This window comes from Variovorax paradoxus, assembly GCA_016806145.1.
Classification (GTDB): Bacteria; Pseudomonadota; Gammaproteobacteria; order Burkholderiales; family Burkholderiaceae_C; genus Variovorax.
Genome location: CP063166.1, coordinates 4,119,640 through 4,350,325 on the forward strand (window position 1 = coordinate 4,119,640; position 230,686 = coordinate 4,350,325).

At 70.3% G+C, this 230,686-nt stretch carries 168 protein-coding genes, 3 pseudogenes and 2 riboswitches (2 of these 173 running past the window's edge); of the genes and pseudogenes, 79 read left to right on the forward strand and 92 right to left on the reverse strand.

All coding sequences use genetic code 11. The features are described from left to right. The 5 genes from INQ48_19335 to INQ48_19355 form a co-directional block, all read left to right on the forward strand. A protein-coding gene (locus tag INQ48_19335; GenBank protein ID QRF55540.1) for a penicillin acylase family protein crosses the window boundary here: on the forward strand, positions 1-460 show its end. Its footprint begins 1,928 nt before the window's first position; the window shows 460 of its 2,388 coding nt (coding positions 1,929-2,388); its start codon lies beyond the left edge, outside the window; it ends in the stop codon at positions 458-460. 56 nt (positions 461-516) lie between these two features. Further along, positions 517-1,173 carry a histidine phosphatase family protein gene (locus INQ48_19340; GenBank protein ID QRF55541.1) on the forward strand — a complete coding sequence of 219 codons (657 nt, stop codon included), beginning with the start codon at positions 517-519 and terminating at the stop codon, positions 1,171-1,173. A gap of 50 nt (positions 1,174-1,223) precedes the next feature. After that, complete coding sequence (locus INQ48_19345) at positions 1,224-2,186, forward strand: DnaJ domain-containing protein (GenBank protein ID QRF55542.1); 963 nt, start codon at positions 1,224-1,226, stop codon at positions 2,184-2,186. Position 2,187: 1 nt separating this feature from the next. Continuing rightward, a complete protein-coding gene (locus INQ48_19350; GenBank protein ID QRF55543.1) occupies positions 2,188-2,502 on the forward strand; it encodes a MerR family transcriptional regulator in 315 nt (104 codons plus the stop codon). A 90-nt stretch (positions 2,503-2,592) separates the two neighbouring features. Then, entirely contained in the window at positions 2,593-3,108 is a 516-nt protein-coding gene (locus tag INQ48_19355; protein ID QRF55544.1) for a MerR family DNA-binding protein, read from the forward strand. Here INQ48_19355 and INQ48_19360 read toward each other — a convergent pair. The 6 genes from INQ48_19360 to INQ48_19385 all read right to left on the reverse strand — a co-directional run bounded on the left by INQ48_19360 (position 3,056) and on the right by INQ48_19385 (position 12,452). After that, the gene (locus INQ48_19360) at positions 3,056-5,713 is read right to left on the reverse strand and encodes a DEAD/DEAH box helicase (GenBank protein QRF55545.1); all 2,658 of its coding nucleotides are present in this window, start codon (positions 5,711-5,713) and stop codon (positions 3,056-3,058) included. The genes INQ48_19355 and INQ48_19360 overlap by 53 nt on opposite strands. Beyond that, complete coding sequence (locus tag INQ48_19365; protein QRF55546.1) at positions 5,710-7,713, reverse strand: hypothetical protein; 2,004 nt, start codon at positions 7,711-7,713, stop codon at positions 5,710-5,712. The genes INQ48_19360 and INQ48_19365 overlap by 4 nt, the downstream gene beginning before the upstream one ends. Continuing rightward, positions 7,703-8,881 (reverse strand): hypothetical protein, encoded by a 1,179-nt coding sequence (locus tag INQ48_19370; GenBank protein QRF55547.1) that lies wholly within the window; start codon positions 8,879-8,881, stop codon positions 7,703-7,705. The genes INQ48_19365 and INQ48_19370 overlap by 11 nt, the downstream gene beginning before the upstream one ends. Positions 8,882-9,131: 250 nt before the next feature. Further along, positions 9,132-10,886 (reverse strand): dipeptidase, encoded by a 1,755-nt coding sequence (locus tag INQ48_19375; GenBank protein ID QRF55548.1) that lies wholly within the window; start codon positions 10,884-10,886, stop codon positions 9,132-9,134. Positions 10,887-11,049: 163 nt separating this feature from the next. Then, positions 11,050-11,391, reverse strand: a complete 342-nt coding sequence (locus tag INQ48_19380; protein QRF55549.1) for an alpha/beta hydrolase — start codon at positions 11,389-11,391, stop codon at positions 11,050-11,052. A gap of 200 nt (positions 11,392-11,591) precedes the next feature. After that, entirely contained in the window at positions 11,592-12,452 is an 861-nt protein-coding gene (locus INQ48_19385; GenBank protein QRF55550.1) for a hypothetical protein, read from the reverse strand. 173 nt (positions 12,453-12,625) lie between these two features. On the opposite strand from INQ48_19385, the gene INQ48_19390 reads away from it, so the two are divergent. After that, the gene (locus INQ48_19390) at positions 12,626-13,711 is read left to right on the forward strand and encodes a trypsin-like peptidase domain-containing protein (GenBank protein QRF55551.1); all 1,086 of its coding nucleotides are present in this window, start codon (positions 12,626-12,628) and stop codon (positions 13,709-13,711) included. A gap of 3 nt (positions 13,712-13,714) precedes the next feature. Here INQ48_19390 and INQ48_19395 read toward each other — a convergent pair whose 3' ends face one another. Next, positions 13,715-15,049 (reverse strand): lytic murein transglycosylase, encoded by a 1,335-nt coding sequence (locus tag INQ48_19395; protein QRF55552.1) that lies wholly within the window; start codon positions 15,047-15,049, stop codon positions 13,715-13,717. 151 nt (positions 15,050-15,200) lie between these two features. On the opposite strand from INQ48_19395, the gene INQ48_19400 reads away from it, so the two are divergent. Beyond that, a complete protein-coding gene (locus tag INQ48_19400) occupies positions 15,201-15,371 on the forward strand; it encodes a hypothetical protein (protein ID QRF55553.1) in 171 nt (56 codons plus the stop codon). 30 nt (positions 15,372-15,401) lie between these two features. On the opposite strand, the gene mmsB is transcribed toward INQ48_19400, so the two are convergent. From mmsB to INQ48_19425, 5 genes are all read right to left on the reverse strand, one after another. Continuing rightward, entirely contained in the window at positions 15,402-16,295 is an 894-nt protein-coding gene (gene mmsB, locus INQ48_19405) for a 3-hydroxyisobutyrate dehydrogenase (GenBank protein ID QRF55554.1), read from the reverse strand. 149 nt (positions 16,296-16,444) lie between these two features. After that, positions 16,445-17,560, reverse strand: coding sequence for an enoyl-CoA hydratase/isomerase family protein (locus INQ48_19410; protein QRF55555.1), 1,116 nt, complete (start codon positions 17,558-17,560; stop codon positions 16,445-16,447). A gap of 28 nt (positions 17,561-17,588) precedes the next feature. After that, positions 17,589-18,743 carry an acyl-CoA dehydrogenase family protein gene (locus INQ48_19415; GenBank protein ID QRF55556.1) on the reverse strand — a complete coding sequence of 385 codons (1,155 nt, stop codon included), beginning with the start codon at positions 18,741-18,743 and terminating at the stop codon, positions 17,589-17,591. After that, positions 18,740-19,132, reverse strand: a complete 393-nt coding sequence (locus INQ48_19420; protein ID QRF55557.1) for a DUF1311 domain-containing protein — start codon at positions 19,130-19,132, stop codon at positions 18,740-18,742. Before INQ48_19420 ends, INQ48_19415 begins: the two co-directional genes overlap by 4 nt. After that, a complete protein-coding gene (locus tag INQ48_19425; GenBank protein ID QRF55558.1) occupies positions 19,129-20,652 on the reverse strand; it encodes a CoA-acylating methylmalonate-semialdehyde dehydrogenase in 1,524 nt (507 codons plus the stop codon). The genes INQ48_19420 and INQ48_19425 overlap by 4 nt, the downstream gene beginning before the upstream one ends. A 253-nt stretch (positions 20,653-20,905) precedes the next feature. On the opposite strand from INQ48_19425, the gene INQ48_19430 reads away from it, so the two are divergent. Next, complete coding sequence (locus INQ48_19430; protein ID QRF55559.1) at positions 20,906-21,811, forward strand: LysR family transcriptional regulator; 906 nt, start codon at positions 20,906-20,908, stop codon at positions 21,809-21,811. Between the two features lie 12 nt (positions 21,812-21,823). Here INQ48_19430 and INQ48_19435 read toward each other — a convergent pair whose 3' ends face one another. Further along, positions 21,824-22,792, reverse strand: a complete 969-nt coding sequence (locus INQ48_19435; protein ID QRF55560.1) for a LysR family transcriptional regulator — start codon at positions 22,790-22,792, stop codon at positions 21,824-21,826. Between the two features lie 176 nt (positions 22,793-22,968). On the opposite strand from INQ48_19435, the gene INQ48_19440 reads away from it, so the two are divergent. Genes INQ48_19440 through INQ48_19460 form a run of 5 tightly spaced genes read left to right on the forward strand, consistent with a single transcriptional unit; the run spans position 22,969 to position 28,594 of the window. Continuing rightward, complete coding sequence (locus INQ48_19440) at positions 22,969-23,916, forward strand: dihydrodipicolinate synthase family protein (GenBank protein QRF55561.1); 948 nt, start codon at positions 22,969-22,971, stop codon at positions 23,914-23,916. Continuing rightward, entirely contained in the window at positions 23,897-25,153 is a 1,257-nt protein-coding gene (locus INQ48_19445) for an aminotransferase class V-fold PLP-dependent enzyme (protein QRF55562.1), read from the forward strand. Before INQ48_19440 ends, INQ48_19445 begins: the two co-directional genes overlap by 20 nt. Before the next feature lie 34 nt (positions 25,154-25,187). Continuing rightward, a complete protein-coding gene (locus INQ48_19450; protein QRF55563.1) occupies positions 25,188-26,177 on the forward strand; it encodes a tripartite tricarboxylate transporter substrate binding protein in 990 nt (329 codons plus the stop codon). A gap of 13 nt (positions 26,178-26,190) precedes the next feature. Further along, a complete protein-coding gene (locus tag INQ48_19455) occupies positions 26,191-27,372 on the forward strand; it encodes a mandelate racemase (GenBank protein ID QRF55564.1) in 1,182 nt (393 codons plus the stop codon). Between the two features lie 55 nt (positions 27,373-27,427). Further along, positions 27,428-28,594 carry a pyridoxal phosphate-dependent aminotransferase gene (locus INQ48_19460; protein ID QRF55565.1) on the forward strand — a complete coding sequence of 389 codons (1,167 nt, stop codon included), beginning with the start codon at positions 27,428-27,430 and terminating at the stop codon, positions 28,592-28,594. On the opposite strand, the gene INQ48_19465 is transcribed toward INQ48_19460, so the two are convergent. From INQ48_19465 to INQ48_19475, 3 genes are all read right to left on the reverse strand, one after another. Beyond that, on the reverse strand, positions 28,591-29,970 hold the full coding sequence (locus INQ48_19465; GenBank protein QRF55566.1) for a CoA transferase: 1,380 nt from the start codon (positions 29,968-29,970) through the stop codon (positions 28,591-28,593). The genes INQ48_19460 and INQ48_19465 overlap by 4 nt on opposite strands. 77 nt (positions 29,971-30,047) lie before the next feature. Beyond that, positions 30,048-30,686: a CoA transferase subunit B gene (locus INQ48_19470; protein QRF55567.1), complete on the reverse strand. Its 639-nt coding sequence runs from the start codon at positions 30,684-30,686 to the stop codon at positions 30,048-30,050. Position 30,687: 1 nt separating this feature from the next. Then, the gene (locus INQ48_19475) at positions 30,688-31,488 is read right to left on the reverse strand and encodes a CoA transferase subunit A (GenBank protein QRF55568.1); all 801 of its coding nucleotides are present in this window, start codon (positions 31,486-31,488) and stop codon (positions 30,688-30,690) included. A 95-nt stretch (positions 31,489-31,583) separates the two neighbouring features. On the opposite strand from INQ48_19475, the gene INQ48_19480 reads away from it, so the two are divergent. Both INQ48_19480 and INQ48_19485 read left to right on the forward strand, forming a co-directional pair. Continuing rightward, positions 31,584-32,186 carry a PAS domain S-box protein gene (locus INQ48_19480; GenBank protein ID QRF55569.1) on the forward strand — a complete coding sequence of 201 codons (603 nt, stop codon included), beginning with the start codon at positions 31,584-31,586 and terminating at the stop codon, positions 32,184-32,186. A 164-nt stretch (positions 32,187-32,350) separates the two neighbouring features. Then, a complete protein-coding gene (locus INQ48_19485; GenBank protein ID QRF55570.1) occupies positions 32,351-32,491 on the forward strand; it encodes a hypothetical protein in 141 nt (46 codons plus the stop codon). A gap of 204 nt (positions 32,492-32,695) precedes the next feature. Here the strand turns inward: INQ48_19485 and INQ48_19490 are convergent, their stop codons facing one another. The 3 genes from INQ48_19490 to INQ48_19500 form a co-directional block, all read right to left on the reverse strand. Further along, positions 32,696-34,042, reverse strand: coding sequence for a DUF2325 domain-containing protein (locus tag INQ48_19490; protein ID QRF55571.1), 1,347 nt, complete (start codon positions 34,040-34,042; stop codon positions 32,696-32,698). A 118-nt stretch (positions 34,043-34,160) separates the two neighbouring features. Beyond that, the gene (locus INQ48_19495) at positions 34,161-34,550 is read right to left on the reverse strand and encodes a DUF779 domain-containing protein (GenBank protein QRF55572.1); all 390 of its coding nucleotides are present in this window, start codon (positions 34,548-34,550) and stop codon (positions 34,161-34,163) included. 80 nt (positions 34,551-34,630) lie between these two features. After that, entirely contained in the window at positions 34,631-36,151 is a 1,521-nt protein-coding gene (locus INQ48_19500) for an aldehyde dehydrogenase family protein (protein QRF55573.1), read from the reverse strand. 235 nt (positions 36,152-36,386) lie between these two features. Here INQ48_19500 and INQ48_19505 point away from each other — a divergent pair, with 235 nt between their 5' ends. Continuing rightward, positions 36,387-38,279, forward strand: coding sequence for a sigma-54-dependent Fis family transcriptional regulator (locus INQ48_19505; GenBank protein QRF55574.1), 1,893 nt, complete (start codon positions 36,387-36,389; stop codon positions 38,277-38,279). 24 nt (positions 38,280-38,303) lie between these two features. Here INQ48_19505 and INQ48_19510 read toward each other — a convergent pair whose 3' ends face one another. Then, entirely contained in the window at positions 38,304-39,332 is a 1,029-nt protein-coding gene (locus INQ48_19510; protein ID QRF55575.1) for a molybdopterin-binding oxidoreductase, read from the reverse strand. A gap of 207 nt (positions 39,333-39,539) precedes the next feature. On the opposite strand from INQ48_19510, the gene INQ48_19515 reads away from it, so the two are divergent. Together INQ48_19515 and INQ48_19520 are read left to right on the forward strand one after the other, a co-directional pair. Further along, complete coding sequence (locus INQ48_19515; GenBank protein ID QRF55576.1) at positions 39,540-40,373, forward strand: class I SAM-dependent methyltransferase; 834 nt, start codon at positions 39,540-39,542, stop codon at positions 40,371-40,373. A 279-nt stretch (positions 40,374-40,652) separates the two neighbouring features. Continuing rightward, on the forward strand, positions 40,653-42,251 hold the full coding sequence (locus tag INQ48_19520) for a glucan biosynthesis protein D (GenBank protein QRF55577.1): 1,599 nt from the start codon (positions 40,653-40,655) through the stop codon (positions 42,249-42,251). Positions 42,252-42,267: 16 nt separating this feature from the next. Here INQ48_19520 and INQ48_19525 read toward each other — a convergent pair whose 3' ends face one another. Further along, a complete protein-coding gene (locus INQ48_19525; GenBank protein QRF55578.1) occupies positions 42,268-43,188 on the reverse strand; it encodes a LysR family transcriptional regulator in 921 nt (306 codons plus the stop codon). Between the two features lie 125 nt (positions 43,189-43,313). On the opposite strand from INQ48_19525, the gene INQ48_19530 reads away from it, so the two are divergent. Then, positions 43,314-44,075, forward strand: a complete 762-nt coding sequence (locus tag INQ48_19530) for a glucose 1-dehydrogenase (protein ID QRF55579.1) — start codon at positions 43,314-43,316, stop codon at positions 44,073-44,075. Positions 44,076-44,189: 114 nt separating this feature from the next. Here the strand turns inward: INQ48_19530 and INQ48_19535 are convergent, their stop codons facing one another. Next, positions 44,190-44,600: an FKBP-type peptidyl-prolyl cis-trans isomerase gene (locus INQ48_19535; protein QRF55580.1), complete on the reverse strand. Its 411-nt coding sequence runs from the start codon at positions 44,598-44,600 to the stop codon at positions 44,190-44,192. A gap of 130 nt (positions 44,601-44,730) precedes the next feature. On the opposite strand from INQ48_19535, the gene eat reads away from it, so the two are divergent. The 6 genes from eat (at position 44,731) to INQ48_19565 (ending at position 50,627) form a co-directional block, all read left to right on the forward strand. Continuing rightward, positions 44,731-46,158 (forward strand): ethanolamine permease, encoded by a 1,428-nt coding sequence (eat, locus tag INQ48_19540; protein ID QRF55581.1) that lies wholly within the window; start codon positions 44,731-44,733, stop codon positions 46,156-46,158. A gap of 7 nt (positions 46,159-46,165) precedes the next feature. Beyond that, on the forward strand, positions 46,166-47,560 hold the full coding sequence (locus INQ48_19545; protein QRF55582.1) for an ethanolamine ammonia-lyase subunit EutB: 1,395 nt from the start codon (positions 46,166-46,168) through the stop codon (positions 47,558-47,560). Continuing rightward, on the forward strand, positions 47,557-48,348 hold the full coding sequence (gene eutC, locus INQ48_19550; protein ID QRF55583.1) for an ethanolamine ammonia-lyase subunit EutC: 792 nt from the start codon (positions 47,557-47,559) through the stop codon (positions 48,346-48,348). The genes INQ48_19545 and eutC overlap by 4 nt, the downstream gene beginning before the upstream one ends. Before the next feature lie 47 nt (positions 48,349-48,395). Further along, positions 48,396-48,740: a helix-turn-helix transcriptional regulator gene (locus INQ48_19555; protein QRF55584.1), complete on the forward strand. Its 345-nt coding sequence runs from the start codon at positions 48,396-48,398 to the stop codon at positions 48,738-48,740. Further along, positions 48,730-49,986, forward strand: a complete 1,257-nt coding sequence (locus tag INQ48_19560) for a HipA domain-containing protein (GenBank protein QRF55585.1) — start codon at positions 48,730-48,732, stop codon at positions 49,984-49,986. Before INQ48_19555 ends, INQ48_19560 begins: the two co-directional genes overlap by 11 nt. Before the next feature lie 62 nt (positions 49,987-50,048). Then, complete coding sequence (locus tag INQ48_19565; GenBank protein ID QRF55586.1) at positions 50,049-50,627, forward strand: peroxidase-related enzyme; 579 nt, start codon at positions 50,049-50,051, stop codon at positions 50,625-50,627. A gap of 16 nt (positions 50,628-50,643) precedes the next feature. On the opposite strand, the gene INQ48_19570 is transcribed toward INQ48_19565, so the two are convergent. Further along, entirely contained in the window at positions 50,644-52,401 is a 1,758-nt protein-coding gene (locus INQ48_19570) for a phosphoethanolamine--lipid A transferase (protein ID QRF55587.1), read from the reverse strand. Positions 52,402-52,458: 57 nt separating this feature from the next. Further along, positions 52,459-53,157 carry a phosphatase PAP2 family protein gene (locus INQ48_19575; protein ID QRF55588.1) on the reverse strand — a complete coding sequence of 233 codons (699 nt, stop codon included), beginning with the start codon at positions 53,155-53,157 and terminating at the stop codon, positions 52,459-52,461. A gap of 163 nt (positions 53,158-53,320) precedes the next feature. Here INQ48_19575 and INQ48_19580 point away from each other — a divergent pair, with 163 nt between their 5' ends. Together INQ48_19580 and INQ48_19585 are read left to right on the forward strand one after the other, a co-directional pair. Further along, the gene (locus tag INQ48_19580; GenBank protein ID QRF55589.1) at positions 53,321-53,989 is read left to right on the forward strand and encodes a response regulator transcription factor; all 669 of its coding nucleotides are present in this window, start codon (positions 53,321-53,323) and stop codon (positions 53,987-53,989) included. Positions 53,990-53,992: 3 nt separating this feature from the next. After that, entirely contained in the window at positions 53,993-55,357 is a 1,365-nt protein-coding gene (locus tag INQ48_19585; protein QRF55590.1) for a HAMP domain-containing histidine kinase, read from the forward strand. 16 nt (positions 55,358-55,373) lie between these two features. Here the strand turns inward: INQ48_19585 and INQ48_19590 are convergent, their stop codons facing one another. Genes INQ48_19590 through INQ48_19600 form a run of 3 tightly spaced genes read right to left on the reverse strand, consistent with a single transcriptional unit; the run spans position 55,374 to position 57,483 of the window. Continuing rightward, positions 55,374-55,796, reverse strand: a complete 423-nt coding sequence (locus INQ48_19590; GenBank protein QRF55591.1) for an acyl-CoA thioesterase — start codon at positions 55,794-55,796, stop codon at positions 55,374-55,376. Beyond that, positions 55,793-56,686, reverse strand: a complete 894-nt coding sequence (locus tag INQ48_19595) for a DMT family transporter (protein ID QRF60807.1) — start codon at positions 56,684-56,686, stop codon at positions 55,793-55,795. Before INQ48_19595 ends, INQ48_19590 begins: the two co-directional genes overlap by 4 nt. Positions 56,687-56,700: 14 nt before the next feature. After that, complete coding sequence (locus INQ48_19600) at positions 56,701-57,483, reverse strand: SDR family oxidoreductase (GenBank protein QRF55592.1); 783 nt, start codon at positions 57,481-57,483, stop codon at positions 56,701-56,703. Positions 57,484-57,622: 139 nt separating this feature from the next. Here INQ48_19600 and INQ48_19605 point away from each other — a divergent pair, with 139 nt between their 5' ends. Then, positions 57,623-59,326 (forward strand): electron transfer flavoprotein-ubiquinone oxidoreductase, encoded by a 1,704-nt coding sequence (locus INQ48_19605; protein QRF55593.1) that lies wholly within the window; start codon positions 57,623-57,625, stop codon positions 59,324-59,326. A gap of 183 nt (positions 59,327-59,509) precedes the next feature. Here the strand turns inward: INQ48_19605 and INQ48_19610 are convergent, their stop codons facing one another. From INQ48_19610 to INQ48_19635, 6 genes are all read right to left on the reverse strand, one after another. Then, positions 59,510-60,589, reverse strand: coding sequence for a hypothetical protein (locus INQ48_19610; GenBank protein QRF55594.1), 1,080 nt, complete (start codon positions 60,587-60,589; stop codon positions 59,510-59,512). Beyond that, positions 60,586-61,473 carry a hypothetical protein gene (locus tag INQ48_19615; GenBank protein ID QRF55595.1) on the reverse strand — a complete coding sequence of 296 codons (888 nt, stop codon included), beginning with the start codon at positions 61,471-61,473 and terminating at the stop codon, positions 60,586-60,588. Before INQ48_19615 ends, INQ48_19610 begins: the two co-directional genes overlap by 4 nt. A gap of 357 nt (positions 61,474-61,830) precedes the next feature. Beyond that, on the reverse strand, positions 61,831-65,487 hold the full coding sequence (locus INQ48_19620) for a hydantoinase B/oxoprolinase family protein (protein QRF55596.1): 3,657 nt from the start codon (positions 65,485-65,487) through the stop codon (positions 61,831-61,833). A gap of 44 nt (positions 65,488-65,531) precedes the next feature. Then, positions 65,532-66,764 (reverse strand): MFS transporter, encoded by a 1,233-nt coding sequence (locus tag INQ48_19625; protein ID QRF60808.1) that lies wholly within the window; start codon positions 66,762-66,764, stop codon positions 65,532-65,534. Positions 66,765-66,931: 167 nt separating this feature from the next. After that, positions 66,932-67,747, reverse strand: coding sequence for a putative hydro-lyase (locus tag INQ48_19630; GenBank protein ID QRF55597.1), 816 nt, complete (start codon positions 67,745-67,747; stop codon positions 66,932-66,934). 88 nt (positions 67,748-67,835) lie between these two features. Next, positions 67,836-68,741: a LysR family transcriptional regulator gene (locus tag INQ48_19635; GenBank protein ID QRF55598.1), complete on the reverse strand. Its 906-nt coding sequence runs from the start codon at positions 68,739-68,741 to the stop codon at positions 67,836-67,838. A gap of 85 nt (positions 68,742-68,826) precedes the next feature. On the opposite strand from INQ48_19635, the gene INQ48_19640 reads away from it, so the two are divergent. The 5 genes from INQ48_19640 to INQ48_19660 all read left to right on the forward strand — a co-directional run bounded on the left by INQ48_19640 (position 68,827) and on the right by INQ48_19660 (position 73,385). Beyond that, a complete protein-coding gene (locus tag INQ48_19640) occupies positions 68,827-69,846 on the forward strand; it encodes an NAD-dependent epimerase/dehydratase family protein (protein QRF55599.1) in 1,020 nt (339 codons plus the stop codon). A gap of 44 nt (positions 69,847-69,890) precedes the next feature. Beyond that, positions 69,891-70,865 (forward strand): TRAP transporter substrate-binding protein, encoded by a 975-nt coding sequence (locus tag INQ48_19645; GenBank protein ID QRF55600.1) that lies wholly within the window; start codon positions 69,891-69,893, stop codon positions 70,863-70,865. A gap of 91 nt (positions 70,866-70,956) precedes the next feature. After that, positions 70,957-71,469 carry a TRAP transporter small permease gene (locus tag INQ48_19650; protein ID QRF55601.1) on the forward strand — a complete coding sequence of 171 codons (513 nt, stop codon included), beginning with the start codon at positions 70,957-70,959 and terminating at the stop codon, positions 71,467-71,469. An 11-nt stretch (positions 71,470-71,480) separates the two neighbouring features. Beyond that, positions 71,481-72,773 carry a TRAP transporter large permease gene (locus INQ48_19655; GenBank protein QRF55602.1) on the forward strand — a complete coding sequence of 431 codons (1,293 nt, stop codon included), beginning with the start codon at positions 71,481-71,483 and terminating at the stop codon, positions 72,771-72,773. 15 nt (positions 72,774-72,788) lie between these two features. Beyond that, positions 72,789-73,385, forward strand: coding sequence for an immunity 22 family protein (locus INQ48_19660; protein ID QRF55603.1), 597 nt, complete (start codon positions 72,789-72,791; stop codon positions 73,383-73,385). Between the two features lie 33 nt (positions 73,386-73,418). On the opposite strand, the gene INQ48_19665 is transcribed toward INQ48_19660, so the two are convergent. Further along, positions 73,419-74,216 (reverse strand): helix-turn-helix transcriptional regulator, encoded by a 798-nt coding sequence (locus INQ48_19665; protein ID QRF55604.1) that lies wholly within the window; start codon positions 74,214-74,216, stop codon positions 73,419-73,421. Between the two features lie 139 nt (positions 74,217-74,355). On the opposite strand from INQ48_19665, the gene INQ48_19670 reads away from it, so the two are divergent. The 3 genes from INQ48_19670 (at position 74,356) to INQ48_19680 (ending at position 76,871) form a co-directional block, all read left to right on the forward strand. Beyond that, positions 74,356-75,549, forward strand: a complete 1,194-nt coding sequence (locus INQ48_19670; GenBank protein QRF55605.1) for an MFS transporter — start codon at positions 74,356-74,358, stop codon at positions 75,547-75,549. Between the two features lie 148 nt (positions 75,550-75,697). Then, positions 75,698-76,228 (forward strand): nuclear transport factor 2 family protein, encoded by a 531-nt coding sequence (locus tag INQ48_19675; GenBank protein QRF55606.1) that lies wholly within the window; start codon positions 75,698-75,700, stop codon positions 76,226-76,228. Between the two features lie 109 nt (positions 76,229-76,337). After that, a complete protein-coding gene (locus INQ48_19680; GenBank protein QRF55607.1) occupies positions 76,338-76,871 on the forward strand; it encodes a hypothetical protein in 534 nt (177 codons plus the stop codon). A gap of 2 nt (positions 76,872-76,873) precedes the next feature. On the opposite strand, the gene INQ48_19685 is transcribed toward INQ48_19680, so the two are convergent. Then, entirely contained in the window at positions 76,874-77,845 is a 972-nt protein-coding gene (locus INQ48_19685; protein QRF55608.1) for a LysR family transcriptional regulator, read from the reverse strand. Between the two features lie 217 nt (positions 77,846-78,062). Between INQ48_19685 and INQ48_19690 the strand changes: the two genes are divergently transcribed. The 9 genes from INQ48_19690 to INQ48_19730 all read left to right on the forward strand — a co-directional run bounded on the left by INQ48_19690 (position 78,063) and on the right by INQ48_19730 (position 90,029). Further along, a complete protein-coding gene (locus INQ48_19690; protein ID QRF60809.1) occupies positions 78,063-79,319 on the forward strand; it encodes an MFS transporter in 1,257 nt (418 codons plus the stop codon). Between the two features lie 32 nt (positions 79,320-79,351). Beyond that, the gene (locus INQ48_19695) at positions 79,352-80,425 is read left to right on the forward strand and encodes a porin (protein ID QRF55609.1); all 1,074 of its coding nucleotides are present in this window, start codon (positions 79,352-79,354) and stop codon (positions 80,423-80,425) included. 39 nt (positions 80,426-80,464) lie between these two features. Next, positions 80,465-81,973, forward strand: coding sequence for an FAD-dependent monooxygenase (locus tag INQ48_19700; protein QRF60810.1), 1,509 nt, complete (start codon positions 80,465-80,467; stop codon positions 81,971-81,973). A 4-nt stretch (positions 81,974-81,977) separates the two neighbouring features. After that, on the forward strand, positions 81,978-83,321 hold the full coding sequence (locus INQ48_19705; GenBank protein ID QRF55610.1) for an amidohydrolase family protein: 1,344 nt from the start codon (positions 81,978-81,980) through the stop codon (positions 83,319-83,321). After that, positions 83,318-84,277, forward strand: a complete 960-nt coding sequence (locus tag INQ48_19710) for an alpha/beta hydrolase (protein QRF55611.1) — start codon at positions 83,318-83,320, stop codon at positions 84,275-84,277. The genes INQ48_19705 and INQ48_19710 overlap by 4 nt, the downstream gene beginning before the upstream one ends. Before the next feature lie 22 nt (positions 84,278-84,299). Beyond that, a riboswitch (glycine riboswitch) is annotated at positions 84,300-84,383 on the forward strand. A gap of 20 nt (positions 84,384-84,403) precedes the next feature. Continuing rightward, positions 84,404-84,510: riboswitch (glycine riboswitch) on the forward strand. Positions 84,511-84,525: 15 nt separating this feature from the next. Beyond that, positions 84,526-85,725 (forward strand): glycine cleavage system aminomethyltransferase GcvT, encoded by a 1,200-nt coding sequence (gene gcvT, locus INQ48_19715; GenBank protein QRF55612.1) that lies wholly within the window; start codon positions 84,526-84,528, stop codon positions 85,723-85,725. Positions 85,726-85,808: 83 nt separating this feature from the next. Continuing rightward, positions 85,809-86,180, forward strand: coding sequence for a glycine cleavage system protein GcvH (gene gcvH, locus INQ48_19720; protein QRF55613.1), 372 nt, complete (start codon positions 85,809-85,811; stop codon positions 86,178-86,180). 188 nt (positions 86,181-86,368) lie between these two features. After that, a complete protein-coding gene (gene gcvP, locus INQ48_19725) occupies positions 86,369-89,281 on the forward strand; it encodes an aminomethyl-transferring glycine dehydrogenase (GenBank protein ID QRF55614.1) in 2,913 nt (970 codons plus the stop codon). Between the two features lie 16 nt (positions 89,282-89,297). After that, positions 89,298-90,029, forward strand: a complete 732-nt coding sequence (locus tag INQ48_19730; protein ID QRF55615.1) for a Crp/Fnr family transcriptional regulator — start codon at positions 89,298-89,300, stop codon at positions 90,027-90,029. Here INQ48_19730 and INQ48_19735 read toward each other — a convergent pair. From INQ48_19735 to INQ48_19750, 4 genes are all read right to left on the reverse strand, one after another. Further along, complete coding sequence (locus INQ48_19735; GenBank protein QRF55616.1) at positions 89,972-91,537, reverse strand: alpha/beta hydrolase; 1,566 nt, start codon at positions 91,535-91,537, stop codon at positions 89,972-89,974. The two genes, INQ48_19730 and INQ48_19735, sit on opposite strands and share 58 nt — an antisense overlap. Positions 91,538-91,661: 124 nt before the next feature. Further along, positions 91,662-92,552, reverse strand: coding sequence for a DUF3014 domain-containing protein (locus INQ48_19740; GenBank protein ID QRF60811.1), 891 nt, complete (start codon positions 92,550-92,552; stop codon positions 91,662-91,664). A gap of 221 nt (positions 92,553-92,773) precedes the next feature. Continuing rightward, a complete protein-coding gene (locus INQ48_19745; protein QRF55617.1) occupies positions 92,774-93,442 on the reverse strand; it encodes a phospholipase in 669 nt (222 codons plus the stop codon). 30 nt (positions 93,443-93,472) lie between these two features. Continuing rightward, the gene (locus INQ48_19750) at positions 93,473-94,534 is read right to left on the reverse strand and encodes a nitronate monooxygenase (protein ID QRF55618.1); all 1,062 of its coding nucleotides are present in this window, start codon (positions 94,532-94,534) and stop codon (positions 93,473-93,475) included. A 140-nt stretch (positions 94,535-94,674) separates the two neighbouring features. On the opposite strand from INQ48_19750, the gene INQ48_19755 reads away from it, so the two are divergent. Both INQ48_19755 and INQ48_19760 read left to right on the forward strand, forming a co-directional pair. Continuing rightward, positions 94,675-95,682 (forward strand): hypothetical protein, encoded by a 1,008-nt coding sequence (locus tag INQ48_19755; GenBank protein QRF55619.1) that lies wholly within the window; start codon positions 94,675-94,677, stop codon positions 95,680-95,682. A gap of 15 nt (positions 95,683-95,697) precedes the next feature. Beyond that, the gene (locus INQ48_19760; protein ID QRF55620.1) at positions 95,698-96,324 is read left to right on the forward strand and encodes a hypothetical protein; all 627 of its coding nucleotides are present in this window, start codon (positions 95,698-95,700) and stop codon (positions 96,322-96,324) included. A gap of 3 nt (positions 96,325-96,327) precedes the next feature. Here the strand turns inward: INQ48_19760 and INQ48_19765 are convergent, their stop codons facing one another. From INQ48_19765 to INQ48_19815, 11 genes are all read right to left on the reverse strand, one after another. Next, complete coding sequence (locus INQ48_19765; protein ID QRF55621.1) at positions 96,328-97,539, reverse strand: DUF1501 domain-containing protein; 1,212 nt, start codon at positions 97,537-97,539, stop codon at positions 96,328-96,330. 26 nt (positions 97,540-97,565) lie between these two features. Further along, positions 97,566-99,149 (reverse strand): DUF1800 domain-containing protein, encoded by a 1,584-nt coding sequence (locus tag INQ48_19770; GenBank protein QRF55622.1) that lies wholly within the window; start codon positions 99,147-99,149, stop codon positions 97,566-97,568. Positions 99,150-99,280: 131 nt separating this feature from the next. After that, a complete protein-coding gene (locus tag INQ48_19775) occupies positions 99,281-99,976 on the reverse strand; it encodes a DsbA family oxidoreductase (protein ID QRF55623.1) in 696 nt (231 codons plus the stop codon). 70 nt (positions 99,977-100,046) lie between these two features. After that, on the reverse strand, positions 100,047-101,459 hold the full coding sequence (locus tag INQ48_19780; GenBank protein ID QRF55624.1) for an MHS family MFS transporter: 1,413 nt from the start codon (positions 101,457-101,459) through the stop codon (positions 100,047-100,049). A gap of 60 nt (positions 101,460-101,519) precedes the next feature. Next, a complete protein-coding gene (locus INQ48_19785) occupies positions 101,520-103,385 on the reverse strand; it encodes a sugar phosphate isomerase/epimerase and 4-hydroxyphenylpyruvate domain-containing protein (GenBank protein ID QRF60812.1) in 1,866 nt (621 codons plus the stop codon). Positions 103,386-103,575: 190 nt separating this feature from the next. Beyond that, positions 103,576-104,340: an alpha/beta fold hydrolase gene (locus INQ48_19790; protein QRF55625.1), complete on the reverse strand. Its 765-nt coding sequence runs from the start codon at positions 104,338-104,340 to the stop codon at positions 103,576-103,578. Next, a complete protein-coding gene (locus INQ48_19795) occupies positions 104,337-105,536 on the reverse strand; it encodes an MFS transporter (protein ID QRF60813.1) in 1,200 nt (399 codons plus the stop codon). Before INQ48_19795 ends, INQ48_19790 begins: the two co-directional genes overlap by 4 nt. A gap of 26 nt (positions 105,537-105,562) precedes the next feature. Continuing rightward, positions 105,563-105,991 (reverse strand): carboxymuconolactone decarboxylase family protein, encoded by a 429-nt coding sequence (locus INQ48_19800; protein QRF55626.1) that lies wholly within the window; start codon positions 105,989-105,991, stop codon positions 105,563-105,565. Between the two features lie 160 nt (positions 105,992-106,151). Then, a complete protein-coding gene (pcaB, locus tag INQ48_19805; GenBank protein ID QRF55627.1) occupies positions 106,152-107,354 on the reverse strand; it encodes a 3-carboxy-cis,cis-muconate cycloisomerase in 1,203 nt (400 codons plus the stop codon). 20 nt (positions 107,355-107,374) lie between these two features. Continuing rightward, entirely contained in the window at positions 107,375-108,208 is an 834-nt protein-coding gene (locus tag INQ48_19810; protein QRF55628.1) for a shikimate dehydrogenase, read from the reverse strand. A gap of 28 nt (positions 108,209-108,236) precedes the next feature. Continuing rightward, entirely contained in the window at positions 108,237-109,151 is a 915-nt protein-coding gene (locus INQ48_19815) for a shikimate dehydrogenase (GenBank protein QRF55629.1), read from the reverse strand. Between the two features lie 200 nt (positions 109,152-109,351). Between INQ48_19815 and INQ48_19820 the strand changes: the two genes are divergently transcribed. Both INQ48_19820 and INQ48_19825 read left to right on the forward strand, forming a co-directional pair. After that, the gene (locus tag INQ48_19820; GenBank protein QRF55630.1) at positions 109,352-110,137 is read left to right on the forward strand and encodes a helix-turn-helix domain-containing protein; all 786 of its coding nucleotides are present in this window, start codon (positions 109,352-109,354) and stop codon (positions 110,135-110,137) included. Positions 110,138-110,207: 70 nt separating this feature from the next. Next, entirely contained in the window at positions 110,208-110,921 is a 714-nt protein-coding gene (locus tag INQ48_19825) for a glutathione S-transferase N-terminal domain-containing protein (GenBank protein QRF55631.1), read from the forward strand. Here the strand turns inward: INQ48_19825 and INQ48_19830 are convergent. The 3 genes from INQ48_19830 to INQ48_19840 are packed head-to-tail and all read right to left on the reverse strand — an operon-like array spanning position 110,887 to position 115,090. Beyond that, complete coding sequence (locus tag INQ48_19830) at positions 110,887-112,311, reverse strand: class II fumarate hydratase (GenBank protein ID QRF60814.1); 1,425 nt, start codon at positions 112,309-112,311, stop codon at positions 110,887-110,889. The genes INQ48_19825 and INQ48_19830 overlap by 35 nt on opposite strands. A gap of 13 nt (positions 112,312-112,324) precedes the next feature. Then, positions 112,325-113,689 carry a cation:dicarboxylase symporter family transporter gene (locus INQ48_19835; protein ID QRF55632.1) on the reverse strand — a complete coding sequence of 455 codons (1,365 nt, stop codon included), beginning with the start codon at positions 113,687-113,689 and terminating at the stop codon, positions 112,325-112,327. A gap of 24 nt (positions 113,690-113,713) precedes the next feature. Further along, positions 113,714-115,090, reverse strand: coding sequence for an adenylosuccinate lyase family protein (locus INQ48_19840; GenBank protein QRF55633.1), 1,377 nt, complete (start codon positions 115,088-115,090; stop codon positions 113,714-113,716). A 93-nt stretch (positions 115,091-115,183) separates the two neighbouring features. On the opposite strand from INQ48_19840, the gene INQ48_19845 reads away from it, so the two are divergent. Beyond that, positions 115,184-115,915 (forward strand): GntR family transcriptional regulator, encoded by a 732-nt coding sequence (locus INQ48_19845; protein ID QRF55634.1) that lies wholly within the window; start codon positions 115,184-115,186, stop codon positions 115,913-115,915. An 18-nt stretch (positions 115,916-115,933) separates the two neighbouring features. Here the strand turns inward: INQ48_19845 and INQ48_19850 are convergent, their stop codons facing one another. Next, positions 115,934-116,710, reverse strand: a complete 777-nt coding sequence (locus INQ48_19850; GenBank protein ID QRF55635.1) for a metallophosphoesterase — start codon at positions 116,708-116,710, stop codon at positions 115,934-115,936. Between the two features lie 133 nt (positions 116,711-116,843). On the opposite strand from INQ48_19850, the gene INQ48_19855 reads away from it, so the two are divergent. Beyond that, the gene (locus INQ48_19855; protein ID QRF55636.1) at positions 116,844-117,695 is read left to right on the forward strand and encodes a nucleotidyltransferase; all 852 of its coding nucleotides are present in this window, start codon (positions 116,844-116,846) and stop codon (positions 117,693-117,695) included. Positions 117,696-117,699: 4 nt separating this feature from the next. On the opposite strand, the gene INQ48_19860 is transcribed toward INQ48_19855, so the two are convergent. From INQ48_19860 to INQ48_19910, 11 genes and pseudogenes are all read right to left on the reverse strand, one after another. After that, the gene (locus INQ48_19860; protein ID QRF60815.1) at positions 117,700-128,337 is read right to left on the reverse strand and encodes an autotransporter-associated beta strand repeat-containing protein; all 10,638 of its coding nucleotides are present in this window, start codon (positions 128,335-128,337) and stop codon (positions 117,700-117,702) included. Positions 128,338-129,123: 786 nt separating this feature from the next. Continuing rightward, positions 129,124-129,720 (reverse strand): annotated as a pseudogene (locus INQ48_19865) (autotransporter-associated beta strand repeat-containing protein). A 144-nt stretch (positions 129,721-129,864) separates the two neighbouring features. Beyond that, positions 129,865-129,996: pseudogene (locus INQ48_19870) on the reverse strand (autotransporter-associated beta strand repeat-containing protein). Positions 129,997-130,782: 786 nt separating this feature from the next. Then, positions 130,783-138,378 (reverse strand): annotated as a pseudogene (locus INQ48_19875) (autotransporter-associated beta strand repeat-containing protein). Between the two features lie 405 nt (positions 138,379-138,783). Beyond that, complete coding sequence (locus tag INQ48_19880; protein QRF55637.1) at positions 138,784-139,530, reverse strand: response regulator transcription factor; 747 nt, start codon at positions 139,528-139,530, stop codon at positions 138,784-138,786. Then, positions 139,527-141,632, reverse strand: a complete 2,106-nt coding sequence (locus INQ48_19885; protein ID QRF55638.1) for a sensor histidine kinase — start codon at positions 141,630-141,632, stop codon at positions 139,527-139,529. Before INQ48_19885 ends, INQ48_19880 begins: the two co-directional genes overlap by 4 nt. A gap of 218 nt (positions 141,633-141,850) precedes the next feature. Next, the gene (locus INQ48_19890; GenBank protein ID QRF55639.1) at positions 141,851-153,706 is read right to left on the reverse strand and encodes an autotransporter-associated beta strand repeat-containing protein; all 11,856 of its coding nucleotides are present in this window, start codon (positions 153,704-153,706) and stop codon (positions 141,851-141,853) included. Further along, entirely contained in the window at positions 153,706-153,864 is a 159-nt protein-coding gene (locus INQ48_19895; GenBank protein QRF55640.1) for a hypothetical protein, read from the reverse strand. The genes INQ48_19890 and INQ48_19895 overlap by 1 nt, the downstream gene beginning before the upstream one ends. 208 nt (positions 153,865-154,072) lie before the next feature. After that, complete coding sequence (locus INQ48_19900; protein ID QRF55641.1) at positions 154,073-154,810, reverse strand: response regulator transcription factor; 738 nt, start codon at positions 154,808-154,810, stop codon at positions 154,073-154,075. Then, positions 154,807-156,927, reverse strand: a complete 2,121-nt coding sequence (locus tag INQ48_19905) for a sensor histidine kinase (protein QRF55642.1) — start codon at positions 156,925-156,927, stop codon at positions 154,807-154,809. Before INQ48_19905 ends, INQ48_19900 begins: the two co-directional genes overlap by 4 nt. Positions 156,928-157,137: 210 nt before the next feature. Beyond that, positions 157,138-172,020 (reverse strand): autotransporter-associated beta strand repeat-containing protein, encoded by a 14,883-nt coding sequence (locus tag INQ48_19910; protein QRF55643.1) that lies wholly within the window; start codon positions 172,018-172,020, stop codon positions 157,138-157,140. A gap of 258 nt (positions 172,021-172,278) precedes the next feature. Here INQ48_19910 and INQ48_19915 point away from each other — a divergent pair, with 258 nt between their 5' ends. From INQ48_19915 to INQ48_19940, 6 genes are all read left to right on the forward strand, one after another. Continuing rightward, on the forward strand, positions 172,279-173,310 hold the full coding sequence (locus INQ48_19915; GenBank protein QRF55644.1) for a tripartite tricarboxylate transporter substrate binding protein: 1,032 nt from the start codon (positions 172,279-172,281) through the stop codon (positions 173,308-173,310). A gap of 169 nt (positions 173,311-173,479) precedes the next feature. After that, on the forward strand, positions 173,480-174,145 hold the full coding sequence (locus INQ48_19920; protein ID QRF55645.1) for a response regulator: 666 nt from the start codon (positions 173,480-173,482) through the stop codon (positions 174,143-174,145). Positions 174,146-174,152: 7 nt separating this feature from the next. Next, complete coding sequence (locus INQ48_19925) at positions 174,153-175,577, forward strand: sensor histidine kinase N-terminal domain-containing protein (protein ID QRF55646.1); 1,425 nt, start codon at positions 174,153-174,155, stop codon at positions 175,575-175,577. Positions 175,578-175,614: 37 nt separating this feature from the next. Further along, a complete protein-coding gene (locus INQ48_19930) occupies positions 175,615-176,649 on the forward strand; it encodes a tripartite tricarboxylate transporter substrate binding protein (protein ID QRF55647.1) in 1,035 nt (344 codons plus the stop codon). Positions 176,650-176,871: 222 nt separating this feature from the next. Beyond that, entirely contained in the window at positions 176,872-177,333 is a 462-nt protein-coding gene (locus INQ48_19935) for a thioesterase domain-containing protein (protein QRF55648.1), read from the forward strand. A gap of 8 nt (positions 177,334-177,341) precedes the next feature. Next, positions 177,342-178,079, forward strand: coding sequence for a helix-turn-helix domain-containing protein (locus tag INQ48_19940; GenBank protein QRF55649.1), 738 nt, complete (start codon positions 177,342-177,344; stop codon positions 178,077-178,079). A gap of 9 nt (positions 178,080-178,088) precedes the next feature. On the opposite strand, the gene INQ48_19945 is transcribed toward INQ48_19940, so the two are convergent. Continuing rightward, on the reverse strand, positions 178,089-178,985 hold the full coding sequence (locus INQ48_19945; GenBank protein QRF55650.1) for a CoA ester lyase: 897 nt from the start codon (positions 178,983-178,985) through the stop codon (positions 178,089-178,091). Between the two features lie 148 nt (positions 178,986-179,133). On the opposite strand from INQ48_19945, the gene INQ48_19950 reads away from it, so the two are divergent. The 13 genes from INQ48_19950 to INQ48_20010 all read left to right on the forward strand — a co-directional run bounded on the left by INQ48_19950 (position 179,134) and on the right by INQ48_20010 (position 193,678). Further along, the gene (locus INQ48_19950) at positions 179,134-180,504 is read left to right on the forward strand and encodes an MmgE/PrpD family protein (protein ID QRF55651.1); all 1,371 of its coding nucleotides are present in this window, start codon (positions 179,134-179,136) and stop codon (positions 180,502-180,504) included. After that, entirely contained in the window at positions 180,501-181,001 is a 501-nt protein-coding gene (locus tag INQ48_19955) for a MaoC family dehydratase (GenBank protein QRF55652.1), read from the forward strand. Before INQ48_19950 ends, INQ48_19955 begins: the two co-directional genes overlap by 4 nt. Positions 181,002-181,005: 4 nt before the next feature. Further along, on the forward strand, positions 181,006-182,241 hold the full coding sequence (locus INQ48_19960) for an acyl-CoA dehydrogenase family protein (GenBank protein QRF55653.1): 1,236 nt from the start codon (positions 181,006-181,008) through the stop codon (positions 182,239-182,241). Continuing rightward, complete coding sequence (locus INQ48_19965) at positions 182,238-182,729, forward strand: MaoC family dehydratase (protein ID QRF55654.1); 492 nt, start codon at positions 182,238-182,240, stop codon at positions 182,727-182,729. The genes INQ48_19960 and INQ48_19965 overlap by 4 nt, the downstream gene beginning before the upstream one ends. Continuing rightward, entirely contained in the window at positions 182,726-183,970 is a 1,245-nt protein-coding gene (locus INQ48_19970; GenBank protein QRF55655.1) for a CoA transferase, read from the forward strand. Before INQ48_19965 ends, INQ48_19970 begins: the two co-directional genes overlap by 4 nt. Before the next feature lie 27 nt (positions 183,971-183,997). After that, entirely contained in the window at positions 183,998-184,909 is a 912-nt protein-coding gene (locus tag INQ48_19975) for a CoA ester lyase (protein ID QRF55656.1), read from the forward strand. A gap of 70 nt (positions 184,910-184,979) precedes the next feature. Then, positions 184,980-186,005 carry a tripartite tricarboxylate transporter substrate binding protein gene (locus INQ48_19980; GenBank protein QRF55657.1) on the forward strand — a complete coding sequence of 342 codons (1,026 nt, stop codon included), beginning with the start codon at positions 184,980-184,982 and terminating at the stop codon, positions 186,003-186,005. 146 nt (positions 186,006-186,151) lie between these two features. After that, a complete protein-coding gene (locus tag INQ48_19985) occupies positions 186,152-187,045 on the forward strand; it encodes a helix-turn-helix transcriptional regulator (protein QRF55658.1) in 894 nt (297 codons plus the stop codon). A 176-nt stretch (positions 187,046-187,221) separates the two neighbouring features. Further along, complete coding sequence (locus INQ48_19990) at positions 187,222-188,796, forward strand: amidohydrolase family protein (protein QRF60816.1); 1,575 nt, start codon at positions 187,222-187,224, stop codon at positions 188,794-188,796. A gap of 733 nt (positions 188,797-189,529) precedes the next feature. Continuing rightward, the gene (locus INQ48_19995; GenBank protein ID QRF55659.1) at positions 189,530-190,627 is read left to right on the forward strand and encodes an ABC transporter permease; all 1,098 of its coding nucleotides are present in this window, start codon (positions 189,530-189,532) and stop codon (positions 190,625-190,627) included. Beyond that, the gene (locus INQ48_20000) at positions 190,624-191,688 is read left to right on the forward strand and encodes an ABC transporter ATP-binding protein (GenBank protein QRF55660.1); all 1,065 of its coding nucleotides are present in this window, start codon (positions 190,624-190,626) and stop codon (positions 191,686-191,688) included. Before INQ48_19995 ends, INQ48_20000 begins: the two co-directional genes overlap by 4 nt. A gap of 37 nt (positions 191,689-191,725) precedes the next feature. Next, the gene (locus INQ48_20005) at positions 191,726-192,760 is read left to right on the forward strand and encodes an extracellular solute-binding protein (GenBank protein ID QRF55661.1); all 1,035 of its coding nucleotides are present in this window, start codon (positions 191,726-191,728) and stop codon (positions 192,758-192,760) included. A gap of 3 nt (positions 192,761-192,763) precedes the next feature. Continuing rightward, a complete protein-coding gene (locus INQ48_20010) occupies positions 192,764-193,678 on the forward strand; it encodes an ABC transporter permease (protein QRF55662.1) in 915 nt (304 codons plus the stop codon). On the opposite strand, the gene INQ48_20015 is transcribed toward INQ48_20010, so the two are convergent. From INQ48_20015 to INQ48_20035, 5 genes are read right to left on the reverse strand one after another with little or no spacing between them, the layout of a single operon-like run. Next, positions 193,581-194,324, reverse strand: coding sequence for a DTW domain-containing protein (locus INQ48_20015; GenBank protein ID QRF55663.1), 744 nt, complete (start codon positions 194,322-194,324; stop codon positions 193,581-193,583). The two genes, INQ48_20010 and INQ48_20015, sit on opposite strands and share 98 nt — an antisense overlap. Positions 194,325-194,362: 38 nt before the next feature. Further along, on the reverse strand, positions 194,363-195,598 hold the full coding sequence (locus INQ48_20020) for an ROK family transcriptional regulator (protein QRF55664.1): 1,236 nt from the start codon (positions 195,596-195,598) through the stop codon (positions 194,363-194,365). Continuing rightward, on the reverse strand, positions 195,591-196,388 hold the full coding sequence (locus INQ48_20025) for a sugar ABC transporter ATP-binding protein (GenBank protein ID QRF55665.1): 798 nt from the start codon (positions 196,386-196,388) through the stop codon (positions 195,591-195,593). The genes INQ48_20020 and INQ48_20025 overlap by 8 nt, the downstream gene beginning before the upstream one ends. Continuing rightward, positions 196,388-197,347, reverse strand: a complete 960-nt coding sequence (locus INQ48_20030; GenBank protein ID QRF55666.1) for an ABC transporter permease — start codon at positions 197,345-197,347, stop codon at positions 196,388-196,390. Before INQ48_20030 ends, INQ48_20025 begins: the two co-directional genes overlap by 1 nt. A 26-nt stretch (positions 197,348-197,373) precedes the next feature. Further along, positions 197,374-198,375, reverse strand: a complete 1,002-nt coding sequence (locus tag INQ48_20035; protein QRF55667.1) for a sugar ABC transporter substrate-binding protein — start codon at positions 198,373-198,375, stop codon at positions 197,374-197,376. Positions 198,376-198,623: 248 nt separating this feature from the next. Between INQ48_20035 and aspT (INQ48_20040) the strand changes: the two genes are divergently transcribed. The 4 genes from aspT (INQ48_20040) to INQ48_20055 are packed head-to-tail and all read left to right on the forward strand — an operon-like array spanning position 198,624 to position 204,468. Further along, complete coding sequence (gene aspT / locus INQ48_20040) at positions 198,624-200,345, forward strand: aspartate-alanine antiporter (protein QRF55668.1); 1,722 nt, start codon at positions 198,624-198,626, stop codon at positions 200,343-200,345. A 26-nt stretch (positions 200,346-200,371) separates the two neighbouring features. Further along, on the forward strand, positions 200,372-202,060 hold the full coding sequence (aspT, locus tag INQ48_20045; protein QRF55669.1) for an aspartate-alanine antiporter: 1,689 nt from the start codon (positions 200,372-200,374) through the stop codon (positions 202,058-202,060). A 49-nt stretch (positions 202,061-202,109) separates the two neighbouring features. After that, positions 202,110-203,783 (forward strand): bifunctional aspartate transaminase/aspartate 4-decarboxylase, encoded by a 1,674-nt coding sequence (locus INQ48_20050; protein QRF55670.1) that lies wholly within the window; start codon positions 202,110-202,112, stop codon positions 203,781-203,783. A gap of 25 nt (positions 203,784-203,808) precedes the next feature. After that, positions 203,809-204,468, forward strand: a complete 660-nt coding sequence (locus INQ48_20055) for a hypothetical protein (protein ID QRF55671.1) — start codon at positions 203,809-203,811, stop codon at positions 204,466-204,468. A gap of 7 nt (positions 204,469-204,475) precedes the next feature. On the opposite strand, the gene INQ48_20060 is transcribed toward INQ48_20055, so the two are convergent. The 6 genes from INQ48_20060 to INQ48_20085 form a co-directional block, all read right to left on the reverse strand. Further along, the gene (locus INQ48_20060; protein ID QRF55672.1) at positions 204,476-205,675 is read right to left on the reverse strand and encodes an MFS transporter; all 1,200 of its coding nucleotides are present in this window, start codon (positions 205,673-205,675) and stop codon (positions 204,476-204,478) included. Next, positions 205,675-206,787: a chorismate synthase gene (gene aroC, locus INQ48_20065; GenBank protein ID QRF55673.1), complete on the reverse strand. Its 1,113-nt coding sequence runs from the start codon at positions 206,785-206,787 to the stop codon at positions 205,675-205,677. Before aroC ends, INQ48_20060 begins: the two co-directional genes overlap by 1 nt. Before the next feature lie 75 nt (positions 206,788-206,862). After that, positions 206,863-207,048 carry a hypothetical protein gene (locus INQ48_20070; GenBank protein ID QRF55674.1) on the reverse strand — a complete coding sequence of 62 codons (186 nt, stop codon included), beginning with the start codon at positions 207,046-207,048 and terminating at the stop codon, positions 206,863-206,865. A 58-nt stretch (positions 207,049-207,106) separates the two neighbouring features. Then, positions 207,107-208,654 (reverse strand): MFS transporter, encoded by a 1,548-nt coding sequence (locus INQ48_20075; GenBank protein QRF55675.1) that lies wholly within the window; start codon positions 208,652-208,654, stop codon positions 207,107-207,109. Beyond that, positions 208,651-209,121 carry an SRPBCC domain-containing protein gene (locus INQ48_20080; protein QRF55676.1) on the reverse strand — a complete coding sequence of 157 codons (471 nt, stop codon included), beginning with the start codon at positions 209,119-209,121 and terminating at the stop codon, positions 208,651-208,653. Before INQ48_20080 ends, INQ48_20075 begins: the two co-directional genes overlap by 4 nt. Further along, positions 209,010-209,474: a helix-turn-helix transcriptional regulator gene (locus INQ48_20085; GenBank protein ID QRF55677.1), complete on the reverse strand. Its 465-nt coding sequence runs from the start codon at positions 209,472-209,474 to the stop codon at positions 209,010-209,012. The genes INQ48_20080 and INQ48_20085 overlap by 112 nt, the downstream gene beginning before the upstream one ends. A gap of 119 nt (positions 209,475-209,593) precedes the next feature. On the opposite strand from INQ48_20085, the gene INQ48_20090 reads away from it, so the two are divergent. From INQ48_20090 to INQ48_20100, 3 genes are all read left to right on the forward strand, one after another. After that, positions 209,594-210,016, forward strand: a complete 423-nt coding sequence (locus INQ48_20090; GenBank protein ID QRF55678.1) for a cupin domain-containing protein — start codon at positions 209,594-209,596, stop codon at positions 210,014-210,016. A 106-nt stretch (positions 210,017-210,122) separates the two neighbouring features. After that, positions 210,123-211,109, forward strand: coding sequence for a DUF2167 domain-containing protein (locus tag INQ48_20095; GenBank protein QRF55679.1), 987 nt, complete (start codon positions 210,123-210,125; stop codon positions 211,107-211,109). A 13-nt stretch (positions 211,110-211,122) separates the two neighbouring features. Next, entirely contained in the window at positions 211,123-211,851 is a 729-nt protein-coding gene (locus INQ48_20100) for a site-2 protease family protein (GenBank protein ID QRF55680.1), read from the forward strand. A 13-nt stretch (positions 211,852-211,864) separates the two neighbouring features. Here INQ48_20100 and INQ48_20105 read toward each other — a convergent pair whose 3' ends face one another. Genes INQ48_20105 through INQ48_20130 form a run of 6 tightly spaced genes read right to left on the reverse strand, consistent with a single transcriptional unit; the run spans position 211,865 to position 217,192 of the window. Next, the gene (locus tag INQ48_20105) at positions 211,865-212,653 is read right to left on the reverse strand and encodes an enoyl-CoA hydratase/isomerase family protein (protein QRF55681.1); all 789 of its coding nucleotides are present in this window, start codon (positions 212,651-212,653) and stop codon (positions 211,865-211,867) included. 1 nt (position 212,654) lies between these two features. Continuing rightward, positions 212,655-213,485: an SDR family oxidoreductase gene (locus INQ48_20110; protein QRF55682.1), complete on the reverse strand. Its 831-nt coding sequence runs from the start codon at positions 213,483-213,485 to the stop codon at positions 212,655-212,657. 29 nt (positions 213,486-213,514) lie between these two features. After that, positions 213,515-213,934: a MaoC family dehydratase gene (locus INQ48_20115; protein ID QRF55683.1), complete on the reverse strand. Its 420-nt coding sequence runs from the start codon at positions 213,932-213,934 to the stop codon at positions 213,515-213,517. Between the two features lie 14 nt (positions 213,935-213,948). Continuing rightward, positions 213,949-214,389 (reverse strand): MaoC family dehydratase N-terminal domain-containing protein, encoded by a 441-nt coding sequence (locus tag INQ48_20120; GenBank protein ID QRF55684.1) that lies wholly within the window; start codon positions 214,387-214,389, stop codon positions 213,949-213,951. Positions 214,390-214,405: 16 nt separating this feature from the next. After that, a complete protein-coding gene (locus INQ48_20125; GenBank protein QRF55685.1) occupies positions 214,406-215,590 on the reverse strand; it encodes a lipid-transfer protein in 1,185 nt (394 codons plus the stop codon). Positions 215,591-215,629: 39 nt separating this feature from the next. Continuing rightward, complete coding sequence (locus INQ48_20130) at positions 215,630-217,192, reverse strand: long-chain-fatty-acid--CoA ligase (protein QRF55686.1); 1,563 nt, start codon at positions 217,190-217,192, stop codon at positions 215,630-215,632. Positions 217,193-217,370: 178 nt separating this feature from the next. Here INQ48_20130 and INQ48_20135 point away from each other — a divergent pair, with 178 nt between their 5' ends. Both INQ48_20135 and INQ48_20140 read left to right on the forward strand, forming a co-directional pair. Further along, positions 217,371-218,423 (forward strand): AraC family transcriptional regulator, encoded by a 1,053-nt coding sequence (locus INQ48_20135; protein ID QRF55687.1) that lies wholly within the window; start codon positions 217,371-217,373, stop codon positions 218,421-218,423. 50 nt (positions 218,424-218,473) lie between these two features. Continuing rightward, positions 218,474-219,058: a GbsR/MarR family transcriptional regulator gene (locus INQ48_20140; protein QRF55688.1), complete on the forward strand. Its 585-nt coding sequence runs from the start codon at positions 218,474-218,476 to the stop codon at positions 219,056-219,058. A gap of 140 nt (positions 219,059-219,198) precedes the next feature. Here INQ48_20140 and cydX read toward each other — a convergent pair whose 3' ends face one another. From cydX to INQ48_20185, 9 genes are all read right to left on the reverse strand, one after another. Beyond that, entirely contained in the window at positions 219,199-219,348 is a 150-nt protein-coding gene (gene cydX / locus INQ48_20145) for a cytochrome bd-I oxidase subunit CydX (protein ID QRF55689.1), read from the reverse strand. 21 nt (positions 219,349-219,369) lie between these two features. Next, positions 219,370-220,524 carry a cytochrome d ubiquinol oxidase subunit II gene (cydB, locus tag INQ48_20150; GenBank protein QRF55690.1) on the reverse strand — a complete coding sequence of 385 codons (1,155 nt, stop codon included), beginning with the start codon at positions 220,522-220,524 and terminating at the stop codon, positions 219,370-219,372. Then, entirely contained in the window at positions 220,521-222,122 is a 1,602-nt protein-coding gene (locus INQ48_20155; protein QRF55691.1) for a cytochrome ubiquinol oxidase subunit I, read from the reverse strand. The genes cydB and INQ48_20155 overlap by 4 nt, the downstream gene beginning before the upstream one ends. A 64-nt stretch (positions 222,123-222,186) precedes the next feature. Then, positions 222,187-223,893, reverse strand: a complete 1,707-nt coding sequence (locus tag INQ48_20160) for an ATP-binding cassette domain-containing protein (protein ID QRF55692.1) — start codon at positions 223,891-223,893, stop codon at positions 222,187-222,189. Next, a complete protein-coding gene (gene cydD / locus INQ48_20165) occupies positions 223,890-225,584 on the reverse strand; it encodes a thiol reductant ABC exporter subunit CydD (GenBank protein ID QRF55693.1) in 1,695 nt (564 codons plus the stop codon). The genes INQ48_20160 and cydD overlap by 4 nt, the downstream gene beginning before the upstream one ends. Before the next feature lie 155 nt (positions 225,585-225,739). Continuing rightward, the gene (locus INQ48_20170; protein ID QRF55694.1) at positions 225,740-226,861 is read right to left on the reverse strand and encodes an acyltransferase; all 1,122 of its coding nucleotides are present in this window, start codon (positions 226,859-226,861) and stop codon (positions 225,740-225,742) included. A 78-nt stretch (positions 226,862-226,939) separates the two neighbouring features. Beyond that, positions 226,940-227,902, reverse strand: a complete 963-nt coding sequence (locus INQ48_20175; protein QRF55695.1) for a nitronate monooxygenase — start codon at positions 227,900-227,902, stop codon at positions 226,940-226,942. Positions 227,903-228,058: 156 nt separating this feature from the next. Next, positions 228,059-229,849, reverse strand: coding sequence for an acyl-CoA dehydrogenase (locus INQ48_20180; protein QRF55696.1), 1,791 nt, complete (start codon positions 229,847-229,849; stop codon positions 228,059-228,061). Positions 229,850-229,923: 74 nt separating this feature from the next. Then, positions 229,924-230,686, reverse strand: the 3' portion of a protein-coding gene (locus INQ48_20185) for an electron transfer flavoprotein subunit alpha/FixB family protein (GenBank protein QRF55697.1). The gene runs 170 nt beyond the window's last position; only the last 763 of its 933 coding nucleotides appear in the window; the start codon falls outside the window, past its right edge; the stop codon is at positions 229,924-229,926.

Here is a 230,686-nt window from a genome sequence, read left to right on the forward strand (position 1 = left end):
CACGCCGGCCGGGCTCGACATGGCCGCGCCCGCCACCCGCGCCGCGGTCTTCAAGGCCCTGGGCGACGCGGTCGGCATCCTGCGCACCGCGGGCTTCGCGGCCGACGTGCCGCTGGGCGTGCCGCAGTCGCGCGAGGTGCGCGGCCAGCGAATCGCGCTGCATGGCGGCGACGAGTTCGAGGGCGTGCTCAACAAGCTCGAGTCGCAGGGCCAGTCGCTGATCGACCCGAGGGGCTACCAGGTCAACTACGGCAGCAGCTACATCCAGGTGGTGAGCTTCGACGAGCGCGGGCCGGTGGCGCAGGGCCTTTTGACCTACGGCCAGAGCAGCGACCTTGCTTCGCCGCGCGCCTACGACCAGTTGCCGCTGTTCGCGGCCAAGCAGTGGCACGCGCTGCCCTTCCACCGCGCCGACGTCGAGGCGCAGCGCGAGGGACGGCCGCTGCAGTTCGCCTACTGAGATCGAGCAAACCCGAGCCCGCCGCTGCGACACATGGATTGCGCAGAATCGACGCCATGTCCCAAACCCCTGCCGCCACTGCTTCCGCCTCCGGCCACCGGCCCTCGGGCCTCGACCAGTTGATCGCCCTCGCCGCCGCCCAGCCGCTGGCGCCGGCCTGCGACCACTTCTACTTCCTGCGCCACGGCCAGACCGGCCGCAACGCGCAGCGCATCTTCCAGGCCACCGACGAGCCGCTGAGCGAGCTCGGCCTGCGGCAGGCCGCGCGCGCGGCCGAGCTGCTGGCGGGCGAGCCGATCCGCACCATCGTCTGCTCCGACGCGCGGCGCGCCTTCGACACCGCTCACGCGGTGGGCAGCGCGCTGAAGCTGGTGCCCACCGCGCAGGCCGTGCTGCGCGAGCGCAACTTCGGCGCGCTGATCGGCACCTCGTCGGCCAACATCGACTGGGCCTGCGAGCCCGAGGGCGGCGAGACGCTGGCCCAGTTCGTCGCGCGCAAGCGCGCCGCGCTGGCCGAGGCCCTGGCCCAGCCCGCGCCGGTGCTGGTGGTGGCGCACGGCGGCACGCTCTATGCGCTGGCCGCGCTGCTGGGCGTGCCGGTCGACCTGGGGCTGCTGGGCAACGCGCAGCCATTGCGTTTCGACCGCAGCGGCCCCACATGGGCCGTGACGCCGCTGCTGCGGCATGCCGACGGCGACGCCGCGCTGGCCTAGGGTTCTCCGAGCACCGCGCGCGAGCCGTCCCCACACCCCACACCAAGACCATGGAATTCAAGGACTACTACAGCGCCCTGGGCATCGAGCGCACCGCGTCGGACGACGAGGTGCGCAAGGCCTACCGCAAGCTCGCGCGCAAGTACCACCCCGACGTCAGCAAGGAGCCCGACGCCGAGCAGCGCATGCGCGACATCAACGAAGCCAAGGACGTGCTCGGCGACAAGGAGAAGCGCGCCGCCTACGACGCCCTGGCCGACCGCGTGGCGCGCGGCGGCCGCCCCGACGGCGACTTCCAGCCGCCGCCGGGCTGGGACACCGGCTTCGAGTTCCACCGCGGACCGCGCCAGGGCCCGGCCGACCATGCCGACTTCAGCGAGTTCTTCTCCTCGATGTTCGGCGAGGCCGAGCGCCGCGGCGCCGCGCGGCAGAACTTCCGCGCGCGCGGCGAGGACCACCATGCGGCGATCGAGATCGCGCTCGAAGACGCCCTCGGCGGCGCCGAGCGCGAGATCAGCCTGCGCTCGCAGGTGCTCGACGCGCAGGGCCAGCCGCGCTGGGAAACGCGCACCCTGAGCGTGAAGATCCCGCCCGGCGTGCATCCGGGCCAGTTCATCCGCCTCGCGGGCCAGGGCCTGCCGGGCCATGGCGGCGAGCCGGCCGGCGACCTCTACCTCGAGGTGCGCATCGCGCCGCACAAGCTCTACCGCGTCGAGGCGCGCGACCTCTACATGACCCTGCCGGTCACGCCCACCGAGGCCGCGCTCGGCGCGCAGGTCGAGGTGCCGCTGCCCGGCGGCGGCGCGGTCGAGGTCACGGTGCCGAAGCAGGCCAAGAGCGGCCTCAAGCTGCGCCTCAAGGGCCGCGGCCTCGCGGGCAAGACGCCCGGCGACCTCTACCTGCTGCTCGACATCGCGCTGCCGCCCGCCGACAGCGAGGCCGCGCGCAGCGCCTACGAGGCGCTCGCGAAGGCCTCGGCCTCGTTCAACCCACGCCAGCACCTGGGAGTCTGAGATGGCGACCGTTTCCATCACCACCACCGCCGTCGGCCAACTGCATCCGCTGGCCGCGAGCGAACTCGCCCATGCCTGCGGTGCCGACACCGCCTGGGTCGTGCAACTGGTCGAGGTCGGCATCGTGCGCATCGAGACCGAGGAGGCGCAGCCCGAGCGCTGGCGCTTCTCGAGCGCCGACCTGCAGCATGCGCTGGAGGCACGGCGGCTCGAGCGCGACTTCGGCGTCGGCCTCGATGCCGCGGCGCTGATCCTCGACCTGCAGCACGAGGTGCGCAGGCTCAAGACGGTGCTGCAGGCGCACGGCCTGCGATAGGCCCACGCGCCGCAAGGAAAAGCCGCGCCGCGGCTTGACCTTGACACCGTGCGAGACCGAAGACTTCGGGCCTCTTCCACAGGAGGCCGCATGACCCCTCGCACCCTTCCATCGCCCGTCCACGCCGACACCGCGCCGCGGTTCGACCTCGAGGCCGCGCTCGCGCGCGCCGGCGTTTCGCAACGGCTGCTGCGCCAGTGCGAGGCGCGCGGCCTGATCGGCGCGGCCGAGCCCCGCTACACGCACGCCCACGTCGCCGTGCTGCGCTTCGCGCGCCGCGCGCTGGCACTGGGCTTCGCCATGGACGAGATCGAGCAACTGGTGGCGCTGTGGCGCGACGAGGAACGCGCGAGCGCCGAGGTCAAGCGCCTCACGCTGTGCCGCGCCGAGGCGCTCGATTCGCGCATCGAGGAGCTGCAGGCGACGAAGCGCGTGCTCGAGCGGCTCGCGGGCCTGTGCCGGGGCGACCACCGGCCCGCGTGTCCGATCCTCGACGAGCTGGTGGAGCTCCGGGGCTTTGCCGCGCAGTGGCAGGGCGACTTGGCCCCTTCGATCAATGAGCGGGCCGGATCGGTGCAGGAGAGAAATCAGGCGCCAGGGCATTGATCTCCCGCGCCAGCTGTCGCATGAGCTCGTCGCTCGCGTGCTCGTTGACCACGACGCCGTGAAGCTGTGCCCTCAGCTCCTCCCAGCGCTCGCGCAACACCCGCCAGTTCTCCTCGTCGTAGCTTCCCTTGAAAACCACGGGCCGGATCTCGATGCGGGGCGGGCCGTCGCCAGCCAAATCGGGGCCGGCTTTCTCCCAGGCCTGGAACTTCGATTGCCACAGGCTCCCGATGCGGTCCACGCGGCCGATCTGCTGCTCCACGACACCCGGATTCCACTCCGGATGAAGCAGGACGACCGTCCGGCACGCGGTGTGAAGGTTCAGCCCCTCGCGGCCCACGACCGACTGGACCACGAGCACCTTGGGGTGGCTGTGCTCGCGATTGAATGCGAGCTGGAGCATCCGGCGCGTGTGGGGCCGGGTGTCTCCGTGCATCAGGCGCGCGAAAGCACCCTCCGCCAGATTGAACTCACCCCTCAGCCGCTCTTCGAGCGCTTCCCATCGTTGCACTGCCTGTGCCTGCCCGCCCTGGCCCTCCGCATCGGAGCGGTCTTCCTGGTCGCTGGCCGCGTCGACCAGCTCGACGAAGGCTGCCGCGATACGTCCCGCGTCCACGGCGGCATCGCCGTGCCCCATGAGGTCCTGGATCGCGCGCGCCACCAGCGCCAGCACACCCGCATGGCGGGGGGTCTCGCGTCCGGCCTCGTGTTCCACGCGTGCTGCAAACGCCTCGTAGATCGACCGGATCCGATGTCCGACCTCGATCGATCCGAAGCCCTGCGCGATCGACGCCACCAGATGGGTCCTGAACGTTTCCCGCTGCTGTTCCAGCGCCGCGTATTGGGTTTTCAGTCGACTGTCGATGTCATCGAGCGAATCGCGCCGGCCCGATTGGCGCAGCGCGGCGAGCACGGCGGCGCGCTCGGTATCGGCCAGCTTCTCCTGCGGCCAGAGCACGCCGCTGTCGAGGCTGCGCAGCAACGCGCGGGCATTGAGAAGCCGGACCAGCGAACGCATCGGCCGCGTGAATCGACCGAAGACCAGCACCTTTTCGTTGGCAGCAGGTCCGCAGGTGGCTTCGATCGCCTCGACGGCCGCCGAAATGGCCGGATGCTCGTAGAGGGCCGCATCGCTCGACGGCGTCGCCCCCTCGCGAAACGCGTCGGCCATCCTTTGCTTCCACCAGTCGGCACGCTGCTCCCGCTTGTTCCTGGGTGCTGCAATCACGGGATCCGCGGCTTCGACCGGGCCCGCACCATCCGCCTCGGCCTGCGCCTTGTCTTCCTCGGCATCCTGCAGCAGCTGATCCATCAGTGCGGCGATTCCATGTCCATTGCCCAGCGTCAATCGCAAGCGCTTGGCGACCGCGTCGTCGCTGCCCCGCGTCGCGAACGACAGGGCTTCGGCGGCACAGACCGCCTGCCGCCACGCTGGCGGCAGGCTTGCCGCGTCGATCGCGATGGCTCGCTCGCGCCTGTAGGCATGGTGGCTCTCTCCCGACAGCTCGGCGAAGCGCCTGACCCAGGGATCGTCCCGCTTGTCTCGACGCACCAGGACCGAACCGAAGGCGCTCTTGAAGCTCTGGGCCGCCTCGCCGAACGCAGCTCGCGTTTCCGCATCGGTGGGGCTGGCGCGCACCTGCTTGACCGCGGCCGCATAGTCATCGATCAACCGCTGGGCGCGGGGCAAGTCCGTTCCCAGGCGCCGAAGCGTCGAGGTCCATTGCTTCGCGTCCAGTTCGATCGGCGTTGCCGTCATCGCAAGCCGCCTCGCATCGGCGCCGGGCTGCACGACGAAATCCAGCAGGCGGTTGAGATTGCTTTCCTCGCCCCGGCTCTTGTGCGCCTCGTCGACGATCACGAGATCGAAGCGCCCGAGCCCGAGGCCCACCACCTGTTCGAGCGCGCTCCTGAATACCGTGCGCTTGAGGTAGTTGCCGGGCTTAAACAACGGCGACTCCGCACCCCAGCGATTCAGTTCAGGGTGAAAGGCCAGTGCATCGAGCAAGGCCTCGTCCGAATTCTGGAGAATCCACTCCGCCGCAGCTGCGACGCGGGCGTCGTTCATCTTTCCATCGCCCTTGTAGCCACGCGGACGCTGCCCCCTCACCGAACTCCGCTTCCGGGCCAAGATCAGGGTGGCCGGCAGCAGCGTCCACTTCCAGTTGGTCTTGGTATTGCCCTTGATCGACCAGTTGCAAAAGGCATGCGAGATCAGCAACGCCGGGTGATCTCCCCAGGGTTCCTCTGCGCCGGCCCCTTGCTTCCACGCATCCAGGTACGCGTCCAGGCTTCGAATGATCAGGGGCGTGTTCTCGATGTGCGCCTTGCGCTGCAGCTCTTCGCGCCACTGATAGCCCAGCACCGGCGGAACGATGATGGCGACGCGTCCTCCGGCGTCGATCACGCCACGCGCGACGGCCGCGGCAATGCGCGTCTTGCCCAGTCCGACTTCGTCCGCGATGAGCACGCCGTTGCCCGGCAGGCGCTCGGCGATGGCGACGAGGCTGGCACGCTGCCCCGCGTTGAGTTCGATGGCGTGGCCGGCGGCGATCTCCTGCAGATTCCGCCCGACGGCCTCCCAGCCCGCAAATGACCGGCTCATTGCAGTTCTCCCATCGACACCATCTCGTCCACGCCCCAGCTGAGTTCGATGCGCCGGAGCGCCTCCTCGTAGAGCCGCCCCTCGGAGGTTTCGGCGGTTTCGGCGAAGCTCGGGCGAAAGGGAGCGCACCGCAGAGGACTCAAGGGATTCAACTTCGGCGCCTGCTGCATCCGGAAATAGGCCACCGGTCCGCTGTCCCTCATGCGAACCAGCGTCTGTTCGAGCCGTCGGCACCAGGGCTCCCAATCGCGCCTGTCGATGGCCGTCTGCTTTTCGGCGATGTTCTCGATCAGCTCCATCATCTGGCGGATCGAATAGCTCGACACCAGCGTGCGACCGCCTTCCCCGCCCGGCTCGCCCGGGTGGTCGTCCCGTGAATCGGGATCATCATTGGAGGTCTCCTCGATCGGCACCAGCGGAAAGTCCGCCAACTGCCACCAGCCCTCGTCGACCCCCAGAGGCATCAGCTTGGCTGCCGCAATGCGTCCGAACTCGTCGATCACGGGGATGTCCGCTTCCTTCCGCGTGCCATCGGCATTCCACCGGCAGCGCACGACCCGAGGGCGGCGCCCCGTCCATGGGATGGTGCCACCGCTCACGACGCCTGGAATGCCTTCGGGCGTCAGCACCTGGAAGGCGAGTTCGTAGTCCAGCACTTCGGCGGGCAGCGAAAGGAATCCGCCATCGCCTGTCTCGCACCACGCGAGCCAGGCCACCGGCGGCGCCGTATGCAAGGTCTCGGGCCGTTCGAAGGAATCGCCGGCCGACAGGACCGTGGAACCATCGAAGGCCTCGGTCCATTGGATCGGCAGCAGATTGCCGACGACCTGATGGGCCTCGATTCCCCGGTCCGCATGCCAGTACAGGGGACCGGGCGCGAAGACGACGCCGGCCTCGAGATTTCCCGATGAAGGGCTCATCGCGTTCGCGAACCCCGGCCCCGTGAGATTGCCCGAGCCCAGGTAGATCCAGGCGCCATTGCATCGGGGGGCGTTGCTGGCGTACTTCGCGCTGAACAGGAACTTGGCGTGCAGCGTCCGCGCACTGTTGTCGCCGAACAGCGGTGACGGGGCCGCAGCGGGTCTCACTTTCACGCCTTGGTCTTCCAGGGCCTGTACCGAGGACGCCACCGCCTGGCACGCCAGCCGGTTGACGAAGAGATCCACCTCCGCGGCCCGGGTCAACAACGAGGCCTCCTTCAGTGCGCGGATCGCCGCGACGGGCACCGAAGGCGCTTCCGACGGGCGGGTCCCCGATTCGTAGAAACCGGAGCCCATGGCCAGATAGTTTCGGGGGCCGGATTCGCTTTCGGCCTTCACCTTGGTCGGCAGTTGGCTCAGCAAGGAGGCATGCCTGTTGTCGAAGAACCGCGGTTCGCCCGCTGCCGCCGCCGCGCACCGTGCCATCCAGGCATCGAGCAGTTGGACATGCTCGGAGCCCGACGGCGATGCGTCCAGCAGCCGGGTGTCGAACCACGCCCGGATGGCACCCAGCAGCCCCTGGGCGGCACCGATGTCCGCGCACGCCCGGCGATCGTCGGCCGCGGGCTCCGCCAACGAATCGCTGTCGACCTCGACGCGCCACGCCAGATCGAGGCTGTCCTCGAGCGTCTGGCGTGTCCAGTTTCCCGTCGCAACGACCAATCGCAGACGCCAGCGATCGCGCTGCTCCAGATGGCGATAGCCCAAGAGCGCGACCTTGGCGTGCAGCAGCCGAAAGGGCTTGTCCCGCGCCTCCAGGATCGCGAGATGAGCGATGCCCGGCGCGTCGATGAAGCCGATCGGCGGATGGCCAGGGTCGACGATCAGGGCCAGCGCGACGTGACCCTGGCTGGCGCGCTGGTCCTTCGTGAGCGCCGTGAAGCGCTCGGCTGCGTCGTTCAGGAACGGGGCATCGGCCGAATATCCGCAGATCCAGCCGAAATGACCAACGTAGCCTTCAGGCGCATCGAAATGCTGAGCCAGCGAAGGCAGGCTCAGACGACCACGGTCACTGCTCATGCGCCGCCTCCGATCGATTCCTTTGAAGCCATTCGCCGAGACGGCCTTGCATGTCGAGGTTCAGCAGGTACAGGTTGCGCACGCGATAGGAAATTCCGGTGGGAACGCGAACGTCGCCCGTCGGGCCATCGTCGTCTTCGTCCGCCTGCGAGGATTCCTCGATGGCCGTGCCGCGAAATGCCGCGCCCGCCGGCCGTACCTCGCTGCCGGCGAGGCGAAGCACCCTGCCGTCGCGCTCGACCAGGCCCCGGAGAACCTGCGCCGGGCTGTCGGCCGCGCACAGGCGGGAGAAATCGAGGGCTTCCGCGTCTCGATGCCCGAGCGCGAGGAATTCGTTCGCCGTCCGCCGCAGCGCATCGATGGAATGCCCGGTGCGTCGCGCCGCGTCATCGATGGAGGTCGGCCGCCCTTCGGGCCCCATGGCCCCCTCCACCGCATCGAGCGTCGCGATGGCGGCATCGCGAACGGCAAAGAACGCAGCGCCCGCCTGCAGGTCGTGCCAATGCCTATCGTCCGAAATCTCGGCGGGCCTGCGCCAATCCGTCGTCGGGTCGGTGTCGAGACGAGCGACCCAGTTCAATGCGCTGCGTCGACGCAGGCGACTGTCGGGCTCCTCGTTCTTTCCACCCAGTTCGAGCCGTGCCCGGATCTGCGTGCAGGCGGAAGCCGGCAACGCCAGCAAGGGAGACAACGCGTCGCTCAAGTAGGCGGTGTCGGTGCGGTTTTCCTCTCCGCGCACCCACTTCACGAGATGGTCGACCACGGACCGGTTGTAGGGCGAGTAAGGCCGGCACGCATCTTCGACGAACGCCTCTCCTTCGTCCGAGGCGCGAAAGGCATTGAAGCGTGTGGCGCCGTTCTCGGCAAATCCCAGTGCGGGCAATGCCCGTACCGCCGCCATGCGCATCGGCTGGCTCACGTAGAAGCCGCGTCGCGCGACCTTCCTGAAAGAAAGATCGGCGGTCTGTCCCTGCAGCTTGGTGCGGCCTCGCAGGCGGGCATCGGGTTGCCACCCCTGGCCCTTGAAAGCCAGGCAGCATGCCAATGCCTCGACGGCATTCGCGACCTCGATGTTCTGCACCTTGCCTCCGCGCAGTCGCACACGCTCGGCCACCACGATCCCCAGGGTCGCCAGCAGGAAGCGCTTGCCGTACCAGACACCACCCATGCCGGGAACGGCAAGCTCATTGAACCGTCGGATGGTCGCAGCGAGCCCCAGGCTTCGGGTGCGACGAGAAATCGGAAGCTGCTCAGGCCCCAATAGTCCCCAGACTCCTCCCATTCATACCCCTCTTTTTTTTGATTGAGCGCTCCCCGCGTTCCATTTCACCGGTCGTTAGCGCGGGAGCGAGTTTCAGTCTATCCGTCGTGCGTTGCGCACGGCGCAGGCCGTGGCGAACTCGATGCTCACCGGAATCTCACTGCATCCGCGGCAGATTCCCGATCCGCACCAGCATCTCGGTGAACATCTGCATGTCCGCGTCGAGGTCGGGCACTTCCTTGTATTCCTTGGCGTTGTGCGCGGTGTATTTCTTGCCGGGCATCGCGGGGCCGAAGTTGATCGCGTTGGGCATCAGCTTGGCGGTGGTGCTGCCGGCCGTGGGCACGGGCTTGGCCTCCAGCCCGGTGGTGTCGCCGTAGATGTTCAGCAGCGTCGAGAGCCAGGCGCCCTTGGGATCGCGCGCCATCCAGTTGCCTTGGTCGTACTGGATGTCGGGCTTGACCTTGGCGGCGTCGGCCCAGGCCTGCACCTTCGCGGTGACCTGGGCCTTGAGTTCATCGGGCGTGCGGCCGCGCGGCATGCGCACGTTGACCGTGACCTCGACGCGACCGTCGGCGCCCGCGCGCACCAGGTTCGGCGAGAAGGTCAGCGGGCCCATGAAGTCGTCGGCATAGCCCAGGCCCAGCTTCTCGCCAAGGTAGCCCGTGCCGTAGAGCGCATCGAGGTAGTCGACCGCCTGGCGAAAGCCGTTGGGCGCGAGCGCGAGGCCCGACTCCTTGAGGAACAGCGCGAGGCGCGGCACGGGGTTCACGCCCTCCTCGGGCCGCGAACCATGGGCCGAGACGCCGGTCACCTTGAGCTCGATGCTGTCGGCGCCGCGCGCGATGTCGATGGCGAACTTGCCGCCCTGGACTTCGTACTTGCGCACGAAGCCGGCCTTCGCGGCCTCGAGCGTCGCGGCCGCCGCGCCGAGGTCGCCGCCCTTGAGCGTGGCGGTGGCGGTCTGCGCGATCGCATTGGCCGAGGCGGCACCGGCCATCGCGACGATGGCGGTGGCCGCGGGGTCGGCGGGCTGCGCGGGGAAGAACACCTTGAGCGCGCCCGAGCCCTTCTCGGCCACGACCGCCGGGTACTTGCTGTCGAGCACGATGTTGTAGGCCGGCAGCGCCGTCTTGTTGCGGTAGTAGAGCATCGCGTCGCCACCGGTCTCCTCGGTGGTCTCGATCATCAGACGGATGCCGCGCTCGAGCGGCAGGCCGCTGTCCTTGACGGCCTTCATCGCATAGAGCACGGCGGCGATCGAACCCTTGTCGTCGATGGTGCCGCGGCCGTAGAGCAAGTCGCCCACGCGGGTCATGGTGAAGGGATCGAGTCGGGTGCCGTCGTCGAGCACCCATTCGGACAGCACGGCGGGCACCACGTCGGCATGCGTGAGGATGCCGAACTCCTCGCTGCCGCTTCCCTGGAGGCTGACCTCGAAGATGCGGTTGTCGACGTTGCGCCAGTTCAGGCCGAAGTCCTTCGCCATCGTCTCGACCAGCCGGCCGAAGTCGAGGATCGCGGGACTCTCGTGCGGCGGCACCTGCACGTTGCGCACGGTCGGGATCGCGACCATGGCGCCGATGGTCGCGATCGCCGCCTGCTGGTTGTGCAGCCGGTTGTACAGGCCGAGCAGGCGCGCGATGTCGACCAGCGCATCGCCTGCGAGCGGCTGGCGCCGGCCATACGCGGACACGGCCGCGGCCAGCTCCTTGTTCGCGGGGTTCGCGGCCACGGCCTGGGCCAGGAAGGCATGGAAGTCCTTCGCAGTCTGGCCGGCCTGCCAGCGCGCGGCGAGCTGGTCGAGGGCGGGCTTCTTGAGCGTGTCGGCGAAGGCCGTGCCGCCAACGGCGAGCACGGCGCAGCCGAGGGACAGGGCGGGCAGCGAAAGGCGGGAAAGACGCGATGGCATGGAGGAGCTCCCTCGTGGCAGATACATCCGCCGACGATAGCCGAGCCCACGTCACAAGCAGCCTCGCGACGCGGGCCCCAACGAAAAACCGGGCCACGCTCGTCGCGTGGCCCGGTTTTCGAACCAATTCTCTTCAGCAGAAAGCGGCTTGCGCCGCCCGGCCTCACAGGCCGGCTTGACGCGTCAGCGTGCGGGCTTGCGCGGGGATCACGCTGCCCGGGAACGATTCGCGGCGCAGGTTCTGGCCGGGAGCGTGGGCAGCTGCCACGGCTTCGCCACGCACCACGGCGCGGTCGGTGTTGCCGGCCACCACGGGTGCCAGGTTGGCGGTCGCGCCGTCGGCGTAGATGTTGCCTTCGCGGGCAGCGGCGGCAGCCTGGGGCGCCACGTCGGCGCGGCTGTAGCCGGCGGTCACGGAATGCACGCCTTCATAGGTTTCGGCGTGGGCGCCGGCAACGGCGATCAGCGACAGGGCGGCGGCAGCGAGGATGTTCGAGGTCTTCATACGAGTGTCTTTCCTTGGATGGTCTTCTTTTGGACGGGCTCGAAGTTTGCCCCAGGAAACAAGGGAAAACCCTCGCTCGAATGAACCACGGTGTTCATGAAATTGAAACAATGACGGGGAACTTTCCGACGACGACGCCCAAATGGCTACATTCGGCGCCGAATCGGCGCTGATCGGGCCGTCCGTCGGATACCTTCCGGCTACCGCGGCCAGGCCCGCAGCACGGCGCGGATCGCGCGCGTGTCGCCGGCCTTGACCTCGGCGCGGTAGCTGCCGACCAGCGCCTCGCGCTCGCCATCGGCCTGCGCGTCGCCGCGCCAGGCCGCGAGCGCGGCGATCTCGTCCTCGCCGAGCGCCGACAGCCACACCAGCGTGAGCTGCCGCTCGAACTCGCGCGCGACGATCAGCAGGTTGCGCTGGCGCGTGGAGGTCACGCCGCGCGACCACAACGAGTCGATGGCGCCCTCGAGCGTGGCCTCGGGCAGCGCGCTGAACTGGGCCGCGTTGCCGCGCGCCAGCTGCTTGACCACGGCGGTCATCAGCAGCTCGCTCGAGAAGTCGATCTCGCGCAGGTCGGCCACCGCCATGCGCTCGAGCAGCGCGGTGCGCGCCGGTCCCGGCGGCTGGGCCTGCTGGCGCTTGACGAAGTCGGCGCGGGCCGCGTCGTCCATCGCGCCATAGTCGGCGCGCACCTTCGCGAGGTGCGCGACCGCGGCCAGCGCCGCGGGCGACGGCGCCGCGCCGCCCTGCCCGGCAGCCGCCACGGCCGTGCGCACCGCGGCAACCGCGGCGTTCGCGTCGAAGGCATGGGCCGAGGCGGCATCGAGCGCCTTGAGCGCACCGCCCGCGATGGCTTCGTCGGCCGGCTCGAGCTGCTGCCTGGCGCCGCGCGCCACGGCGCCGGGCGCGTAGGCCGCCTGGTAGCGCGCCGCCACGCCCTCGAATTGCAGCAGCGCCTGTGCGCGGTCCTGGGCCACGGCGGGCGCGGCGGCCAGCAGCAGCGAGAGCGGGAGGCCGAGGGCCAGGGCGGCCAGGCAACGGGAGCGGAGGAACGACAGCATGGCGCGATTATTGGCGCCGGCCCGGGAGGGCCGCGTCGGACGAGCGCCAGCCGGGCACCCCGGAAAAATCGCGGCGCGCGCAGAACCGAAAGCGCTCGGCGCGATCGCAATCCCACGCCGGTCACCGCGGCCCGCTAAAGTCCGCCCCGCTCCCGCTCAATGCCCACCGCGCCATGCGAACCCTCTTCCTCCTCCCGCTCCTCCTTTCGACCACCCTGCTCGCCCTGCCCGGCCATGCCCAGCCGCGCGCCGAGGCCACCCCGCGCCCGATCGCCGCGCGCGGCGCGCTCGGGGCCGAGGAGCAGAACAACATCGCCGTGTTCAAGGCCGCCTCGCCCGCGGTGGTCAACATCACCTCGATCGGGCTCGAGCGCGGCCTGTTCTCGCTCAACGTGCAGCAGGTGCCGCAAGGCACGGGCACCGGCTTCGTCTGGGACACGCAGGGCCACATCGTCACCAACTACCACGTGATCCAGAACGCGGCCGCCGCGCGCGTGACGCTGGCCGACCAGAGCAGCCACCGTGCACAGCTCGTGGGCGTGTTCCCCGATCGCGACCTCGCGGTGCTGCGCATCGACGCGCCCGCGGCCAAGCTGCGGCCGCTGCCGCTGGGCAGCAGCGCCGACCTGCAGGTGGGCCAGAAGGTCTACGCCATCGGCAATCCCTTCGGGCTCGACCAGACGCTGACCACCGGCATCGTGAGCGCGCTCAACCGCGAGATCGATTCGGTCAACCGGCGCACCATCCGCGGCGCGATCCAGACCGATGCCGCGATCAATCCCGGCAACTCGGGCGGCCCGCTGCTCGATTCGGCGGGCCGGCTGATCGGGGTCAACACCGCCATCTTCAGCCCCTCGGGCGCGAGCGCGGGCATCGGTTTCTCGATCCCCGTGGACGAGGTCAACCGCATCGTGCCGCGGCTGATCCGCGACGGCCGCTTCGTGCGCCCCGCGCTGGGCCTGACCTATGCGCCCAAGGAACTCAACAGCGCGCTCGACCTGCCGCGCGGCGTGGCGATCCTGCGCGTGCAGCCCGACAGCCCGGCCGCGCGCGCGGGCCTGCGTGCCTTCGCGCGCGGCGAGCGCGGCATCGTGCCGGGCGACGTGATCACCGCGATCGACGGCGCGGCCGTCAGCAGCGCCGACGACGTGCTGACCGTGCTCGAGCGCCTGCAGCCCGGCGACGCGGTCGAGCTCACGCTGTGGCGCGCGGGCGCGACGCGGCGCCAGAAGGCCACGCTCGCGACCTCGGAGGAATAAGCGCTACGGCGTGGCGATGCGCTGCAGCAGCTGCACGGTCGGATAGCCGTCGGCCGGCTCGCCCACGCTGCGCTGCCAGCGCCGGATCGCATCGCGCGTGGCCGGGCCCAGCAGCCCGTCGGCCGTGCCGGCGCCGAAGCCGCGCGCATTGAGCGCCTGCTGCAGCGCGATCGTCTCGGCGCGCGACAGCGGCTGCAGGTCGCGCGGCCAGTCGGCGCGCACGCCGGGCCCGCCCGCGAGGCGCTGCGCCAGCAGGCCCACGCCCAGCGCATAGCTGGTCGCGTTGTTGTAGCGCAGGATGGTGCGGAAGTTGGGCCCGACCAGGAAAGCCGGCCCGCGCGCGCCGGCCGGCAGCAGGATCGAGGCATCGGGCAGCGCGGGCAGCGGCGTGGCGTCGTCCATCGCGCGCACGCCTTCGGCCGTCCATTGGCTCGCCGACTGGCGCAGTTGCCCGTCGGCGCGCGCGAGGTCGAAGCCCGGCGGCAGCCGCACCTCCACGCCCCAGGGCTGGCCGGCCTGCCAGCCCGAGTGCTGGAGGAAGTTCGCGGTCGAGGCCGTGACGTCGGCCATGCTGTCCCAGATGTCGCGCCGGCCGTCGCCGTCGGCATCGACCGCATGCGCGAGGAACACGGTCGGCAGGAACTGCGTCTGGCCCATCGCACCGGCCCAGGAGCCGATCATGCGGTCGCGCGGGATGTCGCCGCGCTGCAGGATCTTGAGCGCCGCCATCAGCTGCTCGCGTGCCCAGCCGGCGCGCCGGCCCTCGAAGCCCAGTGTGGCGAGCGCATCGATGGTCGAGATGTCGCCGTAGTTGGCGCCGTAGTTGCTCTCCATGCCCCAGATCGCGACCACGATCTCGCCCGGCACGCCGTAGCGCGCGGCCACGGCATCGAGCTGTGGCCGCAGCGCCTGCAGCCGTTCCTGGCCGCGCGCCACGCGCTGGGCCGAGACGGCCGTGTCGAGATAGTCCCAGACCGCGCGCACGAACTCGGCCTGGCTGCGGTCGCGCTCCACCACCTGCGGCAGGTAGCTCGCGCCGTCGAAGGCGCTGTGCAGGGTGGCCTCGTCGATGCCGGCGGCGCGCGCCTGGGTGCGGAACTGCGCGACCCAGCGCTCGAAGTCCTGCTGGATGCGGGCATCGTCGACGGCGGGTGCGACCGGTGCGGTGGGAGTGGCCGAAGGCACGGGCGCGGCGGCGCGCGGCACGGCGGGTATTGGCTGGGTCTGCGTGCGCGCGGGCGGCGGCGCGGCGCAGCCCGCGATGAAGGCGGCGAGCAGCAGGCTCGCGGATGCGCGGTACGGCAGGCGATGCGACGGACGTGAAGTGACATGGGGCATGCCCCCATTCTGACGATGCGCGCAAAGGCCCCGCGCCCGGCTGCGGCAACGACGTGCCGCGCGACATGTCCTACGCCGCGACGCGGCCTGCGCGTGCCAGGCGAGCCATGCACGGTGACCACGCTGCGAGCACCGAATCAAGGAGCCATCGATGCCGACCCGAAAGACCAAGGGCCTCTACGCCAACATCCACGCCAAGCAGGAGCGCATCAAGCACGGCAGCGGCGAGCACATGCGCAAGCCGGGCAGCGAGGGCGCGCCCAGCGACGAGGCCTTCGAGAAGGCCGAGAAGACCGCCCACAAGAGCAAACAGCGGCACTGAGGCCGCTGTCTCGCGTCGAGCCAAGCCCGCTCAGGGCTTCTGGAACAGCTTCAGCACGCTCGAGAAGTCGAGCGCGCCATGCCCCGCGAGGCTGTGCGCCGCATAGAGGTTGCGCGCGATGCCGCCCAGCGGCGTCGAGGCGCGCACGGCGGTCGCGTTCTCCTGCGCCAGGCCCAGGTCCTTGAGCATCAGGTCGGTGCCGAAGCCGCCCGCGTAGTTCTTCGAGGCCGGCGCGGCCTCCATCACGCCGGGCATCGGGTTGTACTTCTCGAGCGCCCAGTTGCCGCCCGAGCTGCGGCGCATGATCTCCGACAGCACCTTGGGATCGAGCCCGTTGGCCACGCCGAGCGCGAGCGCTTCCGAGGTGCCGATCATCAGGATGCCGAGCAACATGTTGTTGCAGATCTTGGCGGTCTGGCCCGCGCCCGCGGCACCCGCGTGGAAGATGTTGGCGCCCATCTTCTCGAGTACCGGCCGAGCGCGCTCGAGGTCCTTCGTCTCGCCGCCGACCATGAAGGTCAGCGTGCCCGCGATGGCACCGCCCGTGCCGCCCGACACCGGCGCATCGATCATCGCGATGCCCTTGGCGGCGGCCGCCTCGGCCACCTTGCGCGAGGTGGCGGCGGCGATGGTGCTGCTGTCGATCACGAGCGCGCCGGCCTGGATGCTCTCGAGCAGGCCGGGCTTGCCCGCGCCGCCGAGGAACAGGCCCTCGACGTGCGCGCTGGCCGGCAGCATGCTGATCACGACCTCGGCATCGGCCACGCTGTCGGCCGCCGACTTCGCGATCGGCAGGCCCTCGCCCGCGAACTTCTGGCAGGCGTCGGCCGAGAGGTCGAAGGCGCTGAGCGTGTGGCCGGCCTTGAGCAGGTTGAGGGCCATCGGGCCGCCCATGTTGCCGAGGCCGATGAATGCGATCTTCATGTGTTGTCTCCGAAGGATTGAGTGTCTTGAATGCAGGAACCGGACGCAGAGGACGCGAAGGTTTCGCGAAGGACGCAAAAAAACTTCAAATGGATTTCTTTCGCGCTCTTCGCGAAACCTTCGCGTCCTCTGCGTCCGGAAATCCGTCTTTACCTCAGCGTCGCCAGCTCCGCCGGCATCTCGCCGCGCGGGCGCAGGTGGTCGTCGATGAAGGCCTGGGTGATCTCCTCGATGCTCGCGGGCGACCACTGGGGATTGCGGTCCTTGTCGATCAGCACCGCGCGGATGCCCTCGGCGAAGTCCTTGTGCGCGCAGAAGCCCAGCGAGGCCCAGTACTCGAGGCGGAACACCTCGGCCAGCGACATGCGGTGCACGCGCTGCCAGAGCTCGAAGCTCAGCGCGGCCGAGCTCGGCGCGCCCTTCATGAAGGTCTTGGCGGCGCTCTGCAGCCAGGCGTCGTCGCTGCGCAATGCGCGCAGGCGCTGCGCGATGTCGAGCAGGTCGTCGCCGGCCATCAGCGCGTTGATGGTGTCGTAGTGCTCGCGCACCTTCGACGCCGGCAGTTCGGCGCCCTCGCCGGCCTTGGCGAGGATGCGCGACAGCGTGGCGCGGTCGGCCTTGCCATCGCCGGCCCAGCGCGCGGCGGCGATGGCCTCGAGCACCTGGCCCTTGTGCTCCTGCGGCACCAGCACGTCGGCCAGGCCGCAGAAGATCGCGTCGGCGGCATTGAGATTCGCGGCCGTCAGCGCGAGGAACAGGCCGGTGCGGCCCGGCGTGCGGCGCAGGAACCAGCTGCCGCCCACGTCGGGGTACAGGCCGATGCTGATCTCGGGCATGGCGATGCGGCTCTGCGCGGTCACCACGCGGTGCGAGCAGCCCGACATCAGGCCCACGCCGCCGCCCATCACGATGCCGTGGCCCCAGCAGAGGAAGGGCTTCGGGAAGGTGTGGATCAGGTGGTCGAGCTCGTACTCCTCGCGGAAGAAGTCCTCGGCGTAGGTGTTGCGTTCGGCGCCGCATTCGCGCAGCGTCTGGTAGAGCTGGCGCAGGTCGCCGCCCGCGCAGAAGGCCTTCTCGCCCGCGGCCTGCAGCAGCACGCCGACGATGCCGTCGTCCTTCGCCCATGCGCGCAGCTGGGGCGTGAGCAGGCGCACCATGTCCACCGACAGCGCGTTGAGCGAGGCGGGTGCGTTGAGCGTGGCGACGCCGAAGCGCTGGCCGCCGGCGGTCTTGATTTCGTCGAAGAGAACTACGGAGTCGGTCATTGTCTTGAGGGGTTCCGGATACGGGGCGTCAGCGGATATCGCTGTCCCCTTCCAGCAATTTTCGCGCAACGATCACGCGCATGATCTCGTTGGTGCCCTCGAGGATCTGGTGCACGCGGGTGTCGCGCACCAGCCGCTCGAGCGGGAACTCGCTGAGGTAGCCGTAGCCGCCGTGCAATTGCAGCGCGTCGTTGCAGACATCGAAGCCCGCATCGGTCGCGAAGCGCTTGGCCATCGCGCAATAGGTGCTGGCGTCGGCATGGCCGGCGTCGAGCTTGCTCGCGGCCAGCCGCACCATCTGGCGCGCGGCCACCAGCTCGGTCGCCATGTCGGCGAGCTTGAACTGCAGCGCCTGGAAGCTCGCGATCGGCTTGCCGAACTGCTGGCGTTCGTGCAGGTAGCGGCGCGCCGCGTCGAGCGCGCCCTGCGCCGCGCCCACCGAGCAGGTCGCGATGTTGATGCGACCGCCGTCGAGCCCCTTCATCGCGATGCGGAAGCCCTCGCCTTCCTTGCCCAGCAGGTTCGCGGCGGGGATGCGCACGTTGTCGAAATTGATGGTGCGCGTGGGTTGGCTGTTCCAGCCCATCTTGTGCTCCTTCTTGCCATAGCTCACGCCGGGCGCGTCGGCCGGCACCGCGAAGGCCGAGATGCCGCTGGCGCCCGCGCCGCCGGTGCGCGCCATCAGCACCAGCACGTCGGTGGAACCGGCGCCCGAGATGAAGGCCTTGCCGCCGTTGATCACGTACTCCGCGCCCTGCAGCTCGGCGCGCGTCTTGAGCGAGCCCGCGTCCGAGCCGGCACCAGGCTCGGTGAGGCAGTACGAGGCCAGCTTGCGCCCGCTGGTGAGGTCCTCGCCCCACTGCTCGGCCACCGCATCGGTGGCCCATGTGCCGAGCATCCAGGTCGCCATGTTGTGGATGGTGATGAAGGCCGTGGTCGACGGGTCGACCGCGGCCATCTCCTCGAACACCAGCGCCGCATCGAGCCGCGGCAGGCCGAGGCCGCCGATGCGCTCGGGCGCGTAGAGGCCGCAGAAGCCCAGCTCGCCGGCCTTGGCGATGGCCTCCTTCGGAAAGAAGGCCTCGGCGTCCCACTGCGCCGCATGCGGCGCGAATTCGGCCTGCGCGAAATCGCGCGCGCTCTGCGCAAAGGCGTTCTGCTCTTCGGACAGTTCGAAGTTCATTGTTCGCGACCCTTCCAGCGATCCAGTTCGGCGGTCCGTTTCCGGGTCGATTTCTCCAGGCATGAATTGAATACCAGCGGCCACATGGAGCCGCCCTCGTTGGCCTTCGAGGCGCGCTTGCAGGCCGGGTCGCGGCCCTTGAGCCAGGCGCGCTGCTCGTTGCGCAGCGCGGTGCGCATCGATGGCGACAGCGTCTTCATCACCTCGCCATAGCGGATGTTGAGCGCCGCATCGGCGGCGCGGAAATCGCGCGCCGCGCAGGCGTTCATCTGCTGCTGGTTCCCGTTGGGATCGCAGTCGTCCGCGTCGGGGGCCGCCCGCGCGCCGCCGGCGAGCAGCGCGAGCGTCGCCACCGCGCCCCAGGCCGCGACGCGAAGGCGCTTCCTCACTTGAGGCTGATGGTGGTGTTGACGCCGTGCGAGACGGTGCTGTCGTCGAACCAGCGTGCCGTGACGGTCTTGGTCTGGGTGTAGAACATGATGACCTGCTTGCCGTACGGGCCCAGGTCGCCGAGCTTGGAGGCGCGCGAACCGGTGAACGAGAACATCGGGACCGGCACCGGGATCGGCACGTTGATGCCGACCTGGCCCACGTCGATGTCTTCCTGGAAGCGGCGCGCCGCGGCGCCCGACTGCGTGAAGATCGCGGTGCCGTTGCCGTTCGGGTTGCTGTTGATCAGCTCGATGGCCTCGTCGATGGTCTCGGCATCGGCCACGCACAGCACCGGTCCGAAGATCTCCTGGTCATAGATGGTCATGCCGGGCTTCACGCCGGTGAAGATCGTCGGGCCGACGAAGTTGCCCTTCTCGTAGCCGGGCACGCTGGGCTTGCGGCCGTCGAGCACGAGTTCGGCGCCATCGGCCAGGCCGCGTTCGATCAGGCTGCTGACGCGGTCGTGCGCAGCGCACGAGACCAGCGGGCCCACGTCCACGCCCTTCTCGGTGCCGGCACCGATCTTCAGCGTCCTGGCCTTCTCGATCAGCTCGGGCACCCACTTGCGCGCGTCGCCCACCAGCACCGCCACCGACACCGCCATGCAGCGTTGGCCCGCGGCACCGAAGCTCGCGCCGGCCAGCGCGTTGAGCGTCTGTTCCTTGTTGGCGTCGGGCATCACGATGGCGTGGTTCTTCGCGCCCATCATGCATTGCACGCGCTTGCCGGCCAGCGTGGCGCGGTTGTAGACGTGGGTGCCGACCTTGGTCGAGCCGACGAAGCTGATCGCCTTGATGTCCTTGTGGTCGCAGATGCCGTTGACCACCGCCTCGCCGCCGTGCACCACGTTGAGCACGCCGGCCGGGATGCCGGCCTCGAGCGCGAGCTCGCACAGTCGCATCGTGACCATCGGGTCCTGCTCGGAGGGCTTGAGCACGAAGGTGTTGCCGGTGACGATGGCCATCGGGAACATCCACAGCGGGATCATGGCCGGGAAGTTGAACGGCGTGATGCCCGCGCACACGCCCAGCGGCTGCAGCAGGGTGTACGTGTCGACGCCGTTGGCCACGTTGTTGGCCAGCTCGCCGAGCTGCAGGTTGCCGATGTTCGAGGCGTGCTCGACCACCTCGAGGCCGCGGAACACGTCGCCTTCGGCATCGGGCAGGGTCTTGCCCTGCTCGGCCGTGAGGATCGCGGCCAGCTCGGCCATGTTCTCGCGGATCAGCTGCTGGTACTTGAGGAAGATGCGCGCGCGGGCGCCGAGCGGCGTCTTGCGCCAGGTCTTGAAGGCGTCCTTGGCCGAAGCGACGGCGGCGTCGAGCTCGTCGGGCGTGGCGAAGGGCACGCGGGCCAGCACCTGCTGCGTGGCCGGGTTGACGATGTCGCGCCATTCGGTGGTCTTCGACTCGACGAACTTGCCGCCGATCAAGAGCTTGACGGTGGCGATCTGGGTCGAGGGCTGGGTGCTGGCGTCCATGTGCTTGTCTCCTGTGAATGCGGTGCCGAAGGCGGCGGAACAGCGGGCATCGTAGCTTTGCAGTTTTGCTATGACAATAGACAAAATTGCGCTGGGGTTTTGCAAAAATGCAGAACGCGGGGACAAGGACGCAGAGGACGCGAAGGTTCCGCGAAGAGCGCAAAAAAAACGAATTCACTTTTTTGATTTCTTTCGCGTCCTTCGCGGAACCTTCGCGTCCTCTGCGTCCGGTTCCCGCATTCAGAAAGAGCCGATGGACTGGGACAACCTCCGCTATTTCCTCGAACTCGCGCGCTCCGGCACGCTGATGAGCGCCGCGCGCCGGCTCGAAGTCGACCACACGACGGTGGCGCGCCGCATCCAGGCGCTCGAGAAGGAGGTGGGCGCGCCGCTGTTCGCGCGCGAGGCCGGCGGGCACCGGCTCACCGAGGCCGGCCGGCGGCTGCAGCCGCAGGTGGAGGCGATGGAGAGCGCCTTCCTCGCGGTGGAGAGCACGGCGCCGGCCTCGCAGGAAGGGCTGTCGGGGCTGGTGCGCATCGGCGCCACCGAAGGCTTCGGCACCGCGGTGCTGGCGCCGCAGCTCGCGCTGTTCGCGCGGCAGCATCCGCGGCTGACCATCGACCTGCTGGCGATGCCGAGGCTGGTGCACCTGTCGCGGCGCGAAGCCGACATCGTGATCTCGCTCGAGCGGCCGGCGCGCGGGCCGGTGCTGGTCACCAAGCTCAGCGACTACACGCTGCGCCTCTACGCCTCGAAGCCCTACCTCGCGGCGCACAAGCCGATCGCCACGCGCGAGGACCTGCGCGGCCACACCTTCATCAGCTATGTCGACGATCTGCTGTTCAGCAAGGAGCTGCAGTACCTCGACGAGCTGCACCGCCCCGACAGCTTCGCGCTGCGCAGCACCAGCGTGCTGGCGCAGCACCGCGCGGTGGCCGCGGGCGCGGGCATCGCGGTGCTGCCGGCCTTCCTGGCCGAGGGCGACGGCAGCCTGCAGCCGGTGCTGGCGGGCCAGGCGAACTTCACGCGCACCTTCTGGATGTCGATGCCGGCCGAGACCAAGCACCTCGCGCGCATGAAGGCGACCTGGGAGTTCCTGCAGCAGACCGCGCAGGCGCAGCGCGAGCTGCTGCTGCCCGATGCGGGCCCGCGGGCCTGAGCCGCAACGCCCCTACGCCACGCCCTCCAGCACCGGCTCGCCCGGTACGGGCGCTTCGGCCCGCACCAACTCGCCCAGATGGCGCCACAGCCGCTCGGCCTGCTCGGCCAGCGGCGCGCGCCGGCGCATCAGCATGAAGCGCAGCGGCACCTCGAGCGAAGTGCCGCCGGCCCGCACGAGGCGCCCGGCATCGAGGTCCTCGCGTACCAGCGCCTGCGGCAGCCAGGCCACGCCCAGCCGCGACAGCGCCATGAAGCGCAACCCGTCGGTCAGGCTGGCCTCGTGGTGGCGCTGCAGCCGCAGGTCGCCATGGCGCTCGAGCAGCGGCGCCAGCGACCAGCCGAGGTGGCATTCCTCGGCATAGCCCAGGAACGAAACAGGCCCGCCGGCGGGATCGCGCAGGTCGAACAGCGGCCCGCCCGCGGCATTGGGCGCGCTCACCGGCACCAGCCGTTCGCGCCCCAGTTCCAGCACCAGGCAGTCGCCCGCCTCGCAGGCCGAGCCCGCGCGCGCGGCCACCGCGCCGGCCTCGTCGAACAGCGCGACCACGTAGTCGACCGAGCCCTCGGCCAGCATCTCGAAGCACTCGGGCAGGTTGTCGGAGCTGACGCTGAACTTGGCGCTCCGGAAGTCGTTGTGCAGCCGCGGCACCCAATCGGGGAAGAACACGGCCGACATGATGTGCGGCGCCGCGAAGCGGATGCGCTGCTGCCGGTCCTCGCCATCGGCCTTGATCGACTTGCGCAGCCCCTCCAGCGCATAGACCACCTCGGAGGAGATCGCCTGCAGCCGCTCGCCGGGCTGCGTGAGCTCGAGCGCCGCGGTGCGCCGGTCGAACAGCGGCGCGCCGATCCACTGCTCGAGGCCCTGGATGCGCCGGCTCAGTCCCGACACCGACACATGGCAGCGCTCGGCGGCGCGGCTGAAGCTGCGCGTCTGGCACAGGACCAGGAAATCCTTCAGGCTGACCAGATCGATCATTTGCGGTTTCCTCAAAATGTGGCGGTCATACGAGTCTACTGTCGCCCGGCTGAAGCCCGGGCACTTCGGCATCCTTATCTTTTGCGGCTTTCGCAAAACCCGGCGCCCGATCGGCAACCCGCTCGAGGCCCTTGCGCCCAAGAATTCCGGCACCTCGAACCCTTGCTGGAATCCAGATGCCGTCCCCCACCCCCCAACGCCTGCGCGGCGTGCTCGCCCCGGTCCTCACCCCCTTCGACGCCACTCTGAAGCCCGACGCCGCCCGCTTCCTGCGGCTGTGCCGCTGGCTGGTGGCGCAGGACTGCGGGCTCGCGATGTTCGGCACCAATTCCGAGGGCAACTCGCTCTCGGTCGACGAGCGCATCGAGCTGCTGCAGCAGGCCGTGGCCGCGGGCGTGCCCTCAGCGCGCATGCTGCCGGGCACCGGCAGCTGCTCGCTGGCCGACGCGGTGCGGCTCACGCGCTGCGCGGTCGACCAGGGCTGCGCCGGTGTGCTGGCGCTGCCGCCCTTCTATTACAAGAGCGTCACCGACGACGGCCTGTTCGCCTTCTTCAGCGAGGTGATCGAGCGGGTCGGCGAACGCGGCCTGCGGCTCTACCTCTATCACATCCCGCCGGTGGCGCAGGTGGGCTTCTCCCCGGCGCTGGTCGAGCGCCTGCTGAAGCGCTACCCCGGCACGGTCGCGGGCATGAAGGACACCGGCGGCGACTGGGACTACACGGCGCGCACCATCGCGCAGTTCGGCCCCGAGGGCTTCGACGTCTTCGCGGGCACCGAGACCATCCTGCTCGACACCCTGCGCCACGGCGGCGCGGGCTGCATCTCGGCCACCGCGAACGTCAATCCCCGCGCCATCGTGCGCCTGTTCGACACGTGGCAGGACGTGGATGCCGATGCGCGGCAGGCGGCGCTCAATGCGGTGCGCGCGAAGTTCGCGGCCCATCCGCTGATTCCCGCCATGAAGTCGGCCATCGCGATGGCCACGGGCGATGCGCAATGGGCGCGCGTGCGGCCACCGCTCGAGGCGCTCGATGCGCAGCGGCAGGCGTCGCTGCGGCAGGCGCTGCGCGACCAGTCCTTCGATCTCGCCGCACTCGACGTCGATGCCAGCGATCGCCACTGAGCCGGTCGCGGCCGCGCCCTTCACCGAGGCCGAGCTCGCGCGCCTGCGCCGCGACACCCCCGCCTGGAGCACGGGCGCGCACCTCGCGCATTTCGCGCATGGCTCGGCGAGCCTGCCGCCCGAACCCGTCTACGCGCAATGGCAGGCCTGGCTCGAGGCCGAGCGCACGCTGGGCACGCACCGCGCCACCGAGCGGCATGCGAACGCGCTGCATGCGGTGCGCGCCAGCGTCGCGCGGCTCGTCAACGCGCAGCCGCACCAGGTCGCGCTGCTGGGTTCCGCGAGCCAGGCCTGGGCCACCGCGATGAGCGCGGCCCACGCGCCCCATGTGATCACGACCCACGACGAATATGGCGCCAACGCGCTGCACCTGCTGAACGCGGCGCGACAGGGGCGGCTCGGCTTCACGGTGATCGGCACGCGGCCCGGCGCGACGCCGCTGACGCAGCGCCTGGACCATGCGCTGCGCCATGCACCCGCCGGCAGCAGCCCCGTGGTCTCGCTCGCCGCCGTGCCGACCGCCTGGGGCGCGGCCACGCCCATGGACGGCGTGGCGCGCTGCGTGCATGCGCATGGCGGCCTGCTGTTCCTCGATGCCAGCCATGCAGTGGGCCAGGGGCCGGTCGACATGCAGGCCCTGGGCTGCGACGTGCTGGTGTTCCCCACGCGCAAATGGCTGCGCGGCCCGCGCGGCGCGGGCGTGCTGTGCCTGTCGGAACGCGCGCTCGAAATGCTCGGCACGCCCGATGCCATCGACGTGGCGGGCGCGCAGTGGCTGGAGGCCGAGCGCCTGCAGCCCTGGTCCGATGCGCGGCGTTTCGAGGGCCACGAGTTCCATCCGGGCCTGCGGCTGGCGCTGGGCGCGGCCTGCGACTACGCGCTCGCGGTCGACCCCGCGCGCATCGCACGACAGAACGCGCGGGTGCGCCAGTGCCTCGCGCAGGCGCTGCAGGAGCGCTTCGGCTGGCAGCCGCTCGAGGCCGGCTTGCCCGATCGCAGCGCGCTGCTGACCTATCGTCTGCCCGAGGCCTTCGGCGATGGCGCGGCCTTCGTCCGCCGCCTTGCCGACGCGGGCGTCCACGCCTCCTTCGTCGGCCCGCAGCACGCGCGCTGGGCGCTCGAGGCCGCAGGCCTGCCGGGCGTGCTGCGGCTCACGCCGCACTACCTCACGGACGAGGACGAGATCGCGCGCCTCGTGGAGGCCATCGAGACGACGAATACCCGCGTCCACCGCTGACGCTGTTCCATCGACACCCAAAAAGGAGACAAGCATGAAGATCCATCCCCACCCCCTCGCCCGCCTGGCCACCGCGCTCGCGCTGTTCGCCACCGTCGCCGCGAGTCCGCCGGCCGCCGCGCAGGCCTATCCCTCGAAGCCCATCAGCGTCGTCATCCAGTCCCCGGTCGGCGGTCCGTCGGATGCCCTCGCGCGCCTGCTCGCGCCGCGCCTGCAGGCCGCGCTCGGGCAGCCGCTGGTGATCGAGGCCCGGGTCGGCGCCGGCGGCAACATCGGCACCGACTTCGTGGTCAAGGCCAAACCCGACGGCTACACGCTGCTGCTGTCCTCGAGCGGGCCGCTGGCGATCAGCCCCTGGCTCTATCCGAAGCTGCCCTATCGCCCGCTCAAGGACCTGGTGCCGGTGGTGCAGCTCGCGGCAGTGCCGCTGGTGCTCGAGGTCAACGACGCGCACCCGGCGCGCAGCGCGGCGGAGTTCCTGCGGCTGCTGAAGGCCAACCCCGGCAAGTACAGCTTCGGCTCGTCCGGCAATGGCACGCCGCAGCACCTGTCGGCGGTGCTGCTCGGTTCGATGACCGGCGTGACGCTCACGCACGTGCCCTACAAGGGCCAGGCGCCGATGGCCACCGACCTGATGGGCGGGCAGATCGACTTCGCGATCGACAGCATGGTCTCGGCCATGCCCAACCTCGCGACCGGACGGCTGCGCGCACTGGCCGTCACCGGCCGCCAGCGCTCGCCGCTGCTGCCCGGGGTGCCGACGATGGAAGAGGCCGGCGTGCCCGGCTACGAGGCGCTCGCCTGGTACGGCCTGATGGCGCCGGCGGGCACGCCGCGCGCCATCGTCGAGCGGCTCAACGAGGCCGCGCGCCAGGCGCTCGACACACCCGCCGTGCGCGAGCAGATCGCGCGGCTCGGCAGCGCGCCCGTGCACGGCACGCCCGAGCGCTTCGGCGCCTTCATCCAGGCCGAGTACGACAAGTGGGGGCCGATCGTGAAGAGCACCGGCGCCGTCGTCGATTGAGGCCGCACCGCCCATGAAGATCCTCAGCATCGCGGAACGCACCGTTCCCATCGCCTCCTCGCTGCGCAACGCGCGCATCGATTTCAGCGAGATCACCGCCAGCGTGGTGGCTGTCGTCACCGACCAGTTCCGCGACGGCCGCCGGGTCGTCGGCCATGCCTTCAACTCCTTCGGCCGCTACGGCTGCGGCGGGCCGCTGCGCGAGCGCTTCATCCCGCGCCTGCTGCGTGCCACGCCCGAGGAACTCAACGACCCCGCCAGCGGCATCGTCGACCCGCAACGCGCGCTCGACCTGATGCTGCGGCGCGAGAAGGCCGGCGCCCATGCCGAGCGCTCGATGGCGGTCGGCACGCTGGAACTCGCGCTCTGGGACATCGTCGGCAAGATGCGCGGCCTGCCGCTGTACCGGGTGCTGGCCGAGCGCATGGGCGAGCCCGGCATCGAACCCGCGCACTCGGTGCGCTGCTACGTGGGCGGCGGCTTCTACCGCGACCACGACGACCTGGCCCGGCTCGGCGACGAGGTGCGCGGCCATCTCGATGCCGGCTACACCGAGCTCAAGATCAAGGCCGGCGGCCTGCCGCTGGCCGCGGAGCTGCGGCGCATCGAGTCGGTGCTGGCGCTGGTGGACTCGGGTTCGCGGCTGGCGCTCGATGCGAGCTGCGCCTTCGGGCGCGACGAGGCGCTGGCCTTCGCGCGCGCCATCGCGCCCTATGGCCTGCGCTGGCTCGAGGAGCCCTGCGACCCCGCCGACTTCGAGACCTACCGCGCGGTGAGCGAGGCCTACGCGGGCACCGTCGCCGGCGGCGAGAACCTGTTCTCGCGCGAGGAGGTCGCCAACTTCCTGCGCTACGGCGGCTTCGAAGGCCGCGTCGTGCTGCAGCCCGATCCGCCGCTGGCCTACGGCCTGCTCGAGCTGCAGCGCATCGTGGCGCTGGCACGGGCCCACGGCGTGGCGCGCGAGAACATCGTGCCGCATGGCGGCAACCTGATGTCGCTGCATGCGACCGCGGGGCTGGGGCTCGGCAGCGCGGAGTCCTATCCGGGGCTGTTCGGCCCCTTCGGCGGCTTCAGCCGCGAGGTCCGCATCGAGAACGGGCGCGCCACCTTGCCCGAGTCGCCGGGCATCGGCTTCGAGGAGCAGCCCGCGCTCTACGGCATCTTCCGCGAGCTCGCGGCCAGCCTGGGGGTGTGAACGCGCGCGCGCCGGCCGCAGAATGCGCGGACAACGCCTGCCAGGAGACGCCCGCATGCCACGCCACCGCCCCGCCCGCCTGACCCACATCGCCGGCATCGGCGTCGACCGCATGGGCGCCATCGCCGACGACGCCGAGGGCCCGCCCTTCCTGCGGCTCGAGAACCTCGACGTCGACATCCCGCCCGATGGCGAGGCCGTGGCGCGCACCGTGCGCGCCGCCACCGAGGACGCCGACAACAGCTACCTGCCCTTCGTCGGCCAGGCGCGGCTGCGCGAGGTCGCGGCGCGCCATGTGTCGGAACTCTCGGGCGTGGCCTACGAGGCGCGCCATTGCGTGATCTCGGCCGGCGGGCTCTCGGGCCTCCTCAATGCCCTGCTGGCCACGGTGGAGGTCGGCGACGAGGTGCTGGTGACCGACCCGACCTATGCCGGCCTGCTCAACCGCATCCGGCTCGCGGGCGGCACGCCGAAGTACGTGCCGTTTCGCTTCACGCCGGGCGGCGAATGGAAGCTCGACCGCGAGGCGCTGCGCGCCGCCGTGGGCCCGCGCGTGCGAACGATGCTGCTGATGTCGCCCTCGATGCCCTCGGGCGGTTGCTTCGATGCCGACGACTGGCGCGCGATCGCCGCGCTGTGCGTGCAGCACGACCTGACGCTGATCCTCGATGCCGCGATGGAGCGGCTGCTGTTCGACGGCCGCCAGGTCATCCATCCGGCCGGGCTGCCCGGCATGGCCGAGCGCACCATCACCGTGGGCTCGTCGGCCAAGGAGCTGCGCATGATCGGCTGGCGCGTGGGCTGGACCGTCGCACCCGAGAGCTACATGCCCGACCTGGTGGCGGTGTCGCTGGCCAACGTGGTGGTGCCGGTGGGCATCGCGCAGGACGCGGTCGCCACCGCGCTCGCGCAGTCGCCGCGCACGCTGGCGCCCTACGTGGCCGAGCTCGAACGGCGGCGCGACACGCTGCTCGACGAGCTGCGCGGCCTGCCCGTGGGCGTGCCGGCCGGCGGCTGGTCGATGCTGCTGCGCGCCAGCGACTTCGGCATCGACGGCCAGACGCTCTCCGAGCGGCTGCTGAAGGCGCGCGTCTGCGCCACCGCCATGCAGGGCTGGGGCGAGACGCATGGCGCGCAGTACCTGCGCTTCGTGTTCTCGAACGAGCCGGTGGAACGGCTGCGCGGCCTCGGCGACAAGGTGCGCGCGGCGCTCGGGGCCTAGGGCCACTCCGCGGGGTGGCTGCCCGGCGGCATCGAGGGCCGCGGCCAGGCGGCCGGCGTGAGCGCGAGCAGCGCGCTGTGGCGCAGGCCCGCGAGCTCGCCAAAGCCCGAGGGCTCGGTTTCCACATAGGGCGCGATATCGGGCCTGGCCGTGGCGAGCCCGCCGGGCACGCGGCCGAGTCCGCGCAGCCAGTGGCCGGTCTGCGCGAGCGACACGCGCACCACCCAACTGCCGCCCTCGCGCTGCTGGCGATGCAGCGCGGCGGCCGCGCCGAAGGCGATCAGGTAGCCCGTGGCCTCGTCGAGGATCTGCATCGGCAGCGGCTTCGGCTTGCCGTCGCCGGCCGCCTCGCCCTCGGCCTGGTTGAAGCCCATGGCGGTCTGCACCAGCGAATCGAAGCCGCGTCGGCCGGCCCACGGGCCCTGCGTGCCATAGGCCGTGAGCGAGACGCAGACGATGCCTGGCCGCAGCGCCGCGAGCTGCGCCGGCCCGAAACCCAATTCCTCGAGGCCGCCGGGCCGGTAGCCCTGCACGAACACATGCGCATCCCCGGCCAGCCGACGCAGTGCCGCCTGTCCTTCGTCGGTACGCAAGTCCACATGCGTCGACAGCTTGCCGCGGCTGGTGTCGGCGATGGCCTCGATATTGGGCAGCCGCGGCGAGTTGACCAGCAGCACGTCGGCCCCGTAGGCCGCGAGCGCGCGGCCGCCGACCGGGCCGGCCAGGATGCGCGTGAGGTCGAGCACGCGCAGGCCCGCGAGCGGCCGCTGGTCCTCGCGCAGCGGCGGCAGCGCGAGCGGTGCCGCATCGCCGATGCGCTCGATGGTGAACAGCGGCTGCGCGGCGATCGCGCGGCCCTGCGGCGTGGCATCCCATTCGTCGAAGCGGCGCAGCGCGGTGGCCACCAGCCCGCGCGCGGCGGCGGCTTCCTCGAAGTCGAGCGCACGCCAGCCGGCCAGCGCGGCTTCGGCATCGGCGCGCACGGCCGTCGCGGGATCGAGGCCCAGCAGGCGCAGCGCGCCTTCGCGGTGGTGCGCGAAGTTGGCATGGATGCGCACCCAGCCGTCCGCCGTGCGGTAGAGGCCCGAGAACGCGTCCCAGAGCTCGGGCACGCGGCCGTCGAGGCTGAACCAGCCGGTGCATTCGAGCGCGGCGTGGCGCATGTCGACCGCGACCGCTTGCCGCGGCACGCCGCGCGCATGGCCGAGTTCGCAGGCCGCCAGCGCGGCCGCGGCGATGCTGCCCTGCGCCGCCGCGCCGACCGCGAAGGACGACGGCAGCACCGGGTCGGCGCCCGTGAGCCGCGCCAGCGGCAGTGCGTCGGCCGGCAGGCCGGCCTGGCGCCAGAGGTCGTGGAGGATCTCGCTCGCGCTCATCTTTCGTTCTCTCCAATGAAAAAAGGCAGGGCCCGCTCGCGCGGCCCTGCCCTTCGTTTGTCGTAACTGCCTTCGCCTTACTGGATCAGCTTGGCGCCGGTCTTGGCCTGCAGCGCATCGAAGCTCACGCCGGGCGCGAGCTCGATCACCTTGAGGCCCTCGGGCACCACGTCCATCACGGCGAGGTCGGTGATGATGCGGTCGACCACGCCCACGCCGGTCAGCGGCAGGGTGCACTTCTCGAGGATCTTGAAGTCCTCGGTGCCGTCCTTCTTCTTGGCCACGTGTTCCATCAGCACGATCACGCGCTTCACGCCGGCCACCAGGTCCATCGCGCCGCCCATGCCCTTGACCATCTTGCCGGGGATCATCCAGTTGGCGAGGTCGCCCTGGGTGCTCACCTGCATCGCGCCGAGGATCGAGAGGTTGATCTTGCCGCCGCGGATCATCGCGAAGCTGTCGTGGCTGCCGAAGATGGCCGAGCCCGGCAGCGTGGTGACGGTCTGCTTGCCGGCGTTGATCAGGTCGGCGTCGACCTGGTCCTCGGTCGGGAACGGGCCGATGCCCAGCATGCCGTTCTCGCTCTGCAGCCAGACTTCCTTGGTGCCCGTGTGGTTGGCCACCAGCGTCGGGATGCCGATGCCGAGGTTGACGTAGAAGCCGTCTTCCAGCTCTTGCGCGGCGCGCGCCGCCATCTGGTCTTGGGTCCAGGGCATCTCAGGCTCCTTCTTTCTTGTTGACGACCTTCGCGGGCACTTCGCTGCCGGCGGCGGCCTGGGCGATGGCGGTCTGGGCCTCGACCTTGGCGGCCGCGGCATCGACGCCGGCGCTCACGGTGCGCTTCTCGATGCGCTTCTCTGGCGTGGCGTTGAGCACCAGGCGGTGCACGTAGATGCCCGGCAGGTGGATGTCGTCGGGGGCCAGCTCGCCCACCTCGACGATCTTCTCGACCTCGACGATGCAGATCTTGCCGGCCATCGCGGCCGCGGGATTGAAGTTGCGCGCCGTCAGGCGGAAGCGCAGGTTGCCCGACTTGTCGGCCACGTCGGCCTTGACCAGCGCCACGTCGGGCACCAGCGAATGCTCCATCACGTAGGTCTCGCCGTCGAACTCGCGCAGTTCCTTGCCCTCGGCGACCTGCGTGCCCACGCCGGTCTTGGTGAAGAAGGCCGGGATGCCGGCGCCACCGGCGCGCAGCTTCTCGGCCAGCGTGCCCTGGGGCGTGAATTCCAGCGCGAGCTCGCCCGCCAGGTACTGGCGTTCGAATTCCTTGTTCTCGCCCACGTAGGAGGCGATCATCTTCTTGATCTGGCGCGTCTCGAGCAGCTTGCCGAGGCCGAAGCCGTCGACGCCCGCATTGTTCGAGATCACGGTGAGGTTCTGCGCGCCGGAATCCTTGAGCGCGTCGATGAGCGCCTCGGGAATGCCGCACAGGCCGAAGCCGCCGACCGCGAGCATCTGCCCGTCGGCCACGACCCCCTTGAGCGCCGCCTCGGCGGAGGGATAGATCTTGTTCACTCGTGCTCCTTGATTGGCTGTGTCGAGAGTGGGTGGGAAAGCCCTGAACGATACTACGTACCCGCATACGTAGTATTTCGTAATGGTGACCCCCGATGCAGGAGACGACCGATCGCAAGGCTGAGGCGGCAACGCCCGACATCGACTACCGGCTGGCCTTCGAGCATGCCCCGGTCGGGATGGTGGTGTCGCGCCACCGCGCCATCGTGGCCTGCAACCAGCGCGTGTGCGAGATCTTCGGCGCAACGCCCTCCGCGCTGGTGGGGCATTCGTTCAGCATCCTCTACCCCAGCCTCGCCGAGTTCGAGCGCATCGGCAAGCGCATGGAACCGATCATGAATGCCAGCGGGCATTACGCCGACAACCGCATGATGCGCCGCCTCGGCAACCTGCACGGCGCGATCGCGGGCGAGACCTTCTGGTGCCATGTCACCGGCCATGCGATGAACCGCGCCATTCCGCACGAGTCGGGCATCTGGACCTTCGAGGACCTGGGCTCGCGTCGCGCGACCAAGGCCCAGCTCACGCCGCGCGAGCGCGAGGTGGCGGCCCAGGTGATGCGCGGCCTGACCTCGAAGGAGATCGGCAAGGCGCTGGGCATCAGCCACCGCACGGTGGAACTGCATCGCGCGCGGCTGATGCGCAAGTACGCGGCGGCCACGACGGCGGAGCTGGTGCAGAAGCTGATCGCGGGCTGACCAGCCCGTCGAGCGGATCGCGCCGCGGGCCGCCGGGTTCCCTTCGATCGTTGCCGAAACGGAAACGCCGTGTCGATGAAAGGCACGAACCACGGCGCTCTCGCAGGACTATCGTTGCAGTCATGCGGACACGGTGTCCGCGTCACTGTTCAAGGAGTCGTCTCATGACCACAGCCCTTCATTCCGAAAAGGCCCTTCTGCAATCGCGCCTGGCCGCGCATGCCCATGTGCTCGCCGTGCACAAGGCACCGGTCGCGCTGACGCTGGCCGCCGTCATCCTGTCGGTGCTCGGCGTACGCGCCTGACCCTGGCATTGCGCCAGGGCTGAACGAGAGGCGCCGCGCCGCACGCATCGCGGGATGCGCCCACGGCGCCCCTCATTCAGCGCTCATTCTTCTTCGGTTGCCATCGCGGCAACCGCATGCCGGGCATTGCGCATCTGCCCGCGCGCGAGCGCGACGACGTAGTTCAGCTGGCGGATGAACATCGGGACGAGGCGCGCGCCCGGCTCAGCCGTGCCGCGGGCAGATCGGCGACGTGCCGGACGGCCCGTCTTCCCTGCCCTCGCCCTGTGCCTGCATGCCTTCCGCCGGTCCCGAGAAGGCCGCGGCGAAGCAGCCGATGCCCGCGCTGCGCAGCGGCAGGTAGCGCACCTGCTGGCGCGTGCACAGCCGCTTGAGGTTGTCCACCGATTCGTGGTCGATGCAGTCGACCGGGAACACCACCACATGGGCCCAGGACACGGCCGCGGCCAGCAGCCCCGCGCGGTCCTCGAGGCCGCCGCCATGGCGCCGGAACTCCCCGTCATGGCGCAGCACGAGATCGCGGATCGCCGGATAGGTGCTGGGCCGCCCGCCCACGTAGAGGATGCGGCGGCCCTGCAGCTGCGCATCGAGCTGCGCCGACTGGTCGTTGCGCCCGCCGTCGTCCGCGTTGATCCGCAGTTGCAGCTCGGCGGCGCCGAGTTCGCGGCCCAGCGCCTGGGCGTGGCGGCGCAGGTGCTCGAGCGTCTCGGCGAGCTGTGCCGCCTCGGCCTGCGCGGCGGCGGCGGTCTGTTCGGCGCGCTCGCGGCGCGCGGTCTGCAGGGCGATCAGCGCGGCTGCCTTCTCGGCCTTGTCGGTCTCCTCCACGCGGTCCTGCCGTTCGGGCGCCGCGCCGGCCGTGGCCTCGATCAATTCGCGCTGCAGCGCCGCGATCTGCCGGTCTCGCTCCTCCATCAGTTCCTGCGAGCGCAGCTGCTGGCGGTCGAGCTTCTCGCGCAGTTCGGCGTTGTCGCGCGCAAGCGCCACGAGACGGCGGATGTCGGCACGGTTGGCCGCGCCGACCAGGTGCGACAGCATGTGGACATCGCCGAACACGCGCTGGCGCAGCGCGGGCGTGGTCTTGCGGTGCGTCAGCACGGCCCAGTAGGCGCCGGGCACCTCGCCCTGTTGCAGTGACTCGTCCCAGTAGGCGGTCAGCGCCTCGGCGTCGGCGAGCGTCGAGGCGCGCTGCAGCGCCGGCGCATGCCGGTGGTCGAGCGCCTTCTGCAGCGCCTTCGCGACCTGCGGGTCGTGCGAGGTCTGCCGCACCGCGTCGTGGTGGATGTCCAGGTCGCTGGCGCCCTTCACGTCGGCGAAGCGTGCCATCAGCTTGCGCAGCTCGGCCGTGCTCAGGCAGGTGCCGATCACCGAGCAATGGAGATGGTGGTCGAGGTCCGCCAGCCGTGCGCGGCCGGCCGCGACGGCCTCGTGCGCCTCGGGCTCGGGCGTGGCGCAGCAGTCGATCGCGGCATGGCGCAGCGACGAATCCGCGCGATCGACGCGCGTGAGCGCGGCATCGGCGGCGGCGAGAAGGCGGAAAGGCGGCTGCTGCATCGGCGGGGCGCGCGACGGCGCGGTCTGGCGAAAACGACACCGCAATATACGACGCAACATAGCGAAAGCCAAGCGCGAGCGTTTTCGCCCCGGATTCCACACGGAGTCGAGCAAAGGCTCAGGCCTTGGCGCCGTCGCGCTCGCGCGCCTCGAGCACGGCCCATTCCTCGTCGGTGAACAGTCGCGAGCGCGTCAGGAAGCGCACGCCCTCGGGCCCTTCGAGCGAGAACATGCCGCCGCGCCCCGGCACCACGTCGATGATCAGCTGCGTGTGCTGCCAGTACTCGAACTGCGGGCCGCTGATGTAGAACGGCATGCCGCCGATGTGGCCCAGCAGCCGGTCGTAGTCGCCGACGATGAACTCGCCCTGGGCATAGCACATGGGCGCGCTGCCGTCGCAGCAGCCGCCCGACTGGTGGAACATCAGCGCGCCGTGCTTCGCGGCGAGCCGCTCGATCAGCGCCAGCGCCGCGTCGGTCGCGGTCACGCGCAGGACTTCTTGGGTCATGGAAAACCTTCCTTCGGGGCTGCACGAAGGCCCCGCGCGTCCCGTCACGGGCCGCGCGGGGCGTGCCTTGTGGCTGGGGATCAGAAGAAGCCGAGCTTGTTCTCGCTGTAGCTCACCAGCAGGTTCTTGGTCTGCTGGTAGTGGTCGAGCATCATGCGGTGGTTCTCGCGGCCGATGCCCGACTGCTTGTAGCCGCCGAAGGCCGCGTGCGCCGGGTACTGGTGGTAGCAGTTGGTCCACACGCGACCGGCCTGGATGCCACGGCCCATGCGGAAGGCGCGGTTCATGTCGCGGCTCCAGACGCCGGCGCCCAGGCCGTAGAGCGTGTCGTTGGCGATCGCGAGCGCCTCCTCCTCGTCCTTGAAGGTGGTGACCGACACCACCGGGCCGAAGATCTCCTCCTGGAAGATGCGCATCTTGTTGTGGCCCTTGAACACGGTCGGCTTCACGTAGTAGCCGTCCTTGAGCTCGCCCGCGAGCGTGTTGCGCTCGCCGCCGATCAGCACCTGCGCGCCCTCCTGCCGGCCGATGTCGAGGTACGACAGGATCTTCTCGAGCTGCTCGCTCGAGGCCTGCGCGCCGATCATGGTCTCCATCTCGAGCGGGCTGCCCTGGCGGATCGCGGCCACGCGCTTCAGCGCGCGCTCCATGAAGCGGTCGTAGATCGATTCCTGGATCAGCGCGCGCGAGGGGCAGGTGCAGACCTCGCCCTGGTTGAGCGCGAACATCGCGAAGCCCTCGAGCGCCTTGTCGAAGAAGGCATCGTCCTTGTCGAGCACGTCGGCGAAGAAGATGTTGGGCGACTTGCCGCCGAGCTCGAGCGTGACGGGAATCAGGTTCTGGCTCGCGTACTGCGAGATCAGCCGGCCGGTGGTGGTCTCGCCCGTGAAGGCGATCTTGCCGATGCGGTTGCTCGAGGCCAGCGGCTTGCCCGCTTCCACGCCGAAGCCGTTGACCACGTTGAGCACGCCCGGCGGCAGCAGGTCGCCGACGATCTCCATCAGCACCAGGATCGACACCGGCGTCTGCTCGGCCGGCTTGAGCACCACGCAGTTGCCGGCCGCGAGCGCGGGCGCGAGCTTCCACACCGCCATCAGCAGCGGGAAGTTCCACGGGATGATCTGGCCGACCACGCCGATCGGCTCGTGGAAGTGGTAGGCGAAGGTCTCGTGGTCGATCTCGCTGATGCCGCCTTCCTGCGCGCGGATGCACGCGGCGAAGTAGCGGAAGTGGTCGATCGCCAGCGGCAGGTCGGCCGCGGTGGTCTCGCGGATCGGCTTGCCGTTGTCCCAGGTCTCGGCGGCCGCGAGCACGGCGAGGTTCTCCTGCATGCGGTCGGCGATGCGGTGGAGGATGTTCGCGCGCTCGGTGGTCGAGGTGCGGCCCCAGGCGGCCTTGGCCTTGTGCGCGGCGTCGAGGGCGCGGTCGATGTCGGCGGCGCTCGAGCGCGGCACCTCGCAGAAGACCTGGCCGGTCACCGGCGTGATGTTCTCGAAGTACTGGTTGTCCACGGGCGCCACCCACTCGCCGCCGATGTAGTTGCCATAGCGCTTCTTGAACGGCACCGCGGTGCCGAATTTGCCCGGTTCGAGCATGTCCATGCGTGTCTCCATGTGTGTTGCAGGCGCCGCGACATGCGGCGTCCCGCACGAAGGTCTGCAAGGCCCATACCCGCCGGCCTCGGTGGAATCCCGAAGGTGCTCCTCCAGGGCGCCGCCGTGTCGCAAGGGTTTTCTTTCGCAATCTGCGACATATCCGCGCGAACATGACGGCTAGCATGTCGCGAAAGGCGAACCGGGCGAACCGGCTCGCACCTCGAACCGACTGGAGCCGTGGATGACCGACTCGCAATCGCCCTCGTCGCAGGTGGAACAGGCCCGGGAGCTCTTCTTCGTGCAGGGCCGCGACCCCGAGCCCTGGATCGCGCCGCACATCTCGCGCTCGTGGCGCCGCAGCCTGCCGGTCGATCCGCGCGGCGGCGAGTGCGAGCCGATGGCGCTGGCGCTGCTGCGCGAGCGGCGCGAGCAGGCGATGCGGCTGCTCGACTGCGCCCAGCCCGAGCTCGACGGCCTGGCCGAGCACGCGACCGGCAACGGCTGCGTGGTGGTGCTGTCGGACGCCAGCGGCCTGATCCTCGACGAGATCGGCAGCCCCGACTTCCTGCCCAAGGCCGAGCGCCTCGCGCTGCGGCCCGGCGCCGGATGGTCCGAACACCAGCGCGGCACCAATGCCATCGGCACCGCGCTGGCCGAGCGCGAGGCGCTGATGGTGCTCGGCGGCGAGCACTACCTGGCGCGCAACGGCACGCTGGGCTGCGCGGCGGCGCCGATCTTCACCGGCCGCGGCGAGGTGGCGGGCGCGCTCGACATCTCGGGCGAGACGGTGCGCGTCAACAGCCATGCGCTCGGGCTGGTGCGCATGGCGGCGCAGCAGGTCGGCCACCGCATGATGCTCAGCGAGGCCAGCGGCCACCTGCTGCGCTTCCATCCGCGGCCCTCGCTGATCGGCACCGCGCGCGAAGGCCTGATGGTGATCGCCGACGGCCGCATCGTCGCGGCCAACCACGTGGCGCTCGAACTGTTCGGGCACGCGTGGCAGGAGCTGCTCGACCTCGACGCCGCCACCTTCCTCGGCCGCGACTGGGCGCGCATGGAGCGCCGCCGCAGCCTGCTCACGCTGCCGGGCGGGCGCCAGATCGCGACCGTGCTCGAGCGCGCGGCCCGGCCCGGCGAACCGCTGTCGCGCGGCGCGCGGCGCCAGTGGACACCCGAGGACTCGGCCGCCGCGCCGCCGCCCGACGACGTGCAGCCGTTGCTCGAGCGCGCGGTGCGGGTGCTGAACCAGGGCGTGCCGGTGCTGGTCAACGGCGAGACCGGCAGCGGCAAGGAGGTGTTCGCGCGCCGGCTGCATGCCGCGAGCCGGCGCAGCGCCGGGCCCTTCGTCGCGGTCGACTGCGCCTCGCTGCCCGAGACCCTGATCGAGGCAGAGCTGTTCGGCTACGAGGACGGCGCCTTCACCGGCGCCCGCCGCCGCGGCGCGCCGGGCCGCATCCGCGAGGCGCAGGGCGGCATGCTGTTCCTCGACGAGATCGCCGAGATGCCGCTGGCGCTGCAGACGCGGCTGTTGCGCGTGCTCGAGGAGCGCATGGTGCGCCCGCTGGGCGGCGGCCAGGGCGTGGCGGTGGATTTCGACCTGGCCTGCGCCACGCACGGCGACCTGCCGGCGCTGGTGGCGGCCGGACGTTTCCGCGCCGACCTGATGTACCGCGTGGCCGGCTTCACCGTGGCGCTGCCGCCGCTGCGCGAACGCGCCGACCGGCATGCGCTGATCGCGCGGCTGTTCCTCGAATCGGGCGCGGCCGCGCGCGGGCTGCGGCTCGAGGACGAGGCGCTCGAGGCGCTCGCGGCCTGCCCCTGGCCCGGCAACGTGCGCGAGCTGCGCAGCGTGCTGCGTTCGCTCGTGGCGCTGGCCGAGCCCGGCGATGCGATCGGCCTCGACGCGCTGCCGGCGAACCTGCGCGCGGTGTCCGCGATGCCGGCCGCCAGCGTGCGGGACGACGCGGGCCCCGGCTTCGGTGGCCCGCCGCCGCTCGTGGCGATCACGCGGCAGGCGATCGCGCAGGCGCTGCAGGACTGCGGGCACGACGTCGCCGAGGCCGCGCGCCGGCTCGGCATCCACCGCAGCACCGTCTACCGGCACCTGGCACGCGAGCGCGGCCGGCCCGGCTGAGACGGCCGCGCGTCGATCCGCAACTCATGGCGCGTCCGCCGCGAACACCTCGATCGCGACCAGGTTCGACACCGAGCGGCCCTGCTTGACCTCGCCCGGCACCACCAGGCGCGCGACGCCGTTGGCACCGAGCCCCGCACCGTTCATGTCGTAGGCGACGATCGCACCCTTGTTGCCGAAGCCCGGATCGATCTCGCCGAGCGAGACCGCGGCGCGGTAGCCGTCGCTGCCGGTCGCCACGGCATACATCGACAGGCTGGGGTTCTTGCCCGCGGGCAGGCGCAGGCCCAGGCCGTTGAGCAGCGTCCACAGGCTGACGCCGGTGTAGACGTTGGCGCCCACGGTCTGCGTGACCGGCACCATCGCCTGCAGCGCCTTGAGGTCGAAGCTCAGCGGCGTGCCGACCGCGCCCGACACCGCAAAGCTCGTCGACACGCCGCCGCCCGTGCCGGCGGCGGTGGCGGCCGAGGGCTGCACCCGCAGCCGCACGAGCTGCGAGACATAGCGCCCGCCCTTGATGTCGCCTGGCGCGGTGACGCGGAACGGCCCGTCGGCCGCGGCCAGCGGGCCCGAGCTGCCGCCGGTGGTTTCGGCATAGGCCACGATGGCCGGCTTGTTGCCGAAGTCGGGGCTCAGCTCGCCGAGCGCGAACACCACGCGGTAGCCGTCGGCGCCGGTGGCCAGCACGTGGCGGCTCAGCAGGTCGTTCTTGCGCGTGGCGTCGGCCTGGAGGCCCGCATCGGACAGCAGCGACCAGAGGCTGGTGCCGGTGTAGGTGCGGGTCTGCGGCGTGCTGCCGCTGTTGAAGTTCACCGTCTGCGTGAGGGCGGCGCGCGCGGCCAGGTCGGCCTCGGCGTAGTCGGCGGGGCGGTCGATGGCGCCTTCGAGCCTGACCGTGGGCGCGGGTGGAGGCGGCGGCGGGGGAGAAGGCGGTGCCGGCGCGGGCGTCGGCACCACCGGCAGGAACACCCCGCCGTCGCCACCACCACCGCCGCAACCGGCAACCACGACCGCCACCAGACCGGACACCACGCCCGCGGACCAATGTTTCATATCCACCTCGTCTCCATGTTTTTCGATATGTTTATTCTTACATAGCGAATTCATTCGAATCCAATAACTCCATTCGCATTCGATCCATCACTGTGCATGCATGGATATGGCGAATGACCGATTCCCGCCGCGACTGAACGAAGCGCGCCCTTGCCCGTCTCTGCATCAGGCGACAGACTTCGCCCCCGCCTTCACTTCCGATCCCGCATGCCCTCCGACGCCGCCCCGCCCGCTTCCGGCCTCTCGGCCGTGCCCTCGACGCTGCGCATCCCGCTGGCCGCGCGCGCCTTCGGCGATGCGATGTTTCCGCGCATGGCGATCGGCGACGCGAGCGCGGCGCGCCTGCTGGCCACGCTCGAGGACCAGGCGCCGCCGCTGCCGCGCGACCGCGCCACGGTCTATGGCGTGCTGGCGCGCACGCGCTGCTTCCGCGCGCTCGCGCGCGACTTCCTGCAGGCGAATCCCTGCGGCCACGTGGTCAACCTCGGCTGCGGCCTGAGCCACTACTTCCAATGGCTCGACGACGGCAAGGCGCGCATGACCGATGCCGACCTGCCCGAAGTGCTGGCGGTGCGCCGCGCGCTGCTGGCCGACGACGAGCCGCGCCACGAGGTGCGGCCGCTCGACCTCACGGCCCCCGACTGGTGGGACGGCCTCGGCCTGCCCGCGCGCGACGGGCCGCCGGTATTCCTGTTCTCCGAGGGCGTGCTGATGTACCTCGAGCCCGCGCAGGTCGAGGCCGTGTTCGCCACCTTCGGCGAGCGCGCGCCCGCGGGTTCGGTGCTGGCCTTCGATGCCATGTGCTGGCTAGCGACCGGCCGCGCGCACCGGCATCCCTCGGTGCGGCCCACGGGCGCGCAGTTCCGCTGGGGCCTGCGCCGGCCGGCCGAGCTGGCGCGCGCGCATCCGCGGCTGCGGCTCGCGGGCACCCACGAGGTGATGGCGGGCTACGGCTTCCCGCTCGGCATGCTCTCGGGCGCGATCGGTGCCTTCCTCGGCGTGCCGATGTACGCGGTGTACGCGCTGCACGCGGTGGACTGAACCGAACTCGATACACAAACGCACAATTTCGTCGCATCGCCGGCCTTGTCCGGCGGCGTTTGCGCGGAATGGCTGACGCGCCCCGAACCAGGGCCAGGGCAAGCTACCGACTCGTCCCGCCCGCCGAACCTGCGCCTCCCGGCACAGGCCGGCGCCTTCCCGACGGAGGAGTTTCGCGCTGCATTAGGATCGTCCGGCCGCCGCGCCTACGCTTCCTCTTCTTCGTCCTCCCCGGAGTTCTCCGAACTCGTCACAGCCATCGCAACCCTCAAGAAAACAATGCTTGATCGCCGATCCTTCCTTGCCGCCGGCAGCGCCGCCGCCACCCTCGCCGCCCTCGGGCTGCCCGCCGAAGCGCTGGCCGCCAGCGGACTGCAGCTGAGTCAGCCGAGGCCCTTCTCGTTCGACAACCTGGCCGCCGAAGCCAAGTCGCTCGCCGGCCGGCCCTATGCCGCACCGGCGCCGCTCGCGCCGCAGGTGCTCGAGAAGATCGACTACGACGCGCACGGCAAGCTCAAGTTCGACCCCGCCAACGCCCTGTTCCGCGACGGCCCCGGCGCCTTCCCGGTCACCTTCTTCCACCTCGGCCGCTTCTTCCAGACGCCGGTGCGCATGCACGTGCTCGAGAGTTCCGACGGCGACGGCTTCGCGCGCGAGGTGCTCTACAGCCCCTCGTACTTCTCGATGCCCGCCGACAGCCCGGCGCGCGCGCTGCCCGAGGGCGCCGGCTTCGCGGGCTTCCGCCTGCAGGAAAGTCGCCTGGGCGACCAGGCCAGGCTCGACTGGCAGAAGAACGACTGGGTCGCCTTCCTCGGCGCCTCCTACTTCCGCGCGATCGGCGAGCTCTACCAGTACGGCCTGTCGGCGCGCGGCATCGCGCTCGAGGTGGCCGTGCCCGACCGGCCCGAGGAATTCCCGGCCTTCACGCGCTTCTATTTCGAGACGCCCGCGGCCGGCAACACCAACTCGATGACGGTCTATGCGCTGCTCGAGGGACCGAGCGTCACCGGCGTATTCAAGTTCGTGATGCAGCGCGGCAAGGCCGTGATCATGGACATCGATTCGCGCCTGTTCCTGCGCCGCGACGTGGCGCGCCTGGGCCTGGTGCCGCTGACCTCGATGTACTGGTATTCCGAGACCGCCAAGCCCACCGCGATCGACTGGCGCCCCGAGGTGCACGACTCCGACGGCCTCGCGATCTGGAACGGCGCGGGCGAGCGCATCTGGCGCCCGCTCAACAACCCGACGCAGACCCGCGCCTCGGCCTTCGCCGACACCGGCCCCAAGGGCTTCGGCCTGCTGCAGCGCGACCGGTCCTTCGACCACTTCCAGGACGGCGTGTACTACGAGAAGCGCCCGAGCCTGTGGGTCGAGCCGCTGGGCGACTGGGGCGAGGGCTCGGTGCAGCTGATCGAGATCCCGACCGACGACGAGATCCACGACAACATCGTGGCCTTCTGGGTGCCCAAGGCCGACGCCAAGGCCGGCGCCAGCTACAACCTCAAGTACCGGCTGCACTGGACCGACCAGGAGCCCTACCCCTCGCCGCTGGCACGCTGCGTGGCCACGCGCATCGGGCGCGGCGGCCAGCCGGGCCAGCCGCGGCCGCCGGGCGTACGCAAGTTCATGGTGGAGTTCATCGGCGCGCCGCTCGCCAACATCCCGTTCGGCGTCAAGCCCGAGCTGGTGCTCACGGCCTCGCGCGGCAAGTTCTCCTACATCTTCGCGGAGGCCGTGCCCAACGGCGTCACCGGCCACTGGCGCGCGCAGTTCGACTTCACGGCCGAGGGCAATGAGCCGGTCGACATGCGCCTGTTCCTGAAGAACGGCGACCAGACGCTGACCGAGACCTGGCTGTACCAGTACCAGCCGGGCTGAGGCCGACGGGCCTCTTTCAGCGCGGCTTGCGCTGCTTGTCGTAAGGCGCGAACAGCTCCACCGCCCAGTCGACGAACACGCGCAGCTTGGCGCTCAGGTGCCGGTTGGTCGGATACACCACGTGCAGCGGATAGGGCTCGGGCGCGAAGCCCTGCAGCACCTCGACCAAGGCACCGCTCGCGAGATACGGCGCGGCCATCAGGTCGAAGGTCTGCGCCAGGCCCATGCCGGTGAGCATCGCGCTCAGGTGCGCGGTGCTCTCGTTCACGCCCACCACCGTGTGGCCGTGGATCTCGATGCGGTCCTCGCCACGGCCGTAGCGCAGCGGCACCGGCCGGTTGCTCAGCGACGAGAAATAGCCCACCACGCGGTGCCGGCCATCGCCGATGTCGGCCGGCGTCTTCGGCACGCCATGTCGCTCGAGGTAGCGGGGCGTGGCGCAGGTCACGAAGGGCATGGTCGCGATGCGGCGCGCCACCAGCGTCTGGTCGTCGAGCGGGCCCGCGCGGATCACGCAGTCCACCGCATCGCCGACCAGGTTCACGGGCCGGTCGCCCACGCCGATCTCGAGCTCGATCTCGGGATAGCGCGCATGGAAGGCCGGCAGCTGCGGAATCAGGATCATGTTGGCCAGCGAGGAGCCCACGTCCACGCGCAGCCGTCCGCGCGGATTGGCCTGCGCGTTCGTGAGGTCCGACTCGATGTCCTCGAGCTCGGCGAGCACGCGCGCGGTGCGCTCGTAGTAGGCCGCGCCCTCGGGCGTGACCGTCACGCGCCGGGTCGTGCGCTGCAGCAGCTTCACGCGCAGATGGGTCTCGAGCTGCTGCACCATCTTCGTCACGGTCGGCTTGGGCATCTGCAGCGAATCGGCGGCGCGCGTGAAGGTGCCGGCCTCGACCACGCGGGCGAAGACGCGCATGGCGGCGATCTGGTCCATCGGCCGATTATTAGTGATTCGTGAATAAACAAGTGACGCGCGGCGTCTTGGTGGGCGCGGGGGTCGCGCCCAAACTTCGTTCCATCGTCAACGCCGCATCGCGGCATCACCCAAGGAAAGAAGTCATGTCCACCTCCACGCTCAAGCTCGATGGAAAGATCGCCCTCGTCACCGGCGGCACCAGCGGCATCGGCCTGGCCACCGCGCAACGCTTCGTGGCCGAAGGCGCCCACGTCTTCGTCACCGGCCGCCGCCAGGCCGAACTCGACGCGGCCGTGAAAGCCATCGGCCGCAACGTCACGGGCGTGCTCGGCGACGTCTCGAAGCTCGACGACCTCGACCGCCTCTACGACACCATCCGCGCGCAGAAGGGCCGGCTCGACGTGCTGTTCGCCAACGCGGGCGGCGGCAGCCTGGTGCCGCTGGGCCAGATCACCGAGGAGCATTTCGACAAGACCTTCGGCACCAACGTGCGCGGCCTGCTGTTCACCGTGCAGAAGGCGCTGCCGCTGATGGCCAAGGGCTCGTCGATCGTGCTGAACGCCTCGATCACCAGCATCAAGGGCACGCCGGCCTTCAGCGTCTACAGCGCGACCAAGGCCGCGGTGCGCAGCTTCGCGCGCAGCTGGGCCGTGGACCTGAAGGATGCCGGCATCCGCGTCAACGCGGTGAGTCCGGGCGTGGTGCCGACCCCGGCCTACGAGCTGCTGGGCCTCACGCCCGAACAGGTCGAGGGCTTCATCGAATCGCAGGCGCAGGCCATTCCGCTGGGCCGCGTCGGCACGCCCGACGAGATCGCCAAGGCCGTGGTGTTCCTCGCCTCGGACGACAGCAGCTTCGTCAATGCCACCGAGTTGTTCGTCGATGGCGGCATGGCGCAGATCTAGGCACGCCCCCAGGCTGCGCGACACTGCGTGTCGCTACGCCACCCCCCTCGCCGGGGGCGACACCAGCGGCCCGGCAAAGCCGGTTCCGCGGTGTCCCGCGAACAGAGGGTGCGCTTAGCGCTTGGTTACGGAGATGAGTTCGATCTCGAAGTTCAGCGTGGCGTTGGGCGGAATCACGCCGCCCGCGCCGCGCGAACCGTAGGCGATCGACGGCGGGCAGGTCAGCTTGGCCTTGCCGCCCGGCTTCATCTTCTGCACGCCCTCGGTCCAGCACGGGATCACGCCGTTGAGCGGGAACTCGGTGGGTTCGTTGCGCTTGTAGGAGCTGTCGAACTCCTTGCCCGAATCGGGGAAGGTGCCGCGGTAGTGCACCTTGACCACGTCGGTCGCGGCCGGCGAGGCGCCCGTGCCTTCCTTGAGCGACTGGTAGATCAGGCCGCTGGCCGTGGTGACGGGCGCGGACTGGGCCCACGCGGCGGACACGGCGCAGAAGGACACGAGAGCGGCACAGAACAGGGACTTCACGGGATACCTCGAGGGAATGGTGGGAAAGGGCCGATTATGGCCAGCGCGCATGAAGCGCCGAAGCCGGCGATGGAACGGCCCTTGCTTCGCGGCGGGGGTACTGTCAACATCCCCCGAGAGAGGAACTCTCATGCCTTCCACCGAAGCCACGCCCGCGGCGCCCTCCCCCGGCGGCAGCGGCCATCTGAAGAAAGTGCTCGGTCCCCTGCAGCTCTGGGGCATCGCGGTCGGCCTCGTGATCTCGGGCGAGTACTTTGGCTGGAGCTACGGCTGGAACACCGCCGGCACGCTCGGCTTCCTGGTCGCCACGGTGCTGGTGGCGACGATGTACACCACCTTCATCTTCAGCTTCACCGAACTCTCGACCGCGATTCCGCACGCCGGCGGCCCCTTCGCCTACGCGCGCCGCGCCTTCGGCCCGCACGGCGGCTTCGTGGCCGGCTTCGCCACGCTGATCGAGTTCGTGTTCGCGCCGCCGGCCATCGCGCTGGCGATCGGCGCCTACCTCAACGTGCAGTTCCCGGGCATCAATCCGAAGTGGTTCGCGCTCGGCGCCTACGTGATCTTCATCGGCCTCAACTGGATCGGCATCGGCATCGCCGCGGCCTTCGAGCTGTTCGTCACCGTGCTCGCGATCTTCGAGCTGCTGGTGTTCATGGGCGTGGTCACGCCGGGCTGGTCGATGGCCAACTTCGTGGCCAACGGCTGGGCCGGCGGCAGCGTGCTGAACGGCGCGGCCATCGCGGGCATCTTCGCCTCGATCCCGTTCGCGATCTGGTTCTTCCTCGCGATCGAGGGCGCGGCCATGGCGGCCGAGGAGGCGCGCGATCCGCACCGCACGATCCCGATCGCCTACACCACCGGCATCGTCACGCTGGTGGTGCTGGCCTTCGGCGTGATGATCTTCGCGGGCGGCGTGGGCGACTGGCGCAAGCTCGCCAACATCAACGACCCGCTGCCGCAGGCCATGAAGGCCGTGGTGGGCGACAACAGCGGCTGGCTGCACATGCTGGTGTGGATCGGCCTGTTCGGGCTGATCGCCTCCTTCCACGGGATCATCATGGGCTACTCGCGCCAGATCTTCGCGCTGGCGCGCGCCGGCTACCTGCCGCGCTACTTCGCGGGCCTGAGCCCGCGCTTCGACACGCCGCACCGCGCGCTGCTGGCCGGCGGCGTCGTCGGCGTGGTGGCGATCTTCAGCGACGAGTGGGTGCAGTTCGGCGGCCAGACGCTCACGGCCAACATCGTGACGATGGCCGTGCTCGGCGCGATCGTGATGTACCTGGTCTCGATGGCCGCGCTGTTCAGGCTGCGCCGCACCGAACCCGCGCTGCCGCGCAGCTACCGCGCGCCCTTCTACCCGGTGTTTCCCGCCATCGCGCTGGGGCTGGGCCTGGTGTGCCTGGGCGCGATGGTGTGGTTCAACCCGATGCTCACCCTGCTGTTCCTCGTGTTGATGGCGCTGGCCTATCTCTACTTCCTCGCGACCTCGGCGCAGCGCAACGCGGCCGCGCCCGACGAGATGCTGTCGGCCCCCACCTCCACGCCCGCCGCCTGATCGAACGATGCGCTATCGCACCACCATCGCCGGCCAGGGCTTTTCCTTCGACGACCTGCGCCAGGTCATGGCCGCGGCCAGTCCCGCGCGCTCGGGCGACTACCTCGCGGGCATCGGCGCGGCCACCGCGCAGCAGCGCATGGCGGCGCGCCACGTGCTGGCCGACACGCCGCTCGCGCAGTTCCTCAACGAGGCGCTGATCCCCTACGAGAGCGACAACATCACGCGGCTGATCATCGATAGCCACGATGCCCGGGCCTTCGCGCCGGTCTCCCACCTCACGGTCGGCGACTTCCGCAACTGGCTGCTGTCGGAGCAGGCGGACACCGCGGCGCTCACGGCCCTCGCGCCGGGCCTCACGCCCGAGATGGTGGCGGCGGTGTCGAAGCTCATGCGCAACCAGGACCTGGTCTCGGTCGCGAAGAAGTGCAACGTGGTCACGCGCTTTCGCGACACCATCGGCCTGCCCGGCCACCTCGCGGTGCGGCTGCAGCCCAACCACCCGACCGACGACCTGCGCGGCGTGGCCGCCTCCACGCTCGACGGCCTGCTCTACGGCGCGGGCGACGCGGTGATCGGCCTGAACCCGGTGTCCGACAGCCTGCCGGTGCTCGGCCGCCTGCTGCACATGCTCGACGAACTGATCCAGCGCTTCGAGATTCCCACCCAGAGCTGCGTGCTCACGCACGTCACCAACACGCTGCGCCTGGCCGAGGCCGGCGCGCCGGTCGACCTGGTGTTCCAGTCGATCGCGGGCACCGAGAAGGCCAACCTCTCGTTCGGCGTCACGCCCGAGCTGCTGGCCGAGGCCCACGACGCCGCGCAGTCGCTCCAGCGCGGCACCGTCGGCGACAACCTCATGTACTTCGAGACCGGCCAGGGCAGCGCGCTGTCGGCCAATGCCAACTTCGGCGTCGACCAGCAGACCTGCGAGGTGCGCGCCTATGCGCTGGCGCGCCGCTACAAGCCGCTGCTCATCAACACCGTGGTCGGCTTCATCGGCCCCGAGTACCTGTACGACGGCAAGCAGATCATCCGCGCCGGCCTCGAGGACCACTTCTGCGGCAAGCTCATGGGCCTGCCGATCGGCTGCGACATCTGCTACACCAACCATGCCGAGGCCGACCAGGACGACATGGACAACCTGCTGGTGCTGCTGGGCACCGCGGGCATCAACTTCATCATGGGCATCCCGGGCGCCGACGACGTGATGCTCAACTACCAGAGCACCTCCTTCCACGACGCGCTGTTCCTGCGCCAGACCCTGGGCCTCAAGCGCGCGCCCGAGTTCGAGGCCTGGCTGCAGCGCATGCAGATCACCGATGCGGCGGGGCGGATCGCGCCGCCCTCCTCCAACCGGCTGCTGGCCGGCATGGGCGCCCTGTCGGCGCTGTCCTCATGAGCGATCCGGTCACGCCCAATCCCTGGAGCCAGTGGCGCTCGGCCACGCCCGCGCGGCTCGCGCTGGGCCGCGCCGGTGCCGGCATGCCGACCGACGAGACGCTGCGCTTCGGCTGGGCCCATGCGATGGCGCGCGATGCGATCCATGCGGCGCTCGACGTCGATGTGCTCGAAGCCGCGCTGCGGCACGACGGCTGGCAGACAGCGCAGGTGCGCAGCCGCGCCGAGGACCGCGCCACCTACCTGCGGCGCCCGGACCTGGGACGGCAGCTCGATGCCGGCGATGCGGACCGGTTGCGCGCCGGCGCCAGCGCACCGGCCGACGTCTGCATCGTGATCGGCGACGGCCTGTCCTCGCTCGCGGTCGCGCGCCATGCGGCGCCCCTGCTCGCGGCGCTGCGCCCGCACCTGCCGCCCGACACCCGCTTCGCCCCGGTCGTCGTCGCCACCCAGGCGCGCGTCGCGCTCGCCGACGAGGCGGCCGAGCTATTCGGCGCCACGCTCTCGGTGATGCTGATCGGCGAACGCCCGGGCCTCAGCTCGCCCGACAGCCTCGGCATCTACCTGACCCACGCGCCGCGCAAGGGCCGCCACGATGCCGAACGCAACTGCATCTCGAACGTGCGGCCCGAGGGCCTGTCGTACGAACTCGCGGCCTTCAAGCTGACCTGGCTGATGCGCGAGGCGCTGCGGCGCGGGCTCAGCGGTGTGGGGCTCAAGGACGAGAGCGACCTGGCGGTGCTGGAGGCGGGTGTCGAACCACTCGGGCGCCTCGACAAGCAGCCCTAGATTCGTCAATATAATGGCTCTTAAACTACTTAACGGCCATTTTATTGATGTCAAGGCAAAGCAAGAGCCTTTCCGCACTGCCGTCCCGGACGCTGGCGCCGCTGGCACGCCTCGGCGAGCGATTGCGCGCTCACCGGTTCCAGCGCGAATGGACGGTGGCCGAGGCCTCGGAACGCCTGCTGTGTTCGCCCACGACCCTGCGCGCGCTCGAAGCCGGCAAGCCGGGCACGAGCATCGGCCTGCTCGCGCACGCGCTGTGGCTCTTCGGTGAGATCGACACGCTCGACGCGGTGGCGCCGGCGCCCTCGGGGCTGACCGCCCAGCGCCGGGTCCGCAGGTCGGCCTCGCGCCCCGTGGCCGGCACCATCGCCGAGGACGAGCGTGACTTCTGAGTCCGAGGCCTCCGCCGAACGCGGCATCTATGTCGGCCTGGCCCGGCGCACCGGGGACGCGGTGCAGCCGGCCGGCCTGATGAAGCTCGCCCGCCGCGGCGTGGTCGAAGGCGGCGAATTCGCCTACGGGCGACGCTACCTGCAGCAGCCCGACGCCACGCCGCTGAACCCCGAGCACCTGGCGCTGCGCGAGGCCCCTTTCGTCCTGCCCGAGCGCCGGGTGCGCGACGGCGGTGCGATGCCGCTCACACTGCGCGACGCGCTGCCCGACAGCTGGGGGCGCAAGGTGCTGGAGATCCGCCAGGGCCGGCCGCTGTCCGACGTCGACGCCCTGCTGCTGACCAACGAGGACCGCATCGGCGCGATGGTGTTCTCGGAATCGCTGCCCGTCCGCAGCGACGAGCCGCCCTCCACGCTCGGATCGCTCGAGGAACTCGCGCAGGCGTCGCGCCGCATCGAGGCGGGCCTGGACATCGGCGACGACATGCTGCGCTTGCTGCGCGGCGGCAGCCTGGGCGGCGCACGGCCGAAGGCGCCCTTCGCGCACGACGGCAGGCGCTTCATCGCCAAGTTCGCGTCGCGCGGCGACGACCACGATGTCGAGGTGATCGAGGCCGCGACGCTGTGGCTGGCCGCCAGCTGCGGCATCGACGTGCCGTCGTTCCTGTTGCAGCCGCTGACGGTGGGCCATGCCCTGCTGGTCGAGCGATTCGACCGCGCGGGACCGCTGCACGACGAACGCCGCTTCCACTATCTGTCCGCCTCGGCATTGCTCGACGTGCCGTACGAGTCGAGCGCGGGCAGCTATGTGGAGTTCGCGCAATGGCTGCGGCGCAACTCCGCCAGCCCGAAGGAGGACCTGCGGGAGCTGTTCCGCCGCATGGTCTTCAACCTGGCCGTGGGCAACAGCGACGACCACGTGAAGAACCACGGCGCGCTGCGCGACCCCGAAGGCGGCTGGCGGCTGGCGCCGGCCTTCGACCTCGTGATGCAGCTCGGCGTCCACACCGGCTACCAGGAGCTGGCGATCCTCCCCGGCCAGCATGCGTCGAGCCTCGAACTCGCCCGGCAGGCGGCATCGCAGTTCGGCCTCGATGCGACCGAAACGGACGCCCTGATCGAAGGCATTGGCGACACCGTCGCACTGCAGGCGGCCGCCAGCGTGGAATCGGCCGGCGGCAACCGCGCGCTGACGGAACGGGTGAAGGACTTCATCGCGCAGCAGGCCGCCCGTATCGCCGCCTGAGCGCGCCTGCCTATGATGGAGCGCATTGCGGCCACCAGATCCGCAAGCCCACCGGAGACACCATGACCACCCGCTACCCCCTCGCCGAGCTCGCCGACCTGCCCGAAGACATCCGCGCCGCCATCCTCGCGGTGCAGGAGAAGGCCGGCTTCGTGCCCAACGTGTTCCTCGCGCTCGCGCGCCGGCCCGCCGAATGGCGCGCCTTCTTCGCCTACCACGACGCGCTGATGCTCAAGGAGGAAGGCTCGCTGACCAAGGGCGACCGCGAGATGATCGTGACCACCACCAGCGCGGCCAACCAGTGCCTCTACTGCGTGGTGGCGCACGGCGCGCTGCTGCGCATCTACGAGAAGAAGCCGCTGGTGGCCGACCAGGTGGCCGTGAACTACCGCAAGGCCGACATCACTCCGCGCCAGCGCGCGATGCTCGACTTCGCGATGAAGGTCTGCGAGCGCTCGCACGAGATCGACGACAGCGACTTCGCGCCGCTGCATGCCCACGGCTTCGACGACGAAGACATCTGGGACATCGCGGCCATCACCGCCTTCTTCGGCCTGAGCAACCGGCTCGCGAGCTTCAGCGGCATGCAGCCGAATCCCGAGTTCTTCCTGATGGGACGGCTGCCGCGCGAAAAGAAATAAGCGGCGCGGCCGGCGCTCAGGCCGCGCCGCCCTTGCGGCAGGTGGCCAGCGCATCGAGCGCGGGCTTGTAGGTCGGCGTGTTCACGTCCATCAGGCCCAGCACCGTGTGATAGAGGTTGTCGTGCGTGAGCGGCGCATCGAGGCCGGCTTCCATGCACGGACGCGACAGCTTGCGACGCTCGCTGAGCCCGGCGCTGAACCAGGTGACCATCGGCACGTGCTTCTGCGCCTCGGGCGCGAAGCTGTAGGGCACGCCGTGCAGGAACAGGCCGAACTCGCCCAGCGATTCGCCGTGGTCGCTCACGTAGAGCAGGCCCGGGTCGTACTGGGTCGACTGGCCCTTGAGCCAGTCGATGGTGCGGCCGAGGAAGCGGTCGGTCTGCGCGATCGAGTTGTCGTAGACGTTCATCAGCTCGGTATGGCCGCACTCGGCGAGCGCATTGGTCTTGCACTCGGGCTGGAAGCGCTTCATGTCGGCGCCCGAGCGCTTGTAGTAGGCGGGCCCGTGGCTGCCCATCTGGTGCATCACCAGCACCACGCCCTTGGCGCGGCGCTCGGCCGGCAGCGCGGCGATGCGCGCATCGAGGCCCTCGAGCATCACGTCGTCGAGGCATTCCTCGCCGTCGCACAGCGCGCTCCTGGTGGCGCTCGGCAGGTTGTCGAAGGCCGAGGCATTGGGAATGCGCGTGCAGACGTCCTTGCAGCCGGCCTGGTTGTCGAGCCAGAACACGGCCAGCCCGGCGGCCTGCAGCACGTCGACCAGGTTCTCGTAGTCGTCCTTGCGCGATTCGTAGCCCTGCTTGCCCAGCGGCGAGAACATGCAGGGCACCGAGGCCAGCGTGTTGGTGCCGCAGGAGTGCACCTCGCGGTAGCTCAGCACGCCGCGCTTCGCGAGTTCGGGCGTGGTGTCGCGCGCATAGCCGTTGAGGCCGAAGTGGTCGGCGCGCGCGGTCTCGCCCACCACCACCACGAACAGCGGCGGCTTCTGCTGGGCCGCGTAGCTGGCGCCGAGCGTGGTGCCCGCGGTGATCGGGATCAGCTTGCCGCTGCGCTTCGACAGCGGCTTGATGAACACCGCGCCGGTCGAATAAAGGCTCGCGATCGGGTTCATCATGTAGCGCAGGTGCACGTTGTTGCGCATCAGCGGCGCCAGCTGCCGGTTCATGGCCACGGCCGCGACCAGCGCGACGGCCACCGCGAGCAGCAGCAGCACGGCATTGCGCCACAGCTGCGAGATCCAGCGCATCGGCGCGATGCGCGCGAACCACAGCACGACGGCGACCGGCGCGATCACCACCAGCAGGTTGAAGCCCATGCGCCAGCTCAGCAGATCGCGCGCCTCGTTGGGATCGGTCTGCAAGACGTTGGCGATCATGGTCGGGTCCATGACCACGCGGTACTCGAGCATGTAGTGCTGCACCAGCGCCGCCAGCACGGCCACCGCCAGCCACAGCGGCTTCATCCAGCGCGTCCAGGCGGTGAACGAGAGCATGGCCACCGTGCCGCAGAAGCTCAGCAGGCTCATCGCGGCGATGGTCGGCAGGTAGGTGCTGGGCGCGCCGCCGATGCGGGCCAGTTCGTTCCACAGCGGCCAGTTGGCGACCAGGCCCAGGTACAGGGCCAGCCACAGCACCATCTGCCGGGCCGATCGCGGCCGCTCCAGCCATTGGCGCGCCGTCTCCCACGTGGTCCCGGATGCGGTGCCCGGGCGGTGTTGGGAGATCGGTGGGATGCCGGACCGGAGCGGCGCTGGCTCTATGCGCGTGACAGACATGCGACAAATGTAGGGAGCGTGCCTGAAAGGAGCCTGAACTCCGAGTTCAGGTGCTGTTCAGGCTTCCTGCAACGCAATGGCGTCTTTGCGCGCGCCCGCGCGCCGGGCGAACGCGTCGATGGCGAAGCCCACGGCCCAGCAGACCCAGCCGCTCCAGAGGGTGTGGCTCATGTAGTGGGCGCCGCGCAGCTGTTGCGTGACGCCGAGCAGCAGGCCGCCGATCAGCGCGGCGGCCAGCCAGGCCAGCGCGATGCGCGGGGCGACGCGCCGCAGCACGAAGTAGCCGCCCAGGTAGGCGAAGGCGGTGGACGCGTGGCCGGCCGGGAAGCAGCCGCCCGGGCCGCCGTCGCGCACGCCCCAGGACCAGTGCGAGACGTAGCGCACCATGCCGCCGAACTCCTGCAGGTCCCACGGGCAGCTGGTGTGGCTCGCGTGCTTGAGCAGGCTGACGGCGAACACCGAGGCCAGCACCGTCAGCGCCAGCTGCGCGCGGCTCGCGCGGTCGAGCCGCCGCAGGAAGCCCACGGGCCAGCGGATCGCGAGGAACAACCCGGCCAGCAGCGCCCAGCTGAGGTTCTTGGCGCCGGTGTGCATCACATGGACCAGGAACGGGTTCTCGCGCAGCGGAAAGCCCATCGGCGTGCCCATCCAGCGCGCGATCGGCAGGTCGGCGCCGCTGGCGTCCCAGAGCAGCAACAGGGCGAGCGAGATCAGGGTCCAGGCGCCCAGGCGGAGGTTCGGGAAGCGGCGGGTCATCGGAAAAAAGCGGTCATCGGCAAAAATGGGGCCCAGCCTAGGCCGCGCGAATGAACCAGGCCTGAAGCCACATGAACCGAAGCTGAAGCCGGCTGAGCGCCAGCTGACCGCGGCCCGGACGCTAGACTCCGGCCTTCCCACCGAATCCGAGGAGTGCCGTCGCGTGCGCATATTGCTGGTCGAAGACGATGTGTCGCTGGCGGACGCGGTCTGCGGCTACCTACTGGCCAAGGCCTTCGTGGTCGACGTGGCGCCGAGCCTGGCCGATGCGCGCGGCGCGCTGCTCTCGGTGCAGTACGCGGCGGTGCTGCTCGACCTGCACCTGGGCGACGGCGACGGGCTCTCGCTGCTGCCGCAGGTGCGCGCGTTGCGCGAGCCGCCGATCGTCATCGTGCTGACCGCGCGCGACCAGGTCACCGACCGCATCCGCGGCCTCGATGCCGGCGCCGACGACTACCTGATCAAACCCTACGACCCGGCCGAGCTGCTGGCGCGGCTGCGCGCGGTGGAGCGCCGGCGCAGCGCGGGCAACTCGCCGGTGCTGCAGCTGGGCACGCTCGAGATCGACATCGCGCACGACCGCGTGCGCCGCGACGGCCAGCCGGTGACGCTGACGCAGAAGGAATGGGCGCTGCTGCGCGTGATGGCCACCCGGCCCGAGCGCATCCATACGCGCGAGAACCTCGCCGATGCGCTCTACGGCTTCGGCGACGAGGCCGACAGCAACACGCTCGAGGTCTTCATCAGCCGGCTGCGGCGCAAGCTCGGCCGCAGCCACATCCAGACCCTGCGCGGGCTCGGCTACCGGCTCTCGGCCGACGAGGAGGACTAGCCGATGACCGAAGCAGTGGCAGCTCGCGCGCGCAGCGAGCGCGACACCCTGGCCGGCCGGCTCACGCGCACGCTGATCCTGTGGGTCGGCGGCGTCTGGCTGCTGTGCGTGTTCGCGGTGGTCTGGTACGTGGACCGCGAGATCAACCACAACTTCGACAACGAGCTGGTCGAGGTCTCGCACCGCATGTTCGCGATGGCGGTGCAGGAGCTCGAGAAGCTGCAGCACCCCGGCGAGGAACCGCCGCGCGCGCCGCTGATCGCGCCCAAGCAGCTGTTCTCGGAGGACGCGGTGATCTACCAGATCGTCGACCTGCACGAGCACGTGCTGCTGCGCTCGGCCGAGGCGCCCGAGGACACCTTCGACGTGCCGCTGGCCGCGGGCTTCGCGAACAACCCGAACTGGCGCATCTATACCGTGCGCCATCCCACGCTGGGCCTGTTCTTCCAGGTCGCCGATCCGCTCGACGAACGCCGCCGCGCACTGAACCGCACCTTGTTCGGCCTGATCATCCCGCTCGGCGCGGTGCTGCCGCTGCTGGCGCTGGTGCTGCGCAACGTGGCGCGCACCGAGCTGCGCGTGCTGCAGCAGCTCACCGGCGAGATCGAGAAGCGCAGCGGCGCCGACCTGCGCCCGATCGCCCTGCCCAACCTGCCGCGCGAGCTGCGCACCGTGGGCGACCACGTCAACCTGCTGCTGGAGCGCCTGTCGCATTCGCTCGACGTGGAGCGCGCGCTCGCGGCCAATGCCGCGCACGAGCTGCGCACGCCGCTGGCGGCCGCGCGGCTGCGGCTGCAGACCGCGCTCGAGCACGACCTGCAGCGCAACGACGTGCAGGCCGCGCTCGACGCGCTGCGCACGCTGAGCCACCGCGCCGAGAAGCTGCTGCAGCTCTCGCGCGCCGAATCGGGCGCGTCGCTGGCACGTGCGCGGGTCGACCTGGTGCAGCTGGCCGGCACGGTGGCGCAGGAGTTCTGGCAGGACCCGCAGCATGCCGAGCGCCTCGCGCTCAAGGTGCCCGACAGCGTGGCGCCGGTGGCCCTGGGCGACGTCGACGCGCTCGCGATCGCGCTGCGCAACCTGGCGGAGAACGCGCTGCGCTACGGCGGCGACGGCCGCGTCGTGATCGAGGTGATGGCACCCTGCGTGCTCGCGGTGCGCGATGCCGGTCCGGGCGTCAGCGCCGAGCAGCTCGCGACCCTGCGCGAGCGCCATGTGCGCCACAGCTCCGACCGCGCCGGCTACGGCCTGGGCATCTCGATCGTGAGCACCATCGTCGAGAAGCATGGCGCGAAGCTCGAGCTGGCCTCGCCGCCGGCGGGCGCGGCCCAGGGCTTCGAGGCGCGGATCGTGCTGCGGCCGGCCTGAGCGCCGGCGCCCGCGCTCAGTCGCTAACCAGCGCGCGCAGCCAGTCGGGCAGTGCCAGCGCCTTCTGCTTCGGGAAGTCGACCCAGATCGTGGTCGCGCCGCCCGCGGCGCAGATCACATCGGGCTGGTCGGCGCGCGCCATCGTGGCCCAGCTCTCGAAGGTGGTGCGGCCCGGGTCGCTCACGTACATCTTGAGCAGCACGTTGCCCGGGTACTCGATCTGGCGGTAGAAGTTGCAGAAGGCGTTCACGATCACCATGCCCTCGCCGCCGGGCTCGGGCTCGAAGCCGATCGAATGCATCCAGTCGATGCGCGCGGTCTCGAGGTAGCGGAAGTAGGTGCCGTTGTTGAGATGGCCCATCGCATCCATGTCGCCCCAGCGGATCGGGATCGACATTTCGTAGACCAGTTTCTTCTTCTCGGGGATTTCGATTCTCATCGGTGGGCCTTGATCGAGGCGAGGATGCCGAGGACGAACAGCAGCGCCGCCACCAGCTCGGTGGCCTGCGGCCAGCGGCCGTCCCAGACGAAGGAATAGACCAGCGCGAACAGCGTCTCGCTCACGATGAGCTGGCCGCAGAGGCTGGCCGACAGCCGCTGGCTCGCGACGTTCCAGAGGATGGTGGCGAGCCACGAGGAGCCGAAGCCGCCCGCGAGCGCCAGCACGACGAACAGCAGGCCCTCGGGCTGGGCCTGCAGCGCCGCGAGGTCGCTGCCGGCCGCGAGCCAGAGGCCGATGGCGCCCAGGCCGGTGGCGATGCCGAGCCAGTTGGCCCAGTCGGCCGCGTGGACCTCGGTGTGGCGCTGCAGCCAGGCCGCGTTGAGCAGGCCGTAGACGGTCCAGCTCGCCATCGCGCCGAGCGAGAGCACGATGCCCCAGGCGAACTGCCCGCCGCCGTGCGCGCCGCCCTGCCGGGCCGACCACGCGCCCCAGATCATCAGCGCGATGCCGGCGCCGGTGAGCAGCAGGCCCGGCAGCAGCGCGGCCATGCGCAGCCCCGGCGGACGGCCCAGCAGCATCATCCAGACCGGGATGGTGCCGATGATGAGGCTGGGCACCTCGGTGCCCGCGGCCACGATGCCGAAGGCCAGCAGCAGGTAATAGCCGCTGAAGCCCAGCACGCTGAGGCCGAGGGCGGCCAGTGCCTGGCGGCCCGTGGGCCAGCGCCGCGCCGCGGGCCGCGCGAACACGGCCAGCGCCGATACGGCGCCGAAGACGGCGAAGCGCGCCGAGACGATGTCGACCATGCCGAAGTGCCCGACCATGCGCGGCACGACGAACACCAGCCCCCAGAGCGCCCCCGCGCCCAGGCCGGCCGCGATGCCGATCCAGGCGCGCGGGCTCAGAGCGCGAACCCGTCGTCGGCCGCGATCACGGCGCCGTTCACGAAATGGCTCTCGCCGCTGGCCAGCAGCACGATCAGACCGTCGAGGTCCTCGGGCTTGCCCACGCGCTTGCGCGGCAGCATGCTCACGAGCTTGGCGCCGCCCTCGGTGCTCCAGTGCGATTCGTTGATCTCGGTCTCGATGTAGCCCGGGCACAGCGCGTTGACGTTGATGCCGAAGCGGCCCCATTCGAGCGCCATGGCCTTGGTCATCTGGATCAGCGCGGCCTTGCTCATGGCGTAGACGCCGATCTGCGGCAGCACCTTGAGCCCGGCCACCGAGGCGATGTTGATGATGCGCCCGCCGATGTAGGTGCCCGGCGCCGCGCCCTTGGCACGCGCCAGCATGCGCTTGCCGACCTCCTGCGCGACGAAGAACGAGCCCTTGAGGTTGGCGTCGAAGATGAAGTCGTAGTCCTCGGGCGTCACGTCCTGCAGCCGCTGGGTGGTGCTCACGCCCGAGTTGTTGACCAGCACGTCGATGGCGCCGACCTCGGTCTCGGCGCGGGCCACCGCGGCCTTGATGCTGCCGATGTCGGTCACGTCGAGCTCGACCACGTGGGCGTCGCCGCCCTCGCCCTGGATGCGGGCGCGCAGCTCCTTGAGCTTGTCGACGCGCCGGCTCGCGAGCACCACGGCGGCACCCGCGCGCGCCAGCGTTTTCGCGAACTGCGCGCCGAGGCCGCTCGAGGCGCCGGTGACGAAGGCCACGCGGCCCGAGAGATCGATGCTGTACGCCATTGGAGTGCTGTTCCTGTGGAGTCGCGAAGGCGACGTGAAAACACGGGCGACACGCCCCGCGGGGCAGCCCGTGGCGCCCGCATAAAATGCCCCGCAGCCACGAAGCGCCAGTGCCTCCCATCATATCGACGAGACCCCCATGACCCACGACGAAATTCTTGCCCAGTTCGGTCCCCGCGAAGCCATGGAGTACGACGTCGTTGTCGTCGGTGGCGGGCCGGCCGGCCTCTCGACCGCGATCCGCCTCAAGCAGCTCGCCGCCCAGCACGAGAAGGAGGTCTCGGTCGTGGTGCTCGAGAAGGGCTCCGAGCCCGGCGCCCACATCCTGTCGGGCGCCATCATGGACCCGCGCGCGCTCAACGAGCTGCTGCCCGACTGGAAGGAACTCGGCGCGCCGCTGAACCAGCCCGTGACCGACGACGCGATGGTGTTCCTCGGCGAGAAGGCCAGCCTGCGCACGCCCAACGCCTTCCTGCCCGACTGCTTCCAGAACCACGGCAACTACATCATCAGCCTCGGCGCCTTCACCAAGTGGCTGGCGCAGCAGGCCGAGAACCTCGGCGTCGAGATCTTCCCGGGCTTCCCGGCCGCCGAGGTGCTCTACGACGAGAAGGGGGCCGTGCGCGGCGTTGCCACCGGCAACATGGGCGTGGGCAAGGACGGCGAGCCGACCGAGAACTTCCAGCTCGGCATGGAGCTGCTGGGCAAGTACACGGTGTTCGCCGAGGGTGCGCGCGGCCACCTGGGCCGCCAGCTGATCGCCAAATTCAAGCTCGACGAGGGAAAGGACCCGCAGACCTACGGCCTGGGCGTCAAGGAAGTCTGGGAGATCGATCCCCAGCGCCACGTGCCCGGCTTCGTGCTGCACACGGCCGGCTGGCCGATGAAGAGCGACACCTACGGCGGCGCCTTCCTCTATCACATGGAGGACAACAAGGTCACCATGGGCTTCATCACGGGCCTGGACTACAGCAACCCCTACCTGAGCCCGTTCGAGGAAATGCAGCGCTGGAAGCTGCACCCCAACATTCGCTGGTACCTCGAAGGCGACGAGGCCAAGGGCATCAAGCCCGCCAAGCGCATCGGCTACGGCGCGCGCGCGATCACGGCCGGCGGCCTGCAGTCGCTGCCCAAGACGGTGTTCCCGGGCGGCGCACTGGTCGGCTGCGAGGCCGGCTACCTCAACGTGAGCCGCATCAAGGGCAGCCACGCCGCGATCAAGACCGGCATGCTGGCCGCCGAAGCCGCCTTCGACGCGCTGCAGGCCGGCCGCCAGCACGACGAGCTCACGGCCTATCCGGCGGCGTTCGAGAAGAGCTGGCTGCATGCCGAACTCAAGAAGGCTCGCAACTTCAAGGCCTGGTTCAAGAAGGGCCTGCTGGTCGCGACGCTGATGAACGGCATCGAGCAATGGCTGCTCAAGGGCAACATCCCCTGGACGCTGCGCCGCACCAAGCCCGACCACCAGTACCTGAAGCCGGCCGCGGAATGCCAGCCGATCGCCTACCCCAAGCCCGACGGCAAGCTCACCTTCGACCGGCTCTCGAGCGTGTTCATCAGCAACACCAACCACGAGGAACAGCAACCGGCCCACCTGACGCTGAAGGATGCGTCGGTGCCGGTCAACGTCAACCTCGCGAAGTTCGCGGGCCCCGAAAGCCGCTATTGCCCGGCGGGCGTGTACGAGTTCGTGCCCGACGAAGGCAGCGCGGGCAAGCAGCGGCTGCAGATCAACGCGCAGAACTGCGTGCACTGCAAGACCTGCGACATCAAGGATCCGACGCAGAACATCGTGTGGGTCACGCCTGAAGGGGGCGGTGGGCCTAACTACGTGGGGATGTGAGGTCTGTTTTCTGGGGCCCTCTTCGGAGGGCCTTTTTGCTTTTGCTCGTTCTCGTTCGGGGTGCGTGCACAGGACAGCGGGTGCTTCCCTCCGCGAATGTCCCCCGGCCTTCGGCCTCCTCCTTTATTTCGCTGCGGGAAGCACCCGCTGCCCTGTGCACGGGAGGCGCTGCGGGGCTGTCGGTCACGCGAGGTACGTGGCTACCTCTTCGGCTGTGAGGAAGCGCACTACCGTCACCTGTGGCTTCTGCTCCGAATGGAAGGTCTGGTTGAAGCCGTTCCAACCCCGCGCGGGCTTGTCTTCGGTTTCCAGTGCGACGAGCACCAGCTTTCCCTGCCGGCGCGCGTTCTCGCGCAAGGTGCCTTCACCCCAGGCCCAGGCCATGCGGTCGACGAGTTCACCACCGGCATAGGCCTTGGCCTGCAGCCAGAGGTACTGGGCCGAGTCGCTGTCGCGCGACTCGTCGTCGGCGCCGAGGCGGTCGGCCAGCGGTTGGCGTATGCCCAAGGTCTTCGCATGCACGCTGAACAGGTCCTGCAGCAGCGAGAAGGCGTGGAAGTTGTTGTTGATGCCGTGGGCGCGCACGATCATCCCGGCGTTCGAAGCCGGCAGCAGCACGACCAGCTCGTCCTCGTAGGCCATCTGGGCGGCGCGGTGCAGGAAGTGCAACTCCTCGAAGGGCAAGGTGCCGTTGACCGACAACGCCTCGATGCGCGCGCGCAGCGCCTCGTCGGCCAGCAGTTCGCGGTGGTTGCGCACATCGCGCGTCAGCATCGCCATCAGCGGCAGCACCAGCAGGTCGACCGCCTGCCGACTCGCTTCGACCTGCAGACGCTCGGCCGGCGGCAGCGCCTCGAGCGCGGCTTCGGCGGCGCGCCAGGCGAGGACATCGGCCGGTTCCTCCTCGGGCGCTTCTTCCTCTTCATCGTCCTCCATCGGCTCCGCGGCGCCATAGGGTGCGAGCGATGCGAGCAGTTGGGCCAGGCGCCGCAGCGCCGCCGGAAACAGCAACCGCGGATCGGCACCGTTCTCCACCAGCCCGCCGCAGAGGATCGCGAACAGCGCGGCGCGCAGCGGATGCAGTTCGGGCAGCAGTGCGGCCGCGGTTTGCAGCACCTCGTCGCCCGTTCCCTCCTGTACCGTCGCGCGGTAGAAGTCGGACACCGCATCGCGATCGAAGAAACCGGCCTGCGTATCGAGGTCGTCCTCATGCAGCACGGGCAGACGCAGAACGTCGAGAAAATCCGGTGGCAACGCTTTCATGCAGGAGAGCGTAGCGCAGCCGCCCCCACCGGCCCGATGCGTTCGTACTTGGTCACGCAATGCATGCCATGCCCCTGCTCGGCCACGAACAGGCTGCCATCGGCCGCGCCCCACAGCCCATGGCCATACACGCCGAAAGTGCGAAAGCGCCCCAGCACGGCGCCCGAGAGATCGAGCCGGCTCACGCGCGGCGCCTGCTCGGTCACGAACACCTCGCTGCCGTTCGACCAGATGTCCATCGGCCGCAGCAGGCCGGTCCACTGCGTCAGATAGCGACCCTCACGATCGAAGAGCTGGATGCGGTCGTTGTCGCGGTCGCACACGGCCACGCGGTCATCCGCCAGTACCCACACACCGTGCGGCGTCGAGAACTCGCCGGGCCCCTGCCCCACGCCGCCCCAGGTCTGCAGATGTCGCCCCTCGGCCGAGAAGCGATGCACACAGGCATTGCCATAGCCATCGCTCACATAGATCTCGCCATCGGGTGCCACCGCCACGTCGGTCGGATGATTGAACGGCGCACCCCAGCGCGGCGCATTGAAGTGGCCGAGTTCGAAACGCGTTTCGAGTGCCGCATCGAGCGCCAGCATCTGGTGAGCGTCGTACGACACGAGGTAGACGTTGTCGGCGCCATCGATGAAGAGACCGTGGCCGCTGGTGAGCCTGGGGTTTTCGTAGATCGTGTCGAGCTCGCCATCGGGTCCGTAGATCAATAGCTGCGGTGACGAGCGCTGCAGCACGAACACGCGGCCGCGGCTGTCGAGCGCCAACTGGCTGATCACGCCGACATTGCCGCGTGGCGAGGGCTTCTGCCAGGGGCGCACCATTCGGTAGTCCGATTGGCCGTCGGTCATGAAGAAGTCTGGTGCTTCGTTGGGTGGCATGAGGATCCTTGCTGGGACTTGCAAGCGTAGGGGCGCTGCTTCATCGCGTCCAACCAGTTTTTCTTTTGGGCCGGGACAGTTTTTTTGTTGAGGTTCGGGGCGCGTGCACAGGACAGCGGGTACTTCCCTCCGCGAATGTCCCCCGCCCTTCGGGCTCCTCCTTAATTTCGCTGCGGGAAGCACCCACTGCCCTGTGCACGAGGAGCGCAGCGGTGGTGCGGCCGGTTCTACGGGCGTGTCCAGGCGCGTGTCGATGGGGTACTCCCCGCAGCGAAATAAAGGAGGAGGCCGCAGGCCGGGGGACATTCGCGGAGGGGAGTACCCCGTCGGCGCGCGCCCGCCCCAGACCTCAAGACCTCAACCCTGAACAGCGCCCCACCCACCCCCACCAGGCGTCTCGATCACGAACACATCCCCCGCTTCCATCTGAACCTGCCCGATGTGATCAAGCGCTTCGACACTCCCATCAGCCCGCTCCACGCGATTGACCCCCACCGCCCCTGCTTCACCACCAGAGCCACCGAACGCACCATGGTGCCGCCCATTGCTGAGGATCGAAGCCGTCATCGGTGCAAGGAACCGAACCCGCCGCACACCCCCGTCGCCACCACGCCAGCGCCCCGCGCCGCCCGACCCCGAACGCAGGCTGTAGCTGTCGAGCCGCACCGGGTAGCGGAACTCCAGCACCTCCGGATCGGTGAGCCGTGAATTGGTCATGTGGGTCTGGACCACGCTCGTGCCGTCGAAGCCCTCGCCCGCGCCGGAACCACCCGAGATGGTCTCGTAGTACTGGTGCGCGCCGTCGCCGAAAGTGAAGTTGTTCATCGTGCATTGGCTCGCCGCCATCACGCCGAGCGCACCGTAGAGCGCATTGGTCACGCAGCTCGAGGTCTCGACGTTGCCGGCCACCACCGCCGCGGGCGGCAGCGGGTTCAGCATGCAGCCGCTGGGCACGATCACCTCGATCGGCTTCAGGCAGCCCGCGTTGAGCGGAATGTCGTCGTCGACCAGCGTGCGGAATACATAGAGCACCGCAGCCATCGTGATCGCGCGCGGCGCATTGAAGTTGTTCGGCAACTGCGCGCTCGTGCCGCTGAAGTCCACCGTCGCCGAGCGCGCGGTCGCGTCGACCTTCACGCGCACTTGGATGCGCGCGCCGTTATCCAGCGGCAGCACGAACTCGCCGTCCTTCAGCGCCGTGATCACGCGACGCACCGACTCCTCGGCGTTGTCCTGCACATGGCCCATGTAGGCCGCCACCGTCTCGCGGCCGAACTGCGCCACCATGGCCTGCAGCTCCTGCACGCCCTTCTCGTTGGCCGCGATCTGCGCGCGCAGGTCGGCCAGGTTCTGCTCGATGTTGCGCGAGGGATGCGCGCCGCCGCCGAGCAATGCGCGGAGTTCGACCTCGCGCAGCCGGCCACCCTCCACCAGCTTGAAGTTGTCGATCAGCACGCCCTCCTCGCCGATGGTCTTCGAGAACGGCGGCATCGAGCCCGGCGTGATGCCGCCCACGTCGGCATGGTGGCCACGCGAGGCCACGTAGAACGAGGGCCGCGCATCGGCCGCGTCGAGGTAGACGGGCGTCACCACCGTGATGTCGGGCAGGTGCGTGCCGCCGTGGTAGGGGTCGTTGAGCACGAACACGTCGCCGGGCTTCATGTCGGGGTTGCAGGCGATCACGGTCTTGATCGACTCGCTCATCGAGCCCAGGTGCACCGGCATATGCGGTGCATTGGCGATCAGGTTGCCCTCGACGTCGAACAGCGCGCACGAGAAGTCCAGCCGCTCCTTGATGTTGACCGAGTAGGCGGTGTTCTGCAACCGCAGCCCCATCTGCTCGGCGATGTTCATGAAGAGGTTGTTGAAGACCTCGAGCATCACCGGGTCGGCGCGGGTGCCGATCGCATGGCTGGTGGCGCGCTCGCGCACGCGGTGCAGCTCCACGCCGTCGGCCGTGGCGCGTGCCTGCCAGCCAGGTTCGACCACGGTGGTGGCATTGCGGCCGGCCAGGATCGCCGGACCGTCGACCACCGCGCCGGGGCGCAGCGCGGCCTCGTCGAACAGCGCGGCATCGCGCCAGCCCGCGGCGGCTTCGTCGGCCTCGCAGTACATGCGCACGGCCGCGAGCGACTCGGGCACATGCGACTCGGCCGTGCCGGTCGCCGCCGCGGCGCGCGTGCGCTCGCCCGCGCCCACCGCCTCGACCGCCACTGCCTCGATCACCAGCGCGCGCTCGCTCATCAGGAACGCGAAGCGCCGGCGGTAGGCCTGCTCGAACTCGTCGCGCATCGCGGCGATGGCCTCGGCGGCCGGCGTGTCCATCGGCAGCGCGCAGGGCAATGCCGTGTCGGTGCCCTCGTAGCGCAGCTGCACGCGGTGCAGCACGCTGATCGCGGCCTCCGCCACGCCCTGCCCGCGCAGTTCCTCCACCGCCTGCCCGGCCAGGCCGATGGCCGCCTCGCGCGCTTCGGCCAGGCCCGCCGCGTCGAGCCGGCGCTCGAGCGCGCGCTCGCGCAGCGCCAGCTGGTCGGCCAGCCCCATGCCGAAGGCCGAGAGCACGCCCGCCAGCGGATGCAGGTAGACGCTGCGCATGCCCAGCGCATCGGCCACCAGGCAGGCATGCTGGCCGCCCGCGCCGCCGAAGCACTGCAGCGTGTATTGCGTGACGTCGTAGCCGCGCGCCACCGAGATCCGCTTGATCGCATTGGCCATGCTCGCCACCGCGATGCGCAGCGCGCCGCTCGCCACCTCCTCGGCACCGACCGCGCGGCCCGTGGCCTCGGTCATGCGCTGCGCCATCGCGGCAAAGCCGCGCTCGGCCGCGTCGCGGTCCAGCGGCTGGTCGGCGCCCGGGCCGAACACCTGCGGGAAGTGCGCGGGCTGGATCTTGCCGAGCAGCACGTTGGCGTCGGTCGTGGTCAGCGGGCCGCCGCGGCGGTAGCTCGCGGGGCCGGGGTTCGCGCCGGCCGACTCGGGACCGACGCGCAGCCGCGCGCCGTCGAAGGAGACGATCGAGCCGCCGCCGGCCGCCACCGTGTGGATGCTCATCATCGGCGCGCGCATGCGCACGCCGGCCACCTGGGTCTCGAACGAGCGCTCGAACTCGCCCGCGTAGTGCGACACGTCGGTCGAGGTGCCGCCCATGTCGAAGCCGATCACGCGCGCATGGCCGGCATCGAGCGCGGTGCGCACCATGCCGACGATGCCGCCGGCCGGGCCCGAGAGGATCGCGTCCTTGCCCTGGAAGCGGTTCGCCTGCGTGAGCCCGCCCGAGCTCTGCATGAAGAACAGCGGCACGCCCGGCATCTGCCGCGACACCTGCTCGACATAGCGGCGCAGGATCGGGCTCAGGTAGGCGTCGACCACCGTCGTGTCGCCGCGCGGCACCAGCTTCATCAGCGGGCTGGTCTTGTGCGACACCGACACCTGCGTGAAACCGATGGCGCGCGCGATGCCCTCGGCCGCCAGCTCGTGCGCCGTGTGGCGCCAGCCGTGCATGAAGACGATGGCGCATGCGCGCAGGCCCTCGTCGAAGGCGGCCTGCAGCTGCGCGCGCAGCGGCGCCTCGTCGAGCGCCTGCACGGTGCCGCCCTGCGCGTCGATGCGCTCGTCGGCCTCGATCACGCGCCGGTACAGCAGCTCGGGCAGCACGATGCGGCGGTCGAACAGCCGCGGCCGCGCCTGGGTGGCGATGCGCAGCGCGTCGCGGAAGCCCTTCGTCGTGACCAGCACCGTGGGCTCGCCCTTGCGCTCGAGCAGCGCGTTGGTAGCCACCGTGGTGCCCATCTTCACGCACGCCACGCGCTCAGGCGTCACGGCCTCGCCCGGTGCTAGCTTCAGCAGGCGGCGGATGCCCTCGACGGCCGCGTCGCGGTACTGCTCGGGGTTCTCCGACAGCAGCTTGAGCGTGTGCAGTCCGCCTTCGGGATCGCGGCCCACGATATCGGTGAAGGTGCCGCCGCGGTCGATCCAGAACTGCCAGCGGGACGGGAGAAGGGTTTGCGTGGTCATGGGGAACGAGGATAGGTGTTCGCGAGGAAAAAAGCGGAATCGGATCAGTTCTGGCGCAGGTCGCGGCCGCGGGTTTCGGGCAGGCACAGCGCCACCACCACGACCATCGCATAGGCCACCGCCGCGCAGATGCCGATGGCCGTGCCCAGCGGCAGGTGCATGCGGTCGCTCAGCACGCCGACCAGCGCCGGAAAGGTGGCGCCGATGCCGCGCCCGAAGTTGTAGCAAAAGCCTTGCCCGGAGCCGCGCAGCTCGTTGGGGAACAGCTCGGCCAGGAAGGCGCCCGCGCCGCTGAAGATGCCCGACATGAAGAAGCCGAGCGGAAAGCCCAGCAGCAGCATCAGGCCGTCGGTGATCGGCAGCAGCGTGTAGGCATAGACCAGCAGGCCGGCGCCGATGGCGAACAGGATGAAGGCGCGGCGGCGGCCCAGCCGGTCCGACAAATAGGCGCCGCAGAGGTAGCCGACGAAGGCACCGACGATGAACATGAACTGGTAGCCGCCCGAGCTCAGCACCGTCAGGTGGCGCTCGTTCTTCAGGAAGGTCGGCAGCCACACGCCGATGGCGTAGTAGCCGCCCTGCATGCCGGTGAACAGCAGGCTCGCGAGCACCGTGGTGCCGAGCACGCCGGGCTTGAAGATCGCGAGGAAGTTGCCGCTGCGCTCGCCGCGCGCCACCGCGGCGCGGGTCTGCACGTAGATCTCGGGGTCGCTGATCGAGCGCCGGATGAAGACGATCAGCAGCGCCGGCAGCAGGCCCAGCAGGAACATCACGCGCCACGAGACCTCGGGCGGCAGGAACGAGAACAGCGCCATCGACACCAGCACCGCCGCGCCCCAGCCCACGGCCCAGCTGCTCTGCACCAGCCCGACCGCCTTGCCGCGGTAGGCCGGCCGGATCATCTCGGCGATCAGCACCGAGCCCACGGCCCATTCGCCGCCGAAGCCCAGGCCCTGCAGCGTGCGCGCCACCAGCAGTTGCCCGGGCGTCTGGGCCAGGCCGCAGGCGAAGGTGAAGATCGCGAACACCAGGATCGTGAGCTGCAGGATGCGCACCCGGCCGTAGCGGTCGGCCAGGATGCCCGCGGCCCAGCCGCCGAGCGCCGAGGCCACCAGGGTCGCGGTGCCGATCAGGCCGACCTCGGTCTTGCTCATGCCCCACAGCGACAGCAGGATCGGCGTGACCAGCGGCAGCGTGTAGTAGTCGAAGGCATCGACCGCGTAGCCGCTGAACGAGGCCGCGAGCGTGCGCTTCTCGTTCGGGTTCAGGGTGCGCAGCCAGTTGGCGTCGCCGGCCTCCGCCGTGCCGTCGACGGGCGTCGGCGCGGTGGCCTCGAGGGTGCTGTTTTTCATGGTGTGTCTTCTCCAGGGTGGGTCGGGGGCGGGAACGGCGCCGCGCGGTCCCTGCCCAGGGACCGGCGGCGATCGGAACCAGGGGCGGCGCGCTACAGCGCGGCGAGCCGGTGGTGCGGCAGGTCGGTGACCAGCATCGCGCCCGGCGCATGCGTGATCGCCAGCGGCAGCCGCGCGGCCGCGAGCGCGGCCTGGGGCGTCACGCCGCAGGCCCAGAACACCGGCAGCTCGTCGGGCATCGCCTCGACGGCATCGCCATAGTCGGGGCGGCCGAGGTCGCGGATGCCGATCAGCGCGGGATCGCCGAGGTGCACCGGCGCGCCGTGCACGGCCGGAAAGCGCGAGGTGATCTGCACCGCGCGGATCGCATCGGCCGCGCGCAGCGGCCGCATCGACACCACCAGCGGCCCGCGGAACGGACCGGCCGGCACCGTCTGCAGCCCGGTGCGGTACATCGCGACGTTGCGGCCCTGCGCCACGTGGCGCAGCGCGATGCCCTCGGCAAGCAGCGCATGCTCGAAGGTGAACGAGCAGCCGATGACGAAGCCGACCATGTCGTCGCGCCACAGCGCGCGCACGTCGGTGGGCTCGTCGACCAGTTCGCCCTCGCGCCAGACGCGGTAGCGCGGCAGGTCGCTGCGCAGGTCGATGTCCTCGCCGAGCGCGGGGAGCGAGGGATCGCCGACCTCGGTCACGCCGAGCAGCGGACAGGGCTTGGGATTGGCCTGGCAGAAGCGCAGGAAGTCGCCCGCGTACGCCTGCGGCAGGATCACGAGGTTGCCCTGCACGTGGGCGCTGGCCAGGCCGCTGGTGTGGCCGCTCAGGCGGCCGTCGCGGGCGGCTTGCCGCACGTCGCGTGCGCTGCTCGCGCCGGTGGGCAGGGAGATCGATTCGTCGTTGGCTGGCATGGCGTTGGCGAGCGGCTGCTTGTCTCTTCGTTGTGGTGGGCGGATTGTGGGAATCCGCGCGCCCGAACGCCAACGCAAAGTTTCTTGCTCAGCTCATCGATTTTTTCGATGACCCAGCGCGGTGCGATCCGTGCACCACGGCGGAACTCACGGCCGGCTCGAGCAGCAGCGAAGAGGGATCGTCGCGATAGCTCGCGTAAATCGGCAAAGGCTCCAGCGTGCCCTCGCTGGGCAGCACGCGCAGCGGCAGCCGTCGCGCGAGCCCATCGACCACCGCGCGCGGCAGGGTGGCCACGCCGAAGCCCGCCTCCACCAACTGCGCCATCGCCGAGATCGACGAGATCGCATGCACGCGCGGCGCCACGCCGCCGGCCTTGCGGAAAAACTCGAGCAGCGCCACGTGCGGCTGCGAGCCGCGCTGGAAGGTCAGCAGGTCGAGCGACAGCAGGTCGGCGATGCGGTAGCGCCGCCGTGGGTGCAGCTCGCGGTGGCCGACGAAGCACATGGCCATCGGCGGCACCGCGCGCGTGCGCACGCCGTCGCCCACCGCGGGCAGCGCGGCGAACACCAGGTCCTGCTTGCCGCGCTGCAGCTGGTCGACCAGCACGGGCGTGGTTTCGACCGTGAGCTCGAGCTCGAAGTCCGGGTAGGTGGCCCGCATGTGCTGGAGCCAGCCGGTGAGCCAGCTGTGCACCACCGACTCGATCGCGCCCACGCGCAGCACCGTCTCGCGCACCGCGCCCGAACCCATCTCGGCCTTGATGTGCATCTGCATCTCGAGCAGCTTCTGCGCGAAGGCATGGAAGCGCTGGCCCGCCACCGTGAGGCGGAACTGCTTGTCGCGGCGGTCGAGCAGCAAGGTGCCGAGCTCGCGCTCGAGCGCGGCGATGCGGCTGGACAGCGCGGACTGCGTGAGGTGCAGCTTCTCGGCGGCGCGCGTCACGCTCTTGAGGGCCACGGCCCAGTGGAAGGCTTCCACGAATCGGAGGTTCATCGTTCGGCTCGGCTGACTGGCGAAGGCGTGAGTGTCGCGCCGGTCGCGCTTATCCTCGAACCCTCGACAGGAGACAAGGACCGACATGCAGATCGTCATCACCGGCGGCGCCGGCTTTCTGGGCGCCCGCCTCGCCCGCACGCTGCTCGCGCAGGGCAGTCTTTCGCTCGCGGGCGCGGCCCCCGCCCCCATCGCCAGGATCACCCTGGTCGACCGCGCGCCGCCGCCGGCCGACCTCGCTGCCGACCCGCGTGTCGCCTTCGTGACTGGCGACCTCAACGACCAGCTCGGCGCCGAAGCCGACGCCACGCCCTGGCGCGAGGCCGAGGCCGTGTTCCACCTCGCGGCCGCGGTCAGCGGCGAGTGCGAGGCCGACTTCGACCTCGGCATGCGCAGCAACTTCGCCGCCACCCACGCCCTGCTCAAGCGCCTGCGCGCGCTCGGCACGCGGCCGGTGCTGGTGTTCTCGAGCTCGCTCGCGGTGTTCGGCGACTCGCCCGAGCAGCCGCTGCCGCCGGTGATCGACGACCACACGCTGCCCACGCCGCAGACCAGCTACGGGATCCAGAAGTTCATCGGCGAGCAGCTGGTGGCCGACTTCACGCGCAAGGGCTTCATCCGCGGGCGCAGCGTGCGGCTGATGACGGTGAGCGTGCGCCCGGGCAAGCCCAACGGCGCGGCCTCGGGCTTCTTCAGCGGCATGATCCGCGAGCCCCTGGCCGGGCTGCGCGCGGCCTGCCCGGTGCCCGACGAGACGCCGGTGGCCGTCGCCTCGCCGGCGCGCACCATCGAGGGGCTGATCCGCGCGGCCGAGGCGAGCGAGGCCGAATGGGGCCCGCGCACGGCCGTGAACCTGCCTTCGCTGTCCACGACCGTCGGCGAGATGGCCGCGGCCCTCGAACGCGTGGCCGGCCCGGCCGCGACCGCGCTGCTCGACCGCACGCCCGAGCCGACGATCCGGCGCATCGTGAAGTCCTGGCCCGGCCGCTTCGACACGCCGCGCGCCCGCGCGCTCGGCCTGGGGTCGGACGACAGCTTCGACGCGGTGATCCGCGAGTACGTCCGTGAAAATCCCGACGCTGTGGTGCTTCCGATTGCGGCATAGTCCGGGGCGCCTGACGCAATCCTGACCAATCCCCCGGAGACACCATGAAACTCGGCCACATCGCCGCCGCCTGCCTTTCGCTCGCCCTGGGCACCAGCGCCCTCGCGCAGCAACCCACCGTCCTGAAGATCGGCTACGCGACCTCGAAGGAGTCGCACTACGGCGTCGGCTCGACCGTGTTCTGCGACGAGGTCGAGAAGGGCACGCAAGGCCGCTTCAAGTGCCAGCACTTCGCCAACTCGGCGCTGGGCGGCGAGCGCGAGCAGATCGAGGCGATCCAGCTCGGCACGCAGGACCTGGTGAACACCTCGACCGGCCCGGTCGGCAACTTCGTGCCCGAGGTCAAGATCGTCGACATCCCGTTCCTGTTCCGCGACTACGCCCATGCGCGCAAGGTCATGGACGGCCCGATCGGCCAGGACATCCTGACCAAGTTCCCGAGCAAGGGCATCGTCGCGCTGGCCTGGACCGAGAACGGCTTCCGCCACATGACGAACAGCAAGCGCGACATCGTCAAGCCCGCCGACGCCGCCGGCCTGAAGATGCGCACGATGGAGAACAAGGTGCACATGGACGGCTACCGCACCTTCGGCATCCTGCCCACGCCGATGGCCTTCCCCGAGCTGTTCGGCGCGCTGCAGCAAGGCACGGTCGACGGCCAGGAGAACCCGATCCCCGTGATCCTGGCCTCGAAGTTCTCGCAGGTGCAGAAGCACCTGTCGCTGACCGGCCACGTCTACTCGCCCGCCCTGCTGCTGCTGTCGCCCAAGGTCTGGAACAAGCTCTCGGACGGCGACAAGAAGGTGTTCGTCGAGGCCGCGAAGAAGGCCGCCATCGCCCAGCGCAAGAAGGTCAACGACGACGAGAACAACGGCATCGCCCAGCTCGAGAAGGACGGCATGAAGGTCACGCGCACGGTCGACGGCGCCGCCTTCCGCGAGGCGCTCAAGCCCGCCTACGCGAGCTACGCCAAGGAATTCGGCGCGGACAACATCAAGAAGATCACGGACGTCCAGTAACAGGCGGCGCCGCGCGGCGCCCCCGACGTCCGAAGAACGCGCCCGGCCCCGCCGGGCGCTTCGTTTTGAGACAGAACCGAGAACAACACACGTGCAAGCCTTCGAGCGCTATTTCCTCGCCGCCAACCGCTGGGCGCTGATCCTCCTCTTGGCCGCGATGTCGGTCATCATCTTCACCAACGTCGTGCTGCGCTACACCACCAGCCAGTCGATCGAGTGGGCCGAGGAGGTGTCGCGCCACATGATGATCTGGCTGACCTTCATCGGCGCCGGCCCGGTGCTGCGCTACGGCGGGCACATCGCGGTCGAGAACCTGCAGGACGCGCTGCCGCGCCAGGCCGCGATCGCGCTGCGCATCGTGGTCGCCTCGCTGCTGTTCGCCTTCTTCGGCTTCATGGTCTGGTACGGCTGGCTCTACATGGAACGCACCATGTTCCAGCTCACCGCGGTGACGCAGATCCCCTTCGCCTACATCTACAGCGCGATGCTGATCGGCGGCGTGCTCTTGATCGTGCACTGGCTGCTGGTGGTGCGCGGCTACGTGATGAACCGCGAGTTCGCGTCCGACGCGCACTTCGACGCCAACGCCTCGGCGTCGCTGTAAGGAGAACGACCATGGATGCCAGCGTCGTTCTGATCGTCTCCGCCTGCGTGTTCCTCGCGATCGGCGTGCCCGTGGCCTTCGCGCTCGGGCTGTCCACCGCCACCACGCTGATCCTCGCCGAGAGCTATCCACTGATGGTGCTGCTGAAGGAAACCTTCACCGGCATCGACAGCTTCCCGCTGATGGCGGTGCCCTTCTTCATCCTCGCGGCCGAGCTCATGAGCGGCGGCTCGCTGACCGAGGTGCTGCTGCGCTTCGCGGGCCAGTTCGTGGGCCACCGCCGCGGCGGCCTGGGCTACACCAACGTGGTCTCGCTGACCTTCTTCTCGGGCATCTCGGGCTCGGCGCTGGCCGACGCCGCGGGCCCGGGCTCGATGCTGATCAAGATGATGGACAAGGCCGGCTACGACCGCTCCTACGCGGCGGCGCTCACGGCCTCGACCGCGATCGTGGGGCCGATCATCCCGCCCTCGATCATCATGATCATCTATGCGCTGCAGGACGAGAGCGTGTCGGTAGGCACCCTGTTCGCGGCCGGCATCCTGCCGGGCATCCTGATCGCGGTGGCGATGTGCCTGGTCAACTACCACGTCTCGAAGAAGCGCAACTACAAGGGCGACGGCCAGACCCCGCCGCTGCGCGAGATCCTGGTCACGACCTGGAAGGCGATCCCCGCGATCCTGCTGCCGGTGGTGATCCTCGGCGGCATGCGCGCGGGCTGGTTCACGCCCACCGAGGCCTCGGTGGTGGCGGTGTTCTACGCGCTGGTGTGCGGCAAGTTCGTCTACCGCACGCTCGAGTGGAAGATGCTGCCCGACATCCTCTCGCGCTCGGCACTGCTGTCGGCCTCGGTGCTGATCATCATCGGTCTGTCGGCCTCCTTCGCCTGGGTGCTGACCATCGAGGGCATCCCGCAGCAGATGGCCGAATGGCTGATCGGCATGAACCTCTCGCCGTGGATGTTCCTGGTCATCGTCAACGTGTTCCTGCTGCTGTTCGGCATCTTCATCGAGCCGCTGCCGGGCGTGATGGTGCTGGCGCCGATCCTCGCGCCGGTGGCGATCAAGCTCGGCGTCGATCCGGTGCACTTCGCGATGATCGTGATCTTCAACCTCACGCTGGGCATGATCACGCCGCCCGTGGGCGGGCTGCTGTTCGTGACCTGCAATGTGTCGAAGGTGCCGATGTCGGCGCTGGTGCGCGAGCTCGTGCCCTTCCTCTGGGCCCATGGCGCGGTGCTGCTGATCCTGACCTTCGTGCCCGCGCTCAGCACCTGGCTGCCGCACGTGCTCGGCTTCAAGTAGCGGGGCACGGCCTGCATGCCCGCTCGAAAGAAGCATGACGAGGCGTACATCCGCGCGCTGGTCGACGAAGCGCTGAACCGCACGCCGACCGGCGGCTTCCCCGCCCTGGAGAAACGCGAGGGCCTCAAGTCCGGCACGCTGTTCGACTGGGTGGCGACGTACGGTCCGCCCCGGCCGGAGCGCCCCTTCGAGTCGCTGCACTTCTGGATCGGCAACGCCACGCAGGGCGAGGAGGCGTTCATGCGCTATTTCGACCACGCCGGGAACTACTGGGATCTCGAGGTGGAAGACATCGAGGCGGCGCCCGGCGACGTGACCGGCTGCGGCTTCTGCATCGATGCCGGCATGAAGTTCCTCTACGACGAGGACCTGCTGCAGGTCATCTGGTTTCCCGAGCCCGTGCCGGTGCGCCGGATCATCGACGAGAGCACGATCGAGTCGGGCGCCGCGACCGAGCGGGTCGCGCTGGCCTGCGCCGATCGCGGCATCGTGACCGCCAACGCGGGCTTCGTCTACGCCGATCCCACCTGGCCGATCGACGATGCGGGCAAGACCTACAACGGCCTGCCCTACATCGGCCGCTTTCGCTCGAAGGAACGCCGCCGCTCCTGAATCCCGGACCCCGGCCTTCTGCCGGCGCGGATGCTAGGCCTCGCGCTGCAGGTACTGGCTCGGCGGCATGCCCAGCGTGCGGCGGAACATCGCGGCATAGGCGCTCGGGCTCTCGTAGCCGTGCGAGAGCGCCAGCTCGAGGATCGAGGCGCCGGCCGCCAGCCGCGGCAGGCTCAGCAGCAGCCGCGCCTGCCGGCACCAGGCGCCGAAGCTCATGCCGGTCTCGCGCTGGAACAGGCGCGCCAGCGTGCGCGCGTTCATGTGCAGCCGCTTCGCCCAGGCCTCGAGCGAGGCCGGCAGCGCGGGATCGCGCACCAGCTCCTCGCACAGCGCCGCCAGGCGCGCATGGCGCGGCATCGGCACATGCAGCGAGAGCGCGGGAGCGCGCTCGATCTCGTCGAGGATCAGCTCCATCACGCGTTCGTCGCGCCCGCCCCGCGCATAGTCCAGCGGCAGCGCGATCGCGCTCACGATGAGCTCGCGCAGCAGCGCATCGACCGGGATCACGCGGCAGTCGGCGCCCAGGCCGGCGCGGGTGCCGGGCTCGACGAAGACGGTGCGCATGCGCACGTCGCCCGCCATGCGGATGCCGTGGACCATGCCGGGCGGCACCCAGGCACCGCGCCCCGGCGGCACCACCCAGCTGCCGGCCTCGGCGCGCACGATCATCACGCCCGAGATCGCATGGATCAGCTGGCCGCGCCGGTGGCTGTGCGGCGGTATCTCCGAATCGCCCACCGCATCGGTGGCCAGCACCGCGACGGCGCGCGGCGTCGACTCGCCGTGCGTGGGGCGCAGGTCGAATTCGATGGGCGGCTGCAGCTTGTCCATTTCTCGACGATCCTTGTTCTTTCGTAGCGAGATCATCTTCGCATGGCTTCCTAGCATGGCCCGGCCTCGACACGAGGTTTCACAGAAAGGGCTATCGCATGCAATCCAATCCGCCGCCGGCCACCCCGGGAGGCCGCCGATGAACAAGGGCCGCCTCGGGCTTCTCACCGGCACCCACGCCGTCAACGACCTCTACCAGGGCCTGGTGCCCGCGCTGCTGCCGCTGATGGTGCTGGAGCGCGGCTACAGCTACACGGCCGTGAGCGGGCTGATGCTCGCGGCCACCGGACTGTCGAGCGTGGTGCAGCCGCTGTTCGGCCTCTATGCCGACCGCCATCCGCGGCCCTGGCTGGTGCCGGTGGGCTTCCTGGTGGCGGCGCTGGGCCTGGTGCTCGCGGGCCTCGGAAGCAACTACCTCTGGACCTGGCTCGCGACGGTGCTGTGCGGCCTTGGGATTGCCGCCTACCACCCGAGCGCCACCGTGGCCGCGCGCGCGGCCGGCGGCGCCTCGCAGAAGGCGATGAGCGTGTTCTCGGTCGGCGGCACCATCGGGGCCTCGTTCGCGCCGGTGCTCGCCACCACGGTGGTCGGCGGCGGCGCGCTGTCGCGCAGCTACCTGCTCGGGCTGCCCGCGCTGGCGATGGGCGCCGTGTGGCTGCAGGCCAACCGCGGCCAGGGCGCGGCCAGCGCGGCAGGCGCCGGCGCGGCCCGGCGCGCGCAGGCCGCGGTGCAGCGAGCGCCGAACGACTGGCGCGCCTTCGCGCTGCTGGTGACCACCATCGTCGGCTGGTCGATCCCCTACGTGACGGTGCTGTCGATGCTCTCGCTGCGCATCACGCGCGACCTGCAAGGCTCGGCCTTCCAGGGCGCGGTCGCGCTGACCGGCTTCACCGCCGCCGGTGCCGTGGGCACCCTGCTGGGCGGCTGGCTCGGCGACCGCATCGGGCGCATGGGCACGATCCGCGCGGGCTACCTGCTCGCGGTGCCGGCCATGGCCGGGCTGGTGCTCGCGTCATCGCCCGCCTGGGCGCTGGCCTGCACCGCGCTGCTGGGCCTGTGCATGTTCCTGCCCTTCGCGGCGCAGGTGACGCTGGCGCAGGACTACCTGCCGCGCAATCCCGCCACGGCCAGCGGCATCACGCTGGGACTCGCGCTCTCGGTCGGTGGCCTGGTGTCGCCGCTGTTCGGCCTGCTGTCCGATGCGCGCGGACTGGGCGTCACCCTGAGCGTGGTGCTGTGCGTGCTGTGCGTGGCGGCGGTGCTGTCGCTGCGCATGCGCAACCGCTCGCTCGACGCGGCCACGATCGCGCCGCGGCCCGCGCGCGCCGCCTGACCACTGGAACCGGTGAGTGCGCGAGGACCTGTCGTTGCGGCGGGCGTACAGCCGCGACGATCCGACACATGCGGGCCGGGTTTCACTGCCAGAATCGAAAAACGCCCTCGGCGAACGGTTCCGACATCAACACAACCAGGACAAGCGCATGAATCGATTCCTTCCCCGTCTCCGTGCAGGTGCCGTGCTCACGGCTGCAGCGCTGGCCGCGATGGCCCCCGCCATGGCGGCCGACGCACCCGCGAAGGCACCGGCGGCGCCGGCCTCCGCCGCGGCACCAGCGGCAGCACCGGCCGCGGCCGCACCAGCGGCAGCGGCGCCCGCCGCGGCCAGCGCCGCCGCGCCGGCCGAGGTCGAGGCCGCCGTGCGCGCCTGGGCCGCCGCCTGGGCCTCGAAGGACGTCGACAAGTACCTCGCCAGCTACGCGAGCGACTTCCAGCCTGCCAAGGGCAGCAGCCACAAGGCCTGGGAAGAGGAACGCCGCAAGCGCATCGGCAACAAGTCGAGCATCAGCGTGAAGGTCGACAACCTCGTGGTCAGCGTCAGCGGCAACACCGCCACCGCGAAGTTCAAGCAGAGCTATGCCGCCGACAAGATCAAGGAGAGCGGCCGCAAGACGCTCGAGCTGCAGCGCATCGACGGCCGCTGGCTGATCCGCAAGGAAAGCGCGGGCGGCTGAACGCCGTCGCGCGTGTCGTCACCGCTTGAGCCTTTGGTGTTCCGCGCTTCATGAGGGTGTCATGCGCATCCGCCAAGCTCGGGCTCCATCCCGGACCCGGCGGCACCGCATGTTTCCCACCAAGACCGACAAGGCGCGCGACGAACTCCAGGGCGGGCAGCGCACCCTGAGCCAGCGCGAGCGCGCGCTGCTGCTGATGGCCGACGGCCGCCGTTCGCTGACCGACTTCAGCCCGCTGTTCGCGAGCCGCGGCGAGGCCGAGCAGGCGCTGATGACGCTGGTGGAACGCGGCTACCTGCACGCGCCGCAAGCGCTGCAGCCCGCGACGCCGGAGCCGCAACCGGCCCCGGCCGCCGAAGCCCTCCACGTCGCGACCGCCGCCGACACCTTCGACGGCAAGCGCTCGCTGGCCACCACGCGCATGTTCCTGTTCGACATCTGCGAGCGCATGTTCGTGCGCCGCGATCCACGCTTCGCGCTGCAGATGCGCGACGCGCTGCGCGAGGCACGCGACCGCGAGGCCATGCTGACCATCGCCGCGCTGATGCTGACCGAGGTCGAGAAGACGGCCGGCACCGAGCGCGCCGAGTCATTGCGCGAGCGCATCGACCGGCTGCTGCCGCCAGCCGAAGTGGTGCACTGAGCTCAGGCGCGCCGCCGCGGCGACGCTGAACGCGCGGCCGGCGGCGCGACCTTCAGGCTCTTCACTTCGGGCAACGACTGCGCGGTCTCGCGCAGCAGCGAGCGCAACCAGACGATCGCCGGATCGCGGTCCTGGTGCTTGTGCCATTGCAGCTTCTCGGTGAAGCCCGGGATCTCGATGGGACAGGGCTGCAACTGCAGCGGAAAACGCCGCGCCATCTGGTGCGCGAGCCGCGTCGGCAGGGTGGCGATGCGCGCGGTGCCCAGCAGCAGCTCCGGCACCAGCGTGAAGTTGGGCGCGATCACGTCCTGGCGGCGCGTGCGCCGGCCGGTGGAGATGAGCCGCGCGTCGAAGGTCACGCGCCGGCCGCCGGCCCATTCGATGCCGACGTGGGCGGACTCGAAGTACTGCTCGGCGCCGAGTCGCTTGCCCTTGACCGGCTGGTCGAGGCACAGCAGGCACGAGAAGGTGTCCTCGAACAGCGGCTCGGACGGATGCCCGGGCACGATCGCGAAGTCGGGCGAGATCAGCAGCTCGATCTCGCCGCTGTCGAGGTGCTCGCGCATCTGCGGGCTCATGGCGCGCAGGTCGAACTGCATCAGCGGCGCGAGCGTGGCCGCGCGCCGCACCACCTCGGACAGCAGCACGCTGATCACGTAGTCCGAGGACTCGATGGTGAAGCGCCGGGTCGAGGTGGCCGGGTCGAAGCCGGGCCGCGCGCGCGTGATGGTCTGCAGTTGCAGCAGCACGTCGCGCACCGGCTTCATCAGCTCGTTGGCGAGCGCGGTCGGCACCTGCGTCTTGCCCACCGGCACCAGCAGCTCGTCCTCGAAGTACTCGCGCAGCCGGCTCAGCGACAGGCTGGTCGCAGGCTGGCTCAGGTACAGCCGCTCGGCGGCGCGGCTCACGCTGCGCGTGGTCAGCACCGCGTCGAGCACCACCAGCAGGTTGAGGTCGAGTTTGTTGAAGCGCATGGGTCGTCTCCTTGATGTGCGCGGATCTTCGGCAATTTGCGCGGCAAATGCATTGCATTTAAAGAATGAATTTTGCATATGCATCGCGGCCCCGGATCATCCGCCTCCAACGAGCCATCGCGAGCTCGCAGAACAAGCAACCGGAGACAAGATGCAAGACCAACGCAAGCGCGCACGCGCGCAGTGGGCCCTGGTGGCCTGCCTGACCCTGCTGAACATGCTGGCCCAGATCGACAAGAACATCCTGGTTCTGATGGTCGGTCCGATCCAGCGCGACTTCGGCGTCAGCGACATCCAGATCAGCTTCCTGATCGGCACCGCCTTCGCGGTCGCCAACATCCTGGTCGGCCTGCCGGCCGGCTGGCTGGCCGACCGCTTCGACCGCCGCCTCGTGATCGCCACCGGCGTGCTGGTCTGGTCGGCGGCGGTGGCGGCCAACGCGGCGGCCACCGCCTTCATCGCGCTGGTGATCGCACGCGCCGTCGTCGGCGCGGCCGAGGCGCTGACGCCGCCCTCTTCCTATTCGCTGATCCGCGACGGCGTGGACGAGCGGCGCCGCGCCCGCGCACTCTCGGTCTACACCATGTCGATGATGCTGGGCACGGGTCTCTCGCTGGTGCTCGGCGGACCGCTGCTGCACCTGGTGCAGGCCTCGGGCATCCATGCGCTGCCCTTGGTCGGCGAGGTCTCGGCCTGGCAGCTGACGCTGTTCATGATCGGCGTGGCCGGCCTGCCGCTGAGCCTGCTGATCTTCTGCTTCAAGGACCCGCGCTCGCAGCGCGATGCCGCCGCCCGCCCGCAGGAGAGCCTGCGCACCGTGCTGCGCTGGCTGGCCGGCCAGCGGCGGCTGTTCGTGCCGCTGTTCGCCTTCGCGGTCGGCAGCTCGATGATCGGCTTCGGCATGGCGGCCTGGATACCCACCATGATCGCGCGCCGCTGGGGTCTCGAGCTGCGCGACATCGGCCTGATGCAGGGCGGCCTGCTGCTGACCATGGGCCCGCTCGGGCTGTGGCTGGTCGGCGTGGCGCTCGACCGCGCCACCGGACTCGCGGCGGTCGCGCGCATCGGCGCGGTGGTGGCCGCGGCCACCACGCTGTTCAGCGTGTCGATGTGCCTGACCGGCGATCTCACGGCCTTCTGGGTGCTCGATGCGCTGGTGGTGCTGTGCTCGTGGAGCTTCATGGCGGTCGCCTCGACCTTCGTGGCGCGCACCGTGCCGGCCGGCGGCATCGGCATGGTGATGGCGATCGTGCTGGTGCTCAACGGGCTGATCGCGCAGTCGGGTTCGCCCACGCTGATCGCGCTGGTGGCGCGCCATCTCTACGAGGGCCAGGCGCTGGCCCTGCCCTCGGCGATGGCCACGGTGTTCGCGCTCTCGGGCTGCGTCGCGGTCGGCGCGGCGCTGTTGCTCGGCGGGCGGCTCGCGCGGCGCGAGACGTCGGGCGTGGCCCTCGAGCGGCGGATGTCGTCGTGATCCCGCAGCAGCCTTCCGGGAGCCATACCCTCATGATCCAACGCAACACCCAGGCCCTGCTGCTCGCCCTGTCGGGACTCTCGCTGGCGCAGGGCGCGCAGGCCCAATCGGAACTCAAGCTGTCGGGCCTGCTCGGCAGCGGCGTGCTCTACACCCGCGACTCGGGCGGCCGCAGCCAGCTGCAGATGACCTCGACGCATGCCGCGCCCTTCCTCGCGCTAACCGGCAGCGAATCGCTGGGCGGCGACCTGCGCGCGATCTTCCGCTGGAGCAACTCGGTCTTCGTCGACAGCGGAACCCTCGCGCCGCTCGAGAGCTACCTGGGCCTGAGCTCGGGCACCTGGGGCACGCTCACGCTGGGCGCGATGTACGACCTGCTCGCCGACGCGACGCCCTTCACCTCGGAGCGCTACACCTCGCTGCTCGCCACCCATCCCGGCAACCTGGACCGCACGGTCGGCAACGCGCTGAGCAACCTGGTCAAGTACAAGTCGCCGGTGTTCGGCGGCTTCCAGTTCGGCGCGATGTACGGCTTCGCGGAGGCGGACTCGACCACCAACGTCGGGCGCGCCGTCGGCGCGGAACTCAGCTACGCCAGCGGGCCGCTGCAGGCGCTCGCGATCTGGGAGTCGGTCAAGGGCATTCCTTTTGCACCCGCGACCCGGCTCGGCGTCCCCAGCCTCTACGGCGTCGACGTCGCCAAGGCGCCGGGCACGACGCTGTCGCAGACGCAGGACACGGCCACGGTCGGGCTGGCCTACACCAGCGACGGCTGGCGCTGGATGGGCAACTACAGCCACACGCGCCTGTCGGCGGCCGGGCTGCAGCAGACGGAGACCGCGCGAACCATCGACGTCGGCGCCTACAAGTACCTCACGAACCAGCTGCGCATCGGCGGCGGCTATTCGCTCACGAAACTCGCGAGCTACCGCTGGGATCAGGTGCACGGCCACATCGACTACGCGCTGTCCAAGCGCACCAGCCTGTACCTGCTCGGCGTGCTGCAGAAGGCGGGGCCCGGGCAGAAGGCGGTGCTGCGCAGCCAGGCCGTGGCCGGAGGCCGCCGCCAGTCGGCGTTCGAGGTCGGCATGACGCACGCCTTCTAAAAAGTTTTCTTCCAAGGAGATCGAGTGACCGGAGATTCAATGCAGTGGGACGTGATCGTCGTCGGTGGCGGCCCCTCGGGGCTGACCATGGCGGCCGAGTTGGCGGGTTCGGGCGCGCGCACGCTGGTGCTGGAGCGGCGCGTCGAGGGCGTGCAGTCGCGCGCGGGCACGCTGCTGCCGCGCGTGCTCGAGCTGTTCGATGCGCGCGGCATCGCCGACCGCTTCATCGAGCGCACGAGGCAGATCCTCGACTACCCGTTCCGCTCGAGCCACATCTGGGCCGGTTTCCAGTCGATCGAGTGGGAACACCTCGACACCCGCTTCGGCTTCACGCTCGGGCTGCCGCAGAACATGACCGAGGAGATCCTCTGGGACTGGGCGGCCGAGAGCGGCGCCGAGCTTCGCCGCGGTGCCGAGGTGCGCTCGGTGCGACAGGACACGGAGGGCGTGGAGATCGAGGTGGCCGACCCGTCGGGCGCGACATCGACCCTGCGCGCCAGATACCTGGTGGGCGCCGACGGCGGCCGCAGCACCGTGCGAACCCAGTGCGGCATGCCCTTCGAGGGCCACTCGGGCACCTTCCGCGGCATCGTGATCGACGCCGAACTCAGCGCGCCCTGGCCCGGCGGCCGCACCGGCGCCGACAACGAGATGGGCTGGGTGCGCGGCTATGCCTTCGGCGAGGGCATCACGCGCTTCAACATCGTGCACCGCGACCGCCGCCATGCGACCAAGGACGAGCCGGTGACGCTCGAGGAAGCGAAGCAGTGCCTGCGCGACGTGCTCGGCAGCGACTACGGCATCGAGGGCTTCCGCTGGGCCTCGCGCTTCGACGATCAGATGCGCGCCGTGCCGCGCCTGCGCCAGGGGCGCGTGTTCCTGGTCGGCGAATCGGCGCGCATCCACTACCCGGCCAGCGGCGTCGGCATGAACTTCTGCCTGCAGGACGCCTTCAACCTGGGCTGGAAGCTCGCGAACGTCGTCACGGGCGTGGCCGACGAGGCCACGCTGGAAAGCTACGACGCCGAGCGCCTGCCGGTGATGCATGCGCTGCTCGAGAGCGTGAAGGCGCAGTGCGTGCTGCAGTTCAACTTCGAGCCCGATGCGGTGGCGCTCAAGCGCCGGCTCGCGCGGCACATCATTCCGCTGCCCGAGGTGCAGCGCCAGCTGGTGCTGGAGCTGTGCGGCCTCGAACAGCCCTACCCCGGTCGCGCGGGAGAAGCCGATCGTCACCCGCTGGCCGGCCAGCGGCTGCCCGACTTCGATCTCGTCACGCGCGATGGCCGCTCGGTGCGCGTCGCCGAGCTGCTGCGCGAGCGGCGCTTCCTGCTGCTCGACCTCGAAGGCAACTCGCGCCAGTTCGAATCGCTGGACTTGCATGGCCTGCCCGTGACCCTGGTGCCGGCCCGCGTGGCACGCGTGCCGCCCGCCATGCGCGGCGTGCAGGCGATGCTGGTGCGGCCCGATGCCTATGTGGCCTGGGCCAGCGCGGACGTAGCGCGCGCCGCCGAGGTCGAGGCCGAACTCTCGCGCTGGATGAGGAGGTGATGCGATGAAGAACGACCACAGGCCATTGCTGATCGCGGGCGGCTGGGTGCTGAGCATGGACCCGGCCATCGGCGAGCTGCGTCACGGCGACGTGCTGATCGAGGGCGAGCGCATCGTCGCGATCGCGCCGCGCATCGACGCACCCCAGGCCGAACGGATCGAGGCGGACCGCATGATCGTGCTGCCCGGCTTCGTCGACACGCATCGACACACCTGGCAGAGCTGCGTGCGGCATCGTTATGCCGACATCGATTCGCAGATCTACTTCGCCGAGATGCTGGGCGCCAAGGGCGCGGCCTACCGTCCCGAGGACGTCTACACCGGCACCTTGCTGGGCGCGGTCGCGGCGCTCGACAGCGGCATCACCACCATGCTCGACTGGTCGCACGTGCAGAACAGCCCCGAGCATTCCGACGCGGCGATCGCGGCGCTGCGCGACGCCGGCATCCGCGGCGTGTTCGCGCACGGCTGGCCGCTGGTCGACGGCGCCTCGTGGATGTTCGGCAGCGAGCGCGGCCATCCGCAGGACATCCGGCGGCTGCGCGAGCGCTACTTCTCGAGCGACGACCAGCTGCTCACGCTCGCGATGGCCGCGCGCGGCCCCGAGATGGCGCGGCGCGAGACCTGGCTCGGCGACCTGCGGCTGGCGCGCGAACTCGGCATCCGCTCGAGCATCCACATGGGCGCCTACGCACGCAACGCCGCCGTGCGCGGCATCGCGCAGATGCACGAGGCCGGCGTGCTCGGCGACGACCTGACCTTCGTGCACTGCTGCTGCTCGCACCATGACGAGTTCGCGATGATGGCCGACGCCGGCGTCAGCGCCTCGCTCGGCGTGCACTGCGAGCTCAATGCGCAGGGCATGGGCGACATCCCGTTCGACCGGCTGCTGGCCGTGGGCATCCGGCCCAGCCTCAGCGGCGACACCGAGACCAAGTGCGCGGGCGACATGTTCACGCAGATGCGCCATGCCCTGGCGTACTACCGCTCGTGGATGGGCGGCGGCCATTCGAAGACGACGAACGCCCCGGCGACGCTGGGCCTGCGCGACGTGCTGGGCTTCGCCACCGTGGCCGGCGCGCAGGCGAACGGTCTGGCGCACAAGGTGGGCTCGCTCACGCCGGGCAAGCAGGCCGACGTGGTGCTGATCCGCGCCGACGATCTGAACCTCGCACCGGTCTCCGACGCGGTCGGCGCGGTGGTGCTGGCGGCCCATCCGGGCAATGTCGACAGCGTGTTCGTCGCGGGCCGTCCGGTGAAGCGCGACGGCCGCCTGCTCGATGTGGACCTCGATCGGCTGCGGCAGCGCGCGGCGGATTCGCAGGCCTATGTGCTGGGGCTGCAATGAGCGCGCCGCTCGATCCCGAGCTCGCCGCGATCGTCGCGGCGATGCGCGCGAACAAGGCACCGCCGCCGTTCTCCGGCACGCCCGGCGAGGCGCGCGAACGCATGCGTCGCGCGGTGATGGCGGCGCGCGAGCGCACGACGCTGCCGGTCGTGGCTTCCACCGAGGACCGCGTCGCCGAACACGAAGGCCTGCGCGTGCCGGTTCGGATTTACCGGCCCGTCTCTACCGAAGCGGTGTTGCCGACCTTGGTGTTCCTGCACGGCGGCGGCTTCGCGCTCGGCAGCGTCGAACTGATGGACGACATCGCGCGCAAGCTCTGCCGCGACGTCGAGGCCGTGGTGGTCTCGGTGGACTACAGGCTGGCGCCCGAACACCCGTTCCCGGCCGCGCACGACGATGCACTGGCCGCGACCCGCTGGGCGCTGGACCAAGCGGAAATGCTCGGCGGCGATCCGTCCCGGGTCGCCCTGGCCGGCGAGAGCGCGGGCGCCAACCTGGCCGCCTGCGCCGCGCTGGCGCTGCGCGGCCATACGCGGCCGCTCGCGGCCCAGCTGCTGGTGGTGCCGGGCCTGGACATGGCGCGCGACGTGGCCGCGATCGAGGCCCGCGGCATCGACTACCCGATGCTCGCGCCCGCCGACCTGCGCGAGATCGCCCGGCTCAGCATGGGAACCTTGGCCCACCGCGCCGCCGAGGTGCCGCCCTCCCCGCTGCGCGCGGCGAACGTCGCGGACCTGCCGCCGACCCTGATCGCCGTCGCCGGCCATGACCCGCTGCGCGAGGAAGGCCTGGCCTACGCGCACCGGCTCGAGGCGGCCGGCGTGCCGACCCGGCTGCTGGCCTTCGACGACATGTTCCACCCCTTCTTCGGCTTCTTCGCCCACTCGGCCGCCGCCGGCCGCGCCCACGACGCCATCTGCCAGGCGCTGTCGGACCGGCTGCGCCGCCGCGGCTGAAGCGGCCCGCAATCCACTACACTCGCCCGGGTCAGGAGAGAGCCCCGCACGGGGCCGCCGAAGGCGCAGGGAACCCCCGAACGCTCAGGCAAAAGGACTGACACAGCGCCGGCCTTCGCGGGACGGCGTTTCCTTGCTGGAGAGAGGCCGGTGCCGCAGGCGCCCGGTCCACCGAAGGAGCAAACCCCGATCGTGGGGCGAATCTCTCAGGTAAAGCGGACAGCAGGGGTGGCCCCATGGCGCGAGCCATGGCATTCGATTGCTGCCCCCAGGAGTGCCCCGTGGCTGCTTCCGCCCCCGAATCCGAACTGCTCAAGACCCCGCTGCACGCGCTGCACCTGGAACTCGGCGCCCGCATGGTGCCCTTCGCCGGCTATTCGATGCCGGTCCAGTACCCCGCCGGCCTGATGGCCGAGCACAGGCACACGCGCGAGGCCGCGGGCCTGTTCGACATCTCCCACATGGGCCAGCTGCGCCTGTCCGGCCCCGATGCCGCGGCCGCCTTCGAGACCCTGATGCCGGTCGACGTGATCGACCTGCCCGCGGGCAAGCAGCGCTACGGCCTGCTGCTCGACGACCAGGGCGGCATCCTCGACGACCTGATGTTCTTCAACGAAGGCAACGGCTCGCTGTTCGTGATCGTCAACGGCGCCTGCAAGGTGGCCGACATCGCCCACATCCAGCAGAGGATCGGCCAGCGCTGCCAGGTGCAGCCGCTGCCCGATCAGGCGCTGCTCGCGCTGCAGGGCCCGCAGGCCGCGGCCACGCTGGCGCGGCTGTCGCCCGGCATCGAGCGCTTCGTGTTCATGACCGGCGGCGCCGTGCAGATCGGCGGCATCGAAGCCTTTGTCACGCGCAGCGGCTACACCGGCGAGGACGGCTTCGAGATCTCGGTCGCCGCGAAGGAGGCCGAGGCGCTGGCGCGGCTGCTGCTGGCCCAGCCCGAGGTCGAGCCCATCGGCCTGGGCGCGCGCAACTCGCTGCGGCTCGAGGCCGGCCTGTGCCTCTACGGCAGCGACATCGACACCGGCACCACGCCGGTCGAGGCCTCGCTCAACTGGGCGATCCAGAAGGTGCGCCGCACGGGCGGCGCGCGCGCGGGCGGCTTCCCCGGCGCCGAGAAGATCCTGGCCCAGCTCGTGGCCGCCACCGGCGCGGCCGGCCACCTCGACCACGACACGCTCAAGCGTCGCCGCGTCGGCCTGGTCGCGCTCGAGCGCATCCCGGTGCGCGACGGCACGCCGCTGCAATCCTTCGAGGGCCAGGACATCGGCCAGGTCACCAGCGGCCTGCTGGGCCCGACGGCCGACCGGCCGGTCGCCATGGGCTACGTGGCCACCGCCTTCGCCGAGCCCGGCACCCGGGTGCAGGCCATCGTGCGCGGCAAGCCGGTGCCGATGGAGGTGTCGACCCTGCCCTTCGTGCCGACGCGCTACTACCGCGGCTGACGACCCGACATCCGGCGGACCGCCGTCGCGGCTAACCTACGCCCCGGCATCGGCCACTTTTTATCCACGAGGAGTTTTTCAACATGACCATCAAGTACACCAAGGACCACGAATGGGTGCAGGCCGAGGGCGGCAACGCCACGGTCGGCATCACCGTCCATGCGCAGGACGCGCTGGGCGACGTGGTCTTCGTCGACCTGCCCGAGGTCGGCAAGAGCTTCGCCCAGGGCGATGTCGCCGGCGTCGTCGAATCGGTGAAGGCCGCGGCCGACGTGTTCATGCCCGTCTCGGGCGAGATCACCGAAGTCAACGAAGCCCTGCGCGCCGATCCCTCGCTCGCCAACAGCGCGCCGCTGGCCGAAGGCTGGTTCTTCAAGGTCAAGCTGTCCGAACCGGCGCAGCTCGACGCGCTGATGGACGAAACCGCCTACGGCAAATTTGCCGAAGAAGCCTAAGTTCCGAAATCGGATTGCCGGACGCAGAGGACGCGAAGGTTTCGCGAAGAACGCAAAAAGGAGAACCGGCTTCGGCATCGCCCTCTGCCTGGTTCTTTTTTCATCGAATTCTTTCGCGCCCTTTGCGTAACCTTCGCGTCCTCTGCGTCCGGAAGTCCGCTCCCCCGCTCCTTCCTCCCCCGCCCGCCATGCCCACCCCCGCCGCCCTGCCCACCCTGCAAGAACTCGAGAACGCCGAGGAATTCATCGCCCGCCACATCGGCATCGATGCCGACGACGAGGCGCGCATGCTGCCCGTGATCGGGTCGGCCACGCGCGCCGAACTCATCGACGGCATCGTGCCCGCGGCGATCCGGCGCAGCAAGCCGATGCGGCTGCCGGCACCGGCCACCGAGGCCGACGCGCTGGCCGAGCTCAAGGCGATCGCGGCGAAGAACAAGGTGTTCCGCAACTTCATCGGCCAGGGCTACTACGGCACCCACACGCCGGGCGTGATCCTGCGCAACATCCTCGAGAACCCGGCCTGGTACACGGCCTACACGCCCTACCAGGCCGAGATCTCGCAGGGCCGCATGGAGGCGCTGGTCAACTTCCAGACCATGGTCTGCGACCTCACGGGCATGGCGATCGCCAATGCCTCGATGCTCGACGAGGCCACCGCGGCCGCCGAGGCGATGACGCTGGCCAAGCGCAGCGTGAAGAGCAAAAGCAACGTGTTCCTGGTCTCGGGCGACTGCCATCCGCAGACCATCGAGGTGGTGAAGACCCGCGCCGCGCCGCTGGGCATCGAGGTCAAGGTCAGCACCGCCTCGGAAACCCTGCCGCACCTGATGGCCAGCGGCGAATTCTTCGGCGTGCTGGCGCAGTACCCGGCCACCACCGGCCACGTGCACGACCTGCGCCCGCTCGCGGGCCACGCGCATCAGTACGGCGCGGCCTTCTGCGTCGCGGCCGACCTGCTGGCGCTGACCCTGCTCGCGCCACCCGGCGAATGGGATGCCGACATCGTCTGCGGAACCACCCAGCGCTTCGGCATGCCGCTGTGCAACGGCGGCCCGCACGCGGCCTACCTGGCCTGCCGCGACGATTTCAAGCGCTCGCTGCCGGGCCGCCTGGTCGGCGTGAGCGTCGACACCCATGGCCGCCCCGCCTACCGCCTTGCGCTGCAGACGCGCGAGCAGCACATCCGGCGCGAGAAGGCGACCTCGAACATCTGTACCGCGCAGGTGCTGCCCGCGGTGGTCGCGAGCATGTACGCGGTCTATCACGGCCCCGACGGCCTCACGCGCATCGCGCAGCGCGTGGCCGCGCTCACCGCCATCCTCGCGCGCGGCCTGGCCCAGATGGGCCGCGAGCCGGTCAACGAGACCGCCTTCGACTCGCTGACCATCCGCACCGGCGACGACACCGCGAAGATCCTCGAGCGCGCGCAGGCCGCCAACGTGAACCTGCGCCAGCGGCTGCAGCAGCACCTGGGCATCTCGCTCGACGAGACCAGCACGCGCGCCGACGTCGAGACCCTGTGGGCGCTGTTCGTGCCCGCCGGCACGCCGATGCCGCGCTTCGAGGAACTGGCCGCCAACACCGCGCCGCGCATCCCGCAGGAACTGCGCCGCGCGAGCACCTTCCTGTCGCACCCGGTGTTCAACACCCACAAGAGCGAGACCGCGATGCTGCGCTACATCCGCAGCCTGTCGGACAAGGACCTCGCGCTCGACCGCAGCATGATCCCGCTGGGCAGCTGCACCATGAAGCTCAACGCGACCAGCGAGATGATCCCGATCACCTGGCCCGAGTTCGCGAACATCCATCCCTTCGCGCCGGCCGAGCAGCTGCAGGGCTATGCCCAGCTCGACGCCCAGCTGCGCGCCTGGCTCTGCGAAGCCACCGGCTACGCGGGCATCAGCCTGCAGCCCAATGCCGGCTCGCAGGGCGAGTACGCGGGCCTGCTGGCGATCCGCGCCTTCCACGAGGCCAAGGGCGAAGGCCACCGCAACATCTGCCTGATCCCCTCGTCGGCGCACGGCACCAATCCCGCGAGCGCGCAGATGGTGGGCCTGCAGGTGGTGGTGACGGCCTGCGACGCGCAGGGCAACGTCGACCTCGACGACCTGAAGCGCGCCTGCGAGAAGCACGGCAGGAACCTGGCCGCGGTGATGATCACCTACCCGAGCACGCACGGCGTGTTCGAGACCCGCGTGAAGGAGCTGTGCGAGCTGGTGCATGCGCACGGCGGCCGCGTGTACGTCGACGGCGCCAACATGAATGCGCTGGTGGGCGTGGCCGCGCCGGGCGAGTTCGGCGGCGACGTGAGCCACCTGAACCTGCACAAGACCTTCTGCATTCCGCACGGCGGCGGCGGTCCGGGCGTGGGCCCGGTCTGCGTGGTCGAGGACCTCGTGCCCTACCTGCCGGGGCATGCGACCGCGGGCGTGTCGGGCCATGGCGTGGGCGCCGTGTCGGCGGCGCCGCTGGGCAATGCGGCCGTGCTGCCGATCAGCTGGATGTACTGCCGCATGATGGGCGCGAAGGGCCTGCAGGCCGCGACCGAGACCGCGATCCTCAGCGCCAACTACATCAGCGCGCGGCTCAAGGACCACTATCCCACGCTGTACGCGAGCCCCAACGGCCATGTCGCGCACGAGTGCATCCTCGACCTGCGCCCGCTCAAGGACACCAGCGGCGTCACCGCCGAGGACGTCGCCAAGCGCCTGATCGACTACGGCTTCCACGCGCCCACGCTGAGCTTCCCGGTGCCGGGCACGCTGATGGTGGAGCCGACCGAGAGCGAGCCGCTGGCCGAGCTCGACCGCTTCATCGAGGCGATGATCGCCATCCGCGGCGAGATCCGCCGCATCGAGGAAGGCGTCTGGCCGAAGGACGACAACCCGCTCAAGCACGCGCCGCACACGGCCGCGAGCCTGCTCGGCAGCGAATGGGGCCATCCCTATGCGCGCGAGCTAGGCGCCTTCCCGCTGGCCGGGCTCAAGGACGCCAAGTACTGGCCGCCGATCGGCCGCGTCGACAACGTCTACGGCGACCGCAACCTGTTCTGCAGCTGCGTGCCGGTGGGCGAGTACCAGGAAACCGAAGCGGCCTGATTCTGACCGACGCCGCATGGACCCCGGCGAGATCGCCTCGCTCAAGTCGCGCTGGCGCGGCTGCGTCTGGGCCCACACGCTGAGCGACGACGAGGCCGAGGTGCTGCTGCCGCAGCTGCGCTTCGTCGAACTCGCCGCGGGCCAGGCCATCTGGCACCGCGGCGATCCGGCCGAGCACTGGGTCGGCATGGGGCGCGGCAGCATGAAGCTGTGCACCACCTCGGCCTCGGGCAAGCCGGTCACCTTCATGGGCCAGGCCTTCAGCTGGGTCGGCGAGGTCGAGCTGATCCGCAACGAGCCGCGCTTTTGCGATGCGGTGGCGCTGTCCGACGCGGTGATCATCAAGATGCCGAAGGCGGCCTTCTTCCACCTGCTCGACGGCAACCGCGCCTTCAACCGCTTCGTGCTGCAGCTGCTGAGCGAGCGGCTCACGCAGTCGATGGCCGTCACGCTGTCGGACCGCACGCTCGACCCGGTCGCCAAGGTCGCGCAGAGCCTGGCCTCGCTGTTCGGTCCCGCGGGCTTTCCGCCGCGCTCGCTCGAGCTGCAGGTCTCGCAGGCCGAGCTCGCGCTCTACTGCAACATGTCGCGCCCGCGGCTCAACGCGGCGCTGCGACGGCTCGAGGCCGAGGACCTGCTCACGCTCGGCTACCAGATCGTGACCTTGCGCGACCTCGATGCGCTGCGTGCCTACCGCGCCGCGCCCTCGGCCGCGAGCGGCAGCCACACGCGGCCCGAGACCGCATAGGCGTTGTCGCCGGCGATGCCGGCCACCGGCGCGCCCGACGCGGGCGCCCAGACGTACTGCGCATGCGTGGCGAACAGCGCCACGCCGAGCTCGTCGCCTGGACGCAAGCGCGCGGCCACGCCGCCGAGCGCGATGCGCTGCCGCCCCGGCGGCGCGGGCACCACCTGGTCCGACAGCAGCATCAGTTCGCCGTTGCGGCGCAGCGCGAGCCCCACCAGCGCCACGCCGGGTCCGCCGGCCGCCCGCACGTCGAGCTCGGCCTCGGGCACGCCGGCCAGCACCGCGCCGCGTGGTGCATCGGTCGGCAAGGGAACGAAGACCGGCGCCGGCGAACCCGCGCGCACCTCGGTGCGCGCGAGGGCCGCGCCGAACCGCGCCGCGATCGGCGCCGTGCCCTCGAAGGCCGTACCGTCGTCGAGCGCGATGCACAGCCGTGGCACCGAAGACGCGGCCGGCTCGATGTCGCGCAGCTTGGCATCGAGCCAGACGAGCATCGCGTCCATCGCATCGACGCTGCCGCAGCGCGCCGGCTTGTCGCGCTGCCCCGCGCGCGGATTCACATGGCCCGAGCGCAGCACCATGAGCCGCACGTCGCCGCCGCCGGCCTTGAGCTGGCGCCAGTTGCGCAGGCCCTCGCCCATGTCGAACAGCACGTCCTCGCTGGCCTGCACCACCAGCGCATCGACGCGGCGCGACGGCTGCCCGGACCAGCTCAGGCCCGAGGGCCCGTGCGCCTGGTAGGCATCGCGCAGCCGCTGCGCATCGGCGCCCATGTCGTTCCAGGCCCAGGCACCGGCCTTCGGCGCCGTCTCGCACAGCGGCCGCAGCAGGCCGCCGTCGCGCACCTTGCCGCGCTGCGCCATGAAGCATTCGAACTGCACGAAGCCCTGCTTGAGCACGCCCTGCGGCGCCAGCGAATGCTGCAGGTCGTACCAGGTCATCGACGGGATCGCGGTCGCGATGCGCGGATCGAGCTGCGCGAGCTGCATCTGGTAGCCGCCGCCATACGAGCCACCGATGGTGCCGATGCGCGGCTTGCCGTCCGCGCCCTTGCGCAGCGGCAGCTCGCGCTCGGCCCAGTCGATCAGGCTGCGGATGTCGGCGATCTCGGATTGCGGATCCATGATGCGGCTGTCGCCGCCGCTGTCGCCGTGGCCGCGGTGGTCGAAGCTGATCACCGCGTAGCCGCGCTCGACCAGCGTGGGCACGAGGCGGTCGACGCGCGACCAGTAGCTCGCGCCCGGATCGGTGTCGCGCGGCGGCAGTTCGCGCAGCCGGCCGAGGCCGAAGCCGCTCGCATGCAGCACCAGCGGATAGCCGCCCTCGGGCTTCGCATCGGGCAGGAACAGCGTGAACGCGACCTTGGTGCCCTTGGCCGCCTCGGCGCCGGCGAGCGGATCGGGCACCGTCGATTGCACCGCATGCTGCTGCACGGTGGCCGCGTGCGCCGCCGGCAAGGCCATGCAGGCGGCGGCGCACAGCGCGATGGCGTGGATCAGGGTCTTCATGTCTCGTTCGTTCCTCGTCGTGTCTTTCGAAGCACGCGACTCTAGGAACGGCGAGCCATGCTGTTTGTCCCCGCGGGAACAAAGGCGTCGCCAGGGGCGTGGCCGGCGCGCTGCCGGCCCGCGCTCAGGACTTCTTCTTCGCCACCTCGCCCGTGGCGATCTGCTGGCGCAGCGCGCGCAGGCTGGCCTTGAGCTTGCGCTCGTTCTCCGGGCCCATGCGCACCATGATCTTCTGGCCCGAGGACAGCGACTCGAGCTGCGGATCGACGTACTCGTAGCGCGTCCACGGGCGCTGCGAGGGATAGTCGCCCTTGATCTCGACCAGCCGCACCTGCACCGGGCCCTTGGGCTCGGGCGCGGCCAGCAGGTGGTCGATGACGGCGATCAACCGGTCGTTGAAATAGCGGCCCGGATAGCCGAGCTCTTCATAGGCCTGCTGGAACAGCGGATAGAGCCGCGCGTACACGCCCGCGGCCTTGGCTGGATCGACCGACTCCGCGAGCAGCACGAAGCCGTTGTAGCGCGCGGCATTGTTGGCCGCGATGGTCTGGTTGGCGCCCTGCCCTTCGGTGATGAAACGCTGGCCCGTGGGCTGCACCGGCCACGCGCTCGCGGGTGCCTGCTCGCGCGCGAGGTTGTCGACCGTGGCGACGAAGCGCCGCACCACGCCGTCGGGACGCAGGAAGGCGTTGGCGTTCTTGCCGCCGAGCAGTTCGGCCAGCGCCTTCAGCACGCGCGAATCGGAATCGGCCAGCGCGGGCAGCGCGGCATCGGGCGGCGCGAGCGCATCGACCGGGTTCTGCGGGCCCGAGGCCGCGGGGGCCGGCGCGGGCGCGGGCGGTGCGTCTTCGGGGGTGGTGGCGGCCACCGGCGGCGCCACGGGTTGTTGTTGCTGCTGGTACCAGCGCCAGCCGAAGTAGCCGGCCACCAGCAGCACCAGCACGAGCAGCGCCCACGGCAGCATGGAGCGCTCGCGGCGCGGTGCGTAGTCGCGGGTCTCGCCCGCGGTGCTCATGTCGCGTTCGGCACGGAAGTCGTTGTTGTCGTTCTCGGGCATGGCGGCGTGTCTCTCCTGTGGCGTGCGGTGCGTGATGACGAACCGTCATGTTGCACGAACAAGAGGACCGGAACGCGCCGGTCCTCGTAACCCCATGTGACGCCCTCGCCACACGGAAGTTCAGCCACGCCCTCGACACGCAGGCGGCGCCACCGGTTTCCGGGGCGCGCGCTCGGCGCTCAGTGCGCGGACGTGAGCGACTGCAGCCAGGCCAGCGTGCCTTGCAATTCAGCGGGCCGGATCTCGTGGCCGCCGGGGAAATCGCTGCCCGCGAGCGCGAGCGGCAGGCCGTGCGCCAGTTCGCGCGTGGCCTGCGCGGCCGCGGGCGGAATCACGTTGTCGGCGCTGCCATGGCTCACCCACAGCGACTTGCCTTCGAAGGCCTCGGGCGCGGCCACATGGGGCAGCACCTGCGGCAACAGCCGGCTGTGCCAGACCATCGCGGCGCGCATCGACGCCGGTTTGGTCAGCAGCAGCGACAGCGCCATGATCCCGCCCTGGCTGAAGCCGCCGACCACCACGCGCTCGGGCGGAATGCCCAGTTGCGCCGAAGCCGAGGCCAGCATCTCGCCGACCAGGAAGCGGCTCTCGCGCTCCTGGTCCTCGTCGATGCGGCGCTGGCCATCGGCCAGCACCTCGAACTCGAACCAGGCATAGGAACCCGGCGTGAGCACGTAGGGCGCGCGCAGGCTCAGCACATGGAACTGCGGCGGCATCAGGCGCGCGAGGCCGAACAGGTCCTGCTCGTTGCTGCCCACGCCATGCATCAGCACCAGCAGCCAGGGATCGCGCGTGCCCGCGGCGGTCGGTTGTTCGAGGAATTGAAGCGGCAGTTGGAGCGTGGTCATGTCGATGGAAGAAGAAAGCGGAGGGTCCTGTCAGCGCAGCGAAGCCTTGAAGCCTTCGGCGAGCGAGCGCGTGATCTCGGCGGTGGGCTGTTCGCGGCAGCCGCTCGCGTTCTGGCCCGACCACAGCGGCGAGAAGTCGCCGCTGCCCTGGGCCTCGGCCTTGGCGCGCAGCGGCGCGATCGCCGAGGTGGCGAGCGGGAATTCGGGCGGGGGGCCGAGCGGGCCCAGCTCGCGGATCACGCGGTTGACGATGCCGCGCGCGGGCCGGCCGGTGAACAGGTTGGTCAGCGCCGTGTGGCGTGCGGCCTCGCTCTTGAGCGCACCGCGGTGCATGGCGCTGGTGGTGGCCTCGTTGGCCAGCAGGTAGGCCGTGCCCACCTGCACGCCCGCCGCGCCCAGCGCCATCGCGGCCGCCACGCCCTGCGCATCGGCGATGCCGCCCGCGGCGATCACCGGCACGCGCAGCGTCTGCGCCAGTTGCGGCAGCAGCGCGAAGGTGCCCAGCTGCGCCGTGAGGTCGTGCGACAGGAAATGGCCGCGGTGCCCGCCGGCCTCGAGGCCCTGTGCGATCACCGCGTCGGCGCCGTTCGCCGCGAGCCAGCGGCCCTCCTCGACGGTGGTGGCCGAGGCCAGCACCTTCGCGCCCCAGCCCTTCACGCGCGCGAGCAGCTCGGCCGAGGGCAGCCCGAAATGGAAGCTCACCACCGGCGGACGGAACTCGGCCAGCAGCTCGGCGATTTCGGCGCTGAACGGGTTGCGGCCCGGGCCGGCCGCGATGCCCGCGGGGTCGATGCCGAACTCGGCGTAGTAGGGACCGAGCGCGGCGCGCCAGGTGGCTTCGCGCTCGGCGCTCGGCACCGGCGGCTGGTGGCAGAAGAAGTTGAGGTTGTAGGGCTTCGTCGTGCCCGCGCGGATCGCCGCGACCTCGCCGCGGATGGCGTCGTTCGAGAGCATCGCGCAGGGCAGCGAGCCCAGCGCGCCGGCGTTGCTCGCGGCGATCGCCATCGCGCTGCCCTGCACGCCCGCCATGGGGGCCTGGATCAGCGGCAGTTCGGTGCCCAGCAGTTGCAACAGCGTCGAGGTGGTGGTCATGAAAGAGGCTCCAGTGCGAACGGGGATTCTTCGGAAGGCGCGGCATGCCGATGCGCGCGCCGCACGCCCCGATTCTGAAGGGAAGCGCGGTCGGGCCGCCCGCGCGGGGTCATCGACGCGGCTTGAGCAACAATGCCCGCATGCGCACACCGACCCCGTCGAACCGCCCCGCTTCGCAGCGCCGGCCCCTCGCGATGCTCGCATCGCTCGCTGTGAGTACCGTGATGTTCATGCTGCTCACGGCCTGCACGCAGAACGAATCCGAAAGTGCGACAGCTGCGCAGGACACGGCCGCCGTGGAGGCCACGCCCGCGGCCGCGGACCCGGCGGCGCCCGCCACGCCCCGGCCCGAATTCTCGGCCACGCTGCAGCGCGATGCGCTGATGGCGCTGCTGTTCGAGCCGCCGCCCGTCGGCGAGACCGCGAGCCGCACCGACGACGTGCAACTGCCCGAGATCGGCAACGACGGCAAGCCGATGACCGAGGGCTTCGCGCCGACCCGCGCCCAGGTCTCGCCGCGCGAGGTGGTCCGGCTCGACGACACGCATGCCGTGCTGCTCACCGAGACCGTGCCGCTCGACGACCGCGGTCAGCCGATGGATGCCCACGTGGCGGGCGCATGGCTGGGCGCCTATTTCTTCGAGCAGGGCGACGCGGGCTGGAAGCTCGCGGGCCGCAACGACGGTGTCGACTACCTCGGCTTCTCGGGCAACATCGGCCTCACGCGCGTCGAGCGCATCGCGCCGCAGCGCTTCGTGCTGACCGTCACGAGCGGCAGCTGCTGGCAGGGCTACTGCGGCAGCTGGCTCTCGGTCTACGAGATCGGCGCCGCCGAGGTGCGCCAGCTGATCGAGGGCGTGCCGCTGGGCGCCGACAACGGCGGTGCCGACGGTGCCTGCGAGCCGGTGCTGCAGGGCACGCGCCCCGAGGAAGCGCCGCGCGGCGCCTGCTACCGCGTCGACGGCAAGCCCGAGTTCGCGCTCGGCACGCAGGACGATCCGGGCGAGCTGCAGATCGTCTTCAAGGGCGCGACCACGCGCGATGCGAACGACCTGCGCGTGCAGGCCGTCGACGAGCAGCTGGTCTACAGCCTGCGCAACGGCGCCTATGCGCTGGTGCAGGGCCGCAATCCCGTGCCCTCGTTCTGAGACGGGCGCCGAGCGATGGGCTTCATCCCCGACCGCCGCATCGAAGCCGAGGCCACCGAGGCCGCGGCCGAGATGATCGAGCGCGCGCGCCGCAACTTTGATGTGGCGCTCGATTTCACCGACGCCAGCATCCGCAAGGTCGAGGCGCTGCTGCAGCAGCTGCACCTGCGCGCGCGCAACGACAAGCCGAGCGACGCGCAGGTCTTCGACTACGCCAAGGGCCTGGGCAGCTACGTGGGCGAGGTGTTCCGCCGCAACCATGGCGCCGAATGGGGTGTGGTCGCGCTCGGCGACGACAGCTACCCCGGCATGCGCAGCGCCCAGCGCGAGCAGCTGTTCTGGCCCTGGCGCCGCGCCTACAACCGCATCGTCAACGGCCCCTGCGACAACGTCTGGCACTACTACCAGCTGCTGGTGGAACGCGCGGGCGGCACCTTGGCCGTGCACGACGACGGCATGCCGTCGAACTTCGCGCCGCCGACGATGAACTACGGCCGCGCGCGCGCCGCGGCCACCGCGAAGGCTTCGCCCGGCGTGCGCTTCAGCGCGAATGCGATGGGCGGCGTGCCCGGGCGCGCGAAGCGACCCGCGACCTCGGCCGCGCCCGCGCCGGTGCGCAAGCCCTGGTGGAAGTTCTGGTGAGCCTCACACCAGCTGAAGGTCCTTCGGCGTCACGCCGTCGAACACCTTCGCGACCTGCGCGGGCGACAGTCCGTACATGCGCTGGAACAACCCGCCGAGCACCGCGCGGTATTCGTTGAGCACCGGGTAGTCGCGGTTCTGGAACAGCGTGGCGGCCGTCAGCGCCTGCTGCTCGCCGACCACGCGGCCGCCGGCCTGCGCCGAGAGGCCGCCGCCGAGCACCCAGTAGACCGTGCCATGGCCATGGTCGGTGCCCTTGTTGCCGTTCTCGCGGAAGGTGCGGCCGAACTCGCTGATGACCACCACCACGGTCTGGCGCCAGTTCTCGGGCTCCATCTCCTGCGCGAAGGCCGCGAGGCCGCGGCCCAGTTCCTCGAAGCGGTTCGCGAGGTAACCGGTGGCCGCGCCCTGCCCCACGTGCGTGTCCCAGCCGCCGACGTCGACGAAGCCGAGGTCGTAGCGCTCGCGCATCAGCGCGGCCATGCGGCGCGCCACGAGTTCGAAGCCCCTGGAAGTCATGGCGTTGCGGCTGGCGGCGTCCATCTCGGCCTGCATCGCGCGCCGCACCTCGTCGCGCACCTGGAAGCCCTCGGCCACGGTCTGCGCGAGCGGCGTGTCGCGGTACATCGAGGCGATGAGCTGGCTCTGGCGCGCATCGAGCGTGGGGCGCGCATTGCCCGCGAGCGCCATGTTGGCGGCCCTCGCATCGCCGCGCAGCGAGATCGGCAACTGGTCCGTGAAGGCCATCGGCGAGACATCGGTCAGCGGCCCCGCGCCGAGCACGCCCGCGAGGCGGTTGAGGAAGCCCGAGCGGTAGTCGCGCCGGCGGTCGAGCGCCTGGCCCAGCTCGATGCCGTCCTGCGTCTCGAAGTGGCTGCGCGTGAGGTCGTCGGTGCCGGCGAAGGCGATGAACGCGGCCTGCTTCTGCTGGAACAGCGGCATCACGCTCTGCGCCAGCGCGGGATGCAGGCCCCAGTCGGCATCGAGCGGCAAGGCGCCGCCGCTGGTGCCCGGCCGCGCGATCGCGATGCCGGGCCGCGAGGCGTAGTAGAAGTCGCTCGCGGTGGGCACCAGCAGGCTGGTGCTGTCGTAGGCACCGCGCAGGAACACGACCAGCAGCTTGGCGCCCTCGGCGGCCGGCGCGGCGATCAGGCGGGCGGCGGCGCCGGCCAGCGGCGCGGCGGCGGCGAAACGGAGCAGTTCTCGGCGTTGCATGAGCGTGGTCCTTGTGGGGGTGGGCGTCAGCGGCGCATCAGCTCGGGCGCGGCCAGCAGCAGCGTGTTCCATTCGGGCGGGTTCTTCGCCTGCGCGAGCACCTCGCGCGTGCCGGGGCCGAAGCCGGTCTGCAGCTCGCGCACGACGGGCGATTCGGCCAGTGGCGGGAAGGCCGGTTTCTCCATCGGCGCCTTGGTGTCGTTGAGAAACAGCACGGCACCGGTCGCACCCAGGACGCGCGCGATCTCGAAGCGCGTGTTCATCTGCCCGGCGCTGGCCCAGGCCGCCTCGTGCAGCGGATAGCCATCGGGCGTCTCGTGGCCGTAGAGCGGCTCGCCCATGCGGTCGATCCAGTTGAGCATCGGGCCCACGTTCGCCACCACGCGGCCGTCGTAGGCCAGCCGCACGCCGGCCACCACGTAGTGCACCGGGTCGCGGAACTTGCGGCCCAGCGATGCCGCGAATTCGGGCGACTCGAACAGCGTGCGCAAGGTGGCGGCGATATCGCCATCGCTGCGCGTGAAGCTCGCGGCCATGCGCTCGACCAGCGCGCTCTGCGGATCGTCGGCCACGAAATAGACGGCGAGCTTGCGCGAGACGAAGCGCGCGGTGGCCGGCGCGCGCGCGAGGCGGTCGAGCGCCTCGTCGACCTCGGCCAGGCCGCGACCGCGGATCGGCTCGCCCAGCAGCGTCTTGGGACCGTAGTCGTGGCGGTTGGGATTGAACTCGAACAGGCCCTGGCGCCGGTAGTCGGCGGCGATCGCGGCCTTGAGCTTCGGCGGCGGCGCATCGGCCGGCTGCAGGCTCACGCCGACACCGGTGAGCACGCGCGCGAGTTCCTGCACGTCGGCCTGCGAATAGCCGCTGCCCACGCCGAGCGTGTGCAGCTCCATCAGCTCGCGCGCGTAGTTCTCGTTGATGCGGTTGGCGGCGTTCTGCACGTTGTCGAGGTAGCGCAGCATCGCGGGATGGTGCAGCGTGGCACCGAGCAGGTCGCGAAACCGCCCCAGCGCCTGCGGGCGGATCGCGTTCTCCTCGTAGTCGCCGATCAGCGCGCGCATGTCGCCGCCCTTGCGCTGGCTGACGTTGAAGTGGTTCATCCAGAACCAGGTCATCTGCTCCTGCAGCTGGTTCGGCGAATAGAGCGCGCGCAGCACGAAGCGCTGCTGCGCCTCGCGCGCGAGCCGGTTCAGGTGCTGCTGGTAGGCCTGGCGCGCGGCCTTCTTCTGGTCCTCGTCGGCCAGCGCGTCGGCGGCCTTGCGCTCGGCATCGAGCGCGATCGCGAGCGTGTCCATGGGCGTGCGCGCGATCTCCATCGCGTCGATCTGCGCCTGGGCCTCGGGCGGCAGCGGCTGTGGCACGGGCTTGAGTTGCCGTCCCATCCACACCGCCAAGCCCTGCTTGGTGACCTCGGCCTGACCGCTGGCGTTCGCGCCCCAGCTCACGCGGTCGAGCCAGCGCAGCTGGGTCAGTGCATCGGGCGGTGCGCCGCGCAGCGCGATCGGTGTCGCATCGGGCCGCGTGCCGAGCGCGCAGCCCGCGAGCCACAGCGCCGCGGCCGCCAGCCATGCGCCCCTCGCGAGGCGCGACCGGATCGAAAAGATGTGCATGGTGGGTTCAACCCGCGCCCTCGGTGCGCGGTTGACCCCAGCATGCCAGCGCCGTGTAAAGCCGCGAGTCAGCTTCGTTTCAAGGCGAAACGCAGCCGCGGCTCATGACGACTAAGACGGCTTCAAGCGCCTCAGGCCGACGCCACCGCGCTGGGCTGCGCCCCCGCGATCTGCCGCAGCGCGCGCTCGAACACCTCCACCGGCTGGCCGCCAGAGATCAGGTGCTGGTCGTTGATGATGATCGCGGGCACCGAGTGGATGCCCGCGTCGGTGTACATGCGTTCGCGCGCGCGGGTCTCGGCCGCGTACTCGTCGCTCGCGAGGATCTCGCGTGCCCGCGCCGCATCGAGCCCCGCGGCGGCCGCGAGGCGCACCAGCACCTCGGGGTCGGAGGGATTCTCGGCATCGGTGAAGTAGGCCTTGAGCAGCGACTTCTTCAGCGCAACCTGCTTGGCCGCGTCCTCGAGCTCGGCCCAGTGCAGCAGCCGGTGCGCGTCGAAGGTGTTGTAGATGCGCGGCCGGCCCTCGGGGTTGAACACGAAGCCGACGGCCTCGCCGCGCTGGCGGATAGCCTCGCGCATCTGGGCCTGCTGCTCGCGCGTGGAACCGTATTTCTGGTTCAGGTGCTCGAAGGTGTCCTGGCCCTCGGGCGGCATCTGCGGGTTCAGCTCGAAGGGCTGGAAGTGCAGCTCGGCCGTCACCCCGGGCGCCACGCGGGCGATCGCCGCCTCGAGCGAGCCCAGGCCGACGGCGCACCAGGGGCAGGAGACGTCCGAGACGAAATCGATCTTGAGGTGGGAGGAGGATGGGGTCGTCATGGCCGCCATTCTTCCGCGCGGCGGCGGCCTTGTCAGGTGCAAGGTCTTCCGCCGCCCCGCTCCCGCTCCTCTCGCGGCGTCAGGCCGTGGCGCGCGCCGCCACCGGGCTCGCGCCCAGGGTCTGGGCCCGCAGGCGGTCGTACTCGGCCTTGTCGACCGGCACGGCACCGGGGTCGCCGAGGTCGTTCATGTGCACGCGGTAGGTCTCGCGCGCGCTGATCGCGGCCAGCGCGGCCAGCACGGTCACGGCGAAGGTGATGCTGCCCACGGTGAGCCAGATGTTGCTGGAACCGGGAGGCGCGACCGCGGCGAACAGCGCGGGCAGCAGCGCGGTGAAGGTGGTGCCGATGTTCTGCGAGATGGCCATCGCCGACACCCGGTTGCGGGTGCGGAACAGCTCGGGATAGAAGCTCGGGAAGGTCGCGTTGTAGCCCTGGTAGACGATGCCCCACATCAAGAGCGACATGCAGATCGCGAGCGGCACGTTGCGCACGCTGATGGCATAGAGGTAGGCGAACGAGAGCAGGCCCGAGGCCAGCGCGCCGACGATGATCGGCGGCTTGCGGCCGATGCGGTCCGAGAGATTGCCCACGAACGGGATCACCAGCACCGCGAGGATGTTGCCGAGCACCGGGATCCACAGGTAGACGTCCTTCTGGAAGCCGATGCCGTAGGCCGACTGCACCGCGTAGGCGGCACCGAAGATGGTGGCGACCACCGGGATCACGTTCATCAGCGCCATGCAGACCACGCGCAGCATGTCGGCCCAGCTGTCGGTGAAGGCCTGCACGATCGGCGAGCGCGGCACCTCGCCCTTCTTGTCGGCCTCGGCGAAGGCCGGGGTCTCGTCGACCTCGCGACGGATGATGTAGCCCGCGATGATGACGACGAAGCTCAGCAGGAAGGGAATGCGCCAGCCCCACGAGTTGAAGGCCTCTTCCGGCATGTAGTGCGCGAGCGGCAGGAACACGGCGGCTGCCATGATCTGGCCGGCCTGCACGCCCTGCAGCGTGAAGCTCGCGAAGAAGCCGCGCCGGCCGAAGGGCGCGTGCTCGAGGATCATCGAGCTCGCGCCCGAGATCTCGCCGGCCACCGCGAAGCCCTGGATCAGCCGCAGGATCACCAGCAGCGCGGGCGCCGCCAGGCCGATCTGGTCATAGGTGGGCAAGAGGCCCACGGCCACGGTCGAGAAGCCCATGAGGAACATGCACAGGATCAGCACCTGCTTGCGCCCGTGCGTGTCGCCCCAGTGGCCGAGCACGAAGGCGCCGATGGGCCGCGCGACATAGCCCACGCCGTAGGTCGCGAGCGAGGCGATGATGGCCGTGGTCGGGTCGCCCTTGGGAAAGAAGATCTGCGGAAAGATCAGCGCCGCGGCGGTGGCGTAGATGAAGAAGTCGTAGTACTCGAGCGCCGAGCCGATCCAGCCGCTGGCGGCGGCCTTCTTCGACTGGTGCTTGCCTTGAGGCTCGTGAGCCGTGGTGTTCGCCATGGTTTGTCTCCGGTGTGGACGAGGATGAGCGGGTGAATAATTGGGTGAACGAAAGGGAAATCAGTCCTGGGCCTGCGAGGCCATGCGCGCCGGCGCGTTGAGCGCGCCGTAGGCGTCGTAGCCGCCGATGCGCTGCGCCACCTCGAAGAACAGGCCGTCTTCGAAGCTCTCGGTGTAGATGTGCAGGTAGTCGCCGGCCGGCGAGCGGTCGAACAGCACGCCCGCAGCGCGCATGCGTTCGAGCAGCGCGGCATCGAGATCGATGCGCGTGGCGAGGTCGTCGTAGTAGTTGTCCGAGATCGGCACGAAGCGCACGCCGTTGGCGCGCAGCCGCGCGACCGACGCGAAGATGTCGTCGCTGCGCAGCGCCACGTGGTGCACCGCGCCGCCGCCCTGCGCATGCACGGTGCGCGCGGTGCGCGTGCGCTGGCTCAGCGACACGTTGAGCACGAGCCGCAGGCTGCGCGCGGCGTCGGCCACGCCGCGGCTCTTGATCAGCCCGAAGGGATCGGCCAGCTCGAGGCTTTCGCCGACCTCGAGCCCGAGCACGGCGCGCGAGAACAGCACCCAGGTGTCGAGCTGGTCGAGCGCAAGGCCCAGCGCGACGTGGTCGATGGCGCGCAGGCCGGCGTCCTCGCCCTCCTCTTCGCCCGGCTCGAGGATGAAGTCGGCTTCGTAGAGCCCCGTGGCGCCGAGCGACGACGGGATGAAATGCAGCAGGTTGCCGCCCGGCACCACGATCGCGGGCACGGCCTGCTCGCCGGGGCCGACCGGGCTGTCGTGCCGCTGCGAGCACAGCGCGGTGGCGCGCGCCACGGCCGCTTGCGGATCGTCGGTGCGCACGCCCAGTGCGCAGACCGAGGTGCCGTGCGCCTCGAAGCGCGTGCGCGCGAAGCTCTCGGGCTGCGCATTCACGACCATGTGGATGTCGCCCTGGCGGTAGAGCGTGACGGCCTTCGAGCGATGGCGGCCCGCGCGGCGAAAGCCCAGTTGCTGCAGCAGCGCACCGAGTGCGCCGGCCGAGGCCTCGTCGGCCGCGAACTCGATGAAGGACAGGCCGCGAAAGGCCGGCGCCTGCGGCGGATCGAACAGCAAGGGCCGTGCTGCCGGAACGCGCTCGCGCACCTGGCTCTCGAGGTACAGCAGCGAGCGCATCGCATCGACCGCGGTGCGGCGGTTCGGCGTCTCGCGGAACAGGTCGTTGAAGATCTCGAGCGACAGCGGCCCGGTGTAGCCGGCACGCAGCACCTGTGCATAGAAGCCCGTCACGTCGAAATCGCCCTGCCCCGGAAACACGCGGTGGTGGCGCGCCCACTGCAGCACGTCCATCGAGAGCTGCGGCGCATCGGCCATCTGCAGGAAGAAGATCTTCTCGCCCGGGATGTCGGCGATGCCGGCCGGATCGTCGCGCAGCGACAGCGTGTGGAAGCTGTCGAGGATCAGGCCCAGCGCGGGATGGCCGGCGCGCCGCACGAGGTCCCAGGCCTGGCCATAGCGCGAGGTGAAGCGGCCCCAGGCCAGCGCCTCGAAGCCCACGCGCAGGCCGTGGGCCGCGGCGCGTTCGGCCAGCGCATGCAGCTGCGCGGCGGCGCGCGCGGGATCGTCGATGGCGAGCGGCGAGGTGTTCGAGCAGCACAGCATCAGCGGTACGCCCAGCGCGGCCATCAGCTCGAACTTGCGCTCGGCGCGCTCCAGGCCGCGGCGGAACTGCGGCTCGGGCATGCCTTCGAAATCGCGAAACGGCTGGTAGAGGTCGATCGCCAGGCCCAGGTCGGCCGCGAGGCCGCGCAGCTCGGCGGCCGTGCCCTTGAAGTTGACGAAGTCGCTCTCGAACAGCTCGATGCCGTCGAAGCCCGCTGCGGCGATCGCCTCGAGCTTCTGGCGCAAGGTGCCGCTGAGCGAGACGGTGGCGATCGAGCGGTGCATGCGCCGCGCGGCGCGCTGCGGAAGGTCGGCGGAGGGCTGGAGCGTGTTCACGGAGCGACTTTAGAAACGCCGGCCCGTGCCCACAACCATTTAGCGTCGCCTTTGATCGATGATCGAACGCTATCGTGCGAATTTCGCACGAATCAGGGGTTACACCTAGGTCTGGTGGACCATCGATGACCGCGACGAATCAAAGACTGCGCCAGTAATCGATCAGCAGCTGCGCGAATTCGACCGGCCGCTCGACCGCGCTCACGTGCGCGGCATCGATGCTGGCAAGTCGCGCGTTGGGGACCGCCGCGGCGATGGCTTCCGACATCGCGAACGGCGTGGCCTCGTCCTGCAGGCCGCCGATCACCAGCGTGGGCACCGCGATGCGGCGGTTGCTGTCGCGGAAATCGATCGCCGCCACCGCGTTGCAACTCTCGATGTAGGCCTGCGGATCGTTGGCCAGCAGCACCGCCTGCAGCTGCTCGGCGGCCACCTGGCCCTCGGGCGTGGCGGCGAAGGCTGGCGTGAGCCAGCGCGACACCGCACCCGGCGCGATCGCGGCCACGCCGCGCGCGGCCACGGTCTCGGCGCGCGCGCGCCAGGGCGCCTGGTCGGGATAGTGGGCCGAGGAGTTCGCGATGGTCACGGTGCGCAGCAGCTCGGGATGGCGCACGGCCAGCGCCTGCGCCGTCATGCCGCCCATCGACAGGCCGACGAAATGCACCGGCTCGCCGCCGGCCTCGCGCTGGATCAGCTCGGCCGCGTCCTGCGCCAGCGTCTCGATGCGCAAAGCGCCCGGCACGCGCTCGGAGGCGCCGTGGTTGCGGTGGTCGTAGCGCAGCACGGTGTGGGCGCGCGCGAGCTGCGCGGCCACGCCGTCCCACATGCGGAGGTCGCAGCCGAGCGCATGGCTCAGCACGACGATCGGGCCATTGCCTTCGCGGACGAGGTTCAGACGGGTCATGGTGCGGGTTCCTTCGAAAGGGGATGAAGACGGGGAAGCCAGAAGAAAGCGATGGCCAGCAGCGAGCAGGCGGCGGCGACCATGGGGATCACCATCGGCCACGCGCCGTTCGAATACTCGGCATCGACGAACAGCGCGGCGAACTGCCCGACGCAGAAGGCGACCATCATCATGCCGAAGCCCGACCACGAGACGGCGCGGCCCGCGAGTTGCGGCAGGTCGCCCACCGCGCCGGCCTGGCCGCAGGGCTGATGGATGCCGTGGCCCAGGCAATAGACCGCGTGTCCCGCGAGCAGCGGCACCGCGCTCAGCGGCGCGAGCCAGCAGCCCAGCGCCTGGATCGTGGCGCCCGCCATGCTCAGCGAGGCGCCCAGCTGCACCGTGCGCACCGGCCCGTGGCGGCGCAGTAGCCGCCGGCACATGGTGGTGCTGAAGATGTAGACCAGCGAGCCGCCGGCCGGTATCCAGCCATACCAGGCCGGCGACCAGCCGAGGTAGCCGATGTAGACCATCGGCGACAGCAGCAGGAAGCAGAACAGACCGCCATAGGTCGAGGCCGCCACCGAGGCCCAGGCGCGGAAGGCGCGGCTCGCGAACACCACGCGCGTGCTGCCGCGCGGTGCCGAGGGCGTGTCGACGAAGCTCGGCCGGGTCTCGTCGAAGGAGCGCCAGCACAGCGCGAACAGCACCAGCGCATAGAGCGCCATCGCGCCCATCACCCAGCGCCAGCCCGCGCCCTGCACCAGCCAGGCGCCGAGCAGCGGCGCCACCAGCCCGACCACGCCCAGCCCCGTGAGTCCGCGCGCCATCACATGTGGGCCCTCGTGGGCCGGATAGAGATCGCGCACCGCGGCGCGCGCGCAGACCAGGATCGCCGCCATCGAGAAGCCCTGCAGGGTGCGCCAGCCGGCCAGCATGAACACGCTGCCCGCGAAGGCACCGCCGAGCGCGGCCAGCGCATAGCAGCCCAGGCCCGCCAGCAGCACCGGCCGGCGGCCGAAGCGGTCGGCCAGCGGTCCGCACAGCAGCTGCGCGAAGCCGAAGGCCAGCACGAACAGCGTGAGGCTGGTGCTGGCCGAGCCGAGTTCCTTCGCGATCGCGGGCAGCGCCGGCAGGTAGCTGTCGGTGGCCACCGGCTGGGCCGCGAGCAGCAACGGCAGCAGCAGCGCGAAGCCGGCGTGCCAACGGCCCTTCAGGTTTGCTGGTGGTCCTTGCGGCGCGCTCACTGCGCCGCCGCAGGCAGCAGGCCCTTCTCGCGCAGGATGCCGGTGGCGATGCCGAAGGCGTGGTTGGCGACCGGCACGCCGCAGTAGATGGCGGCCATCATGATCACTTCCTTGATGTCCTCGGGCGTGAGCCGCGACTCGGGCGGGCCGTCGAGCGCCGCGCGCACGTGCATCGCGAACTCCTCATAGGCGTGGATGCCCAGCATCATCGACAGCACCATGTAGCGGCGCGTCTTGTCGCCCAGCGCGGGGCGGCCCCAGATGTCGTTCCACGCGTGGCGCGTGATCAGCTCCTGGAACTCGGCATTGAAGCCGTTGCGGTTGGCCAGCGAGCGGTCGACCCAGGCGTCGCCGAGCACGCGTCGACGGTTGAGCAGGCCCGATTCGTAGTCGTCGGCGGGGGAAGTGGGGCTGGTGTCAGTCATTGGATGAAGTCCTCTGGGAAATCGAGTCCACGTCGATTCCTTCGACATGAAACCCCCCACCCGTTCGGGCTGAGCTTGTCGAAGCCTCGCGCCGCGCTTCGACAAGCTCGGCGTGAACGGACTCTGGTTGTTCGGAATATGCAGGCATGAAAAGCTTGCGTCATTGCGCCGATGCGAGCCGCGCGCGCAGCGCCTTCACCTCGGCCAGCGCGATCTCGCCGGCGCGCACGGCCAGCGCGGGATCGAACCATTCGTCGGCCGCGTCGCGCGGCAGCTCGGCGCGCAGCCGGTCGATGTTGGCGCGCATGCGCGCGGCATCCACCTGCAAGCCCGGCAGCGCCGCCGCCATGGCGCGCACGCTGCCGTGCGCCGACATCAGCAGCTGCGGCCATTCGCCGAGCTCGGCCTGCCAGGCACCAAGGGCGCGCTCGTGCTGCTGCGGCATGGCGCCGAGCAAGGCCGCCACGCGCTGCGGCGCGCGATGCGCGGCGGCGATCGCCACCATCGACGCCACCGGGTTGCGCTTGTGCGGCATGGCCGACGAGCCGCCGCGCCCGGGCTCGCTGGGCTCGGCCACCTCGGCCACCTCGTACTGGCCCAGCAGCGATACGTCGACCGCGACCTTGCCGAGGCTGCCGGTCATGAGGCCGAGCTCGCAGCCCAGCGCCACCCATTCGTCGCGCTGCGTGTGCCAGGTCGCGCCGGGATCGGCCAGCCCCAGTTCCTTCGCCATGCGCGCGCGCACCGCGCCCGCCTGCGGCCCCATCTGCGCCAGCGTGCCGACTGCGCCACCGAGTTGCAGTTGCAGCGCATGGCGCGCGGCCTCGCGCAGCCGCAGCCGGCCGCGCACCAGCGGCGCGGCCCAGCCCGCGCACTTGAAGCCGAAGCTGGTGACCGAGGCCGGCTGCATCAGCGTGCGCGCGAGCATCGGCGTGGCGGCATGCTGTACCGCGAGCTGCAGCAGCGCCTCGGCCGCCTTCGCGAGGTCGGTCTCGATCAGCGCCACCGCCTCGCGCGTGACCAGCGACATCGCGCTGTCGATCACGTCCTGGCTGGTGCTGCCGAAATGCACGAAGGGCGCGGCCTCGGCATTGAAGAGCCCGACCGCCTCGCGCAGCGCCTTCACCAGCGGGATCGCCACGCTGCCCGCGCGGCCGCTCTCGCGCACGATCTTGGCGACGTCGAACAGCTCGACCTTGCAGCTGCCGACGATCGAGTGCGCCGCGCTCTCGGGGATCAGCCCCTCGGCCGCCTGCGCGCGCGCGAGCGCGGCCTCGAAGCGCAGCATCGCGTCGACGAAGGCACGGTCGCTGAACGCGCCCAGGGTTTCGGAAGTGGAGAGGAAGCCTTCGAAGATGCTCATGGTGTTCTTGTCGTGGGGTGTCAGTACTGGAGCTTCGCGCTGGCGCGCAGCTCGTCGGCCGTGGCGCTGCCGAAGCCGAAGAACTCGAGGTAGGCCGGGATCATCTCGAACAGCATGTCGGTGCCGACCTGTACCGCGCAGCCCTTCGCACGCGCCGCCTCGAGCAGCGGCGTGTACTCGGTCTTCATCACGACCTCGCCCACGAAGGTGCCGGCATCGATGCGGTCGATGTCGAAGGGCAGCGGATCGTCGGCCTTCATGCCCAGCGGCGTTGCATTGACGATCACGTCGAAGCCCGCCGGGTCCTTCGAGCCGGTGGCCACCTTCAGCTGCGGATAGTGCTCACGCAACCGCCCCGCGAGCGCATCGGCCGAGGCCGCATGCGCATCGAACAGCATCAGCTCGGCCGCGCCGGCCGCCGCGATCGACGCCGCGATGGCCGAGCCCACGCCGCCCGCGCCCGACACCAGCACGCGCGTGCCGCGGAAAGGCCGGCCCTTGCGCTCCACGCCGCGCACGAAGCCCGCGCCGTCGAACTGGTCGCCCAGCAGCGTGCCGTCGGGCCGCTTGAGGATCGCGTTGCAGGCGCCCGCGATGCGCGCCGTGGGCGTGACCTCGTCGACCAGCGACATTGTCGTGACCTTGTGCGGCATCGTCACCAGCGCGCCGCGCAGGTTGCTGAAGCGAAAGATCTGCGCGAGCGAGGCCGCGTAGTCCTCGGGCTTCACGCCCATCGGCACCACCACCGCGTCGATGCCCTGCTTCTCGAACCAGGGGTTGTAGATCATCGGGGCCTTGAAGGCCTCGGTGGGATAGCCCAGGTGGGCGATGAGCGTGGTCTTGCCGGAAATCATGCGCGTAGCCAAAGGAAAAGAAGAAGGTTCAAGCCGCGCCGTAACGCAACGGCGTGGCGATCTCGGCGCGCATCGCCTCGGGATAGACGATCTCGCGCAGGAAGTCGGAATCCGCGCGCAGCGCCGCGGCCGCATCGGCATGGCCGAAGTAGTCGAAGTAGTGCGGCACCTGCTGGATCAGCATCTCGAAGCCGGCCTGTGCGTTGAGGCCGCGCGCGCGTGCCGCGCGCACCAGCGGCGTGGGCTGGTTGCGCAGCAGGATGTCGAACAGGGCAGCGTGGCCGTCCATGCGCGCCACGTCGACCGGCGGCGCATCGTCCTCGGCCAGGCCCAGCGGCGTGGCGTTGACGACCAGGTCGTAGCCCTCTGGCGCGTTGCTGTCCACCGCCACCACGCGGGCGTCGAAGAAGGCATCGAGCTTGGCGGCCACGCCCGCGGCCTTGCCCGCGGAGCTGTCGTAGAACGCGATGTACTCGGCCCCATCGACCGTGCCGCCCTCGGCCAGCGCCACGCCGATGGCCGCGGCGCTCACGCCCGCGCCGAGGATCAGCACGCGCTTGCCGCGAAACGGAATCGCGAAACGGTCGAGCGCGCCGATCAGGCCTTCGCCGTCGAACAGGTCGCCCTCGAGCTGGCCGGCCTCGGTGCGGCGCACCACGTTGACCGAACCGGCCACGCGGCCGAACAGGCCCGCGCCCTCGAGCAGGTCGACCACCAGCGGCTTGTGCGGTGGCGCGATCACCATGCCGCGCACATTGCGCGCCAGGAAGGCCGACTTGAAGAACACCGCGAAGTCGCGCACCGGCACCTGCATCGGCACCAGCACCGCGTCGATGCCGAAGCGCTCGAAGGCGGCATTGAACATGCGCGGCAGCCGCACGTTGCGCACCGGGTCGCCGGGAATCAGGTAGGCCTGCGTGCTGCCGCTGATGGGGAGGCTCATGGGCGTCTTTCCGTTCGTCAATCGCTCGTTTCGAGGCTGGATGCCCGGCTTTATAGTCCTTTCGCTTTGAACCTGCTGGCGCCAAACAGCCATTTCGTTCGATCATCGATCTTTCGAGATCGTCAATCGTTCAAACCTAGGGTTTTTGCCCACCCATCGGGCGCTGCGGCCGGGCGGCGGCGCAGGCACACTCCCCGGTCATGAGCAACGACGACCCACCCGCACCGCCCGGCCTCGACAAGCGCGACTGGATCGCCGGCCTGGAGCGCGGCGTGAGCATCATCGAGGCCTTCGACGACGCCAACCCGCGCCTGACCGCGAGCCAGGCCGGCCAGCGCACCGGCATGACGCGCACGGCCGCGCGCCGCTACCTGCTGACCCTGCAGCACATGGGCTACGTGGCGAGCGACGGCAAGCTGTTCTGGCTCACGCCGCGCGTGCTGCGGCTGGGCCAGTCCTACCTCGAATCGGCGCGGCTGCCGCGCGTGGTGCAGCCGTTTCTGCAGCGCGTGGCCGCCGGCACCAACGAGATCGCCTACCTCAGCGTGATGGACGGCGACGAGGTGGTCTACATCGCGCGCAACGGCCCCAACCGCAGCATGAGCACCGGCTACGTGCTCGGCGCGCGCGTGCCCGCGCAGGTCACGGCCTCGGGCATGCTGATGCTCGCGCTGCGCGGCGACACCGAACTCAACGAATGGCTCGCCACGCGCCAGCTCACTGTCTTCACCTCGCACACCATCGCCAGCATGGAGCGCATGAAGCTCGAGCTCGCGCGCATCCGCGCCCAGGGCTGGGCGCTGTCCGAGCAACAGCTCGACCTCAACTCGCGCGGCATCGCGGTGCCGCTGCGCGACCGCCACGGCACGCTGGTGGGCGCGCTCAACATCACGATGCCGATGGGGCACGAAAGCTCGGAGGATGCGGTGGCGCGGGTCTTGCCGGTGTTGAGGGAGACGGCGCAGGCGATGCGCAACCTGATCTGAGCACGGGACACACGCCTTCGTGCAAGATCGCCGGCACGACATCCACCCCCTCGAAACACAGGACGACCGCATGACCACTCCCGCCTCCCTCGCCGACTTCCCGATCACCCAGAAGTGGCCCGCCCAGCACCCCGAGCGGCTGCAGCTCTACTCGCTGCCCACGCCCAACGGCGTGAAGGTCTCGATCATGCTGGAGGAGATCGGCCTGCCCTACGAGCCGCACCTCGTGAGCTTCGGCAGCAACGACCAGATGTCGGAGGCCTTCCTCTCGCTGAATCCCAACAACAAGATCCCCGCGATCATCGATCCCGACGGCCCGGGCGGAAAGCCGCTGGCGCTGTTCGAGTCGGGCGCGATCCTGTTCTACCTGGCCGAGAAGACCGGCAAGCTCATGAGCGCCGACCCCGCGAAGCGCTACGAGACCCTGCAGTGGGTGATGTTCCAGATGGGCGGCATCGGCCCGATGTTCGGCCAGCTGGGCTTCTTCCACAAGTTCGCCGGCAAGGAGTTCGAGGACAAGCGCCCGCGCGACCGCTACGTGGCCGAATCGAAGCGCCTGCTCGGCGTGCTCGACAAGCACCTGGCCGGCCGCGAATGGATCATGGGCGACGACTACAGCATCGCCGACATCGCGAGCTTCCCGTGGATCCGCAACCTGATCGGCTTCTACGAGGCGCGCGAGCTGGTCGGCTTCGACAGCTTCCCGAACGTGGCGCGCGTGCTCGAGCGCTTCGTGGCGCGGCCCGCGGTCATCGCGGGGCTGACGATTCCGAAGGCCGCGTAAGGCCGGTTCCCGCCATCGCCGCCGGGTCGACGAGCCGGTCGTATGCGTCGCCGTCGATCAGTCCCAGCGCGATGGCCGCCGCGCGTGGCGTGATGCCGCGCGCGAGCGCCTCGCGCGTGATGCGCGCCACGCGGTCGTAGCCCAGCACGGGGTTCAGCGCCGTCACCGCGAGCAGCGCGTTGTCGACGTTCGCCGCGAGCCGCTCGCGCTCGGGCTCGATGTCCTTCACCAGCCGCTCGGCGAACACGCGCGAGGCATCGGCCAGCACGCGGATCGACTGCAGCAGGTTCTGGATGATCAGCGGCTTGGCGACGTTGAGCTCGAAGTTGCCCGAGGCGCCCGCCATGGTGATGGTGAGGTGGTTGCCCATGGCCTGCAGCCCGGCCTGCACCACCACCTCGGCAATGGTCGGGTTGCGCTTGCCCGGCATGATCGAGCTCGTGAGCCCGTCGTCGGGAATGCGCAGCTCGCCCAGGCCGCAGCGCGGGCCCGAGCCCAGCAGCCGCAGGTCGTTGGCCATCTTCACGAGCGAGGCCGCGAGCACGTTGAGCGCGCCCGACACTTCCACCAGCGCGTCGTGCGAGGCCATGCCCTCCAACTTGCTGGGGTTGGGCGCGAAGGCGATGCCGCAGAGCGCGCCCAGTTCCTCGCAGAAGGCGGCGTCGAAGCCCGCCGGCGCATTGAGCCCGGTGCCGGCGGCCGTGCCGCCCTGCGCCAGCAGTTGCAGGCGCGCGAAGGTGGCGTCGATGCGATCGATGCCGTGGCCGACCTGGCGCGCGAAGGCATCGAAGCTCTGCCCCAGCGTCATCGGCACCGCGTCCATCAGGTGGGTGCGCGCGATCTTCAGCACGTCCGCGAAAGCCTCGCTGCGCTCGTGCAGGCGCTGCAGCAGCAACTGCAGCGCGGGCCGCAGGCGCTCGCGCAGCTCGAGCGCGGTCGCGATGTGCATCACGGTCGGAAAGCTGTCGTTCGACGACTGCGAGGCGTTCACGTGGTCGTTGGGATGCACCGGCGACTTGGTGCCCAGCGGCTGACCCAGCAGTTCGTTCGCGCGGTTGGCGATGACCTCGTTCGCGTTCATGTTGGTCTGCGTGCCCGAGCCCGTCTGCCACACGGTGAGCGGGAAGTGGCCGTCGAAGCGTCCGTCGCGCAGTTCGGCCGCGGCCTCGACGATCGGCGCCGCCTTCGCCGCGTCGAGCGCGCCGCAGCGCACGTTGGCGCGCGCCGCAGCCATCTTCTGCAGGCCGAAGGCGTGGATCAGGCTGGCCGGAAAACGCTCCTCGCCGATCTCGAAGACACCCAGCGCGCGCTGGGTCTGCGCGCCCCAGTAGCGGTCGGCCGGAATCTCGACGGGACCGAAGGCGTCGCGTTCGATGCGCGTGGCGGTCATGGCGGTCATCGCGTCAGGCCCGCGCGGCATGGGCTTCGACGGGCGCCACGCCGTCGTCGAGGTCCTGGTCCGCGCGCGCGATCTCGGGGTAGCGCTCTGGGTAGAGGTGTCGCTCTGCCTGCTGCGCGTCGAAGGTGCCCGACCACTTGGCGACCACCACCGTGGCCACGCTGTTGCCGATCACGTTGCAGGTCGAGATGGCCATCGACAGGAAGCGGTAGACGCCGAAGATCACCGCCAGGCCCTCCACCGGCAGCAACCCGGTCGAGGTGACGGTGGCCGCGAACACCACGAACGAACCGCCCGAGACCGTGGCCGCGCCCTTCGAGGTCAGCAGCATCAGCAGCAGGATGCCGATCTGGTGGTCGAGCGTGAGCGGCACGCCGTAGGCATGCGCGATGAACATCACGCCCATGGCCATGAAGATCGAGGTGCCGTCGAGGTTGAAGGCATAGCCCGTGGGCAGCACCAGGCCCACGGTCTGCTTGGCGCAGCCCAGGCGCTCGAGCTTCACGAGCAGGCGCGGCAGCGCGCTCTCCGAGGAGGCGGTGCCCAGCACGATCAGGATCTCGTCCTTGATGTAGCGCAGGAAGCGCCACAGGCTGAAGCCCGCGAACTTCGCGACCAGCCCCAGCACCACCGCGATGAACAGCACGATCACCGCGTAGAAGCTCAGCACCAGCTGCGCCAGCGCCACCAGCACCGCCGAGCCGTTGCTGCCCACCGAATAGGCCACCGCGCCGAAGGTGCCGATGGGCGCGAGCTTCATCACCAGGTTGATGAACGAGAACAGCACCTCCGAGATGATGTCCAGGCCGCCGTTGATCTTCTCGCGCCGGCTCTCGGGGATCGCGAGGATGCCGATGCCCACCATCACCGCCAGCACCACCACCTGCAGCAGCTCGCCCTTGGCGAAGGCGCCGACGAAGTTGTCGGGCACGATGTGCGCCATGAACTCCAGGAAGCCCTGCGGCGCGGCGGCCTTCACCGCCGGTGCCGCGGCCGCGCCGGCCACGGAGGCCATGCCCTTGCCGGTCTGCAGCAGGTTGCCCGCGAGCAGGCCGATGACCAGCGCGATGGTCGAGATCACCTCGAAGTACACCAGCGAGCGCCAGCCCACGCGCCCCGCGCTGCGCACGTCGCCGGCCGAGGCGATGCCGTGCACGATGGTGAGGAACACCAGCGGCGCCACGCCCGCCTTGATGAGCGACAGGAACATGTCGCCCAGCAGCTTGAGCTGCCCCGCGAACTTCGGGAACAGGAAGCCGACCGCGATGCCCAGCAGCAGCGCGACCAGCACCTGCATGCCGAGCCGGCGGTACCAGGGCTGCTTCTTCGGCGACGCGATGGCCACCTGGGGATCGGAATGGGATTGCATCGTTGTCTCCTTGGGGGTCCGGGCTCAGCCCTGGACTTGGGCGGACAGCGCCAGCGCGCGGTCCACCATCCGCGGCGCGAGGCCCAGGTAGTTGGCGGGATCGGTCAGGCGATCGATGGCCGCGCGGTCGAAATGCGCCGTGACCTCGGGCAAGGCCACCAGCGCTTCGGCCAGCGTGCCGCCCTTCTCGTTGACGGTGCGGCAGGCGTCGTAGACCACATCGTGCGCCTGCTGGCGGCCGATGTATGGCGCCATGCCCATCATCACGGCCTCGGCCACGATCAGGCCGCGGCTGATGCCCAGGTTGTGCTTCATGCGCGCCTCGTCGACGATCAGCCCGCCGAGCGCGAACTTGGCCTGGTGCAGCGCGCCGGCCGTGAGGATGAAGCTCTCGGGGATCGCGATCCACTCGGCATGCCACGGGCCGGTGGCGCGTTCGAAGTCCTGCACCATCGCATCGACCATCAGGCCCGCATGCTGGCGCACCGCCTTCGAGGCCGCGAGCATCAGCTCGCTCGAGATCGGGTTGCGCTTCTGCGGCATGGTGCTGCTCGCGCCGCGTCCCTTGACGAAGGGCTCGTAGACCTCGGCGAACTCGGTCGAGGCCATGATCATGATGTCGAGCGCGATCTTGCCGAGCGAGCCGGTGACCAGCGCCAGCAGGTTCACCGCCTCGGCGAAGCCGTCGCGCGCCACGTGCCAGGTGGTCGCGGGCACGCCGAGCTTCAGTTCCTCGGCCATCGCCGCCTGCACCTCGAAGCCCTTGTCGCCCAGCGAGGCCAGCGTGCCGGCCGCGCCCGCGAACTCGACCACGGCCACGCGCGGGCGCAGCTCGGCCAGGCGCTGCTGGTGGCGGTCGAACATGGCGAGCCAGATCGCGACCTTGTAGCCGAAGGTCACGGGCAGCGCCTGCTGCAGGTGCGTGCGCCCGGCCATCGGCGTGTCGCGATGCTTGCGCGCGAGATCGGCCAGGATGCCGCGCAGCTCGCGGATCTCGGCGTCGACCAGGTCGAGCGCGTCGCGCACCTGCAGCGCGACGGCCGTGTCCATGATGTCCTGCGTGGTCGCGCCCCAGTGCACGTAGCGGCCCGCGTCGCCGCACATGGCGACCAGCTGGTGCACCAGCGGCAGGATCGGGTAGCCCACGATGTCGGTCTCGTGGCGCATGTGGTCGAAGTCGATGCGCTCGATGCGCGACTCGCGCGCGATGACCTCGGCCGCGTCGGCCGGGATCACGCCCACCTTGGCTTCGGCGCGCGCCAGCGCGATCTCGGCATCGATGTAGCGCTGGATCAGCGCGACGTCGGAGAACAGCGCGCGCATCAGCGCCGTGCCGAAGGCGTCGCGGAAAAGGATCGAATCGACGACGGTACTGGCCATCGGGAGGGAGGCGAAGGACATGGGCGGGCCTTGATATGTTCGGACATATTTAATTTAATATGTCCGGACATATGCATGAATAGGGTTTACCCTTAGGTCAAAATCGGGACCACCATGAACAAGCCGCGCTTCACCGACATCGCCCAGGAACTGAAGGAAGGCATCGCCTCGGGACGCTTCCCGCTGGGCTCGCTGCTGCCGACCGAACTCGAGCTGCGCGACCACTACGGGATCAGCCGCCACACGGTGCGCATGGCGCTGCAGGAGCTGCAGGACGCGGGTCTGGTGTCGCGGCGCAAGAACGTGGGCACGCGCGTCGAGTCGACGGTGGCGCGCATGGGCTTCCAGCAGTCGCTGGCCTCGGTGGAGGACCTGATGCAGTACGGCGCCGCCCACCTGCGCCTGGCGCCCGAGATCGACACCATCGCGAGCAATGCCGCGCTGTCGCGCCTGCTCGGTTGCGAGGAAGGCACGCGCTGGCTGCGCATCTCGAGCCTGCGCATGGAGGAAGGCCCGCAGGGCCTGCCGCTGGGCTGGACCGACATCTACGTCGACACGCAGTACGCGGCGCTCGAGGCGCTGGTGCGCGCCGCGCCCGACACGCTGGTCAGCGCGCTGCTCGAGCAGCACTACGGCCTGCGTGTGGCCGAGATCGTGCAGCAGGTGCGCGCGGTCGACGCCTCGGCGGCGATGGCGCGCAAGCTGCGCATCGAGCCCGGCAGCGCGACCTTGCAGATCCTGCGGCGCTATCTCGATGCAGAGGGCGAGGTGCTCGTGAACTCGGTCGCCACGCACCCGGGCGAGCGCTTCTTCATCACCACGCGCCTGCAACGCGCGAAGGGTTGAGCCCGCGTCGTCGTCGGCTCAGTGCGCGGCCAGCTCGGGTTCCGAGGCAGGCTCGCGCGGCACTTCGTAGAGATGGAACGGCGGCGCATCGGGCCGGCTGCGCTGCAGCAGCGGCTTGGCGACGTTGTAAACCGGCGTGCCGTTGATGGTGCGGCCCTCGAGCGTGCCGCGGTGCGCATGGCCGTGGAACACGGCATCGATCGGGTAGCGCAGCAGCGGCTCCTCGAGCCGGCTGCTGCCGAGAAAGGCGAAGATCTCGCTCGGCTCGCCCTGCACCGTGCCCACGATCGGCGCGTAATGCAGCATCGCGATGCGGCGCCGGGTGCGCAGCTTGGCGAGCGCCGACTCGAGCTTCATCGCCTCGTTGAGCGCCTCCTGCACGAACATCTTGATCGCGGGCTCGCCCCAGGCGCCGAGCGAGGCGCGGCCGAAACCGCCCGCGAAGCCCTTGACGCCCGCGATGCCCACGCCCTCGATCTCGCAGGCCGAGCCGTCGAGCATGCGCACGCCGATCCGCGTCAGCGCCTCGTTCACCACCTCGGGCGTGCCCGACTCGAAGTCGTGGTTGCCCAGCACGGCGACGATGGGAATCGAGAGGCCGCCGAGCTCCTCGGCCAGCACCCGCGCCTCTTCCGCCGTGCCGTAGTCGGTCAGGTCGCCGCACAGCAGCAGCGCGTCGGCCTCGTCGGCGGCCTGGGCAAAGAAATCGCGCAGCGAACCCGCGGAGTCCTTCTGCACATGGATGTCGCCGACGGCGGCGAAACGGACGTGGGTGGATGATTTGGGGGTAGGCATGCAATCCACCGTGCACCCCGCCGCCGCGCGCCGTCATCGGCCTCATCCCGCTGCGCTTGTAGGCGCCCGTCTGACATTCGATGGGGTCCTTTGCCCCTGCCCCGCCGCCGGCGCGGCGGCATTCACTGCGTGCATGACGCCCTCCACCATCCTCGCGCCCTCGCTCGAAGACGAAGTCGAACCGCGGGTGGCCGATTTCTACCGGCGCGCTCTGCGCGCGCTCGACGAGGCCGGCATTCCGTTCCTCGTCGGCGGCGCCTTCGCGCAGGCCTGCTACACCGGCATCCGCCGCTCGACCAAGGACCTCGACCTCTTCATCCGCCGCGAGGACTACGATCGCATCGCGCAGGTCGCGCTCGCGCATGGATGGCGCACCGAGATGACCTTTCCGCACTGGCTCGGCAAGGTCTACGACGGCCAGGAGTTCATCGACCTGATCTTCAATTCGGGCAACGGCCTCATGCCGGTGGACGCGCGCTGGTTCCACGACAACTGCCGCGCCGACGTGCTCGGCGTTCCCGTCTGCGTCGCCAACGTGGAGGACTGCCTGGTGTCGAAGGCCTTCATCATGGAACGCGAGCGTTACGACGGCGGCGACATTGCCCACCTGCTGCAGGTCAACGCGCAGCGGCTCGACTGGCCCGGGCTGCTGGAGCGCTTCGGCGCGCACTGGCGCGTGCTGCTCGCGCACCTGACGCTGTTCGGCTACATCTATCCCGCCGAGCGCGACCACGTGCCGAGCTGGGTGATGACGTTGCTCATGAGCCGCCTCGCCGGCGAGCTGCTCGCAACGGCCGCCACGGGGGAGAACGTGTGCGCCGGCACCCTGCTCTCGCGCGAGCAGTTCCTGCACGACATCGAGCGGCTCGGCTATGTCGACGGACGCCTCACGCCCGCGAGCACGATGACGCCCGAGGACATCGCGGTGTGGACCGAGGCGATTCCCGCCCGGGCCGAGGCCCAGGGCGGGAAGCCACCTGGCTGAAAGCTCACCACTTCACGCGAACGCCTACCCCCGCATTGACCGAGCTGCCCACGCGAGCGACGCCGCCCGAGGCCCACTGCTTGCCGAGCTCGCCATACAGGCTCGTGCGCTGGCTCAGTGCCAGCGTGAAGCCTGCTGCCAGTTCCGTGCTCGTGCCGCCGATCGGTGCGCCCACCGGCGTGATCGCCGCCGGGTTCACGAAGCGCGCGATGTCGTTGCCCTTCGAGCTGCGGTAGACGTTGAGGCGCGCATAGGGCTGCAGCGTGCCCGCGCTTGTCGCGAAGCTGCCCTTGATGCGCACACCAGCGCGTGCGGTCCAGCTGCTGTCGGCGTCCTGCTGCACCAGCGCACCGGGAATCGCCACGTCGTCCAGGCGCAGGCGCTGGTGGATCAGCTGCAGCTGCGGCTCCACCGACCAGCCGCCCGTGCCGAGCGCAAAGGCCTTGCCGACCTCGATCGAGGCCAGGAAGCTGTTGCCCTTGCCCGTGACACCGGCGCTCAGTTGCGGCTGCACCGTGTAGCGATGGCGGCCGGCCTGCAGCACCGTGTCGGCATAGAAGCCGTCATCGCTCGTGAAGGTGCCGTACAGGCCCAGGTACTGGCTGCGCAGGTCGTTGCGGCCTGCAGCGCCGTTCAGGAGGCCGCTGCTGAAGCCACTGACACGCGTATCGCCTTCGAGCTGGCCGACATAGATGCCCGCGCGCCAGTTCGCATTGGCCCACAGGTCGGTACCTGCCTGCAGCCCGCTCACGCGGCCCTCGGCATGCGGCGAGACGGTGCCGCCCTGGCGGATGTCCATGTCGGTGGAGATCAGACGGCCCCAGGCTCGGCGGTTGCCGCCGTCCACGCTCGTGGTGCTTGCACCGCCGCTGCCGCGCACGTCGTCGTCGCCGATGCGCTGGCTCAGGCTGGCCAGCATGCCGAGGTTGCTTTGGCGCAGTTGGTTCGGCAGGGCTGCGAAGAGGGAGGCCTCAGCGCGGTACGTCGGCAGCGAGGCGCCCGGCTCCGCTTCGGTGCGCAGGTACCAGTTCTCGCCCTCGCCGCCCGCATCGCCCGCGTACAGGCGGTACTCGTAGGCACCGGCGTCAACGCGACCGCCCGAGAGCACGAAGGCGTCCTTGCTGGTTTGCGCGGTGGTGGTCGCGCCGTTCTTCGCGCTGATCAGCTCGATGCCTGCGCCGCTGGTGCGTGCGCCCAGGCCGCCGAGGTTGGTGACCTGCACCGTGGTCTTGCCGCTGGCGGATGCGGTGGCGCCGTCGAGCACCAGGCGGTCTGCGATGCCGGGGTTGTCGAGCTTCGCGCCGAGGCGAAGCACGCCGTTGTTGCCGACGTAGGGGCCAGTCAAGGTCAAGGTCGTGCCTGGGACGGTGCCGAGCAAGGAGACCGTGCCCGCGTTGGTCAGGCCGGTCATCTTCTGGCTGAAGCCGCCGAGGTCGAGCGTGGCGCCGCTGGCGACCACAGCGCTCGATGCGGCGCTGAAGGCGTTGGTCGCGCCGGCCTTCAAGGTGCCTGCTGCGATGCGGGTCTCTCCGCTATAGCTGGACGTGCCCGACAGCGTGAGCGTGCCTGCGCCAACCTTGACGAGCGAGCCCGTCGTGCCGGTGATGGCGCCCGAGATCGTGTTGTCAGTGCCGAGAGCACCGGTGGTCAGCGTCTTGGTGCCGAGCACCACATCGCCTGCACCACCAAGCGAGCCGATGCTCGTGCCCGTGGTCGTCAAATCGATGCGCACTTGGCCACCCGCTGCATTGGTCACCGTGGCGCCTGCAGCGCTCGCGATGTCTTGCAGTCGCAAGGTGCCTGCATTGGCGATAGCGAGCTTGCCCGCGTCCGCCTTGCCACCAAACTGCAACGTGGCGCCCGATGCAACGCTTGCCGCGCCGCTGCCGAGTGCGCCTGTCACTTCGGTGGCGAGCGTACCCGCATCTACCAGCGTGCCACCGCTGTAGCTGTTGGCGCTGCTCAAGGTCAAGGTGCCCGTGCCGATCTTGCGCAGCTTGCCCGTGCCGCTCATCGTGCCCGCATAGGTGCCCGCCGTCTTGCCCTGGTCGAAGGCGACCTCCGCGTTGTTGACGATATTGCCTTGCAGGCTCGTCGCACTGCCCTGCAGCACGCCGCCCTTGACGGTGGTACCCCCGGTGTAGGTATTGGCACCGCCCAGGATCAGTCGGCCCGCATCCTCCTTCGAGATACCGCCCGTGCCGCTGAGCGCCACATTGAGGGTTGCGGTCATGGTCGCACCTGCAGCCGTGCCATCCCCCACGCGGATCACCGAGTTGGCGTTGTCCACCACGATGCCGTCACCCTGCACCACATAGCCATCGGTGGCGAACTGCGCACCGGCGATGCGCACCGCGCCGCCAGCCGCATCCACCGTCACGGTGCCGGCCTTGCCGCCGAACACCGCGAACTGGTTCTGCGCCCAGTTGGCGTTGAGCTTGCCGTCCATGTCGGACCAGGCATCCATCGAGGGCTGCGGGTTGCCCACGCGCCAGGTGCCCGAGCCGCCGGCGATCTGACCGTCGTTGTACTTGGTGCTGTCGCCACCATCCCAGAAGTTCAGCGACAGGCCCGCGCGGTTCACCAGGTTCACTTGGTTCGCCACCGAAGTCTGCACCTGCAGGTCCGCCACCTTGGCCGAGCCCGGCACTGTACCGATGTCCAGGCCGTTGTCGGTGAAGCTGCCGCCGTAGCTCATGAGCCTGTAGAGGCCAGGGCCGAAGCTGCCGCCCGCGGATTGCGCGATGTTCAGCGTGCCGTCTAGGTTCAGGTTGCCCGTCACGTTGATCAGGTCGTTGAGCGCGCCGCCAGGAACGCCGGCCTGGCCCAACTCGTAGTTGAGCGTGGAGCCGCCCGCGAGCGTGAGCGCACCGAGCGTCAGCGTGCCCGGGCTGTTGCCCGCAGCGAGGATGCCGCCCTTGTCGATGGTCACCGCGCCAGCGATGCTGCCGCTGCCCGCAAGGGTCGCGCCGCTCTGGACCAGCACCGCGCCCGTGCCCGTCGCACTGCCGCTCTTGTTGTTCACGCTCAGCGTGCCCGCGCCCACCGTGGTGCCACCGGTATAGGTGTTGGCACCGGTCAGCGTCAGCGTGCCAGTCCCCACCTTGACGAGCGCGCCACCCGTACCGCCGATCGTGCCCGACAGCGTGCTGTTGGCATTCAATCCGCCGAGCGTGAGCGCCTTCGCGCCCAGCGCGATGTCGCCCGCGCCACCGAGGGTGCCGATGCTCACGCCCGTCGTGGCCTGGTCGATGCGCACCTGCGCACCGGACGCGTTGCTCACCGTGGCCTTGTCGGCCGTCGCGTCGTCCGCGAAGGCCAGCACGGCGCCCGAGGCATTGACGAGGCTGGCGCTGCCCGCGCTCGCGTTGCCTTGCAGGCGCACCGTGCCGCTGTTGGCGACCGACAGGCTTCCCAGGTCGGCCTTGCCGCCGAACTGCAGCGTGGCGCCCGAGGCCACGCTCGCCGCGCCGCTGCCGAGGGCTCCGGTCACGTCGGTGGCCAGCGTGCCCGCGTCGACGAAGGTGCCGCCTGCGTAGCTGTTCGCGCTGGTCAGGGTCAACGTGCCCGTGCCGATCTTGCGCAGCTTGCCCGTACCGCTCATCGCGCCGGCATAGCTGCCGGCCTTGGCTTGGTCGAACACGACCTCGGCGTCGTTGACGATGCCGCCTTGCAGGCTCGCCGTGTTGCCTTGCAGCACGCCGGCCTTCACGGTCGTGCCGCCGGTGTAGGTGTTGGTGCCGCCGAGGATCAGGCGACCCACGTCGTCCTTCACCAGGCCACCGGCGCCGGTCAGCGCGACGTTCACCGTAGCGCTGCGCGTGACATCGGTACCCGACCCATCGCCCACGCGCACCACCGACCCCGAAGCACCAAGCTCGATCGCATCGCCCTGCAGCACATACCCATCGGCCGCGAACTGCGCGCCGTTGATGCGCACCGTGCCGCCCGCATTGCTGACCGTGACCGTGCCACCCGTGCCGCCGAACACCGCGAACTGATCCTGCGCCCAGGCCGCGTTGATCTTGCCGTCCGCACCGGTCCAACCGTCTCCGGGCACACCGACACGCCAGGTTCCATTGCCCCCGGCGACCTTGCCGTCGTTGTACTTCGTGTTGTCGCCACCATCCCAGAAGTTCAGCGACAGGCCCGCGCGGTTCACCAGATTGACCTGCTGCGCCACCGAGGTCTGCACCTGCAGATCCTTGGCCGCGATCGGCGCGCTGCCGATGTCCAGGCCGTTGTCGGTCAGGCTGCCGGTGTAGTCGATCAGGCGATAGATGCCCGCGCCGAACACGCCGCCCTTCGATTGCGCCACGTTGAGCGTGCCGTCGAGCTGGAGGTTGCCATTGACCTGCACACGGTCATTGAGCGCACCACCGACGGTGTTGGCCTGGCCCAGGTCGTAGTTGAGCACTGCGCCGTCAGCGAGATTCAGGCCGCCGAGCGTCAGCGTGCCGACGCCGCCATTGCCCGCCGACAGGATGCCGCCCTTGGCGATGCTGACCGCACCGCCCACGCTGCCGTTGCCCGCGAGCATGGCGCCGGACGCGACTTGCACGCCGCCGGTGCCCGTCGCACTGCCGCTCGCGTTGTTCACCGCGAGCGCGCCGCCCGCCACCGTCGTGCCACCGGTGTAGGTATTGGCGCCGATCAGGTCGAGCGTGCCGCTGCCCACCTTCACGACCGAGCCACCGTTGCCGCTGATCACGCCCGACACGGTCGTGCTCGTGTTCAGTCCACCCGTGGTCAGCGCCTTCGCGCCCAGCAGCACATCGCCCGCGCCGCCAAGAGCGCCAACATTCACACCAACGCTCGCCTGGTCGATGCGCACCTGCGCCCCGGCCTGGTTCAGCACCGTGGCCTTGTTCGCCGAAGCGTCGTCCGCGAAGGCCAGCACGCCGCCCGCGGCGTTGGTGAGGGTCGACGTGCCCGCGCTAGCCTTGTCCTGGAAGCGCACCGTGCCCTGGTTGCCGATGGCCGTGGTGCCGGCATCGAAACCGCCACCCAGTTGCAGCGTGGCCCCCGCGGCCACGCTGGCCGCGCCGCTGCCGAGCGCACCGGTCACGTCAGTGGTCAAGGTGCCCGCGTCGACGAAGGTGCCGCCGGCATACGCATTGGCCGCGCCGAGCCGCAAGCTGCCCGCGCCGATCTTGCGCAGGCTGCCCGCGCCGCTCACGCTGCCGTTGAGCGCCAGCGTGCGGGCCGCGTCGACGTCGAAGCGGTTGCTGCCCGCCCCCAGGCTCACCGTACGCGCACTGGCGATGTCGCCCGTCACGCGCAAGGTGGTGCCTTCGAGCGCGAGGCCGCCCGCCGCGGCGCCGAGGTTGGCGTCCGACGCGATCTGCAGGATGCCGCCCTTGATGGTCGTGCCGCCGCTGTAGCTGTTGCTGCCGTCCAGCACCAGCGTGCCGAGGTCGTCCTTGACCAGGCCGCCCGCGCCGGTCAGCGAAGACGCAATGGTCGCGGTCATGCCCGTGCCGGCGTTGGTGCCATCGCCCACGCGCACGGTGGTCGCTGCATTGCCGAGCTCGATCTCGTCGCCCTGCACGCGGTAGCCGTTGGTGGCGAACTGCGCACCGTTGATGCGCACCGTGCCGCCCGCGTTGCTGACCGTCACCGTGCCGGCGCTGCCGCCGAACACCGCGAACTGTCCCTGCGCCCACGCCGCGTTGATCTTGCCGTCGGCACCGGTCCAGCCATCGCCCGGCACGCCCACGCGCCAGGTGCCGTTGCCGCCGGCCACCAGGCCGTCGTTGTACTTGCTCGCGTCGCTGCCGTCCCAGAAGTTCAGCGACAGGCCCGCGCGGTTGACCAGGTTGACCTGCTGCGCCACCGAGGTCTGCACCTGCAGGTCGGCCGCAGCACCCGGTGCGGTGCCGATGTCGAGACCGTTGTCCGTCAGGCTGCCCGTGTAGCTGATGAGCCGGTAAAGGCCCGCGCCGAAGCTGCCGCCCGCGGACTGCGCCACGTTGAGCGTGCCGTCGAGCTGCAGGTTGCCGTTGACGTTGACGAGGTCGTTGAGCGGGCCACCCACGGTGTTGGCCTGGCCCAGGTCGTAGTTGAGCACCGCGCCATCGGCGAGGCTCAGGCTGCCGAGCGTCAGCGTGCCCACGCCCCCATTGCCGGCCGACAGCACACCGCCCTTGGCGATGTTCACGGCACCGGCGATGCTGCCATTGCCGGCCAGCGTCGCGCCGCCCTGGATCTGCACCGTGCCCGTGCCGGTCGCGCTGCCGCTCGCGTTGTTGGCCGCGAGCGTGCCGCCCGCCACCGTGGTGCCACCGGTGTAGGTATTGGCGCCACTCAGCGAGAGCGTGCCGCTGCCGACCTTCACGACCGAGCCGCCGCCGCCGCCGCCGCCGCCGCCGCTGATCGTGCCCGACACCGTCGTGCTCGTGTTCAAGCCGCCCGTGGTCAGCGCCTTGGCGCCGAGGAATACGTCACCTGCGCCTTCGAGCGAGCCGATGCCCACGCCCGCATTCGTGAGGCTGCCGATGCGCAGCTGCCCGCCCGCGTTGTTCACCACCGTCGCCTGGTCCGCGCTCGTGCGGTCCGCGAAGCTGATCACACCGCCGTTCTCGTTGACCAGTCGTGCCTGGCCCGCGCTCGCGTCGTCGAGCAGGTCGATGCGACCGCCCGCGAAGTTCGTGATCCGAGCCTTGCCGCCCTCCGCGTTGAACCACAGCGTGGTCGAGCCACCGCGGTTCTCGATCACCGAGCTGCCCGCGCTCGCGCTGTCGCGGAACTCGACCGACGCGTCCTGGTTCGCCGTGATGGTCGCGTTGCCGGCCGAGCTGCTGTCGCGGAAAGCGACGAAGCCGCCGTTGTCGGTCGGTGCACTGCCGCGCTTGGCCAAGGTGATCGCGAGCTTGCCCGCGTCGGCCGTGTTGGTGAAGGCCAGCGAGGCATTTCCCGCCACCGACACCGCTCCCGTGCCCAGCGCATCCGTGACCAGGGCCTCGACCGAGCCCGCGGCGACGTCCGTGCCGCCCACGTAGGCATTGGCCGAGCCGAGTTGCAGGGTGCCCGTGCCGGTCTTGCGCAGGCTGCCTGCGCCGCTGACCATGCCGTTCAGCGCGACGGTCTTGTCGATGTCGAAGTTGTTGCTGCCAGCGCCCAGGCTCACCGCGCGCTTGCTCGCGGTGTCGCCGGTCACATGCAGCGTGGTGCCTTCGAGTGCGAGGCTACCTGCGGCCGCACCGAGGTTCGCATCCGATGCGATCTGCAGCACGCCGCCCTTGATGGTGGTACCGCCGCTGTAGCTGTTGCCGCCCTCGAGCACCAGCGTTCCCAGGTCTTCCTTGACCAGGCTGCCCGCGCCGGTCAGCGACGACGCGATGGTCGCGGTCATGCCGGCACCAGCCGCACTGCCGTCGCCCACGCGCACGGTGGTCGCCGCAGTGCCCAGTTCGATCGCATCGCCCTGCAAGCGGTAACCGTTGGTGGCGAACTGCGCACCGGTGATGCGCACCGTGCCGTTGCCATCGTCCACGTCGACGGTGCCGGCGCTGCTGCCGAACACCGCGAACTGGTCTTGCACCCAGGCCGCATTGATCTTGCCGTCGGCACCGGTCCACCCATCGCCCGGCACGCCCACGCGCCAGGTGCCGCTACCGCCGGCCACCTGGCCATCGTTGTACTTGCTGCTGTCGCCACCGTCCCAGAAGTTCAACGACAAGCCTGCGCGATTGACCAGGTTGACCTGTTGGGCCACCGAAGTCTGGACCTGCAGATCGGTCTTGGCGCTCGGCGTGCTGCCGATGTCGAGACCGTTGTCGGTCAGACCACCGGTGTAGTTGATCAGCCGGTAGATGCCCGCACCGAACTTGCCGCCGGCCGTCTCTGCCACATTGAGCGTGCCGTCGAGTTGCAGGTTGCCATTGACGTTGACGAGGTCGTTGAGCGCACCGCCGGCAACACCGGCCTGGCCCAAGTCGTAGTTGAGCACTGCGCCATCGGCCAGGCTCAGACCGCCCAGCGTCAGCGTGCCCGCACCGCCATTGCCCGCGGAAAGCACGCCGCCCTTGGCGACGTTCACGGCACCCGCGATGCTGCCCGTACCCGCGAGCGTGGCACCCGACTGCACCAGCACCGCACCCGCGCCGGTCGCGCTGCCGCTGGCGTTGCTCGCGCTCAGTGTGCCGCCCGTCACCGTCGTGCCACCGGTGTAGCTGTTGGCGCCGGTGAGCGTCAGCGTCCCGCTGCCCACCTTGACGACCGAACCGTCCGCACCGCCGATCGTTCCCGATACCGTCGTGCTGGTGTTCAGCCCACCGGTGGTCAGCGCCTTGGCGCCCAGCAGTACGTTGCCCGCGCCATCGAGTGCGCCGACGTTCACGCCCGTGGTCGCCTGGTCGATGCGCAGTTGCGCACCGGCCTGGTTGAGCACCTTGGCCTTGGTGGCCGATGCGTCGTCCGCGAAGGCCAGCACGCCGCCCGCGGCATTCGTGATGGTCGAGGTGCCCGCGCTTGCCTTGTCCTGGAAGCGCACGGTGCCCTGGTTGCCGATCGCTGTGCTGCCGGCGTCGAATGCGCCATCCAGTTGCAGCGTGGCACCAGATGCCACGCTCGCCGCGCCGCTGCCGAGCGCGCCAGCCACGCCGGTGGCCAGCGTTCCCACGTCGACGAAAGTACCGCCGGCGTGGTTGTTGGCCGCGCCGAGCCGCAAAGTGCCCGCGCCGATCTTGCGCAGGCTCCCCGCGCCACTTACCGCGCCGTTGAGCGCCAGCGTGCGAGCCGCGTCGATGTCGAAGCTGTTGCTGCCTGTACCCAGACTCACGGTGCGGGTGCCAGCGCTGTCGCCGGTCACGTGCAGAGTGGTGCCTTCGAGCGCGAGGCCGCCCGTGGCCGCGCCGAGGTTCGCATCCGATGCGATCTGCAGGACCCCGCCCTTGATGGTGGTTCCGCCCGCATAGCTGCTGGTGCCGCCCAGCACCAGCGTGCCGAGGTCTTCCTTCACCAATCCGCCCGCGCCAGTCAGCGAAGACGCGATGGTCGCGGTCATGCCAGCACCGGCGTTCGTGCCATCGCCCACGCGCACGGTGGTGGCCGCGCTGCCGAGCGTGATCGCATCGCCCTGCAGGCGGTAGCCGTTGGTCGCGAACTGCGCACCGGTGATGCGCACGGTGCCATTGGCATCGTCCACGTCGACAGTGCCAGCGACACCACCGAACACCGCGAACTGCCCCTGCGCCCAGGCCGCGTTGATCTTGCCGTCCGCACCGGTCCAGCCATCGCCCGGTATACCCACGCGCCAGGTGCCGCTGCCGCCGGCCACCAGGCCGTCGTTGTACCTGGTGCTGTCGCCGCCGTCCCAGAAGTTCAGCGACAGGCCCGCGCGATTGACCAGGTTGACCTGCTGGGCCACCGAGGTCTGCACCTGCAGGTCGGCCGCCGCGCCCGGCGCCGCGCCGATGTCGAGACCGTTGTCGGTCAACCCGCCCGTGTAGTTGATGAGCCGGTAGATGCCCGCGCCGAACTTGCCGCCGGCCGTCTCGGCCACATTGAGCGTGCCATCGAGCTGCAGGTTGCCGTTGACGTTGACGAGGTCGTTGAGCACGCCGCCCGCAACGCCCGCCTGTCCCAGGTCGTAGTTGAGCACCGCACCTTCGGCCAGGCTCAGGCCGCCCAGCGTCAGCGTGCCCGCGCCGCCATTGCCCGCGGACAGCACGCCGCCCTTGGCAACGTTCACCGTCCCCGCGATGCTGCCGGTGCCCGCCAGCGTGGCACCCGACTGCACCTGCACGGCGCCCGTGCCGGTTGCGCTGCCGCTTGCATTGTTCGCGGCCAGCGTGCCGCCCGCCACGATGGTCGCGCCGGTGTAGGTGTTCGCGCCGCTCAGCTCGAGCGCGCCATTGCCCACCTTGATGACGGAGCCGCCGGCGCCGCCGATCGTGCCCGACACCGTGGTGCTGGCGTTCAGCCCACCGGTCGTCAGCGCCTTCGCGCCCAGCAGCACGTCGCCCGCGCCATCGAGTGCGCCGACGTTCACGCCCGCTGTCGACTGGTCGATGCGCAGTTGCGCGCCGGCCTGGTTGAGCACCGTGGCCTTGGTGGCCGATGCGTCGTCCGCGAAGGCCAGCACGCTGCCCTTGGCATTCGTGATGGTGGACGTGCCCGCGCTGGCCTTGTCCTGGAAGCGCACGGTGCCCTGGTTGCCGATGGCCGTGGTGCCGGCGTCGAATGCGCCATCCAGTTGCAAGGTGGCGCCCGAAGCCACGCTCGCTGCGCCGCTGCCAAGTGAACCGGTCACGTCGGTGGCCAGCGTGCCGACATCGACGAAGGTACCGCCCGCGTAGTTGTTGGCAGCGCCGAGCCGCAAGGTGCCCGCGCCGATCTTGCGCAGGCTGCCCGTGCCGCTGACAGTGCCGTTCAGCGCGACGGTCTTGTCGATGTCGAAGTTGTTGCTGCCCGCGCCCAGGCTCACGGTGCGTGTGCCGACGGTGTCACCCGTCACATGCAGAGTGGTGCCCTCGAGCGCGAGCCCGCCGACGGCCGCGCCGAGATTTGCATCGGATGCGATCTGCAGCACGCCGCCCTTGATGGTGGTACCGCCGCTGTAGCTGTTGCTGCCATCGAGCACCAGCGTGCCCAGATCTTCCTTGACCAATCCGCCCGCGCCGGTCAGCGACGACGCGATGGTCGCGGTCATGCCGGCACCGGCCGCGCTGCCGTCACCGACGCGCACCGTGGTCGCTGCAGAGCCCAGCTCGATCGCATCGCCCTGCACGCGATAGCCGTTGGTCGCGAACTGCGCACCGGTGATGCGCACGGTGCCGTTGTCGTCGTTGACGTCGACGGTGCCGGCGCTGCTGCCGAACACCGCGAACTGGCCCTGGGCCCAGGCCGCGTTGATCTTGCCGTCGGCGCCAGTCCAGCCGTCGCCTGGAACGCCCACACGCCAGGTGCCGTTGCCGCCAGCTACCTGGCCATCGTTGTACTTGCTTGCGTCGCCGCCGTCCCAGAAGTTCAATGACAGGCCCGCGCGATTGACCAGGTTGACTTGCTGGGCCACCGAAGTCTGGACCTGCAGGTCGGTCTTGGCGCTCGGCGTGCTGCCGATGTCGAGACCGTTGTCGGTCAAGCCACCGGTGTAGTTGATGAGTCTGTAGATACCCGCGCCAAACACCCCGCCCTTCGACTGCGCCACATTGAGCGTGCCGTCGAGCTGCAGGTTGCCGTTGACGTTGACGAGGTCGTTGAGCGCACCACCGGCAACACCGGCCTGGCCCAGGTCGTAGTTGAGCACCGCGCCATCGGACAAGTTCAAGCTGCCAACCGTCAGCGTGCCCGCACCGCCATTGCCCGCGGACAGCACACCGCCCTTCGCGATGTTCACCGCGCCCGCAATGCTGCCGGTGCCCGCGAGCGTGGCACCCGACTGCACTTGCACCGCCCCGCTACCGGTCGCGCTGCCGCCCGTGTTGTTCGCGGCCAGCGTGCCGCCCGTCACCGTCGTGCCGCCGGTGTAGGTGTTGGCACCGCTCAGCGAGAGCGTGCCGCTGCCCACCTTGATGACTGAGCCACCCGCGCCACTGACCGTGCCAGACAGCGTCGTGCTGGTGTTAAGCCCGCCCGTGGTCAGCACCTTCGCGCCCAGCAGCACGTTGCCCGCGCCGCTGACCGCACCGACGTTCACGCCGGTTGTCGCCTGGTCGATGCGCAGCTGCGCGCCCGATTGGTTGAGCACCGTGGCCTTGTTGGCCGATGCGTCGTCCGCGAAGGCCAGCACGCCACCCTTGGCATTGGTGATCGTCGAGGTGCCCGCGTTCGTCTTGTCCTGGAAGCGCACCGTGCCCTGATTGCCGATCGCCGTGGTTCCGGCATCGAAGCCGCCATCCAGTTGCAAGGTGGCGCCCGAAGCCACGCTCGCCGCGCCGCTGCCCAGAGCGCCCGTCACGCCAGTGGCCAATGTGCCCGCGTCGACGAAGGTGCCGCCCACGTAGCCATTGGCCGCACCGAGCCGCAAGGTGCCCGCGCCGATCTTGCGCAGGCTGCCCGCGCCGCTGATCGCGCCATTCAACGCGACGGTCTTGTCGATGTCGAAGTTGTTGCTGCCCGCACCCAGGCTCACGGCGCGCGCACTGGCGGTGTCGCCCGTCACGTGCAACGTGGTCCCTTCGAGCGCGAGCCCTCCCGCGGCCGCACCGAGGTTCGCGTCCGAAGCGATCTGCAGCACGCCGCCCTTGATGGTCGTGCCTCCGCTGTAGCCGTTGCTGCCGTCCAGTACCAGCGTGCCCAGGTCTTCCTTGACCAGGCCGCCGGTGCCGGTCACCGAGGACGCGATGGTCGCCGTCATGCCCGCGCCGGCCGCGCTGCCATCGCCCACGCGCACGGTGGTGGCCGCGCCGCCGAGTTCGATCGCATCGCCCTGCAGGCGATAGCCGCCTGTAGCGAACTGCGCACCGGTGATACGCACCGTGCCATTGCCATCGTCGACATCGACGGTGCCCGCGACACCACCGAACACCGCGAACTGGTTCTGTGCCCAGGCCGCGTTGATCTTGCCGTCCACCCCGGTCCAGCTGTCGCCCGGCACGCCCACGCGCCAGGTACCCGAGCCGCCGGCGATCTGACCGTCGTTGTATTTGCTCGCGTCGCTGCCGTCCCAGAAGTTCAGCGACAGGCCCGAGCGGTTCACGAGATTGACCTGCTGGGCCACCGAGGTCTGTACTTGCAGGTCGGTCTTCGAACCCGGCGCCGTGCCGATATCCAGGCCGTTGTCTGTCAGCCCACCCGTGTAGTTGATGAGCCTGTAGATACCCGCGCCGAACACCCCGCCCTTCGACTGCGCCACATTGAGCGTGCCATCGAGCTGCAGGTTGCCGTTGACATTGACCAGGTCGTTGAGCGCCCCACCGGCCACGCCCGCTTGTCCCAGGTCATAGTTGAGCACCGCGCCATTGGCGAGACTCAGGCTGCCGACCGTCAGCGTGCCCGCACCGCCATTACCAGCCGACAGCACACCTCCCTTGGCGATATCGACGGCGCCCGAGATGCTGCCCGTGCCCGCGAGCGTCGCACCCGACTGCACCTGCACCGCACCCGCGCCGGTCGCGCTGCCGCTCGCGTTGTTCGCGGCCAGCGTGCCGCCCGCCACCGTCGTACCGCCGGTGTAGGTGTTGGCGCCGCTCAGCGAGAGCGTGCCGCTGCCCACCTTGACGATCGAGCCACCAATGCCCGACCCGGGCTGCGCGAAGACGCTGCCCTTGTCGCTCACGACGCCCGAGATCGTGTCGCCCGCGTTCAGCCCACCGAGCGTGAGCTGCGTGGCACCGAGCACGACCCCGCCCGCGCCCGACAGCGAACCGAGCTCGACGCCGGTCTTCGAGGTCGAGCCCGAGACATCGACCACGCCGCCCGCGGCATTGGCCAGCGTCGACTTCGCGCCGCTGGCGCCATCGAGGAACGCCACCAGGCCACCGGAGGCGTTGGCGATCTTCGCGCCGCCGGCCGTGGCGCTCCCGGCGAAGGCCAGCAGGCCCTTGTCGCCGTTGGAGATCGTCGCCGTTCCCGCGCTGGAGGCGCCGACGAAACGAATCGCGCCGCCCGCGTTGGCGAGGGTCGCGCTGCCCGCGCTGGCGCTGGTGCCGAACCGCAGTTCGTTCGTCGTCGCCGACTGCCAGCCCTTGCCGTTGACCACGATGTTCGCGGCGGCGGCCGTCGCGGTCTGTCCGAACGCGAGCAGGTTGCCGTCGTCGCTCGAACCCGCCCGGCCGACCGCGTAGCCATTGCTGCCGCCGCTGGCCGATCCGAGCAGGGTCAACGTGGTGTCGTTGCCCTGCTGCAGCACCGCGCCGCTGCCGAGCGCGCCGCTGGCGGTGGTGGTGATGGCCGCGCCGTCGCGCAGCACCGTGCCGCCGCTGTAGCTGCCGGCCTGCGCCAAGCTCAGCGTGCCGCCCTTGCCGGTGACCGTGAGCGCGCCCTTGCCGCTGACCGCGCCGCCGATGCCGAAGCTGTTGCTGCCCAGGTCGACGGTGCCGCCGCCCGTGCCGAGCGCCACGGCGCGCGTGCTCACGAAAGGCGCGGCGCCCGCGCCGATGCGCAGGGTGCCGCCATCGAGGCCGAGGCCCGTTCCGGCCTTGCCGAGGTTGGCGTCGGCCGTGATCTGCAGCACGCCGCCCTTGACCGTGGTGCCGCCCGCATAGCTGTTGGCGCCGCCGAGCACCAGCGTGCCCAGGTCGTCCTTCACGAGGCCGCCGGTGCCCGTGAGGGCCGCGTCGATGGTCGCGCTCATGCCCGCGCCCGCGGCGGTGCCATCGCCGACGCGGATGACGGAGCCCGCCGTGTTCATCGTCAGCGCATCGCCGCCGATGGTGTAGCCGTCGACCGCGAACTGCGCGCCGCCGATGCGCACCGCGCCGGCCGCGCCGTTGTTGTCGACCGTGACGGTGCCGGCCTTGCCGGCGAACACCGCGAAGCCGTCCTGCAACCAGGTGCCGTTGGCCAGCCCGTTGGCATCGGTCCAGTAGTCGCCCGGGCCGCCCGCGCGCCAGGTGCCCGTGCCGCCGGCGATCTTGCCGTCGTTGACGCTGGCGGCGTTGCCGCCGTCCCAGAGGTTCAGCACCAGCCCGTTGGTGTTGAGCAGGTTGACCTGGTTGGCCACCGAGGTCTGCACGAACAGCTTGCCGGTGTCGCTCGGCGCGGTGCCGATGTCCAGGCCGTTGTTGGTCAGCGTGCCCGTGTAGTTGATCAGGCGGTAGAGACCCGCGCCGAACTTGCCGCCCGCGGTCTCCGCCACGTTGAGCGTGCCGTCGAGCCGCAGGTTGCCGTTGACGTTGATCAGGTCGTTGAGCGAGCCGCCGGCCACGCCGGCCTGGCCCAGCTGGTAGTTCAGCACCGAACCCGCATTGAGGGCCAGGCCGCCCACGGTCAGCGTGCCCGCGCCGTTGCCGGGGTTCACCGCGCCGCCGTTCGCCACCGTGACCGTGCCGGCGATGGTGCCCGTGCCGGCCAGCGTCGCGCCCGCCTGCACCTGCACCGCGCCCGTGCCGGTCGCGCTGCCGCTCTTGTTGGTCACGCTCAGCGTGCCCGCGGCCACCGTCGTGCCGCCGGTGTAGCTGTTGGCGCCGCTCAGCGTGAGCGTGCCGGCGCCGACCTTAACGATCGAGCCGCCGGTGCCCGAGCCCGGCTGCGCGAAGACGCTGCCCTTGTCGCTGACCACGCCCGAGAGCGTGTCGCTGCCGCCGAAGCCGCCCACGGTGAGGCGCGTGGCACCGAGCACCACCGCGCCCGAGCCCGAGAGCGAACCGAGTTCGACGCCGGTCGGCGCGGTCGAGCCCGAGACATCGACCGTGCCCGTCGACTTGACGACGGTGCCCGTGGTGCCCGTCGCGGTGCCGGCGAACTGCAGCATGCCGCCCTGGTTGTCGATCGCCGCCTTGGCCGCCGAGGACGCACCGATGAAGGACAGCAGGCTGTTGGCGCCGTTGGCGATCGTCGCGCTGCCCGCGCTCGACTTCGCCGCGAAGACGACCGCCGCGCCCTTGTTGTTGATCGTGGCGCTGGCGCCGACGGCGCCGTCGAGGAACTGCAGCGAGTTCCGGTCGGGGTCCTGCCAGCCCGCGCCGAACAGCGCGATCTTCGCCGCGGCGGCCGTCGCATTCTGCGCGAAGGCCAGCGTGTTGCCGCCGGACACGCCGGCCGTGCCGACGATGTAGTTGTTGGAACCGGCGCCGCCGCCGGCGGAGAAGACGAGCGTGGTGTCGGTATCGACCTGCCGCACGTCGCCGCTGCCCAGCGCGCCGGCCGCAAAGGCCGTGATGCCGGCGCCGCCGCGCAGCGAGGTACCGCCCGCGAAGCTGTTGGCCTTGGAGAGCAGCAGCGTGCCGCCCTTGCCGGTGACGTCGAGCGCGCCCTTGCCGCTGACCACGCCGTCGACCTCGTAGGCGTTGTTCGCCAGGTCCAGCGTGCCGCCGCCCGTGCCGAGCGCGATGTCGCGCGTGGTGCTCAGCGGGCCCGAGCCCGCGGCGATGGCCAGGGTGCCGCCGTCGAGCGCGAGGTCGCCGGTGGCGGCGCCGAGGTTGGCATCGGAGGAGATCCGCAGCACGCCGGCCTTCACCGTGGTGCCGCCGCCATAGCTGTTCTTGCCGCTCAGCACCAGCGTGCCGCCGTCGTCCTTCACCAGGCCGCCGGCACCGCCGATCGCGGCGGCGATGGTGGCGCTCATGCCCGTGCTCGCCGCGGTGCCGTCGCCCACGCGCACCACGGTGGCGGGCGCATCGATGGTGAGCGGGCTGCCGTTCACCGTGTAGCCGGTGACCGCGAACTGCGCGCCGCCCATGCGCACCGCGCCGCCGGGGCCGGTGTTGTCGACCGTGACGGTGCCGGCCTTGCCCGCGAAGATCGCGAAGCCGCCCTGCTGCCAGCTCGCGTTGAGCTTGCCGTCGATGCCGGTCCAGTTGGTCGACGGTCCGCCCGCGCGCCAGGTGCCGCTGCCGCCGCTGACCTTGCCGTCGTTGATGTTGGCGCTGCTCGCGCCGTCCCACAGGTTGAGCGTGAGGCCGTTGGCGTTCAGCAGGTTGACCTGGTTCGCGATCGAGGTCTGCACCTGCAGGTTGGCGACGCTCGTGGGCGCGGTGCCGATGTCCAGGCCGTTGTCGGTCAGCGTGCCGGTGTAGTTGATGAGGCGGTACAGCCCCGCGCCGAACTTGCCGCCGGCCGTCTGCGCCACGTTGAGCGTGCCGTCGAGCTGCAGGTTGCCGTCGACGTTGATCAGGTCGTTGAGCGAGCCGCCGGCCACGCCGGCCTGGCCGAGGTCGTAGTCGAGCACCGCGCCGCTGGCCAGGCTCAGGCCGCCCAATGTCAGCGTACCGGCACCTCCATTGCCAGCCGACAGCACGCCGCCCTTGGCCACGCTCACCGTGCCCGCGATGCTGCCCGTGCCCGCGAGCGTCGCGCCCGACTGCACCTGGACCGCGCCCGTGCCCGTGGCGCTGCCGCTCGCGTTGTTGGCGGCCAGCGTGCCCGCCGCCACGGTGGTGCCGCCGGTATAGGTGTTGGCGCCCGTCAGCGCGAGCGTGCCCGTGGCGACCTTGACCACCGAGCCGCCCGTGCCCGCGCCCGGCTGCGCGAAGGCGCTGCCCTTGTCGCTGACGATGCCCGAGATCGTGCCGCTGGCGTTCAGGCCGCCCAGCGTGAGCCGCGTGGCGCCCAGCACCACGTTGCCCGCGCCCGAGAGCGCGCCGAGCGAGGTGCCCGTCTTGGCGGTCACGCCCGAGACGTCGACCACGCCGCCCGCGGCATTGGTCAGCGTCGCGTTCGCGCCCGTCGAACTCTCGGCGAAGTAGACCGTGCCGCCCTTCGCATTGGCGATCTTCGAGCTGCCTGCCGTCGCCGAGTCGGCGAAGCTCACGAGGCCGTTGGCGCCGTTCGAGATCGTCGCGCTGCCCGCGCTCGCGCTCTGCTGGAAGGAGACCGCGCCGCCCTGGTTGCCGATGGTGGACGTGCCGGCGCTGGAGGTGTCGCCGAACTGCACCGCATTCGCCGTGGCCGATTGGCCGCCGGCGCCGTTCACGTCGATGTCGGCGCTGCCGGCCGTCGAGTTCTGCGTGAAGACCAGGCGGTTGTCGCTGTCGGCGATGCCGGCGCGCCCCACGGTGTAGCTGTTGCCGCCCGCGCTGGCCGCGTTGAGGAAGCTCACGCGCGTGCCGCTGCCCTGCTGGCGCACCGCGCCGCTGCCGAGGGCGCCGCTCGCGCCGGCGGTCACGCCCGCGCCACCCTGGACCACGGTGCCGCCCTTGTAGCTGCTGGCCACCGCCAGGTTCAGCACCCCACCCTTGCCGGTGACGCTCAGCGCACCGTTGCCGCCGATGGCACCGCCGAAGCCCCAGGTCGAATTGCCCAGGTCGATGGTGCCACCGCCCGCGCCCAGCGCCAGCGCGCGCGCGCTGGCGAGCGACCCGCTGCCCGTTGCGATGCGCAGGGTGCCGCCGTCGAGCGCCAGGCCCTTGCCGGCCGCGCCGAGGTTGTTGTCGGCCGAGAACTGCAGGATGCCGTCCTTGACCGTGGTGCCGCCCGTGTAGCTGTTCTTGCCGCTGACGATCAGCACGCCGCCGTCGTCCTTGACCAGCCCGCCGGTGCCGCCGATCGCGGCCGCGATGGTCGCGGTCATGCCCGCGCTCGCGGCCGTGCCGTCGCCCACGCGCACCACGGTGTTCGCCGCGTTGATGGTGAGCGGGGCGCCGTTGATCGTGTAGCCGTCGACCGCGAACTGCGCGCCGCCGATGCGCACCGCGCCGCCCGCGCCGTCGTTGGCGACCGTGACGGTGCCGGCCTTGCCGCTGAACACCGCGAAGCCGTCCTGCACCCAGGTGCCGTTGGCCAAGCCGTTGGCATCGGTCCAGTTGTCGCCGGGCGAGCCGGCGCGCCAGGTGCCGCTGCCGCCTTCGACCTGGCCGTTGTTGAAGGCCGCGGCGCTGCCGCCGTCCCACAGGTTGAGCGTGAGCCCGCCGGTATTGACCAGGTTGACCTGGTTGGCCGTGTTCGTCTGCAGCGTGAGGTAGCTCAGCGGGGTCGGCGCGCTGCCGATGCTCATCGCATTGGCGGTGAGCGTGCCCGTGTAGTTGATGAGCCGGTAGATGCCCGCGCTGAAGCTGCCGCCGGCCGACTGCGAGAGGTTGAGCGTGCCCGCCAGCGCGAGATTGCCGTTGACGGTCAGCAGGTCGTTGAACGCACCGCCGACCACGCCCGCCTTGCCGAGCTGCATCTCGAGCGTCGAGCCCGCGGCGAGCGTGAGCGCGCCGGTGCTCAGCGCGCCCACGCCGCCATTGCCGATCGACAGGCGCGCGCCCGCCGCCACGTTCACCGGGCCCGCGATTGCGCCGCTGCCCACGAGCGCCGCGCCCGCCTGCACCTGCACCGCGCCCGTGCCCGTGGCGCTGCCGCTCTTGTTGTTGATGCTCAGCGTGCCCGCGGCCACCGTGGTGCCGCCGGTGTAGGTGTTCGCGCCGCCCAACTGGAGCGTGCTGGTGCCCTGCTTCACGATGCCGCCGTCGCCCGAGATCGGGCCGTTGAGCGTCAGGGTCGGACCGGAGATGGCCAGCAGGTTTGCCTTGCCGATGACGAAGGCATTGCCCAGCGTCAATGCCGCGTTGCCCGACAGCGCCGTGTCGCCCTCGATCGACACCGCGCCCGTGCCCAGCGCGGTGTTGCTGCCGAGCACGACCGTGTTGTCTGCGAAGCGCGTGCCGCCCGCGTAGCCGTTGTTGCCGAGCAGCGAGACCTTGCCGCCGATGCCGCGCAGGTCGAGCGAACCCGCGCCCGAGACCGTGCCGTTGAAGCTCACCGCGCCCGGCGTCTGCACGCTGAGCACGCCGGTGCCGGCGCTGGTGTTCAGGCCGACCGCATTGAGCGCGAGCGCGCCCGGGCTGGTGAGCGTGACCGCGCCGCCGATGTCGAGCGCGGCAGCGCCGATCGCCTTGGTGCTCGCGGCCTGCAGCGTGCCGGCGTTGGCGGTGAAGCTGCCGCTGAAGCCGCTGTTGTTGCCGCTCAGCGTGAGCGTGCCGGTGCCGCTCTTGATCAGCGTGCCGTCGCCGCTGAAGTCGCTGGCAATCGTGGTGCTGGTGTTGTCGGCCATGCGCAGCGAGGAGCCGGCCGCGAGCGCGACCTTGCTGCCCGCCACGCCCGTGAGGTTGCCTACGACGGCATTGCCCGAATCGGTGTGCAGCAGCGTGCCCGCGGCCAGGCTGAGCGCGGTGCCGCCGCCGAAGCTGCCGCCCGTGGCGAAGCCCAGCGCGCCAGCGTTGACCGTCGCGGTGCGCGGCGCCATCGAGCGGTTGATCACCCAGTCGCCGCTGTCGTTCTTGATCAGGTCGCCGCCGAAGGTGGTGGTGCCCGTGGCCGCCTGCGAATAGAGCTGCGTGCCCGCGCCCGTCAGCGTCAGCGTCGACCCCGCCTGGGAACCGATGCTGAGGTCGCCCGAGATCTGGCTGCCCACACGCAAGGTGACCCGTTGCACCAGGCCGTTTTCGAGGAAGACGCTGCCTTGCAGCAGGCCGCCGTTGTCGAGGGTGATCGAGGTCGCCTGGCCGTAGATGCTGGCGGCGGCGCCCGAGATGGTGGAGCCCAGCGTGTTGGTGATGCTGGCGCTGCCGCCGCCGAAGCCCAGGCCGAGATAGCCGCCCGTGCTGCTGATGCGGCTGTTGCCGGTGTTGACGATCGTGCCGCCGCCGTAGATCAGGGCACCCGCGACGCCCTCGATGATGCCGCCGTTCGAATTGGTCAGCGTGACCGGCCCGCCCGTCACCTGGATCGCGCGGTCGGTGCTGCGGATGATGCCGCCGTCGTTGTTGATGACCGCGTTGCCGCCGATCACCACGCCCGACGTGCCGCTGATCGTGCCGGTGTTGTTGACCGTGATGTTGGCGCCCGTGTAGATGCCCCAGGTGCCGTCGCCGAGCTTGGCGATCTCGCCGCTGTTGTTGATCGTGCCGCCGTTCGAAACGCCGACCCAGCCCGGCGTGGTGCCCGTGCAGGTGAGCACGTTGCCCGCGAGCGTGCACACCGCCCAGGCGGTTCCACTCAGCAGGAAGAGCGGCACGCCCAGCAGCGGTGCTGCCAGGCTCGCGCCGGTCAGCGCACGCCGGCCACCGCTGCGCTTGCCGCGCGCGCGCGCCGTCTCGCAGACCGCCACCCAGGCTCCGAGCGCTGCGTTCCAGATGGTTTTGTAGACGACATTCATCAACGGTTCTCCGTGGGCCGTGCGCGCAAGGTGCCTCGGCAAAGATCAGATCGGGAGCGGCAGGCGGGAGGCGCGGTCATTCCCATGCGTGGCGCACGGGCGCCAGGCGTGATGCCGCGCCGGGAATGGATGAAGAAGCCGGGCACGGCCCATGCAGCCGACGACCGCGGGTCGATGGCTGGCGTGCTGCTTTTCATGGAATCTCCTCCTGCCATGCAAGCGCGAAGGCGCATGGCGCGTGCGGCATCACTGCGTTGCCGCTTGGGGAGAAATTCTCAAAGGGCGCTACCTGCTTTGCACCTTACTTTTTCTTGCAACGGACGGCGAAAACACTCCCGAAAACCGTGGGCTCGCCGCAAGAAAAGGCATCGAACGATGCAGCGCGCACGGCCGTGCGCGCTGCACTCACGGCTCGATGCGCGCGTCGGCCTGGAAGCTGTAGCCCTCGCCGCGCACCGCGACGATCGGCAGCTTCTCGCCGCAGGCTTGCTCGGCCTTGCGGCGCAGCCGCGAGACCGTGACGTCGAGGTTGCGCTCGTAGGCCTCGAGCCCGGGGCGGCCCATCGCCGCGAGCAGCGTGGCACGGTCCACCACCTCGCGCGGCTGCTCGATCAGGCACTGCAGCAGGCGCGCTTCCGCACTCGACAACTGCACGCGTTCGCCGGCCGGCGACAGCAGCAGCCAGGTGGTGTAGTGATAGCGCCATGGCGCATGCTCGGCGATGTCGCCGGCCTCCGTCGCCGTGGTCGACTGTGGGTCGCGCGCGCCCTGCACCTGCGTTTCCTGGCTGCGCTGCAGCAGGTTGTTGAGCACCATCTCGAGCTCGCGCAGGTTCACCGGCTTGACCAGGTAGTAATCGGCGCCAAGCCCGAGTCCATGCAGGCGATCGTTGAGCATGCCGCGCGCGGTCAGCATCACGATGCGCATCGCACTGCGCGAGCGCAGGCGCGCCAACACGCTGAAGCCATCCTCACCGGGCAGGTTGACGTCGCACACCACGGCATCGAAGTCCTGCCGCTCGAGCTCCGCATCGAGCATCTCGGCGCTCTCGAGTCCGTGCGCGAGCATGCCGACACCGCGCAGGTAGCGCAGCACCGTGTCGCGCAGGTCGTCATCGTCCTCGATGACCAGCACGCGGGTCGCGGCATTCATCGGCGGCCTCCGCGCTCGGGCAGCGGCAGGCCGATCGCGCCCGGGGTTTGCGACGGGTCGGCGCCGTCCAGCAGCGGCAACGTCAGGGTCAGCACCGCGCCTTCGCTGGGGCCGTTGGAGGCGACCACGCCGCCGCCATGGACCGTGGCGATGCGATGCACCATGTGCAGGCCCAGCCCGATGCCCGGGATGCGCCGCACGCCGGCCGCGCGGTAGAAGCGCTCGAACACATGCGTGAGGTCCTGCGGCATGAAGCCCGGGCCTTCGTCGCACACCTCGATGCGGACCTCCGGTTCATCGGCGGGACCACGCCGGATGCCGGCGCGCACGCGCACCGGCGAATGCGGCGGCGCGTACTTGATGGCGTTGGTCAGCAGGTTGTCCAGCGCGATGTGCATCAGCGTCTCGTCCGCGAGCACCGGCAACTCGCGCGCATCGAGCTGCAGCGAGATGCGCCCGCCCGCCGCGCCTTCGTTGTGCTCCTCGATCTTCTCGCGCAGGAACACCGCGAGCTCGAGCGGCGCCAGGTGCAGGTTGTTGCTCGAGGCATCGAGCCATTCGTCGGCCAGCAGGGTATCGACCAGGTCGCGCATGCGGAAGACCGTGCGACTGATCTTCTCGGCTTCCTTCCTGACCTCCTCGCGCGCCAGCGCGAGCCGGTCGTCCGAGAGGATCTGCGCCGAACCGCCGATCGTGCCCAGCGGGGTGCGGAACTCGTGCGACACCATGGCCAGCAGGCCGCGCTGCTCGCGCAGCGCCAGCGCCAGCTGGTCGTGCGTGCGGTGGTGCTGCGCGATCTCCTGGCGCAGGTCGCGCGTGCGCTGGTGCACGCGCTGCGCGAGACGCGCGCGATGCCGCAGCGACAGCGTGAGCGCGCGCCGCTCGCGATGGCGCACGCGCCAGCCCAGCGCGAAGAAGAAGGCCATGATGTGCAGGATGCTGCCGATCGCATAGCTGTACTGCGTGACCATCGTGTAGGGCAGCCACTGCAGGTTCTTCGCGAAGTGCACCGCGCCCGTCATCAGGTACAGCGCATAGCCGACCAGTCCGGGCCAGGCCTGGATGTTCCGGCGCATCGCCAGCGCGCACATCGGCACGATGCAGGCCGCGAACACCACCCACAGCAGGTTCAGAGGCCGTGCCACGCGCCCGTACCAGCCGGCGATGGCCAACGCGCAGGCCGCGAAGCAGAGCAGCGTCACCACCTGGAACACGCGGTTCATGCGCGGGAACTGCCGCTCCATGTCGAGCAGCACCCGGGCGAATCCGAATGCGGCGGCCGTGTGCAGGCAGACCGAGAAGTTGTGCAATCGAACCGCGGCCACGGGGCTGTCCTGCAGCCACAGGGAGGCCGGCATGCCTTCCGAACTCGCGAACAGCAATCCGAGCGTGACGAGATAGCCCGCGTAGGCGATGAAGCGGCGGTCCGGCAGCGCGATGCCCATCATCAGGCTCACCACGGCCATCAGAAGGGCCATGCCGACGACGCCCGCATCGGCGAAATTGAGTTCCTGCTGCACCGTGGCCATCTCGCGCAGCGGCGACACGCCCCCCGCGAGGCTCAGCGACCGGTCACCCGCGAGCCGCACCCAGACCCAGCGCGGCTGCGTATCGCGCAGATCGGGCAGGCGCGTCGCCGGGATCGACCAGGGCAGCTCGCGCTTCGAACCCGCGCGCATGCCGCCGAGCGCGCGATGCGTGAAGCCGCCGCTCGCGCCGGCCTCGGCGTCGGGCCACCAGACGTCGAGGTAGTCGACATAGGGCGCATTGAGCCGCAGCCACCAGCCTTCCTCGAGCGGCCGCGCGACCTGCTCGGGCGAGGCCTCGATCTGGAAGCGCACCCACCACGCGCCGCGGGCGTAGCCGCCATTGAAGGCGCCCGGCAGCGTCTCGAATCGCTGCGCGTGGTCGGGCGACGCCACCTGCTCGCGCGTGAGCAGGCCGGTCCGGTCGTGATAGGCCTGCAGGTGCCCGTCGAAGTTGCGTTCGCGCATGCTCGACGCGGCGTCGAGCCTCAGCGGCTCCACCTGTGCCGGCACCTGTGTCTGCGCATGGCCCGGCAGCGCCAGGCAGGCGAGCAGGCACATGGCGAGCCATGCCACCAGACACGTGAAGCGTGGCGCAATGATCAAAGTTGCCGTCCGAGTCCTCGAATTCATGCGGGTCTTCGCGGGAAGGGATGTGCCGGTTCCATCGCCGTTTCGCATCGGATTCCGGGGCGCGGCCGCGCAGATTACACCTTGCTTTTTCTTTCGACCGCAAGGTGGCGCCAAGCGTCATGCATCGGGCCGCGGGCGCGAACCGCCGGCCCCGCACGCCGTCACCACTTCACGCGAACGCCCAGCCCCGCATTGACCGAGCTGCCCACGCGCGCGACGCCACCCGAAGCCCACTGCTTGCCGAGTTCGCCATACAGGCTCGTGCGCTGGCTCAGTGCCAGCGTGAAGCCTGCTGCCAGCTCGGTGGTCGTGCCACCGATCGATGCGCCCACCGGCGTGATCGCCGCCGGGTTCACGAAGCGCGCGATGTCGTTGCCCTTCGAGCTGCGGTAGACGTTCAGGCGCGCATACGGCTGCAGCGTGCCCGCTCCCGTCGCGAAGCTGCCCTTGATGCGAACGCCCGCGCGTGCGGTCCAGCTGCTGTCGGCATCCTGCTGCACCAGCGCACCGGGGATCGCCACGTCGTCCAGGCGCAGGCGCTGGTGGATCAGTTGCAGCTGCGGCTCCACCGACCAGCCGCCCGTGCCCAGCGCGAAGGCCTTGCCCACCTCGATCGAGGCCAGGAAGCTGTTGCCCTTGCCCGTGACACCGGCGCTCAGCTGCGGTTGCGCCGTGTAGCGGTGACGGCCGGCTTGAAGCACCGTGTCGGCATAGAAGCCGTCGTCGCTCGTGAATGTGCCGTACAGGCCCAGGTACTGGCTGCGCAGGTCGTTGCGGCCTGCAGCGCCGTTCAGGAGCCCGCTGCTGAAGCCGCTGACACGCGTGTCGCCCTCGAGCTGGCCCACGTAGATGCCTGCGCGCCAGTTCGCATTGGCCCACAGGTCGGTACCGGCCTGCAGCCCGCTCACGCGGCCTTCGGCATGCGGAGAGACAGTGCCTCCCTGGCGGATGTCCATGTCGGTGGAGATCAGACGGCCCCAGGCGCGACGGTTGCCGCCGTCGATGCTCGAGCTCGTACCACCGCTGCCGCGCACGTCGTCGTCGCCTATGCGCTGGCTCAGGCTGGCGAGCATGCCGAGGTTGCTCTGGCGAAGCTGGTTCGGAAGCGCTGCGAAGAGGGAAGCTTCGGCGCGGTAGGTCGGCAGCGAGGCTCCGGGCTCTGCTTCTGTGCGCAGGTACCAGTTCTCGCCTTCACCGCCTGCGTCGCCTGCATAGAGACGGTACTCGTAGGCACCGGCGTCGACGCGGCCGCCCGAGAGCACGAAGGCGTCCTTGCTGGTCTGCGCGGTGGTGGTCGCGCCGTTCTTCGCGCTGATCAGCTCGATGCCCGCGCCGCTGGTGCGGGCGCCCAGGCCGCCGAGGTTGGTGACCTGCACGGTCGTCTTGCCGCTCGCACTGGCCGATGCGCCGTCGAGCACCAGGCGGTCTGCGATGCCAGGGTTGTCGAGCTTGGCGCCGAGGCGCAGCACGCCGTTGTTGCCGACGTAGGGGCCGGTCAAGGTCAAGGTCGTGCCTGGGACCGTGCCCAGCAGGGAGACAGTGCCGGCGTTGGTCAGACCGGCCATCTTCTGGCTGAAGCCGCCGAGGTCCAACGTGGCGCCGCTGGCGACTACAGCGCTCGATGCGGCGCTGAAGGCGTTGGTGGCGCCTGCCTTCAAGGTGCCGCTGGTGACGCGGGTCTCGCCTGCGTACGTTGCAGAGCCTGCGAGTGTGAGCGTGCCTGCGCCGACCTTGACGAGCGAGCCCGTGGTGCCGGTGATGGCGCCCGAGATCGTGTTGTCGCCTCCGATGGCGCCGGTGGTCAGCGTCTTGGCGCCGAGCACCACATCGCCTGCACCACCAAGCGAGCCGATGCTCGTGCCCGTGGTCGTCAGGTCGATGCGCACTTGGCCACCCGCTGCATTGGTCACCGTGGCGCCTGCAGCGCTCGCGATGTCTTGCAGTCGCAAGGTGCCTGCATTGGCGATAGCGAGCTTGCCCGCGTCCGCCTTGCCACCAAACTGCAACGTGGCGCCCGATGCAACGCTTGCCGCGCCGCTGCCGAGTGCGCCTGTCACTTCGGTGGCGAGCGTACCCGCATCTACCAGCGTGCCGCCGCTGTAGCTGTTGGCGCTGCTCAAGGTCAGCGTGCCCGTGCCGATCTTGCGCAGCTTGCCCGTGCCGCTCATCGTGCCCGCATAGGTGCCGGCAGTCTTGCCCTGATCGAAGGCGACTTCGGCGTTGTTGACGATATTGCCCTGCAGGCTCGTCGCGCTGCCCTGTAGTACGCCGCCCTTGACGGTGGTACCACCGGTGTAGGTGTTCGTGCCACCGAGGATCAACCGGCCGGCATCCTCCTTCGAGATTCCGCCCGTGCCGCTGAGCGCCACATTGAGGGTCGCGGTCATGGTCGCACCTGCGGCCGTGCCATCGCCCACGCGGATCACCGAGTTGGCGCTATCCACCACGATGCCGTCACCCTGCACCACATAGCCATCGGTGGCGAACTGCGCACCCGCGATACGCACCGCGCCACCGGCGGAATCTACCGTCACGGTTCCGGCCTTGCCGCCGAACACCGCGAACTGGTTCTGCGCCCAGTTGCCGTTGAGCTTGCCGTCCATGTCGGCCCAGGCGTCCATCGAGGGCTGCGGGTTGCCCACGCGCCAGGTGCCCGAACCGCCAGCGATCTGTCCGTCGTTGTACTTGGTGCTGTCGCCACCGTCCCAGAAGTTCAGCGACAGGCCCGCGCGGTTCACCAGGTTGACCTGGTTCGCCACCGAGGTCTGAACCTGCAGGTCCGCCGCCTTGGTCGAGCCAGGCACCGTGCCGATGTCCAGACCGTTGTCGGTGAAGCTGCCGCCATAGCTCATGAGCCTGTAGAGGCCGGGTCCGAAGCTGCCGCCCGCCGACTGCGCGACGTTCAGCGTGCCGTCGAGGTTCAGGTTGCCGGTCACGTTGGTCAGGTCGTTGAGCGCGCCGCCAGGAACGCCGGCTTGACCGAGTTCGTAGTTGAGCGTGGAGCCACCCGCGAGCGTGAGCGCACCGAGCGTCAGCGTGCCAGGGCTGTTGCCCGCCGCGAGGATGCCGCCCTTGTCGATGGTCACCGCGCCCGCAATGCTGCCGCTGCCCGCGAGCGTCGCGCCGCTCTGGACCTGCACCGCACCCGTACCCGTCGCACTGCCGCTCTTGTTGTTCACGCTCAGCGTGCCCGCGCCCACGGTGGTGCCACCGGTGTAGGTGTTCGCGCCCGTGAGCGTCAGCGTGCCAGTCCCCACCTTGACGAGCGAGCCACCCGTGCCGCCGATCGTGCCCGACAGCGTGCTGTTGGCATTCAATCCGCCGAGCGTGAGCGCCTTTGCGCCCAGCGCGATGTCGCCCGCGCCACCGAGGGTGCCGATGCTCACGCCCGTCGTGGCCTGGTCGATGCGCACCTGCGCACCGGCCGCGTTGCTCACCGTCGCCTTGTCGGCCGTCGCGTCGTCCGCGAACGCCAGCACGGCGCCCGAGGCATTGACGAGGTTGGCGCTGCCCGCGCTCGCGTTGCCTTGCAGGCGCACCGTGCCGCTGTTGGCGACCGACAGGCTTCCCAGGTCGGCCTTTCCGCCGAACTGCAGCGTGGCGCCCGAAGCCACGCTCGCCGCGCCGCTGCCGAGGGCTCCGGTCACGTCGGTGGCCAGCGTGCCGGCGTCGACGAAGGTGCCGCCTGCGTAGCTGTTCGCGCTGGTCAGCGTCAACGTGCCCGTGCCGATCTTGCGCAGCTTGCCCGTGCCGCTCATCGTGCCCGCATAGCTGCCGGTCTTGGCCTGGTCGAACACGACTTCCGCATCGTTGACGATGCCGCCTTGCAGGCTCGCGGTGTTGCCTTGCAGCACGCCGGCCTTCACGGTCGTGCCGCCGGTGTAGGTGTTGGTGCCGCCGAGGATCAGGCGACCCACGTCGTCCTTCACCAGGCCGCCCGTGCCGGTCAGCGCGACGTTGACCGTCGCCGTGCGATCGACGTCCGTGCCCGAACCATCGCCCACGCGCACCACCGTGCCGGAGGCACCCAATTCGATTGCATCGCCCTGCAGCACATAGCCGTCGGCCGCGAACTGCGCGCCGTTGATGCGCACCGTGCCGCCCGCGTTGCTGACCGTGACCGTGCCGCCCGTGCCGCTGAACACCGCGAACTGGTCCTGCGCCCAGGCCGCATTGATCTTGCCGTCCGCACCGGTCCAGCCGTCTCCGGGGACGCCCACGCGCCACGTGCCCGCACCGCCCGCGATCTTGCCGTCGTTGTACTTCGTGTTGTCGCCACCATCCCAGAAGTTCAGCGACAGGCCCGTGCGGTTCACGAGATTGACCTGCTGCGCCACCGAGGTCTGCACCTGCAGGTCCTTCGCCGCGATCGGCGCACTGCCGATGTCCAGGCCGTTGTCGGTCAGGCTGCCGGTGTAGTCGATCAGGCGATAGATGCCCGCGCCGAACAAGCCGCCCTTCGATTGCGCCACGTTGAGCGTGCCGTCGAGCTGCAGGTTGCCGTTGACCTGCACGCGGTCGTTGAGCGCCCCACCGACGGTGTTGGCCTGGCCCAGGTCGTAGTTGAGCACCGCGCCTTCGGCGAGGTTCAGGCCGCCCAGCGTCAGCGTGCCGACGCCGCCATTGCCCGCCGACAGGATGCCGCCCTTGGCGATGCTGACCGCACCCGCCACGCTGCCGTTGCCAGCAAGCGTCCCGCCGCCCTGCACCTGCACAGCCCCCGTCCCCGTCGCACTGCCGCTCGCATTGTTCACGGCGAGCGTGCCCGCGGCGATGGTGGTGCCACCGGTATAGCTGTTGGCAGCACTCAGGTCGAGCGTACCGCTGCCGACCTTGACGAGCGAACCGCCGGCACCACTGAGCGTGCCCGACACGGCGGTGCTGGTGTTCAACCCGCCCGTGGTCAGCACCTTTGCGCCCAGCAGCACATCGCCCGCGCCGCCCAGGGCACCGATGTCGACGCCCGTGGTCGCCTGGTCGATGCGCAGTTGCGCGCCGGCCTGGTTCAGCACCGTGGCCGTGCCGGCCGAAGCGTCGTCCGCGAAGGCCAGCGCGCCGCCCGCGGCGTTGGTGATCGTCGACGTTCCCGCGCTGGCCTTGCCCTGGAAGCGCACCGCCCCCTGGTTGCCGATGGCAATGCCGCCCGCATCGAAGACGCCACCCAGTTGCAGCGCGGCCCCCGCGGCCACGCTCGCCGCGCCGCTGCCGAGCGCGCCCGCGACGTCGGACGCGAGGGTGCCCGCGTCCACGAAGGTGCCACCCGCGTAGTTGTTGGCGCTGCCCAGGGTCAGCGTGCCGCCGCCGACCTTGCGCAAGCCGCCGGCGCCGCTCACCGTGCCGTTCAGTGCCAGCGTGCGGGTCGCGTCGATGTCGAAGGCACTGGCGCCCGCTCCCAGGCTCACGGCGCGTTGGCTCGTGGCGTCGCCCGTGAGATGCAGCGTCGCGCCTTCGAGCGCGAGGCCGCCCGAGGCCGCGCCGAGGTTGGCGTCCGACGCGATCTGCAGGATGCCGCCCTTGATGGTCGTGCCGCCGCTGTAGCTGTTGCTTCCCTCGAGCACCAAGGTGCCCAGGTCGTCCTTCACCAGGCCGCCCGCACCGCCGAGAACCGACGCGATCGTGGCCGTCATGCCCGCGCCGGCCGCGGTGCCGTCGCCCACGCGCACCGTGGTCGCCGCGTCGCCGAGCTCGATCTCGTCGCCCTGCACGCGGTAGCCGTTGGTGGCGAACTGCGCGCCGTTGATGCGCACCGTGCTGCCCGCGTTGCTGACCGTCACGGTACCGGCGCTGCCGCCGAACACCGCGAACTGTCCCTGCGCCCAGGCCGCGTTGATCTTGCCGTCCGCGCCGGTCCAGCCATCGCCCGGCACGCCCACGCGCCAGGTGCCGTTGCCGCCGGCCACCAGGCCGTCGTTGTACTTGCTCGCGTCGCTGCCGTCCCAGAAGTTCAGCGACAGGCCCGCGCGATTGATCAGATTCACCTGTTGCGCCACAGAGGTCTGCACCTGCAGGTCGGTGGCGACACCCGGTGCCGTGCCGATGTCCAGGCCGTTGTCGGTCAGGCTGCCCGTGTAGCTGATGAGCCGGTACAGGCCCGCGCCGAAGCTGCCGCCCGCGGACTGCGCCACGTTGAGCGTGCCGTCGAGCTGCAGGTTGCCGTTGACGTTGACGAGGTCGTTGAGCGGGCCGCCCACGGTGTTGGCCTGGCCCAGGTCGTAGTTGAGCACCGCGCCATCGGCCAGGCTCAGGCTGCCGAGCGTCAGCGTGCCCACGCCCCCATTGCCGGCCGACAGCACGCCGCCCTTGGCGATGTTCACGGCACCGGCGATGCTGCCATTGCCGGCCAAGGTCGCGCCGCCCTGGATCTGCACCGTGCCCGTGCCGGTCGCGCTGCCGCTCGCGTTGTTGGCCGCGAGCGTGCCGCCCGCCACCGTGGTGCCGCCGGTGTAGGTATTGGCGCCACTCAGCGAGAGCGTGCCGGCACCGACCTTGACGATCGAGCCACCGGTGCCCGAGCCGGGCTGCGCGAAGACACTGCCCGTGTCGCTGACGGTGCCCGAGATCGTGTCGCCCGCGTTCAGACCGCCGAGCGTGAGCTGCGTGGCACCGAGGACGACCCCGCCCGCGCCCGACAGCGAGCCGAGCTCGAGGCCGGTCTTCGAGGTCGACCCCGAGACATCGACCACGCCGCCCGCCGCGTTGGCGATCGACGCGCCGGCGCCCGCGCTGTCGTCGGCGAAATAGACCGTGCCGCCCTTCGCGTTGTCGATCTTCGCGCTGCCCGCCGTGGCCGCGCCAAGGAAGTTCAGGAGGCTGTCGGCGCCGTTGGTGATGCTCGCGCCGCCCGCGCTCGCGTTCTGCTGGAAGTAGACCGCGCCGCCCTGGTTGGTGATGGTGGCCGTGCCCGCGCTGGTCGTGTCTGCGAACTGCACCGCGTTCGCCGTCGGCGACTGCCAGCCCGTGCCGTTGACCGTGATGTTCGCGTTGCCGCCCGTTGCGTTCTGCGCGAAAGACAGCCGGTTGTCGCTGTCGGCCGAGCCCGCGCGACCGATGACATAGGCATTGCTCGCGGCACTGGCGGCGCCGAACAGGGTCACGCGCGTGCCGCTGCCCTGCTGCTGCACCGCGCCGCTGCCGAAGGCACCGCTGGCGCTCGTGACCACGCTCGCGCCGCCCTGCACCACGGTGCCGCCCTTGTAGCTGCCGGTCGCCCCCAGGCCCAGGCTGCCGCCCGCGCCGGTGACGGTCAACGCGCCGTCGCCGCTGATGGAACTGCCCAGGCCCCAGCTCGCATTGGCGAGCTCGACGGTGCCGCCGCCCGCGCCCAGCACGAGCGCGCGCGTGCTGGAGAACGGCGCGGACCCCGCGGCGATGCGCAAGGTACCGCCATCGAGCGCGAGGCCCGTGCCGCCCGCGCCGAGGTTGCCGTCGTTCGAGATCTGCAGGATGCCGCCCTTGACCGTGGTGCCGCCGGCGTAGGAGTTCGCGGCGCCGAGCACCAGCGTGCCGCCGTCGTCCTTCACCAGGCCGCCCGTGCCGCCGATGGCGGCGTTGATGGTCGCTGTCATGCCCGCGCTCGCGGCCGTGCCGTCGCCCACGCGCACCAGCGTGGCCGGCGCGTTGATCGTCAAGGCGTCGCCATTGATGGTGTAGCCGTCGACCGCGAACTGCGCGCCGCCGATGCGCACCGCGCCGCCCGCGCCCTTGTTGTCGACCGTGACGGTGCCGGCCTGCCCGGTGAAGATCGCGAAGCCGTCCTGCGCCCAGGTGCCGTTCACGAGGCCGTTGGCATCGGCCCAGCTGTCGCCGGGCGCGCCCGCGCGCCAGGTGCCCGATCCGCCGGCGATCTTGCCGTCGTTGAAGTTCGCGCTGTCGGTGCCGTCCCAGACATTGAGCGACAGGCCGTCGAGGTTCACCAGGTTGACCTGGTTGGCGACGGCGGTCTGCACCGCGAGCTTGCTCGCATCGGTGGGCGCGGTGCCGATCTCCAGGCCGTTGTCGGTCAGCGTGCCGGTGTAGTTGATGAGGCGATAGAGGCCCGCGCCGAACTTGCCGCCGGCCGTCTGCGCCACGTTGAGCGTGCCGTCGAGCTGCAGGTTGCCGTTGACGTTGACGAGGTCGTTGAGGGCCCCGCCGGCCACGCCGGCCTGACCCAGGTCGTAGTTGAGCACCGCGCCATCGGCCAAATTCAAGCCGCCAACGGTCAGCGTGCCCGCACCGCCATTGCCGGCCGACAGCACGCCGCCCTTCGCGACGTTCACCGCGCCCGCGATGCTGCCCGTGCCCGCGAGCGTCGCCCCCGACTGCACCTGCACCGCACCCGTGCCGGTCGCGCTGCCGCTCGCGTTGTTCGCGGCCAGCGTGCCGCCCGCCACCGTGGTGCCGCCGGTGTAGGTGTTGGCGCCGGTGAGCGCCAGCGTGCCGCTGCCCACCTTGACCACCGACCCATCCGCGCCGCTGATCGTGCCAGACAGGGTGGTGCTCGCGTTCAGCCCGCCCGTGGTCAGCGCCTTCGCGCCCAGCAGCACATCGCCCGCGCCTTCGAGCGAGCCGATGCCCACGCCCGCATTGGCCAGGCCGTCGATGCGCAGTTGCCCGCCCGCGTTGTTCACCACCGTCGCCTGGTCCGCGCTCGCGCGCTCCAGGAAGTCGATCGTTCCGCCGCTTTCGTTGACCAGCCGCGCCTGACCCGCGCTCGCATCGCCGCGCAGTTCGGTGCGACCGCCCGCGAAGTTGGTGATCTGCGCCTGGCCCGCGCTGGCGGTGAAGCCGAAGGTGCTCAGGCCGCCGCGGTTCTCGATCACGGCCTTGCCCGCGCTCGCGCTGTCGCGGAATTCGACCGCGGCGCCCTGGTTCGCCGTGATGGTCGCTTCGCCGGCCGAGCTGCCGTTGCCGAACTGCACGAAGCCGCCCTTGTCGGCCGGCGCGCCGCCGCTCGCGGCGGCCGTGATCGCGAGCTTGCCCGCATCGGCCGTGTTGGCGAAGGCCAGCGTCGCATTGCCCGCCACCGACACCGGCCCGCTGCCGAGCGCGCCCGTCACCGTCGCATCGAGCCCACCCTCCGCGATCTCGGTGCCGCCCGTGTAGTCGTTGGCCGCGCCGAGCTGCAGCAGACCCGCGCCGGTCTTGCGCAGGCGGCCCGCGCCGCTGACCTTGCCGCCGAGGCTCAGGGTCTCGACCGGCACGACCTCGAAGGTGGCCGCACCCGCGCCCAGGCTCACGGCACGCGTGCTGGAAACGCCGGCGGCCACGCGCAGCGTGGCGCCATCCTCGAGCGCCAGACCGCCCGTCGCCGCGCCGAGGTTGCCGTCGGATGCGATCTGCAGCACGCCGCCCTTGATGGTGGTGCCGCCGCCGTAGCTGTTGAGGCCGTCGAGCACCAGCGTGCCGAGGTCGTCCTTGACGAGGCCGCCGGTGCCGATCAGCGCGGACGCGATGGTCGCGGTCATGCCCGCGCCCGCGTTCGTGCCGTCGCCCACGCGCACCACCGTGGCCGGCGCATTGATCGTCAAGGCGTCGCCATTGATGGCGTAGCCATCGACCGCGAACTGCGCCCCCCCGATGCGCACCGCGCCGTCGGTGCCGGTGTTGTCGACGGTGACGGCGCCGGCCGTGCCCGCGAAGACCGCGAAGCCGTCCTGGATCCAGCCCGCGTTCGCCACGCCATTGACGTCGGTCCAGTTGTCGCCCGGGCTGCCCGCGCGCCAGCTGCCCGCACCGCCCGCGATCTTGCCGTCGTTGAAGTTCGCGGGATTGCCGCCGTCCCACATGTTGAGCGCGAGGCCGCCGGTGTTGACCAGGTTGATCTGGTTGGCCAGGCCGGTCTGCAGCGCGAGATAGCCCGGCGGCGTCGGCGTGCTGCCGATGGTCATCGCGTTGGCGGTGAGCGTGCCCGTGTAGTTGATGAGCCGGTAGATGCCCGCGCCGAAATTGCCGCCGGCCGACTGGCCGACATTGAGCGTGCCGCGCAGCGAGAGGTCGCCGTTGACGTTGAGCAGGTCGTTGAGCGCGCCGCCGACGACGCCGGCCTGGCCCAGTTCCATGTCGAGCGCCGAACCCGCGGCGAGCGTGAGCGAGCCGGTGGTCAGCGTGCCCACGCCGCCATTGCCGATCGACAGCCGCGCGCCCGCCGCCACGTCCACCGGACCCGCGATTGCGCCGCTGCCCACGAGCGCCGCGCCCGCCTGCACCTGCACCGCGCCCGTGCCGGTGGCGCTGCCGCTCGCGTTGTTGATGCTCAGCGTGCCGGCTGTCACCGTGGTGCCGCCGGCATAGGTGTTCGCGCCGCCCAGCGTGAGCGTGTCGGTGCCCTGCTTCACGATGCCGCCGGCGCCCGAGATCGGGCCGTTGAGCGTCAAGGCCGGCCCGGAAATGGCCAGCAGGTTTGCCTTGCCGATGACGAAGGCATTGCCCAGCGTCAATGCCGCGTTGCCCGACAGCGCCGTGTTGCCCTCGATCGTCGCCACGCCCGTGCCCAGCGCGGTGTTGCTGCCCAGCACGACCGTGTTGTCGGCGAAGCGCGTGCCGCCCGCGTAGCTGTTGTTGCCGAGCAGCGAGACCTTGCCGCCGACGCCGCGCAGGTCGAGCGAGCCCGCGCCCGACACGGCGCCGTTGAAGCTCACCGCGCCCGGCGTCTGCACGCTGAGCACGCCGACGCCGGCGCTGGTGTTCAGGCCGACCGCGTTGAGCGCGAGCGCGCCAGGGCTCGTGAGCGTCACCGCGCCGCCGATGCCGAGCGCGGCGCCGCCGATCGCATTCGCGCTCGCGGCCTGCAGCGTGCCGGCATTGGCCGTGAAGCTGCCGCCGAAGCCGCTGTTGTCGCCGCTCAGCGTGAGCGTGCCGGTGCCGCTCTTGATCAGCGTGCCGCCGCCGCTGAAGTCGCTGGCAATCGTGGTGCTGCTGTTGTCCGCCATGCGCAGCGAGGAGCCGGCCGCGAGCGCGACCTTGCTGCCCGCCACGCCGGTGAGGTTGCCCACGACGGCGTTGCCCGAATCGGTATGCAGCGTGGTGCCCGCCGCGGCCAGGCTCAGCGCGGTGTTGCCACCGAAGCTGCCGCCGGCCGCGAAGCCCAGCGCGCCCGCGTTGACGGTCGCGGTGCGCGGTGCCATCGAGCGATCGATCACCCAGTCGCCGCTGTCGTTCTTGATCAGGTCGCCGCCGAAGGTGGTGGTGCCCGTGGCCGCCTGCGAATAGAGCTGCGTGCCCGCGCCCAACAGCGTCAGCGTCGACCCGGTCTGGGCGCCGATGCTGAGGTCGCCGGCGATCTGGCTGCCCACGCGCAAGGTGACCCGTTGCACCAGGCCGTTTTCGAGGAAGACGCTGCCTTGCAGCAGGCCGCCGTTGTCGATGGTGAGCGAAGTCGCCTGGCCGTAGATGCTGGCGGCGGCGCCCGAGATGGTGGAGCCCAGCGTGTTGGTGATGCTGGCGCTGCCGCCGCCGAAGCCCAGGCCGAGATAGCCGCCCGTGCTGCTGATGCGGCTGTTGCCGGTGTTGACGATCGTGCCGCCGCCGTAGATCAGCGCGCCCGCGACGCCCTCGATGATGCCGCCGTTCGAATTGGTCAGCGTGACCGGCCCGCCCGTCACCTGGATCGCGCGGTCGGTGCCGCGGATGACGCCGCCGTTGTTGTTGATCACCGCGTTGCCGCCGATCACCACGCCGGACGTGCCGGTGATGGTGCCGGTGTTGTTGACCGTGATGTTGGCGCCCGTGTAGATGCCCCAGGTGCCGTCGCCGAGCTTGGCGATGGTGCCGCTGTTGTTGATCGTGCCGCCGTCCGCCACGCCGACCCAGCCGGGCGTGGTGCCGGTGCAGTCGAGCGTGTTGCCCGCGAGCGTGCACACCGCCGAGGCCGTCCCGCTCAGCAGGAAGAGCGGCACGCCCAGCAGTGGCGCCACCAGGCTCGCGCCGGTCAGCGCGCGCCGGCCGCTGCCGCGCTTGCCGCGTGCGCGTGCCGTTTCGCAGACCGCCACCCAGGCTCCGAGTGCTGCGTTCCAGATGGTTTTGTAGACGACATTCATCAACGGTTCTCCGTGGGCCGGGCGCGCAAGGCGCCGTGGCAAGAAATCAGATCGAGAGCGCCGGCAAGGGATCTGCCGGGCCGGGAATCAATGAGGAAGCCGGGCACGGCCAATGCAGCCGACGACCGCAGGTCGATGGCTGGCGTGCTTGTCTTCATGGGGTCTCCTCCTGCCATGCAGGCGCGAAAGGCCGATGGCGCGTGCGGCATCACTGCGCTGCCGCTTGGGAGGAAATTCTCAAAGGGCGCTACCCGATTTGCACCTTACTTTTTCTTGCAATGAACGATGCAACGCTCACGGAAAACCGTGGCTTCGACGGCAAAGGAATGCATTGGTTCTCGTATCGCGCGGCCGTGCGCGCCGCGCTCACGGCTCGATGCGCGCGTCGGCCTGGAAGCTGTAGCCCTCGCCGCGCACCGCGACGATCGGCAGCTTCTCGCCGCAGGCCTGCTCGGCCTTGCGGCGCAGTCGCGAGACGGTGACATCGAGGTTGCGCTCGTAGGCTTCGAGCCCGGGGCGGCCCATCGCCGCGAGCAGCGCGGCGCGGCCCACCACTTCGCGCGGCAGTTCGAGCAGGCACAGCAGCAGCCGCGCTTCCGCGCTCGACAACTGCACGCGGGCGCCGGCCGGCGACAGCAGCAGCCAGGTGGTGGCGTGATAGCGCCAGGGCGCGAGTACGGCGCTTTCAGGCACTGCATCGGGACCGGGTTCGCGCGTGTCCTGCCCCTGTGCTTCCTGGCTGCGCTGCAGCAGGTTGTTGAGCACCATCTCGAGCTCGCGCAGGTTCACCGGCTTGACCAGGTAGTAGTCGGCGCCAAGCCCGAGTCCATGCAGGCGATCGTCGAGCATGCCGCGCGCGGTCAGCATCACGATGCGCATGGCGCTGCGCGAGCGCAGGCGCGCCAGCACGCTGAAGCCATCCTCGCCCGGCAGGTTGACGTCGCACACCACGGCATCGAAGTCCTGCCGCTCGAGTTCCGCATCGAGCATCTCGGCGCTCTCGAGTCCGCGCGCGAGCATGCCGACGCCGCGCAGGTAGCGCAGCACCGTGTCACGCAGGTCGTCGTCGTCCTCGATCACCAGCACCCGCGTTGCGACGCTCATCCACAGCCCTCCGGGGCTGGCGTTGCCACGCGCCTTCCGCCTCGGCCCTCCGCCGGCTCGGCGCTGCCGAGCAGCGGCAGGGTGAGGGTCAGCACCGCGCCCTCGCGGGCGCCGTTCGAGGCGACCACGCTGCCGCCATGGACCGTGGCGATGCGGTGCACCATGTGCAGGCCCAGCCCGATGCCCGGGATGCGCCGCACGCCGGCCGCGCGGTAGAAGCGCTCGAACACATGCGTGAGGTCCTGCGGCATGAAGCCCGGGCCCTCGTCGCACACCTGGATGCAGACGCCCGGTATCGCGTCGCCTTCCGGAAAGTCGTCGGAACGGCAGCGCCGGATGCCGGCGCGCACGCGCACCGGCGAATGGGCCGGCGCGTACTTGATGGCGTTGGTCAACAGGTTGTCCATCGCGATGTGCATCAGCGTCTCGTCCGCGAGCACCGGCAGCGCGTGCGCGTCGAGCTGCAGCGAGATGCGGCCGCCCGCCGCGCCTTCGTTGTGCTCCGCGATCTTCTCGCGCAGGAAGACGGCGAGCTCGAGCGGCGCCAGGTGCAGGTTGTTGCTCGAGGCATCGAGCCATTCGTCGGCCAGCAGGGTGTCGACCAGATCGCGCATGCGATAGACCGTGCGGCTGATCTTCTCGGCCTCCTTCCTGACCTCCTCGCGCGCCAGGCCGAGCCGGTCGTCCGAGAGGATCTGCGCGGCGCCGCCGATCGTTCCCAGCGGGGTGCGGAACTCGTGCGACACCATGGCCAGCAGGCCGCGCTGCTCGCGCAGCGCCAGCGCCAGCTGGTCGTGCGTGCGATGGTGCTCCGTGATCTCCTGGCGCAGGTCGCGCGTGCGCTCGTTCACGCGCTGCGCGAGGCGTGCGCGATGCCGCAGCGACAGCGTGAGCGCGCGCCGCTCGCGCTGCCGCACGCGCCAGCCCAGCGCGAAGAAGAAGGCCATGATGTGCAGGATGCTGGCGATCGCGTAGCTGTACTGGGTGGCGCGGTTGTAGGGCAGCCATTGCAGGTTCTTCGCGAAGTGCACCGCGCCCATCATGAAATAGATCGCATAGCCGACCATCCCGGGCCAGGCCTGGACGTTCCGGCGCAGCACGAGGGCGCACATCGGCACGATGCAGGCCGCGAAGACCACCCACAGCATGTTCAGTGGCCGCGCGATGAACCCGTACCCACCGGCGATGGCGATCCCGCAACCCGCGAGGCACAGAAAAGCCATCAGCTGGAACACGCGGCTCATGCGCGGGAACTGCCGGTCCATGTCGAGCAGCACCCGCGCGAACGCGAAGGCGGCCGCCGTGTGCAGGCAGACCGAGAAGTTGTGCAGGCGGACGGCGGCCAATGGATGGTCGTGCAGCCACAGGGTCGCGGGCATGCCCTCCGAACTCGCGAACAGCAATCCGAGCGTGACGAGGTAGCCCGCGTAGGCAACGAAGCGGCGATCGGGCAGCGCGATGCCCATCATCAGGCTCACCACCGCGATCAGCAGGGCCATGCCGACGATGGCCGCGTCCGCGAAGTTGAACTCCTGTTGCACCCCGGCCAACTCGCGCAGTGGCGACACGCCACCCGCGAGGCTCAGCGAACGGTCACCCGCGAGCCGTACCCAGACCCAGCGCGGCTCGGTGTCGTGCAGCTCGGGCAGCCGCGTCGCCGGGATCGACCAGGGCATCTCGCGCCTGGAACCCGCGCGCATGCCCCCGAGCTCCCGGTGGGTGAAGCCACCTTCGGCATCGGGCCACCACACGTCGAGGTAGTCGACATAGGGCGCATTGAGCCGCAGCCACCAGCCGCTCTCGACCGGTCGTTCGACCTGCTCGGGCGAGGCCTCGATCCGGAAGCGCACCCACCACGCGCCCCGCGCATAGCCGCCATTGAAGGCGCCCGGCAGCGTCTCGAATCGCGACTGGTAGTCGGGCGATGCCACCTGCGCGTGCGTCAGCAGGCCGGCCTTGTCGTGATAGGCCTGCAGGCGTCCGACGAAGTTTCGCTCGAGGATGCCCAACGAGGCATCGAGCTTCAGCGGCTCCACTTGCGCGTGGCTCGGAAACGCCAGGCACGCCAGCAGCAACGCTGCGAGCCCGATGAGCCCACGGATTTCCGTGACACGCATGGCGAGCCACGACCCGAGGCGCGTCACGCATGACGCGATGAAGATAGTGGCCGTCCGAGTCCTCGAATTCATGCGGGGCTTCACGCGAGTGGGTCAACGGCTCCTTCGCCGTTGCGCATCGGATTCTGGGGCGCGGCCGCGGAGATTGCATCTTGCTTTTTCTTTCATCCGCGAGCTTGCGCGGATGCGAGCGGCCGGCCCTTTGCATCGTCACCACTTCACGCGCACACCCACCCCTGCATTGACCGAGCTGCCCACGCGAGCGACGCCGCCCGAGGCCCACTGCTTGCCGAGCTCGCCATACAGGCTCGTGCGCTGGCTCAGCGCCAGCGTGAAGCCTGCTGCCAGCTCGGTGCTCGTGCCACCGATCGGCGCGCCCACCGGCGTGATCGCCGCCGGGTTGACGAAGCGCGCGATGTCGTTGCCCTTCGAGCTGCGATAGACGTTCAGGCGCGCATACGGCTGCAGCGTGCCCGCGCTTGTCGCGAAGCTGCCCTTGATGCGAACGCCCGCGCGTGCGGTCCAGCTGCTGTCGGCGTCCTGCTGCACCAGCGCACCCGGGATCGCCACGTCGTCCAGGCGCAGGCGCTGGTGGATCAGCTGCAGCTGCGGCTCCACCGACCAGCCGCCCGTGCCCAGCGCGAAGGCCTTGCCGACCTCGATCGAGGCCAGGAAGCTGTTGCCCTTGCCCGTGACGCCGGCGCTCAGTTGCGGCTGCACCGTGTAGCGATGGCGGCCGGCCTGCAGCACCGTGTCGGCATAGAAGCCGTCGTCGCTCGTGAAGGTGCCGTACAGGCCCAGGTACTGGCTGCGCAGGTCGTTGCGGCCTGCAGCGCCGTTCAGGAGGCCGCTGCTGAAGCCACTGACACGCGTATCGCCTTCGAGCTGGCCGACATAGATGCCCGCGCGCCAGTTCGCATTGGCCCACAGGTCGGTACCTGCCTGCAGCCCGCTCACGCGGCCCTCGGCATGCGGCGAGACGGTGCCTCCCTGGCGGATGTCCATGTCGGTGGAGATCAGACGGCCCCAGGCGCGGCGGTTGCCGCCGTCGATGCTCGAGCTCGCACCGCCGCTGCCGCGTACGTCGTCGTCGCCGATGCGCTGGCTCAGGCTTGCGAGCATGCCGAGGTTGCTTTGGCGCAGTTGGTTCGGCAGAGCTGCGAAGAGCGAGGCTTCGGCGCGGTAGGTCGGCAGCGAGGCACCGGGTTCTGCTTCGGTGCGCAGGTACCAGTTCTCGCCCTCGCCGCCCGCATCGCCCGCGTACAGGCGGTACTCGTAGGCACCGGCGTCGACGCGGCCGCCCGAGAGCACGAAGGCGTCCTTGCTGGTTTGCGCGGTGGTGGTGGCGCCGTTCTTCGCGCTGATCAGTTCGATGCCCGCGCCGCTGGTGCGGGCGCCCAGGCCGCCTAGGTTGGTGACCTGCACTGTCGTCTTGCCGCTGGCGGATGCGGTGGCGCCGTCGAGCACCAGGCGGTCTGCGATGCCGGGGTTGTCGAGCTTCGCACCGAGGCGCAGCACGCCGTTGTTGCCGACGTAGGGGCCGGTCAAGGTAAGCGTGGTGCCTGGGACCGTGCCGAGCAGGGCGACCGTGCCGGCGTTGGTCAGGCCGGCCATCTTCTGGCTGAAGCCGCCGAGGTCGAGCGTGGCGCCGCTGGCGACCACAGCGCTCGATGCGGCGCTGAAGGCGTTGGTCGCGCCAGCCTTCAAGGTGCCTGCGGTCACGCGGGTCTCGCCTGCGTAGTTCGCCGTACCTGAGAGCGTGAGCGTGCCTGCGCCAACCTTGACGAGCGAGCCCGTCGTGCCGGTGATGGCGCCGGAGATCGTGTTGTCAGTGCCGAGCGCACCGGTGGTCAGCGCCTTGGTGCCAAGCACCACGTCGCCCGCTCCGCTCAGGGCACCGATGCTCGTGCCCGTGGTCGTCAGATCGATGCGCACCTGGCCACCCGCTGCATTGGTCACCGTGGCGCCTGCAGCGCTCGCGGTGTCTTGCAGACGCAAGGTGCCTGCATTGGCGATCGCGAGCTTGCCCGCATCGGCCTTGCCGCCGAACTGCAGTGCTGCCCCCGAAGCAATGCTGACCGCGCCTGTTCCCAGTGCGCCCGTGGTGTCGGTCGTCAACGTGCCTGCATCCACCAACGTGCCGCCGCTGTAGCTGTTGGCGCTGCTCAAGGTCAAGGTGCCCGTGCCGATCTTGCGCAGCTTGCCCGTGCCGCTCATCACGCCTGCATAGGTACCGGCCGTCTTGCCTTGGTCGAAGGCCACCTCCGCGTTGTTGACGATATTGCCCTGCAGACTCGTCGCGCTGCCCTGCAGCACACCGCCCTTGACGGTGGTACCCCCGGTGTAGGTATTGGCACCGCCCAGGATCAGTCGGCCGGCATCCTCCTTCGAGATACCGCCCGTGCCGCTGAGCGCAACATTGAGCGTGGCCGTCATGGTCGCACCGGCAGCCGTGCCGTCGCCCACGCGGATCACCGAGTTGGCGCTATCCACCACGATGCCGTCACCCTGCACCACATAGCCATCGGTGGCGAACTGCGCACCCGCGATGCGCACCGCACCACCAGCCGCATCCACCGTCACGGTGCCAGCCTTGCCGCCGAACACCGCGAACTGGTTCTGCGCCCAGTTGCCGTTGAGCTTGCCGTCCATGTCGGCCCAGGCATCCATCGAGGGCTGCGGATTGCCCACGCGCCAGGTACCCGAGCCGCCGGCGATCTGGCCGTCGTTGTACTTCGTGCTGTCGCCACCGTCCCAGAAGTTCAGCGACAGGCCCGCGCGGTTCACCAGATTGACCTGGTTCGCCACCGAGGTCTGCACCTGCAGGTCGGCCACCTTCGCAGAGCCGGGCACCGTGCCGATGTCCAGGCCGTTGTCGGTGAAGCTGCCGCCGTAGCTCATGAGCCTGTAGAGGCCAGGGCCGAAGCTGCCGCCCGCCGACTGCGCGACGTTCAAGGTGCCATCGAGTTGCAGGTTGCCGGTGACGTTGATCAGGTCGTTGAGCGCGCCGCCTGGAACACCGGCCTGGCCGAGTTCGTAGTTCAGCGTGGAGCCGCCGGCCAGGGTCAGTGCGCCCAGGGTCAGCGTGCCAGGGCTGTTACCCGCAGCGAGGATGCCGCCCTTGTCGATGGTCACCGCGCCCGCGATGCTGCCGCTGCCCGCAAGGGTCGCGCCGCTCTGGACCAGCACCGCGCCCGTACCTGTCGCGCTGCCGCTCTTGTTGTTCACGCTCAGCGTGCCCGCGCCCACGGTGGTGCCGCCGGTGTAGGTGTTGGCGCCCGTGAGCGTCAGCGTGCCAGCGCCCACCTTGACGACCGATCCGCCATTGCCGCTGATCGTGCCCGACAGCGTGGTGCTGTCGCCGCTCGCGCCCAGCGTGAGCGCCTTGGCGCCGAGCACGAACTCGCCCGCGCCGCTCAGCGAGCCGAAGCTCACGCCCGTGGTCGACTGGTCGATGCGCACCTGCGCGCCGGCCTGGTTGAGCACCGTGGCCTTGTCGGCCGTCGCGTCGTCCGCGAAGGCCAGCACGCCGCCCGCGACGTTGGTGATCGTCGACGTGCCCGCGCTCGCCTTGTCCTGGAAGCGCACCGTGCCCTGGTTGCCGATGGCCGTGGTGCCGGCATCGAAGCCGCCACCCAGTTGCAGCGTGCCGCCCGAAGCCACGCTCGCCGCGCCGCTGCCGAGGGCGCCGGTCACGTCGGTGGCCAGTGTGCCGGCATCGACGAAGGTTCCGCCTGCGTAGCTGTTCGCGCTGGTCAGTGTCAGCGTGCCCGCACCGATCTTGCGCAGCTTGCCGCTGCCGCTCATGGTGCCCGCGTAGCTGCCGGTCTTGGCCTGGTCGAACACGACTTCCGCATCGTTGACGATGCCGCCTTGCAGGCTCGCGGTGTTGCCTTGCAGCACGCCGGCCTTCACGGTCGTGCCGCCCGTGTAGGTGTTGGTGCCGCCGAGGACCAGGCGACCCACATCGTCCTTCACCAGGCCGCCGGCGCCGGTCAGCGCGACGTTCACCGTGGCCGTGCGATCGACGTCCGTACCCGATCCATCGCCCACACGCACCACCGTGCCCGAAGCGCCGAGCTCGATCGCATCGCCCTGCAGCACATACCCGTCGGCCGCGAACTGCGCGCCGTTGATGCGCACCGTGCCGCCCGCGTTGCTGACCGTGACCGTGCCGCCCGTGCCGCCGAACACCGCGAACTGGTTCTGCGCCCAGGCCGCATTGATCTTGCCGTCCGCACCGGTCCAGCCGTCACCCGGCACGCCCACACGCCAGATGCCCGTGCCGCCCGCGATCTTGCCGTCGTTGTATTTGGTGTTGTCGCCACCATCCCAGAAGTTCAGCGACAGGCCCGTGCGGTTCACCAGATTGACCTGCTTGGCCACCGAGGTCTGCACCTGAAGGTCCTTGGCCGCGATCGGCGCGCTGCCGATGTCCAGACCGTTGTCGGTCAGGCTGCCGGTGTAGTCGATCAGGCGATAGATGCCCGCGCCGAATACGCCGCCCTTCGATTGCGCCACGTTGAGCGTGCCGTCGAGCTGCAGGTTGCCGTTGACCTGCACGCGGTCGTTGAGCACGCCACCGACGGTGTTGGCCTGGCCCAGGTCGTAGTTGAGCACCGCGCCTTCGGCGAGATTCAGGCCGCCCAGCGTCAGCGTGCCGACGCCACCGTTGCCCGCCGACAAGATGCCGCCCTTGGCGATGCTGACCGCACCCGCCACGCTGCCATTGCCCGCGAGCGTCGCGCCGCCCTGCACCTGCACCGCGCCTGTACCCGTCGCGCTACCGCTCGCGTTGTTCACGGCGAGCGTGCCGGCGGCGATGGTGGTGCCGCCGGTATAGGTGTTCGCTCCGCTTAATTCGAGCGTGCCGCTGCCCACCTTGACGAGCGAACCACCGCTGCCACTGATCGTGCCCGACACCGTCGTGCTGGTGTTCAACCCACCCGTGGTCAGCGCCTTCGCGCCCAGCAGCACGTTGCCCGCGCCTTCGAGCGAGCCGATGCCCACGCCCGCCGTGGCGAGCTTGCTGATGCGCAGCAGCGCGCCCGCGTTGTTCACCACCGTCGCCTGGTCCGCGCTCACGCGGTCGTACATGTCGATCAGGCCACCGCTCTCGTTGACGAAGCGCGCCTGTCCGGCGCTCGCATCGTCGAGCAGGTTGATCTGGCCGCCATCGAAGTTGGTGATCTGCGCCTTGCCTGCGTTCGCGTTGAACCACAGGGTGGTGATGCCGCCACGGTTCTCGATCACCGCATTGCCCGCGCTCGAGCTGTCGCGGAACTCGACCGTGGCGTCCTTGTTCGCCGTGATGGTCGCGTTGCCGGCCGAGCTGCTGTCGCTGAAGGCCAGGAAGCCGCCGTTGTCGGTCGGCGCACTGCCGCGCTGTGCCAAGGTGATCGCGAGCTTGCCCGCGTCGGCCTTGTTGGTGAACGCCAGCGAGGCATTGCCCGCGACCGACACCGGCCCCGTGCCCAGCGCGCCCGTGACCAGTGCCTGCAGCGAACCCGCCGCGACTTCGGTGCCGCCCGCGTAGCCGTTGGCCGCACCGAGCTGCAGGGTGCCCGCGCCGGTCTTGCGCAGGCTGCCCGCGCCGCTGACCGTGCCATTGAGCGCGACGGTGCGGCTCAGGTCGATGTCGAAGGTGTTGGCACCCGCGCCCAGGCTCACGGCGCGTGTGCTCGCGGTGTCGCCGGTCACGTGCAGCGTAGTGCCTTCGAGCGCGAGGCCACCGGTGGCCGCGCCGAGGTTGGCGTCCGACGCGATCTGCAGGATGCCGCCCTTGACCGTGGTGCCGCCGCTGTAGCTGTTGCTGCCCTCGAGCACCAGCGTGCCCAGGTCTTCCTTGACCAGGCCGCCGGTGCCGGTGAGCGAGGACGCGATGGTCGCCGTCATGCCCGCGCTGGCCGCGGTGCCGTCGCCCACGCGCACGGTGGTGGCCGCGTTGCCGAGTTGGAGCGCGTCGCCCTGCACGCGGTAGCCGTCGGTGGCGAACTGCGCGCCGGCGATGCGCACGGAGCCATTGCCGCCGTCCACGCTGACGATGCTCGCGTTGCCGCTGAAGACGGCGAACTGGTCCTGCACCCAGGCGGCGTTGATCTTGCCGTCGGCGCCAGTCCAGCCGTCGCCCGGCACGCCCACGCGCCAGGTGCCGCTGCCGCCGGCGATCTGGCCGTCGTTGTACTTGCTAGGGTCGCCGCCATCCCAGAAGTTCAGCGACAGGCCCGCGCGGTTGACCAGGTTCACCTGCTTGGCCACCGAGGTCTGCACCTGCAGGTCGGTCGTGGCGCCCGGCGCGGTGCCGATGTCCAGGCCGGCGTCGATCAGGCCGCCGGTGTAGCTGATGAGCCGGTACAGGCCCGCGCCGAAGCTGCCGCCCGCGGACTGCGCCACGTTGAGCGTGCCGTCCAGGCGCAGGTCGCCGTTGACGTTGACGAGGTCGTTGAGCGGACCGCCCACGGTGTTGGCCTGGCCGAGCTGGTAGTTCAGCACCGCGCCATCGGCGAGGCTCAGGCCGCCCACCGTCAGCGTGCCGGGACCGCCGTTGCCGGCAGACAGCACGCCACCCTTGGCGATGCTCACCGCGCCCGCGATGCTGCCGCTGCCCGCGAGCGTCGCGCCGCCTTGCACCAGCACAGCGCCCGTGCCGGTCGCACTGCCGCTGGCGTTGTTCACGGCGAGCGTGCCCGCCGCGACAGTGGTGCCGCCGGTGTAGGTGTTCGCGCCGCTCAGCGTGAGCGTGCCCGCGCCCACCTTGACGATGGAGCCGCCTACGCCCGGGCCGGGTACCCCGAAGGCACCACCCTTGTCGCTGACCGTGCCGGAGATGGCATCGCTGGTGCCGAGGCCGCCGAGCGTGAGCCGCGTGGCGCCGAGCACCACGCCACCGGCGCCCGAGAGCGAGCCCAGTTCGACACCGGTCTTGGCGATCGAGCCCGACACGTCGACCACGCCGCCCGCGGCGTTGGAGATCGACCCACCCGCGCCCGAAGCACTCTCGGCGAAGTAGACGAGGCCGCCCTTCGCGTTGCTGATCTTCGCGCTGCCGACGCTGGACGTGCCCAGGAAGCTCAGGGCGCTGTTGGCGCCATTGGCGATGGTTGCGCTGGCCGCGGTCGAGGCCTGCTGGAAGTAGACCGAGCCGCCCTGGTTGAAGATGGTGGCCGTGCCGGCGCTCGTGTTCTCGCCGAACAGCAGGTAGTTCGCCACTGGCGACTTCCAGTCCGTGCCATTGACCGTGATGGTCGCGTTGCCAGCGGTCGAGTTCGCGCTGAAGCTCAGGCGGTTGTTGCTGTCGGCCGTGCCGGCGCGCGCGATGGTGTAGCTGTTGCCGCCGGCGCTGGCGCTGGCCGAGTTGTAGAAGTACACCCACGTGTCGCTGCCCTGCTGCTGCACCGCGCCGCTGCCGAAGGCCCCGCTCGCGCCGACCCCGATGCTCGCGCCGCCCTGCACCACGGTGCCGCCGCTGTAGCTGTTGGCCGCCACCAGGCCGAGGTTGCCACCCTTGCCCGTGACGGTGAGCAGGCCGTTGCCGCTGATAGGACCGCCGAGGCCGAAGAGGCTGTTGCCCAGATCGATGGTGCCGCCGCCCGCGCCCAGAACGAGCGCGCGCGAAGCGAAAGACGGCGCGGAGCCGGCCGCGATGCGCAAGGTGCCGCCGTCGATCGCGAGCCCCGTGCCGAAGGCGCCGAGGTTGTTGTCGGCCGAGATCTGCAGGATGCCGCCCTTGATGGTGGTGCCGCCCGTGTAGCTGTTGCTGCCGGTGAGCACCAGCGTGCCGCCGTCGTCCTTGACCAGCCCGCCCGCGCCGCCGATGGCCGCGTTGATGGTCGCGGTCATGCCCGCGCTGGCGGCCGTGCCGTCACCCACGCGCACCACCGTCTGGGGTGCGCTGATGGTGAGCGGGTCGCCGTTGATCGTGTAGCCGTCGACCGCGAACTGCGCGCCGCCCAGGCGCACCGGCCCGAACCCGCCCTTGCTGTCGACCGTGACGGTGCCGGCCTGGCCGCTGAAGATCGCGAAGCCGTCCTGCACCCAGGTGCCGTTGGCCAGGCCGTTGGCGTCGGTCCAGTTGTCGCCGGGCACGCCCGCGCGCCAGGTGCCCGAGCCGCCGGCGATCTTGCCGTCGTTGAAGTTCGCGCTGTTGCCGCCGTCCCAGAGATTCAGCACCAGGCCGTCGCTGTTGAGCAGGTTGACCTGGTTCGCGACCGAGGTCTGCACGGCGAGCTTGCCCGTGGGCGCGGTACCGATGTCCAGGCCGTTGTCGGTCAGTGTCCCCGTGTAGTTGATGAGGCGGTACAGGCCCGCGCCGAACTTGCCGCCGGCGGTCTCGCTCACGTTGAGCGTGCCGTCGAGCTGCAGGTTGCCGTTGACGTTGATCAGGTCGTTGAGCGCACCGCCGGCCACGCCGGCCTGGCCCAGGTCGTAGTTGAGCGTGGAGCCGGCCGCGAGGCTCAGGCCACCGAGCGTGAGCGTGCCCACGCTGCCGACGCCGGCGCTGCCCGCCGACAAGGTGCCGCCCTTGGCCACCGCGACCGTGCCCGCGACCTTGCCGCTGCCCACCAGCGTCGCGCCCGCCTGCACCTGCACGGCGCCCGTGCCGGTCGCGCTGCCGCTCGCGTTGTTCGCGGCGAGCGTGCCCGCCGCGACAGTGGTACCGCCGGTGAAGGTGTTCGCGCCGCTCAGCGTGAGCGTGCCGCTGCCGACTTTGACGATGGAGCCGCCCGTGCCCGAGCCCGGTTGCACGAACACGCTGCCCTTGTCGCTGACGGTGCCCGAGATGGCATCGCTGGTGTTCAGCCCGCCCACGGTGAGCCGCGTGGCGCCGAGAACGACACCGCCCGCGCCCGAGAGCGAACCGAGTTCGACACCGGTCTTGGCCGTCGAGCCCGACACGTCGACCACGCCGCCCGCGGCGTTGCCGACCGTGGCACCCGCGCCCGAACTGCTTTCGGCGAAGCGCACAAGGCCGCCGAAGGCATTGCTGATCTGCGCGCTGCCCGCCGTGGCGGTGCCGCCGAAGCCCAGCAGGCTCTTAGCGCCGTTGGCGATCGTCGCCGACCCGGCACTGGCGTTCTCGAAGAAGCTGATCGCACCGCCGGCATTCGTGATGTTCGATGTGCCCGCGCTGGTGTTGCCGCTGAACTGCACCGAGTTCGCGCCGAGCATCTGCCAGGTCGCGCCATTGAGCGTGATCTTCGAGCTGGCGGCGGTGGCGTTCTGCGAGAACAGCAGCATGTTGCCGGCGTCCGCGCTCGCGGCGCGTCCGACGGTGTAGTCGTTGCCGCCGGCGCTCGCCTTGTCGGTGTACAGCAGCAGCGTGCCGTTGCCCTGCTGGCGCACCGCGCCGCTGCCGAGCACGCCGCTCACGGTGGTGGTGATGCTCGCGCCGTCCTGCAGCAGCGTGCCGCCGCTGTAGCTGTTGGCCGTCACCAGGCCCAGGGTGCCGCCCTTGCCCGTGACGGTGAGCAGGCCGTTGCCACTGATGAGGCCACCCACGCCGAAGAGGCCGTTGCCCAGGTCGATGGTGCCGCCGCCCGCGCCGAGCGCGAGCGCACGCATGCTGAAGAACGGCGCGGAACCGGCCGCGATGCGCAAGGTGCCGCCGTCGATCGCGAGCCCCGTGCCGAAGGCACCGAGGTTGTTGTCGGCGGCGATCTGCAGGATGCCGCCCTTGATGGTTGTGCCGCCGGTGTAGCCGTTGTTGCCGGTCAGGACCAGCGTGCCGCCGTCGTCCTTGACCAGCCCGCCGCTGCCGCTGATGGCCGCGTTGATGGTCGCGGTCATGCCCGCGCTCGCGCCGGTGCCGTCGCCCACGCGCACCGCCGTCTGGGGCGCGCTGATCGTGAGAGCGTCGCCGTTGATCGTGTAGCCGTCGACCGCGAACTGCGCGCCGCCGATGCGCACCGGGCTCGTGCCGCCCTTGGTGTCGACCGTGACGGTGCCGGCCTGCCCGCTGAAGATGGCGACGCCGTCCTGCTGCCAGCCGCCGTTGAGCTTGCCGTCGATGCCGGTCCAGCTCGCGGTCGAGCCGCCCGCGCGCCAGGTGCCGCTGCCGCCCGCGACCTTGCCGTCGTTGAAGTTCGCCGGGTCGCTGCCGTCCCACAAGGTGAGCGTCACGCCTTCGCTGTTGACCAGGTTGACCTGCTTCGCGATCGCGGTCTGCACCTGCAGGTTCTTCGCGGCGGTCGGCGCGGTGCCGATGTCCAGGCCGTTGTCGGTCAGCGTGCCGGTGTAGTCGATGAGGCGATAGAGGCCGACGCCGAACTTGCCGCCCGCGGATTGCGCGATGTTGAGCGTGCCGTCGAGCTGCAGGTTGCCGTTGACGCTGATCAGGTCGTTGAGCGGGCCACCGGCCACGCCGGCCTGGCCGAGCTCGTAGTTCAGCACCGAGCCTGCCGCGAGGCTCAGGCCGCCCAGCGTGAGCGTGCCGACGCCGCCGTTGCCCGCGGACAGCACGCCGCCCTTGGCGACCGTGACCGTGCCCGCGATGCTGCCGGTGCCCGCGAGCGTGGCGCCCGACTGCACCTGCACGCTGCCCGTGCCGGTCGCGCTGCCACTCGTGTTGTTCGCGGCGAGCGTGCCGCCCGCCACCGTGGTGCCGCCGGTGTAGGTGTTGGCACCGCTGAGTTCGAGCGTGCCGCTGCCCACCTTCACGACCGAGCCACCGTTGCCGCTGATCGTGCCCGACACCGTCGTGCTCGTGTTCAAGCCGCCCGTGGTCAGCGCCTTCGCGCCGAGGAACACGTCACCCGCGCCTTCGAGCGAACCGATGCCCACGCCCGCATTCGTGAGGCTGATGATGCGCAGTTTCCCGCCCGCGCCGTTCACCACCGTCGCCTGGTCCGCGCTCACGCGGTCCGCCAGGTTGATCACACCGCCGCTCTCGTTGACCAGGCGTGCCTGGCCCGCGCTCGCGTCGTCGAGCAGGTCGACGCGGCCACCCGCGAAGTTCGTGATCCGAGCCTTGCCGCCCTCCGCGTTGAACCACAGCGTGGTCGAGCCGCCGCGGTTCTCGATCACCGAACTGCCCGCGCTCGAGGTGTCGCGGAACTCGACCGAGGCCCCCTGGTTCGCCGTGATGCTCGCGTTGCCGGCCGAGCTGCTGTCGCGGAACGCGAGGAAGCCGCCGTTGTCGGTCGGCGCGCCACCGCGCGCGGCCACGGTGATCGCGAGCTTGCCCGCGTCGGCCGTGTTGGCGAAGGCCAGCGAAGCATTGTTCGCCACCGACACTGCTCCCGTGCCCAGCGCATCCGTGACCAGGGCCTCGACCGAGCCCGCGGCGATGTCGGTGCCGCCCACGTAGGCGTTGGCCGCGCCGAGCTGCAGGGTGCCGGCGCCGGTCTTGCGCAGGCTGCCCGCGCCACTGACCGTACCGTCCAGCGCAAGGGAGCTGTCGATGTCGAAAGTGTTGACGCCCGCGCCCAGGCTCACGGCGCGCTTGCTCGCGGTGTCGCCCGTCACATGCAGCGTGGTGCCTTCGAGCGCGAGGGCGCCCCCGACCGTGCCGAGGTTGGCATCCGACGCGATCTGCAGGATGCCGCCCTTGATGGTGGTGCCGCCGCTGTAGCTGTTGCTGCCGTCGAGCACCAGCGTGCCGAAGTCGTCCTTGACCAGGCCACCGGTGCCGGCGATTTCGGAAGCGATGGTCGCGGTCATGCCCGCGCTCGCGGCGGTGCCGTCGCCCACGCGCACCACGGTGGCCGGCGCGCCGATGGTGAGCGCATCGCCGTTGACCGTGTAGCCGTCGACCGCGAACTGCGCGCCGCCGATGCGCAGCGGGTTCGCGCCGCCCTGGGTGTCGACCGAGACGATGCCGGCCTGGCCGCTGAAGATGGCGACGCCGTCCTGCTGCCAGCCTGCGTTGAGCTTGCCGTCGACGCCGGTCCAGCTCGCGGTCGAGCCGCCCGCGCGCCAGGTGCCGCCGCCGCCCGCGATCTTGCCGTCGTTGAAGTTCGCGGGGTCGCTGCCGTCCCACAAGCTGAGCGTCGCGCCGTCGAGGTTCACGAGGTTGACCTGGTTCGCGATCGCGGTCTGCACCTGCAGGTTCTTCGCGTCCGTCGGCGCGCTGCCGATCTCCAGGCCGTTGTCGATCAGCGAGCCGGTGTAGTCGATGAGGCGATAGAGGCCGGCGCCGAACTTGCCGCCCTGCGACTGCGTCACGTTGAGCGTGCCGTCGAGCTGCAGGTTGCCGTTGACGCTGATCAGGTCGTTGAGCGCGCCGCCCGCCGTGCCGGCCTGGCCGAGCTCGAAGTTCAGCACCGAGCCGGCCGCGAGGTTCAGGCCGCCGACGGTCAGCGTGCCCGCGCCGCCGGCGCCCGGCGAAAGAATGCCCTCGCCCACGCTCACCGTGCCCGCGATGCTGCCGCTGCCGCCGAGCGTTGCGCCGCCCTGCACCTGCACCGCGCCGCTGCCGGTGGCGCTGCCGCTGGTGTTGGCGACGATCAGCGTGGTGCCGGTGACGGTCGTGCCGCCGCCGTAGGTGTTGGCACCGGTCAGCCCCACCGCGCCCGTGCCGGACAGCGCGAGCGCGCCGTCGCCGTCGATCGTGCCGGCCAGCGTCAGCGGGTTGCTGCCGTCGACGCCGAGCGTCGTGCCGGCGCCCAGGCTCAGCTTGTTGTTCACCCCGATGTTCGCCACGCCGCTGCGCAGGATCGCATCGCCGGTCACCGAGAGCTTGCCGCCCCCCAGCGCGAGGCCGTCGCCGAGGCTCAGCGTGCCGCTGTTGAGCGTGGTGCCGCCGGTGAAGCCGTTGTTCCTGCCGAGCGTCAGGGTGCCGGTGCCGCTGTACGAGAGGCCGCCGGCGCCCGTGATCTGGCCGCCGAGCGCGATGTCGTTCGCGCCGTTGATCTCCAGGTTGGCGTTGAGCAGCACCGCGTTGCCGAGATTCACGGCCGCGCTCGCGTCGAGCGCGGCCATGCCGCTCACCGTCAGGTCGCCGCCGCCGAGCGCGGTGTCGGTGCCCACGCGCAGCGCGCCGGATTCCAGGTTCACGCCGCCCGAGAAGCTGTTGGCGCCGCCGAGCGTGAGCAGGCCGGTGCCGTTCTTCGTCAAGGCGCGCAGGCCGCTGATGGTGCCGTTGAGCGCGAGGTCGCTGGCGCCGCCGACGGTGAGCGCCGCATTGAGGCGGAAGTCGTTGGCGAGGCTCACCGCCTGGTTCGACGCGAGCGAGCTCGGGCCGCTGACCGTGACGCCGGCCTGGCCCAGCGCCTGGTCGTTGCCCACGGTGAGCGTGCCGGCGCCGAGGTTGAAGCCACCGGTGAAGGTGTTGGCGCCGTTGAGCCTGACGCCCGGCGCGCCGGCCAGGCTGATGCCGCCGGCGCCGCTGATCGTGCCGTTGAGCGTGAGCACGCCGCCGCTGCCGCCCGCGCCGAAGTTCAGCGTGTTGTTGAGCACCACGTTGTTGGCGAGTGCCACGCCATTCACGCCGGTCAGCACGGAGGCGCCGTTGATGGTGAGGTCGCCGGTGCCGAGCGCCGTGTTGCTGCCCACGTCCAGCCGGCCGCCGCCCATCGTCGTGCCGCCGCCATAGGTATTGCTGGCGGCCAGTGCAAGGTTGCCGTTCGACGTCAGGCTGCCGCCCCCCGAGATGGGTGCGCCGAAGGTCAGCGTGCCGGTCCCGTCGAGCGTCAGCGCGCCGTTGAGTTGCACCTGGTTGATGAGCGTGCCGGTGAAGAAGGTATTGAGAGCGACGTTGCCGCCCACCAGGAACAGGCCGGAGCCGAGCGCACTCGCGTTGCCCAGCGTCACGCCGCCGCCGTTGAGCGCGAAACCGCCGCTGAAGTTGTTGAAGCCGTTCAGCGTGAGCGTGCCGGTGCCGTACTTGACGAGGCCGGCGCCGCCGCTGACGGTGCCGTTCAGCGTGAGGCTGTTGGCGCCCTGCACGATCAGGCCGCTGTTGAGGTTCACGTTCTGCGCCAACGCGAGGCCATCCACCGAGGCCTGCATCGCGCCGCCGCTGCCGGTCAGCGTGCCGGTACCGAAGGACAGCGCGTTGTCGAAGATCGCGGTACCGCCGTTGAGCACGGCGCTGCCGCTGACGACCGGGCCCTGCAGGGTCCAGGTCCCGCTGTTGACCAGCAGGTTCTCGAAGTTGAGGTACTGGGTCGAAGAGATCGTGCCGATGCCGCCGTTGCCCGAGCCCGGGCTGTTGACGGTGTTCTGCAGCACCAGCGTGTCGGTGCCGCCCAGGCCCGCGTCGACCGTGCCGCTGGCGGCGTAGCTCAGCGAGTTCTTCGCATCGGTCGGAATCGTGATGCCGGGCAGCGCCACCGCGCCAGGGTTGACGCTCGAACCGGTGACCGCGATGAAGGTGTCGTCGCGTTCGCCGCTGCCGAGCGCGACGCTGCCGTTGATGGTGCCCGCATTGACGAAGCGGTGGCCGCCGATGGTCGGGCTCTGGAACGCGACCCGGCCCGTGATGGTGCCGGTGTTCGTGAAGTTGACATTGCCGCCGCCGTAGATGCCGACCGCAATGCCCTGGATCGCATCGAAGGACCCGAGCGAGGCCAGCCCGATCGCGCCCGCGTTGGTGATGGTGCTCGTGCCCGCATTGCCGATCAGCATGGCGGCGCCGCCCAGGCTGAAGGTCCCGTCGAAGGTGCCCTCGATGCTGCCCTGGTTGTTGACCGCCAGCGCGCCACTGCCGGGCGCGAAGAGGTTGCCGATGCTCAGCGCGCGCGCCAGCACCAGCGAGCCCGCGGCATTGGCGTCGATCGCCCCGAGGTTGGTGAGCGTGACGCCGGTGCCGCCCAGGTTCATGGCCGTGCCGCCGGGCAGCGTGCTCATGACCGCGCCCGCCTGCACCGTGAGGTTCAGGTTGTTCGCGTTGCTCAGGAAGCTGTTGGGATTCGGCGGCAGCAGGATCGGCGCGCCCGTGCAACTGACGGTGGCGCCGTCGACCGGAGCGCCCGGCGCGCAGGCAGCCCAGGCCGCCCCACCACCGAACTGCAGCGCCGCGAACAGCGCGAGTACCGGCAGCGCCCCGACCTTCGTCGCCGTGCCGCTGCCCTTCCCGCAGCTCTTCGCCAGTTCAGATGCGACGCGGAAGCGGCCAAGCCGACGGTCGAAGATCACGCGGTAGATGTGGTTCACAGGTCTCGCCTCCGTTGTTTGTTAACTATTGTTAACCCTGCGGTGAATTTGTCACCCTGCAGTTCGAAGGATTTCCAGAACGCGGGGAAGGAAGTGTTTGGGGGGCACAACGTTCCACATACCGCGCAAACGGAATGAGTTAGTAAGAACTACATGCCAACCCGCCGCCCCGGCCATCGGTCCACGGCACTGACAGCATTCCGACAGCCAGCCCCAGGCACCATGCGGCCTTCTGAAAAAACCACGGAGACAAGACCGATGCGCCTCGAACTTCCCCACGACCTGGGTTCGCCCACCCGCCGCCAATGGTTGCGATCCGGGCTGCAGTCGGGCAGCGCGCTCGCGCTCGGCGGCCTGCTGCCGGGCTTCGCCGGCATCGCCCGCGCCGACGACCCCTGGCCCAACAAGGCGGTGCGCTTCGTCGTGCCCTTCGCGCCGGGCGGCAGCTCGGAGATCGTGGCGCGCTCGACCGCGGTCGAGCTGTCGCGCACGCTGGGCCAGAACGTGTTCGTCGACAACAAGCCCGGCGCGGCCGGCAACATCGCCATGAGCGAGGTGGCGCGCAGCACCGACCAGCACACGCTGATCCTCGGCCACATCGGCACGCTGGCGGTCAACCCGTACATCTTCGCCAAGCTGCCCTACGACGCGAACAAGGACTTCAAGCCCGTGAGCCTGCTGGCCAAGGTGCCCAGCCTCTACGTGGTGCATCCCGACGTGCCGGCGAAGAACCTCAAGGAGTTCATCGCCTATGCCAAGAGCAAGCCCGGCAAGCTCAGCTACGGCTCGGCCGGCAACGGCAGCGCGGGCCACCTCGCCTTCGAATACCTGAAGATGACCTCCGAGGTCTTCATGCTGCACGTGCCCTATCGCGGCACCGGCCCGATGGTGACCGACCTGCTCTCGGGCCGGCTCGACGCCTCGGCCATCGGCGCGGCGGCGGTCATTCCCTTCATCAAGGCCGGCAAGGTGCGTTGCATCGCCACTGGCTCGGCCAGGCGGCTGGCCCAGCTGCCCGACGTGCCGACCGTGGCCGAGCAGGGCTTCCCGGGCTTCGAGATGACGCAGTGGTACGGCATGCTCGCGCCCGCCAGCATCACGCCGGCCCAGCTCGCCAAGCTCTCGGCCGAGACCATGAACGCGGTCAAGGCGCCCGAGTCGATGCGCCGCCTCACGGGCGACGCGGCCGAGGCCGTCGGCGGCACGCCCGAGCAGTTCGCGCAGTTCATCGCGAGCGAGCAGGGGCGCTGGCAGAAGGTGATCGCGCGGGCGGGCATCAAGCCCGACTGAAAGCGGGAACGGGCAGCCGAACGCAGAAGAAATACAAAAGCTGCGCAGAAGTCGCAGAAGGATTCAAAAGAGATTTCTCGGACCCTTCTTTTCCGCGTCTTCCGCGAAACCTTCGCGACTTCTGCGTTCGGCTGTCCGATCCCGCGTTCAGGCTCTAGCATCACGCCCCATGCGCATCCTGCTGGCCGAAGACGAACACACCCTGGGCACCTGGCTCAGCAAGGCGCTCGAGCATGCGGGCATCCAGGTCGAATGGGTGGACGACGGCCGGCTGGCCGACCGCGCGCTGCAGCAGCGCGACCACGATGCGCTGGTGCTCGACCTCGGCCTGCCCGGGCTCGACGGCCATGCGGTGCTGCAGCGGCTGCGCGAGCGCGACCAGCGGCTGCCCGCGCTGATCCTCACGGCGCGCGATTCGCTCGACGAGCGCGTGAGCGCGCTCAATGCCGGCGCCGACGACTTCCTCGCCAAGCCCTTCGCGCTGGCCGAGCTCGAGGCCCGGCTGCATGCGCTGGTGCGCCGCGCGCGCGGCGTCGAGCATCCGCGGCTGGCCTGCGGGCCGCTGGTGTACGACGGCGCGCGGCGGCAGTTCACGCTGGCCGGCGAGGCGCTCGCGCTGTCGCCGCGCGAGCTCGCGGTGCTGCGCGTGCTGGTGCAGCGCAGCGGCGAGCCGCTGTCGAAGCAGCAGATCCTCGAGCGCGTGTTCTCCGACGACGAGGAGGTCCATCCCGAGGCCGTCGAGGTGCTGGTCTACCGGCTGCGCAAGCGGCTGGACGGCCGCGGCGTGCGCATCGTCACGCTGCGCGGCCTGGGCTACGTGCTCGAGGCGGACTGAAGGCGGCATGGTGCGTCGCTCGGTCGCCTGGCTGCGCCGCGCCAGCCTCTGGCAGCGGCTCGCGCTGCTGCTGCTGCCCGCGCTGGTCGCCGTCACCGGCATCGAGCTGTGGCGCACGCGGCACGATGCGCTCGAATCGGCCAACGCGGCCTACGACCGCTCGCTGCTCGGCGCGCTCAAGTCCATCGACGCCAACATCTCGACCGCCTCGGGCGGGCTCTCGGTCGAGCTGCCCTACACCATGTTCGAGTTCTTCGAACTCACGGCCAGCGGCCAGGTGTTCTTTCGCGTCGCCACCTCCGACGGGCTGGTGGAGCTCGGCAGCGCCGACCTGCCCGCGCCGCCCGCCTCGCTCGCGCTCGGCGTGCCGGCCTTCTACGACGCCGAGTACTTCGGCGAGGCCGTGCGGCTCGCGGCCTACCGGCGCGAGCTCGACCGCGCGCCCGCCGGCAGCGCCGGGCGCAGCGTGCTGATCCAGGTCGGCGAGAGCACGCGCTCGCGCCAGGCCTTCAGCGCGCGCTTCGTGCGCAGCGCGGCGCTGCGCGATGCGCTGGTGCTCGCGCTGCTGGTGTTCGGCACCGGTGCCGCGCTGGCGGCGGCGCTGCGGCCGCTGTCGCGCCTCGCGCGCGAGGTCGAGGCACGCAAGCCCGACGACCTCACGCGCATCGCCGACGCCGACCTGCCCGCAGACGTGCGGCCGCTGGTGGCCGCGGTCAACCGCCAGATGTCGCGCACGCAGGACCTGGTGGCGCAGCAGCGGCAGTTCCTCGACGATGCCTCGCACCAGCTGCGCACCCACCTGACCACCCTGCAGATGCAGGCCGACTACGCGCAGCGCCAGCACGATCCGCTGCAGGTGCGCGCCGCGCTCGACGCGCTCGGCACCGAGATCGGCCGCGCCACGCGCAGCGCGCAGCAGCTGCTGGCGCTGGGCCGCAGCGACACCGTGGCCGTGGCGCCGGCCGCGTTCGAACTCGCCGGGCTGCTGCGCGAGGTCGCTGTCGACCTGCTGCCGCGGGCGCGCGCCAAGCGCATCGACCTCGGCATCCATGCGCCCGAGGAGACCGCGGAGCCTGCGCTCCTCGCGGTGGCCGACCGCGCGCTGCTGCGCGAGGCGCTCACCAACCTTGTCGCCAACGCGATCGCCTACACGCCGGACGCGGGCACCATCACCGTGTTCGCGGCCGGCGACGCGGCCGGCTGGAGCCTCAATGTCGAGGACGACGGCCCCGGCCTCGGCGAGGAGGAGCGCGCCCAGCTCGGCCAGCGCTTCCGACGCGGCGCGCGCGCCGGCAAGGGCGGCTTCGGGCTCGGCCTGGCCATCGCGCGCTCGATCGCGCAGCGCCACGGCGGCGAATTGCGGCTCGAGGCGCGCGAAGGCGGCAGCGGGCTGCATGCCATCATCTGGTGGCCGCGACCCGGCAGCGCCTGAGCGCGTTGCCGCCGCCTCGCATCGCCCTCCCTTCGCCATGCCGACCCGCACCGCCCCTCCTCGACGCCAGGCCCTGCGCGCACTCTCGGCGCTGCTGCTGCCCGCCGGCATCGCGCGTGCCTTCGCCGCGCCGCAGCTCGATCCGGCCGATCCGTCGCAGGCCGCGGCCGAATGCATCATTCCCGCCAAGGCCGGCGGCGGCTTCGCCCTCACCTGCGCGCTCGCGCGCGACGCGCTGCAGGCCGTGCGCCCCGCGCGCGCGCCGCTCGCGCAGCGCTTCCTGCCGGGCGGCATCGGCGCCGTCGCCTTCGACCGCATCGCCACCGGCCGCCTCGGCGGCCCGGGCACGCTGGTCGCGTTCTCGAGCGGTTCGTTGCTCAACCTCGCGCAGGGCCGCTTCGGCCCGCATCCGACCAGCGCCGTGCGCTGGGTCGCCGCGCTCGGCACCGACTATGGCGTGGTCGTGGTGCACCGCGATTCGCCCTACCGCAGCCTGCGCGAGCTGATGGCCGCGCTGCGCCAGTCGCCGTCGCGCATCGTGTTCGGCGCCGGCGGCACCGTCGGCAGCCAGGACTGGGTGAAGGCCGCGCTGCTCGTGCGCGCCGCCGGCGGCGACCACCGCGCGATGCGCTTCGTCTCCTTCGAGGGCGGCGGCGATGCGCTCGGCGCGCTGCAGGGCCGCCATGTCGACGTGTTCGCGGGCGACGCCGCCGAGGCGCTGCAGGCCATGGCCGGCGGCACCGCCGTGCGCCTGCTCGCCGTGCTGTCGGAAGCGCGGCTCGGCGGTGCGCTCGCGGGCGTGCCGACCGCGCGCGAACAGGGCGTGGACCTCGTGTGGCCCACCGTGCGCGGCCTCTACATCAGCGCCGACGTGCCCGACGCCGCGCTGCGCGCCTGGACCGCCGCTTTCGAGGAGGCCATGGCCGCGCCCGGCTATGCTGCGCTGCGCGAGCGGCATGGGCTCTATCCCTTCGCGCTCACGGGGCCCGCGCTCGATGCCTATGTGCGGGAACGCATCCAGGTTTATCGGCAGCAGGCCGAGGCGTTGGGGCTGCGGCGGTGGAATCCTTGATGCAGAACCGGCCCTCGAGGGGGCCTACTTGCCCTTCTTCCTTGCCTTCGAGATGACGAGCAGCAGCACGAACAGCGCCCCCGTGACAATCGAGATGATGGTCAGCCAATCGATGGTGGTGTCGAGGTCCATGGTGTTCCTTCCTTTGCCGCGAAGTCTGGCGTGGGGGACGTGCCGCGTCGATCCACCGAAGGCGATACATCCTTCGAACCAGGAGAAGTCTTGACCCCCGCGGAACTGCAAACCTACCTCCACGACCACATCCCCCTCTCGAAGGCCATGGCCGTGTCCGTCGATTCGGTGGCGTCGCATGAAGTGGTGCTGCGCGCACCGCTCGCGCCCAACATCAACCACCGCGACACCGTGTTCGGCGGCAGCGCCTCGGCGGTCGCGATCCTCGCGGCCTGGTCGCTGCTCAACACGCGGCTGACGGCCGAGGGCCTGGCCAGCCGGCTCGTGATCCAGCGCAACACCATGGCCTACGACCTGCCGATCGAGGGCGACTTCGTCGCGCGCTCGGCCTTCGACGAGCCCACGCAATGGCCGCAGTTCGCGCGCATGCTGGCGCGCAAGGGCAAGGCGCGGATCTCGGTGTCGTCGCAGCTCGAGTTCGGCGGGCAGGTCGTGGGGCGGCTGACCGGCGAATTCGTGGCGCTGCGGCCACCACCGGAGCAAGCCGCATAGCAGCCGCCATGCAGAACACCCTCGTGAAATCCGCGGTGCGGGTCTTCGAACTGCTCGAGCTGTTCGAGGCCGAACAGCGGCCGCTGCGCGTGGCGGAGATCGTGCAGAAGCTGGGCGCGCCGCAATCGAGCGTGTCGATGTTGCTCAAGACCCTGGCCAGCCAGGGCTACATGGAATACGAGCGCGCGACGCGCAGCTACTGCCCGTCGGTGCGGGTCGCGTTCCTCTGCGAATGGGCCACGCACATGCCGGGCCAGCGCGAGACCATCCATGACACGCTGCGCCGCCTGGCCAGCGAGACCGGCGAGTCGGTGCTGCTCGGCCGCAAGAGCGGTCTCTCGATGCAGTACATCTCGGTGATCCAGTCGCAGCACGCGCTGCGCTTCTCGCCCTCGCCAGGCGTGAAGCGGCCGATGCACCACGCCGCCATCGGCATCATGCTACTGAGCGAGATGAAGGACGAGCAGATCGAGCTGCTGCTGCGGCGCTACAACGCCGAGCGCGGCAAGAGCGGCCCGATCGCGCGGATCGCGCAGACCCTTCGCGCAGTCGAGCAGGCGCGCGAACAGGGCTGGTACGAATCGGCCAACCTCGCGACCTCGGGCGCGGGCGTGATCGCCACCCTGATCCCCACCAAGATCCGCGGCCAGCGGCTGGCGATCGGGATCGGTGCGCCGGTCGATCGGCTGCACCAGCGGCGCCGGCAACTGCTGCCCGCGCTGCTGGCCGCCGCCGGCAACTGCTGAGCGCGGCGCTCAGCGGCCCTCGCCGCGCAATTCGATCGCCGCCTGCACGGCCAGCAGGCGCTGCGCCTGCGCGAGGTGCAGCCGCTCGACCATCCGGCCCTCGAGGTTGATGACGCCCGCACCCGCATGGCGGGGCAGCTCGAAGGCCGCGACGATCGCCCGGGCCTCCTCGAGCGCCGTCGCCGACGGAGAGAAGGCCGCGTTCGCCGGCGCGATCTGCGAAGGATGGATCAGCGTCTTGCCGTCGAAGGCCATGCGCGCCGACTGAATCGCCTCCGCATCGAAGCCCGCGGTATCGGCGAAGTCGTTCCAGACGCCGTCGAGCACGCAGACGCCGTGCCGCTTCGCATTGAGCACGACATTCATGAGCCAGGGCATGAGGTAGCGCCGCCCATCGCCCGCGAACACGCCGGTTTCCTTCGCGAGATCGTTGGTGCCGACCACGAGCGCCTCGAGCCACGGCCGCGCGCCCAGGCCGGCACGCACGATGTCGTCGAGCGCCGCGAGCGCATCGGCCGTCTCGACCATCAGCCATAGCCGCAGTTCAGCGCCCAGGCCATGGCGCAGCGCGGCCTCCGACAGGAAGCGCACGTCGTTCGCGCTGCCGATCTTGGGCACCAGCAACGCGTCGGGACGGCAGCGCGCCACGGTGCGCATGTCGGCATCGAAGTCCGCGCTGCCGATGGCGTTGATGCGGACCACCCTGTACTGCGGCCCGGACCGTCCGGCCTCGAAGACCTGCAGCAGGTGGCCGCGCGCCGCCTCCTTCATCTCGGGAGCGACGGCATCTTCGAGGTCGAAGACGACGGCATCGGCATCGAGGCCGCCGACCTTGGCGAGGGCGCGTGGATTGGAAGCCGGAACGTAGAGCGCCGAGCGGCGCGGTGGGTGCTGAAGTGCATTCATGGGCGTGCAGTCTGCCGATTCGCTCGCGTGCCTTCCATCGCATATGTGATGGTTCTCGCGCTTCATCAACCATCACATCCATGATGCTTTTGGCCGACGCACGCTCAGATACTTCAGCGAACGAGACAACCAGACGGCAGGAAAGAAGATGAGCGAAGCGCACACCGGCGTGACGAAGGACGTGGAGGCCACGCGGCTGCTGGCCGAATGGATCGGCGACAGCGCGCGGGCAACGATCACGCCGCTGGCACTCGAATGGGCACGGCATGTGATGCTCGACTGGCTCGCCGTGACCATCGCCGGCAGCAGCGAACCGCTGGTGCAGATGCTCGCGGAGGAATACGGCGGCAGCGGCGATGAAGCCTCCTCGCTGATCGCGAGCGGCCGCCGTGCGCGGCCGCTGGACGCCGCGCTGATCAACGGCGCCGCCGGCCATGCGCTCGACTTCGACGACGTGGCCTCGCGCATGTTCGGCCATCCCAGCGTGCCGGTGGTGCCCGCGGCGCTGGCGCTGGCACAGGCGCGCGGCGCTTCCGGCCTCGCGCTGCTGCAGGCGGTGGTGGTCGGCCACGAGATCGAGAGCCGCGTCGGCGAGATGGTGGGGCCGAGCCACTACCGCCACGGCTTCCATGCGACCGGCACCGTCGGCACGCTGGGCGCCGCGGCTGCCTGTGCCCACCTGCAAGCGCTCGACCCGTCGCGCACCGCGCATGCACTGGGCCTCGCGGCCACCCAGGCCGCCGGACTCAAGTCGATGTTCGGCACCATGGCCAAGCCGCTGCACGCGGGCAAGGCCGCGATGAACGGGCTGATGGCCGCGCAGCTCGCGGCGCGCGGCTTCACCGCGAACGAACAGGCGATCGAGGGTGCTCAGGGCTTCGCGCGCACGCTGGCGCCGGAGCTCAACCCCTTCCCCGCCACCATCGACACCACGCCCGGCTTCGCGATCGAGCGCACGCTGTTCAAGTACCACGCCGCCTGCTACCTCACGCACTCGTCGATCGAGGCCATCCGCGAACTGCGCGCGCGCCACGGCGTCGGTCTCGACGACATGGAAACGATGACGCTGACGGTCTCGGGCGAAGGCAACCATCGCGGCGTCTGCGACATCGAGGCACCGGCGACCGGGCTCGAGGTCAAGTTCTCGATCCGCCACCTGGCCGCGCTGGCGCTGGACGGCGCCGACACCGCGGCACTCGGTCTCTACACCGACGAGACGGCAAGCAATCCGCGCTGGCGCCAGGCGCGCGAGCGCGTGACGCTAGAGGTCGCCGACACGCAACAGCGCGACACCGCGACCGCCACCCTGCGCACGCGCGATGGCCGCGTGCTGAGCGCGCAGGCCAACGTCGCCATCCCCGCCCCCGACCTCGATGCGCAATGGCAACGCCTGCACGCCAAGGCGCGCGCGATCGCCGAGCCGGTGATCGGCGCCGCGCGCTTCGAGCGGCTGGCGCAGGCGGTCGCGGCGCTCCCCACCTCCCCCCACCTCCACTCCCTGATCGAAGCGATTCAATGACGCCCAACGACATCACGGTCCAACGCCTGAAGGCCGAGGCCAGGCCCAGGACACGCGGCAACCGGTACGAGGATTTCGACATCAGCCGCCGCTTCGCGCACCACTGGGGCCGCACGGTCACGGCCGCCGACAACACGCTGTTCTCGACGCTGACGCTGCACTACAACCCGCACTACACCAACGAGGCCTTCGCCCAGGCCCATGGCCACCCGACCACGCCGGTCAATCCGCTGCTGGTGTTCAACACGGTGTTCGGCCTGTCGGTGGAAGACCTGTCCGAGGGCGGCGGTCCCTTCCTCGGCGTGGACGAGCTCAGCTACCTGCGGCCCGTCTATCCGGGCGACACGCTCGAGGCCCGCTCCGAGGTGGTGGCCGCGCGCCTGGCGAGCAACCGCCCGGGCTACGGCATCGTCACCTGGCACACGCGCGGCAGCAACCAACGCGGCGAGGAGGTCATCGCCTTCAAGCGCACGAACCTGGTCAAAACGAGGAACTGAAACGATGTCGGAAGATGGTCTGGGCTACATGACGCAAGAGCGTCGCATGATCCGCGACGCGGCGCGCGAATTCACGATGAAGGAGGTGCTGCCGGTCGCCAACAGGCTCGACGGCCCGGAGGGCGAGATCCCGATGGAACTGCGCCAAAAGATCGCCGACATGGGCTACTTCGGGATCATGATTCCCGAGCAGTACGGCGGCCTCGGGCTCGGCTACTTCGAGTACTGCCTGATCTGCGAGGAACTGGCGCGCGGCTGGATGTCGGTCGCCTCGATCGTCGCGCGCGCCCAGGGCGGCTGGATCAAGGCCGCCATGCCCGAGGAGATGCGCGCCAGGTACCTGCCGCGCGTGGTGCGCGGCGAGTTCCTCAACGCGAGCGCGCTGTCCGAGCCCGACACCGGCTCCGACTTGGCCTCGATCTCCTGCCGCGCGGTGCGCGACGGCGACGAGTGGGTGATCACCGGCAACAAGTACTGGTGCACCTTCGCGGACGGCGCCGACTACATCACGCTGTTTGCGCGCACCGCGCCGCCGCCCAACTCCGACAAGCGCTGGCTCGGCATCTCCTGCTTCCTGATCGAGAAGGAGCGCGGCAGCTTTCCGAAGGGCATGACCGGCGCGCCGATTCCCAAGATCGGTTACTTCGGCTGGAAGACCTTCGAGCTCGCGCTCGACGGCCTGCGCGTGCCGGCGGACTGCCTGATCGGCGAGGAAGGCAAGGCCTTCCACCTGATGACCAAGGGCCTGGAAGGCGCGCGCGCCCACACGGCCGCGCGTGCCATCGGCCTGGCCCAGGGTGCGCTCGAGGACGCCATCGCCTATGCGGGCGAGCGAAAGCAGTTCGGCATGCCGATCGCCGAGTACCAGGCGATTCGCTTCAAGATCGCCACCATGGCGACCGAGATCGAGGCGGCGCGCCAGCTCATGCACTTCGTCTGCAGCGCGATCGACAGCGGACGGCGCTGCGACAAGGAAGCCTCGATGGCGAAGTACTTCGCCTCCGAGATGGCAGAGCGCGTGACCTCCGAGGCGATGCAGATCTTCGGCGGCGCGGGCTACACCAAGCTGTTCCCGGTCGAACGCTACTGGCGCGACGCGCGGCTCACGAAGATCTTCGAGGGCACCTCGGAAATCCAGCAGCGCATCATCGCGACCAGCCTGCTGGGCAAGTCGGAGGTCGAGGCCATGATCGCCGGGCGCGCCTTCGCGGCCGTGGCGCAGAAAGGCGGCGCGGCATGAGAAGCGCCGAACTCACCAGCGCCGACAACTACTTCGAGGACTTCGAGGTCGGCCTGCTGCTGCGCCATCACCGCGGCAAGACCGTGACCGAGATGGACAACGTGCTGCTCACCAACCTGGTGATGAACACCGCCGAGGGCCATTTCAACGAGGACGCGATGAAGAAGCAGGATGCGCGCGGCATCTTCGCGCAGCGCGTGGTGTTCGGCGGCATCAACCTGTCGATGGTGCTCGGGCTCGCGGCCCAGGACACGGCCGAGCAATGCCTGCAGGAACTGGCGCTCGACAGGATCCGCCTGTCGCACCCGGTGTTCCATGGCGACACGCTCTATGCCTACAGCGAGGTGCTGGAAGCGCGCGCGGCCGACCGCGACGACGCCGGCATCGTGCGCTTCCGGCACTACGGCCTGAACCAGGACGACAAGCTCTGCGTCGAGGCCGAGCGCACCGTGCTGCTCAAGCGAAAGAGCCATTGGGCGGGCCGGTGACGCAGGCTGCCCCCGCCGCCACCGGCGCGCTCGAAGGCCTGGTCGTGCTCGACCTCACGCGCATGCTGGCCGGCCCCTACGCCACCATGATGCTGGCCGACCAGGGCGCGCGCGTGGTGAAGATCGAGCCGCCCGGCGGCGACCCCACGCGCCGGACCGGCCCGCACCTGCCCGGCGCGCTGACCATCGCCGAAGGCGGTTTCGGTGGCTACTTCGCCTCGATCAACCGCAACAAGCAGTCGCTCGCGCTCGACCTCAAGCAGCCCGCCGGCAAGGCCGCGCTGCTGCGCATGGTGCGCGGCGCCGACGTGCTGGTCGAGAACTACCGCTGCGGCGTGATGGAACGGCTGGGCCTGGGCTACGAGGCGCTGATCGCCGAGAACCCGCGGCTGGTCTATGCCGCGATGCGCGGCTTCGGCGATCCGCGCAGCGGCCGGAGCCCCTACGCGGACTGGCCGGCCTACGACCCGGTCGCGCAGGCCATGGGCGGCATCATGGGCATCACCGGCCCGGTGCCCGCGGGTGCGCCGACCAAGATCGGACCGGGCGTCGGCGACCTGGTGCCCGCGACATTCCTCGCCTTCGGCATCGCCTCGGCCTGCTGGCGAGCGCAGCGCACCGGGCGCGGCCAATTCGTCGACGTGTCGATGGTCGATGCGGTGCTGGCGATCTGCGAGCGGCTGGTCTACCAGTACAGCGCCTCGCACGAGTCGCCGGGCCCCGAGGGCAACGGCCACCCGCTGCTGTGTCCGTTCGGACTGTTCCCCGCGAAGGACGGCCACGTGAGCCTCGGCGTGCCCAACGACCGCTTCTGGGTGCCGCTGGTGCAGCGCATGGGCCGGCCCGAGCTCGCGAGCGATCCGCGCTACGCGAGCAACGAGGCGCGCATGGCGCACCGCGCCGAAGTCGAGGCCCTGGTCGGCGAATGGACCGCGCGCCACACCAAGGCCGAGCTGTCGTCGCTGCTCGGCGCCGAGATTCCGTTCGGCCCGGTGTTCGATGCCCAGGACATCTTCGAGGACGCGCATTTCCGCGCGCGCGGGATGCTGGTGGAGACCGAGCAGCCGGGCGCCGCGCGCGCGCTGACCGTGGCCGGCACGCCGGTCCACATGAGCGACACGCCCGGCGGCGTGCACCGGCGCGCCCCGCTCACCGGCGAGCACAGCGACGCGGTGCTCCAGGGCTTCGGCTTCGCGCCGGCCGAGATCGCGGCGCTGCGCGCCGACCACGTCATCCACTGAAACCACTGCCCGAAGGAGACGAGTTCCATGCAAGAACGACCCCAGAGATTGCGCCGCTGCCAGCTGTCCGTGCCCGGCTCGAGCGAGAAGATGATGCAGAAAGCCGCCGGCATGGACGTCGATTTCGTCTTCCTCGATCTCGAGGATGCGGTCGCGCCGTCGGAGAAACGCCCCGCGCGCGCGAAGATCGTGCACGCGCTCAACAGCCTCGACTGGGGCCGCACCACGCGCTGCGTGCGCATCAACGACCTGACGACCGAGTACGCCTACGAGGACATCATCGAGGTGGTCGAGGGCGCGCGCGAGAACCTCGACGTGATCATGCTGCCCAAGGCGACGAGCGCGGCCGACGTGCAGTTCGTCGACAAGCTGCTGTCGATGATGGAGAAGAAGCTCGGCATGAAGAAACGCATCGGCATCGACGTGCTGATCGAGGAGGTCGAGGCCATGATGCAGGTCGAGGAGATCGCGGCCTCCACGCCGCGGCTCGAGTGCCTGATCTTCGGCATGGGCGACTACTCGGCGAGCCAGGGCATCTCGCTGCGCGACATCGGCGGCGCCAGCGGCTATCCCGGCGACATCTGGCACTACCAGCGCCACAAGCTGACCATTGCCGCGCGCGCGCACCGCATCGATGCGGTCGACGGCCCCTTCGCCGACTTCAGGGACCCCGACGCCTTCCGCGAGGAATGCCGGCGCTCGATGATCCTCGGCATGGTCGGCAAGTGGGCCATCCATCCCTCGCAGGTCGCGCTCGCGCAGGAAGCTTTCTCGCCGCCGGCCGCCGACGTCGCGCGTGCGCGCGACATGATCCAGGCCTACGACCAGGCCCTCGCGCAGGGCCTCGGCGCCGTGCAGTACGACGGAAAGATGATCGACATCGCGTCGGTGCGCATCGTGCGCAACCTGGTCGAGCGGGCCGACCGCATCGGCATGTAGGCGCGCGTGCCCGTGGACGCGCTGCCGCCGGCAGCCGCGTCACCTGAAGCGACCCGAAGGAGACAAACAAATGCAACGAGACAAGATCGAACCGTCCCTGCCCCTGGATGCCGCCCGCCGGCGGCAGCTGCTCGCGGCCGCCCTGGCGCTGGGCGCCGGCGCACTGCCGCGGCTGGCCTTCGCGCAGGACTGGCCCACCAAGCCGGTGCGGCTGGTGGCCGCGCAGGCACCCGGCTCGTCCAACGACGCCACCGCGCGCGCGGTGGCCGAGTACATGACCTCGAGCCTGGGCCAGGCGGTGGTGGTGGAGAACAAGCCCGGCGGCATCGGCATGATCGCGGCGGACAACGTGGCGCGCTCCCCCGCGGACGGCTACACCCTGCTCATCACGCTGCACAGCCAGCTCGCGCAGGCACCGGTGATGCTCAAGAAGGTGCCGCTCGACACCTCGAAAGACCTGGTGCCGATCGCGGCCTTCAGCACCGGCGTGTCGCCGATGGTGGTGAAGAAGGACCTGCCGGTGAAGAACTTCAAGGAACTGCTCGCGCTCGCGCGCCAGCGGCCGGTGTCGGTGGGCAACTACGGCATCGGCTCGGGCTGGCAGATCATGATGACCCAGCTCGCCAAGCAGACCGGCGCCAGGTTCGACATCGTGAACTACAAGGGCACGGGCCCGATGGTGTTCGACCTGATGGCGGGCAACATCGACATCGGCGCGGGCTCGCTGGCGGGCCTGGGCCCCGGGATCCAGAAAGGCAGCTTCCGGCCGGTGCTGGTGATCTCGGGCGGGCGCTCGGAAAAGCTGCTGCCCGGCATTCCGACCTGGGCCGACGAGGGCTTCACCGGGCCCGCGTTCGAGAACCTCACCGAGTGCAACATGATCCTGGGCCCCGCGGGTCTTCCGGCCGACGTGGTGCGCCGCGTCGCCGATGCCTGCCGCGAATCGGCGTCCAGGTCGGAGGCCGTCAAGAATGTGCTGGCGCAGCTCGGCGTGGAGGAAGCGCCGCTGACGGGCGCCGAGCTGCAGCGCTTCATCCAGCGCACCTGGCCCACCTACCAGGCGATGACGAAGGAGCTCGGGCTGCAGGCGCAGTAGCAGCGCGCGCTGCGCGGGATGCGGAGGGAATGCCGCGGGCAGCGGCCGGACCGGGATTACCCCCCGGTGACTGGCCCGGAAAATGCATGAGAATTCGCGCACTTTCGACTGCCTCGGCGCCTGCCGCCTCATCCCGAACGCACCTCATGCTGCCCCTGCGCGACCTCAACGACATGGAAGACCTGTGGGGTCTGCGCAGTGCCGGCGCGCTGATGAACCTGCCGTCCACCGGGGTGTCGGTGCTGCGCTGGACGCGCAAGACCGGCGGTCCCTTCCAGTTCGACATCGAGACCTCGCAGGACTTCATGATGTTCTCGATGGTGCTGTTGCCGATGGACGCCTGCTCGCGCGTCGACGACACGGTGATCTGGGACGGCCCGATCGAAGGCGGCAGCGTGCGGCTGATCGACTCGCGCACCATCGAGCGCACGGGCTTCGAATCGCCCAGCCCCTTCGACCTGCTGCACATCCATTTCTCGCTCGGCGAATTGCGCGCCACCGCGCGCCGCTTCGGCATCGACTTCGACGACTTCGAGCCGCGCGACGGCCCGCTGTACCGCGACGACCACGTGGGCCGCCTGCTCGGCGCGCAACTCCTGGCGGCGCTCGATGCCGACGGCGCGGCCGGGCGCATGTATGCCGACGGCATCGCGCAGTCGCTGGTGGCGCACCTGCTGCGCAGCTACGGGCGCGTGGTCCGGGCCGAAGCGCCGCCGGCGCACGAGGGCCTGCAGGCGGCCTTCGACCACGTGGAGCGCCATCCGCACGAGCCACTGAGCGTGGCGCGGCTCGCGCGCCTGGCCGAGATGAGCGAATTCCATTTCGCGCGCCGCTTCAAGCAGCGCTACGGCCTCACGCCGCATGCGCACCTGGTGGCGGCGCGGCTGCGGCTGGCCAAGGCCGACCTGGCCTTCTCGGACAAGAACATCCTGCAGATCGCCATGGACTGCGGCTTCTCCGACTCCAGCCATCTCGCGCGGCTGTTCCGCCGCACAGAAGGCATGACGCCACAGGTCTACCGGCAGGCCCGGCGCCAGTAGCGGACCGCGCCACCGCGCGCTTTCGCGGACCCGGCAGCAAGAACGTGCTGTCGGCCGCGCAGGATTGACCGAGACGGCCTGCCCCCTCGCTCGAAAGAATCGCCCTCGCCATCCGGCTTCTCCGGATGATGTTCGAGGAGATTCGAGTGACAGCAGCAACTGCGTTGCAGGACAGCATGCCGGGCGTCGAGGCCGGCGACGAGATCGCGGCCGGACTCCGGCTGCGCGGCGGCACCGAGGAGGCACGCGCCACGCGGCGCGACCGCGGCGAAGGGCCGTTCGAGCGCCTGGTGCTGCGTGGCGCCACCGTGATCGACGGCACCGGCGCGCCGCCCTGGGGACCGGTGGACATCGTGATCGAGCGCGACCGCATCGTGGAGATGCGCGGCGTGGGCGCGCCGCGTCTCGCCATCGATCCGGCCGGGCGCCCGGCCGCGGGCCAGCACGAGATCGACTGCCACGGCAAGTTCGTCACGCCGGGCTTCGTCGATGCCCATGCCCACATCGGCTCGCCCTTCGTCAGCCGCGATGCGCCGCCGGCCGACTACGTCTACAAGCTGTGGCTGGCGCATGGCGTGACCACGGTGCGCGAGATGGGCTGCTTCAACGGCCTGGGCTGGACCCTGGACCAGCGCGAGCGCGCGGCCGCCGGCACCATCGCGGCGCCGCGCATCCTCGCGCACGCCTACTTCCCGGCCGTCAACGACATCCTCAAGACCCTGCACACGCCGGCGCAGGCGCGCGACTGGCTGGGCCGGCTCAAGGCGCGCGGCGCCGACGGCGTGAAGTTTTTCGGCGCGCCGCCGGCCCTCATGCAGGCCGCGCTAGCCGAGTGCGCGAGCCTGGGCCTGCGCAGCGGCTGCCACCATGCGCAGATGGCCGTCACGCGCATGAACGCGCTGACCACCGCGCAGTGGGGCCTGACCAGCGCCGAGCACTACTACGGTCTGCCCGAGGCGCTGTTCGAGGAGCGCGTGGTGCAGAACTACCCGGCCGACTACGACTACGGCGACGAGTACTTCCGCTTCGCGGTCGCGGGCCAGACCTTCGGCCAGGCCGCGCAGCCCGGCAGCGCCACCTGGCGCAACGCGATGGACCGCTTCCTCGAACTCGGCTTCGCCTTCGTGCCCACCTTCGGCATCTACGACGCCAACCGCGACTTGATGCGCACGCGCCGCGCCGACTGGCACGACGACTACACCTGGCAGGCCTACTGGGACAACTTCCAGCCCTACCGCGGCGGCCACGGCTCGTACTGGTACCGCTGGTCGACGAAGAACGAGATCGAGTGGAAGGAGAACTACCGGCTCTGGATGCGCTTCATCAACGAGTACAAGAACCGCGGCGGCCGCGTCTGCGCGGGCAGCGACTCGGGCTTCATCTTCCAGCTGTTCGGCTTCGGTTTCGTGCGCGAGCTCGAGATGCTGCAGGAGGCCGGCTTCCATCCGCTCGAGGTGATCCGCGCCGCCTCGCTCGAGGGCGCGCACCTGCTGGGCATCGAGGCCGACTGCGGCAGCCTCGAGGTCGGCAAGCGCGCCGACCTGCTGGTGCACGACCAGAACCCGCTCGAGGACTTCAAGCTGCTCTACGGCACCGGCGCGATGCGGCTGAACGACGACAGCCGGCGCGTGGAGTGGCAGCGCGGATTGAGCCGCACCATCGCGGGGGGCATCTGCTACGACACGGCCGAGCTGCTGGCCGACGTGCGCGCGATGGTCGCGGCCAACCGCGCCGAGGCGGCCACGGCATGAATCCGGCGAGCGACTTCCATCCGGTGCCGATCGAACTGACCGTGCTCACCGGCTTCCTCGGCAGCGGCAAGACCACGCTGCTGTCGAGCTACCTGCGGCTGCCGCAGGCGGCCGACACGGCCGTGATCGTCAACGAGATCGGCGAGGTCGACCTCGACGGCGCGGTGCTCGCCGCCACCGCCGCCAAGGTGCCGATGGCCTTGCTGAGCAACGGCTGCGTGTGCTGCGCGATGGGCGGCGACCTGCCCGGCACCATCGCGGCGCTGATCGAGGAGCGCGAGACGCGCGGCCTGCCGCCGCTCGCGCGCATCGTGCTCGAGACCACCGGCCTCGCGCGACCCGGCCCCGTGCTGCGCAGCCTCGGTCCGCTGGCCGCGCACCTGCGCGCGCAGGTGGTCGCCACCTTCGACTGCGTGCGCGGCGAGTCCCTGCTGGCGCTGCCCGAGGCGGCCGCGCAGATCGCGGGCGCGCAGCGCATCGTGCTGACGCGGCAGGACCTCGCGCCCGCGGGTGCCACCGAGGCGGCGCGCGCACTGCTCGCGCGGGTCAATCCGCTGGCCGAACTGGTGGCCGAGCCGACGCCGGGAGCGCGCGCACTGGCCGCGCTCGCACCGCCGGCCGCGCGCTCGCCGATGCCCGAACTGGCCGCGTCGGACGACACGCCCGCGCACAGCGACATCCGCACCGCCCTGTGCCGCTTCGCCGCGCCGGTGGCACGCGATGCGCTCGCCGAATGGCTCGACAACCTCGCGGGCCTGTGCGGCGAGCGGCTGCTGCGCGTCAAGGGAGTGGTCGCGGTACGCGGCGAGCGGCTGCCGCTGCTGGTGCAGTGCGTGGGCACGCTGTTCGCCCCGCTGCTGCCGTTCGCCGGCACGGCGAGCGGCTCCTTCCTGGTCGTGATCGTGCGCGGCATGCGGCTCGACGAACTGCGCGAGCTGCACCCGCCGCTGCCACTCACCATGCACGCGGCCGCGCGGCCGAATGCGATCGGCCGGCCGCTGTCGGCCGTGCTCGAGGAAAGCTGCGCATGAGCCCCACCACCGTCGCGCGCCGGCTGCTGGTGGGCGTCACCTATGCCGCGATGCTGCTGCCGCTGGTCACCGTGGCCTGGCTCAGCGTGTTCGCGCAGCCGATCATGAGCTTCCCGCCCGAGGGCTATTCGCTGCACTGGTACGCCAATGCCTGGAGCAAGCCACAGTTCGCGAGCAGCTTCGTGCTGTCGCTGCAGCTCGCGGCGATCTCCGCGCTGCTCGGCGTGGGCACCGGCACGGCGGCGGCCTATGCGATCGAGCGCGGCCGGTTCCGCGGCCGGCGTGCGCTGTCGGCGCTGCTGCTGTCGCCGCTGGCCTTTCCGGGCGTGGTGCTGGGCACCGGCATCTACGTGTTCTTCGTGCGCGTGGACAACGCCATCGACCTGCAGATCGTCGCGACGCTGCCGGGCCTGATCGCCGCGCATGCGCTGCTGGCGATTCCGTGGACGGTGCGCCTGGTCTCGGCCAGCCTGCAGGGCCTGGGCCGCGCGCCCGAGGAAGCCGCGGCCAACCTGGGCGCGCGCCCGCTCACGGTGTTCCTGCGCGTCACGCTGCCCTCGATGCGCGCCGGCATCGTGGCCGCGGCGGTGTTCAGCTTCATCGCCAGCTTCGAGAACCTCGAGATGACGATGATGCTCACGGGCCCCGGGTACGCCACCCTGCCGGTGGAAATGCTGAGCTACCTCAACTTCAACATGAACCCGACGCTGGCCGCGGTCGGCACGGTGCAGACCGTGCTGATCGCCGTGCTGCTGCTGGTCGCCGATCGTTTCGTCAGTCTTTCCCGGGTGACCTCTTGAGCCATCTCCATCTCGACAACCTCCAGTGCACCTACGACCGCACGGTCGCGGTGCGCCATCTCGACCTGCGCGTGGCCCAGGGCGAACTGCTCGCGCTGCTCGGCCCCTCGGGCTGCGGCAAGAGCACCACGCTGCGCATGGTGGCCGGCTTCGTGCCGCCGAGCGCGGGCCGCATCCTGTTCGGCGACCGCGACGTGACGCATGCGCCGCCGCATGCGCGCGACACCGGCATGGTGTTCCAGGGCTATGCGCTGTTCATACACATGAGCGTGGCCGAGAACGTGGCCTTCGGGCTGAAGATGCGCAAGGTGCCGCGCGCCGAGCAGGCCGCGCGCGTGAAGGAAGCGCTGCGGCTGGTGCAGCTCGAGCACCTGGCCGAGCGCCGGCCCGCCGCGCTCTCGGGCGGCCAGCAGCAGCGCGTGGCGCTGGCGCGCGCGCTGGTGGTGCGGCCCGCGGTGTTCCTGCTCGACGAGCCGATGTCGAACCTCGACGCACGGCTGCGCACCGAGGTGCGGCTCGAGATCCGCGCGCTGCAGCAGCGCCTGGGGCTCACCACGCTGCTGGTGACGCACGACCAGGAAGAGGCGCTCACCACCGCCGACCGGCTGGCCGTGATGGACCATGGCCGGGTGCGGCAGGTCGGCACGCCGCAGCAGGTGTACGAGCAGCCGGTCGACCAGTTCGTCGCCAACTTCATCGGGCGCTGCAACCTGGTGCCGGGACGGCTCGAGGCGCCCGGTGCTTTCCGCGCGGGCGCGCAGTTGCTGCCCTGCGCTGCCGCGGCGACTTCGCTGCGCGCGACCGACGAACTCGCGCTGATGGTGCGGCCCGACCGCATCCGCATCGCCGAGGCCGGCGCGCCCGGCCTGCCCGCGCGCGTGAAGCTCGGCACTTACCTGGGCGGCACGACCGAATGGCACTTCGAGACCGAGGTCGGCCCGGTCTCGGTGGCGCAGCCCAGCGTGCCGGCACAGGGCGCTCCCGCGATCGGCGAGCGCGTGAGCCTGCAGTGGTCGGCGGAACACGCGCTGCCTCTGCCCGCGGATGCCACGGCTTCCTGAGCTTCCTTCTTCCTTTCTCTTCATTCCGATCATGTCCATGCATTCCACACGCCGTTCCCTGCTGCTGGCCGCAGCCTCGCTGCCGCTGGCGACCACCCGCCCCGCCCTGGCCGCCGTCGGCGGGCGCGTCGTCGTCGCCACCTGGGGCGGCGACTACGGCGACCTGCTCGGCAAGCATGTCGAGCAGCCGCTGCTCAAGCCGCTGGGCATCGAGGCGGTGCAGAGCGTGGACGACGGTCCGCCACGCAAGGCCAAGCTGCTGGCCGAGCGCAGCAGCCGCCGCGGCAGCCTCGACGTGGTGTCGATGGTCGACTTCGAGGCCAGCGGCCTCGCGCAGCTGGGCCTGTTCGAGACGCTGACCGAGGCCAACGTGCCGAACGCGAAGAACGCCATCGCCGCGCTGCGCCAGCCGCAGGCGCTGCCGCACATCTACTCGGGCCTGGTCATCGCCTACAACCCCGCGAAGATCAAGGCGCCGCCGAAGTCGCTCGCCGACCTCTGGGATCCGAAGTACAAGGGCCGCGTCGGCTTCGCCGACATCCTGTTCCCCTACAACATCGCCGCCGCCTCGCTCGCGGCCGGCGGCACGCTGGGCGACCTCGCGCCCGGCATGGCCAAGCTCGGCGAGATGAAGGCGCTGGCGCCCAAGATCTTCGCCACCAACGAGGCGGTGGCGCAGGCGCTCAAGGCCGAGGACATCTGGATCACCCTGGCCTGGCGCGCCCGCGTCCACCAGTGGCGGCGCGCCGGCTTGAGCGTGGCGGCGGCCGTGCCGGCCGAGGGCATCGTGCCGACCACCTTCACCGCCTCGGTGCCCAAGAACAGCCAGCAGAAGGACAACGCCTTCGCCTACCTGAACGCGATGCTCGATGCCGGCGCGCAGTCGGCCTTCGCCGAGCGCATGGGCTACGTGCCCACCGTCACCAATGCGAAGCTGCCGCCCGAGCTGGCCGCGCAGATCGCCTTCACGCCCGAGGAGCAGTCGCGCTTCAAGGTGCCCGATTTCGGTTACCTCGCGCAGGCCATGCCGGCGCTGCAGCAGTACTGGTCGCGCGACTTCAAGGCGGCCTGAGCGATGCGTCTTTTGACCCTGCCCGCCATCGCGATCGTGCTGGCGCTGATGGTGGCGCCGATGGCGATGCTGCTGCGCTACTCGCTCAACCTCTACACGCCGACCGAGCTGATGGTCGAGGCCTTCACGGCGCGCAACTACGTGCAGCTGTTCGCCGACCCGTACTTTCGCGAAGTGCTGGGGGTGACGCTGAAGGTGGCCGCGTTGACCACGGGCATCGCGCTGCTGCTGGGCCTGCCCGCGGGCTACACGCTGGCGCGCATGCCGCGGCGCTGGAAGATGTGGCTCACGCTGGCCACCATCCTGCCGCTGATGGTGGGCAACGTGGTGCGCTCGGCCGGCTGGATGGCGCTGCTGGGCAACAGCGGGCTGTTCAATGCGCTGGCGCAATGGAGCGGGCTGGCGCGCGAGCCGCTGCAGCTGATGTTCCACCAGCCCGCGGTGGTGGGCGTGATGGTCACGATCGTGCTGCCGCTGATGGTGATGACGCTGGCCAGCGTGATCGAGGGCATTCCGCGCAACGTCGAGGAGGCCGCGGCCAACCTCGGCGCGCGGCCCTTGACCGCCTTCCGCCGCGTGGTGCTGCCGCAGGCCATGCCGGGGGTGATCGCGGGCATGTCACTGGTGTTCATCCTCTGCATGAACGCCTATGCCACGCCGGTACTGATCGGCGGGCCGCGCTTTCGCATGATGACGCCCGAGATCTACCAGCAGTTCGTCGGGCTCAACAACTGGCCCTTCGGCGCGGCGCTGGCCTTCATGCTGCTGGCGGTGACGCTGGTCGCGGTGCTCGGGATCGGGATGGCGCTGCAGGCCGGCCTCAGGCCCGCGAAGCCGACAGCGCCCGCAACCTTCGATGCGCCTCGCCCTCCCCATCGACCGGCGACTGGTTCTTCGCCTGCAGGTAGTGGTGGGTGAAGACCGCGAGGTAGGCATCGAGGATCTGCGCGGCCAGGGCGTCGCCGGCCAGTTCCATGCACAGGCTCGCGACCTCGCTGGTGCAGAGGTGGTCGTCGCGCCCCGACTGGCGCAGTCGGTACTGCGTGCTGCGCGAGAGCGCCGGGCTCAGCACCGGCAGGTGCTCGAGGTAGGGGCTGCGCCGGAACATCTTGCGGGCCTCGGCCCAGGTGCCGTCGAGCAGCACGAACAGGGGGCGCTTCGCGGGGTGGCCCTGCGAGGCCTCGGGCGGCGCGACGGTCTGCACCACCCGCTCGGGCGCGGCGTACTGGCCCGGGAACACCACGTACGGCTGCCATTGCGAATCGGCCAGCAGGGCCGGCAGCGCGGGATCGACCTCGGTGCGCGACCAGCCGAAGGCGAAGGTGTCCTCGACCACGTCGGCGATCAGCCAGCCGGTGTTGCTGGGCTTGAGCGCCTCGATGTCGCCCATGATCAGGCAGACGCCCGCGCGCGTGGCCATCGAGGGCCGCAGCGCGCACAGGCAATGGCTGGGCGCGAGCCGGCAGCCGGCGCAGCGTTCGCGCTTGAAGCCGCCACGGGCCAGGAAAGGTTTGACGCTGCGCGCGAGACGTTCGGCGCGCAGCAGGGAGACGGCGTGGGGCATGCGCCGATTCTCGGGCATGCCCGCCTGCCGGCCGGTCTTCAGCCGGCCTTGAGGAACACCTCGTGGTCGGGCGCGAAGTTGACGTGCAGCGGCAGCATCGCGCCGCCCAGCGCGCAGGCCTGCGCGCCGACGCGGCCGCCATGCAGTTGCGGACGCCACAGGCCCTCCCAGTTGCAGCCGTCGAGCGCGGCGCGCGTGGCCTCGAGCAGCGCCTGCTGCAGCGGGCGCGACATCGAGCCGTCCATCACCACGTCGGCCAGGTCGAGCATCGCGGTGCCGCTCGCGATCGCATGGGCCAGCGCCTCGGCGGCCGAGGCGAGCCAGGCGCGGGTGGCGTCGGCGAACGGTGGCTGCAGCGCGCGCTCGTCGTAGGCCGCGTCGGGGTCGATGCCCTCGCGCTGCAGCCGCTGCTCGAGCTCCCACAGCGAGGCCTCGGCGATCAGTTGCGGCGGCGCCGCGTCGGCATCACGCTGCGCGCCACGCACGCGCTGCATCGGCAGCGAGGCGAGCGCGCCTGCATTGCCGTGCGCACCGCCATGCAGGTGCGAGTTGAGCACCAGGCCGCCGCCGACGAAGGTGTCGACGAACACGTAGAGAAAGCTCTTGAGGTCGTGGCCGCGCCCGCTCACCAGCTCGGCGACGCAGGCCGCGACGGTGTCGCGCGCGAAGATCACCGGCAGGTCGGTGCGCTGGCGCACCTCGGCGCCCAGGTCCATGCCGTTCCACAGGTCGGACTGCGCCTTCGACAGCCCGAGCGTGCGGTGCCAGCCGCCGAGCAGGAACGGCGCGGCGAGCCCCACGCCGACGGTGCGCGCGGCCAAGGGTCCCAGGCCGTCGCGCAGCCGGTGGGTGTGCTGCGCGATCGCGGGCAGCAGCGCCTCGGCGTCGGGAAAGTCGTAGGCCATCGCATGGCGCTCGCGCACCTGGGCCGTGAAGTCGATCAGCAGCCACTCGGCGCCGCGCCGGCCGACCTTGACGCCGATCGCGAAGGCGCCGTCGGGGTTGAGCGCGAGCGGCACCGAGGGCTGGCCGATGCGGCCGCGCACGCGGCTCTGCTTGACGATGAGGCCGTCCTCCTCGAGTCGCGCGGTGATCAGCCCGATGGTCTGCGCGCTCAGGCCGGTGAGGCGCGCGAGCTCGGCCTTGGGCAGGCTGCCGTGCACGCGCAGCGCCTGCAGCACGGTGCGCTCGTTGAACTGGCGCATGCCGACCTGGTTGGAGCCGCGCGGGCGCAGCAGGTCGGGCATGCGCGCGGCGGGCGCGGCATCAGGCATGCGCCTCCGCGGGCAAGGCGCTCGGCAGCATGGCGCCGGTCATCACGGCCACGGTGTCGCTCATGCTGATCTTCTTCGGATCGAGCACGGCGGCGCGCTTGCCCAGGCGCGCGACGTGGATGCGGTCGGCGACCTCGAACACGTGCGGCATGTTGTGGCTGATCAGCACCACGGGCAGGCCGCGGTCGCGCACGCGGCGGATCAGCTCGAGCACCATGTTGCCCTCCTTCACGCCGAGCGCGGCGGTGGGCTCGTCCATGATGACCACGTGGCGCGCGAAGGCCGCGCTGCGCGCCACCGCCACGCACTGGCGCTGGCCGCCCGAGAGGGTCTCGACGGCCTGCGTCATCGACTGGATGCCGACCTTGAGGTCGGCCATGCGGGCGGCGCTCTCCTGCAGCATCCGCTTCTTGTCGAGCATGCGCAGCACGTTGCCGAGAAAGCCGGGGCGGCGCAGCTCGCGGCCGAGGAACAGGTTCTCGTAGATGGTCATCGCGGGCGCGACGGCCAGGTCCTGGTAGACGGTCTCGATGCCGGCGCGGCGCGCATCGAGCGGATTGCGGAACTGCACCGGCCGGCCGTCGAGCAGGATGCGGCCCTCGTCGGGCACGATCGCGCCCGACAGCGCCTTGATCAGCGAGGACTTGCCCGCGCCGTTGTCGCCGATCACCGCGAGGATCTCGCCCTCGCGCAGCTCGAAGTCGACGCCGTCGAGCGCGGTGACCTGGCCGTAGCGCTTCACCAGGCCCTGGGCCTGCATCACAATCTTCTTGTCCGCAGCGGCGTTCATCAGCGGGCCCCCTTGCGCGAGAGTTGGTCGGCCGCTACCGCGAGGATCACGAGCACGCCCGTCACCAGCACCTGGTAGATCGACGACACGCCCATCAAGGTGAGCCCGTTGCGGAATACGCCCACGATCAGCACGCCGATCAGCGAGCCGAGCACGATGCCGCGGCCGCCGAACAGGCTGGTGCCGCCGAGCACCACGGCCGTGATGGCATCGAGGTTCTCGGTCTGGCCCGCGTTGGGATCGCCCACGCCGGTGCGCGCCACCGACAGCAGCGAGGCGATGCCGTAGAACACGCCCGCGGCCACGTACACGCCCAGCAGCACGCGCTGCGTCGGGATGCCGACCAGCCGCGTGGCCTCGGCGTTGTTGCCCACCGCGTAGATGTGGCGGCCGGCGCCGGTCTCGCGCAGCACGAACCAGGCGAGCAGGTACAGCAGCACCATCAGCACCGCGCCCCAGGCGACCTCGGTGCCGCCGATGGCGAAGGTGGTGCCCAGGCCCGTGAGGCCGGCCGGCAGGTCGGTGATGGTCTGCGAGGACGAATACAGCTGCGTGATCGCGAAGGCGATGTTCAAGGTGCCCAGGGTCACGATGAAGGGCGGCAGCTTGATGCGCGTGACCAGCAGGCCGTTGAGCAGGCCGAACAGCGTGGTCACGCCGATGCCGCAGAGGATGGCCACCGGCACCGGCAGGCCGAGCTCGGTGGCGAACTTGGTCATGACGATGCTGCCCAGCGCCATCACCATGCCGCACGACAGGTCGATGCCGGCCGTGAGGATGATCAGCGTCTGGCCGATCGCGATCACGCCGACCACCATCACCTGCTGCAGGATCAGCGAGAGGTTGCCGCCGGTGAGGAAGCGGTCGGACTGGGTCGCGAAGAAGATGCAGGCACCCAGCAGGGCCAGCCACGGCCCGAGGGCGCCCCACGGGATGTGGTGCGTTGCGGATTTCGCCATCGTCGTGCCTCCCCGGGGCCGGCCGATTACTTCTTGCCCCAGCACAGCTCGGCGCCGGTCTTGGTGTCCTTGCTCTCGACGCCGGCCACGCTCTTGCCCGCGATCAGGGTCACGCCGGTGTCGACGTAGCCCGAGGCCTTCTTGCCGGTCTTGGCGAACTCCACGCCAGCGGCCACGCCCATCGCGGCCATCTTCAGCGGGTACTGCTGCGAGGTCGCGGCGATGATGCCGGCGTTGGTGTCCTTGATGCCCTGGCAACCGCCGTCGACCGAGACGATCAACACGCCCTTCTCCTTGCCCGCGCGCTTGAGCGCGTTGTAGGCACCGGCCGCGGCGGGCTCGTTGATGGTGTAGACCAGGTTCACGTCGGGCGCCTTCTGCAGGCAGTTCTCCATCACGGTCTGGGCCTTGGCCTGGTCGCCGAAGCTGTCGGCCATGCAGACGATCTCGGGCGCCTTCGACAGCTCGTTCGACTTGGCGTCGTTCGCGGCCAGCCCGAAGCCCTTCATGAAGCCGTTGTGGCGCTGCGCGCCCACCGGGTGGCCCGGCAGCAGGTCGAGCGCGACGATCTTCGGCGTCTTGCCGGCCATCGCGGCCTTGGCGTATTCGCCGATCAGCACGCCGGCCGTGTAGTTGTTGGTGGCGAACAGCGCGTCGGTGGCCTCGGGCGGATCGGCCGGGCTGTCGAGCGCGATCACCATGATCCCCTTGTCGCGCGCCTTCTTGATCGCCGGCACGATGGCCTTGGCGTCGCTCGGCGTGATCAGGATGGTCTTGGCGCCGGCCGCGATCATGTTCTCCATGGCCGTGATCTGGCCCGCGTTGTCGCCGTCGGCCTTGCCCGCGCCCGACAGCAGCTTGGCGCCGAGCTTCTTCGCCTCTTCCTGCGCGCCCTCCTTCATCTTCACGAAGAAGGGGTTGGTCTCGGTCTTGGTGACGAGGCCGATCACCGGTTCGCCGGCGGCGAAGGCGGTGGATGCGGCGACGGACGCGGCCGCCAGGGCCAGGATGCAGCGGATGCGGGGCATGGTTGTCTCTCCTTGGGCAGGCGGCTGGATCGGACCGCCTCTTGGTTCTCGAAATCCGGCCGGCTCGCCATGCGGATGGCGTCGCCGGGCCGGGCGCCAGCGGACTATCGGCGAAGGAAGCGACTAAATCAATATGATTTAGTTATCGAAAACCCGCACAGGAAGCATCAAGGATTCGGCTCACGGCGCGCGATCTGGACGTCTGTCAAACGAAACAGTTACTTGCATTTGGTCGCATTGCCGACAGAATGAGCCGGCACTTTGGAGGTCAGGCACGCGTGAGTGGCGAGGTCGTCGAACTGCTGAGAACCCAGCCCGAGATCGCGCTGTTCCTCGTGCTCGCCATCGGCCATGCCATCGGCGCCATCCGCTTCGGACCGATCCAGCTCGGCGGCATCTGCGGCACCCTGATCGCGGCGCTGGTGGTCGGCCAGCTCGGCATCCGGGTCGACGACAGCGTGAAGAACGTGTTCTTCATGCTCTTCATCTTCGCGCTCGGCTATGCGGGCGGCCCGCAGTTCTTCGCCAACCTCGACGCCAAGGGCCTGCGCCTGGGCCTCTTGTGCCTGGTCGAGGTGGTGGCGGTGCTCGCGCTGGTGCTGGGCGCCACCGTGCTGCTGTCGCTCGACCAAGGCACGGCCGCCGGGCTGATGGCCGGCGCGGCCACCGAGTCGGCGGTGGTGGGCACGGCCACCGACGCGATCTCCAAGCTCGGCCTGCCGGCGGCGGACATGCAGCAATTGCAGGCCAACGTGGTCACGGCCTACTCGATCACCTACGTGTTCGGGCTGATCGCGATCGTGGTCTTCACGAGCCAGATATTTCCGCTGCTGCTGCGCGTAAACCTGCGCGCCGAGGCCGACCGTCTGTGGAAGACCATGGGTGGCGGCGGCGACGATCCCGGCGCCGCGAGCGCCGTGCCCGAGATGGTCGGCCGCGTGTTCGAAGTGACGACCGGACGCGGCCGCTCGATCGGCGAGCTGGCGGCGATCCTCGGCGGCCAGGCCCACATCGAGCGCGTGCTGCGCGCCGGCCAGAGCCTGGCGGTGGAGCCCGCGCTGCGGCTGCGCGCCCACGACCGGGTGCTGGCCATCGGCCGGCGCGCGGCGCTGGTCAACGTGGCCGAGCTGCTGGGCCGCGAGTTCGCCGACACCACGGCCTTCGACGCGGTGGTCGAGACCACCGAGGCGGTGCTGAACCGGCGCGAATGGTTCGGCCGCGAGCTGCGCGAGCTGGCCGCGGCGCTGCCGCCCTCGGTGCAGGTCACGGGCGTGACGCGCGACCGCCATGCGATGCCGCTGCTGGGCGACCTGCGGCTCGCGCGCGGCGACGTGCTCCAGCTCTACGGCCCGGTCGACGAGGTGGCACGCGCGCTGCCGCTGGCCGGCGACCGCGTGCTGGCCTCGACGCGCAGCAACATCAGCTTCGCGGCCGCGGGCATCCTGCTCGGCGTCTTCATCGGCGGCTTCAGCGTCAGGCTCGGCGGCATCCCGTTCTCGCTCGGCACCGGCGGCGGCGCGCTGCTCACCGGCCTGGCCTTCGGCTGGTACCAGGCGAAGAACCCGCACCGGCTCAGCGTGCCGCCCGATGCACTGGCGCTGATGAAGGACCTGGGCCTGGCCACCTTCATCGCCTGCGTCGGCCTGGCCTCGGGGCCGCAGGCGCTGGCGCTGATCAAGAAGTTCGGCGTGGCGCTGCCGCTGGTCGGCGTGGCCGTGGCGGTGGTGCCGGCGAGCCTGTCGCTGTTCGTCGGCCACCGGCTGCTCAAGCTCGAGGCGCCGGTGCTGCTGGGCGCGATCGCGGGCCAGCAGTGCAGCACGCCGGCCCTCAGCGCGGTGCAGAACGCGGCCGGCAACGCCACCCCGCTGCTGGGCTACACCATCACCTATGCGATCTCGAACGTGGTGCTGCCGCTGATGGGACCGCTGATCGTCGCGCTGGCCGGGCTGGTGCAGCACGCGGCGAAATGAATTCGAAACCTGGAAGGAGCTGACGCATGGAATGGCTGCACGACACATTCAAGAAGTCGCCCGAGATGGCGCTCTTTCTCTCCCTGGCGGTCGGCTACTGGATCGGCAAGATCAAGTTCGGCAAGTTCCAGCTCGGCGGCGTGGCCGGCTCGCTGCTGGTGGCGGTGATCGTGAGCCAGGTCGGCGTGCAGGTCGACGCCGGCGTGAAGGCGGTGCTGTTCGCGCTCTTCATCTACGCGGTGGGCTTCGAGAGCGGGCCGCAGTTCTTCAGCTCGCTGGGCCGGCAGTCGATCAAGGAGATCGTCCTGGCCGCGGTGATGGCGGCCACCGGCCTGGCAACGGTGGTGGTCATGGCCAAGTGGTTCGGGCTCGACAAGGGCCTGGCGGCCGGCGTGGCGGCCGGCGGCCTCACGCAGTCGGCCATCATCGGCACGGCCGGCGACGCGATCGCCAAGCTCGGCCTCGACGCGGCCGAGACCGCGCGACTGCAGGCCAACGTGGCGATCGGCTATGCCGTGACCTACGTCTTCGGTTCCTTCGGCGCGATCATCGTCTGCGTCAACCTGCTGCCCAAGTTCATGGGCCGCACCATCCGCGACGACGCGATCGCGGCCGAGACCGCGATGCAGTCCGGCGTGAAGGTGCTGGGCGCCGACCAGGAGGAAGCCGCGCCCTCGCTGGTGGGCCGCATCTACGAGCTCACGGCCGACCCGCAGCGCACCGTGGCCGACATCGAGAACGCCGACCCGGCCACCACCATCACGATCGAGCGCGTGAAGCGCGACGGCCGCTTCGTCGAGGTCAGCCCCACGCTCGCGCTGCGCCGCGGCGACATCGTGCTGGCCGTGGGCCGGCGCGACGCGGTGGTGGCGAGCGCGCCGCTGCTGGGCAAGGAGGTCTACGCGGTCGAGGGCATGGAGCTCACCATGCACAAGCGCGACATCGTGCTGACCCACAAGGACTTCGAGCGCAAGACCGTGGCGCAGATCCGCGAAGCCACCGCGGGCGGCGTGCGGCACGGCATCTTCGTGGTGCAGCTCAGCCGCATGGGCCAGGTGCTGCCGATGCAGCCCGACACCGTGGTGCAGGCCGGCGACGTGGTCACGATCTTCGGCGCCGAGCAGGACGTCAAGCGCGTGGCCGCGATCGTCGGCGACGTGATCGTGCCGAGCGCCAAGACCGACTTCGTCTACCTCGGCGCGGGCCTGGTGGTCGGCCTGCTGGTGGGCTTGCTGAGCGTGAAGATCGGCAACATTCCGCTCACGCTCGGCGCCGGCGGCGGCGCCCTGCTCTCGGGCCTGCTGTTCGGCTGGTACCGCGCGCGGCGCCAGACTTTCGGCGCGCTGCCGACCAGCGCCGTGCAACTGCTCAAGGACCTGGGCCTGGCCGGCTTCGTGGCCGTGGTCGGGCTCTCGTCGGGGCTGCAGGCGGTGCAGACGGTCAAGCAGCACGGGCTCACGATCTTCGGCGTGGGCGTGGTCGTGACCATCGTGCCGATGATCCTCACGATGCTGTTCGGCCGCTACGTGCTGCGCTATGCCAACACCGCGATCTTCGCGGGCGCGCTCAGCGGCTCGCGCAGCGCCAACCCGGCCTTCGGCGAGGTGCTCGACAAGGCCGAGAACGCCATTCCCACCGTGCCCTTCGCGATCACCTATGCGCTGGCCAACGTGTTCCTCACGCTGCTCGGGCCGCTGATCGTCGCGCTGGTCTGAGCGCGGCATCCCTTCTTTTTTGCCTTACTCACAACCAAGGAGCCTTTCCATGGATTTCGGCGACGTGAAAAAACTCAGCGGCCTGAGCCCCTTCGAGCTCAAGGACGCGCTGATCCAGGTGGCCAGCCAGGGCGACCGCCTGATGCTCAACGCGGGGCGCGGCAATCCGAACTTCCTCGCGACCACGCCGCGCCACGGCTTCTTCGCATTCGGCGAATTCGCCATGACCGAGAGCGAGCGCTCCTTCGTCTACATGGAGGGCGTGGGCGGCTTCCCGCAGCGCGAGGGCATCGAGGCGCGCTTCGAGATCTTCGCCAAGGCCAACGCGGGTCGGCCCGGGGTGCGCTTCATCGAGGCCGCCGTGTCGTACGTGCGCGACCAGCTCGGGCTGTCGGCCGGCGACTTCATCTACGAGATGTGCGAGGCCATCCTGGGCTGCAACTACCCGGTGCCCGACCGCATGCTGCGGCTCAGCGAGATCATCGTGGGCCAGTACATCCACAAGGAGATGATCGGCACCCATCCCTTCGTCGGCGGGTTCGACATGTACGCGGTGGAAGGCGGCACCGCCGCCATGACCTACCTGTTCAACAGCCTGCGCGAGAACAACCTGCTCAAGCCCGGCGACACCATCGCGCTGGGCATGCCGATCTTCACGCCCTACATCGAGATCCCGCACCTCAACGACTACCAGCTGATCGAGGCGCTGATCGACGCGCCGTCCGAGAACGGCTGGCAGTACACCAAGAAGGAACTGCAGAAGCTGCTCGACCCGAAGGTCAAGGCCTTCTTCCTGTGCAACCCGAGCAACCCGCCCTCGGTGAAGATCAGCGACGAGGTGCTGGGCTACATCGCCGACATCGTGAAGCAGCGGCCCGACCTGATCATCCTCACCGACGACGTCTACGGCACCTTCGCCGACGACTTCCGCTCGCTGTTCGCGATCTGCCCGCGCAACACCATCCTCGTGTATTCGTTCTCGAAGTACTTCGGCGCCACCGGCTGGCGCATGGGCGTGGTGGCCACGCACGAGGACAACGTGCTCGACCACCAGATCGCGGCCCTGCCCGAGGCGGCGCTGAAGGAACTCGACGCGCGCTACAGCTCGATCACCACCGAGCCGCGCCGGCTCAAGTTCATCGACCGGCTGGTGGCCGACAGCCGCACCGTGGCGCTCAACCACACGGCCGGCCTGTCGACGCCGGTGCAGGCGCAGATGGTGATGTTCTCGCTGTTCTGCCTGATGGACGAACCCGAGGCCTACAAGCACGCGATGAAGCGCATCGTGAAGCGGCGCAAGGAGGCGCTCTACCGCGAGCTCGGGCTGCCGCTGTCGGCCGACCCGAACTCGGTGAGCTACTACCACCTGCTCGACCTGCAGGAGATCGCCACCCAGATGCACGGCGAGCGCTTCGGCGACTGGATCGTCACCCAGCTGCAGCCCAACGAGGCGCTGTTCCGCATCGCCGAGGAGACCGGCATCGTGCTGCTGCCGGGCCGCGGCTTCGGCGGCAAGCACGCCTCGGGCCGGGTCTCGCTGGCCAACCTCAACGAGTACGACTACGCCAACATCGGGCGCTCGCTGCGCAAGCTGGCTTCCGAGTACTTCGCGCGCTTCGAGACGCAGTCGGGCAAGGCCCGGCGCAGCAGCGATCCGGCGGTGGCGGCGGTGGTGGTGAAGCCGCAGAAGGCGGTGAAGACTAGGGGCAGCAAGAAGAAATAGACCGAGAGGACCGGCCGCTTCGCGCATGCCCTGGCTTCTTCTCGCCGCCGCCCTCTGCACCGCCCTCCACCTGGGCGCGATCGCGCTGGCGGCGATGCGCTTCGGCATCCCGATCCGGGAGATCCACTACGGCTGGGGTCCGACGCTGCTGCGCCTCGGCCCGCTGCGCATCAAGCCGCTGGTGTTCGCGGGCTCGGTGGTGCTCAAGGACGGCGGGGCCGAAGGGCTCGAAGGCGATGCCAAGCGCGATGCCTTCGACAGCCAGCCGCGCATGACGCGGCTGCTGATCGGCTGCGCCGGGCCGTGCGCGCTGCTGACGCTCGCGCTGCTGGTGTCGCCCTTCGACGGCCTCGGGCAGGTCGGCAGCGGTTTCGTTCAGTACGTCGAGGGCGCGCTGTCGCCGTTCGGGCAGGCGCAGCAACTGTTGCGGCTCGCGGCCGAGGCGGCCGGCGGGCTGGACTTCATCCCGCTGCTCGGCCTGGTCGCGGCGAAGACCGCTGCCTTCAACCTGCTGCCGCTGCCCGGCAGCAACGGCGGCTTCCTGCTGCAGGCCCTGTTCGAGCGCACGGAACTGGCGCGGCGCTGGCCGCCGCAGGCCACGCAGGCGGCGCTGCTGGTGTTCCTGGGCTCGGTGCTGTCGTGGGTGGTGGCGCTGGCGGCCTTTCTCTGGCCATTGCCGCGCTGACCCGGCATCAGGCCGGGCTGGCGGTGCGCCGCGCCGCGGCCTCCAGCCGCATCACCTTCCACGCGCACAGGGTCCCCGCCACCGCGAGCAGCGCCGCCAGCGCGAACATCGTGCGGTAGCCGAAAGCCTGCGCCACCGCGCCGCCCAGCAGCACGCCGAGCACGCCGCCGAAGCCGTAGCCGATGACGGTGAACAGGGCCTGGCCGCGCCCGCGCAGCCGGCCCGGGAAACGGCGCGACACCACGGCGATGCAGGTGGTGTGGTGGGCCGCGAAGCTCAGCGCATGCAGCCACTGCGCGACGACCAGCGCGGCGATCCAGCCGCCGAGGCCGGCGGTCAGGCCCAGCCGTGCGACGGCCGCGATGCCGCACAGCAGCATCCAGCGCGGCATCGGCAGCAGGCCGATCAGCCGGCCCTGCAGGAAGAACCAGACGATCTCGGCCACCACCGACAGCGCCCACAGCAGGCCGATGGTGCTCTTGCCGTAGCCGAGCGAATCGAGGTAGAGCGAGAAGAAGGCGTACACCGAGAAGTGCGACATCACCTGGAAGAACAGCGCGGCGAAGAACCACTGCACGACGCGGTTGCGCAGCACCGGGCCGATGGGCTCGCCGGGCGCGTCGTGCGCGGCCACGGGCTCGCGGCTGTCGGGCAGGCGCAGGGTGGCGAACAGCACCAGCGCCAGGGTGCCGGCGGCCCAGGCCGGGAAGTGCTTCATGCCGAAGCGGTCGAACCACTCGCCCGCGACGAACACCGTGACCAGGAAGCCGGCCGAGCCGCACAGCCGGATGCGCCCGTAGCGGCCCCAGTCGCCGGCCACGAGGTGCGCCATGGCGGCCTCGGTCAGCGACATCATCGAGCTGGTGTGGGTGAACATCAAAAGCAGCACCAGTGCCAGCCACCAGGGGCCGCCGCTCCACCACAGGCCGAAGGAACTGAGCAGCGCGATCGCGGCGCTGATGCGCAGCAGCAGCACGCGCTGGCCCGTGTGGTCGCTGAGCGCGCCCCAGGCATAGGGCGCGAACACGCGCGTGACCGACTGCACCGAGGCCAGCAGGCTGATGGTGAAGATCGGCAACCCCTGGTCCTTGAGCCACAGCGGCAGGTAGGGGTTGAAGAAGCCGATGTGCGCGAAGTAGCTGGCCGACAGGCCAGCGAACGCCAACAGGTGGCCGCGCCCGGCGGCCACTGGAGGCGGCGTCGACACTAGAGGAAGGACGCCTGCGGCGACGTGGCCTGGGTCTTCTCGTTGTCGCCCTGCACGTCACCGCATTGGGCGCGGTGGCGCAGCGCATGGTCCATCACGACCAGCGCGAGCAGCGCCTCGGCGATCGGCGTCGCGCGGATGCCCACGCAGGGGTCGTGGCGGCCCTTGGTGACCACCTCGACCGGGTTGTTGTTCACGTCGATCGACTGGCGCGGGCTGATGATCGAGCTGGTGGGCTTGATCGCGATGCTGACCTCGAGGTCCTGCCCCGAGCTGATGCCGCCGAGGATGCCGCCCGCGTTGTTGCCGAGGAAGCCGGTCGGCGTGATCGAGTCGCCATGGGTGGTGCCGCGCTGCGTCACGCTGTCCCAGCCGGCGCCGATCTCGACCGCCTTCACGGCATTGAGGCCCATCATCGCGTAGGCGATGTCGGCATCGAGCTTGTCGTAGAGCGGCTCGCCGAGGCCGACGGGCACGCGCGTGGCCGTCACGCGCACGCGCGCGCCGCAGGAGTCGCCGGCCTTGCGCAGCCGGTCCATGTAGTCCTCGAGCGCGCTCACGTCGGCGATCGGCGCGAAGAAAGGATTGTTCGGCACGTGGTCCCAGCTCTCGAAGGGGATCGCGATCTCGCCGATCTGCGTCATGCAGCCGCGGAACACCATGCCGTACTTCTCGGCCAGCCACTTCTTGGCGACCGCGCCGGCCGCGACCGTGGGCGCGGTGAGCCGGGCCGAGGAGCGCCCGCCGCCTCGCGGATCGCGGATGCCGTACTTCTTGTGGTACGTGAAGTCGGCGTGGCCCGGGCGGAACTGCTGGGCGATCTGGCCGTAGTCCTTGCTGCGCTGGTCGGTGTTCTGGATCAGCAGCGCGATCGGGGTGCCGGTGGTCTTGCCCTCGTACACGCCCGAAAGGATCTGCACCGCGTCGGGCTCGTTGCGCTGGGTGACGTGGCGGCTGGTGCCGGGACGGCGGCGGTCGAGGTCGGCCTGGATGTCGGCTTCGCTGAGCGCCATGCCCGGGGGGCAGCCGTCGATCACGCAACCGATGGCCGGGCCGTGGGATTCCCCGAAATTGGTGACCGCGAAGAGATGTCCGAAGGTGTTGCCGCTCATGGGCGGGGATTATCCCCCGCAATGCGGGGCCGGGCGGCGCGGCGCCCGAATGCCCGAGGGCAATGCCCGCGCGGCCTATTCGGTCGCGCCCTCGAGCCGACGCGCCAGCGCGCCGAGCTGCAGCTCGATCGAGAACAGCCGCTCGTTGAGCACCGCGGTCTGCAGCCGGATCGCCTCGACGATCGCGCGGGTCTGCGGATCGGGCGTGTTGTCGACCAGCTCCGCGAGGTCGTGCAGCTTCTTGCGCAGTTCGTTGCTCATGGGCGCTCCGTGGGTTTCGTTCGGTGACTGACGCGGCCAGTATGGGCCCGGCCCGGGCTCAGGGCAACGCATCGGCCGCGGCGGGCCGGGTTTGTCCCGAGCGCCGCATGACCACGGCCAGCAGCGCCGCGATGGCCAGCAGCACCACCACGCCGATGCCGGCCATCAGGTGCAGGCCGCGCAGCAGCGCCGTGCGCGCATCGGCCAGCAGCTCGGCACCGGCCGCACCGCCGAGCTGCCCCGCGAGCGCCACGGCACCGCCGAGCGTGCTGCGCGCGGCCTCGACCGCGGCGGCGTCGCCGAGCGACGCGGGCACGGCGTCGACCATCATCGCGCGATAGACCGCCGCGCCCACGCTGCCGAGAATCGCGATGCCCAGCGCGCCGCCGAATTCGGAACTGGTTTCCGAGATCGCCGAGGCCACGCCCGCGCGCTCGGGCGGCGCGCTGCCGACGACCAGGTCGGTCGACAGCGTGAACACCACCGCCAGCCCGAGCGAGGACACGACCATGCTGCCCACCAGCAGCGCCAGGCCGCCCTGCACCGGCAGCGCGATCAGCAGCGCGAAGCCCAGCGCTGCGACCACCAGTCCGCCGGTCATCGCATGCACCGGCCGCACGCGCCGCGTGAGCGCGGGCGCGGCCATCGAGCCGACGATGAAGGCGCCCGCGCTGGGCACGCTCCACAGGCCGGCCTGCAGCGGCGACAGCCCCAGCACCATCTGCAGGTACTGCGCCTCGTAGAGGAACAGCCCGAACATCACGAAGCACGACAGCATGTAGGCACCCAGCGCCACGCTGAAGGCCGGCGCGCGGAACAGCCGCAGGTCGATCATCGGATCGGCCAGCCGCCGCTGCCGCCGCACGAACAGCCAGCCGATGGACAGCCCCACCGCGATGGCGGCGAGCGACAGCGCGCTCGCGCCGTGCTCGGCCGTCTGCTTCACGCCGTAGATGGCGGGCAGCACCGCGCCCAGCGACAGGGCCACGCTCGCGAGGTCGAGCCGCGCGGCGGCGGGGTCGCGGTACTCGGGCAGCAGCACGGGGCCGAGCACCAGCAGCAGCACCATCACGGGCACGCCGACCAGGAACACCGAGCCCCACCAGAAGTACTCGAGCAGCACGCCGCCGACCACCGGGCCGATTACCGCGCCCGCCGAGAAGCTCGAGATCCAGACCCCGATGGCCAGCGTGCGCTGACGCGGGTCGAGGAACATGTTGCGGATCAGCGAGAGCGTGGACGGCGCCAGTGTCGCGCCGGCCACGCCGAGCAGCGCGCGGGTGGCGATCAGCATGTTGGCGCTGCTCGAGAAGGCCGCGAGCACCGAGGCCAGCCCGAAGGCCACGGCGCCGATCAGCAGCAGCCGGCGCCGCCCGATGCGGTCGCCCAGCGTGCCCATGGTGACCAGCAGGCCCGCGACCAGGAAGCCGTAGATGTCGACGATCCACAGCAGCTGCGCCGCCGTGGGCTTGAGCGCCTCGCTGATCGCGGGGATCGCGAGGTTCAGCACCGTGAGGTCCATCGAATAGAGCATGCACGGCAGCGCGATGACGGCCAGGCCGGTCCATTCGCGCACCGTGGCGCGCGGCGGGGCGGCGCCGGTCATCGGCCGCCGTCCGCCAGCCAGCGCTCGAGCCGCACCATCGAACCGGCCCAGCCGTGTTCGTGGCCCTCGCGCGCGGCCTGGTCGAAGAACTGCTCGTGCAGCAATTCGAGCGCGCAGCCGGTGCCGGCCGCGTCGGGTTCGATGCGCACCGTGACGCGCGATTCGCGCTCGGGCGTGCTGCGCCAGGCCCAGCTGAAGACCAGCCGGCGCTGCGGCACGATCTCGAGGTAGGTGCCGCTGACGTCGTGCGTCTCGCCGTCGGCCGCGAGCATCGCCACGCGGAAGCGCCCGCCCACGCGCAGGTCGACCTCGGCATGCGGCACCGAGACGATCTCCTCGGGGCCGAACCAGTGCCTCAGCGCCTGCGGGTCGGTCCACGCGCGCCAGACCTTGTCGGGCGCGACGGCGTAGTGGCGGCGGAGGGTGAGGGAGGGACGTCCGGTGTCGGGGCTGGCAGGTTGCGCCATTCGGTTTGCTCCTGGTGGTAGAGAAAGCGCGCCAAGGCATCGAGGCGCCCGGTCCAGAACTTCTCGTAGCGCGACAGCCACACGGCGGCCTCCTGCATCGGCCGCGGCGAGAGCTCGCAGCGCACGACCCGGCCTTCCTTCGTGCGCGAGATCAGCCCCGCGTCCTCGAGCACGCGCAGGTGCTTCATGAAGCCCGTGAGCGACATCGCATGCGGCGCGGCCAGCTCGGTCACGCTGAGGCTGCGCTCGCCCAGGGTCTCGAGCACCGCGCGGCGCGTCGAGTCGGCGAGCGCGGCGAACACGGCATCGAGGGCAACGGGCGCGGGCGGCGCGGCGGCATCTGAGTGAACCATGCGGTTGAGTATCTGGAGCCGGCGTGCCAGCGTCAAGGCGTGGGGATATCGCGGCCGGCCGCGGGAACGCTTTATGCGTGCTGCGGCGCAGCATCCCCACTCGCCGCCAAGGAGCTTCCATGCTGGACCGTACCGCCACCCAGTTCTCCCACGTCAAACCGGGCGACACCGAGTTCGTCTCGGGCGGACTGCGCGACTTCTTCCTCTACCGCGACCTCGGCGTGGCCGCCGCCACCAACGGCAAGGTGATCGCGCACCTCGTCAAGGCCAACATGGCACCGGAAGCGGGCACCGGCTGGCATCGCCACGAGGCCGACTTCCAGATCGTGATCATGGTCAAGGGCTGGGCCCGCTTCATGTACGAGGACAAGGAAACCCTGGTCGAGGCCGGCGACGTGGTGCACCAGCGCCCGGGCATCCGGCACTTCCTGTTCGACTACTCGCCCGACATGGAGTACCTGGAGATCGTCTCGCCGGCCGACTTCAAGAGCGTGGATGTCGAGCCGGTGTGCGAGATCCCGGCGCCCACGCCCTGGCCCTGAGCCGCCGCGAACCGGCTTTCGCTGCCGTCCTACGGACAGCGTTCCGGCCTGCCCGATAGACTGCGCCCTCGTCTCGCAAAACCGATAACAACCGAGGAGAGAGAGCATGAGGATCCCCATGGCCCGCCTGTCGGCGGGCGTCCTGTTCGCGTTCGCCGTCCTGGCCGCCGGCCCCGCCGCCGCCGCGCCGCCTTCCAATCCACCCAGTTCCGCCGCCGTGCCGGCCAACTCGCTCGAAGCCGAGCAGGAGGCCGCCTTCAAGGCCGCGCGCGCGGTGCAGAAGACCGGCCCGGCCGACATCGCGCTGCGCGACCAGGCCCACCTGAAGCTGCCGCCGGGCTACGTCTGGGTGCCCACGCCGGCCGCGGCGCAGCTCATGCGCAGCATGGGCAACCGGGTCGACGACAGCTTCATCGGCGCGGTCTTCCCGAACAACGACGCCGACTGGTTCGCCGTGGTGAAGTTCGTCAAGGAGGGCTACATCAAGGACGACGACGCCAAGGACTGGAACGCCGACGACCTGCTCAAGAGCCTCAAGGAAGGCACCGAGGCCGCGAACGAGGAGCGCGCCAAGCGCGGCATCCCCGCGATCGAGGTCACGGGCTGGGCGCAGAAGCCGCAGTACGACGCCTCGGTGCACCGCCTCGTGTGGTCGGCGCTGTCGAAGCACAAGGACGAGGCCTCGGGCAGCCAGGGCGTCAACTACAACACCTATGCGCTGGGACGCGAGGGCTACATCAGCCTGAACCTCGTGACCAACGCCAACGACCTCGAGAAGTACAAGCCCGACGCGACCCAGCTGCTGGCGGCGCTGCAGTACGACGACGGCAAGCGCTACGCCGACTTCGACGCCTCCACCGACAAGGTCGCTGCCTATGGCCTCGCGGCGCTGGTGGCGGGCGCGGCGGTCAAGAAGCTCGGCCTGTTCGCGGTGATCGCGGCCTTCCTGGCCAAGTTCGCCAAGATCATCGCGGTGGCCGTGGGCGGCGCGCTGTGGGGCGCGGGCAAGCTGTTCCGCCGCAAGGAGAAGGCGCCGGTGGCGAGCGAAACGCCGGCCGGCGGGCTGCCGCCGACGAATCCGCCCGCGGCCTGAGCGCGCGCGGGCCGTGGTCAAGCTGCTGCTCCTGCTGCTGAGCGCGGGCAAGCTCGGCAAGCTGCTGCTCACCGGCGGCACCATGCTGCTGTCGGTGGTCGCCTATGCCTTCGTCTTCGGCTGGCGCTACGCGGCGGGCTTCGTGGCGCTGATCTTCATCCACGAGATGGGCCACTTCCTCGCGGCGCGCCAGCGCGGCCTCGATGTGGGCGCGCCCACCTTCATTCCCTTCGTGGGCGCCTGGATCGAGCTCAAGGACCAGCCGCGCGACGTCGAGACCGAGGCCTGGGTGGGCTTCGCGGGCCCGCTGCTCGGCAGCCTGGCCTCGCTGGCCTGCTATTTCCTCGCGCGCGAGAGCGACAGCCGGCTGCTGCTGGCGCTCGCCTACGCGGGCTTCTTCATCAACCTGTTCAACCTGATCCCTCTGTCGCCCTTCGACGGCGGCCGCATCACCGCGGTGCTCACGCCGCGCATCTGGCTGCTCGGGGTGCCGGTGCTGATCGCCCTCTTCTTCTGGCGGCCGAGCCCGATGCTGGTGCTGGTGGCCGTGCTGGCGGCGCCGCAGGTCATGCGGGCCTGGAAGTACGACCCCGAGGACCCGGCCAACCGCCAGTACTACGCGGTGTCGGCCGAGACGCGGCTGACCTACGCCGTCTACTACATCGGGCTGGTGGCCTTTCTCGCGGTGATGGTGCACGACACGCACGAGATGCTCGGGGCGGCGCGCCTGCCGGGCGGCTGAACGCCGCCGCGCCTCAGGGCGCGCCGAAACGCGGCGCGCGCTTCTGCAGGAAGGCCGCCACGCCCTCGCGCGCATCGGCGCTGCCGGCGCGCTCGCGCAGCAGGCGGTGCTCGAGCGCCAGGTGCGCCTCGAGCGTGCGGCCCGGCGCATCGGCGCACAGCGCCTTGATCGCGGCGAAGGAGCCGGGCGCGCCCGCGGCCAGCCGCCGCGCCAGTGCCTCGCCGGCCGCGGCCAGTTCGGCGTCGGGATGCAGCGCATCGACCGCGCCGACCGCGAGGCAGCGCTGGCTGTCGATGGGGTCGCTGAGCATCAGCCACTGCTGCGCGCGCAACGCCCCGATCCGCCGCGCGAGGAACCACGAGCTGCCCGCGTCGGGCGACAGGCCGATGGCCGCGTAGCCGGTGCGCAGCCTCATCGACTCGGCCGCGAGCACGAAGTCGCCGGCCAGCGCGAGCCCCACGCCCGCGCCGCCGACCGCGCCGTTGAGCACGGTGATCAGCGGTGCCGGACCGTTCACCAGCCGCAGCAGCGCCGGATGCAGGGGATCGAGGATCTCATCGACCAGCGCGGGCAGGTCTTCTCCGGCCGCGACGAACTCCTCGATGTCGCCACCGGCGCAGAACACCCGGCCCTCGCCGGTCAGCAGCACCACGCGCGGCGCGGCCGCCAGCAGCTCGTCGATCGCGCGCACCAGCGCACGGCTGCTCGCGGCGCCGATCGCGTTGGCGCGCTCGGGACGGCGCAGCACGATGCGGCCGATGCCCTCCTCCACCGACCAGTCGATGCCCTGCTCGAGCGGCATCTCAGATGCCCGTGAGGCCGCCGGTGCACATCAGCGTCTGGCCGCTGACGTAGTCCGACTCGGGAATGCACAGCAGGTAGACCGCGCCGGCCGCCTCCTCGGGCGTGCCGCCGCGGCCCAGCGGAATGGTCTGCTCCATCATCGACAGCAGCCCGGGGTTGATGCCGACCTTGATCTCGCGGCCGTCGATGTGGGCGGTGGTCGCATCGGCCGCGCTCGCGGTCAGGCGGGTCTGGATGAAGCCGAAGGCCACGCAGTTGACGGTGACGTTCATGCGCCCCCACTCCTTGGCCAGCGTCTGCGTCATGCCGACGATGCCGGCCTTGGCGGTCGCGTAGTTGGCCTGGCCCGCGTTGCCGAACAGCCCGGCCACCGAGGAGATGTTGACCACCTTGCGCACGTTGCGCCGGCCGGCCTCGGTCTCGGTCTTCGAGAGCTGGCGGATCACCGGCTGCGCCGCGCGCAGGATGCGGAACGGCGCCGTCAGGTGCACGTCGAGCATGGCGTACCACTGCTCGTCGGTCATCTTCTGCACCACACTGTCCCAGGTGTAGCCGGCGTTGTTGACGATGATGTCGAGGCCCTGGAATTCGCTGACCGCGGTGCCGACGAAGCGTTCGGCGAAATCGGGCGCGGCCACGCTGCCGTTGCAGGCCACGGCCTGGCCGCCGGCGGCGCGGATGGCCTGCACGGTCTCCTCCGCGGGGCCGGCATCGAGGTCGTTGACCACCACGCGCGCGCCCTCCGAGGCGAGCTTGAGCGCGATCGAGCGGCCGATGCCGCGGCCCGAGCCGGTGATGAGGGCGACCTTGCCTTCGAGTCTGGATGTCATGTCTGGATGTCTTTCTTCGTTGCCGATCCCTAGGCCAGCGCCACCAGCGCCTCGCCCGCGATGCGCACCTGGCCATGCTGGTTGGTGCTGCTGACTTCGACGCGCACGCAGCGCTCGCCGTCGCGCTCGAGCTTCTCGACCACGCGGCCCGTGCAGCGCACCGCATGGCCCAGGTGGGTCAGGCCCTGGAAGCGCACGTCGAAGCGGCGCAGTTGCGACTGCGGCGCCCACTGCGTGAGCAGCCGGCCGAGCCAGGCCATGCCCAGCATCCCCTGCGCGAACACGTCGGGCATGCCGGCGCGGCGCGCGAAGTCGATGTCGATGTGGATCGGGTTGTGGTCGCCCGAGGCGCCCGCGAACAGCGCGAGCGTGGTGCGGTCGACCGGCGGCAGTTGCAGCGGCGGCAGTTCGTCGCCGACCTGCACGGTGTCGTGGTTGGGTGCGGTCATGGGGTTCCTCGGGCTCAATGCCGGCAGACGATCACGGTGCGCAGCTCGGCCACCAGTTCGTCGCGCTGGTTGGTGGCGCGCGAGCTCTTCACCACGAACTCGAGCGCGCCGTTCTTCTTGTCGTAGATGTCGGTGATGGTCGAGCGCACCGTCACGGTGTCGCCCGCGCAGGCCGCGCGGTGGTAGCTGAAGCCCTGCTCGCCGTGCAGCAGCTTGGCCAGCGGGATTCCCAGGTCGGCCAGCAGCTGGCTGGACGCGCCCGAGTCGAGCTCGGCCGCGAACAGGAAGGTGGGCGGCGCGGGCAGGTCGGCATAACCGGCATCGCGCGCGGCCGCGGGGTCGGTGTAGACCGGATCGGTCTCGCCGATCGCCTTGGCGAAGAACTGCAGCCGCGTGCGCTCCAGCGGCAGCACCGAGGGCGGCAGCGCATGGCCGATCCATTTCCTGTCGATCATGGCGAGGTCTCTTTCTTCAGACGCGTTCGTAGAGCGTGACCACGCAGGCGCCGCCCAGGCCCAGGTTGTGCTGCAGCGCGAGCCGCGCGCCCTCCACCTGTCGCTTGTCGGCCGTGCCGCGCAGCTGCTGGACCAGCTCGGTGCATTGCGCGAGGCCGGTCGCGCCCAGCGGATGGCCCTTGGACAGCAGGCCGCCCGAGGGGTTGGTGACGACCTTGCCGCCGTAGGTGTTGTCGCCGTCGAGCACGAACTTCTCGGCGCCGCCCTCGGGGCACAGGCCCAGCGCCTCGTAGCTGATGAGCTCGTTGTGCGCGAAGCAGTCGTGCAGCTCGACCACGTCGATGTCCTGCGGGCCGACGCCCGCGGCCTCGTAGACCTTCTGCGCCGCCTCGCGCGCCATGCTGAAGCCGACCACCTCGCGCATGTCGCGCGCCTCGAAGCTCACCGGGCGGTCGGTGGTCATGGCCTGGGCCTTGATGCGCACGCTGCGGTCCAGGCCGTGGCGCTGTGCGAACGCGGCCGAACAGATGATCGCGGCGGCCGCGCCGCAGGTCGGCGGGCAGGCCATCAGCCGCGTCATCACGCCGGGCCACATCACGGGCGTGGCCAGCACCTCGTCCTCGGTCACGACGGTGCGGAACAGCGCCACCGGGTTGTTCGATGCATGGCGGCTGGCCTTGGCGCGGATCTTCGCGAAGGTCGACAGCTGCGTGCCGTACTGCTGCATGTGGGCCAGGCCCGCGCCGCCGAAGTAGCGCAGCGCCAGCGGCACCTGTTCGTTGCCGACCAGCTCGTCGGTGATGGACTCGAAGCGGTCGAAGGGGCTGGGCCGGTCGTTGAACACCGCGCCGAGCGCGCCCGGGCTCATGTGCTCGAAGCCAAGCGCGAGCACGCAATCGGCCGCGCCGCTGGCCACGGCCTGGCGCGCGAGGAACAGCGCGGTCGAGCCGGTCGAGCAGTTGTTGTTGACGTTGACCACGGGGATGCCGGTCATGCCGACCTCGTAGAGCGCGCGCTGGCCGGCGGTGGAGTCGCCGTAGACATAGCCCACGTAGGCCTGCTGCACCTGCTCGTAGCCGATGCCGGCATCGGCCAGCGCCGCGTTGAGGGCCTGCGCCGCCATCTGCGGATAGGGAAGGTTCGCGCCGGGCTTGGTGAAGGGGATCATGCCGACGCCGACGACATGCACATCCTGGGTCATGGGAATTCCTCTCGGGGTGTTGAAACGAAAACGAAGAGATCAGGCGATCGCGCGCTGGCGATCCTTCCAGAACGGCTCGCGCAGCTTGGTCTTGAGCACCTTGCCGGCGCCCGAGAGCGGCAGCGCCTCGACCACCGCCACACTGCGCGGGCACTTGTAGCCCGCGATCAGGGTCTTGCAGTGCGCGATCAGCTCGTCGGCCGTGACCGGCTGTCCCGGCTTGGCGACCAGCACCGCGTGCACGGCCTCGCCCCATTCCTCGCTCGGGATGCCGATGACCGCGCAGGCCGCGACCGCCGGATGCTGGGCGATGGCATTCTCCACCTCGGCCGAGTAGATGTTCTCGCCGCCGCTGATGATCATGTCCTTCATGCGGTCGACCACGAAGATGAAGCCGTCGTCGTCCATGTAGGCGCCGTCGCCGGTGTGCATCCAGCCCTCGCGCACCGCGGCGGCCGTCTGCTCGGGCTTGTTCCAGTAGCCGAGCATCACGTTCGGCCCGCGCACCGCCACCTCGCCCACCGTGCCGCGCGGCACCTCGGCGCCCTCGGCATCGACGATGCGCACCTCCATGCAGAAGCTCGCGCGGCCGGCCGAGCGCAGCTTGCCGGCCTTGCGGCCCTCGACCGTGTGGTACCAGGCGGGGTTGATGGTGGCGATCGGCGACAGCTCGGTCATGCCATAGGCCTGCACGAAGTCCACGCCCGGCAGCGCCGCCATCGCGCGGTTGAGCACGGCCTCGGAGATCGGCGATGCGCCGTAGGCGATGCCGCGCAGGCTGCCGAGCTCGCGCGGCCTGTCGCGCATGGCGGGATGGTCGACCAGCATCTGGATCATGGTCGGCACCAGCAGCGTGTGGCTCACGCGCTCGCGCTCGATCGCGTCGAGCACCGCCTCGGGGCTGAACATCGGGATCACCACGTGCGTGTTGCCCTGGAACCAGTGCGGCCCCGAGATGCCCATGTCGGCCAGGTGGAACATCGGCGCCGCGTGCAGGTAGCAGCCCTCGGCCGGCGCCATGCCCTCGGCCTGCGCGGTCAGCGCCGAAGCGCAGAGGTTGGCGTGGCTCAGCATCACGCCCTTCGGAAAACCCGTGGTGCCGCCGGTGTAGAAGATGCCGGCGAGGTCGTCGCCATGGCGGTAGGCGTCGGGCACGGGCGCCGCGCTGTCGAGCAGCGCCTCGTAGCCGAGCATGCCCGCGGGGACCGCGCCGTCGCCGCAGTAGATCAGCTCGCGCAGGGTGGTGGACTGGCCGCGCAGCTGCTCGGCGGCGGCACGGAAGGCTTCGTCGACCAGCAGGATCTGCGAGCCGGAGTCCTCGAGCGAATAGAGGATCTCGGCCGGCGACCAGCGGATGTTGCAGGGATTGAGCACGCCGCCGCCCCAGGGCACGGCCATCTGGTATTCGAGGTAGCGGTCGGAGTTGAGCGACAGCATCGCGACCCGGTCGCCGTTCTTCATGCCGAGCTTCTGCAGCGCGCCGGCCAGCCGCGCGATGCGCTCGCCGAAGGTGCGGAAGCTGGTGCTGCGGCTGCCGAAGCGCACCGCGGTCTTGTCCGGTTTCTGCTGCATCGCGCGGTGCAGCGCCTGGGTCAGGTACATGGTGGCTCGTCTCCTAATCGTTGGTCTTGTCGTCACGCCTTTGCAGGTCTTTTTCTGGCGTGAGCGCATGGTAGAAATCCGGGCCCGGGCCGGCGATTGCGCTTCGCGTCGTTCGCATTGCAGAAAACGTCAATCGACGGCCCGCCGTGTCCCGTGTACGGTCGAATCGCCCTCCTCCATGCTGCAACCGCCCGTTACCATCCCGATCGCCTTCGTCGAAGGCATGCTCTCCGGCATCCGCGCCCGCGGCGCCGCCGCGCCCATCGACATCGATCGGGCGCTGGAAGACGCGGGCGTGCCGCCGCCGCTGCTGGCCGAGCCGGGCGCGCGCGTCACGGCCGAGCAGTACGTGGCGCTGTTCGCGCTGCTGATGGACCGGCTCGACGACGAGTCGCTGTGCTTCCTCACGCGCCGGATGCGCCGCGGCAGCCTGGCGCTGATCGCGCGCTCCACGCTCGGCGCCCCCGATTTCGGCCATGCGCTGCGCCGCGTGGCCCACACCTTCAGCCTGCTGCAGGACGACCTGCGGCTGGTGCTGCTGCGCGAGGGCGAACTCGCGGGCTTCGGCATCGCGATCGAGAACTCGGCGATCGGCCACCAGAACTTCCTGCACGAGCTGATGCTGCGCGTGTACTGGCGCCTGCTGGCCTGGCTGCATGGCGGACGGCTGGCGGCGCGGCGCTTCGACTTCGGCTTCGCGCTGCCGCCCTACGCGGCCGGCTATGCCAAGGTGTTCCCGGGCACCTTGCGCTTCGGCCAGCCCTGCTCGGCCGTGTGGTTCGACGCCGAGGCACTGCGCACGCCAATGCACCGCGACGCGCATGCGATCCGCGACTTCCTCGCGGCCTCGCCCGGCAACGTGATCCTGCCGCGGCTGGCCGAGCAGCCCCTCAGCGCCCGGGTGCGCGAGATCCTGCAGCAGAAGCGCCCGGCCTGGGCCGACCTCGCGACCGTGGCCGCCTGCCTGCACATGTCGGTCAGCACCCTGCAGCGCCACCTGGCGACCGAGAGCACTTCGTTCCAGGCGCTCAAGGACCAGCTGCGGCGCGACGTGGCGATCGTGCGGCTGGCCACCAGCGCGGTGCCGCTGGCGGCGCTGGCCGCCGAACTGGGTTTTGCCGACAGCGCCGCCTTCCAGCGCGCCTTCAAGACCTGGACCGGCGGCGCGCCGGGCTCGTACCGGCGCCGCGTGGCCGCGGCGGGCGGCGGCGATTCCCTGCCGGCGCCCTGAGTTTTCAGAAGGTTCCGGAACCACCGCAAGGCCCGGGCGACAATCGCCCCATGCCTCCCACCTCCGACCTGCCCCCGCTCAACCGCCAGTTCGTCGCCCATTTCGGCGAGATGGGCAGCAAGTGGGGCATCAACCGCACCGTCGGCCAGATCTACGCGCTGATCTTCCTCTCGGAACGTCCGCTCAATGCCGACGAGATCGCCGAGCTGCTCGAGTTCTCGCGCTCCAACGTGAGCATGGGCCTCAAGGAGCTGCAGGCCTGGCGCCTGGTGCGCCTGCGCCACCAGCCCGGCGATCGGCGCGAATACTTCGAGGCGCCGTCGGACGTGTGGGAGATCTTCCGCGTGCTGGCCGAGGAGCGCCGCCGCCGCGAGATCGAACCCACGCTCTCGATGCTGCGCAACGCCCTGCTCGAGTCGCCCCACAGCGAGGCCGAGCGCCATGCGCAGGAGCGCATGCGCGAGATGCACGACCTGATCGACCGGCTGATGAAGTGGTTCGACGACGTGCAGCGGCTGTCGCCCGAGACCGCGATGCAGCTCATGGGCATGGGCTCGACCGTGACCAAGGTGCTGACGCTCAAGGACCGGATCACGGGGGGTGCATCGAGGAAGAAGAAGCCTGCGACAGATTGAGGCTGTCGAATACGGGGACAAGGACGCGAAGGACGCAAAGATTCCGCGAAGGTCGCGAAAGAAGACATTTGAAATTTCTTCCTTGACCCTTTTGCGTTCTTCGCGAAACCTTCGCGCCCTCTGCGTCCGGCTGTCCGCTTTCAGAGCCTTTCCTGCCCCTCCGGCGTTTCAGGCATCTCGAATTTCTCCTTGCGGATGGCGTCGTCGGCCATCAGCTCGAACCACATCGCGTTGAGCACCGCGAAGGCGGCCGCCAGCGGCAGGCCGAGGAACCAGGCGAAGTACCACATCGTTCTTTTCCTTCCTTGCAATCAGTACGCGTGACCGCGTTCCTCGCGGATCGCCTTCTCGTCGACCTTGCCCCACAGCACGTGGTAGACCCAGGTCGTGTACGCCACGATCAGCGGGATGAAGATGGCCGTGACCACCAGCATGATGAACAGCGTGAGGTGGCTCGAGGACGAGTCCCACACGGTGAGGCTGGCGCGCGGATCGATGGAGGACGGCAGGATGAACGGGAACATCGAGGCGCCCACGCTCAGGATGATGCCGGCGATGCCGAGCGCGCCGGCCAGCAGCGCGAGCAGTTCGCGCCGCAGCGCGAGCCCGACCAGTGCCAGCAGCGCGCCCGCGAAGCCGGCCACCGGCGCGGCCAGGGTCCACGGGTGGGCCGCGTAGTTCGCGAACCAGGCACCGGCCTGCAGCTCGACCGACTTGAGCAACGGGTTCGAGGGCCCCACGGTATCGACCACGCTGGTGATGCGGTAGCCGCCGACGGCCGAGGCCATCCAGAAGCCCGCCGCCGCGTAGAGCACGATGGTGGCGGCGGCCGAGACCATGCCGTAGCGACGCGAGCGCTCGGCCACGGGCCCGGCGGTCTTCAGCTGCAGCCAGGCCGCGCCGTGCATCGCCATCATCGCCACCGACACCAGTCCGCACAGCAGCGCGAAGGGGTTCAGCAGGCCGAGGAAGCTGCCGTCGTAGTGGATGTGCATGTCGGTCGCGAAGCGGAACGGCACGCCCTGCAGCACGTTGCCCACCGCCACGCCGAAGATCAGCGCGGGCACCAGCCCGCTGAAGAACAGCACGCCGTCCCAGCGCGCGCGCCATTGCGGCGACTCGCGCTTGCTGCGGAACTTGAAGGCCACCGGTCGCAGGATCAGCGCCGAGAGCACGACGAACATCGCGAGGTAGAAGCCCGAGAACGAGACCGCGTAGAGCTGCGGCCAGGCCGCGAACACGGCACCGCCGCCGAGGATCAGCCAGACCTGGTTGCCTTCCCAGACCGGGCCCACGCTGTTGATGACGAGCCGGCGCTCGACGTCGTTGCGCGCCGCGAACGGCAGCAGCATGCCGCTGCCGAGGTCGAAGCCGTCGGTGACGGCGAAGCCGACCAGCAGCACGCCGATCAGCGCCCACCAGATGAAGCGCAGGGTGTCGTAGTCGAGGAGTGTGTGGAGGATCATGCGGCGCTCCCGGTGGTCGAAACGGCGTGGGCGGGCGGGACGTGCGAACGCGCATCGCCCTCGTCGGGCGAGTGCTCGGCGACCGGCCCCTTGCGGATCGCCTTGACCATCAGCTTGAGCTCGATGACCAGCAGCACGGTGTAGATGGCGACGAAGCCCGCGAGCGTGAACAGCACCGACTTGATGCCGATGTTCGAGACCGCCACCGCGGTCGGCAGCACGCCCTCGATCACCCAGGGCTGGCGGCCGAACTCGGCCACCAGCCAGCCGGCCTCGGCGGCGATCCATGGCAGCGGAATCGCGAGCACCGCGGCCTTGAGCAGCCAGCGATGGCGGTCCAGCGTGCGGCGCGCCGACAGCACGAAGAAGGTGCCGGTCAGAAGGATCAGCAGCATGCCGATGCCCACCATGATGCGGAACAGCCAGAACAGCGGCGCCACCTGCGGCACCGTGTCCCAGGCCGCCTTGGCGATCTGCTCGTCGGTGGCCTGGCGCGGGTCGTCCACGTAGCGCTTGAGCAGCAGCGCATAGCCCATGTCGACGCCGTTGTTCTCGAAGGCGTCGCGCACGCCCTGCGTGACCGGCTTGCCGCCGGCCTCGCGGATCTTCTGCAGCGCGTCGTAGGCCTTGATGCCCTCGCGGATGCGCGCCTCGGCGCGCTTCACGAGTTCGTCGATGCCCGGGATCACGGTGCTGAGCGAGCGCGTGCCGATCAACCCCATCACGCCCGGGATGTGGATCGCGTAGTGGGTCTCGCGCGCGGCCTGGTCGGGAAAGCCGAAGGCGGTGAAGGCCGCGGGCGCGGGCTGGGTCTCCCACATGGCCTCGATGGCCGCGAGCTTCATCTTCTGGTGCTCGGTCGAGAGGTAGCCGCTCTCGTCGCCCAGCACCACCACCGACAGCGAGGCCGCGAGGCCGAAGGAGGCGGCCACCGTCATCGAGCGCTTGGCGAGCTCGATGTGGCGGCCCTTGAGCAGGTACCAGGCCGAGATGCCCAGCACGAACACCGCCGCGCAGACATAGCCGGCCGACACTGTGTGCACGAACTTGGCCTGCGCCACGGGGTTGGTCAGCACGGCGGCGAAATCGGTGACCTCCATGCGCATGGTCTGCGGATTGAAGGCCGCGCCCACCGGGTTCTGCATCCAGCCGTTAGCGATCAGGATCCACAGCGCCGAGAAGTTGGAGCCGATGGCCACGGCCCAGGTGGTGGCGAGGTGGCCGACCTTGGAGAGCCGGTCCCAGCCGAAGAAGAACAGGCCGACGAAGGTCGCCTCCATGAAGAAAGCCATCAGGCCCTCGATGGCCAGCGGCGCGCCGAAGATGTCGCCGACGTAGTGGCTGTAGTAGCTCCAGTTCATGCCGAACTGGAACTCCATCACCACGCCGGTGGCGACGCCCATCGCGAAATTGATGCCGAACAGCACGCCCCAGAATTTCGTCATGTCGCGCCAGATCACGCGGCCCGTCATGACGTAGACGGTCTCCATGATCGCGATGACGACCGAGAGGCCCAGCGTCAACGGGACGAAGAGGAAGTGGTAGAGCGCCGTGACGGCGAATTGAAGTCGCGACAAGGCGACGATGTCGAGATCCATGATGGCTTCCTTTGTGTTCCCTGTGTTCTTCGTGGTGGGGTGGTTGGCGTTGCTTCGGTGTCGTTCAATCGGCGCGCAGTTGCCGCAGCGCGTGCTCGAAGGCCTCGCTGCCGCGCCGCAGGTCGGCGGCTATGCGGCCGTCCTCGATGCGCAGCAGCCGGTCGGCGAGCGCGGCCTCGCGGCGCAGATGGGTGGCGATCACGAGCGTGCGGCCCTCGGCGTGGCGCGCGAGGCGCTGCAGCACGTCGTGCGCGACCCCGGCGTCGAGCGCCTCGGTGGGCTCGTCGAGCAGCCACAGCGGTACCGGGCGCAGGAAGAGGCGCGCGAGCGCGAGGCGGCGCGACTGGCCGCCCGAGAGGCCGAGGCCGCCTTCGCCGAGGCGCGTGGACAGACCGGCCGACAGATCGCGCACGTCGTCGGCCAGGCCCGCGGCCTGCAGCACGGCCCACAGTTGTTCGTCGTTCGCGGCGGGATCGGCCAGCCGCAGGTTGTCGCGCAGCGTGTCCTCGAACAGTTCGGTGCGCTGAGTCAGCAGGCAGCACGGCTGCGCGGCCACCTCGCCGCGGCGCGGCGCGAGCTCGCCCGCGATCACCGAGAGCAGCGTCGACTTGCCGCTGCCGCTGGGGCCGACGATGGCGACGCGCTCGCCTTCGGCGATGGTCAACGACAGGTCTTCGAGCGCGGGCACGGCGCTGGCGCGATGGAAGGCCTCGATGGCCACGAGGCGCAGCGCGAGCGATGCGTCCTCCGGAAGCCGGGACACTGTGAGCGCATCGTCCTGCGCCATGCGCGGCGCCAGGCGACGCACCGCGAGCCAGGTGCGGCCCGCATCGAGCGCGCCACGACGCAGCGCGGCGAAAGGTTCGAGCGCGGTGAGCGCCACGAGCAGCGCGAGCGCCGCGGCGGGTGCGCCGATCGCGCCCTCGCCCACCAGCGCCGCCACCGCGAGCAGCACGGCCACCAGCGTGAGCGTGCCCGCGCCGCCATAGGCCAGGCCGGCCGTGCTCTCGAGACGGTTGAGCGCGAGGTCGGCGCGCGCCAGCCGGCGGTCGGCCGCGGCCAGCGCCTCGCGCTGCGCATCGAGGCGGCCGGCCATCGCGAGCTCGGTCTGGCCGGCCACCAGGTCGGCCGCGCGCTCGCGCAGCGTCTCGATGGCGCGCGCGCGCCGCAGGGCGGGACGCCGCGCGCGGCGCGACACCGCGAAGGCCAGGCCCCAGCCCACGGCCACGAGCCAGGCCGCGAGCGCCGCGCCCATCGCGGCCTGCATCGTGCCGAGCACCACGCCGGCCAGCAATGCGGCGCCGAGTGCGGCGGCGGCGGGCACCAGCAGGCGCAGGTAGAGCGATTCGAGCGCATCGATGTCGCTCGTGAGCCGGAACAGCAGGCGCGCCGGACGCAGCGCCAGCGCGCGCGCCGCCTCGGCCCGCGCCCAGCCGCGGAACAGCCGCACGCGCAGCGCGGCCAGCGCGCCGAAGGTGGCGTCGTGCGTGACCAGCCGCTCGCCGTAGCGCGAGGCGGTGCGGCCCAGCGCCAGCAGCCGGATGCCGGCCGAGGGCGCGAACACGTCGAAGGTGAAGGCCGTGGCCGCATGCAGGCCCGCGAGCGCGGTGGCGGTGATGAACCAGCCCGAGAGCCCGAGCAACGCCATGCCCGTGAGCACGGTCACCGCGGCCAGCAGCGCGCCCCAGCGCAAGGCGCGCGACTGGGCCGCGAAGAAGGGGCGCAGCACCAGGCGCAGCTCGCCGGCGTGACGGTGCGTGTTCGGCTTCATGCGGCCTTCTCCGCGGCATCGGCGCCGAGCTGCACGACGCGGTCCAGGCGCGCGGCCAGCGCGGGGTCGTGCGTCGCGACGATCATGGTGCGGCCGCGCGCGAGCGCGAGCAGCGCATCGGCCACGCGCCGCGCGGTCTCGGTGTCGAGGTGGGCGGTGGGCTCGTCGACCAACAGCAGATCGGCCTGCGGATGGACCGCGATGCGCGCCAGCGCGAGGCGCACGGCCTCGCCGCCCGACAGGCCCAGGCCGCCCTCGCCCAGCGCCGCGCCCGGATGCGCCTGCGCGACAGGCTCGAGCTGTGCGAAGCGCATCGCGGCCTCGACGCTGCCCGCGTCGAGCGCGCGGCCCAGCGCGACATTGGCGGCGACAGGGCCCGCGAACACGTGCGGCTTCTGGCCCATCCAGCCGATGCGCGCGCGCAGCGCGGCGGCCGTGCGGTCGTTCATCGGCACGCCGCCGATCAGGATCTCGCCCTGCTGCGCCGGCACCAGGCCCGCGAGCAGCGACAGCAGCGCGGTCTTGCCGGCACCGCTGGCGCCGGCCAGCGCGATGTGCTCGCCCGCGGCGATGCGCAGCTCGCAGCCTTCGAACACGCGGCGCGATTCGCCGGGCCATGCGAAATGCAGGTCGTGCACGACCACCGAGGGCGCGGCGTTCGAAGGCTGCATCGAGACCACGTGCACGTCCGGCGCGTGGGCGCCCGGCAGCGGCAGCGCCTCGCGCCGCAGGCCCTCGAGCGCTTCGAGCGCGGCCTCGCCCGCCGCGCGGTCGTGCCACACGGCCGAGAGTTCGCGCAGCGGTTCGAAGAAGGCCGGCGCGAGCAGCAGCACGAACAGGCCCTGGCCCAGGCTCAGCGGCCCGTTCCAGGTGCCGAAGCCCAGCGTGCCCAGCAGGTGGAAGCCGATGTAGACCGCCACCATCGCCACGCCCAGCGCCGAGAACAGCTCGAGCACGGCCGAGGACAGGAAGGCGATGCGCAGCACGGCCATGGTGCGTTCGCGCAGCGACTGCGCCGAGTCGGCGAGCCGCGCCGCCGTGGCATCGACCGCGCCGAGCGCGCGCAGGGTCGCGAGGCCGCGCAGGCGATCGAGCAGGAAGGCGTTCATGCCGCCCATCTGCACCATCTGCGCCTCGCTGGCCGCCTTGGCGCGCCAGCCGACGATGGCCATGAACAGCGGGATCAGCGGCGCCGCGAACAGCAGCACCAGCGCCGCCACCCAGGTCTGGCTCGCGACCGCGGCGAGGATCGCGAGCGGCACCACGGTGGCGCGCCAGCGCGCGGGCTGGTAGCGCACCAGGTAGGGCACCAGCGCCTCGGCCTGCTCGGCCAGCGCGCTCGCGGCCTGGCCCGAGGGCACGCGGCCGCGATCGAGCGGCGAGGCACCGGCCAGTGCTTCCGCGGCCTGGGCGCGCAAGTCCGAGAGCCGAGTGCGTGCCCGAGCGAAGGTGCGCCGCGCGCCCCAGGCTTCGCAGGCGGCACGCAGCCAGCCGAACAAGAGGATGCCGAGCGCGGGCCACAGCACCGCGGCCAGCCCGCCGCCATCGATCCCGTCGGCCAGCGCCTGCACCGCCCAGGCCAGCAGCGCCGCCTGCGGCAGCCACAACAGCGCGGCCGCGCCCTGCACCACGCCACCGATCTCCGGCCGGGCCAGGGCACGCAGGGGTCGACGGTGGGCGGAAGGGTTCATCTGTTTTTGATTTCGTGAATTTTCAGTATTTACTGAAATTTCCACAATGATACCGAAAACCTGACCGGACAGCGAGCACGGCGAAGCCTGCCCGCTTCGCCGGGCAGGCGCAAGTCAACGAAGGAACGCGTCCGGCCAGAGCGGCCGGCGGGATGTCAGTGCGAGACGACGATGCCGCTGATCAGCAGCCCCGCGAACAGCGCGGCGACGGCGCGCCACGAGGCCGGCCGGGCCTCGACCCAGCGGTACAGGAGCGCGGCCGCGGCGATCGACAGGCCGAAGGTCGCGAGCATGCAGAGCCCGTCGATCCAGGGCGCGTGCGGCCCGAGCCGCACCACGGCGGCATTCACCGCGAGCAGCACCGGGAAGTGGATCAGGAACAGCGAATAGGACATGCGCCCCAGCCGCTGCAGCGCGACCGCCGCCAGCGGCCAGCGCGGCGGCGACAGCCACTGCCGGCGCTGCGCCACCGCGATCAGCAGCGCCGTGACCAACGCGGTCGCGATGCGGCTACGCCATTCGAGCGCCAGCGCGCCCGTGCCCACCAGCAGCAGCAAGGCGACCGCGCTCTGCCAGGTGCTCGCGCGCGTGGCGCGGCCGATCCAGAACACCAGCATGCCGAGGCCGTAGGCACCGAAGAAATAGAAGGCGGTGTCGTCGAGCTCGGACTCGCGGTTGAACAACGCCAGCGATGCGACGGCCACGCCGAGCACCAGCGCGACCGCGAGCCAGCGCCGGTGCCTGGCCTCGCCGGGCCGCGCCGCCTGGTCGGCCGGGGGCGCGAGCAGCGCCGGCAGGCCGATCAAGGTGAGCGCCAGCGCGAACAGCTGGAAGTCGATCGCCACGTACCAGACGCCGGTGGACAGCGCCTCGTAGCCCAGCAGGTCCTGCAGCAGCAGCCCGTGCGCGAGTAACTGGCCGATGCTCGGCGAGGCCGGCACGAGGTCGGCGTCGAGCCAGGGCCGCACCGCGGCCGCCACCAGCACGCAGACGGTGAGCGCGGCGAGGTAGGGCATCACCAGCCGGCCGTAGCGCTGGAAGATGCGCACGAACGGGCGGTCGATGCGCAGCAGCCCGTCGGGCGCGAGGCTGGCCGCGGCGAGGAAGCCGGCGATCACGAGGAAGATCTGCACCGCGAGCCGGCCGTCGTTGGCCAGCCAGCCGAGGAAGTCGGGCGCAAGCGGGAATGCGCCCGCGGGCATCGGCCCGTAGCGCGAGAGGTGATGCCCGACGATCACCGCGCACGCGAGCCCCTTGGCCGCGTCGAGCAGCGGCATGCGCTCCCGCCGCGCGGCGGGAGCAGCTGCGGCTGTCGCCGCGGGTGCCGGCAGGTCGTGCACGCTAGGAACGTGTTCTCAAAGCGCGAGCCGCTGGCGAGCCTCCTGGTATTCGCGCTTGAGCTTCTCGATGAAGACGCCGGCGCTCGACACCTCGCTGATCGCGCCGATGCCCTGGCCCGAGCCCCAGATGTCCTTCCAGGCCTTGGCCTTGCTGCCCTCGCCGCCCGAGAAGCTCATGGTCTTCACGTCGCCCTCGGGCAGGTTCGCCGGGTCCATGCCGGCGTTGACGATGCTGGGCGCGAGGTAGTTGCCGTGCACGCCGGTGAACAGGCTCGAGTAGACGATGTCGTCCGAAGTGCCCTCGACGATGGCCTGCTTGTAGGCGTCGCTCGCGCGCGCTTCCTCGGTGGCGATGAAGGCGGTGCCGATGTAGGCGAAGTCGGCGCCCATGGCCTGCGCCGCGAGCACCGCGCCGCCGGTGGCGATCGAGCCCGACAGCGCGACGGGTCCATCGAACCACTGGCGGATTTCCTGGATCAGCGCGAACGGGCTCTTGATGCCCGCGTGGCCGCCGGCACCGGCCGCCACCGCGACGATGCCGTCGGCGCCCTTCTCGATCGCCTTCTGCGCGAACTTGTTGTTGATCACGTCATGCAAGGTCACGCCGCCGTAGCTGTGGACCGCGTCGTTGACGTCGGTGCGCGCGCCCAGCGAGGTGATGACGATCGGCACCTTGTACTTCACGACCATCTCCATGTCGTGCTCGAGGCGGTCGTTGCTCTTGTGCACGATCTGGTTGATGGCGAAGGGCGCGGCGGGTTTGTCCGGGTTGGCCTTGTTGTGGGCCGCGAGCTCCTCGGTGATCTCGATCAGCCACTCCTCGAGCTGCGCCGCGGGCCGCGCGTTGAGCGCCGGCATCGAGCCGACCACGCCGGCCTTGCATTGCGCGATCACGAGCTTGGGGTTGCTGATGATGAACAGCGGCGAGCCGATGATCGGCAGCGGCAGGTTCGCGAGCACGGGGGGCAGTTTCGACATGGTCGTTGTCTCAGGGGTTGTTGAATTCGGGAGCGGACAGCCGGACGCGGAGGACGCGAAGATTCCGCGAAGTGCGCAAAAGCAAAACCAAATTTTGATTTCTCTTTCGCGTCCTTTGCGTAACCTTTGCGACCTTCGCGTACGGAAGTCCGGATGTCAGAAGGCCTCGAGCGCCAGCGCGTTCACGCTCTCGGCACCGTCGACGATGCTGTCGCGCAGGCCCGGCGCCTTCGCGAGGATGTGCTCGGCATAGAACCGCGCCGTGGTGATCTTGGCCTGCATGAAGTCGACGTCGACGTTGTGCGAGGCCTGGTCCTGCGCCACGATCAGCGAACGCGCGAGCTGCCAGCCGGCCACCAGGTTGCCCGCGAGCATCAGGTAGGGCACGCTGCCCGCGAACACCGCGTTGGGCGAGGCCTTGGTCTGGCCCGCGACGAAATCCACCACCTCGACGAAGGCCTCGCGCGCGGCCTTCAGGCGCTTGAGCACGGCCTTGGCGGCGGCGCTGTCGCTCTTCGCGAGCTCGGCCTCGGTCTTCTCGATCTGCGCGGCGATCGCCTTGGCGGTCTGGCCGCCGTCGCGCGCGGTCTTGCGGCCCACGAGGTCGTTGGCCTGGATCGCGGTCGTACCTTCGTAGATCGTGAGGATCTTCGCGTCGCGGTAGTACTGCGCCGCGCCGGTCTCCTCGATGAAGCCCATGCCGCCATGCACCTGCACGCCCAGCGAGGTCACCTCGAGGCTCATCTCGGTGCTGTAGCCCTTGACCAGCGGCACCATGAATTCGTAGAAGGCCTGGTTCTGCTTGCGCGCGTCGGCATCGGGATGGTGGTGCGCGGCGTCGTAGGCCGCGGCGGCCACGCTGGCCATGGCGCGGCAGCCTTCGGTGTAGGCACGCATGGTCATCAGCATGCGCTTCACGTCGGGATGATGGATGATCGCCGCGCTCGCATTGATCGAGCCGTCGACCGGGCGGCTCTGCACGCGCTCCCTGGCGTAGGCCACCGCATGCTGGTAGGCGCGCTCGGCGATCGCGATGCCCTGCATGCCCACCGCGTAGCGGGCCGAGTTCATCATGATGAACATGTACTCGAGGCCGCGGTTCTCTTGGCCCACCAGGTAGCCGACGGCGCCGCCATGGTCGCCGTACTGCAGCACCGCGGTCGGCGAGGCCTTGATGCCCATCTTGTGCTCGATGCTCACGCAGTGCACGTCGTTGCGCGCGCCCGGCGAACCGTCGGCGTTCAGCAGGAACTTCGGCACCACGAACAGGCTGATGCCCTTCACGCCCTCGGGCGCGCCGCTCACGCGCGCCAGCACGAGGTGCACGATGTTCTCGGCCATGTCGTGCTCGCCGTAGGTGATGAAGATCTTGGTGCCGAAGACCTTGTAGCTGCCGTCGGGCTGCGGCTCGGCGCGGCTGCGCACCAGCGCGAGGTCGCTGCCGGCCTGCGGCTCGGTGAGGTTCATCGTGCCGGTCCACTGGCCGCTCACGAGCTTCTCGAGGTAGGTGGCCTTGAGCTCGTCGGAGCCCGCGGTCAGCAGCGCCTCGATGGCGCCGTCGCTGAGCAGCGGGCACAGCGCGAAGCTCATGTTGGCCGAATTGAGCATCTCGCCGCAGGCGGCGCCGATGGTCTTGGGCAGGCCCTGGCCGCCGAAGTCGGCCGGATGCTGCAGGCCCTGCCAGCCGCCCGACACGTACTGCGCGAAGGCGTCCTTGAAGCCGGCCGTGGTCGTGACCTCGCCGTCCTTGAACGACGAGGGATTGCGGTCGCCCGCCACGTTGAGCGGCGCGATCACGTCCTGGTTGAAGCGCGCGCATTCCTCGAGCACGGCCTGCGCGGTCTCGAGGCCGGCGTCCTCGAAGCCGGGCAGCCTGGCGATCTCGCCGATGTTGGCCAGGTGCTCGATGTCGAACAGCATGTCCTTGAGGGGGGCGGTGTAGCTCATCTCATGTCTCCCGATACTGCGGATGTGAAAAGGGCATCGCGAACGATGCCCTCTGGCTCAATGCAATGGCGCGATCAGAGCGCCTTGACCAGTTCCGGCACGGCCGTGAACAGGTCGGCCACGAGGCCGTAGTCGGCCACCGAGAAGATCGGCGCTTCCTCGTCCTTGTTGATCGCGACGATGACCTTGGAGTCCTTCATGCCGGCCAGATGCTGGATCGCGCCCGAGATGCCCGCGGCGATGTACAGCTGCGGCGCCACGATCTTGCCGGTCTGGCCCACTTGCCAGTCGTTGGGCGCGTAGCCCGCGTCGACGGCGGCGCGGCTGGCGCCGAGGCCCGCGTTGAGCTTGTCGGCCAGCGGCGCCATCACCTCGGTGAACTTCTCGGCGCTGCCCAATGCACGGCCGCCCGAGACGATGATCTTCGCGGCCGTCAGTTCGGGGCGTTCGCTCTTCGTGACTTCACGGCCGACGAAGCTGCTCTTGCCGCTGTCGGCAACGCCTTCGGCGGTCTCGACCGTTGCGCTGCCACCGGTGGCGGCGGCTGCATCGAAGCCGGTCGTGCGAACGGTGATGACCTTGGTGGCATCGCTGCTCTGCACGGTGGCAATGGCGTTGCCGGCGTAGATCGGACGCTCGAAGGTATCGGGGCTGTCGACCTTGGTGATGTCGCTGATCTGCGCGACGTCGAGCTTGGCGGCCACGCGCGGCGCGACGTTCTTGCCGTTGGCGGTCGAGGGGAACAGGATGTGGCTGTAGTTGGAAGCGATCGCGAGGACTTGCGCCGCGACGTTCTCGGCCAGGTTCTCGGCGAGGCTAGCGCTGTCGGCGGCGATG

Excerpts from the sequence above, each read along its gene's own strand:
- INQ48_19395 (QRF55552.1), bottom strand. The coding sequence starts at position 15,049 with ATGCCCCATGTCACTTCACGTCCGTCGCATCGCCTGCCGTACCGCGCA.
- INQ48_20095 (QRF55679.1), top strand. The coding sequence starts at position 210,123 with ATGAGGATCCCCATGGCCCGCCTGTCGGCGGGCGTCCTGTTCGCGTTC.
- INQ48_19990 (QRF60816.1), top strand. The coding sequence starts at position 187,222 with ATGCCGGGCGTCGAGGCCGGCGACGAGATCGCGGCCGGACTCCGGCTG.
- cydX (QRF55689.1), bottom strand. The coding sequence starts at position 219,348 with ATGTGGTACTTCGCCTGGTTCCTCGGCCTGCCGCTGGCGGCCGCCTTC.
- INQ48_19955 (QRF55652.1), top strand. The coding sequence starts at position 180,501 with ATGACGCCCAACGACATCACGGTCCAACGCCTGAAGGCCGAGGCCAGG.
- aroC (QRF55673.1), bottom strand. The coding sequence starts at position 206,787 with ATGAGCGGCAACACCTTCGGACATCTCTTCGCGGTCACCAATTTCGGG.
- INQ48_20010 (QRF55662.1), top strand. The coding sequence starts at position 192,764 with ATGCGTCTTTTGACCCTGCCCGCCATCGCGATCGTGCTGGCGCTGATG.
- INQ48_20005 (QRF55661.1), top strand. The coding sequence starts at position 191,726 with ATGCATTCCACACGCCGTTCCCTGCTGCTGGCCGCAGCCTCGCTGCCG.
- INQ48_19960 (QRF55653.1), top strand. The coding sequence starts at position 181,006 with ATGTCGGAAGATGGTCTGGGCTACATGACGCAAGAGCGTCGCATGATC.
- INQ48_20115 (QRF55683.1), bottom strand. The coding sequence starts at position 213,934 with ATGACCGCACCCAACCACGACACCGTGCAGGTCGGCGACGAACTGCCG.
- INQ48_19905 (QRF55642.1), bottom strand. The coding sequence starts at position 156,927 with ATGCGTGTCACGGAAATCCGTGGGCTCATCGGGCTCGCAGCGTTGCTG.
- INQ48_19410 (QRF55555.1), bottom strand. The coding sequence starts at position 17,560 with ATGACCGACTCCGTAGTTCTCTTCGACGAAATCAAGACCGCCGGCGGC.
- INQ48_19415 (QRF55556.1), bottom strand. The coding sequence starts at position 18,743 with ATGAACTTCGAACTGTCCGAAGAGCAGAACGCCTTTGCGCAGAGCGCG.
- INQ48_19655 (QRF55602.1), top strand. The coding sequence starts at position 71,481 with ATGGATGCCAGCGTCGTTCTGATCGTCTCCGCCTGCGTGTTCCTCGCG.
- INQ48_19470 (QRF55567.1), bottom strand. The coding sequence starts at position 30,686 with ATGCCCTGGACCCAAGACCAGATGGCGGCGCGCGCCGCGCAAGAGCTG.
- INQ48_19980 (QRF55657.1), top strand. The coding sequence starts at position 184,980 with ATGCAACGAGACAAGATCGAACCGTCCCTGCCCCTGGATGCCGCCCGC.
- INQ48_19740 (QRF60811.1), bottom strand. The coding sequence starts at position 92,552 with ATGAGCACCGCGGGCGAGACCCGCGACTACGCACCGCGCCGCGAGCGC.
- INQ48_19370 (QRF55547.1), bottom strand. The coding sequence starts at position 8,881 with ATGGGTGGTGTCTGGTACGGCAAGCGCTTCCTGCTGGCGACCCTGGGG.
- INQ48_19495 (QRF55572.1), bottom strand. The coding sequence starts at position 34,550 with ATGACCCAAGAAGTCCTGCGCGTGACCGCGACCGACGCGGCGCTGGCG.
- INQ48_19555 (QRF55584.1), top strand. The coding sequence starts at position 48,396 with ATGTCAAGGCAAAGCAAGAGCCTTTCCGCACTGCCGTCCCGGACGCTG.
- INQ48_20015 (QRF55663.1), bottom strand. The coding sequence starts at position 194,324 with ATGCCCCACGCCGTCTCCCTGCTGCGCGCCGAACGTCTCGCGCGCAGC.
- INQ48_20090 (QRF55678.1), top strand. The coding sequence starts at position 209,594 with ATGCTGGACCGTACCGCCACCCAGTTCTCCCACGTCAAACCGGGCGAC.
- INQ48_19760 (QRF55620.1), top strand. The coding sequence starts at position 95,698 with ATGGGCTTCATCCCCGACCGCCGCATCGAAGCCGAGGCCACCGAGGCC.
- INQ48_19375 (QRF55548.1), bottom strand. The coding sequence starts at position 10,886 with ATGCCATCGCGTCTTTCCCGCCTTTCGCTGCCCGCCCTGTCCCTCGGC.
- INQ48_19840 (QRF55633.1), bottom strand. The coding sequence starts at position 115,090 with ATGTCCTTCGCCTCCCTCCCGATGGCCAGTACCGTCGTCGATTCGATC.
- INQ48_20075 (QRF55675.1), bottom strand. The coding sequence starts at position 208,654 with ATGACCGGCGCCGCCCCGCCGCGCGCCACGGTGCGCGAATGGACCGGC.
- INQ48_19680 (QRF55607.1), top strand. The coding sequence starts at position 76,338 with ATGTTTCCCACCAAGACCGACAAGGCGCGCGACGAACTCCAGGGCGGG.
- INQ48_19925 (QRF55646.1), top strand. The coding sequence starts at position 174,153 with ATGGTGCGTCGCTCGGTCGCCTGGCTGCGCCGCGCCAGCCTCTGGCAG.
- INQ48_19510 (QRF55575.1), bottom strand. The coding sequence starts at position 39,332 with ATGAAACATTGGTCCGCGGGCGTGGTGTCCGGTCTGGTGGCGGTCGTG.
- INQ48_20035 (QRF55667.1), bottom strand. The coding sequence starts at position 198,375 with ATGCCCCGCATCCGCTGCATCCTGGCCCTGGCGGCCGCGTCCGTCGCC.
- INQ48_19930 (QRF55647.1), top strand. The coding sequence starts at position 175,615 with ATGCCGACCCGCACCGCCCCTCCTCGACGCCAGGCCCTGCGCGCACTC.
- INQ48_19515 (QRF55576.1), top strand. The coding sequence starts at position 39,540 with ATGCCCTCCGACGCCGCCCCGCCCGCTTCCGGCCTCTCGGCCGTGCCC.
- INQ48_19340 (QRF55541.1), top strand. The coding sequence starts at position 517 with ATGTCCCAAACCCCTGCCGCCACTGCTTCCGCCTCCGGCCACCGGCCC.
- pcaB (QRF55627.1), bottom strand. The coding sequence starts at position 107,354 with ATGAGCATCTTCGAAGGCTTCCTCTCCACTTCCGAAACCCTGGGCGCG.
- INQ48_19360 (QRF55545.1), bottom strand. The coding sequence starts at position 5,713 with ATGAGCCGGTCATTTGCGGGCTGGGAGGCCGTCGGGCGGAATCTGCAG.
- INQ48_19810 (QRF55628.1), bottom strand. The coding sequence starts at position 108,208 with ATGATTTCCGGCAAGACCACGCTCATCGCCCACCTGGGCTATCCCACC.
- INQ48_19590 (QRF55591.1), bottom strand. The coding sequence starts at position 55,796 with ATGAGAATCGAAATCCCCGAGAAGAAGAAACTGGTCTACGAAATGTCG.
- gcvH (QRF55613.1), top strand. The coding sequence starts at position 85,809 with ATGACCATCAAGTACACCAAGGACCACGAATGGGTGCAGGCCGAGGGC.
- INQ48_19915 (QRF55644.1), top strand. The coding sequence starts at position 172,279 with ATGCGCCTCGAACTTCCCCACGACCTGGGTTCGCCCACCCGCCGCCAA.
- INQ48_19660 (QRF55603.1), top strand. The coding sequence starts at position 72,789 with ATGCCCGCTCGAAAGAAGCATGACGAGGCGTACATCCGCGCGCTGGTC.
- INQ48_19670 (QRF55605.1), top strand. The coding sequence starts at position 74,356 with ATGAACAAGGGCCGCCTCGGGCTTCTCACCGGCACCCACGCCGTCAAC.
- INQ48_20030 (QRF55666.1), bottom strand. The coding sequence starts at position 197,347 with ATGGCGAAATCCGCAACGCACCACATCCCGTGGGGCGCCCTCGGGCCG.
- INQ48_19735 (QRF55616.1), bottom strand. The coding sequence starts at position 91,537 with ATGAAGACCCTGATCCACGCCATCGCGCTGTGCGCCGCCGCCTGCATG.
- INQ48_19770 (QRF55622.1), bottom strand. The coding sequence starts at position 99,149 with ATGCACATCTTTTCGATCCGGTCGCGCCTCGCGAGGGGCGCATGGCTG.
- INQ48_19855 (QRF55636.1), top strand. The coding sequence starts at position 116,844 with ATGACGCCCTCCACCATCCTCGCGCCCTCGCTCGAAGACGAAGTCGAA.
- INQ48_19545 (QRF55582.1), top strand. The coding sequence starts at position 46,166 with ATGCGCTATCGCACCACCATCGCCGGCCAGGGCTTTTCCTTCGACGAC.
- INQ48_19345 (QRF55542.1), top strand. The coding sequence starts at position 1,224 with ATGGAATTCAAGGACTACTACAGCGCCCTGGGCATCGAGCGCACCGCG.
- INQ48_19365 (QRF55546.1), bottom strand. The coding sequence starts at position 7,713 with ATGAGCAGTGACCGTGGTCGTCTGAGCCTGCCTTCGCTGGCTCAGCAT.
- INQ48_20080 (QRF55676.1), bottom strand. The coding sequence starts at position 209,121 with ATGGCGCAACCTGCCAGCCCCGACACCGGACGTCCCTCCCTCACCCTC.
- INQ48_19485 (QRF55570.1), top strand. The coding sequence starts at position 32,351 with ATGACCACAGCCCTTCATTCCGAAAAGGCCCTTCTGCAATCGCGCCTG.
- INQ48_19525 (QRF55578.1), bottom strand. The coding sequence starts at position 43,188 with ATGGACCAGATCGCCGCCATGCGCGTCTTCGCCCGCGTGGTCGAGGCC.
- INQ48_20170 (QRF55694.1), bottom strand. The coding sequence starts at position 226,861 with ATGCCGCTGCTCGACGCGGCCAAGGGGCTCGCGTGCGCGGTGATCGTC.
- aspT (QRF55668.1), top strand. The coding sequence starts at position 198,624 with ATGAGCCGGCACTTTGGAGGTCAGGCACGCGTGAGTGGCGAGGTCGTC.
- INQ48_19800 (QRF55626.1), bottom strand. The coding sequence starts at position 105,991 with ATGACTGACACCAGCCCCACTTCCCCCGCCGACGACTACGAATCGGGC.
- INQ48_19820 (QRF55630.1), top strand. The coding sequence starts at position 109,352 with ATGAGCAACGACGACCCACCCGCACCGCCCGGCCTCGACAAGCGCGAC.
- INQ48_19390 (QRF55551.1), top strand. The coding sequence starts at position 12,626 with ATGCGAACCCTCTTCCTCCTCCCGCTCCTCCTTTCGACCACCCTGCTC.
- INQ48_19965 (QRF55654.1), top strand. The coding sequence starts at position 182,238 with ATGAGAAGCGCCGAACTCACCAGCGCCGACAACTACTTCGAGGACTTC.
- INQ48_19630 (QRF55597.1), bottom strand. The coding sequence starts at position 67,747 with ATGCCAGCCAACGACGAATCGATCTCCCTGCCCACCGGCGCGAGCAGC.
- INQ48_19385 (QRF55550.1), bottom strand. The coding sequence starts at position 12,452 with ATGCTGTCGTTCCTCCGCTCCCGTTGCCTGGCCGCCCTGGCCCTCGGC.
- INQ48_19895 (QRF55640.1), bottom strand. The coding sequence starts at position 153,864 with ATGAAGACAAGCACGCCAGCCATCGACCTGCGGTCGTCGGCTGCATTG.
- INQ48_19400 (QRF55553.1), top strand. The coding sequence starts at position 15,201 with ATGCCGACCCGAAAGACCAAGGGCCTCTACGCCAACATCCACGCCAAG.
- INQ48_19530 (QRF55579.1), top strand. The coding sequence starts at position 43,314 with ATGTCCACCTCCACGCTCAAGCTCGATGGAAAGATCGCCCTCGTCACC.
- INQ48_19465 (QRF55566.1), bottom strand. The coding sequence starts at position 29,970 with ATGAGCGCGAGCGAGATCCTCCACGACCTCTGGCGCCAGGCCGGCCTG.
- INQ48_19900 (QRF55641.1), bottom strand. The coding sequence starts at position 154,810 with ATGAGCGTCGCAACGCGGGTGCTGGTGATCGAGGACGACGACGACCTG.
- INQ48_19700 (QRF60810.1), top strand. The coding sequence starts at position 80,465 with ATGCAGTGGGACGTGATCGTCGTCGGTGGCGGCCCCTCGGGGCTGACC.
- INQ48_20085 (QRF55677.1), bottom strand. The coding sequence starts at position 209,474 with ATGGTTCACTCAGATGCCGCCGCGCCGCCCGCGCCCGTTGCCCTCGAT.
- mmsB (QRF55554.1), bottom strand. The coding sequence starts at position 16,295 with ATGAAGATCGCATTCATCGGCCTCGGCAACATGGGCGGCCCGATGGCC.
- INQ48_19755 (QRF55619.1), top strand. The coding sequence starts at position 94,675 with ATGCGCACACCGACCCCGTCGAACCGCCCCGCTTCGCAGCGCCGGCCC.
- INQ48_19435 (QRF55560.1), bottom strand. The coding sequence starts at position 22,792 with ATGATCGATCTGGTCAGCCTGAAGGATTTCCTGGTCCTGTGCCAGACG.
- INQ48_19605 (QRF55593.1), top strand. The coding sequence starts at position 57,623 with ATGACCCACGACGAAATTCTTGCCCAGTTCGGTCCCCGCGAAGCCATG.
- INQ48_19635 (QRF55598.1), bottom strand. The coding sequence starts at position 68,741 with ATGAACCTCCGATTCGTGGAAGCCTTCCACTGGGCCGTGGCCCTCAAG.
- INQ48_19830 (QRF60814.1), bottom strand. The coding sequence starts at position 112,311 with ATGACCGCCACGCGCATCGAACGCGACGCCTTCGGTCCCGTCGAGATT.
- INQ48_19665 (QRF55604.1), bottom strand. The coding sequence starts at position 74,216 with ATGGACAAGCTGCAGCCGCCCATCGAATTCGACCTGCGCCCCACGCAC.
- INQ48_20070 (QRF55674.1), bottom strand. The coding sequence starts at position 207,048 with ATGAGCAACGAACTGCGCAAGAAGCTGCACGACCTCGCGGAGCTGGTC.
- INQ48_19640 (QRF55599.1), top strand. The coding sequence starts at position 68,827 with ATGCAGATCGTCATCACCGGCGGCGCCGGCTTTCTGGGCGCCCGCCTC.
- INQ48_19505 (QRF55574.1), top strand. The coding sequence starts at position 36,387 with ATGACCGACTCGCAATCGCCCTCGTCGCAGGTGGAACAGGCCCGGGAG.
- INQ48_19520 (QRF55577.1), top strand. The coding sequence starts at position 40,653 with ATGCTTGATCGCCGATCCTTCCTTGCCGCCGGCAGCGCCGCCGCCACC.
- INQ48_19490 (QRF55571.1), bottom strand. The coding sequence starts at position 34,042 with ATGCAGCAGCCGCCTTTCCGCCTTCTCGCCGCCGCCGATGCCGCGCTC.
- INQ48_20160 (QRF55692.1), bottom strand. The coding sequence starts at position 223,893 with ATGAAGCCGAACACGCACCGTCACGCCGGCGAGCTGCGCCTGGTGCTG.
- INQ48_19575 (QRF55588.1), bottom strand. The coding sequence starts at position 53,157 with ATGACCCGCCGCTTCCCGAACCTCCGCCTGGGCGCCTGGACCCTGATC.
- INQ48_19815 (QRF55629.1), bottom strand. The coding sequence starts at position 109,151 with ATGAGCCTCCCCATCAGCGGCAGCACGCAGGCCTACCTGATTCCCGGC.
- INQ48_19600 (QRF55592.1), bottom strand. The coding sequence starts at position 57,483 with ATGGCGTACAGCATCGATCTCTCGGGCCGCGTGGCCTTCGTCACCGGC.
- INQ48_20130 (QRF55686.1), bottom strand. The coding sequence starts at position 217,192 with ATGTACCTGACCCAGGCGCTGCACCGCGCGATGCAGCAGAAACCGGAC.
- INQ48_20110 (QRF55682.1), bottom strand. The coding sequence starts at position 213,485 with ATGACATCCAGACTCGAAGGCAAGGTCGCCCTCATCACCGGCTCGGGC.
- INQ48_19500 (QRF55573.1), bottom strand. The coding sequence starts at position 36,151 with ATGGACATGCTCGAACCGGGCAAATTCGGCACCGCGGTGCCGTTCAAG.
- INQ48_20120 (QRF55684.1), bottom strand. The coding sequence starts at position 214,389 with ATGATCGACAGGAAATGGATCGGCCATGCGCTGCCGCCCTCGGTGCTG.
- INQ48_19585 (QRF55590.1), top strand. The coding sequence starts at position 53,993 with ATGACCGAAGCAGTGGCAGCTCGCGCGCGCAGCGAGCGCGACACCCTG.
- INQ48_19355 (QRF55544.1), top strand. The coding sequence starts at position 2,593 with ATGACCCCTCGCACCCTTCCATCGCCCGTCCACGCCGACACCGCGCCG.
- INQ48_19425 (QRF55558.1), bottom strand. The coding sequence starts at position 20,652 with ATGGACGCCAGCACCCAGCCCTCGACCCAGATCGCCACCGTCAAGCTC.
- INQ48_20140 (QRF55688.1), top strand. The coding sequence starts at position 218,474 with ATGCCTCCCACCTCCGACCTGCCCCCGCTCAACCGCCAGTTCGTCGCC.
- INQ48_20175 (QRF55695.1), bottom strand. The coding sequence starts at position 227,902 with ATGTCGAAACTGCCCCCCGTGCTCGCGAACCTGCCGCTGCCGATCATC.
- INQ48_20180 (QRF55696.1), bottom strand. The coding sequence starts at position 229,849 with ATGAGCTACACCGCCCCCCTCAAGGACATGCTGTTCGACATCGAGCAC.
- INQ48_19975 (QRF55656.1), top strand. The coding sequence starts at position 183,998 with ATGCAAGAACGACCCCAGAGATTGCGCCGCTGCCAGCTGTCCGTGCCC.
- INQ48_19645 (QRF55600.1), top strand. The coding sequence starts at position 69,891 with ATGAAACTCGGCCACATCGCCGCCGCCTGCCTTTCGCTCGCCCTGGGC.
- INQ48_19380 (QRF55549.1), bottom strand. The coding sequence starts at position 11,391 with ATGAAGACCTCGAACATCCTCGCTGCCGCCGCCCTGTCGCTGATCGCC.
- INQ48_19750 (QRF55618.1), bottom strand. The coding sequence starts at position 94,534 with ATGACCACCACCTCGACGCTGTTGCAACTGCTGGGCACCGAACTGCCG.
- INQ48_19615 (QRF55595.1), bottom strand. The coding sequence starts at position 61,473 with ATGCCACCCAACGAAGCACCAGACTTCTTCATGACCGACGGCCAATCG.
- INQ48_19775 (QRF55623.1), bottom strand. The coding sequence starts at position 99,976 with ATGGCGGCCATGACGACCCCATCCTCCTCCCACCTCAAGATCGATTTC.
- INQ48_19690 (QRF60809.1), top strand. The coding sequence starts at position 78,063 with ATGCTGGCCCAGATCGACAAGAACATCCTGGTTCTGATGGTCGGTCCG.
- INQ48_20050 (QRF55670.1), top strand. The coding sequence starts at position 202,110 with ATGGATTTCGGCGACGTGAAAAAACTCAGCGGCCTGAGCCCCTTCGAG.
- eat (QRF55581.1), top strand. The coding sequence starts at position 44,731 with ATGCCTTCCACCGAAGCCACGCCCGCGGCGCCCTCCCCCGGCGGCAGC.
- INQ48_19890 (QRF55639.1), bottom strand. The coding sequence starts at position 153,706 with ATGAATGTCGTCTACAAAACCATCTGGAACGCAGCACTCGGAGCCTGG.
- INQ48_19730 (QRF55615.1), top strand. The coding sequence starts at position 89,298 with ATGGACCCCGGCGAGATCGCCTCGCTCAAGTCGCGCTGGCGCGGCTGC.
- INQ48_19945 (QRF55650.1), bottom strand. The coding sequence starts at position 178,985 with ATGAATGCACTTCAGCACCCACCGCGCCGCTCGGCGCTCTACGTTCCG.
- INQ48_19455 (QRF55564.1), top strand. The coding sequence starts at position 26,191 with ATGAAGATCCTCAGCATCGCGGAACGCACCGTTCCCATCGCCTCCTCG.
- INQ48_20105 (QRF55681.1), bottom strand. The coding sequence starts at position 212,653 with ATGCCGCTCGAGCAGGGCATCGACTGGTCGGTGGAGGAGGGCATCGGC.
- INQ48_19440 (QRF55561.1), top strand. The coding sequence starts at position 22,969 with ATGCCGTCCCCCACCCCCCAACGCCTGCGCGGCGTGCTCGCCCCGGTC.
- INQ48_19745 (QRF55617.1), bottom strand. The coding sequence starts at position 93,442 with ATGACCACGCTCCAACTGCCGCTTCAATTCCTCGAACAACCGACCGCC.
- INQ48_19610 (QRF55594.1), bottom strand. The coding sequence starts at position 60,589 with ATGAAAGCGTTGCCACCGGATTTTCTCGACGTTCTGCGTCTGCCCGTG.
- INQ48_20125 (QRF55685.1), bottom strand. The coding sequence starts at position 215,590 with ATGACCCAGGATGTGCATGTCGTCGGCGTCGGCATGATCCCCTTCACC.
- INQ48_19675 (QRF55606.1), top strand. The coding sequence starts at position 75,698 with ATGAATCGATTCCTTCCCCGTCTCCGTGCAGGTGCCGTGCTCACGGCT.
- INQ48_20155 (QRF55691.1), bottom strand. The coding sequence starts at position 222,122 with ATGGATCTCGACATCGTCGCCTTGTCGCGACTTCAATTCGCCGTCACG.
- INQ48_19785 (QRF60812.1), bottom strand. The coding sequence starts at position 103,385 with ATGCACCGCTCGATCGCCACCGTCTCGCTCAGCGGCACCTTGCGCCAG.
- cydB (QRF55690.1), bottom strand. The coding sequence starts at position 220,524 with ATGATCCTCCACACACTCCTCGACTACGACACCCTGCGCTTCATCTGG.
- cydD (QRF55693.1), bottom strand. The coding sequence starts at position 225,584 with ATGAACCCTTCCGCCCACCGTCGACCCCTGCGTGCCCTGGCCCGGCCG.
- INQ48_19710 (QRF55611.1), top strand. The coding sequence starts at position 83,318 with ATGAGCGCGCCGCTCGATCCCGAGCTCGCCGCGATCGTCGCGGCGATG.
- INQ48_19450 (QRF55563.1), top strand. The coding sequence starts at position 25,188 with ATGAAGATCCATCCCCACCCCCTCGCCCGCCTGGCCACCGCGCTCGCG.
- INQ48_19695 (QRF55609.1), top strand. The coding sequence starts at position 79,352 with ATGATCCAACGCAACACCCAGGCCCTGCTGCTCGCCCTGTCGGGACTC.
- INQ48_19950 (QRF55651.1), top strand. The coding sequence starts at position 179,134 with ATGAGCGAAGCGCACACCGGCGTGACGAAGGACGTGGAGGCCACGCGG.
- INQ48_19995 (QRF55659.1), top strand. The coding sequence starts at position 189,530 with ATGGCTCGACAACCTCGCGGGCCTGTGCGGCGAGCGGCTGCTGCGCGT.
- INQ48_19620 (QRF55596.1), bottom strand. The coding sequence starts at position 65,487 with ATGACCACGCAAACCCTTCTCCCGTCCCGCTGGCAGTTCTGGATCGAC.
- INQ48_19780 (QRF55624.1), bottom strand. The coding sequence starts at position 101,459 with ATGGCGAACACCACGGCTCACGAGCCTCAAGGCAAGCACCAGTCGAAG.
- INQ48_19445 (QRF55562.1), top strand. The coding sequence starts at position 23,897 with ATGCCAGCGATCGCCACTGAGCCGGTCGCGGCCGCGCCCTTCACCGAG.
- aspT (QRF55669.1), top strand. The coding sequence starts at position 200,372 with ATGGAATGGCTGCACGACACATTCAAGAAGTCGCCCGAGATGGCGCTC.
- INQ48_19765 (QRF55621.1), bottom strand. The coding sequence starts at position 97,539 with ATGCAACGCCGAGAACTGCTCCGTTTCGCCGCCGCCGCGCCGCTGGCC.
- eutC (QRF55583.1), top strand. The coding sequence starts at position 47,557 with ATGAGCGATCCGGTCACGCCCAATCCCTGGAGCCAGTGGCGCTCGGCC.
- INQ48_19790 (QRF55625.1), bottom strand. The coding sequence starts at position 104,340 with ATGACCCGTCTGAACCTCGTCCGCGAAGGCAATGGCCCGATCGTCGTG.
- INQ48_19845 (QRF55634.1), top strand. The coding sequence starts at position 115,184 with ATGAACAAGCCGCGCTTCACCGACATCGCCCAGGAACTGAAGGAAGGC.
- INQ48_20055 (QRF55671.1), top strand. The coding sequence starts at position 203,809 with ATGCCCTGGCTTCTTCTCGCCGCCGCCCTCTGCACCGCCCTCCACCTG.
- INQ48_19880 (QRF55637.1), bottom strand. The coding sequence starts at position 139,530 with ATGAATGCCGCGACCCGCGTGCTGGTCATCGAGGACGATGACGACCTG.
- INQ48_19565 (QRF55586.1), top strand. The coding sequence starts at position 50,049 with ATGACCACCCGCTACCCCCTCGCCGAGCTCGCCGACCTGCCCGAAGAC.
- INQ48_19570 (QRF55587.1), bottom strand. The coding sequence starts at position 52,401 with ATGTCTGTCACGCGCATAGAGCCAGCGCCGCTCCGGTCCGGCATCCCA.
- INQ48_19985 (QRF55658.1), top strand. The coding sequence starts at position 186,152 with ATGCTGCCCCTGCGCGACCTCAACGACATGGAAGACCTGTGGGGTCTG.
- INQ48_20135 (QRF55687.1), top strand. The coding sequence starts at position 217,371 with ATGCTGCAACCGCCCGTTACCATCCCGATCGCCTTCGTCGAAGGCATG.
- INQ48_19350 (QRF55543.1), top strand. The coding sequence starts at position 2,188 with ATGGCGACCGTTTCCATCACCACCACCGCCGTCGGCCAACTGCATCCG.
- INQ48_20025 (QRF55665.1), bottom strand. The coding sequence starts at position 196,388 with ATGAACGCCGCTGCGGACAAGAAGATTGTGATGCAGGCCCAGGGCCTG.
- INQ48_19940 (QRF55649.1), top strand. The coding sequence starts at position 177,342 with ATGCAGAACACCCTCGTGAAATCCGCGGTGCGGGTCTTCGAACTGCTC.
- INQ48_19460 (QRF55565.1), top strand. The coding sequence starts at position 27,428 with ATGCCACGCCACCGCCCCGCCCGCCTGACCCACATCGCCGGCATCGGC.
- INQ48_19850 (QRF55635.1), bottom strand. The coding sequence starts at position 116,710 with ATGCCTACCCCCAAATCATCCACCCACGTCCGTTTCGCCGCCGTCGGC.
- INQ48_19825 (QRF55631.1), top strand. The coding sequence starts at position 110,208 with ATGACCACTCCCGCCTCCCTCGCCGACTTCCCGATCACCCAGAAGTGG.
- INQ48_19920 (QRF55645.1), top strand. The coding sequence starts at position 173,480 with ATGCGCATCCTGCTGGCCGAAGACGAACACACCCTGGGCACCTGGCTC.
- INQ48_19705 (QRF55610.1), top strand. The coding sequence starts at position 81,978 with ATGAAGAACGACCACAGGCCATTGCTGATCGCGGGCGGCTGGGTGCTG.
- INQ48_19685 (QRF55608.1), bottom strand. The coding sequence starts at position 77,845 with ATGCGCTTCAACAAACTCGACCTCAACCTGCTGGTGGTGCTCGACGCG.
- INQ48_19430 (QRF55559.1), top strand. The coding sequence starts at position 20,906 with ATGGACTGGGACAACCTCCGCTATTTCCTCGAACTCGCGCGCTCCGGC.
- INQ48_19835 (QRF55632.1), bottom strand. The coding sequence starts at position 113,689 with ATGCAATCCCATTCCGATCCCCAGGTGGCCATCGCGTCGCCGAAGAAG.
- INQ48_20020 (QRF55664.1), bottom strand. The coding sequence starts at position 195,598 with ATGCCTGATGCCGCGCCCGCCGCGCGCATGCCCGACCTGCTGCGCCCG.
- INQ48_19480 (QRF55569.1), top strand. The coding sequence starts at position 31,584 with ATGCAGGAGACGACCGATCGCAAGGCTGAGGCGGCAACGCCCGACATC.
- gcvT (QRF55612.1), top strand. The coding sequence starts at position 84,526 with ATGGCATTCGATTGCTGCCCCCAGGAGTGCCCCGTGGCTGCTTCCGCC.
- gcvP (QRF55614.1), top strand. The coding sequence starts at position 86,369 with ATGCCCACCCCCGCCGCCCTGCCCACCCTGCAAGAACTCGAGAACGCC.